Raw genomic sequence first — 202,549 nt, 5'->3', positions numbered from 1 at the left:
TCTGTCAAGCGGTTATTTCAACAAGTTTCAAAGTTTCCTTTGCAACTTCAACCACTTGCGCTTCGATCAACTTCGCGTTGCTCGTCAGCGGGAGGCGAACTATACAGCACTTGAGAAAGGTGTCAAACCCCTTTCCTCACTTTTTTACATCCTTCTGTAATTCGAGCGACATACTTGCATTTTCTGCTCCCACGCGCTCTGGAGACACTCCTGAGAACCGACCGCTGCACGGCATGCTTCAGGCATCGTCTGACGCAGATTATCCACGGAACAGTCGATCTGATAACGGCCATGTGAAGCAGACGCTCGCTCACGGGTTCCCCCGGGCGTCAGCATGATCGTAAAGCCGATAGCCAACAGGCCGTAGAATGCGGCGACAATCAAAGTGCCTTGCATAGCCTTCCTGCCCTTTAGCATCCGCTGCACTGCAATATAAGGCTGTGGGTAGCGGTAAGGCGCAACAGCCAGGCAGATAAGTGTTACCGCGCAGTGCAGCACCAGCCCGAATCCACCACACTTCCACACCATTCCCCCACCTACGGCGATCAGCGGCATTCCGTGCCGCAAGACTTTGGCGTTCACGGTTGGGCCGCTGAGGGAATCAGGCAGAAGACGGGCGCTCAGCCATTCATCCAGCCTATCGACAACTTCGCAGACCGGACGCCACACACAGAAATACACGACAAGGGCCAATGAAGACTGAATGGCGTACTGGGCCAGCAACAAACCCAGATCCCTATTTGCCTGAAAATGCAGCGAAAGCCCGAACAACAGAGCAATCGACACTACCGACAACCCTAACCAGCGCATGGCCTCCTGGGAAAAAGGCTCATGCACCCGATTCCAGCTTTCAAGATCGGCATCGGGAAAGGCTTCGAGAGCGCCGGGATAGCGCAGCGTCATTTGCTCGACCAGCCGCATGCAGATAGCACGCACGCTGCCATCTTCAACCCTGGCCATGCGCCTGCGCTCGGCAGGACTATAAGGCCCCAGCAGCATATGCACGGCTCGCCCCTCGGCACTGAACGGTTGTTTACCGAGCAGACGCTGCAGGTGCCGGACAAAATCATCCTTTTCAATACGATCAAGCAAACGCTGCCATATAAACGCAGGCTCCGGATGCAGATCTTTCTTCACATCCCAGCCAAACAGGTCGCACACCTGCTCGAACAAGGTCGCGCTCCAGCCTGCCGTGTTGTGCAGCAGAATCATGACCCAACGCTGCAAATGCTCACTGCGCTCCAGCGAAGCCAGCCAGGGTTGTTGACGTAACGCCTGCAACGCATCGATAAAAGCCCCCTCCTCGCCAGCCTGGAGTTGGGCCTGCAATTGCGTCTGGTGGGCGTCGAGCAGGATCTGAGTCAGTCTTGCAGACTGCTCACCATCCATAGGCACTTCTTGCCTGGGCGTCAGCCAGCTCAACTGCAGAGTCGCAGCCTGAGTCAGTTCGATCTCGCGTTCGGGGTCGGCAAGACAACGCTGCAATAATCCCAGCTCGAAGCCTTGTATGCACCCCATCGTCCGGGCCTGAAGACTCACCTCATGCAGATTGTCGACAGTCGCTTGATCAACAAGCGCCAGCCATGAAGGCGATGCATCGTGCCGAGCTGGCACGGACAGCTCGACAACCTCATCGTCGTCGCTCTCATTCCGATAGCGAGCAATATGCAAAGCCTGCTCATAAGCATCCCGAAGGCGCTGAAAGGCTTCGGCATCCTCATCGGGCCGGTTGCTTTTGAGCAGGCGCGCATACTGGCGCTTGATACTGCGCTCATCGGCATCGTCAGGCAGAGCCAGAACCGCCCAGCAATCACTCATCACTGCCACTCACTGCATTTGAAGTCGTCAATACGAGCCCTTGCGCCGTTCTGTCCATGCCTGATTACTTCCCGCAGCGCTATCCAAAACGCCATCATAACCGCAGCCAACGAATGTTTCCTGCCACGTCCAATCGATCAATTTCACCCATTTTCTAAAGATGAACCGCTCTAGGTCGATAGTTTCAGGCTGTCAACTCCCTAACGACGGCACCTCCCATGACTCTCAGAAATTTCAACATCGCACCACGGTCATTGCTCTGCTTTGGCTTTTTTGCCTTGCTGATTACAGCACTCGGGCTGTTCTCACTGATGCAGGCAACCAACTTGCAAGAGTCCCGGGAAACACTGCAAGACAACGTATTACCCACTGTTCAGGCAGTCGATCAGATCAAGAATGATCTTCTGACCATCCGCCTTGGCAACAGCGGCCTGCGTCTGGCGCAGGATGCAAACGCGACGAATGCTGCGCAGCAACGTGTCACCCAGGCACGCAGCAGCCTTGAAGCGGATGTCCGCAAGCTGCAATCGCTGCTGGTCACAGATGCAGGCAAGAAGACCTACGACAGCATGTCCCGCAACCTGAACAGCTATCTGGCAGTACATTCACGGTATCTGGAAGCCGTCGCGCAAAAGCGCGAGGACGTCATCAACGCACTGACCCAGTCGAACGGTGAAATGACTCTGGCAGCCGATCTGCTGGCCAAGGACATCGCCGAGATTTCACGCCTGTCCGATCTCAAGGTCGCAGAGTCCGATGTGGCCGCCGACAACACCTATGCCCAGGCTCGCAATGTCACGATCATTGCCATCCTGGTTGCGCTCGCAGCCACACTGGCATTGGCCGGTCTCTTTACCCGCAGCCTGACCGCTCCGATTGCCAAGGCACTGGCGGTGGCCGAACAGATTTCGGTCAATGACCTCAGCAAACCCATTGTCATTGACGGCCAGGACGAGCCGGGGCGCCTGCTGGCAGCCCTCTCGATCATGCAGCAGAACCTGCGACGCACGCTGAGCGAGCTGGGTAATTCCTCCAATCAACTGGCTTCCACCTCTGAAGAGCTGTCGGCCGTGACGGAAGATTCCCTGCGCGGCGTTCAGCGTCAGAACGATGAAATCAATCAGGCAGCCACCGCAATCAATCAGATGAGCGCCGCGGTCGAAGAGGTCGCGCGCAACGCAGTACTGGCCTCGACTGCCGCACAGGACTCCAGCAAGTCGGCAGAAAATGGCCGCAATCGCGTGAACGAAACCGTCAGTGCGATCAACGAACTGCACGAGTCGGTGAGCACCACCGCTGTCGAAATCGACGGCCTGGCCGTAGAAGTACAAAGCATCAGCGGGGTTCTGGATGTCATTCGTGGCATCGCCGACCAGACCAACCTGCTGGCTCTGAACGCCGCCATCGAAGCGGCACGTGCCGGTGAAGCCGGTCGTGGTTTTGCGGTGGTTGCCGATGAAGTCCGGGCACTGGCTCATCGCACCCAGCAGTCGACCGCCGAGATCGAAAAAATGATTTCGTCCATCCAGGGCGGTGCCAGCAAGGCCGTAAGCGCCATGGGGCAGAGCAACGAACGGGCTCGCGCCAGTCTAGAAGTTGCCCAGGCGGCGGGCCATGCGTTGGCGGAAATCACGGCAGCCATCGTGCAGATCAACGAGCGCAACACCAGCATCGCATCGGCCACCGAGCAACAGGCGCAGGTGGCTCGTGAAGTGGATCGCAACCTGACCAGCATTCGCGACCTCTCGACTCAGAACGCCACAGGCGCCAATCAGACTTCAGCTGCCAGCTCGGAACTGTCGCAACTGGCTGTGGGCCTGAATCAACTGGTGTTGCAGTTCCGGATGTAAGCACCAACGCCTGAGACGCTGGCCGCCGGGCACATGCTCGCAAGCGGTCAGCTTACTCTTCCCCGGCGCTTTGCCGATCGGCCCGCAACCGCCACAACAGGGATTGTCGAGCATGGGCTACACGCGGCTGACGCAAGGCACTGGGGATCCACAACAGATAATATTCGCGACTGGACGGACCAATCGGGGCCGGTATTTCCTGCAACTCTCCCCGAGCGATGTAAGGCCTGCATAGATAAGCCGGCAACGCGCTCCAGCCAAACCCTTCCTTGAGCAGGTTGCACAAGGTGCGCAAATCCTGCCCCACCATGGCCGGCATCAGTTTCGGCGCATCGATCCTGTTCACGTCCAGCCAGCCATCGATAAGCGGCAGATCCAGGTTATAGGCAAGCACTGGCTCCTCCAGCAACGCCTCCCTGAAATCCTCTGCGCTTGCAAGACGCTGAACCACCGAAGGTGCAGCCACCGCCAGTACATCATCGACAAACATCAACTCGCTGCGCAGGCGTTTATTGTTGGGTGGCGCAGCGGATATCCCGAGATCGCAGTGGCCTTCGATCAACATATGCATGATCGACTCATGATCTCCGCTCTGCATCCTTATACGGATACCGACCTCAAGCAAAGGCAGCAATTGCCTGGAAACCACTTCAGCCAGAACGTCGGCGTGGCCGATGATCTGCAACGCACCGGCCAACTCCACCGAACGCGCCCTGGCCGATGACAGCGCAGCCTCGGCTGCGTCCAGCTTGTCGCCGATATCCGCTGCCAGTTCGTCTGCTGCGGACGTGGGCTCGACACCTCGCGACTGACGCTCGAACAGACTCCTGCCAATCGCCGCCTCAAGCCCGGAAATATGCTGCGACACCGCAGGCTGCGTCAGGCTCAAGGTCCGCGCCGCACCACTGATCGAACGTTGCCGGTAAACCTCGATGAAGGTCCTCAAACGAACAAGAGACATACATATTCCATAAATAATTTTATGACTGCGCAAAAAAGCCGTTGTTATACATCAGGCCTGAGCGTTTCTAAGATAGCCATATCTCTTGAGAAAAGCGCTCATGAACGACGAAACGACTGACTGGTACTGAGCAATTTTTTATACCAGATCAAATAGTCCCTGAGTGGTCGATCTGCATGTTCAGTTCAACGTCATCCATACAACGTCCGTAGCCAAGGAGCAGAAACCATGCCTTTCCAGCCAGACACCAAAGAATTGAAAGCCCTGCTGCTGAACATGAAACGCGCCCACACGGCGGCAGGTCCTGCAGATGCGAAACTGCGCCAGGACCGCTTGATCCGCGGTGCCAGACTGCTCAGCGACAATCATGAAGCCATTGGCAAGGCCATCAATGCCGACTTCGGTAATCGCAGCTTCTACCAGTCCCTGATGGCAGATACCGTCATGACGGTAAAAATGCTCCAGCACTCTGCCGAGCATGTGGCCGAGTGGATGAAACCTGAACAGGTTGCCGCTCCGGGGCCAGGCATGCAGGCCTGGATTCAGCAACAGCCTCTGGGCGTTGTAGGCGTTATCAGCCCATGGAACTTCCCGATCAACTTGTCATTCGGCCCACTGGCCGGTGTGTTTGCAGCGGGCAATACTGCCATGCTCAAGCCATCCGAATTGACACCCAGAACCTCCGAATTGCTGGCCGAACTGATCGCCGGCTACTTCGATCCGCTGGAGCTGGCCGTGGTCTTGGGTGATGCCGAGCTGGGTGCATCGTTCAGCGGTCTGCCTTTCGATCACCTGGTCTTTACCGGCAGCACCACGGTTGGGCGTCATGTGATGCGCGCAGCGGCTGAAAATCTCGTCCCCGTGACCCTGGAGCTGGGCGGCAAGTCGCCTGTTGTGGTCGATGAGGACTTCGATATCCGCACGGCCATAGAACGTACCCTGACGATCAAGACGTTCAATGCCGGCCAGATCTGCCTGTCACCGGACTACATGATGATTCCGAAGTCGCAGGTCGAGGCGCTGACCGCCTCTGGCAAGAACTTCGTCGCCAACAGTTTCCCGACCATCCAGAGCAATCAGGAATACACGTCCATCATCAGCCAGCGTCACTACGAGCGCCTGGTGGGCCTGATCGATGATGCGCGCAGCAAAGGCGCAACCATCGTCAATCTGGCACCGGAAGGTGAACCGGGCTTCGATGTCAGGACACGCAAGATCGCGCCTCATCTGCTGCTGGATGTGAACGATGACATGAAGATCATGCAGGAAGAGATTTTCGGCCCGCTGCTGCCGGTCAAGACCTACACCGACCGTACCGAGCCAGTGGCCTACATCAATGCCAATCCGCGCCCGCTCGCTGCCTATTACTTCGGCAATGACAGCGAACGACAGCACGCCTTTGCACTCCAAACCACTTCAGGCGCTCTGGTGGTCAACGATGTGATGAGCCATGTGTCCATCGATACCCTGCCGTTTGGTGGCGTAGGGGCATCGGGTATCGGCGCTTACCATGGCGTCCATGGTTTCAGACGCTTTACCCATGCCAAACCTGTCGTCATCCAGAGTGAAGACGGCGCTGCAAATCTGCGAATGCGCGCACCGTATGGCGACAAATCGGCACCGCTGGAAGCCTTCCTGAAGGGCTGACCGTCACTTGCAATGAAGATAATGCGCAGGCCATCGACCTGACAGCCTGCGCCTCACCTGACTCATGGACATTACGAGGAAACTGCAATGAAAATCCTGATGGTACTGACCTCTCACGATCAACTGGGCAACACTGGCAAGAAAACCGGTTTCTGGCTCGAAGAATTCGCAGCGCCCTACTACACCTTCATCGATGCCGGTGCCGAAGTGGTCGTAGCCTCGCCTGCTGGTGGCCAGCCGCCTCTGGACCCGAAAAGCGACCTGCCGGATTTCCAGACCGAACTGACCCATCGCTTCAAGGCTGACCCGGCCGCTCAACAAGTACTGGCGACTACTGTGAAGCTGGACAGCGTCAACCAGCAGGATTTCGACACGGTTTTCTATCCAGGCGGCCACGGCCCGCTCTGGGATCTGGCAGAGTCGAAGCGCTCCATCGAACTGATCGAGAGCTTTGAACGCGCCAACAAGCCGATCGGTTTCGTCTGCCATGCGCCGGGCGTATTGCGTCACGTCAAGGCTGCCAATGGCGAGCCCTTGATCAAAGGCCGTCGTGTCACCGGCTTTACCAATGGCGAGGAAGAAGCGGTGGAACTGACCGATGTCGTGCCCTTCCTGATCGAAGACGAGTTCATCGCCCTGGGTGGGCTCTATGAAAAAGGTCCCGACTGGCAGCCCTACGTGGTTGAAGACGGCAAACTGGTGACTGGCCAGAACCCGGCCAGCTCGGAAGCAGTCGCCAAGGCGTTGCTGAAACAGTTGGCGTAAGCCTTTGCAGAAAAACGGGGAGTCAGGCTGAAAAGGCCTGGCTCCCCGTTTTTTATGGGCTCAGAAACACTCAGCTCTGACAGAAGCGAATCCGGTTACCGAACGGATCGTGTATTTCCAGAACCTTCCCCCAGCCCTGCTGGACAATATCTGGACGGCCGTATCCGTAGCGCTTGGCAAGCAACTCATCGCGAAGAAGCTCGATATTGTGCATGGGAACAAAAATCGTCGCGCCGGGGCTCGCATCGCCATGATGCTCGGACAGATGAAACTGCAGCCCATCCCGGCTTATACCCAGATACAACGGCAGATCTGCTTCGAATCGGTGCTCGAATTCGACGCTGAAACCCAGGAAATCCAGATAGAACTCCCGGGCCTTGGCTTCATCGAACATCCGCAATATCGGGATGGGTTTGTCGAAGGTAATGGCAGGTTGAGGGCTGCTCTGCGCAAGTAGCGCCGATGCCGTGTTCCAGTCCTTGTAACCCAGTTGCTGCGCGACCAGCTCAAGTGCAGCCGAATGGGACAGCTCCTGATTGCCCGCCGCCAACGAAACGCGCAGCCTCTTGGCCATCTGCTTGGCTTGTTCGATTGAAAACATCGTTCCTCCTGAGGTCGAGGCATTCTGGTGCTCGCATTACCAAAACTCGACCGTAGGAAATACGACAGGGTTCGGAATCATGAAGCAATGCTTTCACCTTCCCTTGGGGAGCGAGCGGCGGGCAGCATCGGCCAGCGCCGAGGATACTCAAGCTGGCCACTGAGCGGAAGTTCTCAATGCCTGTGAACCGTCCAGGCGACCAAGCGGGCAACCAGCGGGCGCACGACCATTACACAGAAGAACGCCGAAGGCATTGCCACGCGATACGCATTCATCACATTTTCCATGTAATGTTCATCAATCCCGAACTCAGCCAGAGTGATCACGAGGCACATGAGAAACGCCATGATGGTCGCCATGTAGAAAGCAAAGACATAAGGCGTCGCCCGGCTCGGGAAACGAAATCGTGCAGTATTGCTGCTGGCTCCGGTAGTCATCGATAACCCTCGTCGACCTTGAATGGTGGAAGTGCAGCTAAGCTACCAATCGGCCTCACCCACCAGTAGAGGGATAACACTTGAATCATTATCAAGTAAAACCAACGAATTGAATGAAAGCATCCGATGGACATTCTGGGTTTGATCAATAGCTTCATCCGCGTGGTGGAAACCGGCAGCATCGCGGCGGCCGCGCGTGCCCAGGGGATGAGTGCAGCGGCTGTGAGCCAGAGTATCAGCCGACTTGAAACGCATCTGGGCGTGCGCCTGCTGTCGCGCACCACCCGCAGGATGGCACTTACCGAAAGCGGCCTGCGTTATTTCGAAAAAGTCCGGCACATCCCACAAGACATCGAGCTTGCTTCCCATGCCGCAACCGTCGCCACCGAACCTCAGGGGCCGCTGTGTATCGCCACGACTGCAGCATTTGGCCGCCATGTCCTGGCACCGCTGATCCCTGCGTTCAAAGCCACCTTTCCGCGTATCGATATCGAACTGATCAGCACCGACCGACGCGTTGATCATCGTCTGGAAGGCGTCGACGTCAGTATCCGCATCGAAGCGCAATTGAGCGACGGACTGGTTGCCCGACGCATCGCCTCAAGACCGTTCGTATTCTGCGCATCGCCCGACTACCTCGACCGCGCCGGCGTGCCCACATCCATCGACGACCTGAAACAGCATGCCTGCCTGGTCTTTCGCTATCCCACAGACGGGCGTTTTCTGCCCTGGAACTTCATGGTCAACGGCAAGCGTGTCGAAGCCAGGGTCAATCCCGGCTTCGTCTGCGACGATATCGACATGCTTGCGCAAATCGCCGTGAATGGCGGCGGCATCGCCCGCCTCGCCAGCTTCATCGCCCAGCCACACCTCGACAGCGGTCGCCTGCTGCCGCTGTTCGAACCAGACAATCGCAACACAGCCTGCGCCGAGTCTGAGCCGATGGATATCTATGCATGCGTTGCCGAGCGGTCAGCGTTGAACACGAAGGTGCGAGCGTTTATCGACTTTCTTGAAAAGGCACTGCAAAACCCGCCCGCTCAAGGCTTGGGCAGATAACCCGGCAACGCTTCTATCCGCGCCATCCAGCGCGCAATGTTTGCATAGGGCGCAAGATCAACGCCGCCTTCGGGAGCGAGCACGACATAGGGATAAACCGCGCAATCGGCAATCGTGGGCCTGCCGATTGCCAGCCAGTCATGATGCTCCAGGTGCCTGTCGAGCACCGAGAGAGCCACGCTCGACTTTTCCAGCGCCTGCGCCTTGTCCAGCACCACACCGAACTTCTGCACCAGCCGAGCAGCACAAAGGCTGTGCTGAACCTCATTGCCGGCAAACGAAAGCCACTGAACGATATCGGCCTGGCCCTGAGGATGCGCTGGCCACCACGCCAGGCCACCGTATTGACCCGCGAGATAAACCAGAATGGCCTGCGAATCACGGAGGATGTACGAACCGTCCTCCAGAACCGGGAGCTGTCCCAGGGGATTCATGTCCGAAAGAGGCGGCTTCTTGTGCTCTCCCGCCAGAAAATCCACTGCAACCACATCAAGCTCGATATTGGCCAGTGCAGCAAAGAGACGCACTTTGTAGCAGTTGCCCGACGCATCCAGATCGTAAAGTTTCATTGCGTTTCTCCATCGACGAGTTGATTGAATTCAAGAACATTGCCATCCGGGTCGCGGATAAAAAGCGCGACTCTTCTCGGCCCGATGTGATGCGGCCCCTGGGTGATCACGATCCCCTGCTCGCCCAGCCAGGTCTGAAAAACCTCAAGGTCATCGACGATAAAGGCGGGGTGCGTCATGCCGGGCAGCTTCACCGGAGCATCCAGCAGGACGTTGTGCGCATCGGGCACGCGAGTAGCGTTGAAGATGAGGTTGATTCGCACGCCATCCGGGCTGAGCATTTCGTTGGCCTCGTACAGCGGAAAACGTGCGGTCTCGATAAATCCGAGTGCCTGATAAAAAGACATCGAGCGATTCTGGTCGCTGACACGGATTCCGATGTGATCGTATGCGAGAATCCGTGCGGGGTTTGGTCGCTGGCTCATGAGGGAAACTCCGGCTGAAAACAGTCCCTGAAGTTTCCACCGGACTGTGTGTTTCACCTATGCCGCGGACCTGACAAGACCTATGCAGTAATCGCACAGATAAAAAGGTGGCAATGGACAGGCTCAAGGCAATGGCCAATTTCGTTCGGATCGTCGACAGCGGCAGCCTGAGTTCGGCTGCCGATGCGACAGGCCAATCCGTCGCTTCACTGGTCCGCTCGCTGGCAGCACTGGAGCGTTACCTCGGGGTTCGCTTGCTGAACCGCAGCACCCGGCGTATGGCCCTGACCGATGAGGGCGAGGAATATCTGGCCTGGAGCCGCCGCATGCTTGCGGACTTCGATGATATGGAGCAGCGGCTGGAATCCCGCGACGGCATTGCCCGTGGCCTGCTTCGTCTGACCGCTCCGGTGGAGTTCGGGCAACGCTATCTGGCGCCGCTGGTGAATGCCTTTCTCAAGGATCATGAGGAAATGGCGGCCGAGCTGAGCCTCAATGATCAGGTCATTCCCTTGCTTGATGAACGCCTCGATCTTGCCCTGCGAATAGGCCATCTGCCCGACTCGGCCATGGTGGCGCGCAAGGTCGGCAGCACCCGGCTCGTCACCTGTGCCAGCCCGGACTACCTTCGCGCCTCTCCCGCTCTCGACAGCCCACAATCGCTGCGGGAGCATGCCTGCATCACACTGGCCTTCCAGGGGAGACACTGGTTTTTCCGTCATCGGGAAAAAGAGCTGGCTGAAGAAATTGTCCCCAGACTGGTCTGCAATCAGGTTCGAGCCGCCAGCCAGGCCTGCGTACAGGGCGTGGGCATTACCCGGCTGATGCATTATCAGGTCGCGGATGAGCTGGCCGATGGTCGCCTTGTCAGGATCCTCCGGGACTTTGAACCCATGGACCTACCGATCCAGTTGGTCTATCCGCACTCCCTGCAATTGTCACCGCGAGTACGGGCTTTTGTGGAGTGGGCGTGTCCGCAACTGGAAAGGCTGACGCCTGACCCGGATGGGGAGTAAAACTGTCTGCCCGGCAACATCTCATCAGCATTTATAGGTAAACCAAGACAGCGCCTCGATTCTCAGTAAATCGTAAGCCTTTGTAATTCATGAAAATATCCAGTGGCATGCATGCTGCACTGTCGAAACGGCCATCCCCTTCGTCGTTTTCGGAGATATCTCATGAGCCACTTACCTATCAAGTTCGCCTACTGGGTCCCTAACGTCAGCGGCGGACTCGTCGTCAGCAAGATCGAGCAACGCACCAGTTGGGATATCGACTACAACCGCAAACTTGCACAGATCGCCGAGCGTTCGGGCTTTGAATACGCCTTGACGCAGATTCGCTTCACTGCCGGCTACGGTGCGGAGAATCAGCACGAGTCAGTGGCCTTCAGTCACGCCCTGCTGGCCTCCACCGAAAAACTGAAAGTGATCGCGGCCATCCTCCCCGGCCCCTGGACACCGTCAGTGGCCGCAAAGCAACTGGCGACCATCGACCAGCTCACCGCTGGCAGAGTGGCCGTGAATATTGTCAGTGGCTGGTTCAAGGGTGAGTTTCAGGCCATCGGTGAGCCGTGGCTGGAACATGACGAACGTTACCGGCGTTCGGAAGAATTCATTCAGGCGCTCAAAGGAGTCTGGACCACGGACAGCTTCACCTTCAAGGGCGACTTCTACCGCTTTCATGACTACACCTTGCGCCCCAAACCCATTCAACGCCCGCATCCCGAGATCTTTCAGGGCGGCAGTTCCCGCGCAGCACGGGACATGGCGGCCCGCGTATCGGACTGGTACTTCACCAACGGCAATACCCTGGAAGGCATCAAGGCGCAGGTCGACGATATCCGCGCAAAGGCCGCAGCCAACGGGCATTCAGTGAAGATCGGCGTCAACGCCTTCATCATCGCCCGCGACACCGAGCAAGAAGCACAAGCAGTCTTGCAGGAAATCATCGACAAGGCCGACCCCGAAGCCGTGAATGCCTTCGGCGATGCCGCAAAACAGGCAGGCAAGGCCAGCCCCGAGGGAGAAGGCAACTGGGCCAAATCGTCCTTCAACGACTTGGTGCAGTACAACGATGGCTTCAAGACCAACCTTATCGGCACACCCCTGCAGATTGCCGAACGTATCGTCGCGCTGAAAGCGATAGGCGTGGATCTGGTACTGTCGGCGTTCCTGCACTTTCAGGAAGAGGTTGAGTATTTTGGGGAGCGGGTGTTGCCGCTGGTGCGGGAACTGGAGGGGGTTGGGGTGTTGGAGAGGGTTTGACGGGGGCATGTAGGCGGATCAGGGAGATCCGCCGGTAGGGAACAGATCGCATTCATAGGCCAATCCCTGACCTACATTGATCGCCCCGCCCAACCGGAACGATCAAATTCATATCACGCAAAAAACGAATTGCTTCACGCAACCAGCCGGCGCCACCAGGATTCTCTGACTGCCTCAGGCTGTACCTGAACCAACTCCGGCATATCACGCAATTTCACCCACAACTCGCCATGCCATTGCAGCGCACCCAAGACATTGCCCTGCCAGCGCATCTCATATCGCTGAGGTTGATCGCTGGAATCTAACTTGGGAACTTCGAAAACCGGCAACACCTCCTGAACCAGCCAACGCCGCAGTGCGCGGTTTTCCGGTACGTAGTGATGCACCAGCAACGCAAAGACGCCCGACTCGCTGACCATCAGGCATTTTTCCCATTGCCCGTGAGTCAATAGCCAGGCTGTGCGGCGTTGGTCGGCGTCGAGTTTGAGTGTGGCGCGCTCGTCCAGTTGCTTACCCATCAGACGGGCCAGATCAGGCAAGGAAAACCAGACCTGAGTATCACGCATGACAGCACGCAGCATACGGTGGTGACGGATAAAAACGGTGGGCTCGAAATGATCGGTGCAGGGAGGTGAAGGATATGGAAGGTCCATGGTGTGAAAGCTCCTTGTGAGAAAAGAGCTGCCGCAGACGTCGCTAAACGAATGAAGGGTGGCAGCTGTGCGAAGGTTAGCGAACCGGCCTTTTACTCGCACACACCGGCAGACCCGAAGGTCTCCGACGCACAGCCGCCATGACACGACCTCGTACCGGAAAGGCATGAGGCTGCATGAGCGTGTTGCGAGTGCAAGGTTCGGATCGCTAAATCCGGCCGCTGATTTTGCAGCGGAGCCGCACATTAAATGCCGTAACTGACACACGCAAGGGGTCGGGATTTTCTAGGAAATTTCGTTCAAGGGAAAGGGAAGATGCCAAAGGAAAAGGTGACTTTTAGACGGTGGGAAAGAAGAAATTGTAGATGATTTGAGATGTGTCTTCGGTTGTGAAGGATGGCGGCAGGAAACTTAATCACCCTGCGCCTGAAAGCAGCCAGGCGAAAGTCTTTAATGGTGTCCCAGGGCAGGTTCGAACTGCCAACCTTCCCCTTAGGAGGGGGATGCTCTATCCAATTGAGCTACTGAGACACTGCGTTGCCAGCACACCGATTGGTGCCAGCGAGGACGGCGTGCATGTTAACGGCATGGAAGGGTTTTGTCATGTCGTCATTGCCTTCGATAATCGTAGTCCACATCGCGGCGCAGAGCCCTTGCAGGCGGGGTCGTGCATTTTGCATTACCCCAAAAAGCCATCATTGCAAAACGCAATATCCAGTGCTCTTAAATCAAACACAAGCCATTGTTTTATAAGGATTTTTTATTGAAATAAATCTGGCATGCAGGCTGCATTATCAGTACCTGTGACAACACTCCACGCAAGGTACTTGAAAATGAACATGACTCTCTCAGTGTTGAATGCAGTAGCTCTGGTGGCTCTGGTGGCATTTCATTTTCATGACGCCCGCATTCACGAAGACCAGATCTCCACTCGTCCTCAATCCCATGAGCTGATCCGCCAGACACCACAACTGGCAGTCATGGGTGACAGAAGCGTCAATGCAGCTACGCTGGGTCATGAGGTCAAGGAAGCCCCGCTGCCAAATCGTGCCGAAGAGCGTTGGATCTTCTGAGATCGTCACATAGCCCACCTTCACGAGAGAGTAGCCATGTCAAAATCCGCATTGTCATTCATGATCCTGGCACTGATGGCTGTTGCCGTTGATCTTCTTCTCCCTGAACAGGCGCATGCATTGAATTTCGCCTCGAAAATCGCCGCCGGGCTGTTTGCCAGTCTGTTCGTTGCGGCCATGATCATTGGTCGTCGCTTCAAGTTCGATCCGATTCTGCGCTGAGTGAACACCCGCTGATGGTTGTACTGGTCGGTAGAGCTTCGCGCCATTGCTGACTGGGTCATCGGCCTCTTGAAATACTGCCTCCCTCCCCCGCCATGCACGCCCGTCGGCATTGTTCGTCTTGTTGCGGATAAGCATCTAAGCTGAAGACAGATAGCCATCATGGCAAAAAGTAGTCAGGCGTTCGTCGTGTCACCTGGATGAGCAGGAATTGGCATGCTTTGCAAATCCTCTCGCAATTCTGATAATTGGTGCTGGCTAAACGCCTTTATCTGAGTCAATATTTGTCACAGAATTGACGCCAAGGATTCGACGTAATAGGGCATGATGCGGCGCCCTTTGGATAACTCGGTTGGAACATTTGGCCAAAACGACTGTCCCATAATGGCAATCTGGCGGCCACTTGCGAGAACCGCTTCCCCTGAACTAACCGGTTAAATATATGAGCCCTATGAAACAGGCTACTTATTCCAGCCGTACGGCTGACAAGTTCGTCGTTCGCCTACCAGATGGCATGCGTAATCGTGTGCAAGAGGTAGCCAAAAACCACCACCGCAGCATGAACTCGGAAATCATCGCTCGACTCGAGCAGAGCCTGATTCAGGAAGGTGCACTTGGCGATGAGCCAAACCTGCGCCTTGATAGTCCTGAGCTGTCCCTGCACGAACGCGAGCTGCTGCAGCGTTTTCGTCAACTCTCACACCGCCAGCAGAATGCACTGGTGTCCCTGATCGCTCACGACACGGAACTCGCTTCAGAAGAGTCGTAAGAAATCAGAGAAAAAAGCATTCAAGCCAGCGAAAGCTGGCTTTTTTATTGCGGCCCCCTTCCTAAATACCTATAAGATTATTTCCTACAGGTATGCATCCCATGATCACTGCTCCCGAGGCGATGATTGTTCGTGCATCGCGATCATCAAGTCATGTGAGGAGCCACGAAATGCTTGGTAAAGCCTTCGTCCCCCTGATGCTGGTCACATCGATGAGCCAGGCCGCCCAGACCGTCAAGGTGTTCAACTGGGAAGATTATTTTGCTCCGGACACCCTGAAGAACTTTCAGAAAGAAACCGGCATTGAAGCCACTTATGACACCTACGACGGTAACGAGGCTCTGGACGAAAAGCTCAGGAGCAGACATTCCGGTTACGACATTGTGGTGCCATCGAGTCATTTCATGGGCGGCCAGATTCAGCGCGGCGACCTGAAGAAGCTGGACAAAAGCCAGTTACCCAACTGGAAAAACCTCAACCCGGTTCTGCTCAAGGTGCTCAGAGATATCGATCCGGGCAACGAACACGCCTTCCCCTATCTGTGGGGGACCACCGGCATCGGTTATAACGTGGCCAAGGTCAAGGCTGCTCTTGGCAACGATGCGCCGCTCAACTCCTGGGACCTGGTCTTCAAACCCGAGAACATGAAGAAACTGTCTCAGTGCGGCGTCGCCTTTATCGACAGCGCCCCCAGCGTCCTGCCCATCGCACTCAACTACCTGCAATTGCCTCCACAAAGCGAGGTCGCGGGTGATTACACCAAGGCCAGAGCTGCCCTGATGGCGATACGACCTTACGTGAGCTATTTCCACTCCACCAACTACATAGCGGATCTGGCCAGCGGCAAGATCTGTATGGCGGTCGGGTATTCAGGAGATGTCCTGCTGGCAGAGCGCAACGCGCAGAAAGCAGGCAACGACATTGACATCAACTATGTCATTCCCAAGGAAGGCGCACCGATGTGGTTCGACATGGTTGCCATGCCTGTCGATGCCCCCGACGAAAAAGCCGCCTACACCTTCATGAATTACCTGCTGGCGCCCAAGGTGATCGCCGGAATCACTAACTATCTGCGTTATGCAAATGGCAACGAGAAGTCCGAGGCATTGGTGGACGCAGCAGTTCACAGCGACCCCAGAATCTACCCCGACGAAGAAACCTTTGGCACCCTGTTCGCCCAGAAAGCGATGCCTGCCGAAAGCGAAGCGCTGAGGCTGCGGACATGGAAAGAAGTCAAAGCCGGGCAATGATCACCTGAAACAAAAAACCGCCTGAACAGGCGGTTTTTTTATGGTGATTGCCATCAAAGCAGAAAGATGGTCGCCAGCCCCAGGAAAATGAAGAATCCGCCACTGTCGGTCATCGCGGTAATCATGACACTCGCTCCCATGGCCGGATCGCGGCCAAGGCGTGCAAGGGTCATGGGAATCAGAACGCCCATGAAAGCCGCCAGCAGCAAGTTGAGCGTCATGGCAGCGGTCATGACCACGCCCAGTGACCAACTGTCATAGAGCATATAAGCCACGGCACCAATGACTCCGCCCCATATCAGGCCATTGAGCAACGCCACCGCCAGTTCCTTGCGCAGCAGGCGCGAGGTATTGCCGGTGCTGACCTGATCCAGTGCCATGGCGCGTACGATCATGGTAATGGTCTGATTCCCGGAGTTGCCGCCGATACCGGCCACAATCGGCATCAATGCAGCCAGGGCCACCAGCTTCTCGATCGAGCCCTCGAACAGGCCGATGACACGCGAGGCCAGGAACGCCGTGATCAGGTTGATCGCCAGCCAGGCCCAGCGGTTACGCAGCGAGCGCCATACGGAAGCGAAGATATCTTCCTCTTCACGCAGACCGGCCATGTTGAGGACTTCGCTCTCGCTCTCCTCACGAATCAGGTCGACCATTTCGTCGATGGTCAGACGGCCGATCAACTTGCCGCTCTTGTCGACTACCGGCGAAGAAATGAGGTCATAACGTTCGAACGCCTGGGCAGCGTCGTAGGCATCGTCTTCCGGGTGAAAGCTGACAGGGTCGTCGGCCATGACTTCACCGACCTGCTTGTCCGGGTCATTGACCAGCAGACGCTTGATCGGCAACACGCCCTTGAGCACGCCATCGTGGTCGACCACGAAAAGTTTGTCGGTGTGGCTCGGCAACTCCTTCAGGCGCCGCAGGTAACGCAATACGACTTCCAGGCTGACGTCCTCACGAATCGTCACCATCTCGAAGTCCATGAGCGCACCGACCTGCTCCTCGTCGTAGGAGAGTGCGGAACGGACACGCTCGCGCTGCTGGACGTCCAGCGCTTCCATCAGTTCATGGACGACGTCGCGAGGCAGCTCAGGCGCCAGGTCGGCGAGTTCGTCGGCGTCCATCTCCTTGGCCGCCGCCAGCAACTCGTGATCGTCCATGTCGGCGATCAGGGTTTCCCGGACGGAGTCGGACACTTCAAGGAGGATATCGCCATCGCGTTCGGCCTTGACCAGTTGCCAGACGGTCAGACGCTCCTCAAGAGGCAATGCCTCGAGGATATAAGCGACGTCCGCAGAGTGCAGGTCATCGAGCTTGCGTTGCAGCTCGACAAGGTTCTGGCGATGAACGAGGTTTTCTACGCGATCCTGATGCTGACCTTCCTGGCGGTGGATCAGATCTTCGACCACACGCTGGCGCTGCAGCAGATCGACCACTTGGGCAAGGCGATCCTGCAAGCTTTCCTGCGTCTTTTTTACTTCTGTTTCAGTCATAGGCGAACTCCACTCCCAGCAGCGGAGCACGCCGGGAGGATCAATCAGTTGATTCTTGATTGGTGAAACGAGCTATTGAGTAACTACTGGGTAAGTCCATGGAGGTATTCCACAAGCCCCGGCGGGGCTGACGGGCGCAATGATACACCGCTTTGAGCGGATCGCACGCGAGAAATTCAGGCAAGAACAGGCGCTTGCGAGACAAACCTGAAAGTTTTGCGAGACAGCGAAGTTACGACGTCACATTCAGCCAAGAAAACACGCTCGCCGGGGAGCAAGGCCCTGACTAGGATGACGATGCACGTCATGGAGGACTCGGCAATGCGTATCACGCCCCGCATTTTGTTATGGAGCAACCTGCTCTGCCTGCCGCTTTACACACAAGCCAATACGGTTCAGCGCTGCGAAGACCCGACCGGAAAGATCACATTCACCACCCTGGGCTGTCCGGCCGGCCACACCAGCGAGTTGCAGAAGGCCTTCAATGCGCCTCCCGGAAGCATCACGCCCCTTATCCCGAGTGCAGACAGGCGAAGCACTCAGGCCAGCAAGGAAATAGTGGTGGTCGGACAGCAGGACGATGGCTGCGGCAATCGACTGAGCCCGGCACAGCGCAGGCAGGCGATCATCAATCAGCGCACACCGCCAGGCATGACCAGACGGGATGTGGAAAGCCTGCTGGGCCGCCCGGACAAGATCACCAATCGCAATGGAGAACTGCGCTACACCTACCACTTGAAAAAGGGTCGAAGCAACAATGTGACATTCGATGAAAACGGATGCGTGAAAGGAAAACGCTAGAAAGCAAAAAGCCCACATCTTTCGATGTGGGCTTTCTGGTGTATGGTGCACTCGACAGGATTCGAACCTGTGACCGCTCGGTTCGTAGCCGAGTACTCTATCCAGCTGAGCTACGAGTGCATTGGTGTTTTTAGACCAGATCACCTCTGGTTGAAGCCAGTTATCTGGAAGTCTGTATTTGACTACATCAGACCAGTTAACCTTAAATGGTGCACTCGACAGGATTCGAACCTGTGACCGCTCGGTTCGTAGCCGAGTACTCTATCCAGCTGAGCTACGAGTGCATGTGTTGGTGCCGCGCATTATAGGTCGTCAAATCGTTTTGTAAAGCACTTTTTCTAGTAATTTCAACAACTTACAGAAGAAGCCAGATCTAACGCACTACAGAAATAATGGCGGAGAACGGGGGATTCGAACCCCCGACACCCTTGTGAGGTGTACTCCCTTAGCAGGGGAGCGCCTTCGGCCACTCGGCCAGCTCTCCGCAACACGGGGCGTATAATAACCACCCTTTTCCCCGTTTGCAAACCAAAAATTCAATAAAAATTAATGGCTTGGTTCTTCGTCCTTCTCTTTCTTGATGCGCAGGTAAATTTCTTCACGATGCACAGCGACTTCCTTGGGCGCATTGACACCAATTCGCACTTGATTACCTTTGACGCCGAGCACAGTCACAGTGATTTCACCATCACCAATGATCAGGCTTTCTGCGCACCGACGAGTCAGAATCAGCATACCTTTCTCCTTATGCATTTCAGGAACAACAGTCTGCAAAACCAGTAGGCATCAGCCGGCGACGAAAAAGCCACGGCCAAGCCTGAGTATTGACTAACGCGAAGAAAAGAACAGTCTTTGCGCGCAGCACAGGAAAACGAAAGGCGCGGTCAGACCGCGCCCTCCTGGCAGATCACTCACCCTGCCGAGGAGCATCCAGCTCGAAGGCCGTGTGCAATGCGCGCACAGCCAGTTCCAGGTACTTCTCTTCAATCACCACAGAAACCTTGATTTCCGACGTGGAGATCATCTGGATATTGATGCCTTCCTTTGCCAGGGCTTCGAACATGCGGCTGGCGACACCTGCGTGGGAACGCATGCCGACGCCGACGATGGAAACCTTGGCAATCTTGGTATCGCCGGAAACTTCACGCGCGCCGATTTCGCGGGCGGTGGTTTCCAGAACCTGCAATGCCGACTGGTAGTCGTTGCGATGGATCGTGAAGGTGAAATCGGTGGTGTTATCGTGGGCGACATTCTGCACGATCATGTCGACTTCGATATTCGCGGCGCTGATCGGGCCGAGAATCTTGAAGGCAACACCCGGCGTGTCTGGCACACCACGGATAGTCAGCTTGGCTTCATCGCGGTTGAAGGCGATGCCGGAAATGATCGGCTGTTCCATGGATTCCTCTTCATCAATGGTAATGAGGGTGCCCGGCCCCTCCTTGAAGCTGTGCAGAACGCGCAGCGGGACGTTGTATTTGCCTGCGAACTCTACGGCGCGGATCTGCAGCACCTTGGAACCGAGGCTGGCCATTTCCAGCATCTCTTCAAAGGTGATCTTGTCCAGACGCTGAGCTTGCGAAACGACACGCGGATCGGTGGTGTACACGCCATCCACGTCGGTGTAGATCTGGCACTCGTCGGCCTTCAAGGCCGCCGCCAGCGCCACGCCGGTCGTGTCGGAACCGCCACGACCCAGGGTCGTGATGTTGCCGTTCTCGTCGACACCCTGGAAACCGGCGACCACCACGACACGCCCGGCCTTCAGGTCGGAACGGATCTTCTGATCGTCGATCTGCAGGATACGGGCCTTGTTGTGTGCGCTGTCGGTCAAGATACGAACCTGATTGCCGGTGTAGGACACCGCCGGCACACCGCGCTTCATCAATGCCATTGCCAGCAATGCAATGGTCACCTGCTCGCCGGTGGACACGATCACATCCAGCTCGCGGGGAACCGGCTGATCGCTGATCTGTTTGGCCAGATCGATCAGGCGATTGGTTTCACCGCTCATGGCCGACAATACGACCACCAGATCATCGCCCGCTTCGCGGAACTTCTTAACCTTGTCGGCCACCTGCTCGATACGCTCTACAGAGCCAACCGAGGTGCCTCCAAATTTCTGTACGATCAAAGCCATCTCAAAGCCGCCTCAGAACCCGTTAAGGGCACCCATTAACATTCAAATCCAAGTGCCGGGCCTGTCATGTGCCGACAGGCCTGGAGTTCGACTCAAATACCCTGCTCTACAAAAGGAGCGGCCAGAGCCAACGCTGTATCCAGCGCACCGGCATCCACACCACCGCCTTGAGCCATGTCAGGACGTCCGCCACCCTTGCCACCGACGGCAGCGGCCGCTTGTTTCATCAAATCACCGGCTTTGAGTTGGCCAGTCAGGTCCTTGGTCACGCCTGCGACCAAGACAACCTTGTCTTCATGAACACTGCCGAGCAGGATCACTGCGCGGCCGAGCTTGTTCTTCAACTGGTCGACCAGCGCCAGCAGCGCCTTGCCATCCTGACCATCCAGGCGAGTGGCCAGAACCTTGACCCCTTTGACATCCAGAGCCGCGGCAGACAGATCGTCGCCCGCTGCACTGGCGGCCTTGGCCTGCAGTTGTTCCAGTTGCTTTTCCAATTGACGGTTGCGCTCCAGCACAGCCGACAGCTTGTCCAGCAGGTTGTCGCGATTCCCCTTGACCAGGGTCGCGGCTTCCTTGAGTTGATCTTCAGCCGAGTTCAGCCAGGCCAGTGCAGCAGCACCGGTCACGGCCTCGATACGGCGCACGCCTGCGGCCACGCCGCCTTCGCTGACGATCTTGAACAGTGCGATATCGCCGGTACGGTTGGCGTGAATACCGCCACACAGTTCAACGGAGAATTCACCGCCCATGCTCAGTACGCGCACGCTGTCGCCGTACTTCTCGCCGAACAGCGCCATGGCGCCTTTCTTTTTAGCGGTTTCGATATCGGTTTCTTCGGTGACCACCGGCGTGTTCTTGCGAACTTCGGCGTTGACGATATCTTCCAGAGCACGCAATTGCTCGGGCTTGATGGCCTCGAAGTGGCTGAAGTCGAAGCGCAGACGCTGACTGTCGACCAGCGAGCCCTTCTGCTGAACGTGCTCGCCCAGCACCTGACGCAATGCAGCGTGCAGCAGGTGAGTGGCCGAGTGGTTAAGGGAGGTTGCCTGACGAACTTCGGCAGCGACCTGGGTTTCAAGCTTCTCACCGACTTTCAGGCTGCCAGACGCCACGACACCATGGTGCAGGAATGCGCCGCCGGTCTTGGTGGTATCGCGCACGTCGAAACGTACGGTGCCAGCCTGCAGGTAACCGCTGTCACCGATCTGACCGCCCGACTCGGCGTAGAACGGAGTGCTGTCGAGAATCACGACGCCCTCTTCGCCCTCGCTCAACTGCTCGACGGACTGACCGTCCTTGTAAAGAGCCACGACCTGCGCCGCGCCGCTGGTATCGGTATAACCGGTGAACCGGGTAGCGACATCGACCTTGACCAGGCTGTTGTAATCCATGCCGAACGAGCTGGCCGAACGGGCACGCTCACGCTGGGCTTCCATCTCGCGCTCGAAACCTGCCTCGTCGAGGGTCAGGTTGCGCTCACGGGCGATATCGCCTGTCAGGTCCATCGGGAAACCGTAGGTGTCGTAGAGCTTGAACACGATTTCGCCCGGCACCACGGAGCCCTTGAGCTCGGCCAGATCCTGCTCGAGGATTTTCAGGCCCTGCTCCAGAGTCTTGGCGAACTGCTCTTCTTCAGCCTTGAGCACACGCTCGATGTGCGCCTGTTGCTGGGTCAGTTCAGGGAATGCAGCGCCCATCTCGGCAACCAGAGCGGCCACGATCAGATGGAAGAAGCTGCCCTTGGCGCCCAGCTTGTTGCCATGACGGCAGGCACGACGAATGATGCGGCGCAGGACATAACCACGACCTTCGTTGGACGGCAGTACGCCATCGGCAATCAGGAAGCCGCAGGAACGAATGTGATCCGCCACGACCTTGAGCGATGCCTGACCCTCGTTGCTGCAACCGATGGCCTTGGCCGAAGCGGCCAGCAGGCTCTGGAACAGGTCGATTTCGTAGTTGGAATGCACGTGCTGCAGGACCGCGCTGACACGCTCCAGGCCCATGCCGGTATCCACCGACGGCGCTGGCAGCGGGTGCAGTACGCCATCGGCAGTACGGTTGAACTGCATGAAAACGTTGTTCCAGATCTCGATGTAACGGTCGCCGTCTTCTTCCGGCGAGCCCGGTGGACCACCCCAGATTTCAGGGCCGTGGTCGAAGAAGATCTCGGAGCAGGGACCGCACGGGCCGGTATCGCCCATGGTCCAGAAGTTGTCGGACGCGTAAGGCGCGCCTTTGTTGTCGCCGATACGAACCATACGCTCGGCCGGAACGCCGATCTCCTTGGTCCAGATATCGTAGGCTTCGTCATCGGTGGCATAGACCGTTACCCAGAGTTTTTCCTTGGGCAGGTTCAACCACTTTTCGGAGGTGAGGAAGGTCCAGGCGTAAGTGATCGCGTCGCGCTTGAAATAGTCACCGAAGCTGAAGTTGCCCAGCATTTCGAAGAATGTGTGGTGACGAGCGGTGTAGCCGACGTTTTCCAGGTCGTTGTGCTTGCCACCGGCACGCACACATTTCTGACTGGTGACAGCGCGGGTATAGGCACGCTTTTCCTGGCCCAGGAAGCAATCCTTGAACTGGTTCATGCCTGCGTTGGTAAACAGCAGGGTTGGGTCATTGCCCGGAATCAAGGAGCTGGAGGCGACACGGGTGTGGCCTTGCTCTTCGAAGAAGCCAAGGAAGGCTTCACGGATTTCTGCGCTTTTCATAGGTTCTTCCACGGAGACTGCGGCCAGAGGCAGTGCATAACGTCAAAATGACGCAGCGACGGCAAAGGGCCGCATTATATAGGCGTTGCGTCCTCGGTACAGCGTGTTTGTACGATAGAAACCAGTAACTGGACTATCGGCATCTTATATGCGTGAAAACTCGGCGAATACAGCAATGACCCGCTCAAGCTGGGCACGAGACACATCCATGTGGGTGACCATGCGCAGACGTGGCGCGGCGCTGAGCCTGATGTCGCGCTCGGCACAGAATGCCTTGAGCGAATCGGCACGCTCGTTCATCTGCACATACACCATATTGGTCTGCACAGGCTCGACCTCATACCCAAGCTCGCTCAGCCCGGCTGCCAGGAATGCCGCATTGGCGTGGTCGTCGGCCAGTCGCTCGACCTGATGATCCAGCGCATAGAGGCCGGCCGCCGCCAGAATCCCGGCCTGACGCATGCCGCCACCGACCATCTTGCGCAGGCGACGAGCCTTGGCGATCAGCTCAGGGGAACCGCACAGCACAGAACCCACTGGCGCGCCGAGCCCTTTGGACAGGCACACCGACACTGAATCGAAGTAGCGAGCGATTTCCCGGGCATCGACACCCAGCCTGACCGCCGCATTATATAAACGCGCACCGTCCAGATGCAGAGACAGACCTTTGTCTTCGGTGAGCTTGCGCGCCGCTGCCAGATAACTCATGGGCAATACCTTGCCCTGCATGGTGTTTTCCAGGGCCAGCAGGCGGGTGCGGGCAAAATGAAAGTCATCGGGCTTGATGCTCGCCAGCACCTGATCCAGATCCAGCGAACCATCGGCCTGGACTTCCAGCGGTTGCGGCTGAATCGAACCCAGTACCGCCGCCCCGCCACCTTCGTATTTATAGGTGTGGGCCTGCTGACCGACGATGTACTCGTCACCGCGCTCGCAATGCGCCATCAAGGCCAGCAGATTGCTCATCGTGCCAGAAGGGACAAACAGGGCCTCTGCAAAGCCCAGACGCTTGGCCAGTGTGGTTTCCAGAAGATTGACTGTGGGGTCCTCACCATAGACATCGTCCCCGACAGGTGCATGGGCCATGGCCTCAAGCATGCCAGCGGTGGGGCGGGTCACAGTGTCACTACGCAGATCGATAACAGTCACGAATACGCTCCCTGAAAACTCGAAGACCGATAATGCAGGCAACCCCAAGGTTGCAACAAGGAATTACTGAGGTTTGCCATGATAATCAAGGTCCGGGGCTCGAGGCACTCCGATCCTCTTATAAGCAAAAGGTAGGGACACCGTACGAAAGTGTCCATGCAGGATGGAAAGAACTGTGATAAAAATCCCGCCCCGACATCGAACAATGTCGGCAACGTTCTCAGGGCGGGGTGCAATTCCCCACCGGCGGTAATGGCGCGCAATGCGTCTAGCCCGCGAGCGCTTGGGGAGATTCAGGTTTTAACCGAACTCTTCAAGGTCAGCAGACCCGGTGTGATTCCGGGGCCGACGGTCATAGTCCGGATGAAGAGAGAACGGGATGGCACCATCGGGACCGTCTGCAAGCCTCTGCATGGACTACAGGAGTTCATGAGGCTTTCATACGCGGCCTGAATCCCTTTCGATCCAATGCCCTGTTTTTTTCATAAACAGGAGTCAGAACACGTGCAACCCACTGCAATCGACAGCAAGAGCAAAAACCACTCGAACGAACGCATCGCGTTCATCCAGGCCTGCTGGCACAAGGACATAGTCGATCAGAGCCGCAAAGGCTTCGTCGCCGAAATGGCCAACCATGGCTACACCGAGAGCGATATCGACTTCTTCGAAGTCGGCGGTGCCTTTGAAATCCCTCTGCATGCAAAACTGCTGGCCAATACCGGTCGCTACGCGGGCATCATCGCTGCCGGTCTGGTGGTGGATGGCGGTATCTATCGTCACGAATTCGTGGCGCAATCAGTGGTCAGTGCGCTGATGCAGGTCCAGCTGGAAACCGAAGTCCCCGTCTTCTCGGTGGTCCTGACCCCGCATCATTTCCATGCAGGCGAAGAGCACCACAAGTTCTTCTTCGAGCATTTCGTACACAAGGGCGAAGAAGCAGCCAAGACCTGCGCCGACACCCTGAACAAGGTCCGCGCCCTGCGCCGCCTTGAGCCGCTGCAGAAAGTGGCGAGCTGATTTTCGAGAGTCAGCGCAACGCAGCCCGATTCGCTCTTACTGCATCTGCGTAGGAGCGAATTCATTCGCGAACGCCGGAACAATCAGAATCCCGGCCCGCAAACCATTCCCCACTTTCGGATTGGGGAAGATGATCCGCGCCCCCTCCTCCTCGACTACCCAGCGAGAACCGCCTGCGTCCTCGGCAAGCACATAGCCCTTCTCCAGCGGCGCGAAATTCTGTACATCGGCAGGCAGATTCAGGGTGAATGCATCGCTGCGCTTGATGATTTCCCGGGCCACGCTGAATAGCTGAAGACCGTCCAGATCCTCGCTCGGCTCGGGCTCGACACCTTCGATCACCTGCTCAAGCACCTTGCGCAAGGCCGTGAGGTTGACCTGCTGGTTCTGGCCGAATGGTCGGGCCTTGCCCAGTTCCAGCGTGAAAGACTCGGCTCCGAGCCGGTCATAGGTGTAAGCACTGAATACAATGGAAGGCTTGTTCTGCAGCAGCACCGCGCTCATGCCGGCAGTGCGCAGCCGCGCCAGCTCCCGACGCGAATGCTGGCGACCCTCTTTCCAGGGATACAACGCAAACTGCTCGATGGTAGAGCCGCGAATGGCGGTATGCAGGTCGTAATGCAGGCGATAGCGGTCCGGCACACTGAAGAAGCTGGCCGCCAGACGCTCCAGCTCACAGGCGCGCAAGGCCTCCGAACCGCCACTTTGTTCGTGCCGGCCATTGAACAGCCGGTTGACGTCCTGCTCGACATAACGCGTGCCACGGCGCATGGCCTCGGGATTGCCGAACAGGAACAGAATACGGGCACGCGGCTTGAGGTCGCCGCGTGCAATGCTGCGAATCAATTCGTCCAGCAGCTCGATGGGGGCTGTTTCGTTGCCATGGATACCGGCAGACAACAGCAGATCGGTGCCATTGTCCCGGTCCTGGGGCGCACGCACTTCCAGCGCGCCCTCCCCCAGCCAGCGCATGCGTACGCCGCCGACGGTCAGTTGAGTCTTTTCCGTGGGCTCGCGCCCGGCCAGAGTCAGTTCAAGCAATTTACCGAGGGCGAGCATAGGCAGGCTCCTGATTAGTGATTGCAGTCCGGGCCGTGGACGTGACCGTCCTCTTCCCCCGGATCGGCCGGTTCCATTTCCAGTTGCAGGCTGACCAGGTTGGTGGCCAGTGGACGCAACAGAAGGTTAGCGTATTCGGCATCGCCTTCTTCGACATCGACACCGATCAGCAACTGACCACGGCCATCCTGCTGAATCCACAACTCTTTACCCTGCCAGAGGACGGCTACGCGGGTGCAGGAAGTTTCCAGCTGGGTGCCATCAGTGTCTTCGAGGAGTAATTGCAGGGCGTCGCTCATGTTCGGGATTCTCTATGAAGATGGAAATCACGCGCAGGACAAAAGGCCTGCGCGTCAGAACTTTCAAACCAGTTGAAAGGGGTAAACGCTGCCCAGTTTAAGGATTTGCGTGAGCTCATCCAATGCCGTGCGGCATTCGGTCAACAATTGAGTGTCGGCCAGATCGCTTTCGCTCATGCGATCACGATAGTGCCTGTCGACCCATTGCGTCAGGGTTTCGTACAACGGCAGGGTCATGACCACACCAGGATTGACCGCCGCCAGCTCGGTTTCATTGAGGGCCACGCGCAAGCGCAGGCACGCCGGACCACCGCCGTTCTGCATGCTTTGCTTGAGGTCGAAAACCTTTACCTCGCGAACCGGACCACCATCGGCCAACAGACGTTGCAGGTAATTCCAGACGCGAAGATTGGCCTGGCATTCCTGAGGCACGATCAGCAGCATCGAGCCATCGGAGCGGGACAAGAGCTGGCTGTTGAACAGGTAAGAGCGTACGGCATCCTCGACCGAGACTTCATCGCGCGGCACACAGATCGCCTGGAACAGACCGCCGACACGACCGAGCTTTTCATGCAGCTCGCTCAGCATCGACTCGGTATTGAGGAACGCCTCCTCGTGATAGAACAGCACTTCGCCGTTGCCGACCGCAATGACGTCGTTGTGAAATACGCCCTGGTCGATCACGGCCGGATTCTGCTGACCGTAGACCACCCCGCTCTCGCTCAGGCCATGCAGCCGGGCCACGGCTCTTGAAGCTTCAAGGGTCTGTCTGGCCGGGTATTTCTGCGGTGCAGGGTAACGCGTGTCGAAAGCACTGCGCCCGAACACGAAAAACTCCACGCCCGCCTGACCATAGTCACGACAGAAGCGCGTATGGTTAGCCGCCCCTTCGTCGCCGAACTGCGCAACCGCTGGCAGTGCCGCGTGATGGGCAAAATGCTGTTCATTGGCGAACATCGCCTTCAGCACACGGCTGGTGGTCGGATGCTCGATGCTACGGTGATATTTGCAGTTCAGATTGGCCGCCGTGAAATGCACGCGGCCATCGGCTGTATCGGCACTCGGACTGACGGTCGCGGCATTGGCGACCCACATGCTCGACGCCGAGCAACTGGCAACCAGCAGCGGCATGTCATGCCTTGCCGCCTGCTCGATCACCTGGGCATCGCTGCCGCTGAAGCCCAGTTGGCGCAACCCTGCAACATCGGGGCGCTCCTGAGGTGCCAGCACACCCTGGGTAAAGCCCATATCCATCAGCGCCTTCATCTTCGCCAGCCCCTGCAATGCCGCTTCGCGAGGGTTGGAACACTGATGGCTGTTACGCTGGGAAGCCACATTGCCGTAGGACAGACCGCCGTAGTTGTGAGTAGGCCCAACCAGACCGTCAAAATTGACTTCACAGGATTTCATCGGCAAGGCTCCGTAGATCTGTTTTTATAGGTGCATCTGTGTGCAGTGCTATCAATCGAGCTTGATGCCCGGCGTCAGTGTCGCGGGCAAGGTCAATGCTCCGGCTTCCAGGGACGCAACCGGGTAAGCGCAGTAATCGGCGGCGTAATAGGCGCTGGCCCGATGATTACCCGATGCCCCGACACCACCGAAAGGCGCACTGCTCGCCGCACCGGTCAGTTGCTTGTTCCAGTTGACGATCCCGGCACGACTTTGCAGCCAGAACTGTTTGTAACGCGCTTCGGAATCCGACAGCAGACCCGCCGCCAGGCCATATTGCGTGTCGTTGGCCTCTGCGATGGCGGCATCGAAATCGGCGTAGCGGATCACCTGCAACAACGGCCCGAACAGCTCCTCGTCGGGACGATTGCTGACCGCGCTCACGTCCAGAATGCCCGGCGTCAGCAAGGCGGCCCGATCCTGCGGCTGTGTCATTTCCAGCAACGCAATGGCACCCTTGGCCAGCAGATCACGCTGGGCTGCCAGCAAGGTGGCAGCGGCCTGAAGAGAAATCACCGACCCCATGAAAGGCGCAGGCTGGCGGTCGAAAGCCCCGACCTCAAGGGTTGCCGTAACCGCAACCAGTCGCGCCAGGAATGCATCGCCCCACGCACCTTGCGGCACCAGCAAGCGCCGGGCACAGGTACAACGCTGGCCTGCCGAAATAAAGGCTGACTGAATCACCGTGTACACGGCGGCATCCACATCCTGGACCTGATCGACCACCAGCGGATTATTGCCACCCATTTCCAGGGCCAGAATCTTGTCCGGGCGCCCCGCGAACTGTTGATGCAAGGCATTGCCGGTACGGCTGGAGCCGGTAAAGAACAGCCCGTCGATACCCGGATTGGCCGCCAGGGCGATACCGGTTTCGCGCCCGCCTTGCAGCAGATTCAATACCCCTGCTGGCAAACCGGCTTCGATCCAGCACTTCACCGTCAACTCGGCAACCCTGGGTGTCAGCTCACTGGGCTTGAACAGCACTGTGTTACCCGCCAGCAATGCGGGCACGATATGGCCATTGGGCAAATGGCCGGGGAAGTTGTAAGGGCCGAACACCGCTACGACGCCATGGGGCTTGTGGCGCAATACCGCCGTGGCATCGCCCAGCGGCCCACTCTTTTCGCCGGTCCGCTCACGGTAGCTCTGCACCGAGATGGCAATCTTGTTGACCATGCTGGTCACTTCAGTGGCCGACTCCCAGAGTGGCTTGCCGGTTTCCTCACCAATGCAATGCGACAGCTCGTCCGCATGCTTTTTGAGGCTGGCGGCGAACGCTTCCAGCACCGAAATACGGTCCTCCAGCGAGCGCGAAGCCCAGCCTGCAAACGCCTGACGCGCCGCTTGCACGGCCACTTCGACCTGAGAGGCACTTGCCCCCTGACCCGACCACAGAACCTGCTGGGTCACCGGATTCAAGGAGTCGAATGCTTCACCCTGCCCGGCCTGCCAGGCACCTGCGATATACAACGAGCTCATCAAACACCCTCCCGCACCGCAGACAAAGGCACGGCACGCACATTGTCGCCCGGGCTCATGCGCAGACGCCGGGCTGTCAGTGGATCGACCACCAGCGCACCGGCCGCCATACGCGCCTGCCCGATGGTGATCCGGCCCTCTTCGCGCTTGCGGTTGTAGATCAGGAATTTCGGAGCATCATCACCAGGCGTGCCGATAGCCAGCACCAGCGTCTGGCTGTCGCGCACGGCACGGATCCTGGTGGTTTCACACTCGATGGCCGGGCCGGCATCGAAGATGTCGACATAACCCTGATAGTTGAACCCCTCACTCTTGAGCATCGTCAGAGCGGGCTCGGTATCGGCGTGAACACGGCCAATGACGCTGCGCGCATCTTCCGACAGGAAGCAGGTGTACAACGGAAACTTGGGCATCAGTTCGGCGATGAAGGCCTTGTTGCCCACGCCGGTAAGGTAGTCGGCCTGGCTGAACTCCATCTTGAAGAAGTGGCGACCCAAGCTTTCCCAGAAGGGCGAACGCCCTTTCTCGTCCGACATGCCACGCATCTCGGCAATGATCTTGTTGCCGAACAGTTTCGGAAACTCGGCGATGAACAGCATCCGCGCCTTGGACAGCAAGCGACCATTGAGACCAGTACGCGAATCGCTGTGCAGGAACAGCGAGCACAGCTCGGAGTTGCCGGTCAGGTCGTTGGCCAGGAACAGGGTCGGAATCTCGCGGTAGATATTGAGTTCCTGAGAAGCACTGACCGTGAGCCCGACCCGGTAGTTGTACCAGGGCTCACGCAACCCCACGGCCCCCGCAATGGCGGAAATACCGATCACCCGACCATCATCGTCTTCGAGCACGAACAGGTAATCGGCATCCGCACGCTCGGCTTCGCCACGAAAGGATTTCTCCGCCCAGCCCACACGATGCGCCAGACGCTGCTCATTGGCGGGCAGTGTCGTCAGGCCTGCGCCGGTGCTGCGTGCCAACTCGATCAGCGCGGGCAGGTCACTGCTGCGTACGGGACGAACGATCATGTTATCTCCTCGACCGGACTCTTCTGGAGCCCGGAAAACTGGCTAATCCGCTATGTTCGGACGATCAGGCTCAGACTGCGACCAGACGCACACTGGCGCCTTCACCGACACCCAGGGCTTCGGCGGCCTGCAGGCTCAGCACCACCGGACGACCGGGTGCCCAGTCCAGCTCCAGCAGGGTTGCGCGATAATCCTGCAGCAGCCCGTTGGTCACCAGATACAGGCGCCCGCCCTTGCCGGCATCGTCCGTTGCGGTGGTGTCGATCTTGACCGGCACCAGACGGCTCTGGGCAATCGAACGAATCCCGGAAACACGGGCATGCAGCGTCGGGCCACCGTCGAAAATATCGATGTAATGATCGGTCTCGAAACCTTCGCGCATCAGGATGTCGAAGGTGATCTGGGCGCGCGGATGCACTTGCCCCATGGCTTCCTGAGCGGCGTCGGTCAGAAGCGGGACATAGATCGGATAATGTGGCATCAGCTCGGCCAGGAAAGTGCGGCTTTTCAGCCCACACAAGCGTTCGGCTTCGGCGTAGTTCAGGTCGAAGAAATTGCGCCCGATGGCATCCCAGAATGGTGAGTCGCCGTTCTCGTCGCTGTAGCCCACGATCTCGGTCACCACCGAATCGGCGAAACGCTCGGGATGGCTGGCGACAAACAGCAGGCGGCCGCGGGAATTGAGCTCCGACCATGCCGTGCCCACCAGTTCGGGGATCACATAGAAGCTGGTCAGCAGGCTGTTACCTGTCAGGTCATGGCACTGGGACAGGACGTGGATCTTGTTATGGATCTTCAGCTCGCGGGAGGCATGCACGAAGGTTTCGTTACGAAAGCTGTAGAACGGCTCGGAGTAACCCGCGGAAGCGACGATGCCGGAACAGCCGACCAGACGACCATTCTCGCTGTCTTCAAGCACGAAGAAGTAGGTTTCTTCGCCATTGAAACTGACCTCGGCAGCGAACGAAGCTTCCGAGGCGCTGATCTTGTCGCCCAGGCGACCAGCATCGTCAGGCAAGGACGTCACACCAATCGGACTGTCGGCGGCGAGGCGCTGGACTTCTGCCAGATCGGCCATTTGCGCGGGGCGCATCACCAGCATGGTGCCACTCCTTACCAATCACTGGCCGGAAACACCGGCACTAAAAAGAGCGCCGCGCAGCCTGGAGGCCGCCCGGCACAGGAAAATGTCCGACGCCCGCCATGGGGCGAACGCCGGAAGGTGCAGCGATATATCAGGCTGTCAGCTTGGCGATGGCGCGCTCGAAGCGGTTCAGACCTTCTTCGATGTCAGCGTCTGTGATCACCAGGCTTGGCGCGAAACGAATCACGTCCGGACCGGCTTGCAGGATCATCAGGTCCTGAGCTTCAGCGGCGTTGAAGATGTCCTTGGCCTTGCCTTTCCAGGCATCGGACAGCACACAGCCGATCAGCAGCCCCAGACCGCGCACTTCAGTGAACACGCCATATTGCTGGCCGATGGCTTCAAGACGGGTCTTGAATTTCTGATGCTTGTTTTCAACGCCCTTCAGGACTTCAGGGGTGTTGACGACATCGATCACTGCCTCGCCGACCGCACAGGCCAGCGGGTTGCCGCCGTAAGTGGTGCCGTGTACGCCGACTGCAAAGTGCCTGGCCAGCTTCTCGGTGGTCAGCATCGCCGCCAGAGGGAAACCGCCACCAATGCTCTTGGCGCTGGAAAGGATGTCCGGCGTCACACCGTAGTGCATGTAGGCAAACAGATGGCCACTACGGCCCATGCCACTCTGCACTTCATCAAAGATCAGCAGTGCGTTGTGCTCGTTACACAGTTTGCGGGCGCCTTGCAGGTACTCGAGTTCAGCCGGCAGAACACCGCCCTCGCCCTGGATCGGCTCCAGAACCACGGCGCAGGTCTTGTCGGTCACGGCGGCTTTCAGTGCTTCCAGATCGTTGTACGGCACATGGCTGATGCCGGTGATCTTCGGCCCGAAGCCATCGGAATACTTGGGCTGGCCACCGACGCTCACCGTGAACAGGGTACGACCGTGGAAGCTGTTCAGGGCCGCGATGATTTCGTACTTTTCAGGACCATGCAGATCATGGGCAACGCGACGCGCCAGCTTGAAGGCCGCTTCGTTGGCCTCGGCGCCGGAGTTGCAGAAAAACACGCGCTCGGCAAAGGTCGAGTCCACCAGTTTTCTGGCCAGGCGCAAGGTCGGCTCGTTGGTGAAGACGTTGGAGACATGCCACAGACTGTTGGCCTGCGCAGTCAAGGCACCGACCAGCGCCGGATGGCAATGACCGAGTACGTTGACGGCAATCCCGCCGGAGAAGTCCACCAGTTCGCGTCCCGCCTGATCCCATACCCGGGAACCCGAGCCCCGCACGGGAATGAACCCGGCCGGTGCGTAGTTGGGGACCATCACCTGGTCGAAATCGGCGCGTTGCACCGCAGCTTGCTCAACGGACATCGGAGTCTCCTGAAGAGGAACGCCTGCCCGAAACCGGCAGGCGATGGGAAGATTGTAAGGACTGATTTCTGTTCGGCCTTGCCGCCAGGCGACATCTTGTTACAGCGCAACACCGGTCTTTTTTCACAGTTTTCGGCAATGCGACATATTGCGTCACAAAGGCGCAGTTTATCTGCTTTCGCGAACGAGCGGGATGCCGCCCGATTCGCTCATTCGCGAAGTTGCTCAACCACGCTCGGCAGGAACGGAAGACAGCTCGAAAGGACTGTTGCTGCGACGCTGATTGCGGTCTTCGCGAGGCGTGGCACCGAAGAAGTTGCGGTAGGCGCTGGAGAAATGCGGGCCGGAGGAAAAACCGCAGGACAGGCCGATCTGGATGATCGACTTGCTGGTCTGCATCAGCATCTGCCGGGCCTTGTTGAGGCGCAGCTCCAGGTAATACTGGCTGGGCACTCGATTGAGATACTGCTTGAAGATCCGCTCCAGCTGGCGACGCGACACACAGACGTGCTGGGCGATTTCATCGGTGGTCAGCGGCTCTTCGATATTGGCCTCCATCAGCAGCACTGCCTGGGTCAGCTTCGGATGACTGGAACCCAGGCGATTCTGCAACGGAATGCGCTGACGCTCGCCACCTTCGCGAATGCGCTCGACCACCAGTTCTTCGGAAACCGCACCCGCCAGCTCGGCACCGTGATCACGGGACAGGACCGCCAGCAGCAGGTCCAGCACCGACATGCCGCCACAGGCGGTCAGCCGGTCGCGATCCCAGTCGAACAGGTGGCTGGTGGCAATGACTTTCGGAAAGCGCTCGCTGAAGTCATCCTGCCAGCGCCAGTGCACGGCAGCCCGATAACCGTCGAGCAAGCCAAGCTGGGCCAGCGGATAAACACCAGCGGACAGCCCGCCAATCGCACACCCGGCGCGCACCACTTGCTTGAGGGCACTGGCCAGGGCCGCCGACATGGGGGCTGGCGGCTCGTCCGCCAGCAGGAACAGCTTCTGAAAGCCATCGATGCGACCGGTCCACGGCTCACCCGGCAATTGCCATGCCCCCGCGACAGCAGGTTCGTCGGCCACCTCGGCCTGAAGGAATGACAACTCATAGACCACTTCAGGGTGAACGCTCTGGGCAACGCGCAAGGCTTCCTCGGCCAACGCCAGGGTCAGGGCTTTGGTGCCGGGCCAGACAAGGAAACCTATTCGATGGGCAGTCATTGGGACATCCGATACGTATCGCCTCAAGGGCCGAACCTCAACAGGCTAGCACTGGAGTAGCCAGGTCATGTTGCGTGGTGCGCAGCATGCCCTGTTCTGTTGTAAAAGACATCGACGAAGCGATGCCGCCGATTACTTGAGGCTGCCCGAGAGAAACTGCTGCAAACGCTCGGACTGCGGATTAGCCAGGACTTCACGGGGATCGCCACGCTCCAGCACCACACCCTGATGCAGGAAGACCAACTGGTTCGACACCTCACGGGCAAAGCCCATTTCGTGAGTGACCACCACCATGGTCCGGCCTTCCTGGGCCAGCCCCTGCATGACCTTGAGCACATCGCCCACCAGTTCAGGGTCCAGCGCGGAGGTCGGCTCATCGAACAGCATGACTTCCGGCTCCATGGCCAGGGCGCGTGCTATCGCCACCCGCTGCTGCTCGCCACCGGACATATGCCCCGGGTAGGCATCCTTGCGATGAGCCACGCCGACCTTTGCCAGATAGTACTCGGCCTTTTCCAGCGCTTCCTTTTTCGGCACGCCCAGAACATGCACCGGCGCTTCGATGATGTTCTGCAAGGCCGTCATGTGCGACCACAGGTTGAAGTGCTGAAACACCATGGACAGACGCGAGCGCATGCGCTGCAACTGTCTGGGGTCGGCAGCCTTCAGGCCGCCGTCCTTGTTCGGCACCAGTTTGAGTTCTTCGTTGTTGAGCAGGATCTTGCCGGCATGGGGCTGTTCAAGCAGATTGATGCAACGCAGAAATGTGCTTTTACCCGAGCCGCTGGAGCCGATGATACTGATGACATCGCCTGCCTTGGCTGTCAGGGAAACTCCCTTGATCACTTCATGACTGCCATAACGCTTGTGCAGGTCCTGGACTTCCAGTTTGTTCATGCTTTCGATTCTCGCAAGACGGTCAGTCACTGAGCAGACGCCCATGACGCAGCGCGGTGCGCCCCGCCACTTTGGCCAGCCAGAAACCCGGTTGAGCATAGCGAAGCCGCTCGATGGCGAATAACACACCGGCAGTATTCGCACAGATGGTGCTGACCCGATCGGACAACGGATCGATGACTTCGAACAGCGGATCGCCGACTTCGACCCAGCTACCGGCAGCGCGCAGGAAAGTCACCACGCCGGGATGAGGTGCATACAGCAATTCGGTGCCTTCGAACGGCATGCCTTCGCAGGCCTCACGTTCAGGCGTTGGCCAGTCGCCATTGATAAAGCCCTGCTCGGCCAGGAACGCCAGGATGCCTTCGGCATGCGCCTCGGCTTCAGCCTTGCCGGTATCGGCCTGACCGCCCAGCTCGATGGTCGTGGCCAGACAGGCCAGGGGAATCTGCGCCTCGGGGAAAATCCGCGACAGACGCAGCCAAGGCAGCGAGCAGGCCTCGTCAAAGGAACTGCCACCGGAGTCTTCAGCCAGCAGTGCGACCTTGATATCCAGATGCGCCGACAGCGAACGCCACTGCGGCCAGTGTTGCGGCAAGGCATACATGTGCAGGGCCGCGTCGGCATCGCAGTGCAGATCAAGCACGACATCGGCGACACAGGCGTGACCGAGCAGCAGGCGTTGCATGGCCTGCAGTTCGCCTTGTGGAGCAGGCAGGCGCTCGAGTGCCGCCGTCATGGCCTGACGAATCAATTGAATATTGGCGCGCGGATCGTCGCCCAGTTGCCCTTCCAGCAACTCGGCGACCGGCTCGCTCAACTCGGTGAAGTCGCGGTTGAAGTTCTTGCCGCTGCCGAACTCGAAACGCCCCTGGTGGGCGCCTTGCAGCAATTGGCCCAGGCCCAGAGGGTTGGCTACCGGCACAAGCTCGATAACACCCTTGAGCGTGCCCTGCTCTTCAAGCTGGCCCAGGCGTTTTTTCAGCTCCCAGGCGGTGCGCATGCCCGGCAACTCGTCAGCGTGCAGACTGGCCTGGATATAGGCCTTGCGCTCGCCGCTGCCGAAACGAAAAACACTCAGTTGACGCTCGGTGCCGAGGCTTCCCCACGGCAATACATGATCGATTCTTTGCATGTCAGACCTTCCGCGGAGCCAGGTAGCCCAACCAGCGACGCTCCGCCAGCTTGAACAACCGCACCAGAATGAATGTCAGGCACAAATAGAAAACGCCTGCGGTTATGTAAGCCTCGAAAGGCAGGTAGTACTGGGCATTGACCGTGCGCGCCGCACCGGTAATGTCGATCAGGGTCACGATGGACGCCAGACTGGTGGTCTGCAGCATCATGATGACTTCATTGCTGTATTGCGGCAGCGCACGGCGCAGCGCGGAAGGCAGCAGAATGCGGCGATACATCTTGAGCGGCGACATGCCCATGGCTCTGGCCGCTTCGATCTCGCCGGCCGGTGTTGCCTTGAGGCTGCCGGCAATGATCTCGGCCGTGTAGGCGCTGGTATTGATCGCAAATGCCAGGCAGGCGCAAAAGCTGGCACTGGACAGCAATGGCCACAGAGCGCTCTCGCGCACCGTTTCAAACTGGGCCAGCCCGTAGTAGATCAGGAACAGTTGAACCAGCATCGGCGTGCCGCGAATTACATAGGTGTACAGCCAGGCAGGCAGATTGACCCAGCGGCGCTTCGATACCCGCATCAATCCCAGAGGCAATGCCGCCAGCAGACCGAACGCCAGGGAAATACCGAGCAGTTTCAGGGTCACCAGCAAGCCGCCGAAGTACAGCGGCAGGCTTTCCCAGACGACGTTGTAGTCGAAAATCATAGGTCAGCCGCCTTTACGCCCACGGAGTAGCGTTTTTCCAGATAACGCAAGGCGAGCAGCGAGACACTGGTAATCACCAGATACATCGCAGCAACCGCCAGGAAGAAGGTGAAAGGCTCGCGGGTGGCATCTGCCGCCTGCTTGGCCTTGAACATCATGTCTTGCAGGCCGACCACGGAAATCAGCGCTGTCGCCTTGGTAAGTACCAGCCAGTTATTGGTGAAACCGGGGATCGCCAGACGAATCATCTGTGGCACCAGTATCCGGAAAAACACCTTCAGGCGACTCATGCCATAAGCCATGCCGGCCTCGGCCTGCCCTTTGGGAATGGCCATGAAGGCACCGCGAAAGGTTTCGGAAAGGTAGGCACCGAAGATGAAACCCAGCGTGCCGATACCGGCCAGCAAGGGATTGAGGTCGATGTAGTCGTCGAAGCCCAGCATGGGCGCGACACGGTTGAGCAGATCCTGCCCGCCGTAGAAGATCAGGAGAATCAGCACCAGATCGGGAATGCCGCGAATCACCGTGCAATACAGATCGCCCAGCCACGCCAGCCAGCGCAGCGGCGAAAGACGCAGTGCCACACCAATCAGACCGAGAACGATTGCCAGGGCCATCGACGACAGAGCCAACTGCAAGGTCAGCCCGGCACCTTCGAGGATTACAGCCCCGTAGCCTTTCAACATGTTTGTGCGGTCCTCAAGCGTGGGTATAAAAAATGGCGCAATCCAGGCTGCCCTGTTTGCGCCATCCAGATCAGGAACCTGACGTTACTTGCCGTAGATATCGAAATCGAAGTACTTGTCCTGGATTGCCTTGTACTTGCCGTTGGCGCGAATCGCGGCGATGGCGGCGTTGAGGCGGTCCAGATTGGCCTTGTCGCCCTTGCGAACCGCAATGCCGATGCCTTCACCGAAGTACTTCGGATCGGTGAACGACGGACCGGTGAAAGCATAGCCCTTGCCGGCGTCGGTTTTCAGGAAGCCGTCTTGCAACAGGGTGGCGTCAGCCACGGTGCCATCCAGACGACCTGCAGTGATATCTAGGTAGATTTCGTTCTGGGAGCCGTAAGGCGTGACCTCTACACCCAGCGGAGCAAGGACTTCGCGAGCGAAACGCTCGTGGATCGAGCCACGCTGCACACCGATCTTCTTGCCCTTGAGCTCAGCGAGGCCATCGCTGACTGCAGTGCCTTCCTTCATCACCAGACGAGCCGGGGAATTGTAGTACTTGCCGGTGAAGTCCACGGACTTCTTGCGATCGTCCGTAATGGACATCGACGACAGGATAGCGTCGATCTTGCGGACCTTGAGCGCCGGAATCAGACCGTCGAACTCCTGCTCGACCCAGGTGCACTTGACCTTCATTTCTTCACACAGGGCATTACCGATGTCGTAGTCGAAGCCCACGATGCTGCCATCCGGTGCTTTGGAAGCGAACGGAGGGTAAGCGGCTTCGATACCGATCTTGAGCGGTTTTTCATCGGCGAAAACCGGCTGGGCAAGCACAGACAACGCCAGCGCGCCAAGAAGCATGAGCTTTTTCATTTACAGGACTCCATCGATGAAACACGACAAATGGCAAAGTGAGCGGTAGCCCAAGATGCAAAAGAACAATCCGGAGAGAGCGACGCCAGACAACTGATACCGAATTCCGGTCAGAGGACCCCTGACAAGTGAGGGGCATTTTAGCGGCAGGTACGAAGTCGATATTTCTTCAAAGCGACAACTAGTTACAGATGCATCGAGAAAACCGCAACACCCCATTGACTTACCAAAAACTTCATGATTCCGAAAAATCAAGAAAAGCAGTTAATACAGCAAGAAGTGCGCCCATTATTGGCAAAGCCTTCTGATACGGCAAGTCCAGCATTGCATCCCGCTGACAAAGCGCCGGGAAATGCACCGTATTCCTACAAACATCCATAAGTTCGTCCTACAAAGAAGCACACCTCTGCACGGCTTGGGTGAACGGGTAACACATCGATATATATCTCTTTTGAAATGCGTGCACAGCAGCCCGGCAGAGCGCCCGACTCAGAAAGCAGATATGAAAACGCCCCGTACCGGACGGGGCGTTTTCATGACTCAAAGGGTCATGCCGCGCTCATGGTCTTGTGGGTATCGACCAGATGCTGAACCACACCCGGGTCGGCCAGGGTCGAGATATCGCCCAGCGCATCGTACTCACCGGTGGCGATCTTGCGCAGGATGCGGCGCATGATCTTGCCCGAACGGGTTTTCGGAAGCCCCGGTGCCCACTGGATGAAATCGGGCGAGGCAATCGGACCGATCTCCTTGCGCACCCAGTTGCGCAGTTCGATACGCAGCGCTTCGTCCGGCACTTCACCCGCATTGAGGGTGACGTAGACGTAGATGCCCTGCCCTTTCAGATCATGGGGCACACCCACCACAGCGGCTTCGGCGACTTTCGGGTGCGCAACCATCGCACTCTCGATTTCGGCGGTCCCCATACGGTGGCCGGAAACGTTGAGCACATCGTCCACACGCCCGGTGATCCAGTAGTAGCCGTCTTCGTCGCGACGGGCACCGTCACCTGTGAAGTACATGCCACGGAAGGTCTTGAAGTAGGTATCGACGAAACGGTCATGATCGCCATACAGCGAACGCGACTGACCTGGCCAGGAGTCCAGAATCACCAGATTCCCTTCTGCGGCACCTTCGATCAGGTTACCCAGGTTATCCACCAGGGCCGGAATCACGCCAAAGAACGGACGTGTCGCGGAACCGGGTTTCAGAGCCGTCGCACCCGGCAACGGACTGATCAGGATGCCGCCGGTTTCGGTCTGCCACCAGGTATCGACGATCGGGCAGTTCTGCTTGCCAACGGTGTCGTAGTACCAGCCCCAGGCTTCAGGGTTGATCGGCTCGCCCACCGAACCCAGCAGACGCAGGCTGGAACCGTCGGCACCCTCCACCGACTTGGTCCCTTCGGCCATCATGGCGCGAATGGCGGTCGGAGCGGTGTAGAGGATATTGACCTTGTGCTTGTCGACAATCTTCGACACGCGAGTGATATCCGGATAGTTCGGCACGCCCTCGAACAACAGCGTAGTCGCGCCATTGGCCAGCGGGCCGTAGACGATATAGCTGTGGCCAGTGACCCAGCCCACGTCGGCCGTGCACCAGTAGATTTCGCCCGGCTTGTAATCGAACACGCGTTCATGAGTCAGCGCGGCATACAGCAGATAACCGGCCGTGGTGTGCAGCACGCCCTTGGGCTTGCCGGTCGAGCCCGAGGTATAAAGGATGAACAGCGACTCTTCGGCACCCATCTCTTTCGGCGCGCAGGTGCTCGAGGCCACTTCCAGCAACGCGTGGTACCAGATGTCGCGGTGACGGTTCCACTCGATCTCGCCACCGGTGCGCTTGCAGACAATGACCTTCTGCACACTGCTGGTTTCAGGGTTGGTCAGCGCCCGGTCGACGTTGGCCTTGAGCGGGGTTTTCTTGCCGCCACGCAGACCTTCGTCGGCAGTGATGACGACCTTGGAATGACAGTCGATGATCCGGCCGGCCAACGCCTCGGGCGAGAAGCCGCCGAACACCACCGAGTGAATCGCACCGATCCGGGCACAGGCCAGCATGGCGACCACAGCCTCGGGGATCATCGGCATATAAATGGTGACCACATCACCGCGATGCACATCCTGGCCGCGCAAGGCGTTGGCGAACTTGCAGACTTCCGCATGCAGTTCGCGATAGGTGATGTTGCGGTGTTCGGAAGGATCGTCACCTTCCCAGATGATTGCGATGCTGTCGCCACGCTCTTCCAGATGGCGATCCAGGCAGTTGTAGGCAACGTTCAGTGTGCCGTCGGCAAACCATTTGATGTCGACACGGTGATCGTCGAAGGAGGTCTGCTTGACGTGGGTGAAGGGTTTGATCCAATCGAGGCGCCCGGCCTGCTCGCGCCAGAAACCATCCGGGTTGACCACGGACTGTTGGTACATGGCCTTGTAGGTCGCCTCGTCGGTCAGCGTGTTCGCTGCGACTTCGGGACGCACGGGGTACAGAGAAGCTGCACTCATCTTGGATACCTCGGTGGAATAGTTGTTGTTTTATGACTCTGTTGTATCCCGCCACATCCTGTTGGGCCATTCGACGATGGTCTTACCGGGCCGCCCGCAGACAAGGGGCCGCCCATCGAAAGAAAAGCACACCGTCACGATTGTTACCATTGCGAAAGACCATTATCGAAAACCTTCATGCATACCGCCTGACAGGCCCAGGCACTCGGCAGGAACTGCGCGCCCCGAAAGCCGATATTCAATCATGCCGCTCTATCTGACATGCACTACAAGTGCATTACCTGACTGAAGCCTTCTTCCTGAATATGTCACCTTGAAAGTTTGCTCTTTTTCCGAGCATTCCCTCATGTTCACTTGATATTCATGGATGAAGTACATGAACGATGATCCAGGCATAAAGGTCGACAACCCCGGCCAGATTTCTCTCATCAATAACCTCACGCTTCAGCACCTTCTCACCCCCAACGAATTCACCGGCACGGTCTATTCGCCGACAGAATCGCTGGTCGACCTTTTCAGGACGTTTCTGGGCATTCAGGCCAGTGACAGGATCAGAAAAATCGACTTCGACCCGGATTACCTTGAGCACATCGAACAGCGCGTTGCAGCGCCCGAGGTGGAAAAGCGTGTTTCCGGCATGTTGTACGACGGCGATGAAAAACACCCTGTATCTCTCAGCGGACGCCTCGCGTTCTTCAAGCGAATGTGCAGGATTGTGCTGGATGACTTCGAGAGCAGGCATCCCGGCCAATTACCCGACATCTCGACACTCGAACCCGGCCACGCCATTTTTTCGTTCGCAGGAGAATTGTGGAGCAGCGGTGCCTGTGCCTTTCGGGAACAGTCTTTCTGGATCGCCGGATTCCTTCTCTATAGCGAGCTGAAAAAGGCGCCTATGCCCGGGCGTCCGGAACAGCTCTTTCCACTACCGCCCTTGATGATGCTGTCAAACGATCAAGACCTCGGGAAACCCTTGGCAAAACTGCTGGCAGAACAACCGGGCAGCACATTGTTCGAGAAACTGGTCAGGCATCTGCATCTGGATGTGATGCACCTGGATTCAGGGTATTTCAGGACATTGACGCCCAATGAAATCCTTGTCCGAAATGCGCCGGCATCGCTACGACACACAAAAGATCTGGTGCGCGGCGTGATACTGGACCGTCCTCCCGGAGCCGCCTTGAGCGCCTTGACGAGCAGCCGTGCGTTCAAGACGCTTGCTGCACGCATGGCAGAAGCATTGGAATGGACTCCATCCACCGACACGCCGGAGACCGTGACCTCCCCCTGCCAGCGCCTGCTTCTGGAAGCCTTGATGGATGTGTTCTACCCGCCTCAAGAGCGACGTGTGAATTTCATTCTCAATTACTACCTGTTCTACAAAGGCAATGAAGACCTTTCATTCGCCGAAATCCGTATCGATCTGGATAACGACACACGTGATACCTTGAAATGCGCCCTGGCAGACGCTCAGCTCGCCAATGAACTGCTGCTGCGACGTTTCGCGCCAGAGCTTCTGCTGACAGACGTTCCCGCAGACTTCAGCTATCAGGCCACCCCTCGCTGGGTCAACCTGCGTCACGGGCTGGCCTTGTGCGATCCCGCCAGGGCACTGAGCTTCGGAGAGCTGGAAGCCCTGCCGATGCAGCGGACCAGGGCCGCACAGACCCAGGAGGAAAAAAACGGAATCGTCAGCCTGCTCAATGATGCCATCCTCGCATGGGCCGACGATGCAGAGATTGTCCCCGCGAAAAGACACTACACAATCAATGACATCTACACGGCCACGCGTGCGTTCACTCTGTTATGCGACAGAAATCTGCTGCAACTGGTCCCCAATCGGGTCTATGGTGCCCAACGCAACCTCATGGCTGCGGGTATCGATCCCGGTGCGCAGGTCCAGGGCCAGTTGATCCGGATCGCTTACTCGGAGCTTGAGTCCTATCTCGACAATGGCACTCACTACCGCCATGCCAGACTGGCCGACAAGTCGCTACCGGATGCCACCCGCCAGTTTCATGCCGACTTTGACCATTACCTGAAGGAAGCCGAAGCGATCCTGAAGCGTGCTACCAGGATGTTTCTGCATGACCTGCCCGCCCTGGACAAAAAGCGGCTGTTAGAAGGGAAAATGGCGCTTTATGCCGCCAACTGGAAAGAATATATCGGCTCCGACGAGCCACATCTGTACCGGGAAAGTGATTGGCGACTGCGTCGGGGCAATCTGGGTTGCGTCATTCATGCCCACTATCAGGACGAACACTTTATCTATGAAGTGTTTCCCCTGGTAAACAGTTTCCTGCGTTACCGCCTGAGCCCGAAGGACGCCGCGAACCTGGCCAGCCCGAACCTGGTCAACTCAGTCATGTTTTCGGTCGCCCGCCTGGAGTATTCGTCTTACAACCATGGCATCCCTTATCAGGCCGACTTCCCCACTATCGCTCATCTGGAAACCGTACAAGGCAATACCGTCGAAGAACGCATCGTTCATTGCATGACCCACGACATTTTTCTGTTTCATCATGACAGGCTTCGTGAAAACTGCATGAGCCTGACAGTCGCCGAAAGTCGCCGCAAGAAACGCGCGGAGGCGCCCTTCGAAGCGATTTGGCAGAACATCAAGAATATCGTCCCTTTCGTGGGATGCTTTGACGTCCGCGATGGCGCCGACGCCGCCAGTTGCCTGCTGGATGTCATTCCGGAATTGGGTCGTCCGCTGGCCGCTGCCAGCCGAACAGTGAAGAGCACGCTCAAGACCATCAATACCGTGGGCAAGAACCACCCCGTGATGCCGATCATGACCTACCGGCTGCTCATGCAAGGTATCGATCATTCAGCCAGGGAACTGAAAGAAATAGCCAGGCGATTCGCCAATGCGAGGGCTTCGATCCCGGCCTATCGCTGCGCAATACTGCGTTCGCCGCCACAGCCTGCCATCTGGCAACCGACCACGCCCATGGACAAGCTTACACAGGTCGACGGGGTCAGCCATGTTGCAATCCGCAACACAGGCACGCCTCAGAATGCCGATTACCGACAGGTCGACCTGCACACAGGCAAAACCTATGGCCCCAGGCTGGTCCGCTTTCCATCGCCTCATGATCCGGCAGGCGAGCCGGTTTACCTGTCCATGCGTGAAACCATCGTGTCAGGGCAATACCCCGGTTGCGCGCCGGTCCAGCGTACCGCCGATGACGCTTACGGCATCCGGGTCGCTGCCGACTGTGAAGTTCACATCCTGTATAGAGAGCAGGGACTTGTCGACATCCGCATCGACAATGTCATCTATCGTCTGGACACCTCACAAGACACACCTTTCATCCGTCGACTCGACCTGGATACCTCCGATTACCGCACCCAACAACTGACTGAATCGCCTCGCAACTGCCGACCTAAACGCGACCTTTTTCAAGTCTGCACAGCCCCTCTGACCCTCAAGACCAAACCGCCGGAAGTCAATCTGAACGCCGGCTCAAGCAGACAGCAACAGGCCGCTGTGGCTTTCACTCTGCGCGAATACCGCCCCGTCGAAATACTCGTCGAACTTCCCGGCCGCGCGCCTCAACCGCTTCCTGTCATGGTCATGGAGGGGCACTTTCAGAAGTGGATCGACAATATCGCACCGGCCAAGGGACGAAAGCCCGAGCAAGTGATTGGCAAGAAACTCTGTGTATTGAGCCCCGAAGAAAAAGCCGCACTCAACCTGCCGGACAAACCCGTTTATCTGGAGCAGATCACAGGCACCCTGCTGGCAAGGCATCCCCTGCCCGAAAATGCCTCGAACGACTTCATAAGCTGGATAGACAAGCTGTTCCCGACCATTGAATTCAAACAGATAGCCGAAGGCATTGAAGACAGCAGAGTGCTGCGGGGTGTCAAAGTCGGGGACGACATCATGATCGAACCCGACCATGGGGTCTTTTACCGGGCTCCCCTGGGACAGGGCGATACCATTCTATTCACCAGAGTCACCGATCCCGCCGTTATCAAGACCTATCTGATACCGTCGGAACACTTGCACTTCCTGGCCAATCGTTTTCATGCCAAACAGGATATCGACAATGTCGCCAAACTGCTGTTCGACATGCAGCAACACACAGGCCGTCGTTACGGTGATATTTCCTATGCGCAGTACCTTCAGCGCTATCAGCGTCGCCGCTTATGCACCGAGCTGGAGGAAGAGGCCGTCCTGATACTCAGCGGCGCAGCCGAACAGGAGCAATACGTGGAGATGGCCAGAAACCTGATCCCCGACTTCAAGAAAATCACCCTGCAGCCCGAAGCACGCCAGGCCTCCATCTGCGAAGTGCTCAACAATCTCTTGCCGGCGCGCAACAGGACTCTGAGTTCATCAGCCCTCAGCCTGGATACGATTGCACAGTTCGCCTCGGCAAACGAAATTTCGCGACACATCAACCTGTCGAATCTGGCCTATGCCGCCATCGAAACCCCTTCGGGCCAACGCATGGTCATCTATGCCCTGGCAGGCGGGAAACGCGCGAAAAAAATACACCTGAAGATCGATGAGCCTCGAAAAACCATTGGAGACGTCACTTACATCGATGCCCGAGCCGTGATGCAGACGCGCGCGCCGGATCCGAAATACACCAGCCTGCCCACACTACGCCGGGAAAACACCCTCGTTGTCAGGCAGCATGATCGTCAACTGGACTCCGAACGCCTGATCGCTACTGTCATGAACGATGAACTGAAGCATGACAACGCCATGCGCATTCACTTCTTTACGCTCATGGACACCTGCGGTTCCTGTGGCGGCTTTGTACTGCCGCGCCTGAGACTGGACTATCCCATGGCAGAATTTTCGGTCACTTACATGCTCGATTACCCGTAACCCGAAAGAGGCGACAACCCTTTTTGAAAAGTAATAGTCGCATCTCAGCGCGTCGAGGTTTCGGTTATCAGGCTAATCTTCAGAAACAATTACAACAATTGAAGAGGTATGCATGAGCCAGACGCAGTATGTGGCCCGTGACCCCGACGCCAGCGGCTTCATCGATTATCCATCTGCCGAACACGCAGTCTGGAATACCCTGGTCACCCGTCAGATGAAGGTGATCGAGAACCGTGCCTGCCAGGAATATCTGGACGGTATCGCACAGCTGAACCTGCCCCACGACCGGATTCCGCAACTGGGCGAGATCAACAAGGTGCTGGGCGCAACAACCGGCTGGCAGGTCGAGCGGGTTCCGGCCTTGATTCCCTTCCAGACCTTCTTCGAGCTGCTGGCCAGCAAACGCTTTCCGGTGGCGACCTTCATCCGCACCCCGGAAGAACTCGACTATCTGCAAGAGCCCGACATCTTCCACGAGATATTCGGCCACTGCCCGCTACTGACCAATCCCTGGTTTGCCGAATTCACTCACACCTATGGCAAACTGGGCCTGAGTGCGAGCAAGGAACAGCGCGTGTATCTGGCGCGGCTGTACTGGATGACCATCGAGTTCGGTCTGGTGGATACCGCCCAGGGTCGCCGGATCTATGGCGGCGGCATTCTCTCTTCGCCCAGGGAGGCGGTTTACAGCCTGTCCCCGGCACCGGAACATCAGGTTTTCGATCCACTGGAAGCGATGCGTACGCCTTATCGCATCGATATCCTGCAACCGGTGTATTTCGTATTGCCCGACCTCAAGCGCCTGTTCGACCTTGCCCATGAAGACATCATGGGACTGGTCCACCAGGCCATGCAGTTGGGTCTGCATTCCCCTAAATTCGAGCCACGGCCGCCCACCAGAAACCATGCGGCCTGAACAGGAGTCCTGGCATGTCATCTCTGAACCAAGCCCACTGCGAAGCCTGCCGCGCTGATGCCCCGCAGGTCAGCGAGGCCGAACTGGCCGATCTGATCAAACAGATCCCCGACTGGAACATCGAAGTACGCGACGGCGTGATGCAGTTGGAAAAGGTCTATCTCTTCAAGAATTTCAGATTCGCCCTGGCCTTCACCAATGCGGTAGGTGCCATTGCCGAAGCCGAAGGTCATCATCCGGGGCTGCTGACCGAATGGGGCAAGGTGACCGTGACCTGGTGGAGCCATTCGATCAAGGGCCTGCATCGCAATGACTTCATCATGGCTGCGCGCACCGACCAGGTGGCGCAGGACGCAGAGGGTCGCAAGTAAGGTTTTGCCAGCATCGGAGCGCCTTGCGCGGGACACTGAAAACCGTTTTTTGTTTCACGAATGTACCCACGGATTGAAAAAAATATCCGGATTGTCATTTTCAGTGTTGTATCCTGCAGAAGCTTTTTAAAGCACGGTTCAATCTGAAAACCCTTGTGAGGTGACGACGATGCATGAAATTCCAAACTTCCCCTTCCCAAGTCAACAGGAACCAAAGCAGTCTCCCCTGGCTCAACAGGAGCTTGGTCAAACTGCCGCAATGAAAGCAGCATCGCTGGCTCAAACCAGCCAAAAAGCCCGACGCAAAGACTGAAGGCAATTGTTTTCAGGCGTATGGAAACCGGTCTGACCAGGTTTCGATACGCCTGAAAAACCAACGAAAAAACGGACTCATGACCGACTTCACCGAACACCAGGCCAAAGCCCTCATTGGCGCTGCCGAAAAGATGATCGATATCTGGGAACGTCTCAGCCCGGAGAAACAGAGCGCCCTGCTCGCACGTTTCGGCACTCAGGAAAACGCCCTGGCCGCCCTGATCACCACCCAGCTCGTAGCCTCCAGCAAAGGCTAGGCTTCTATGTCTGCGCTTTAAATTGCGCATTTATCCCCTGTATCCCCTGCTGGATCGTTATCATGGCCGTTTCGAAAGCTTGCTAAGGGTTTGCCTGAGCCTTTCACCCACCCGCCGCCAGAAGGGTCCGCTCCTCCCATGTCCCAGATACAAGACACACCGCCTCTGAAGGTGACGTTGCAGGTCGTTTCAATCGTGATTTTCACGTTTATCGGCTACCTGAACATCGGCATCCCTCTCGCGGTTCTGCCGGGCTATGTCCATACCGATCTTGGTTTGGGGGCGATAACTGCCGGACTGGTCATCAGCGTGCAGTATCTGGCAACACTGCTCAGCAGGCCCTGGGCCGGGCGCATCATCGACAATCTGGGCTGCAAGAAAGCCGTGCAATACGGTCTGGCAGGCTGCGTGCTGAGCGGCGTCTTCATGCTGATCGCCACAGCAACAAGCGACTGGCCGGTGGCAAGCCTGGTCAGCCTGTTTCTCGGTCGCATCCTGCTCGGCGGTGCCGAAAGCCTTGTAGGTACCGGGTCGATTGGCTGGGGTATCGGTCGGGTTGGCGCCCCCAACACCGCCAAGGTCATTTCCTGGAACGGCATCGCCAGCTATGGCGCCATGGCGATCGGCGCTCCTCTGGGCGTGTGGCTGGTGAAGTCACTGGGGCTGTGGACAATGGGTGCCAGCGTCATTGCCGTGTCTTCGCTCGGGCTGCTGATGAGCTTGAAAAAACAGGGCGCCCCCATCGTGCAGGGTGAACGCCTGCCCTTCAGGCATGTATTGAAACTGGTTTTCCCCCATGGGATGGGGCTCGCTCTGGGTGGCATCGGCTTTGGTACCATCGCGACGTTCATCACCCTGTATTACGCCACCAGAAACTGGTCCGATGCAGCCTTGTGCCTGAGCCTGTTCGGTGCCTGCTTCATCCTGGCGCGATTGCTGTTCGGCAATCAGATCAATCGCCTGGGCGGCTTTCGCGTGGCCATTGTCTGCCTGTCGGTGGAAAGCCTGGGCCTGCTGCTGATCTGGATGGCCCCCACACCCGGCCTCGCCCTGGCTGGAGCGGCCCTGACCGGTCTTGGTTTCTCACTGGTTTTTCCAGCTCTCGGGGTCGAGGCCGTAAACCTGGTCCCGGCAGCCAGTCGAGGCGCAGCGGTGGGCGGCTATTCGCTGTTCATCGATCTGTCACTGGGCATCACCGGCCCGCTGGCAGGCGCCATTGCATCCGGATTCGGATTTGTCTCGATCTTCCTCTTCGCCGCGCTGGCGTCGCTGAGCGGTCTGGCCTTGAGCATCTATCTGTACAAGCAGGCGCAGGTGCTGCGCGAGCAGAAAAACCTCAGCGCCTCCTAGAAATCCACCTTGCCCCGCCCGGCCTTGATAGAACCTCGCTTGCTCTTGGAGTCCAGGCGACGGGTCTTTGAACCCAGAGTCGGCCTGGTCGGGCGGCGTTTCTTTTCGACCTTGGTGGCGCTGACGATCAACTCGCTCAGACGCAGCAACGCATCAGCCCGATTCTGTTCCCGGGTTCGGTACTGCTGCGCCTTGATCACGATCACCCCGTCACCGGTAACGCGGCTGTCGCGCAGGGCCAGCAGGCGTTCCTTGTAGAACGGCGGCAACGATGACGCGTTGATGTCGAAACGCAAATGCACCGCGCTGGAAACCTTGTTGACGTTCTGTCCGCCTGAGCCTTGCGCACGAATGGCTGTCCACTCGATCTCGGCGTCCGGCAGATGAACATTGTTGGAGATGATCAGCATTGGGTTCTCGTGACAATTGCAGAGTGCATCTTACTCGTGATCGGGCTTTTCCATTGATCAATCTGATTCATGACCTTATGCAGCCATGCAGGCTTTTCAGGCTTATGAACAATCGGGGTATGCTGCCGCCCCGGCAGGAGCCCGGCCCACTCAAGAGAACAACAGATGATCAGGGATTTTGCACTGCGCGACTACTTCAGCGGCCTGCTGGCATTCATTGCCGTGGCCCGCGAGCGCAGCTTCACCCGGGGTGCCGCACAACTGGGGCTCTCGCAGTCTGCGGTCAGCCATGCAGTGCGCGGCCTGGAAACCTCTCTTGGTGTACGCCTGCTCGCGCGCAATACCCGCACCGTCACCCCCACCGAGGCAGGTGAAAGGCTGCTGAAAAGTGTTGCTCCGCAGTTCGAGGAAATCGATGCAGAACTGGCGTCGCTGCAGGCACAAAGAGATACCCCGACCGGAACGATCCGCATCACAGCCTCCGACCATGCCATCCGTAGCGTGTTGTCAGCAAAACTGAAGAAGTTCTTGCCCAGATACCCCGCCATCAAGGTCGAACTTGTCTCGGAAAACCAGATAGTGGACATCGCGGCGCAGCGCTACGACGCCGGTGTTCGACTCGGTGAGCATCTTGATCAGGACATGATTGCAGTGCGCATCAGCCCCGATGTCCGCTTTGCGGTAGTCGCCACCAAGGCTTATTTCGCCCGGCACCCTATCCCCCAGACTCCCGGCGATCTGGTCGAGCAGAACTGCATCAACATCAGGCTCGCGACCCATGGAGGTCTATGGCCCTGGGAATTCGAGCGAGAGGGCAGTCAACTGAACGTGCGCGTCGACGGCCAGCTTGTCTACAACAGCGTCTATGAAGTACTGGACGCAGCGATTGCCGGCCTTGGCCTGGCCTATATCCCGGAAGATATGGCCAGCCCCTATATCCGCTCCGGACACCTCATCCAGTGCCTGGAAGAGTGGTGCCCCTTCTGGTCGGGGTTTCACCTGTACTACCCCAGTCGCAGACAGCCTTCGGGAGCGATGTCGTTGCTGATTGCAGCGTTGAGGCACGAAGGCAGCGACAAGCTTTAAGCTGCAAGTCAAAAGCTTGCAACTTAAAGCTTGCAACTTTCCTCATACTGCTTGGCTATGGCCACCGAGGCCTCTCTGGGCAATGGCACATTATTCTTGGCGGCGAGTATTTCGGCCATGACGCTGACAGCGATTTCTGCCGGGGTTTTGCTGCCGATATAGACGCCGATTGGGCCGCGCAGACGCTGCAATGACGCTTCTGTTTCGCCGAAGTGGGTCATCAATCGTTCTCTGCGACTCTGGTTGTTACGCCGAGAGCCGATTGCACCAATGTAGAAGGCCTGACTTTTCAGGGCCTCCAGCAGCGCCAAATCATCCAGTTTGGGGTCGTGGCTCAGGGCGATAATGCAGGTCCGAAGATCGGGTCGAAAAGCAGCCACCACATCGTCAGGCATACCGCTGCTTTTCTCCACGCCCGGCACAGCCCAGGTATCCATGTATTCGATTCGCGGGTCGCACACCGTCACCTTGAACCCGTTGAACAAGGCCATGGTCGAGACATACTCGGCCAGGGCACCCGCACCGATCAGCAGCATGCGATAGCCGGGACCCAGGGTATTGACCAGGCAATCGCCGTCGAACCTGAGTTCTTCAGGGACAGGCGTTGTCTCCAGACTCACGCTGCCGTCGACCAGGTTCAGGATGCGTCGCACCAGAGAACCCTGCTCAAGTCGGGAAACCAGTTGCTCAAGCATTTGCAGCGGAGGGCTGAATTCCAGAACCAGCTCCAGCGTGCCACCACAGGGCAGCCCGAAACGATGCGCCTCGTCGGCACTGACGCCGTAACGCACCACCTCGGGCGGCGTCTGCGGGATGCTGCCCGAACTGTAAGCCGTGGTGTAGCGGTGGATCAGATCGTCTTCGATGCAACCACCGGACACACTGCCAACGGCCCGTCCATCATCGCGAAGGACCATCATCGAACCGACAGGCCGAGGCGATGAACCCCAGGTCCGCACCACGGTGGCCAGCAGCACCCTGTGGCCAGCGGCAAGCCAGTCACAGGCCGTACGCAAAACCAGAACATCAATACTCGCCATGATCAACGTCCTGTCTATTCAAGATGCGGCGAAAAGCCTGGTCCATGTGTGCGCTCATAGCGGGGAATACGGAAAACGGACAGGACTGAAATCGGTGCCCTGCCCTTTGCGGATCATCGATCATTAAAGGGCTGCGACGAGCATGAGAAAAGACCCCGAAACCGAATAGGGTAATGAGCCGGATTGATCAATGCCGTCCTCATGGATTGAAGCAGAAATACTGCATTCATGAGTGCTGCGGCGCTGTGTCCGTCTTGATACAGTTGCGCGCCTTCCATGCAGAGAATTGATTAATGCCCAAGGAAAACTACAGCGATCTGCTCGCCCTGATTGCAGTTGCGCGCGAACGCAGCTTCACGCGTGCAGCCTCTCAGCTGGGGATTTCTCAATCCATGCTCAGCCATACCATTCAGGGGCTGGAGGCACGGTTGGGCGTGCGCCTTCTCACTCGCACCACGCGCAGTGTTTCCGTGACCGAAGCCGGTGAGCGCCTGCTGCAGACAGTCGAACCGCGCCTCAAGGCCATCGAGTCCGAACTGATCGCCGTGGCCGAATTCGGCAACACACCCGCCGGCAATATCCGCATCACGGCCACCGACCATGCCATCGATACCCTGCTCTGGCCCAAGCTGGCGCAAATTCTGCCCAAGTATCCGCAAATCAGCGTGGAACTGGTCATCGACTATGGCCTGACCGATATCGTGGCCGAAAACTTCGACTTCGGTGTTCGCCTCGGAGACGGTCTGACCAAGGAAACCGAGGCCGTGCGTATCGCGCCTGACATGCGTCTGGTGGTTGTCGGTGCCCCCTCCTATCTGGAGTCGCGCAGCATGCCCGCCCGGCCTCAGGACCTTACCGATCATGAGTGCATCAACATGCGCCTGCCGACTCGCGGCGGACTGTATGCCTGGGAGTTGAAGAAGGGCGATCACGAAATCAACGTGAGGGTCAAAGGCAAGCTGATTTTCAACGGCATCAAGCAGATCCTCAATGCCGCCGTATCGGGCTTTGGGCTGGCCTATGTTCCAGAAGACATGGCCCAGCCTCATTTCGATAACGGCACCCTGCTCCCGGTACTGGAAAGCTGGTGGCCGAGCTTTCCGGGCCTGCACCTGTACTACTCCAGCAAGCGGGAAAAATCACGGGCCATGCAGACCCTTATCGATGAGTTGCGCTACGAACAGTAGCTGATTGCTTATAGACCTGAACGTATGGCGTAATGAATCGGAGTCATCAAACTGGCGACTCAAGCCTTCTCACGCATCTCCAGCAGACTCAGACGCAACTCCGAAGGCCGCAACGGCTTGGACAGTACCGATACCTTACGGCCCTGCAAGGCTGCTTGGACCATTTCTACCTCGCGCCCGGTGACGATCAGGGCCGGAACCTCCCAGCCGCGCAAGGCCCGTATGTTGTCGATGCAATCCAGACCGTTGGCTGTGGTGCCCAGATCGTAGTCAGCGACGATGATGTCGCAATCGGTCGTCAGCCCGTCGGCAGAGTTCGCCATCTGGACCTCGCAGCCCCATTTTTCCAGCAGTGCGGCGGTGGCCATCAGTACATTGCTGTCATCTTCCACCAGGCAGATTTTCACGCCGTTGAGCAGGCTGTCGCCCAGCGTCTTTCTGCGCGCAGGCTGCGCAGGGGCAGCCACCTCTTCGAGCCCGTGAATCGTTACCGTCGTGCCGCGATCCATTCGTGAATCGATGCTGACCTGCAAGCCGAGGATCTTGCTGAGCCGTTTGACGATGGACAAGCCGAGCCCCACGCCCTCGACGTCCTTGTCACGCTCGTGACGGATCCGATAGAACTCATCGCAGACCTTAGGCAGATGCTCGGCGGCGATGCCACGGCCCTGATCATGGATGCTGATCGACAGACCATTCCTGCGTTTGCGCACACCGATCAGCACCGGCTGCCCGGGAGCATATTTGAGTGCATTGGACAGGATGTTCTGAACCATCGTGCCCAGTAACGTGCCATCGGTACTGACCCAGCGCCGGCAGGGCCGCAGCCGCAACTCGACACCCGCCCAGCGGGCCGCCGCACTGTTCTGCAGGACGATTTCACCCAGCATCTCGTCCAGATTCACCCTGTCCGAGCTGGCCGAAACCTTGCCGCTGTCCAGGGTGTAGATATCCAGAATGGAGCGAAACAGTTGCGAAACGTTATGCAGGGAACGATCGATGCTATCGACCAGTTGCCGCTCATAGTCGCCCAGTGAACTTGAACGCAGGCACGCGGTAAACATGCCGATAGAGTGAATGGGCTGGCGCAGATCATGGCTGGCCTGGGCCAGAAAACGCTCTTTCTCACGATTGGCCACGGTTGCCTGCTCCGAAGCTTCCCGGGCTCTGACCAGCAAAATATGGGCATAACCCGGCACCAGAATGGTCACCGAGATCAGCATCAGGACCATGAACGGCTGCGACTGCCAATATGGCGTCAATTGGTAAGTGATCAGGATCGAGAGCATTGCCAGGCACGCGGCAATCGCCAGATAGCGCGAGCCGAAACGCATGCCGTTACCGAGGGTGACCCAGACCATGACACTGAAGATCGGCAGGGTCGCCTCGCCGCCCACGATCAGCCCGACGGAAATCCCGGTGTAGTCATGCAGCATTCCCAGCACCCGGCGCACCGGATACACACCCGGATAGCGGACGATGTGCTGGCGCAGGATCAAGGAAACCACCAGGAAGCCTGAGTAGTAGACAATGATCGGCTCGTACTGAGCGACGTCGAAATTCGGCAGGAAACCGATCGCGCCTACATAGATGATGGCAACCGTGGCAACGATCAGTCTCAGCGTTGCCTGATCCAGTTCGGCGTTTTTCCGCTCCTGCATGTTTACTCCTGATTTCAGGCCGGAAAAGTTGAGCAACCTTTCCTGAACTTAAAACAAATACTGGCGTCCTAATATCACTTAAACAGAAATTGCCCGTTAATGCTGCCAAAAGATAGAGAATCAACTTAAAGACGTATCATTTATGATACAAGTTGTCTCGATCGAGTATGATGAGCGCACTTAAAATTCGGAAGCAGAGGCATGTCGTGCAGAATCATCGTGGCCGACGACCACCCCTTATTTCGTGAAGGCATGCTACGCACCATCGAGCGGCTGCTGCCTGAAGCGATCATCGAGCAAGCCGGTAATCTCAATGAAGTCCTGACCCTTGCACGCTCGGGCGATGAAGTCGATACGCTGATTCTCGACCTGCGTTTCCCCGGCCTGGATTCGATGCAGAATATTGCCGAACTAAGGGACGAATTCCGGCGCACATCGATCATAGTTGTTTCAATGATCGATGATCTGGAAACCATTTCCCAGGTCATGTCACAGGGTGCCGACGGCTTTATCGGCAAGAATATCGATCCACTGGAAATAACCGAGTCCATCATCGCCATTCGTCAGGGCGAAGTTGTGGTCAAGTACAAATCCGAAGGCTCGATTTTGAGCGATTCGACGATCAGTGCTCTCAGTGCGCTCACTTTCCGGCAGAAGCAGGTGCTGGGTCTGGTCGCCGCCGGAAAGACCAACAAGGAAATTGCCAAGGAACTGGGTATCTCGCCTTTCACGGTGCGCATCCATGTGTCCAGCCTGCTCAAGGTGCTTGGCGTATCCACACGCTCTGCCGCCGCTGCGCAGTTCTCCAGCCTCGCCATCAAGTAACTCTTCGCCTCACTGCCAGCCAGGAACCGCGATGTCGATACTCTCCAAATGCAAAGACCTGGAAATGATCCAGGCCCTGCTGCGCATGGCCGTCATCGGCACATCGGCCCTCTATGCGCTGATCATGTACGCACTGGACGACATGTCCGAAACCCGGATGTGGGTGATTCTGGCCTATTGCCTGGGCTTCGGTATCGTCGGCACAGGCCTGATCCTGCGCATCGCCCAGCGACCGGGGGCATCGACAAGACGCCGGGTATTCGCGCTGGTTCTCGACAATATGGCCGGGATCGTCACCCTTACCGTAGGCGGCGAGCCGATGTTGCCGGTGTACTCGGTCATGCTCAGCATGACGGTCGGTTACGGTATGCGCTACGGGCGCAACTATCTGCTGCTGGCCACCGGTTTTGCCCTGGCTTCGCTGGCGATCATCATCCAGCTCACGCCCTTCCTGCAGGAACATCCTGCAGTCGCGGTCCTGATGGTCCTGACCATGCTGGTGCTGCCGCTGTTCGTGTATTTTCTGCTCTCACGCCTGAATATCGCCCTGGAAGAAACCCGGGCCGCCAACGAGGCGAAATCGCGCTTTCTGGCTCAGGCCAGCCATGATCTGCGACAGCCCATCCACTCCATCAGCCTGTTCACCGCCTGCCTGCGTGACGCGCAACTGGGCACGGACGAACGTCGTCTGGTGGACAATATCGACCGGGCGCTGAGTGCGGTCGAGCAGCTTTTCCGCTCATTGCTGGACAGCCACACGCTCAATCAGGGCGAAGTGACGCCGCGCCCGGAAACCGTCGATGTCGATGCGCTGTTGAACGATCTGGCCAGCCAGAACAGCGAGGCAGCCAACTGGGCCGGCGTCGAAATCCGCGTGCGCCCCTGTCGGCAACATGTCTACAGCGACCCGGCGCTGTTACGCACCCTGTTGCAGAACCTGATCTCCAACGCCTTCAAATATGCTCCCGGCAAACCGGTGCTGATCGGCTGTCGACACCACAAGGGCAAACTGAGCATCGGTGTCTATGACCTGGGCCGCGGTATCCCGGCGGAACACCTGCCTCATCTGTGCAACGAGTTTTACCGAGTGCGCGAGGAGCGCGATCAGGACATCGAAGGCGTCGGGCTGGGGCTGAGTATCGTCAACCGCATCGCCCGGCTGCTGGAACTGAAGATCAGTATCGGTTCGCGCCCGGAACGCGGCACGGCGGTGGTCATCAGCGGCTTGCAAACCGTAGCCGCAAAACCCGTCGCCCCTACCCTTGATATTGACTGGAACAAGCGCCTGCTCGGTGGTTTGCGGGTATTACTGATCGAGGACAATATCAACGTATTGCAAGCCACCGCCATGCTGCTGCGCAAATGGGGATGCGATGTGCAGACCGCATCGGCCATCCCCAGAACCAGCGTCGATTGCGACCTGGTAGTCACCGACTTCGACCTTGATCGCAGTGCCACCGGCGCGGATTGCATTGCGTACCTGAGCCAACTGCACGGCCGCCGCATACCTGCCATCGTGATCACCGGCCACGAACTCCAGCACGTCCGCCAATCGCTCAACGATCCACAGATCCCGGTCCTTTCCAAACCCCTGCGCCCGGCAGAACTGCGTTCGCTGCTGTTGAGCTTCAGGATGAGATTGTTGCGCGCCTCGGCATGAAGCGCTGCATCAGGACTTTACAGAACGCTTGAATAAACATCCGGTAAAAAGCACGGGATCAGAAGCGGTATGTTGCCCCGACGCCAAACAGACTGGCATCGCTTTGATAAGTGGCACTGTAACTGCCCAGCGCATTGGCACGACTGACATCGACACTTTCTTCCCTGAGGTAGGAGTAAGCCAGGTCAATCGTCAGTTGCGGCGTCACGTCATATCCCACGCCCATGCTGAATATGCGTCGGTCCCCGGTCGGTGTACGCGGCGAACGATTGGTATTGCTGGTTGGCGACTGATCGAACATCAAGCCGGTGCGCAGCACCCATTGAGGATTCAACCGGTAATCGGTGCCAATGGCATAGGCCCAGGTATCGTGCCAGTTCAGCCCTTCCTGGATCGAACCGGTCAAGGCCGAGGCCAGCGAGCCACCTTGCGCGGCGGAAATCGGCTGATTACGCAGACTCAGGTCTTGCAGACTGCTCCAGCCCGTCCATGTCGCACTGGCATAAAGCTTCCAGGCATCGCTCAGTTCCTGAGTGACCGAAAAATCGTAAGACTCGGGGGTGGTCACTTTCAGGGTGCAGTCGTAACGGTTGCTGGCCAGCAACAGCGATGGGGTTCCAGCGCCAGTGGCTACCTGAGTGTGGCAATCGAGCTTGTAGTCCACTCTGGAGTGGTAAGTCACCCCGACCCGAGTAGTATCGGTCGCATTGAACAGCACACCGGCATTGAAGCCCAGGGCCGTATCTTCCCCTTTGACCTTCACGGCGGTGTCGGCAAGCGCCGGACTGAGGGTGATGTCAGACTCCAGGCTACCTGCAATCCGGTTCAGGGTGGGCCCGAAGCCAATCGACAGCCTGTCATTGAAGGCGTAACTGACGGTGGGCTGCAAGGTCACGACCTTGATATCGCTCTTGCTGGCAAACATCCTGCCTTGAAAACCGTTTTCGTAATCAGTCGACAAGCCAAACGGTGCATATGCGCCAAAGCCGAATGCCCAATGCTCATCGTGTTTCCAGGTATAGAAGCCGAACGGAACGCTGCTGAACGGCACCATGTCACCGTCGTTGCTGCCACTGGAACGCCCGCCGACATGGCTGATGTCAGTGGACGCATCGATGAAAACCGCACCCGCCGTGATTTGCTGGCCTTCAAGACGGGCCATGCCTGCAGGGTTTCCATAGACCGTACTGGCATCTTCAGCCGCCGATGCACGCCCGGCCTGACCGATCCCCATACCGCTGACACTTTGTTCGGTGCGGGCAAAGCCTCCCGCCAGCAGTTGAGTCGATACAAGTGCAGCGGTGAGGCCAAGGGAAGTCTTGAGCATGGTCATTTCGATTTATGGAACTCGTTATTCGTCAGCGGCGAAACATCGTCAGGATGTCCATATTGCCGCCATGGGTCGGCACCTTGCCGAGAGTGAGTCCATTCATGGCAATCAGGGAGGATTCGTGAGGTGATTCAGGAACTCGATGCAAGCGGGCAAGGCTATCAGCAGCAGAAAGTACGCTCCATAGTGCACATGTACTATATGAAAACCCGCCCTTTCATGAAACCGAGCAGCGCCACTGCAACTCGTCGAGGCGCTGGTCGGGCAAAGCACTTGTTTTCCAGGCTGGGCAAGCCTATGGGTGGTGCTGGCTATTGGTGGGATCCTGAATCTGGAAAACTCGCCCTTCGCGCCAGGCATCAGCCCCCGGCAATACCGCGGGGGCGACGATATCGTCCCTGGCAGCCTTTCTTTCAGCACTGCTGCTGCCAAATCGCCGATCACGCTCTGATACCATTTTCATGTCTGCCTGGCCTTCAGCGGTAAACCCCATCATCAACTGGGGCACGCCCAACGGCAGTTGCTTGTCCATGTCGGTATGCCACGTATGCCATGTCTTGCCGTAGGTATGCACCAGCTTTTCCATCAATGCATGTTCTGCCGGCTGCGGGATGCCCGGCGCGAACAACTGCCCTGATTTGACCTCGTGCACATGGCTATGCCAGAGCAACTTTTCCTGCTCGGGAAGCGCGCTGAACAGGTGCTCGCTGATGATGTACTCCACTCCCATCAGCTTGGCATCTTTCATGTTACCGTCGAAAATCGTGCACTGAATGACCTCTTCGTTGAGGATCGAACAGTAATGATGGGCTTCCATCTGCTCTTGCAGGCGGCCATTGTAAAAATGGAAGCCGTTGAGATAGGCATTCAACTCATTGATCGGCGGTCGGCTCTGCAGCGCATCCGCACCGATATCCAGCGCCTTGGTCAGCGGGGCAGCCGCTTCTCCGGGGGCCACGACTGCAGATCGCGTATTGCTGTCGCCACATGCCAGCAACATTCCAAGACACAGCGAAACGGTTGAACACTCCAGCGCTGTACGCCAATTGAACTCCTTCATCTTTCCCTCCCTGACCGTTCAAGGTCGGACCGATTACGGCAACAAGGTTCAGAACACTCGCTTACCGCCAGGTTTCGACTTTCTGTCAGGTCACTGACAGCAGGCATGAGTCCAGCCGATCAGCCCCCATGCACTTCGGGAAAAAGGCTGAACGAATCGAGAAAGCCCTCAGTCCGAACTCATACAAGCCGTAAATCCATGCCCTACAAGACCGATAAAAGGAAGAATCAAATGGCTCACTTAATCAAAACGTCCGCGCTTGCACTGTTGATTTCCCTGACTGGTCAGACGGCCTTCGCTGCCCAGGACAGCTCTGACTTCGTGGAGGATGCCTCCGCCAAAGGTATTGCCGAAGTGGAAGCCGGCAAACTTGCGCAGGAAAAAGGCAGCTCTGACGACGTGAAGAAATTTGCCAGACAAATGGTCCAGGACCACACGGCAGCCAACAACAAGCTCAAGGCCCTGGCCGAAAGCAAGAATCTGGAGGTTTCGGATGACACGACGGTGATGGACAAGATGAAGTCGATGATGCTGGAGCTACGCAACGCCAAGCCTTTCGATCGGGCATATATCAATAATCAGGTGACGGCCCACGAGGAAACCATTGCCCTTTTCGAGGAAGAAGCGGCAAACGGCGAGGACGCCGACCTGAAAGCTTTCGCTGCTGACACGCTCCCCAAGCTGAAGGAACACCTCATGCATGCGAAGGAGCTGGCCAAGACTCATGGTGACAGCGCCGCGAATTGAAGTTTGCGCTTCGCCAGGCTTGCGGGTCTGGCGAAGCGGCAAGAAGTATGGGGGTATTGCGAGGAAAACTTCGGCACAAGAACGAAGATCGCGTGAGTGGATCTTTGTGACAGGCCCTGAACATGTCGCTCAAGTCCAGAAAAATGGTGGGGCGTGCAGGATTCGAACCTACGACCAATTGGTTAAAAGTCAATTGGCTATGCCTCACCGGGCGTCAGGCTGATCATTCGTTTCGAGTCAGGAGTGGGGCCGTTTTCTGCATTTTCCGATGGCTCGGCTGCACCCTCCATGACCTCATCCTGACATGCCCGGCGCTTAGCGTACGATTTTGTCCGTTTTCTCTACCCACCCCATCATCGCAGGATACCTAACACTCGTTCGTGCAGTGCTGCGCTACCCGAGATCAGTACAGCGCCTCCGACCTCAGGACGCCCGCCATCCAGACGCGTGACGACTCCACCGGCCTTCTCGATGATCGGAATGAGCGCCACGATGTCATAGGGCTGCAGGGATGGCTCCAGAGCCAGATCGATATGGCCTGCTGCAACCATGACCATGGCGTAGCATTCCCCACCATATCGGGTCATCCGAACCTGATCCTTCACACGGTCGAAACCATCTGCCAGAGCGCCTTGGTATCCCTGCGGACTGGTCGTGTGCAAGATCGCCTCAGACAAATCAACCCGTCGGGTCTGCATGCGCTCCACAGATGAGCCGCGCTGGTACCACGCTGCATCGGCGTCGGCCCAGAAGCGCTCCCCGGTGAACGGCTGACTCATCATTCCGCGCGTGGCCACGCCTTGGTGGGTCAGCCCTATGAGCGTACCCCACACCGGGATGCCACAGATGAATGGCTTGGTACCGTCTACCGGATCGAGTACCCAGCAAAAAGCATTGCTGCCTTCGGATCCGAACTCCTCGCCGAGGATTGCATGGTCGGGGAAGCGCTCTCGAATGAGTGCGCGCATTGCAATTTCCGCCTGGCGATCAGCATCGGTAACGGGGTCAAACTTGTCGCCTTCTTTGTACTTGGCGTCGATCTCAATCGGCCTGCGGAACCGGGACAGCGTCTGCGCGTCGGCAAGATCGGCAAGCTGATGAAGGAACGAGGTTTCTATCTTCATTGCAGGATTGCTCCTCAGACCTTGAGCCAGCGAGTGGAAAGAGCTACGCCGATCAGAAGAACGGCCACCCCTGTAAAAGCGCCTTCCAGGCCGATGCCGTGGGCTGCGAACCCGATCAGTGCGGGACCGGCAAGAACACCGGAGTAGCCAAGTGTGGTGACCGCCGTAATGGCGATGCTCTCGGGCATGCGCTTCTGATTACCGGCTAGAGAGAAGACTGCTGGTACGATGTTGGCGCAACCCAAGCCCAGCAACACGTAGCCCGCAAGCGAGGCCTGCCACGGGGTCACCCAGGTAAGCGTCATGAAACCGACGCCCGCCAGCAGGGCACCCACGACAATGGATCGAATGCGCCCCAGGCGCTCGACCACAGAATCACCTAAAAGGCGGGTCACGGTCATGGTCAGCGCGAAGATGACGTAGCCCAGGCCAGCCATGGCGGGCTTCACTTCGCGGACATCCACCAGAAATACCGCGCTCCAGTCCAGCATCGAACCTTCCGCCAAGAACACCACAAACGCCAGGATGCCCAGGAACAGAACGATGCCCTTGGGCCAGGCCAGTAGAGGGCCGTCCTGATGCAGAGCTTCGCCACGCCAATGCTTGAGCGACAGCGCTGCAATCACCGCCATAGTAACTATGCCTGTAAACGCTGCAGTAGCCGTTCCAATGCGCGCGGACAGTAGCGCAGTCATCGCGGTAGCCCCAATGAAGCCACCAATGCTGAAGAATGCATGGAAGCCCGACATCATCGCCCGACCGGCTTCGCGCTCCACGACAACCGCCTGCATGTTCATCGTACAGTCCATCGCCCCCACGCCGGCGCCGAAGACAAATAGTGCGCCTCCGAGAAACCATGCGTTGGAAGCGATGGCCAGTAACGGCAGGCTGACACAGATGATCGCAGTCGTTGCAATCATCACGTTCCGACAGCCAAAGCGAGCTGCCAGCGCACCAGAAACGGGCATAGCCAAAAGCGAGCCAGCTCCCAGGCAAAGCAGGATCAAGCCAAGAACGCCGTCGTCGACCCCGGTACGGCTCTTCGCAAACGGAACCAGCACGGCCCAGATTGCTGTAGCGAATCCCGGAATGAAGAAAGCAGCACGTGTGGCGTACTGCTGCGCGCGATCGCTGGAGGTAAGTGCCATGGACATTCGGACCGTCTACGATGTTTGGAAGTGTTAGTAGGGGAACTGATGGACGCGAACGCCCCACTTGGCGAAGGCCTTGAGGTGACTCTCGGAGGTGCCTGTGTTGATCACCAGGTCATCGACTTCGGACAGCCCCACAATGTGATGGCTACCTTCGGTACCTAGCTTTTCTGCAGAAGCGGCCACGATGACACGCGAGCTGCTCGCGATTACCTGACGCTTCAGTGCAGCTTCTTCTGCGTTGGTGGCCCAGACGCCAGTCAAAGCATCCAATGCACAGGCACCGGGAACGCAGACGTCCATGCGTAGCCCCTGTAGCTGCAATACCGCTTCGGCACCCAATACCCCCCCTGCCTCGGGGGAGAAAAGACCGCCGATCAACTGGACTTGCACGCCGCAACGCTGGCCGGCGGCAATGGCGATCTGAGGAGAGTTAGTGATGAGGGTGAGGTCACTGCGCTCTGGCAGGTTATGAGCAACAGCCAGGTTGGTTGTTCCCGCATCGAGAAAGACAGTCTGCCCCGGCTGCAACAGTGCGCAGATGCCTGAAGCCAGCCCAATCTTTCCCGAGACTCCTTGCTGCGCACGCTGATCGAAGCTCGGAACCTCCTCGCTCGCCCGCACAGCGCCGCCGTAGACGCGCTTACACAGTCCTTGGCTGGCCAGCTCCCGTAGATCGCGACGAATAGAGTCCTCAGATATGCCAAAGCGCACAGCCAGATCGCCGGATGAGACTCTGCCATGCTCACGGAGCAGTTCCAGCACGACTTGAGCGCGTTCTGCAGGGAATCGGTTGTCTTCAGTCAATGCGCAACTCCTGATGATGTGCAACGCCAAACAAGCAAAATCATGCATCATCGTGCTAAATCATGCAACCACATGAATTAAAGAGGTCGACCTTACCGATTGCCGGACAGGCGCCGTTGTGAGAGGGGCGGACGAAAGACAGCAAGGAGGCATCGAAGGCCACGTAGCTCAATGTTCTGCTTCTCCGCTGCCGATCACGTCAGTTGACTACCGATGTCGTCATCACAACGGACTGCTGCCACAATCGGCGGGCAAGTTCGGCGCCCTATGCTGCGGCAGAGCCTGGCGTATTGTGGGGAGAATCATTTGATGGGCACCAGGATGACACCCAACCAACTCAAGGCAGAGTTTCAGCGCATGGGCTGGACTGGTAACGTGCATTTGAAGCATCCGCTACATGCGGGCTAATGCAGACCAAAAATATGAGGAGCCTTCTTGTCTTTCGAAAGTATAGCCCTGCTGATAACAGGTGCCGCCGCAGGGGGCTTCATAAACGGTTTGGCTGGCTTCGGTACAGCGCTGTTTTCACTAGGGATTTGGCTCCAAATCATGCCGACCTGGCAGGCTGTCGCCATAGTTGCGGCGATGTCCGTTGCGAGCGGATTGCAGAGTCTTTGGCTGATTAGAAAGGATTTGAATTCTGGCCTGAGTAAACTACCTCGTTTTCTCCTACCCGCGCTAGCAGGCTTGCCGGCAGGTGCAGCCATCTTAGAAATGATCAACGGCCAAGTGCTGAAGATGGTAATTGCTGGATTTATGCTGCTTTATGGCGCGTTCTTCACACTACGTCGCTCCTTGCCTCAGTTCAGTCGGCCAATGCCGGTGGTGGATTCATTGATAGGTCTAAGCGGTGGCTTTTTAGGGGGCATTGCTTCTCTGTCAGGGCCTCTGCCAACGATGTGGTGCGCAATGCAGCCCTGGACGAAAACGGAAACCAGCGCTGTCTTGAGGCCGTATAACGTAGTGATACTCGCCATCGCGGTAATGATTTTTGCTCGAAATGGATATTACTCAAGCGACACTCTAGTCATGATGGCTATTGCTCTTCCAGCCACTCTTATTGCATCAAAGCTGGGAGTAGCCGTTTTCTATCGATTAAACGATGGCCAATTTCGCAGAGTGATAATTTGGCTGATGTTTATATCAGGAGTGCTTCTCGCGACACATCAATTGGCTCAAAGGTGATGAGCTGAATTAAAAATTGGCAACATGGACATTCATCTACCACGTAGCGATCCAGAACCTCCTACGCCGAAGGATCGGCTAGGCGAGCCCGCCCGATAAGTCGCCCCTTCTGATAAACCTCTGGTGAAGAGGCTTGCGGATTGCAGGAAATCAGCTTGAAGGCATTCACTTGAAGCTTTGCCAAGCCATCCGAAATCAGACCGACCGCCTTGTAAACCAGCAAGGCTTCTTGAGCGCTGCTGAGAAAGCCAGTTTCGACCGCGAGCTTGATGCCATCGCAATGCAGCCATGCAGGTAGGAAAGGTTGCTGAGAGGCTTATGAATAGGGAGGGCCCTGAGACGCGACGGGCAGACTTAAGAATGCCTCCATGTCGTGTCACTGAGGACTCGTTTGACCATGCAATGCTAATGGGCCTTAGTCCAGCACACCGCATGCCGGGTACTGTCAGGTGTAACTGAAGGCTTAAGAATCCGGCCACTCAGGCTAAAGGGATGCCGCTACCGGCAGGATTCACTGCGTGAGCTTGAAGAACCCTAACGGTTAGGCATGGGTAGCACCGCATACCGAGGCTACAGCCCAGCTAGCCAGCTGATTATGAAACGCGATAATTTGCTAATCACGAAAACGAAAAAGCCCACTCACCGATAATGGCAGTGGGCTATTTCATATTGATATAACGCTGAAACAAGCCTTAAGCTCGCTTCATACGACTGCAAGAACAGGAACTGGCTTACTTAAATGCCCGCTCTCTAGATACTCACGAACCGCTGTAAAAATGGTGGGTCGTGTAGGATTCGAACCTACGACCAATTGGTTAAAAGCCAACTGCTCTACCAACTGAGCTAACGACCCTCTGTTGCGTGGCGCGTATATTACTGATTTCTATCAGTAATTCAACACCTTTGTGTAAAAAAATTAAAAATAACGTGTCGGGTCTGCAACACCGGCGGCGGCAAAGCCTTCTGCGCGCAGGCGGCAACTGTCGCATTTGCCACATGCACGGCCTTCGTCATCGGCCTGATAGCAGGAAACGGTCAGTCCGTAATCGACACCCAGAGCCACACCCGCCCTGACGATGTCGGACTTGCTCAGGTTTTGCAGCGGTGCCCGAATACTGAAGCCCTGGCCTTCCACACCGGCCTTGGTTGCCAGATTGGCCATGCGCTCGAACGACTCGACGAACTCGGGGCGGCAATCCGGATAACCCGAATAATCCACGGCATTGACGCCGATAAAGATGTCGCGGGCTTCCAGCACTTCTGCCCAGCCGAGGGCCAGGGACAGGAACACGGTATTGCGCGCCGGCACATAGGTGACCGGAATGCCTTCAGTCGGTGCCTCGGGAACGGCAATGGAACTGTCGGTCAATGCCGAGCCACCGATGCCATTGAGGTTGAGGCCGATAACCTTGTGCTCGATGACCCCCAGATCCCGTGCGACACGTGCAGCAGCATTCAGCTCGGCACGGTGGCGCTGGCCATAGTCGAAACTCATGGTGTAACAGGCGTAGCCTTCGGCACGGGCCATGGCCACCACTGTGGCTGAATCAAGCCCGCCGGACAGCAGGATTACGGCTCGTTTTTCGGTCATGGTCAATTCACTCATTTCAGCGCCCTGGCTCGTCGTCCCAAAGAATTTTATGCAACTGCATCTGCAAGCGGACCGGCAGATTATCTGCCACGATCCAGTCTGCCAGGTCCCGCCCCTTCAACTCATGATGACTGGCCGAGAACAGCACTTCACCTGCCCGCTTGTCCAACCCGTACTGAATCAGCTTGGACACAGCCCAGTCATAGTCATCCCTGGAGCAGATCACGAACTTGACCTGATCGTTGGGCGTCAGCAACTCCATGTTTTCGTAGCGGTTGCGAGCGACTTCCTTCGAGCCTGGAGTCTTCAGGTCGACGACACGACTGACGCGAGTGTCTACAGCCGAAATGTCCAGAGCGCCACTGGTTTCCAGTGAAACTTCGTAACCGGCATCGCACAGACGCTCAAGCAAGGGAATGGCATTGGGCTGGGCAAGCGGTTCGCCACCGGTTACACAGACATAACGCGGGCGATAGGCAGCGACCTGCTCAAGAATGTCATCCAGCGTCAGGATCTTTCCACCGCTGAACGCATAGGCACTGTCGCAATACTGGCAGCGCAAGGGACAACCCGTGAGGCGCACGAATACGGTGGGCAGCCCAGCCGTACGAGTTTCACCCTGCAACGAGTAAAAGATTTCGGTGATACGTAATGTGTCTTGCATATGGGCCACGGGCGTAACAGCTAAACAGGCCGTCCGCCTCCGTCAGGCACTTCAAAGCACCCTGCAGTCGCAGAATCCAGCGAAGCGTAATAGTTACCGGAATTTCGGGTGCGAAATTCTAACGAAAAAAGCCGCGACAAGCGCGGCTTTCTTGAATGGCGGGCCTTTGCGTCAGAGACGCTGAAGATCCCGCTGTGCCAATTGTGCAGCCGAAGTGCCCGGATACTGGGCTACAACTTGCTGCAGGATGCCCTTGACCTTGTCGGTGTGGCCGAGGCGACGCTCGACATCGGCCAGCTTGTAAAGCGAATCAGGCACCTTGGCGTGCTTCGGGTACAACTGACTGACCTTGGCAAATGCCTGACCAGCGCCCTGAAGATCGCCCTTGGCCAGATTCACTTCACCCAGCCAGTATTGGGCATTGCCCGCATACGAGCTGTTTGGGTACTTGCGAAGGAAAGCGGTAAAAGCCTGACTGGCTTTATCGAAATCCTTGGCCTTGATCAAATCGAAGGCAGCTTCATAGTAGAGCTTTTCCTTCGCCGGATCAGGAGGCTCTGTGCCTGCTGCCGGAGCCTGGGCCGCAGGGGCCGAAGGCGTCCCGCTGGCGTCAATATTGCCGCCAGACGGTTGGGAATTATTGGTAGCTGCAGCGGCTGCGCCACTGGAGATACGCGAGTCGAGATCCTGATAACGCTCCAGCGCTTCCTGCTTCATGCGCTGAATGTCGTTCTGCTGGACTTCAACGAGACCACGCAAGCGCGCGATTTCTTCCTGCATTTGCTGCAGCTGCATGAACAGCTGACCATTTGCCGAGGTCGGGGCCGAAACCCCTCCCCCGGCATAGGCGCCGGACGTGCCATAACCCGCTGGCGGATAACTGCTGCTGCCAGAGCCAGAATTGTCATCGACCACAGGAACCGCACCCCACGCAGAAAGCGGGAGGGTGAGGGCCAAAACGGTTAGAGCACGTCGGCACGTTCGCATGTCAAATTACTTACGCAGTTCGACGCGACGGTTTTGAGCCCAGGACTGCTCGTCGTTGCCGGTAGCAACTGGACGCTCTTCGCCGTAGGAAACCAGTTCCAGCTGAGCTGGGGAAACGCCTTGCAGTACCAGGTAGCGCTGAACGGCTTTCGCACGACGCTCGCCCAGAGCCATGTTGTACTCACGAGTACCACGCTCGTCGGTGTTGCCTTCCAGAACGACGCGAGCGCCGTTGGCTTTCAGGTCCTTGGCATGCACGTCCAGAGCACGCAGTGCTTCTGGCTTCAGATCCGAACTGTCGTATTCGAAGTAGAAGGTGGTGATTGCACGCAGAGCAGCTTCTTCGCTCAGGCTGCCATCTACAGCGCCAGTGTTGGCACCGTAACCAGCGTTAGGGTCAACAGCGCCAGCGCCAGCGTTATCGCCGCCTTTGGACGAGCAACCAACAGCTACAGCCATGGCCAGAGCCAGCGCAGCAAACTTACCAAACTTCAACATTTCCATCTTGAAACTCCTAATGAACCCCAGTGTGTTAAGCAAATCGTGTAGCGCCGCGTCAGTTCAGGTAAGGGGACCAGGAAGGTTCTCTGACTTCGCCTTGAGCGGTAGGAAGCGGGAGCCTTACGCGTCCGTTAATGGACACGAGCATCAAGACTCCCCGGCCCTGCTGGCGGGTGGCGTAGATTACCATGGTGCCGTTGGGCGCAACAGTAGGCGACTCATCAAGGTTGCTATCTGTGAGGATTTTTACACTTCCGCGAGCCAAATCCTGTACCGCTACCTTGAAATTGGTGAAGCCGTCCTGCCGGTGAATCATTACCAGCGTCTTTTCATCCGCCGACAATTTCGGGTTGGCATTGTAGTTGCCCACGAACGTTACACGCTCGGCACCACCGCCATTGATGTTGGTCTTGTAGATCTGTGGCTTGCCGCCACGGTCCGACGTGAAGTACAGCGTGGAGCCGTCCTTGCCGAAAAACGGTTCGGTATCGATGGACGAATCGTTGGTTACACGGGTCAGCTGGCGGGAGGCCAGGTTGATCACGTAAACCTCGGGGTTGCCGTCCTTGGACAGTACGAACGCCAGCTTGCCACCATCGGGCGACCATGCAGGCGCGCCGTTGAGGCCTTCGAAGTTGGTGATCTGTTCACGACGACCGGTATCGATGTGCTGTACGAAAATGCGTGGACGCTTCTGCTCGAACGATACGTAGGCGATACGCTTGCCATCCGGCGCAAAGCGTGGCGACAGGATCGGCTCGCGCGATTGCAGCAGCGTCACGGCACGGGCACCGTCGTAATCCGAACGCTGCAGGGTGTAACGGGTGTTGCTTTCCGAGAAGCGCTCGGCGGTCACGTAGAGCATGCGGGTAGAGAACGCGCCCTTGATGCCGGTCAGTTTTTCGAACGACTGGTCGGCAATGTAGTGCGCCATGTCCCGCAACTGGTCATTGGTGCCCGACACGCTGCCGGTCAGGACCTGCTGCTCGGTGGCAACGTTGAACAGCGCGTACTGGATCTGCAGACGACCGCCCGCCGGGACGATGTTGCCGACCATGACGTACTGCGCATTCAGTGCCTTCCAGTCACGGAAAATGATTTCGCTGGCCTGAGTCGGCAGGCTGATCATGTTCTGTTTTGGAATCGGCGAGTAGTAACCCGAGTTGCGCAGGTCGTTACTCACGATATCGGCCATGTCTTCAGGCAGCACATTGCCGCCCTGCCAGCCAAAAGGCACGACAGCAATCGGAGTGGCGCGGTCACTTCCGCTGGTGACCATGATGTTCTTTTCTTCCGCGACGGCTAAGCCCGCCGCACAGCAAAGAACCAAAAGCAGTCCTCGAAGAAGGTTAATCACAAGGCTAGATCCTCAGGTGTGAATGTCATCTTGAATGAACGATAGGGAGCGAAGTCCGCTGGCTTCAAACCCTGCATTTCTGTCAAACGACCAATATTCTTGACCGCTGCCACTGCCGAACTGTCGAACGGACCGTCACCACTGGACTTGGCAATAGTCACCGAAGTCACTGTGCCGTCCGGCAACATGCCGATCTGCAGTACCACTGCCATGCCCTTGCGAGCAGAAGGTGGGCGAGCCCAGCCCTCGGATGCACGTACGCGAATCAGGTCGTCGAAATTACCCGCTACCTCATCGCCCACTTCATCGGCCAGAGCCTGTTGCCGCTGCGGCTTGTCGGAAAGCAGGTCGGCCAGAGCCTGGGCCTTCTTGTCCTCTGCAGCCTTGCGAGCAGCTTCCTGAGCTTTCTTGGCCGCGGCATCTGCAGCAGCTTTCTTCTTGGCGTCTTCGGCAGCCTTTTTCTTCGCGTCCTCAGCCGCTTTTTTCTTCGCTTCATCGGCAGCCTGTTTCTTGGCTTCCTCGGCGGCGGCTTTCTTTGCGTCTTCCTCGGCTTTTTTCTTCGCCTCTTCTTCGGCTTTCTTCTTGGCTATATCAGCCAGTTGTTTCTCTTCGGCCTTTTTCGCATCGGCAGCTTTCTTGGCCTCATCGGCCTTTTTGGCTTCCTCGGCTTTCTGCTCGGCCTTCTTCGCCTCGTCAGCAGCCTTCTGTTCCTGGGCCTTCTGTTCTTCGGCTTTTTGAGCAGCCTCTTCTTTCTTTTGTTCCGCAGCCTTTACAGCTTCCTGTTTCTGCTGCTCGATCTTCTTCTGCTCCAGCTGCTCGACTTCAGTCTGTCGTGCAGCGGCTTTCTTTGCCTCGCCGGCAATCTTCTGGTTGGTCTGGGTTGTCGCCTGGCTCTTGGACTTGAGTTGGTAAAGCGTAGCCTGAACGATCGGCTTTGCTTCAGGCAACTCGGGAGTCATGGCAAAGCTCACGAAAAGCATGCCAAAAATCAGGATATGCAGTGCCACAGCCCAGACAGAGGGCCAGAAGTAGCTTTCCGAGGCAGACGGCTCTCGAATCGGCTGCATCAGGGGGCCTCAGTAATCAAGCCAACATTCCCTACCCCAGCCTTCTGCAGTCCGCCCATCGTGCCCATGACAGAACCGTAGTCTACGGTCTTGTCGCCACGAATGAAGACCTGCGTCTGCTTGCCGGCATCACGGCCGGCAGCGACTATCTTGGTCACGGCCGCGGTCAGTTGCGGCAGGGTCATTGCCTTGTCCATCTGTTTGTCGGTATCGACTTCGCTGCCAAGGTTCCAGTAGTAGGTCTTGTCAGCCTTGATCGAAATGGTCAGGACCTGATTGTTGTTGTCTTGCGGCAAAGCCTCGCTGGAGACCTTGGGCAAGTCGACTTTCACGCCCTGGTTGATCATGGGAGCGGTCACCATGAAGATGACCAGCAGCACCAGCATCACGTCGATGTATGGCACCACGTTCATTTCGGCGACCGGCTTGCGTTTTCTGCGACGATCTCGAGCGATTAAAGCCATGGGGAATTACCTGCTCACTCTTCGCTGGTATGCACTTTACGGTGCAGGATCGCCTGGAATTCTTCGGCGAACGTGTAGTAACGACCGATCAGGGTTTCACTGCGAGCGGAAAAACGGTTGTAGGCGATAACAGCCGGAATGGCCGCGAACAGGCCGATGGCCGTTGCGATCAGTGCCTCGGCGATACCGGGAGCCACAGTGGCCAGGGTCGCCTGCTGCGCAGTCGCCAGACCGCGGAAAGAGTTCATGATCCCCCAGACCGTACCGAACAGACCGATATAAGGGCTGGTGGAACCTACGGTCGCCAGAAATGGCAGGCCGGTTTCCAGTTTTTCTTCCTCACGGGAGATTGCGACGCGCATGGCACGGGCCACACCTTCCATCACGGCATCCGGATCGACGCCAGCCTGCTGACGCAGACGGGAGAATTCCTTGAAGCCGGCACGGAAGATCTGCTCGACGCCGGAGTCCGGGTCAGGGTTGCTGCCCGCCTGGCGATACAGCTTTGACAGATCGATACCCGACCAGAAACGCTCCTCGAAGCTGTCCAGGGCGCGTCGACCGGCACGCAGCATGTTGCCGCGCTGAAAAATCACGATCCACGAAGTGACTGAAGCAGCCACAAGCATCAGCATTACCAACTGAACAACAATGCTGGCATTGCTGACCAAACTCCACATGGAGGTATGGTCGACTACGTTAGCTTCCACGCTTTATCTCCTGCTCTGAATGTATGCCCGCGCCGCTCTGGCCGGCAAAGGCCGCTCGCAAAGCTTCGGGAATGGCCCGGGTTTTCAAACTATCGGCGCGTACACACGCCACCAAAAACTGCCCCTCACAGAGCAGCGTTGCATCCGCAGCCAGCCTGACCTGCTGCTTGAAGCGCAGGCTGGCACGGTTCAATTCGATTACTTCGGCGCTTACCAGCAACTCATCGTCCAGCCGCGCAGGCTTGTGGTAACGAGCCTCGGCGGAATGCACGACGAACAGCAGGTCCTCCTTCGCCAGCTCGGACTGGGCAAAGCCCAACTCTCGCAGCTGCTCGGTACGAGCCCGCTCCATGAATTTCAAATAGTTGACGTAGTAGACGATGCCGCCTGCATCGGTGTCCTCGTAATAAACGCGACAGCGATGTGCGAACGACGGTGCCCCGTTTTGCGCGCGCATACTCTAGTGCTTACTCCTCGGGTTGCCAATCGGGTCAGGCAACTGTTTTTCATGGTTTGGCCACTTATTGATGGCTTCTGCCATCACGCTGGCAATCTGACCACCGAAAGTACAAATAAATCGCTGGTGGCCACTATTAATAGGTCGTGCCATCTGCAAAATCTTCCGACGCTGGCATCTCGCCCATTCTCGAAGGAATGTTCAGCCCGAAGTGCAGGTAAGCGTGCCGGGTAACGACCCGTCCACGCGGTGTGCGCATGATATAGCCTTGCTGGATCAAATAGGGCTCCAGCACGTCTTCAATGGTGTGTCGCTCCTCACTGATGGCAGCCGCCAGACTGTCTACGCCAACAGGACCGCCGTCGAACTTCTCGATCATGGTCAGCAGCAGACGCCGGTCCTGATGATCGAAACCGTGTTCGTCGACATCCAGCAGGTTCAGGGCCTTGTCGGCGGTCTGCCGAGTGATGTGGCCATCACTGCGAACCTGGGCAAAATCCCGTACGCGCCGCAACAGGCGGTTGGCGATACGCGGTGTTCCGCGAGCACGGCGGGCAACCTCGAAAGCCCCTTCCGGCTCGATGGCCAGCCCCAGAATACCGGCGGAGCGCGACACGATGGTCGACAGATCGGCGATGCTGTAGAACTCCAGACGCTGAACGATCCCGAAACGGTCACGCAGAGGATTGGTCAGCATGCCGGCGCGGGTCGTCGCACCCACCAGGGTAAAAGGAGGCAGATCGAGCTTGATGGAACGGGCGGCAGGGCCCTCGCCAATCATGATGTCCAGCTGGAAGTCTTCCATGGCCGGGTACAGCACTTCTTCGACGATGGGGGACAGACGATGGATTTCATCGATGAACAGCACATCGTGAGGTTCGAGGTTGGTCAGAATCGCCGCCAGGTCTCCCGGACGCTCCAGCACAGGACCGGACGTGCTCTTGATCGATACCGACATTTCCTGGGCAATGATATTGGCCAGCGTGGTCTTGCCCAGCCCCGGCGGACCGAAGATCAGGGTGTGATCCAGCGACTCGTTGCGCCCGCGTGCAGCCTGGATGAACAGCTCCATCTGCTCGCGCACGGTCGGCTGGCCGATGTAGTCGGCCAGGCTCAGAGGACGAATGGCACGGTCCAGTTGTTCCTCACGATCACGGCCACTGCTGGCGGTAATCAGGCGATCAGCTTCAATCACTTACGCCATCCCCTTCAAAGCCCGTCGGATCAGATCTGCACTGCTCAAGCCTTTTTCCTTGATCGCGGAGACGGCCTTGCTCGCCTCTTGAGGTTTGTAGCCCAGGGAAATCAGCGCACTGACCGCATCGGACTCGGCCGAGGCCACTGGCTCGGCCTGATTGGGACCATCGGAAACCAGGGCAAAGGTGCCCGGCAACGCCTCCCAGGCCTTGAAACGGTCCTTGAGCTCGACCAGCAGACGCTCGGCGGTCTTCTTGCCGACCCCGGGAATCCGGGTCAGCGCCGAAGTATCCTGCGCCTGGACGCAACGCACCAGTTCATCGACCTCAAGGCCCGACATCAGCGCCAGCGCCAGTTTCGGGCCGACGCCATTGAGGCGAATCAGCTCGCGAAACAGCTCACGCTCGCGCTTCTCGTAAAAACCATAAAGCAGATGCGCATCTTCGCGAACCACCAGATGGGTATGCAAGGTCACCGGCTCACCAACATGCGGCAAACGATAAAGCGTTGTCATGGGTACTTCCAGCTCATAGCCGACGCCATTGACGTCCAGTACCAGATGCGGTGGCTGTTTCTCGGCGAGAAAGCCACGTAAACGTCCAATCACGTATCAGATCCTTTCGTGTTGCCCATCGCTGGCGTCGCCAGTGCAAAAAATATGAACACCATCATCACAGGAGTAGCCAGACCTGCAAGCAAAAATATGCATGCGAATGATGCAGTCAGAGACGCAACCGGCCACCGCGACTGCGTGCAGTGCCCAGACCATGGGGGATCAGGCTTGAACGCGTGTGCGCATGACACAGCGCAATGGCCAGTGCATCGGAGGCGTCGATCTGGGGTTTCTGGGTCAGTTTGAGCAAATGCATGACCATCATCATCACCTGCTCCTTGTTGGCTCTACCGGTCCCGGCAACCGCCTGCTTGACCTGAGTGGCCGTGTATTCGGCAATTTCCAGCCCTTCTTCGGCACCCGCCACAATCGCAGCCCCGCGGGCCTGCCCCAGCTTCAGTGCAGAATCGGCGTTGCGCGCCATGAAGACCTTTTCGATCCCCATGGTGACAGGACCATGTGTCCTGATGATTTCACGCACGCCGCGAAACACGATCTGCAGCCTTTCCTGCAGCTCGCCTGCTCCCGTGCGAATGCAGCCCGAAGCCACATAGACACAACCACGCCCGGTATCACGTACAACGCCATAACCGGTGATTCGCGAACCGGGGTCGATACCAAGAATAAGAGTCATAACGCCCGCAACTCGAGAAGTAACGCAAAAACAATAGATGCAGCATAAAGGCAGAAGCCGGAGGCCGATAGCGGCGTGATACTCACCGCTTCCTGCCTCCGGCCTCCAATGTACAGCGAGCAACCTGCAATCAGCCAAGCTGCTCCAGAACGTCATCCGGGATTTCCGCGTTGGAATAGACGTTCTGCACGTCATCCAGGTCTTCAAGCATGTCGATCAGCTTGAGCACCTTTTCTGCGGTTTCCAGGTCAAGCACGGCACTGGTGGTCGGCAGCATGACGATTTCTGCGTCAGAAGCCTTGAAACCCGCAGCCTCCAGCGCGTTACGCACGGCGTAGAAACCGGCGAACGAGGTGAACACGTCGACGGCACCATCTTCGTTGCTCACGACATCGTCGGCATCGGCTTCCATTGCCGCTTCGATCAGAGCGTCTTCATCGACACCGGCAGCAAACGAGATCTGCCCCTTGCGATCGAACAGATAGGCTACGGAACCGTCAGTCCCCAGGTTGCCGCCACACTTGGTGAAAGCATGACGAACGGCAGCGGCGGTACGGTTGCGGTTGTCGGTCATGGCCTCGACCATGATTGCAACGCCGCCAGGGCCGTAACCCTCGTAACCCAGCTCCTCGACATCATTGCCATCGTCCGCACCGACACCACGCGCAACAGCACGGTCGATGGTGTCACGGGTCATGTTGGCCCCCAGCGCCTTGTCCAGTGCCAGACGCAGACGCGGGTTGGAACCCGGATCACCACCACCCTGACGGGCAGCGACAGTCAGTTCACGAATCCACTTGGTGAAGATCTTGCCTTTCTTGGCATCCTGACGCTCTTTGCGGTGCTTGATGTTCGCCCACTTAGAATGACCTGCCATTTCTCGCTCCAGATTCTTTTTGAAACACCTTCACCCTTTGCCCGTCTGCACGGGCAAAAGGCTTTCACTCGACAGGCTCGATGCAGGGCGCATCACGAACGCGCCCTGCCCCGCATCACTCGGCCTTCTGCTGCTCGCGCAGGCGAATGTGCAGCTCACGCAGAGCCTTGGCATCCACGACACCAGGCGCCTGGGTCATGACATCGGCAGCACTCTGGGTTTTCGGGAAGGCAATCACTTCACGAATCGACTGGGCACCGGTCATCAACATCACCAGACGGTCCAGACCGAAAGCCAGGCCGCCATGAGGTGGAGCGCCGTATTTCAGAGCGTCGAGCAGGAAGCCGAACTTCTCCTGCTGCTCGTTTTCGTCGATACCCAGCAGACGGAATACGGCCTGCTGCATTTCCTTGCGGTGGATACGGATCGAACCGCCGCCCAGTTCGGTGCCGTTGAGCACCATGTCGTAGGCGCGGGACAGCGCCTTGCCAGGGTTGGCCTCCAGCTCTTCAGGGGTGCACTTTGGCGCCGTGAAGGGGTGGTGCAACGCGCTGAAGCTGCCGTCGTCGTTCTCTTCGAACATCGGGAAGTCGACAACCCACATTGGCGCCCACTCGCAGGTGTGCAGCTTCAGGTCGTTACCGACCTTGATGCGCAGCGCGCCCAGAGCCTCGCTGACGACCTTGAACTTGTCGGCACCGAAGAACACGATATCGCCATCGACAGCGCCAACGCGATCGAGGATGACGTTGAGGTTCTCTTCAGGGATGAACTTGACGATCGGCGACTGCAGACCCTCATGGCCTTTCGCACGCTCGTTGACCTTGATGTAAGCCAGGCCCTTGGCACCGTAGATGCCGACGAACTTGGTGTAGTCGTCGATCTGGCTGCGCGGCATGCTGGCAGCGCCCGGTACGCGCAAGGCAGCAACGCGGCCTTTCGGATCGTTGGCCGGACCACTGAACACCTTGAACTCGACACCGGTGAGCTGATCGGCAACATCGACCAGTTCCAGAGGGTTGCGCAGGTCTGGCTTGTCGGAACCATAGCGGCGCATGGCTTCTTCGAAGGTCATGTGCGGGAATTCACCGAATTCCAGGTCCAGGACTTCCTTGAACAACTGACGAACCATCTTCTCGGTCAGACCGATGATGTCTTCTTCGCCGAGGAAGCTGGTCTCGATGTCGATCTGAGTGAACTCAGGCTGACGGTCGGCACGCAGGTCTTCGTCACGGAAGCATTTGGCGATCTGGTAGTAGCGGTCGAAGCCGGCCACCATCAGCAGTTGCTTGAACAGCTGAGGCGATTGCGGCAAGGCAAAGAAGCTGCCGGGGTGTGTGCGGCTTGGTACCAGATAGTCGCGAGCGCCTTCCGGCGTGGCGCGAGTCAGGATCGGCGTCTCGACATCCAGGAAGCCGTTGTCATCCAGATAGCGACGGATGCTGGTAGTGATGCGCGAACGCAGACGCAGCTTCTCGGCCATTTCAGGACGGCGCAGGTCGATGAAGCGGTAACGCAGGCGGGTTTCTTCGCCGACATCGGAGTATTCGTTCAGCGGGAACGGCGGAGTCTCGGACTCGTTCAGGACTTCCAGTTCGTAGCCCAGCACTTCAATGGCACCGGAAGCCATGTTGGCATTGACGGCACCCGCCGGACGGGCACGCACCTTGCCGACAACCTTGACGACATATTCGCTGCGCACACGGTCGGCAGCGGCAAAGGTATCCGCACGATCGGGATCGAACACTACCTGGGCCATGCCTTCACGGTCGCGGATATCGAGGAAAATCACGCCTCCGTGGTCACGACGGCGGTGGACCCATCCGCAAAGGGTAACTTCCTGACCTTCCAGACTTTCGTTCAGTTGGCCGCAATAATGGCTGCGCATCATGATGGTGTGTTCACTTCTCGTAATTCGAAATTCGGTGGGGCTTTCGCTCCTGGCCGCTCAATAGTGCAAGGCACCGGCATCCAGTTCAAGCCAGTCCCTGCCACGCGGAGCCATGCCCGTCAGCAAGGCGAAGGATTATATAGAGTTAATCGAGGCCGTGCAGCCGAACGAACTCATCCGGCCTGGATAAGTTCGCATAAGTACCGGTCAACAGGCCTGCCCCCCCTTCGAAAGGACCCGCCGCAAGCGAGCCCGGAGAAACATCAGGCTTGAACCTGATCAAGACGATCGGCCTTCAAAAGGTGCGCGACACAGACAACGCGGATCAGCCCGCTGAAATTCTTCACACCGCCGTAACGCAGGTGCACCTCCCTGTCGATATAGGAAAGCACGGCATTTACGGAGCAGTTATTGGATCGGGCAATGGCCGACAATATATTCCAGTAGACCTTTTCCAGACGCAGGCATGTCGCCAGCCCGTTAAGACGCACCGACTTGGAATGCGGCTGCGCCAGATTCATATTGAAATCCTCGACAAAAGGATCATTGCGTATGGACGAATGCCTGCTTGAATCTTTGACCTCACGTTCAACACCTCTGACCATGGCTATTCCACCTTTAGAAAATCAATTCGAATCCCGATAGGAAACATTTAAAAATAAATAAATGTGATTCCTATAAGGCCCGATTAAAGATCTTATATCCAGTAGAAGCCTTACCCTTTTTCTGTAGGAGATGACTACAAAAGAACACAGAATAAGGAAATACCAAAGGCGCTATAACTTAAGAAAATATTGGCGTGTGTTTAATATTTATATTTTTACGTTTTCACAACATGCTGCAAGCGCAGCACCATGAAATATCCGACAGCGCGCTGCCACAGGTAACGGCAGCGCGCCCGGATCATGAAGACAGAAGCCCTGCTGTCAGCGGGTCTCGAGCATCGAGCGCAGCATCCACGCAGTCTTCTCATGAACCTGCATACGCTGGGTCAGCAGATCTGCAGTCGGCTCATCACTGACTTTATCCAGCAGAGGAAAAAGACTACGAGCTGTACGGACAACAGCCTCTTGGCCCTGAACCAGACTTTTGATCATATCTTCAGCACTTGGTACGCCTTCTTCTTCCTTGATCGAAGACAGGCGAGCATAAGTCGAATACGTACCTGGCGCCGGGAAGCCCAGAGCACGAATACGCTCGGCGATGGAGTCGACAGCCAGAGCCAGTTCGTTGTATTGCTCTTCAAACATCAGGTGCAGCGTGCGAAACATCGGCCCACTGACATTCCAGTGAAAGTTGTGAGTCTTGAGGTAAAGTACATAAGTATCCGCAAGCAGATGCGAAAGACCGTCCACGATCGATTTGCGATCCTCTTCACTGATACCGATATCGATTGCCATGTTTCATGCCCTTTTAAATGAGGATTGGAAAGCAGTAACAGAGCTACTTTATCAAGAGACGCCAGCGGACGCAGCCTTCTATTGGTGCACGCGCTCAAATAGGCACACCCATACAGGAAAGTAGCGCCTGATTCGTCAAGCCTGTCTGACACGTCGCCGCCAAAGCGAGTTCCATGAATTCGCCGGAAGCCGCTCGCAAGCTCTATCTCAAGGCTGTCAGGGGTCATCGAGACAGACGCTTTACTGGCGTCAACAAAACCTGCAAGGCCGCGCAGGTACTTGATTTGAGTAGAGTTCGGCTTTGCTGTTAAATACACGACGTGTCGCTACCGATCCTGCCATCCGGCTGTAGCGCATAGGCTGGACCATCGCTCGTGCATCACGCCTCCACTTTTTCAGAAGCGTACCGGGCGCTACCAGCTATTTCCTTGTGATCCTTCTTAATGTGAGTTTTTAAAATGTTGAAAATCGTCCACCTGGTAACAGGAGCAGCAGCCCTGCTGCTGTCCCTGATACCCAGCCTGCGTAGTGAAATGCTCCAACCCGATGCGCTTTATCTGGCTTTCTTCGGGCTGCTCAACCTGGTACTCGCCCCAGTGATCCCCTACTGGAACCGGGGACCACGTCACAAACTGCAGAATCTGGTCAGTGCATTGCTTGTTCTTGCCGTCATCATACAGATCCTCACCCTGCTCGTTCCGCTCGATAAAATCGCTGGTCAACCAGCCATAATGACCAGCCTGATTGTCGCCATTGCCGCCGTGGCACTGCATCTGGGAGTGAGCTTCTACAGATCCTCTCCCTCCCCGGCACCTCAAAATCAGGACCTGGGCAATCGCGATACCGGCACCGTGAAGTGGTTCAACACCTCCAAGGGTTTCGGTTTCATCTCCCGCGACTCGGGTGACGATATCTTCGTTCACTTTCGCGCCATTCGCGGTGAAGGCCATCGCGTACTCGTCGAAGGCCAGCGCGTCGAGTTCTCCGTAATGAACCGCGACAAAGGCCTGCAGGCAGAAGACGTCATCGCCGCATTGCCGCGCCGCTGATTCTGCCGCCCAATAAAAAACCGCGCTCTCCTCAGGGAAAGCGCGGTTTTTTTATGCAATAACCATCAGTAATGAGGCGGCGGAGCGTCCTCGACGAACGTATCGAACTGACTGCCCATTTCTTCCTGACGCTTGAGCATTGCGGTCATTTGCAACTGCAGACGATCCAGCTCGCGCCTCTGTACCACCAGCACATCATTCAACGCCTGGAGCGTATCCTCCTGAAAGGTCAGGCGGCTTTCCAGCTCCATGACTCGCTCTTCAAGATTCATGGTCATTCACCCTCAAATCGAAAATCCTGCGTCAACACCGGCCTCAAGCGCTCGAGAACGGCTGCGAACTGCTCGTCCGTATAAGGAAGAGCCGGATGTTTGCCCCATACAGGCGCAGGCCAGGCAGCATCTTCACGCTTGCGCACGATGACGTGCATGTGAAGCTGACTGACAACATTACCCAACGCCGCGACATTGAGTTTATCAGCGTCGAATACGCCCTTCAGGATTTGAGACAGAGCGGTGGTTTCCTGCCACAACTGCAATTGATCCTTTGCCTCCAGCTCAAAAATCTCACTGACATCTGCGCAACGCGGCACCAGGATGAACCATGGGTAACGGGAATCATTGGACAGTAACAGCCGGCACAGCGGGAAATCGCCGATAGGCAAGGTGTCCTGCTTGAGGCGCGAATCCAGAACGAACACGATAAAAGCTCCCAGGTTGAATATCTGACCCGCAGGATACGCAGGATCGGACGGCGCTTCACCCGGCAGAATGCATTTCGTCGATAAGCCGCGAAGATGCCTGAAAAGCCCCACGCACCAACCTGTTCATCCACACACGACAACCGCACCAATTTGAACCATGCACACCTTTCATCGGCCAGTACCTTGCGGCTGCCTTCGATACGTAAAAGCAGCAAAAAACCACATGAGGACATAAAAATGAAACAACCTCATGCCAACCCTATTGGCAGATGAAGGGCGAGATCCAGGTTGTGGCAGCGTTACGAGCCGACGCACCAAAAAGAAACACTTTGGCATACCAAAAAGAGCACTGTCCCGGGTTTTACTCAAATACCGGTGCTGGCAGTAACATTTCTGGCTCTTCACATCGCAGAGAGCTAACGAACGGCTTGCCCAGCGCCTTCTCCCTCCACCTGGACAATCCGATGGAAATCATAAGGTTATGGTCAGAACACCAGGTAAAAACTGAAATTTCACATTTTTTTTCAAAAATTTTGAACTTTGTGCACGCTTGTTGCTTCAACACCCCGCATGGTCACGATGCTCCTGGCGGAAAGCAGAAGCATCGGGACCAAGGGAAGCGACAGCTTGCAGCTTCGAGCACAAACCCTGAAGCCTTCTGTAGCCGGCTTATCACAATCCGGATACGAGATTTCAATGGTATCGAGGCCGATGATCAGATAAGGAATGAGGTGGATGCGACCTGCGCGAAACATTTAACGACATCGGCGTAAAGATTTCGGAAAGACAGGTTTGCAACTATCGTAACCACGGTCAGCGTGATATAGATTTTCGCCGACAAAAAAAGAAAGAGCCGCCCAGATAAAAAAACAGGTGGGACGGCCTGAAACTTCTTAAAACCAAAGGAGCAATCACGATGAGAGTGATGAAGTGGAGCGCAATCGCACTGGCCGTTACGGCAGCCAGCGTCCAAATGGCAACAGCAGCACCGTTTGTCAGTGACCAGTCTGAAGCCAAGGGCTTTGTCGAGGGCAGCACTCTTAACCTGAAGTTGCGCAACTATTATTACAATCGTGACAAGAAAGAAACCGCTCAGGATGATCGCGACTGGACCCAAGGCCTCTGGGCCAACTACAGCTCGGGATACACCCAGGGCACAGTCGGCGTCGGCGTCGATGCGTTCGGCTACTTTGGCCTGAAACTCTGGGGTCCTGACAAATACTCCGGTTCCGGCAACCTGGTGACCGACCGTCAGGGCAGAAACGAAGAAACTCTTGGCAAACTCGGTGGAGCAGTCAAATTCCGCATTTCCAAAACCGAGCTGAAAGTCGGCGACATGCAGCCTACGAGCCCTGTATTTGCCGTTGGCGGTAGCCGCCTCCTGCCTCAGACCGCAAGCGGTATCAGCCTGCAAAGCAGCGAACTCAAAGGTCTGGATCTGGAAGCAGGTCATTACTACTCAGGTACCAGCCAGGATGACACAAACCGTAGCGGCAGGATTTATGCCAACTACGCCAGAAACGGCGATGGCGTACCGGCCCGTAGCGCCGACTTCATCGGCGGCAAATATGCCATTACCGATAATCTGGGCGTTGCGCTCTACGGTTCCAAACTGGAAGACGTCTGGAATCAGTACTACGCCAACGTGAACTACGCACTGCCTCTGGGCGGCGACCAGTCTCTGGCGTTCGATGCCAACCTCTATCGCACCCTCGACGAAGGCAACGCCAACGCTGGCTCGATCAACAACACTACGGCCTCCGGCTCCGTTGCATACTCCTTCGCAGCCGCCCATACCGTGACTCTGGCCTTCCAGAAAGTCGACGGTAACACTCCGTTCGACTATATCGGTATCGGTGACAACAACCGTGGTGGCGACTCGATCTTCCTGAACAACTCCGTTCAGTACTCCGACTTCAACGCCCCTAACGAGAAATCCTGGCAAGTTCGTTACGACCTGAACATGACTCCTTACGGCGTTCCTGGCCTGAGCTTCATGACTCGCCACGTCCGCGGTTATGACATTGACGGCACCAAAACACCTGCTGGCAGTGCATATGTTGGCATGTATGGCGACAACGGCAAGCATCAGGAAACCGACTTTGAAGCCAAGTATGTGCTGCAAAGCGGCCCGGCCAAAGACCTGTCCTTCCGCATTCGTCAGGCATGGCACCGTGCTAACGCAGGCAACAGCTTCGACGGCGACGTCAACGAGTTCCGCCTGATCGTCGACTACCCGATTTCGGTCCTGTAATCACAGGCCGATCTCTGTCAGTTGAAAAAAACCCGGCTCGATGCCGGGTTTTTTCATATAGTCCCAAAAGCACAGCCCTGTGACTCAGCGCCAGCCGCGCCCTGTACGCGACCGGCACACCACCGTACAATGCCGGGTCATTTCCAGTCCCAGCAACAGACAACGGCCAACCATGCGCACCAGTCAATTTTTGCTCGCCACACAGAAAGAAACCCCTTCCGATGCAGTCGTGGTCAGCCATCAGCTGCTGCTGCGCGCTGGCATGATCCGCAAGCTGGCTTCCGGCCTCTACACCTGGCTGCCCATGGGCCTGCGCGTATTGCGCAAGGTCGAAGCCATCGTTCGTGAAGAAATGGACGCTGCCGGCGCGCTCGAAATACTGATGCCGGGTATCCAGCCCGCCGAACTGTGGCAGGAATCCGGCCGCTGGGAGCAGTACGGCCCCGAGCTGATGCGCCTGGTCGACCGTCACAGCCGTGACTTCTGCCTGGGCCCGACCCACGAGGAAGTCATTACCGATCTGGCCCGCAACGAGCTCAACAGCTACAAGCAGTTGCCGATCAACATGTACCAGATCCAGACCAAATTCCGTGACGAGATCCGCCCACGCTTCGGCCTGATGCGCGGCCGCGAGTTCGTCATGAAGGACGCCTACTCCTTCCACGCCGATCATGCTTCGTTGCAGGAAACCTACGACCGCATGCATCAGGCCTACAGCAACGTGTTCACACGTCTGGGCCTGAAATTCCGTCCTGTAGAAGCCGACAACGGCTCCATCGGCGGTGCCGGCTCGCATGAGTTCCATGTACTGGCCGACTCCGGTGAGGACGATATCGTGTTCAGCGATGGTTCCGACTACGCCGCCAACATCGAGAAAGCCGAAGCCGTGCCTCGCGAGAAGACTCGCGGCGCTGCAACCGAAGAACTGCGTCTGGTAGATACACCCGACACCAAGACCATCGCGAAACTGGTCGAAGGCTTCAACCTGCCGATCGAAAAGACCGTCAAGACACTGATCGTCCACGCCGCCGAGGAAGGCAAGCTGATTGCGCTGATCATTCGTGGCGACCACGAACTCAACGAAATCAAGGCCACCAAGCTGGAACAGGTCGCCAGCCCGCTGGTGATGGCTTCCGAAGCCGAACTGCGTGACGCCATCGGTGCAGGCGCAGGCTCCCTGGGCCCGTTGAACCTGCCACTGCCGTGCATCATCGACCGTTCGGTCGAGCTGATGAGCGACTTCGCGGTCGGCGCCAACATCGACGACAAGCACTACTTCGGCGTCAACTGGGAACGCGACCTGCCTGTACCGACCGTTGCCGACCTGCGCAACGTCGTCGCAGGCGACCCGAGCCCGGACGGCAAAGGCACGCTTGAAATCAAGCGCGGCATCGAAGTCGGCCACATCTTCCAGTTGGGCACCAAGTACAGCGAAGCAATGAAGTGCCAGGTGCTGGGCGAAAACGGCAAACCCGTCAACCTGTCCATGGGTTGCTACGGTATCGGCGTCTCCCGCGTCGTGGCAGCTGCCATCGAACAGAACAACGATGAAAACGGGATCATCTGGAACGATACCCTGGCACCGTTCCACATCGCCCTGGTTCCACTGCGCTATGAAACGGACACTGTTCGCGAAGCGACCGACAAGCTGTATGCCGAACTGACTGCCGCGGGCTTTGAAGTCCTGCTCGATGACCGCGACAAGAAAACCAGCCCGGGCATCAAGTTCGCCGACATGGAACTGATCGGTATTCCGCATCGCATCGTGGTCAGCGATCGTGGTCTGGCCGAAGGCAATCTGGAATACAAGAGCCGAACCGAGTCGCAACCACAAGCCATTGCGGTCGCCGACGTGCTGTCGTTCATTCAGGGCCGTGTAAAACGCTGAGTCACAAGCGCGCCCGTCCTGCGGGCGCGCCACTCATCACATGCCCAATCCGCATCAAGAGATCCCATGTTCAGACGAAGCACCCTAAGCCTCGGCAGCGCCGTTCTGTGCGGCACCTTCCTCGTCAGCGGTTGTGCCAATCAACTGTCACAGCGCAGCGAGCACGAAGAACGCATAGAGCGCAAACTGCTGGAACACACTCTGCAGATCGATATCGGCGAGCCCAAGACCCTTGAGCTGCCACAGCGCCGGGTACGTATCCACGAACATAAATCCTTCGAGGTCACCGACTTTGAAGTGACCCGTCATTACGACCGCTATACCCCCTATCAACCCTGGCGGGAAATCTACGAGATTCCGCTGGGAGCCGTCGCAGTAGTCGCCGGCATCGGCGCCAACGTGGTCAACGTCTTCACGCTCGGCAGCCTGCCGGACAGCGTGACCAAGGACTGGATCAATTACGGCGTGGCCGGCCTGAACCCGTTCATGAACGCACCGTCCCATGGCCGTGCGCAGCAGAACCTGGCCAGTATCGATGAAGTCCAGAAGGACAAGAGAATCGAGAACTCCACCCTGCCCTGGAACGAGCGTCCGGTCATGGTCAAGGCAGGCAACGAAACTCATGAATTGAATACCGATCGCAACGGAGTCCTGCGCCTCAACCTGCTCGACAGCCCGTTTGCCGAACAGGACCTGAGCCGGGTCACGCGCCTGTACCTCAACATCGAGGACGATCAGGACAATGCTCACGCCAATGCCAGCCTGCCGATCAGCCAGTCACTGCGGGGCAAGCTGCTGGAAGCTCACGAGCTGATCTACGATGACCTGGAAGACGATGAAGTCAAACAGTGGGTGCATCGGGTCAAGCGTCTTTCGGAACTGGGCCTTGAAGAAGAAGCCAGCGAGCTGGAGCAGAGCCTGATCGAGCTGACACGCAACGATCCACAACTGCAGAACGAGTTTCTCAAGTCTCTGGCCAAGGATGCTGGCCGTCTTGTGGCACCCGCCACAGAACCTGATAGCGAATGACAACCAGGCTCCTTGCAAGGAGCCTGCAACTATTGAGTAAACAGCTCCAACTGCTCATGAGCGCCACGCAAATCATGCAGGCGCACGCCAATCCCCAGTAATCGCACCGGTTTGGCACCACGGGCGAAAGCCTGAGTCAGCAATTGCTCGTAACTGGCCAGATCCCGCCCTGCTCCCGACTGCTCCAGCGTGGTCTGGGTAAAGTCATGGAATTTCACTTTCACGAATGGCTTGCCGGGACGATATTGCCCGGCCATTCGTTCCATGCGCACAGCCAGGGTTTCCAGCAAGGCAGGCAATTTTTCAATGCAACTGGCAAGATCAGGCAAATCCATATCGTAGGTATTTTCGACACTGACGGACTGACGCCTGCTGTCCGTCTGCACGGGGCGCTCGTCGATCCCGAACGCCAGGTTCCAGAGCCGCTCGCCAAAACTGCCGAACTCACGCACCAGTGCCAGCTTGTTCCAGCGACGCAAGTCCATGCAGGTGATGATCCCCAGCCGCCCCAGCTTGTCAGCCGTCACCTTGCCGACGCCGTGCAGCTTGCTGACCGGCAGAGATTCGACAAAATCCTCGACCTGATCGGGCGTGATCACAAACAAGCCGTTGGGCTTCTTCCAGTCACTGGCAATCTTGGCCAGAAACTTATTGGGGGCCACGCCAGCCGAGACCGTGATATGCAGCTGATTCGAGACCCGACGCCGGATATCCTGAGCAATGCGGGTCGCACTGCCGGAAAAGCGGCTTGAATCGGAGACGTCCAGAAACGCCTCGTCCAGTGAGAGCGGTTCGATCAGGTCAGTGTAATCGCGAAAGATCCCCTGAATTTCCCGGGACGCCTCCTTATAAGCCTCCATGCGCGGCTTGACGATGGTCAACTCCGGACACAGTTTCAAAGCGTGACCCGAAGACATCGCCGAACGCACACCGTACGCACGTGCTTCATAGTTGCAAGTCGCAATCACCCCTCTCTTGTCCGGCGACCCGCCCACAGCCAGCGGCCTGGTGGCCAGGCTCGGGTCGTCTCGCATTTCGATGGCTGCATAGAAGCAGTCACAATCGATGTGGATGATTTTGCGCTGAGTCATGAACGGCGATTTGCAATCAATGGTCGTGCAGTATCGCACCGGTATCAGGAAGTGGCACTCATGAAGCCAAATGAATGCATCAGAAAAGCGCGCACCCGCTACATCACTGCTCTTTCGGATTGTCAGACAAACCGTCATAACGCCTGTAACACCAGCCTTACAGCGCTAAGCATTTGAAGAAAAAAGCATTTTTTGAAACTAATGATTGACAGATTCAGCTTCCCCTGTAGAATGCCGCCCTATCAGACGCGGGATGGAGCAGCCTGGTAGCTCGTCGGGCTCATAACCCGAAGGTCGTCGGTTCAAATCCGGCTCCCGCAACCAAATGCAGTACAGTAAAAGGCCCGCCCCTAAAGCGGGCCTTTTGCGTTGTAGGGCCAACCTGCATGAATCGGCAAAAACCGCATTGATTTTCAGGTTTTCTGCATTAAAGGTTGACACTTCTGAATTCGGCTGTAGAATGCCGCCACACAGACGCGGGATGGAGCAGCCTGGTAGCTCGTCGGGCTCATAACCCGAAGGTCGTCGGTTCAAATCCGGCTCCCGCAACCAAACATCAAAAAGGCCAATCGAAAGATTGGCCTTTTTTGTTTCTGATGAAAAAGCATGGGAGCTCCCCTGCTAACTGTCTGACAAAAAAAGACTATTTCCCTTCTCCCCTGAAACCCTATCATCACGTACGTAACGTAATATTTCTGTGTCCGACAGTTTTTCCACGGACTGCCGATAGAATCATTACCAGACGTAGTAGGAAAAACCGACACGCGATCGTCACGCTCAGCCTCCAGGCACGCTTTAATACGGCATGACACAACGTAGTCATTTTTGTTACATACGCCTAAGCTGAATCAAAGCTGAACGGCACCCGCTCAAGCCATTAGCAGTTCGCCCATGAGACGTTGACGCGATAACATCTCGAAATATTTTTTGCGTAGGGATTGGTAACTTGGCTGCATACCTCCATCCTGTCGCGCACGATCCAAGGAGTGATTGATGCGCGACAACCCGTCAGATACCAACGAAGCAGTTGCTGCAAATAGCTCAATAAAACCTGTCCGCTTCCGCTGGCTGGAACTGATCAGCAAGTACCGACAACCCATCGGGTTGGCTGTAATGCTGCTGCTGTTCGGCATGGCCTTGATCGCTTGTCGTCACATGCTGATCGAGATGGACTTCTATGCGCTGCGCGACTCGCTGTTCGCCGTGCCCCTGCCCTCGCTGGGCGGCGCTCTGCTGGCCGCAATCATCGGCTTCATCATCTTGATGGGCTACGAGCTGTCCGCCAGCCGTTATGCCAACGTCAACCTGCCGACCCGCACCTTATTGCTGGGCGGCTTTACCTCCTTTGCAATTGGCAATGCCGTCGGCCTGTCCATGCTCTCCGGCGGCTCGGTGCGTTACCGGCTGTATTCGCGCCATGGCATCGGCGCGATGGAAATCGCCCGCATGACCCTGTTCGCCAGCCTGTCGCTGGGCTGCGCCTTGCCACCCCTGGCGGCAGTCGCGACCCTGAGCAACCTGCCCGGCGCATCGCTGGCGCTGAAACTGCCGGTAGATGTACTGGCCGTTCTCGCCACAGCGGTGCTGGTCGCCAGTGTTCTGCTGGCGGTTGCGGTCTATCGCCGTCGGCTGCCTGAACAGACCATCCCCCATAACATTCTGGTCAGGGCCGGTCGACGCACCTTGCGCCTTCCCGACCTGCGCCTGACGCTGATTCAGCTGGTCATCACAGCCCTGGACGTGGTCGCCGCAGCCATGGTGCTTTACCTGCTGCTGCCATCGGCACCGCCGCTGGGCGCTTTCATACTCATTTACCTGCTGGCCCTGGCCGCAGGCGTACTGAGCCATGTACCGGGCGGCGTAGGGGTTTTCGAGGCGATTCTGCTGGCAGCCTTCGCCAACGAACTGGGTGCAGCACCACTGGCAGCCGCCTTGCTGCTGTATCGCCTGATCTACGTAGTGCTGCCGCTGCTGCTGGCCTGCCTGACGCTGCTCTTTACCGAAGCCCAGCGCCTGCTGCCCACCCGCCAGGCCATGCGCGTAGCCTCCGGGCTCGCTGCACCGATCCTGGCGCTGCTGGTGTTCCTGTCCGGGGTTGTGCTGCTGTTCTCCGGTGCCACACCGGAAATCGACACCCGACTGGAAAACGTCGGCTTCATGATTCCCCATCGCCTGATCAACGCCTCGCACTTTGGCGCCAGTCTGGTGGGCGTGCTGTGCCTGTTGCTGGCTCAAGGGCTGCGACGTCGCCTGTCGGCAGCCTGGATGCTGACGGTGATTCTGTTGCTGGTGGGTGCAGTGCTGTCGATGCTCAAGGGCTTCGACTGGGAAGAAGCCAGCCTGTTGCTGCTGACGGCCGCTCTGCTGGCCACTTTCCGCCGCTCGTTCTATCGTCCGAGCCGCCTGCTTGAGCTGCCCTTCTCGCCGCTTTACCTGATCGCCAGCGCCTGCGTGGTCGGCGCCTCGATCTGGTTGCTGCTGTTTGCCTATCAGGATGTGCCTTACAGCCATCAGCTCTGGTGGCAGTTCACCCTCGACGCCGATGCGCCACGGGGCCTGCGCTCGGCTCTGGGCAGCGCGGTGCTGCTGGTGGTGGTATCCCTGACCTGGCTGCTGCGCACGGCACGTCCGGTCATCAAGCTGCCGAATGCCGCCGAGCTGGACAAGGCTGCCGAAATCCTCAAGGCCTCCAGCCAGCCCGATGGCGGACTGGTACTGACCGGTGACAAGGCAATCCTGTTCCACCCCAACGACAACGCATTCCTGATGTACTCCCATCGCGGACGCAGCCTTGTGGCCCTGTATGACCCGATCGGCCCGACCCAGCAGCGCGCCGAACTGATCTGGCAATTCCGCGACCTGTGCGACGTCCACCATGCCCGCCCCGTGTTCTATCAGGTCCGTGCAGAGAACCTGCCGTACTACATGGATATCGGCCTGACGGCGATCAAGCTGGGCGAGGAAGCACGGGTAGACCTGCGGCGCTTCGATATCGACGCCAAAGGCAAGGAAATGAAGGACCTGCGCTACACTTGGAACCGGGGTGGCCGCGACGGTCTGTCGCTGGAAATCTACGAAGCCGGCCAGGCACCGCTGGATGAGCTGAAGGCCATTTCCGATGCCTGGCTGACCGGCAAGAATGTGCGCGAGAAAGGCTTCTCTCTGGGCCGTTTCAGCCCTGAATACCTGAAGTACTTCCGCATTGCCATTATCCACTTCGAAGGCAAGCCGGTAGCGTTTGCCAACCTGCTGGAAACCTCCAGCCTCGAACTCGCCAGTCTGGACCTGATGCGCTCGCACCCGGATGCACCCAAGCTGACCATGGAGTTCATGATGGTCGGCCTGATCCTGCATTACAAACAGCAAGGCTATGCACGCTTCAGCCTGGGCATGGTGCCGTTGTCAGGCCTGCAGCCAAGACGCGGCGCACCCTTGACCCAGCGTCTGGGTTCGATGGTGTTCCGCCGCGGCGAACAGCTCTACAACTTCCAGGGCCTGCGCCGCTTCAAGGACAAGTTCCAACCGGACTGGGAACCTCGCTATATGGCCGTGCCTGCCGGACTCGATCCGCTCGTGGCACTGGCTGATACCGCCGCCCTGATTGCGGGCGGCCTGACTGGATTGGTGAAACGCTGATGATTCGACGCTTTTCGCGCTATTTGCTCGCTGCCCTGGGTGTTGTTCTGCTGGCGGCACTCGGGTTCTGGCTATGGACTCGCCCCGCTCCACCTGCCAGCCTTGAGCGCCTGAGCCTTGACGATGGCACGCCCCTGACCAGTGTCACACCGGCGACCAAGGTCAAGACCCGGATTGCCCTGGCCGTGACTGCTGAAGAAATGCTGACGGACAAGCAACTGCTGGCCATCAGCAAGGACGCCTCGGCGCGCATCGTTCAAGTGGTCCTGCCCAAGGATGATTGCGTCCTGCAACAGAAGACTTTCCAGAACGCCCTGCAAAAACTCGAGGGTGCGCCGCTGGTTGTCGGCGGCATTGGCCCGGGCGCTACGCTGGCATGGCGCTGGCTGGCCGAACAGAAGGACGACAAGGCCCAGGCCATCTCAGTCGGCTTTGCTCTGGAGCATGTTTCCAATCCTCCTCCGGTCGTGGAACAGGACGAAACTCCGCCGCAGATCTGCGACGTTCCGCTGCCGCAGAAGGCACCGCACGGCCACTGGCTGGCCGCCTGGAACGACGCCCCGGACGACCCGAGCGCCGCTTTCGTACGCGATCAGACGAATGCCGAAACCAGCATCAGCGATTACGACATCTCTCTGCCGCAGGTGCTCAACACCGAGCTTCGTCACCTGCTGCTGGGCGAAAACGACGCTGGCGGCCTGGGCATCCCGACAGTTGAAGTGCCTGTGGCTGCCAACCAGAGCGCCGACACCGTGACCCTGTTCATGTCCGGCGACGGCGGCTGGCGCGATCTGGACAAGGTCGTAGCCGGCGATATGGCGAAGATGGGTTATCCAGTGGTCGGCATCGATGTACTGCGCTACTACTGGGAGCACAAGACGCCGGAACAGACCGCCATCGACCTCACCGACCTGATGAACCACTACCGCCAGAAGTGGGGCACCAAGCGCTTCATCCTGGCCGGTTATTCCTTCGGTGCCGATGTCATGCCTGCGGTCTATAACCGCCTGGCGCCGGAAGACCAGAACCGCATCGACGGGATCATCCTGCTGGCCTTCGCACGCTCCGGCAGCTTCGAGATTCACGTAGACGGCTGGCTCGGCAATGCCGGCAAGGAAGCGACTACAGGCCCTGAAATGGCCAAGCTACCGGCGTCCAAAGTGCTTTGCGTCTATGGCTTGGAAGAAAAGAAAACCAGCGGCTGCACCGACACCACAGCGGTCGGTGAAGTCATCGAGCTACCGGGTGGTCATCACTTCGATGAAGATTACCCGGCACTGGCCAAGCGCCTGATCAATGCGATCAACAAGTGGCAAGGCAAGCCTGCCGCTCAATAAGCCCTGACAGACAGCCATGAAAAATCCCGGCACCGCGAGGTGACCGGGATTTTTTGTGCGCCAGGGAAAACGCTACATCTCGACCTGGGTACCCAACTCGATCACCCGGTTATACGGCAGCTTGAAGAAGCGCAGGTTGCCGTTGGCGTTCTTGAGCATGAACGCGAACAGCGCCTCACGCCAACGCGCCATGCCCACCATCTTGGACGGAATGACGGTTTCGCGGCTCAGGAAGTACGTGGTGCGCATCGGGCTGAAATCCAGATCGTCCAGATGACACAGCGCCAGCGCAGCCGGTACGTCCGGCTCGTCGATAAAGCCGAAGTGCAGGATCACCCGGTAGAAGCCCTCACCATAGGACTCCACTTCGAAACGCTCATGGGCCGGCACCCGTGGCCGGTCCTCATAGACCACCGTCAGCAATACCACCTGCTCGTGAAGCACCTGGTTGTGCAGCATGTTATGCAGCAGCGCATGGGGCACGGCATCGCTGCGTGCCGTCAGGAACACGGCAGTGCCCTGCACCCGGTGCGGTGGCTGCACGCGAATGCTGCCGATGAAGATCGGCAACGGCAGACCGCCCTCATCGATCCGATCGGCCAGCAATTGCTTGCCACGTTTCCAGGTGGTCATCAGGATGAACAGCGCCGCGCCTGCCAGCACCGGGAAGGCACCGCCCTGCACGACTTTCGGCACGTTGGCAGCAAAGAACAGGCCGTCCACCAACAGCAGGCCCAGCAGCAAGGGAACCGCCAGCACTGCCGGCCATTTCCACAACAGCAGCATTACCGACGACACCAGAATCGTGGTGCAGAGCATGGTGCCGGTCACGGCAACGCCATAAGCCGAAGCCAGCGCGCCGGAAGACTCGAAGCCGATTACCAGCAATACCACACCCACCATCAATGCCCAGTTCACGGCACCGATATAAATCTGGCCCTGTGCATCACTGGAAGTGTGCTGGATGTACATGCGCGGGATGTAACCGAGCTGGATAGCCTGCAGGGTCATGGAGAACGCACCGGAGATCACCGCCTGGGAAGCGATGACAGTGGCCAGTGTCGACAGCCCGATCAGCGGCAGCAGCGCCCAGCCCGGTGCCAGCAGATAGAACGGGTTGCGTATCGCCTCGGGGTTTTCCAGGACCAGCGCGCCCTGCCCGAAGTAGTTGAGCAGCAGCGCAGGCAGTACCAGGATGAACCAGGCCCTTGAGATAGGCTTGCGTCCGAAGTGCCCCATGTCGGCGTACAGCGCCTCGGCACCGGTCAGCGCCAGCACCACGGCACCGAGAATAGCGACCCCGATGCCCGGATGCAGAATGAAGAACCGGATCGCCCACATCGGATTCACGGCATTGAGCACTTCAGGCGAATGCATGATGCCGTAGATACCCAGCGCACCTAGCACCAGAAACCAGGTCACCATCACCGGCCCGAACAACACGCCGATGCGTGCCGTCCCGTGCTTCTGGATCAGAAACAGGCCGACCAGCACCACCAGCGCCATGGGCACGATCCAGTGCTCGAGCCCGTCGAAGGCCAGCTCCAGACCTTCCATCGCCGACAGTACCGACACCGCCGGAGTAATCATGCTGTCGCCATAGAACAGAGCCGCCCCGAACAGACCGAACACCACCATCAGCATTTGCAGCCTGGGATAGTGAGTCGTGGCACGTCGCGCCAGGGCGGTCAGGGCCATGATCCCGCCTTCACCCTGGTTGTCGGCGCGCAGGATGAAAACCATGTACTTGAACGACACCACCCAGATCAACGACCAGAAAATCAGCGACAGGATGCCCAGTATCGCGTCATGGGTGACTTCGACCCCATATCCCCCCTGAAAGACCTCCTTGAGCGTATACAGCGGGCTCGTACCGATATCCCCATACACCACGCCCACGGCCGCGATCAGCAGCCCCAAGGGTTTTGCAGTGCTTCCAGTCTCAGCATGACTGCTTGCCTGACTCATCCAATACTCCTGAAACAAGACTTGAGGCCCAAAGCACTATGAACTTCACACCACGTAACAATTCCGATCACGCCAATTATTGACACGCGTTGGCGCAACGCCGCGAAGCATAGCGCAGCACTCGTCGTAATTCTCTGTTTAACACTGGTCATCGCACGCACTCATCGCTAGAATTGCGCACTTTTTGATCAGAGGCGCACCAAGCGCCCAATCGGTGCCCGCGTATTGAGCCAGGCACCCTTCACGCCGAGGTTTGCCATGTCCACCGTCACCACGCCGTCCGCCCCCAAGGTAGGATTCGTTTCCCTGGGTTGCCCGAAAGCCCTGGTCGACTCCGAGCGCATCCTGACCCAGTTGCGCATGGAAGGTTACGAAGTCGTTCCGACCTACGAAGATGCCGACGTGGTTGTCGTCAACACCTGCGGTTTCATCGATACCGCCAAGGCGGAATCCCTGGAAGTGATTGGCGAGGCCATTGCCGAAAACGGCAAGGTGATCGTGACCGGCTGCATGGGTGTGGACGAAAACGTCATCCGCAACGTGCACCCGAGCGTGCTGTCGGTCACCGGCCCTCAGCAGTACGAGCAGGTGGTCAACGCCGTGCATGAGGTCGTGCCGCCGAAGCTGGACCACAACCCGCTGATCGATCTGGTACCGCCACAAGGTATCAAGCTGACGCCACGCCACTACGCCTACCTGAAGATTTCCGAAGGCTGCAACCACAGCTGCAGCTTCTGCATCATCCCGTCGATGCGCGGCAAGCTGGTCAGCCGTCCGGTGGGCGATGTACTCGATGAAGCCCAGCGTCTGGTCAAATCCGGCGTGAAAGAGCTGCTGGTGATTTCCCAGGACACCAGCGCCTACGGCGTCGACGTCAAATACCGTACCGGCTTCTGGAACGGCCAGCCGGTCAAGACCCGCATGACCGAACTGTGCCAGGCTCTCAGCTCACTGGGTGTCTGGGTTCGCCTGCACTATGTCTATCCATATCCGCACGTCGATGAGCTGATCCCGCTGATGGCTGCCGGAAAAATCCTGCCGTACCTGGATATTCCGTTCCAGCACGCCAGCCCCAAAGTGCTCAGGAACATGAAGCGCCCGGCCTTTGAAGACAAGACCCTGGCACGCATCAAGAACTGGCGCGAACAGTGCCCGGACCTGATCATCCGCTCGACCTTCATCGTCGGCTTCCCCGGCGAAACCGAAGAAGACTTCCAGTACCTGCTGGACTGGCTGACCGAAGCCCAGCTCGACCGCGTCGGCTGCTTCCAGTACTCGCCGGTCGAAGGCGCGCCTGCCAATCTGCTGGATGCTGAAATCGTACCGGACGACGTGAAACAGGACCGCTGGGATCGTTTCATGGCCCATCAACAGGCCATCAGCGCTGCCCGCCTGCAGATGAAGATCGGCAAGGAAATCGAAGTGCTGATCGATGAAGTCGACGAGCGTGGCGCAGTAGGCCGCTGCTTCTTCGATGCGCCGGAAATCGACGGCAACGTCTATATCGGCCTCGAAGACGACAGCCCGGTCAAACCGGGTGACAAGATCATGTGCCGCGTGACCGACGCCGACGAATACGATCTGTGGGCCGAAATCATCGATTGAAATCGAAACTGAAGCCGGATCAGCCCCGCCCTTGAAAACGGCGGGGCTTTTTTATCGGTCCCGGTTGTCTACTTATCCAGACCCGCCACAAGAGCCCATCGAAATGGACCTGTACACCCCAGAGCAAAACGACTTTCAGGAACTGGCCAATCTCTGGGAACGCTCGGTAAGGGCGACCCACGACTTCCTGCCCGACAGCTACATCGTCATGCTCAAAGAACTGCTATTCACGCAGTATCTGGGCTCGGTCACGCTGTTCTGTACCCGCGACACGCAACAGAAGATCACAGGCTTTGCAGGCATCAGTCGTTACAAGCTGGAAATGCTGTTCGTCGACCCCGAACACCGCGGCCTGGGTCTGGGCAAGCAATTGCTCGATCATGCCATCGGGCATTTCCATATCAACGAACTGGACGTCAACGAACAGAACCCGCAGGCCATGGGGTTTTATCGCAGCCAGGGTTTCGAGGTGATCCACCGCAGCGAACTGGACGGGCTGGGGCAGCCTTATCCGATCCTGAGAATGCGACGCTAGAAGCGCTACCTGGCTGTCGAGAAAAGCCTTGGCCGCGACGCCGCTGCATGCATCCGTCAATTATTCGCACCGATTATCAGACGTGCACGGGTACAATGGCGCCTTTCCCATCAGTAACGGCTTCTTTTCATGACAGACCCCATTCGCCTTTCCAAACGCCTTATCGAACTGATCGGCTGCTCCCGTCGGGAGGCTGAACTGTATATCGAGGGCGGCTGGGTGACCGTGGATGGCGAGGTGATCGAAGAGCCGCAGTTCAAGGTCGGGAGCCAGAAGGTCGAACTCAGCCCGGATGCCAGGGCCGAAGCCCCGGAAGCCGTCACGATCATTCTGCACAAGCCGGCGTCGGCAAGCGTTGAAAGCGCTCTGAAACTGATCACCCCGGGCACCCTCTCCCAGGAACACAGTTTCGGCAAGCGCCCGCTCAAGGGCCACTTCATGCGTCTTGAAGCGATTTCGACCCTGCAAGCCAATGCCAGCGGCCTGATGGTGTTCAGCCAGGACTGGAAAATCCTGCGCAAGCTCACCGACGACCGCAGCAAGATAGAGCAGGAATATATCGTGGAAGTCTCGGGCGAGATGGTTGCCCACGGTCTCAATCGCCTGAACCATGGCCTGAGCTACAAAGGCAAGGAATTGCCCGCCGTCAAAGCCAGCTGGCAGAACGAGAACCGCCTGCGCTTTGCCATGAAGAACCCGCAACCGGGGATCATCGCCCAACTGTGCGAGGCCGTAGGCCTCAAGATCGTCGCGATCCGGCGCATCCGCATCGGTGGCGTCTCCATGGGCAAGCTGCCTGAAGGCCAATGGCGCTACATGACGGCCAAGGAAAAATTCTGAACCCGCTTTCACTGTGCATGGCACATGCAACGTTACAACGACTTACCAGGATACACGCCTCATGATGAACAACGATGTACTGCGCAGCGTGCGCTACATGCTGGATATCAGCGACAACAAGATTGTCGAGATCACCCGCCTCGCCGGCTTCGAGACGACTCGCAACGACGTGATCGCCTTTACCAAAAAGGAAGACGAAGAAGGCTATCTCGATTGCAGTGACGAGGTCATGGCGCACTTCCTCGACGGTCTGGTGATCTTCAAGCGCGGCAAGGACGACAGCCGCCCACCACAGCCCATCGAACTGCCGGTCACCAACAATATCGTGCTCAAGAAGCTGCGTGTCGCCTTCGAGCTCAAGGAAGACGACCTGCACGAGATTCTCAAGTCCGTTAATTTCCCGGTGTCCAAACCGGAACTCAGCGCTCTGTTTCGCAAGGTGGGCCACAACAACTACCGTGAGTGCGGCGACCAGTTCCTGCGCAACTTCCTCAAGGGCCTGACCTTGCGCGTACGTGGCTGATCCGTGAACTACAACGTCTCCCCTGTCGGTTTCGTGCGTTCCTGTTTCAAGGAGAAGTTCGCGATCCCGCGCCAGCCACAACTGGCTCCCGCCGCCCGTGGCTGCCTGGAGCTGGTGGCGCCCTTTGATCAGGGCGAAGCCGTACAAGGTCTGGAACAGGTCAGCCATGTCTGGCTGCTGTTTCTGTTCCATCAGGCTCTGGAGGACAAGCCACGGCTCAAGGTGCGCCCGCCGCGCCTGGGTGGCAATCAGTCCATGGGCGTGTTCGCCACCCGCGCAACCCATCGCCCCAATGGCATCGGGCAATCGGTGGTCAGACTGGACAAGGTTGAAGCGGGTCGGCTCTGGATTTCCGGTATCGACCTGCTGGACGGCACGCCGGTGCTGGATATCAAGCCCTATGTGCCTTATGCCGACGCCCTGACAGAGGCTACCAACAGCATCGCCAGCGCGGCCCCGCAATCGATCCCCGTCCACTGGCAGGACAGCGCCCTGCTGCAAGCCCGTGAACACGGGCAACGTCTGGGCGAGCCGCTGGTGGAACTGATTGAACAATGCCTGGCTCAGGACCCGCGCCCGGCCTATCAGATACCTGCACCGGAACGTCGCTATGGCGCGCAGTTCTGGGATATGGATGTGCGCTGGCACTATCCGCAGCCGGGGCTGATCCGGGTGCTTGAGGTTGTTCCAGCCATAAATCCCGCCCAATAAAAAACCGCCTCGCTCATGAGAGGGAGGCGGTTTTCATCAAAACGGCTTACTTCTCGACGAATGCACGCTCGATCAGGTAGTCGCCCGGCTCACGCATACGTGGGGAAACCGTCAGACCGAAGCTGTTCAGCACTTCGCTGGTTTCATCGAGCATGCTCGGGCTGCCGCACAGCATGGCACGGTCGTCCTGAGGATTGATCGGTGGCAGACCGATGTCGCTGAACAGCTTGCCACTGCGCATCAGATCGGTCAGGCGGCCTTCGTTCTCAAAAGGCTCACGGGTAACGGTCGGGTAGTAGATCAGTTTCTCGCGCAGCGCTTCACCGAAGAACTCGTTCTGCGGCAGGTGCTCGGTGATGAATTCGCGGTAGGCGACTTCGTTCACGTAACGTACGCCGTGGCACAGAATGACCTTCTCGAAACGCTCGTAGGTTTCCGGGTCCTGAATGACGCTCATGAAAGGTGCCAGGCCAGTGCCGGTGCTCAGCAGGTACAGGTGCTTGCCGGGCTTGAGGTCGTCCAGCACCAGAGTGCCCGTAGGCTTCTTGCTGATGATGATCTCGTCGCCTTCCTTCAGGTGCTGCAACTGCGAAGTCAGCGGACCATCGGGTACCTTGATGCTGAAGAATTCCAGATGCTCTTCCCAGTTCGGGCTGGCAATCGAATAGGCGCGCATGAGCGGGCGGCCGTTGGGCTGCTGCAGACCGATCATCACGAACTGACCGTTCTCGAAACGCAGACCTGGGTCGCGGGTGCACTTGAAACTGAAGAGAGTGTCGTTCCAGTGATGGACGCTGAGGACACGCTCGTGGTTCATGTTGCTCATGTACGTGGGAACTCCTGAAAAATTCGTCTGCGCCGGGTATGAGCGCTATTGCGCGACATTCTAGTGGCAGACACAATATCTGTTAAATTAATTATCAAGATATGGGTTATCGGTTATATAGATATGCGATTTACTCTTCGTCAGCTCCAGGTCTTCGTCGCGGTCGCCCAGCAGGAAAGCGTGTCCAGGGCAGCCGTCATGCTCTCCCTCTCGCAATCGGCGGCCAGCACCTCCATCACCGAACTGGAACGCCAATCCAGCTGCCAGTTGTTCGACCGTGCCGGCAAACGGCTGAGCCTCAACGCGACCGGGCGCCAGCTATTACCCCAGGCGGTGGCCCTGCTGGATCAGGCCAAGGAAATCGAGGACCTGCTCAACGGCAAGTCCGGCTTCGGCTCACTGGCAGTCGGTGCCACACTGACCATCGGCAATTATCTGGCGACCCTGCTGATCGGCGGATTCATGCAGCGTCACCCGGAAAGCCAGGTGAAGCTGCATGTCCAGAACACTGCGCATATCGTGCAACAGGTGGCGCATTACGAAATTGATCTGGGTCTGATCGAGGGTGATTGCAGCCACCCCGATATCGAAGTGCAGTCCTGGGTCGAAGATGAGTTGGTGGTGTTCTGCGCCCCGCAGCATCCCCTTGCCAAGCGCGGCCATGCCAGCCTCAAGGAACTGACCGAGGAAGCCTGGATCCTGCGCGAACAAGGCTCGGGCACGCGGCTGACCTTCGATCAGGCCCTGCGTCATCACCGTAACGGGCTGAACGTGCGTCTGGAGCTGGAGCACACCGAAGCCATCAAACGGGCGGTGGAATCAGGACTGGGGATAGGTTGCATTTCCAGGCTGGCGCTGCGCGATGCCTTTCGGCGTGGCAGCTTGGTGGCCTTGGATACGCCGGAGCTGGATCTGTCGCGGCAGTTCTATTTCATCTGGCACAAGCAGAAGTACCAGACCTCTGCCATGCGAGAGTTTCTCGAGTTGTGCCGCGCCTTTACCGCCGGGGTCCAGCGCAGCGACGAGATCGTGATACCCAGTCTTTACTGAGCAGTCAGCCGAGCAGGATCAGCCCCCAGACCACGGCGATCATGCTCAGCGCGACCAGTTGGGCGGCGCTGCCCATGTCCTTGGCATTCTTGGACAACGGGTGCAGGTCCAGAGAAATGCGGTCAATGGCCGCTTCGACTGCCGAGTTGAGCAGCTCGACAATCAAGGCCAACAGGCATACGGCAATCAGCAGGGCCTGCTCGCCACGGCTGACGTTGACCACGAAGGACAACGGAATCAGCACGACATTGAGCAGCACCAGTTGGCGAAAGGCCGCTTCACCTTTGAAGGCGGCCGACAGACCGTCAAAGGAATAACCTGCAGCATTGAGGATACGTTTCAGGCCGGTCTGGCCCTTGAAGGGTGAAGGCATGGATAGACTACTGTGCAGAAAGGTGAGGAAATCTAAGGTAAAGCGGGTCAAAAAAGCGTGAAGAACCGTCGCTCAATTGGCCGAAACCGACTCCAGCTGTTGCAGCAACAGCGCCGCCTGAGTACGGGTGCGAACCCCCAGCTTGCGGAAAATCGCCGTGACATGCGCCTTGATGGTGGCTTCGGAGACGCTGAGTTCATAGGCGATCTGCTTGTTCAACAAGCCTTCACAGACCATGGTCAATACGCGGAACTGCTGTGGTGTCAGACTGGCAAGGCCGGCGCTGGCCGCCTTGGCTTCGTCCGAGACGCTGACCACTTCATTGACCTGCGGCGGCCACCAGACATCACCTTCAAGGACCGTACGCACTGCCTGCTGGATGGTTTCCAGAGAACTGGACTTGGGAATGAAGCCGCTGGCACCGAACTCACGGGAACGCACCACGATTGAAGCCTCTTCCTGGGCCGAAATCATGACCACCGGAATCTGCGGATACTGCCCCCGCAGCAGGACCAGCCCGGAAAAACCATAGGCACCCGGCATGTTCAGATCCAGCAGGACAAGATCCCAGTCGGTCTTCTGCGCCAGGTGAGATTCGATCTGGGCAATGCTCTCTGCCTCGACCAGCCGCACATCAGGCCCAAGGCCGATGCTCAACGCCTGATGCAACGCGCTACGAAACAGCGGATGATCATCGGCGATCAGGATGTCGTAGGTCATTTTTTGATCCTGTTTTTATAGTGAGCGCCCGGAACACATTTACGCCAGGCCAGCAAGTTCAGCGCTCAGGCGGCGCCAAGCATGCCCAGCCAGGCAAGGGTGGTCAAGCCTGATACTGCCTTGAAGCCGATCCGAAATGGCAATCAGCCTCTATCTGCCCAGCAGGCACTCGCGCCATCAAAGAAAAGCTTTCAGAAAACTGTGAGCGGCATCGTCCGGATCGATCGGTCTCTGGAACTTGGCCCCCAGATAATGGGCGCTGAATACATCCAGATAAGCATCCAGCACACGGCTGGCACTGTTATCTTCAGCCAGTTCCAGACAGAGCGCAGCGACCTCGGCCGTACAGAAGTGATCATCGCGACGGGAACGACGCAGCCGGTAACGCGAAATCTGCTCCGGCTCCAGGCTCAGTACCGGAAAGCGCTCCAGATACGGGCTCTTGCGGAACATCTTGCGCGCTTCGGTCCAGGTCGCATCCAGCAGAATGAACAGCGGACGCTTGCCATCTTCAAGAGCAACACGGGTCACGACCCGCTCTTTGGCGACGAACTCACCCGGAAAGACAATATAGGGCTGCCATTGCGGGTCATCCAGCAAGGCCAGCAACTGCTCGTCGACTTCGATGCGCGACCAGCCAAAGGCGTAGGTATCTTCGATGACATCAGCGATCAGCCAGCCGGTGTTGGTGGGCTTCAGCGGCTCGGTGTCATACATCAGCAGGCACATGCCCGAAGTGGCAGCGACTTCAGGCCGCCAGGCACACAGACAATAGCTGGAAATCACGCGGCAATCCGGGCAACGCGGTGCTCGGGAACCTCGGGCAATGAAGGGTTTGGTGCTACGGGCCAGACGCTGATCGCGCAGGCGGGAAACAGCATGGCTCATGGAAAGACACGCCCGCTGAAGAAAGGCATCGACACAGCAAGAACTCGACAGGGGTAAAAGTCCGCGCAGTTTACCAGAGCCCCGACGGTTCAACCTGCTTTCGACCCGACAGGTCCTATCCTATACTGGCGCGCCACTGGAGCCGCGCCATGGGCAGGTTATCCGGAACACACTTTGAAGTTGCTGGTCAAAACCGCCAGCCACTGAATCAGGAGAGTTTGATGCTGCGCCTCATCGCCCCAACCCTTACGCTTTTGCTTGTCGCCCCACTGGCCGCGCAGGCAGCGTCAAAGCAGGAATTCGAACTCAGCACCATGCTGGAAAAAGTCGCGAAGGAAAGCAGCATCGGCACGCCACGGGCAATCAACGAAGACATCCTGGACCAGGGTTACACCGTCAATGGCAAGGAACTGATCAACCACCTGAGCGTGCGTGCAGGCCAGGCGCAGCAGATGCGCGCCAACCCTGACGCCGTCCGCAGCCAGTTGGGCAACAGCGTTTGTCACAACAACGGTTACCGCCAGTTGATGACCAAAGGTGCCGTGCTCAAATATCAATTCACCGAATACAAGACCAATCGTCCGGTCATCAGCCAGACCTTCCAGGCTTCGGACTGCGCGGTCAAGAAATCAGGCAAGTAAACGACATCCCTCGCTGCATTGCGCGCCGTTACTCAGACGGCGCGCTCCCTTCGCCAAGCCCCATCCAGCCCGTTGCTACAGACAGATAATCGATAGCCTTTTACAGGAAAGCGGGACATTATCGAGCCATCATATAACCTGAAGAGAGCTTCAATCATCGGCAACGTACGATGCTTTATGATCCTGAGAGGAGTCTGGCCAGGATCAAATCATTCTGCAGGAGGAGAAATCTTGAATGCCGTATGTACCTAACGATGCCTTATCGCAACACTTTCAGAGCAATGGTCTGGATATCACCAGCAAGATCGAGGAGCACATCAATCAGGTCGCTCCAGACAGCCACAACCTGCCCTTGTACCGTGACATGATGCTCACCGTCCTGCGCATGGCCGAAGATGGCCGCAACCGCTGGGACGCCAAGATAACGCTGCAAACCCTGCGCGAACTGGACAGAGCCTTCCGGGTGCTGGAACGCGTCAAGGGACGCCGCAAGGTAACGGTGTTCGGCTCGGCACGTACGCCGGTTGAACATCCTCTTTATGCACAGGCCAGGGATCTGGGAGAAAAGCTGGCGCGCTCCGACATGATGGTCATCACCGGCGCAGGTGGCGGCATCATGGCTGCCGCCCACGAAGGTGCCGGGCGTAACAACAGCCTGGGCTTCAATATCACCCTGCCTTTCGAGCAGCATGCCAACCCGACTGTGGAAGGCACCGAAAACCTGCTGCCGTTCCACTTCTTCTTTACCCGCAAGCTGTTCTTCGTCAAAGAAGCCGATGCGCTGGTACTGTGTCCGGGTGGCTTCGGCACCCTGGATGAAGCACTTGAAGTGCTGACACTGATTCAGACCGGCAAAAGCCCGCTGGTGCCTGTCGTACTGCTGGATACACCGGGCGGAAACTTCTGGCAGAGCGCCCTGGATTTCATCAGGAGTCAGTTGGAGGATAACCGCTACATCCTGCCAGCCGACATGAAACTGATGCGTCTGGTTTACAGCACCGATGAGGCCGTCGAAGAGATCAACCGGTTCTACAGCAACTTCCACTCCAGTCGCTGGCTGAAGAACAAGTTCGTGATTCGCATGCATCACCCGCTCACCGGGCAGGCACTGGCGCACATCCGCAAAGCCTTTGCCGATATCTGCAGCAGCGAAGACTTCCATCAGCACGGTTATCAGGGAGAAGAGCACGACGAAGCGCAATTCAGTGACCTGACACGCCTCGCCTTTTCATTCGCCGGACGTAATCAGGGTCGGCTTCGCGAGTTGATCGACTACATCAACCAACCGGAGAATCTTGTCGCGAAAGCCTGATATCCGATACCGGATACCTGGCTAATCATCCTCGCCTCGGCCGCTCAACAAGCGGCCGATCATATCCAGCGAATAACCTCGATAGCTCAGAAAACGGCCTTGCTGGGCGCGTTCACGTGCATCGGCAGGCAGCCTGCCAAATTTGCGTTGCCAGGTTTCGTACAAGCGGGCTTGCCAGTCGACATCGCATTCTCTGAGCGCCTGCTCAATATCTCCTCGTTGCAAACCACGCTGCCCAAGTTCCTCACGGATACGCAAAGGCCCATAGCCTGAACGTGCCTTGGAGGAAACGAAGCTTTCAAGGTAGCGGGATTCAGAGAGCAGCCCCTCCTCGACCAGACGATCAAGGGCGGACTCGATATGCTCGGGAGAAGCGCCGCGCTGACGCAGCTTACGCGTCAGCTCGACCCGACCATGCTCGCGTCGCGCGAGCAGGTCCATTGCGGTTCGTCGTACGGCGACAGGGGTATCGAGCACAACTGGCATGAGGCTGATCAGATATCGGCGTCGATTTCAGCCATGTCATCGGCATCGACTGAATCACGGGAGCCCGCAGCCTTGGCGTCGACACCAGCAGCCAGCAGCTTGTCGCGAATCTGCTTCTCGAGTGCGGCACCGATTTCAGGGTTATCCGCCAGGAACTTGGCCGAGTTGGCCTTGCCCTGACCGATCTTGCTGCCCTGGTAGCTGTACCAGGCACCGGACTTCTCGACAAAGCCATGCAGCACAGCCAGATCGATGATTTCACCGTTGAGGTAGATACCCTTGCCGTAAAGAATCTGGAACTCTGCCTGACGGAACGGCGGAGCGACCTTGTTCTTCACGATCTTGACGCGGGTTTCGCTACCCACCACTTCGTCGCCTTCTTTCACCGCGCCAGTGCGACGGATATCCAGACGTACCGAAGCGTAGAACTTCAGGGCGTTACCACCGGTGGTGGTTTCCGGGCTGCCGAACATCACACCGATCTTCATGCGGATCTGGTTGATGAAGATGACGAGGCAGTTGGCGTTCTTGATGTTACCGGTGATCTTGCGCAGCGCCTGGGACATCAGGCGAGCCTGCAAGCCCACGTGCATGTCGCCCATTTCGCCTTCGATTTCAGCCTTGGGTACCAGTGCGGCCACGGAGTCGACGACGATGACGTCAACGGCATTGGAGCGCACCAGCATGTCGGTGATTTCCAGAGCCTGTTCGCCCGTATCCGGCTGCGAAACCAGCAGGTCGTCGACATTGACGCCCAGCTTGCCGGCGTATTCAGGGTCCAGTGCGTGCTCGGCATCGACGAACGCACAGGTTGCGCCTGCTTTCTGGGCCTGAGCGATGACCGAAAGGGTCAGCGTGGTTTTACCCGACGACTCCGGGCCGTAGATTTCGACGATCCGGCCTTTAGGCAAGCCGCCAATACCCAGCGCGATATCCAGACCCAGCGAACCGGTGGAGATAGAAGGAATAGCCTGACGATCATGGTCACCCATGCGCATTACGGCACCTTTACCGAATTGACGCTCGATCTGACCCAGGGCCGCAGCCAAGGCTTTCTTCTTGTTGTCGTCCATTGAAGTCCTCACGTAATCAAATTCAATTTAGGGCCTGAGCGATCAGAACACCTGTATAAGTAGACAGTATTATTCCACAGCGATGAGCGCTCGCCTACCCCTGTTTTGGCATTTCTCCAACAGCAAGCCGTATCAGCCCCTCTAGCGCGGCTTTCACCGTTTGTCGGCGCACTTCATCGCGATCGCCATCGAACTGTCGACGCAGAGAAATGAGCTCGTCGCCCATGCCCCAGCACAGCCATACCGTACCGACCGGCTTTTCAATCGAGCCACCGCCAGGCCCTGCCACACCGCTGACGGCCACGGCGAAACGTGCACCACTTTTTGCCTGTGCGCCGCGAACCATGGCTTCGACAACAGGCTGGCTGACGGCACCCACCGTCGCGAACAACTCGTCAGGCACATCGAGCTGACGGGTTTTCTGAGTATTGGAATAGGTCACATAGCCTGCTTCAAACCAGGCAGAGCTGCCGCCGATACGGGTAATGGCTTCGGCAATTCCGCCGCCGGTGCAGGACTCGGCGGTCGTCACCTGAGCATCGATAGCTTGCAGATGCTTGCCGAGAGCAGCGGCAAGCCGGGTTATTTCATCCACGATCTTTTCCTGTACCAACCGAACGAAGCGGGCAAAGCGGTCGCCTGGGCAACCGCTTGCCAGAAAGCCAACTATGACTCTTTTTTCCTGGGAGAGGGTTTGCGGATCGTCTCAACGGTTGTTTCTTTGGGCCGACGCCTGGCTTCATCAACTGTAATGAAGCGCCCGTTACCAGAATCCCTTGCTCGTTTGTTCTTCATATAAAAGTCCTTTTTTATGAAATGCCGCCCGTTATCGAACGGCGGTGCTGGAAGTCTATACAGGGCATCCGCGTCCCTGGGAGCCCTGAAACCTTCGGTGACGATACAGGAAGTGTCAGCCGCGCCTGCGTTGTGCAGGTGTGCGTGGTAACCTTGCGCCCATCGCAAAAACACGGCAGACAACCCTCGGCACCAGAGGGATTCCATGTCGCCCCCTGAAATTTGCCCCACCCTTCTAACGAACTTGCCTAACCTACTGATGAATAAAGCAATTTCCGATCTCTCTTCGCACACCCCGATGATGCAGCAGTACTGGAAGCTGAAGAACCAGCATCCCGATCAACTGATGTTCTACCGCATGGGCGACTTCTATGAAATTTTCTACGAAGACGCAAAAAAGGCCGCCAAGCTGCTGGATATCACACTGACCGCTCGCGGCCAGTCGGCAGGCCAGAGCATCCCGATGTGCGGCATTCCCTACCATGCCGCCGAAGGCTATCTGGCCAAGCTGGTCAAACTGGGCGAATCGGTGGTGATCTGCGAGCAGGTCGGCGACCCGGCAACCAGCAAGGGGCCGGTGGAGCGTCAGGTCGTGCGCATCATCACGCCGGGCACCATCAGTGACGAAGCCTTTCTGGATGAGCGCCGGGACAACCTGCTCGCTGCAGTTCTGGGTGACGAGCGCCTGTTTGGCCTGGCCGTGCTGGACATCACCAGCGGCAATTTCAGCGTGCTTGAAATCAAGGGCTGGGAAAACCTGCTGGCCGAGCTTGAGCGTATCAACCCGGTCGAACTGCTGATCCCCGATGACTGGCCTCAAGGCCTGCCAGCGGAAAAGCGCCGTGGCTCCCGCCGTCGTGCGCCCTGGGATTTCGAGCGCGACTCGGCCCATAAAAGTCTGTGCCAGCAGTTTGCGACCCAGGATCTAAAAGGCTTTGGCTGCGAAACCCTGACACTGGCCATCGGCGCTGCCGGTTGCCTGCTGAGCTACGCCAAGGAAACCCAGCGTACCGCATTGCCGCACTTGCGCAGCCTGCGCCACGAGCGCCTGGACGATACCGTGGTGCTCGATGCCGCCAGCCGCCGCAACCTCGAGCTGGATACCAACCTGGCCGGTGGACGCGACAACACCCTGCAATCGGTCATGGACCGCTGCCAGACCGCAATGGGCACACGCCTGCTGACCCGCTGGCTGAATCGTCCGCTGCGCGACCTGACAGTTCTCCAGGCGCGCCAGACCTCCATCGGCTGCTTCCTGGAAAGCTACCGCTTCGAGAGCCTGCAACCGCAGCTCAAGGAAATCGGCGATATCGAGCGCATCCTGGCCCGTATCGGCCTGCGCAACGCCCGCCCTCGCGATCTCGCACGCCTGCGCGATGCCCTCGGTGCCCTGCCGGCACTGCAAGAGGCAATGAGCAGCCTGGAAGCGCCGCATCTGCAACAACTGGCCAGAACCACCAGCACCTACCCGGAACTGGCAGACCTGCTGGAACGGGCAATCATCGACAACCCTCCCGCCGTGATCCGCGATGGCGGCGTGTTGAAGACCGGTTACGATACCGAACTGGACGAGTTGCAGTCCCTGAGCGAGAACGCCGGTCAGTTTCTGATCGATCTGGAAGCCCGGGAAAAGGCCCGTACCGGCCTGGCCAACCTGAAAGTGGGTTACAACCGTGTACACGGCTACTTCATCGAGCTGCCCAGCAAGCAGGCAGAACAGGCGCCAGCCGACTACATCCGTCGCCAGACCCTCAAAGGTGCCGAGCGCTTCATTACGCCCGAGCTGAAGGAGTTCGAAGACAAGGCACTGTCGGCCAAGAGCCGCGCCCTGGCCCGGGAAAAAATGCTCTACGAAGCCCTGCTTGAAGACCTGATCAGCCATCTGGCACCGCTGCAGGACACTGCTGCGGCACTGGCCGAACTGGACGTCCTGAGCAATCTGGCCGAGCGAGCGCTGAATCTTGACCTCAACTGCCCGCGTTTTGTCAGCGAGCCATGCATGCGCATCGACCAGGGTCGTCATCCGGTCGTCGAACAAGTGCTGTCCACGCCTTTCGTGGCCAACGACCTGTCTCTGGATGACAGCACGCGCATGCTGGTGATCACCGGTCCGAACATGGGCGGTAAATCGACCTACATGCGTCAGACCGCATTGATCGTGTTGCTGGCCCACATTGGCAGCTTTGTACCGGCCGCCAGTTGCGATCTGTCTCTGGTGGACAGGATCTTTACCCGTATCGGCTCCAGCGATGATCTGGCAGGCGGACGCTCGACCTTCATGGTGGAAATGAGCGAAACCGCCAATATCCTGCACAACGCCACCGATCGCAGTCTGGTGCTGATGGATGAGGTAGGCCGTGGCACCAGTACCTTCGACGGTCTTTCACTGGCCTGGGCTGCGGCAGAATGTCTCGCCCAGTTGCGCGCCTACACCCTGTTCGCCACGCACTATTTCGAGCTGACGGTATTGCCCGAGAGCGAACCGCTGGTCACCAACGTGCATTTGAACGCCACCGAGCACAATGAGCGAATCGTGTTCCTGCACCGGGTTCTGCCGGGGCCGGCCAGTCAGAGCTACGGCCTGGCTGTGGCACAACTTGCGGGGGTTCCAGGCAAGGTGATCACTCGCGCCAAGGAGCATCTGCAACGGCTGGAGACCACCAGCCTGCCCCACGAACAACCACGGCCAAAACCCGGTAAAGCGGCGGCACCGATGCAGAGCGACCTGTTTGCCAGCCTGCCTCATCCGGTGCTGGAAGAGCTGTCGAAAGTGAAAGTCGACGACCTTACACCTCGTCAGGCACTAGAGTTGCTGTATTCATTGCAAACTCGGATCTGACGCGAAGCGATACAAGCTGTTAGAATCCCGCGCGGTTTGGGATGCTCTCAGCTTTTAGCCTGGTTGGGCAGCTAATCGAGCCGCGTGAAAACGCAGCGAACCAAGGGTCGAGCGGCAGACAATACAGTCAGGCCGCTCACTCCAAGCACGTGTTTTTCACAAGGCCGGGAAACGCCCCGAACCTGGCAGCCCCTATCTGGAAGGGCGATGCCGCAGCCGCCTGAGGAGAAAATTAGAAATGACCTTCGTCGTCACCGACAACTGCATCAAGTGCAAGTACACCGACTGCGTAGAAGTCTGTCCGGTGGACTGCTTTTACGAAGGCCCGAACTTCCTGGTGATTCACCCGGATGAGTGCATCGATTGCGCGCTTTGTGAGCCTGAATGCCCTGCGCAGGCCATCTTCTCTGAAGATGAGATTCCCGCCGGCATGGAAAACTTCATCGAGCTCAACGCCGAACTCGCGGAAGTATGGCCAAACATCACCGAAAAGAAAGATGCCCTGCCCGACGCAGAAGAATGGGACGGCAAGACAGGCAAGATCGCAGATCTGGAACGCTGAGTTCCGGTATTGCCAAAGAGGCCCTTCGGGGCCTTTTTCGTGGGCGGGAAACAGATTTACAGGCAAAAAAAAGGGGCGGTATGACCCGCCCACATTTCTTCCCTAATCCCTGTAATCCTTTTCATCATCCTGATGAATCACTTCTTGCGATGTCCTTGACGGTCCTCCTTGACTGCCTGTGCCTGTCCGTTGGCACAGTTCCGATATTAGTGATTTTCAGGCCGCGGGCAACACCCGAAAATTTGCACGAATATTTCTTACCGTGCCGTTTAAAAAATAAAAACCCTTTGAATTCATTGAACTAGAAGAGTCTCAAGGCGGGAAAATCCTTTATCCGGCCCGACAAAGCCCTGATAACTTACGAAACGGGTAAGCAAAGGCTTACGTATATTGCGCATTTCTCTGGCAAAGCTCTGCCGAGCAGTTATGGACCTCCTGAACAGTCCTTCCTGGAGGGACGCCCAAGAGATCAGACAACTTTATAAGATGGGGATCATGTAAAAGGCCGATACGAACATTGGATGTTTGTATCGGCCTTTCGACGCAGAGGGAAGGGAGAGGAGAGGGTTATTGGAAGAGGGACTCGCTCGAAAGCCCATTCTTTTCGAGGATTTCACGCAGACGCTTCAAGCCTTCGACCTGAATCTGACGAACACGCTCACGGGTAAGACCAATCTCGAGACCAACATCCTCGAGCGTGCTGCTTTCATGCCCGCGCAAGCCGAAACGACGTATCACTACCTCGCGCTGCTTGTCGGTCAGCTCGGACAGCCATTGATCGATACTCTGGGAGAGATCATCGTCCTGCAGGAGCTCACAAGGGTCCGTAGGGCGATCATCAGTCAGCGTATCGAGCAGCGTCTTGTCCGAATCAGGCCCCAGAGAGACATCCACCGAGGAAACACGCTCATTGAGCCCAAGCATGCGCTTGACCTCGCCGACGGGTTTTTCCAGCAGATTGGCGATCTCCTCGGGAGACGGTTCGTGATCGAGCTTCTGTGTCAGTTCACGAGCGGCCCGCAGATAGACATTCAGCTCCTTGACCACATGAATCGGCAACCGGATGGTCCGGGTCTGATTCATGATTGCACGCTCGATGGTCTGACGAATCCACCATGTCGCGTAAGTCGAGAAACGGAAACCGCGTTCCGGATCGAATTTTTCGACAGCCCGGATCAGACCCAGGTTGCCCTCTTCGATCAAATCAAGCAATGACAACCCACGATTGACATAGCGCCTGGCAATTTTGACTACCAGCCGCAGATTGCTTTCAATCATGCGTTTGCGTCCAGCCGGATCACCACGTTGCGACAGTCTCGCAAAGTGGACCTCCTCTTCCGGGGACAGCAGGGGTGAAAACCCTATTTCATTGAGATACAACTGGGTAGCATCGAGCGCCCGAGTGTAATCAATATATTTATGTTGTTTGAGCGATGAGTTGTGCTTGGCTTTCGTTCGATCCGAGGCGGCAGTAGACGGCTGCTTCTCGTTCGAGTTGTCCTCCAGGACAATGCCGGTTTCCATGAGGAGCACTTCATCATCGATGTCAAACTCCGGCGCTTCGCTGCTAAGAGCCATTGTTATAGTCCTTTGGTGAGTTCGACCTCAAGCTCAGCGCCGCCTATATCCGTGGCAACGCTTGAGCCCATTCCCTCTGCGTCAGGAACAGGCTGACAACCATCAGCGGCGTGGCAGAAACTGCAGTGGATCTACAGGCTTTCCTTGGCGGCGAATCTCGAAATGCAACTTCACCCGGTCAGTTCCTGTGGACCCCATCTCGGCAATTGTCTGCCCTGCCTTGACCTGTTGCCCCTCCCGTACCAAAAGCCTGCGGTTGTGACCGTAGGCACTGACGTAGGTATCGCTGTGTTTGATGATTATCAATTCGCCGTAGCCCCGCAATCCACTTCCGGCGTAAACAACTGATCCATCAGACGCGGCTAAAACAGGCTGTCCCAAATCACCTGCGATATCAATTCCTTTATTCAAACTGCCGTTTGAGGAAAATTTTCCTATCAAAGTGCCACTTGCTGGCCACGCCCAACCTGTCGGGGACTTGCCTGCAATACCCACGGGAGTATCTCCAGCGGGAGGTATAACCACGGGTGTAACCGCGACCGGTTTGGAAATAACAGTGGTCTTGACCGAGCCGGAGCTGCTTGTACGGGTGGAAGTAGAGGAAACAGCCGGGGCTGGTTGTACTACGACCGGAGTGGAAGCCACAGTCTCGGATGTTGAATTTGAACGCCCGTCAAAGCGAATCGTCTGACCGGGTTTAATCGTGTAGGGCTCTGGAATCTGGTTGCGTGCAGCCAGTGCTTTCCAGTCCCAGCCGTAACGAAATGCAATGGAAAAAAGTGTATCGCCACGTCTCACGACATATTGTCCGGTCGTGACAGCAGGACGCTGTGACGTCACGTTACCGTTGCGATCAACAACACGAACACCGCCCGAAGGAGAACTGGCGCAGCCGACCAAGAGGACACTGAGTGCAATGCCAATCACCAGACGCTGATAACTTGTTGAACAATTTAGCTGCCGAATGACTCTGTGACTCACCCGCCACTCCCTTTACTGGTGACTGAATTCGAAAGATGCCTATTGTGCCGCAAGAACGGCGGGCAACCATTCATTAACGATGCCACGCCATTGTCATGCATAAATCATGTCGGCGATGTGATGCCATGCTGCCATATAGGCTGAGTAGACCGATGAGTGCGATCAGAATTCACTTTCAATTCCATTTGCGTATCAGGCCAGAGGCCCGTTGAGCAATGGCACGAATCGCACCGCTCCCAGTACGTGCCGGGAAAATCCATTTTCTTCACGCACGATCAGCATCAGTTGCTGCACTTCGCCGGAACCGACCGGAATCACCAGTCTGCCACCCGGCGCCAGTTGATCGAGCAAGGCCTGGGGCACATCGGTCGCCACGGCAGTCACGATGATGCCATTGTAAGGTGCCAGCGCAGGCCAGCCCTCCCAGCCATCGCCCCAGCGAAAGACCACATTGCGCAGGTTCAACTCCACCAGACGCTCCTTGGCCCGGTCCTGCAGCACCTTGATGCGCTCGACCGAGAAGACCCGCTCGACAAGCTGGGCCAGCACAGCAGTCTGATAGCCCGATCCCGTACCGATCTCCAGCACTTTGTCCAGCGGGCCGGCGGCCAGCAGCAGCTCGCTCATGCGCGCGACCATATAAGGCTGGGAAATGGTCTGGTTGTGGCCGATCGGCAGAGCCGTGTCTTCATAGGCACGATGGGCCAGGGCTTCATCGACGAACAGATGCCGGGGTGTCTTGCGAATCACGTCCAGCACACGGGTATTGGACAGGCCTTCTTCATACAAGCGCTGGATCAGTCGCTCGCGAGTACGCTGCGAGGTCATGCCGATCCCGCGACGTAACAGATCATCTTGCTCGCGTGACATCAGATCAGCCCCTCCAGCCAGGTATTCAGGCTATGGAAGCCGTCCTGATAGGTTCGATCCAGTTGCAGCGGAGTAATCGAGACATAACCCTGCATGACCGCATGAAAATCCGTGCCCGCCCCGCCGTCTTCCGCATCGCCGGCGGCGGCTATCCAGTAGCCGACACGACCACGTGGGTCGACGACTTTCACCGGAGCGGCAGCACGGGCGCGATGCCCCAGGCGAGTCAGTTGAATCCCGCGGATATGGTCGAGGGGCAGATTGGGGATATTGACGTTCAGCACCGTACGCGGCGGCAGGTCCAGTTGTTCATGGGCCTCGACCAGCAGGCGCGCATAGTGCGCGGCGGTCGCAAGGTTGTCCGGCTGGCGTGACAGAAACGAAAAGGCAAACGAAGGACGCTCCAGGAAGCGTCCTTCGAGGGCTGCGGCAACCGTCCCGGAATACAGAACATCATCCCCGAGGTTGGCGCCCAGATTGATACCCGAGACCACCATGTCCGGCTCGTGCTCCAGAAGGCCGTTGAGCCCCAGATGCACGCAGTCGGTCGGCGTGCCATTGAGGCCGATGAAACCATTGGGCAGCGTATGCGGGTGCAACGGCCGGTCGAGGGTCAGCGAGCTGCTGGCACCGCTCTTGTCTTGATCAGGGGCGATAACCACACAGTCGGCATAATCCGCCAGCGCCGCATACAGCGCCGCGAGACCGGGTGCAGTTACCCCATCATCGTTTGAAATCAGAATACGCATGGGCTATCCGTCTGCCCAACCGGCACCAGATCGACGAGTTCGCGCACCAATACAGTGGCAAAGCATCCGGGCGGAAGGACGAATTCCAGTTGCAAAATGTCAGGCTCGGGATAATGCCACGTCAAACGGCCAATGGGCAGCCGCAGTATGCGACGTTCGTGCTCCATTCCAGCCTTTATGAGCCATTCGCACAACGCTATCTGCTCAGCGGCAATGCGGTTTTCCAGTTCTGCTGTGGCACCACCCGCCGGGGAAGGTCCCTCGCCCCACTGCGGGCCGGTCGGATGCAGGTCCAGAATGTCGAGCCGAGGATCGCTGCATTCGGCAACACCGGCCGGGAAAAAGCTGCGGCTATCGGTAAATGCCAGCAGATCGCCTGGCTGGGCACGCTCCCAACTGCCATCGGCGACCCGGGCAGACAGCACGCGGTTGAACAGGTAGCTGCGGGCCGTGGACAGCAGCCGGGAACGGACATTGCGCTGCTCCGGCAAGGCCTTGCGCTCAGCGTAATGCCGGGCTTCGCCCAGATTGCCGCCCTGGTAGCCAAAACGCTGGGCACCGAAGTAATTGGGGACTCCCTTGCGGGCGATGGATTCCAGACGCTGATTCAGCGCGTCATGATCGGCATTCAATTGCGTCAGGCGCAGGGTGAAACCATTGGCCGCATGGGCACCGCGCTGCAGCTTGCGCTTGTGGCGGCTGCTCTTGAGGATCTGCAGGGTTTCGTCCTGGGCCGCGGAAAGATCAGGGTCGGCCTTGCCCGGCAGTTGCAGGCTGAACCACTGACGCGTGAGGGCCTGACGGTCCTTGAGGCCGGCGTAGCTGACGGTGCGCAACGGCACGCCTGCGGCACGGGCCAGGCGACGGGCCGCTTCCTCGGTGTTGAGGCCGCGTTTCTCGACCCACAGCCAGAGGTGTTCGCCATCTCCGGACAAGGGAATATCGAGCACTTCATCGACCTGAAAATCTTCGGCAGTCGCCTTGAGAACAGCGCTGCCCAGCGCTTCACCATAGGCCCGCTGGCCCAGCAGCTCCAGTTCGGTCATGCGCGCAGCAACAGCGCGACGGCATGCACCGCGATGCCTTCTTCGCGACCGACGAAGCCGAGTTTTTCAGTAGTTGTGGCTTTTACGTTCACTTGATCCAACTCAACCTGGAGATCTGCGGCTATCAAAGCACGCATCGCATCGATATGCGGGGCCATCTTGGGTGCCTGGGCGACGATGGTGGCGTCGACATTGCCGACTTTCCAGCCTTTGCCTTGCACCTGCTTGAGCACATGGCGAAGCAGTACACGGCTGTCTGCGCCCTTGAATTGCGGATCAGTGTCCGGAAAGTGCTTGCCGATATCGCCCAGCGCAGCAGCTCCCAGCAAGGCATCGCTCAGCGCATGCAGCAGAACGTCGCCGTCGGAATGCGCCAGAAGGCCGAAACCGTGTGCAATCCGCACGCCGCCCAAGGTAATGAAATCGCCCTCAGCGAAACGGTGCACATCATAGCCATGGCCAATACGCATAGAAAAACGCCCTGAAAAAAGTCAGGGCGTGATTCTACCTGCTTTGGCGCAAGTTAGGGCCTGTCGCTGACAGTCATCCGTTCAGAGCCTGGGCATGATGACGCAGATGGTCCTCGATGAAACTGGCAATGAAAAAGTAGCTGTGATCATAGCCAGGCTGCATCCTCAGGGTCAGCGGATGCTGAGCGGCTTTCGCCGCCTGGACCAGCGCTTCGGGTTTGAGCTGATTGACCAGGAAGTCATCCCGGTCGCCCTGATCCACCAGAATCGGCAGTTTTTCCGTGGCATCGGCAATCAATACCGTCGCATCCCACTCGCGCCAGCGTGAGCGGTCCTCACCCAGATAATGAGTAAAAGCTTTCTGCCCCCAAGGGCAATCCATCGGATTACTGATTGGCGAAAACGCCGAAACCGACTGGTAGCGCCCCGGATTGCGCAAGGCACAGACCAGAGCCCCATGACCACCCATGGAATGACCACTGATACCCCGGGCCGCAGAAGCCGGGAAATGCTCCTCGACCAGAGCCGGCAATTCATCGACCACATAATCGTGCATCCGATAATGCTTGGCCCAGGGTTGCGCCGTGGCGTTGAGGTAGAACCCGGCACCGAGCCCGAAGTCCCAGGCACCTTCCGGATCATCGGGCACATCGGCACCACGCGGGCTGGTATCGGGTGCAACCAGGATCAACCCCAGTTCGGCAGCCACCCTCTGGGCCGCGGCTTTCTGCATGAAGTTTTCATCGTTGCAGGTCAGGCCGGACAACCAGTACAGCACAGGCAACTTGCCGCCCTGCTCTGCCTGTGGCGGCAGGTAGACCGCAAATACCATATCGCAACCCAGCACCGTTGAATGATGCTTGTAACGCTTGAGCCAGCCGCCGAAGCTTTTCTGGCAGGACAGATTTTCCAGAGTCATGGTCGCACGCTCCCTAGCTTCAAGTTTCAAGCCTCAAGCTGCAAGAAAGGGCTGTACGCCTCTTGCAGCTTGTAGCTTTTAGCTTGTAGCTGCCCCTCAAAAATGGATTACAGAACGAATGCTTTTGCCTTCGTGCATCAGGTCGAACGCCTTGTTGATGTCTTCAAGACCCATGGTGTGGGTGATGAAGGTATCCAGCGGGATTTCGCCGGTTTGCGACATGTCGACGTAGCTTGGCAATTCGGTACGACCACGCACGCCACCAAATGCCGAACCGCGCCAGACGCGACCGGTCACCAACTGGAATGGACGGGTGGCGATTTCCTGGCCGGCACCGGCCACACCGATGATCACCGACTCGCCCCAACCCTTGTGGCAGCACTCCAGGGCAGCACGCATCAGTTGCACGTTGCCGATGCACTCGAAGGAGAAGTCCACACCGCCATCGGTCATGTCCACGATCACTTCCTGGATCGGACGATCGAAGTCTTTCGGGTTGACGCAATCGGTTGCACCCAGTTGTTTGGCGATTTCGAACTTGGCCGGGTTGATATCGATGGCAATGATGCGCGCCGCCTTGGCCTTGACCGCACCGATGACCGCCGACAGGCCGATGCCGCCCAGACCGAAGATGGCCACGGTATCACCCGGTTTTACCTTGGCGGTATTGAGCACCGCACCGATGCCGGTGGTGACGCCGCAACCCAGCAGGCAGACCTTCTCCAGCGGTGCTTCTTTCTGGATTTTGGCTACCGAGATTTCCGGCAGGACTGTGTATTCGGAAAAGGTCGACGTACCCATGTAGTGGAAAATCGGCTGACCCTTGTAGGAAAAGCGTGCTGTGCCATCCGGCATCAGGCCCTTGCCTTGAGTCGCACGGATCGACTGGCAGAGGTTGGTTTTACCCGACAGACAGAATTTGCACTGACGGCATTCCGGGGTGTACAGCGGAATCACATGGTCGCCCACCGCAACCGAGGTCACGCCTTCACCGATGGCTTCGACAATGGCGCCCCCTTCGTGGCCCAGAATCGCCGGGAAGATACCTTCCGGGTCAGCACCGGAGAGCGTGTAGGCATCGGTGTGGCAAACGCCCGAAGCCACGACCCGCAGCAGCACTTCTCCCGCCTTGGGCATGGCGACATCGATTTCAACGATTTCCAATGGCTTCTTGGCTTCAAAGGCAACAGCAGCACGCGACTTGATCATCGATCTTCTCCAACCAGATAAAAACAAGGTCTGGAGTGTAGTACAGTGCCGTTCAGTTAATAATCCAGACAAAAGCAAAACATTATTGCCATACAGGGATAATCGATGTACGCGAATCGCTGGGAAGGTCTGGACGAGTTCGTTGCGGTGGCCGAATGCGGGCAATTCACCGCAGCCGCCCAACGCCTGGGTGTGTCTTCCTCTCATATCAGTCGCCAGATCGTGCGCCTGGAAGAGCGTCTGCAAACCCGTTTGCTGTACCGCAGCACACGACGTGTAACCCTGACCGAAGCCGGTCAGACTTTTCTGCATCATTGCCAGCGCTTGCAAGACGGACGCGAAGAAGCGCTGCGCGCCGTGGGCGATCTGACCAGCGAACCGAAAGGCCTGCTGCGCATGACCTGCGCCGTAGCCTACGGCGAACGCTTTATCACGCCATTGGTCACGCGCTTCATGGATCTTTACCCGCAACTGCGCGTCGATATCGAGCTGAGCAACGACACCCTGGATCTGGTTCATGAGGGAATGGATCTGGCGATTCGCCTGGGTCGGCTACAGGACTCGCGCCTTGTCGCCGTCAGGCTGGCTCCGCGACGCATGTACCTGTGCGCGTCGCCTTCCTATCTGGAGCGCTACGGCAGGCCTCACAGCCTTTCGGAGTTGAGTCGCCACAATTGCCTGATCGGCAGCAGTGACACCTGGCTGCTTCAGCAGAACGGCAGGGAGTTTTCACAACGAGTCCAGGGCAACTGGCGCTGCAACAGTGGCCAGGCGGTGCTGAACGCCGCATTGCAGGGCGTGGGCCTGTGCCAGCTTCCGGACTATTACGTGCAGGAACACTTGAAAAACGGCAGCCTGATTTCTCTGCTCGAAGCGCACCAACCGCCCAACACCGCCGTCTGGGCGCTTTATCCGCAGCAGCGCCACTTGTCGCCCAAGGTGCGCAAACTGGTCGATTACCTCAAGGAAGGTCTGGCGATGAGGGAAGAATACAGCGTCTAGTTTCCCAGGGATCTGCGCTGACGCAGCCACTCAAGATCTTCGGGGCGAGTTACCTTGATATTGTCGGAACGCCCTTCGATCAAACGAGGCGACTGCCCTGCCCACTCGATGGCCGAAGCGTCATCGGTGATGCTGACGTTCGACACCTTGCTGTCGGCCAGCGCCCGGTGCAAGGCACCGAGACGGAACATCTGCGGCGTGTAAGCCTGCCAGATCAGGCTGCGATCGACGGTCTGCGCCACACGACCATGTTCGTCGGCACGCTTGAGGGTATCGCGGGCCGGAACGGCCAGCAGGCCACCCACCGGATCGTCCGCCAGTTCGCCCAGCAGGTTGTCCAGATCGCTACGGGCGAGATTGGGACGTGCCGCATCGTGGACCAGCACCCAGTCGTCATCGCTGGCCCCCTGGGCATGCAGGTGCAGCAAAGCGTTGAGTACCGAGTCCGAACGTTCCTTGCCGCCATCCACACGCTGGATACGTGAATCCAGTGCACACGGCAGGGTTGGCCAGTAAGGATCATCCACAGCCAGACTGATCACCATGCCCTTGAGACGCGGGTGATCGAGAAAGCAAAGCAGGCTGTGTTCAAGAATAGTGAGGCCGCCCAGTTGCAGGTATTGCTTGGGACGGTCCGCTGCCATGCGAGCACCGACGCCCGCCGCAGGAATCACTGCCCAGAAGGCAGGAAGAGAATCTTTCATTGCACCAACGTCATTGCGCCAACTGATAGAGGGTTTCGCCATCCTTGACCATGCCAAGCTCATGGCGGGCACGTTCTTCAACGGTTTCAAGGCCCTTCTTCAGCTCCATGACCTCAGCATCCAGAACGCGGTTCCGCTCGAGCAGAACTTCGTTTTCAGCATGCTGTTCTGCAATTTGCTCGGTCAGGCTGGCCACTTGAGCCAGGCTTCCGTTACCTACCCACAGGCGATACTGAAGACCACCAAGCAGCAGGATCAGGATGAGGAACAACCAGTTAGGACTGCGCATGAAATATCAGGTACCCAGTAAAAAAGACTGCAGAGCCAGCAATATGAACAATCGACTGAGGGCATTGAGCCTGACATAAGCCAGGCTCAATCACTCCTGATTACAGCGGAGCGTCCGCATCAGGGCTGCATTTATGTCGGCATGACCGGCTTTTTCTGCAGCACCTGTCTTTTACCATCTACGACTCAGCCGCGAAACTCTGCGCGACCACGGTACACGGCTTTGCTACCCAGTTGCTCTTCGATACGCAGCAATTGGTTGTACTTGGATACGCGGTCGGAGCGGCACAGCGAACCGGTCTTGATCTGACCCGCCGAAGTACCGACTGCCAGATCGGCGATGGTCGAATCTTCGGTTTCACCGGAACGGTGCGAGATCACGGCAGTGTAACCGGCAGCCTTGGCCATCTGGATGGCTTCCAGGGTTTCGGTCAGGGTACCGATCTGGTTGAACTTGATCAGGATCGAGTTGGCGATCTTCTTGTCGATGCCTTCTTTCAGGATCTTGGTGTTGGTCACGAACAGATCGTCACCGACCAGTTGAACCTTGTCGCCGATCTTGTCGGTCAGGACTTTCCAGCCAGCCCAGTCGGACTCGTCCAGACCGTCTTCGATGGAGATGATCGGGTAGCGCTGGGTCAGACCGGCCAGGTAGTCGGCAAAACCGGCTGCGTCGAAGGAGTGACCTTCGCCCGACAGGTTGTATTTACCGTCTTCGTAGAACTCGCTCGCCGCGCAGTCCAGAGCCAGGGTCACGTCGGTGCCCAGTTTGTAACCGGCATTGGCCACAGCTTCGGAGATCGCGCCCAGAGCGTCTTCGTTGGAAGCCAGGTTAGGTGCGAAACCACCTTCGTCACCCACTGCAGTGTTCAGGCCACGAGCCTTCAGAACAGCCTTGAGGTGGTGGAAAATCTCGGTGCCCATGCGCAGCGCATCGGAGAAGGTCTTGGCGCCAACCGGCTGAACCATGAACTCCTGGATGTCGATGTTGTTATCGGCGTGCTCGCCACCGTTGATGATGTTCATCATCGGGACCGGCATCGAGTAGACGCCCGGGGTGCCGTTGAGGTTGGCGATGTGAGCGTAGAGCGGCAGATCCTGATCCTGCGCAGCGGCCTTGGCGGCAGCCAGGGAGACAGCGAGGATGGCGTTGGCGCCCAGGCTTGCCTTGTTCTCGGTACCGTCGAGCTTGATCATCGCCTGATCCAGCGCCTTCTGGTCAACCGGGTCCTTGCCCAGCAGCAGATCGCGGATCGGGCCGTTGATGTTGGCTACAGCCTTAAGAACACCTTTACCCAGGTAACGGCTCTTGTCGCCATCACGCAGCTCGAGCGCTTCGCGCGAGCCGGTTGAAGCACCCGATGGCGCGCATGCGGTGCCAATGATGCCGTTATCGAGGAGCACATCTGCTTCCACGGTGGGATTGCCACGGGAGTCGAGAACTTCACGACCTTTGATGTCGACGATTTTTGCCATTGTTGTAAACACTCCAAGATTGACGAAAACGACGCAGCTGGGAAAAAACGATTATCGCTGTCAGGCAAGAAACGAGGCAGGCCTGAATGAGACAACCCCCGACACAAGGACGGGGGAACGGCACTTTACCGGAGAACCGGACTCAAGCGGTCTCGACTGCAGGAAAACTTTTGACCAGTTCATCCAGAGCCTTGAGCTGAGCCAGGAATGGCTCCAGCTTGTCCAGACGCAAGGCACAAGGACCGTCGCATTTGGCGTTGTCAGGATCTGGATGCGCTTCAAGGAACAGTCCGGCCAGATTCTGACTGATACCGGCCTTGGCCAGTTCCAGCACCTGGGCGCGACGGCCACCGGCCGAATCGGCACGACCACCCGGCATCTGCAGGGAATGGGTCACGTCGAAGAACACCGGATAGTCGAACTGCTTCATGATGCCGAAGCCGAGCATGTCCACCACCAGGTTGTTGTAACCGAAGCTGGAGCCACGTTCGCACAGGATCAATTGATCGTTACCGGCCTCTTCGCACTTGGTCAGGATGTGTTTCATTTCCTGAGGCGCAAGGAACTGGGCTTTCTTGATATTGATCACTGCGCCAGTCCTGGCCATGGCGACCACAAGGTCGGTCTGGCGTGACAGGAAAGCCGGCAACTGAATGATGTCGCAGACTTCGGCAACCACTGCCGCCTGCTCGGGCTCATGCACGTCGGTGATCAGCGGAACGTTGAAGGTCTTCTTGATCTCTTCGAAGATCCGCATGCCCGCTTCCAGGCCAGGCCCACGATAGGACGTGACCGAAGAGCGGTTGGCCTTGTCGAAGCTGGCCTTGAACACGTAGGGGATACCGAGCTTTTCGGTAACCCGCACATATTCCTCACAGACCTGCATGGCCATGTCCCGCGACTCCAGCACGTTCATGCCACCAAACAGGACCATTGGCTTGTCGTTGGCAATCTCGATGGAACCTACACGGATGATTTTCTGAGCCATGTTCTGATATCCCTGTCAGGCGTTCTTCTGATGTTGGGCCAGTGCAGCCTTGACGAAGCCGCTGAACAGCGGATGGCCGTCGCGAGGCGTCGAAGTGAACTCGGGGTGAAACTGGCAGGCGACGAACCATGGGTGATCCGGCGCTTCAACCACTTCGACCAGTGCGCCGTCACCGGAGCGACCGGAAATCTTCAGGCCGGCTTCGATCAGTTGCGGCAGCAGCTTGTTGTTCACTTCATAGCGATGGCGATGGCGCTCGACGATGACGTCGCTGGCATAGCACTCATGAACCAGAGAACCGGCTTCGAGCTGGCATTCCTGAGCACCCAGACGCATGGTGCCGCCCAGATCGGAAGCTTCGGTACGGGTTTCCACGGCACCGGTAGCGTCTTCCCACTCGGTGATCAGACCGACGACAGCGTGAGCGCTGGTACGGTCGAACTCGGTGGAGTTGGCATCCTTCCAGCCCAGCACGTTACGGGCGAATTCGATAACGGCCACTTGCATGCCCAGGCAGATACCCAGGTAAGGCACCTTGTTCTCACGGGCGAACTGCACGGCAGTGATCTTGCCTTCGACACCACGCAGACCGAAACCGCCAGGAACCAGAATCGCATCCACACCTTCGAGCAGGCTGGTGCCCTGGTTCTCGATGTCTTCGGAGTCGATGTAGCGCAGGTTGACCTTGGTGCGGTTGGTGATACCGGCGTGGCTCATGGCTTCGATCAACGACTTGTAGGCGTCGAGCAGTTCCATGTACTTGCCGACCATCGCGATGGTGACTTCGTGCTCGGGGTTGAGCTTGGCATCGACCACCTTGTCCCATTCGGACAGGTCGGCACCATTGCATTGCAGGCCGAAGCGCTCGACGACGAAATCGTCCAGGCCCTGGGCGTGCAGCATGCCCGGGATCTTGTAGATGGTGTCGGCGTCTTCCAGGGAAATGACCGCACGCTCTTCAACGTTGGTGAACAGCGCGATCTTGCGACGCGAGGACACATCGACGTGGTGGTCGGAGCGGCAGATCAGCACGTCAGGCTGCAGGCCGATGGAGCGCAGCTCCTTAACCGAGTGCTGGGTAGGCTTGGTCTTGGTTTCGCCAGCGGTGGCGATGTAAGGAACCAGCGTCAGGTGCATCAGCATGGCGCGCTTGGCACCGATCTCGACGCGCAACTGGCGGATAGCTTCCAGGAACGGTTGCGACTCGATGTCACCCACGGTGCCGCCGATCTCGACCAGCGCGACGTCGGCATCACCGGCGCCCTTGATGATACGGCGCTTGATTTCGTCGGTGATGTGCGGGATGACCTGGATGGTCGCGCCCAGATAATCACCACGACGCTCTTTGCGCAGGACGTGTTCGTACACACGGCCGGTGGTGAAGTTGTTGTTCTGGGTCATGGTGGTGCGGATGAACCGCTCGTAGTGGCCAAGGTCCAGGTCGGTTTCGGCGCCGTCGTGGGTAACGAACACTTCACCGTGCTGGAAAGGACTCATGGTCCCCGGATCGACGTTGATGTAGGGGTCCAGCTTGAGCATGGTGACCTTAAGTCCCCTCGCCTCCAGGATGGCCGCCAATGAAGCCGAGGCAATGCCTTTCCCCAATGAAGAAACAACACCGCCCGTGACGAAGATGTAGCGCGTCATGAAAAACCCTAGAAGTCTGCGTTAAAGCGGTCAGAGCCGCCGGGGAAAGCGAAGGAAGGCCGAAGCCCCCGATTACCGACAAAATTCACGGTGCACTCCCGAAACTGCTGCGTTTGAACCGACATGCCAGAAGCTTGTCCATTGGCGCCACATTTTAAGAATCGCCCAGTAAACACTGGTTGGTAACCGGCAACTTGCGTTGGTTCAAAAGAGCCAACAGAAGCTGTATCAAGAAGGGAGCGTAGTCTACCTGAAAGGGCCTTTCAGCTCAAACTTTGGTCGCTCGTCGGTGCAATCCAGTGCAGGCGCCAGTTTCCATGGGGCGCGCCGTCCAGCCCCGGCAGGTTGGCGATGGCCAGCAGTTCATCGTCACGATAGAGCAGCGGCAATCTGCCGCGCACGAACAGCGGCACACCACGCTCATTGAGCAGACGCTTGAGATCGCGATGGCCACGACCTTGCACCTGCATGACTTCGCCGCCCTGGCGATAGCGGATCTGCAAGGGTCCGGCAGGCCCTTCGCCTTCGATCCACACCTGGCCGTTACCGGGCAGACTCAATGGACTGGATGCATCAGGCCAGAGCGACATTTCGCCAGGAGACTGTAACCAGTTGCCCGCCAACCACCAGACATGCCCGTCAGCCCGATGCAGTTCACCGTCGGCCAGCCGCCACAGGGGCCGTGCGTCGTCGGCTGCATTGCACAAGGTTTCCCAGCCAGCCCAGTGATCGGTATCCGGCAGACGGGTCAGCGGTGCCAGCCAGTGGCGCAGCGCATTGCGTTGTCGGGCGGCGGACAGACCGGCCAGTGGCTCCAGAGCCAGCACCGGCCTGCCCAGCCAGGCAAAGGCAGTGTCGGGTCGGGCATTGGCCAGATCCTGCTCCGCCAGCTCACCCAGCAATTGTTCGGCCTCGCCCATGTGTTCGGCAGTACGCGCCATGCTGGCGGACACTTGCGGCCAGCGCGATGCCAGCAAAGGCATGACCCGACCGCGCAGAAAGTTGCGGGACAGTTGTTGATCCTGGTTGCTGGGATCTTCGATCCAGCTCAAGCCATGCTGCCGGGCATAGTCTTCCAGCTCTCCACGGGAAACCGACAACAGCGGTCGCAGCACCCTTCCCTTCCCCATCGCCCGCTGCTGCGACATGGCGGCAAGCCCTCGAACACCCGCACCTCGCAACAGACGAAACAATAAAGTCTCGGCCTGATCGTCACGGTGCTGAGCCGTCAGCAATACATCACCCTCACCCAACCGCTCAATGAAGGCTGCATAACGCGCCTCACGGGCCGCCTGCTCGATACTGGCGCCAGACTTCACCCGCACAGTCACGCTCTGAAAGGAAACGCCGAGCTTCAGGCAAACCTGTCGGCAATGCTCCGGCCAGGCATCGGCAGCGGCCTGCAGGCCGTGATGAACATGGATGGCATTCAGAGACGGCAAGCTCTCGCGTGCGGCGAGCTCAGCCAGAAGGTGCAGCAATACGGTGGAGTCCAGACCGCCGGAAAAACCGACATGCCAGACCGGCGCGTGACGCCAGGGAGCCAGAACCTGAAGCAGTCTGGCGGGGAGATCGTCTCGGTACACAGAAGAGCCCCGTAGGAGCGGATTCATCCGCGAAGCGGGAGCGAATTCATTCGCGAACAAACCGACAAGGTTTGCGGGAATGAATTCGCTCCTACAGAGGGCACACAGCGTTCTATCAGACGCCGTAGCTCATCAGACGCTCGTAACGACGGGCCAGCAGCGCATCGTTGTCCATCTTCTTGAGCATCGCCAACTGGCTGCTCAGCTCTGCACGAATGGTGGCAGAGGCAGCAGCCGGATCACGGTGCGCGCCGCCCAGAGGCTCGGCAATCACCTTGTCGACGATACCCAGACCTTTGAGGCGCTCGGCGGTGATGCCCATCGCTTCTGCAGCATCCGGCGCTTTCTCGGCCGTCTTCCACAGAATCGACGCACAGCCTTCCGGAGAGATCACCGCATAGGTCGAATATTGCAGCATGTTCAACTGGTCGCAGACGCCAATGGCCAGCGCACCACCGGAACCGCCTTCACCGATAACGGTAGCGATGATCGGCGTCTTCAGGCGCGCCATGACCCGCAGGTTCCAGGCAATGGCTTCGCTCTGGTTGCGCTCTTCGGCGTCGATGCCCGGATAGGCACCCGGCGTGTCGATGAAGGTCAGGATCGGCATCTTGAAGCGTTCGGCCATTTCCATCAGGCGGCAGGCCTTGCGATAGCCCTCAGGACGCGGCATACCGAAGTTGCGACGAACCTTTTCCCGGACTTCACGACCTTTCTGGTGACCGATCACCATGACAGGCTGGTCTTCCAGGCGAGCGATACCGCCAACAATGGCCGCGTCATCGGAGAAGTGACGGTCACCATGCAATTCATCGAACTCGGTGAAGATGTGTTCGATGTAGTCCAGGGTGTAAGGACGACGTGGGTGACGCGCCATGCGCGCGATCTGCCAGCTGGTCAGATTGCCGAAGATGCTTTCGGTGAGCGTATTGCTCTTGTCTTGCAGCCGGGCAATTTCATCGCTGATGTTCAGCGAGTTGTCATTACCGACCAAACGCAGTTCTTCGATCTTGGCTTGCAAGTCAGCGATAGGCTGTTCGAAATCAAGAAAATTCGGGTTCATAGGCATCCGTCTTGGGTCGACGGCCAAGAGGCCGGCCGGTTGATCCGTCAGCGCCCTGTCCCATGGAAAGAGCGCGTTCCGGTCGAGATTAAAAGTTCAGGCTGAGCCTAGTCGTTCAGCGATACTGGAGAAAGACGTTCTCACGTCCGAACTGGTCACGCAGAGCTTGAATCAAGCTGTCTGCCGGATCAATTCGCCACTCCTCGCCAAACTGCAATAATGCCCTGGCATCAGGCCCCGTGTAGTCCAGCGTGACAGGGCACGCTCCCCGGTGACGCTTGCACAGATCGCCCAGCCAGCGCAGGCGGTCGCCCTTGAGCGCATCGCAATGCACGGTCAGGCGCAGGCTTTCTGCAAGATTGGTGCGTGCATCCTCGATGCTCATGACGCGCTTGGCACGCAGACGCAGACCACCGGAAAAATCGTCATTACTGATTTCGCCTTCGACTACCACCATAGCATCGGTCTGCAAAAGCGATTGCGCCGAATGGAACGCTTCGGCAAACAGTGAAGCTTCGATACGCGCCGAGCGGTCGTCCAGGGTAATGAACCCCATCTTGTCGCCCTTCTTGTTCTTCATGACCCGCAGGGCAATGATCAGCCCGGCGATGGTCTGGGTATCACGCGCCGGCTTGAGATCGATGATCCGCTGGCGGGCGAAACGCCGGATCTCACCTTCGTACTCATCGATAGGGTGACCGGTCAGGTACAGCCCCAGGGTTTCCTTCTCGCCACGCAGCCGGTCCTTGAGGCTCAGCTCGCGGGTCTTGCGATGGTTGGCATAGACGTCGGCATCTTCTTCGACGAACAGCCCACCAAACAGGTCCGCGTGACCACTGTCACGGCTGCGGGCCGTCTGCTCGGCGGCCTGGATCGCCTCTTCGAGCGCTGCCAGCAGCACCGAACGGTTGCGGTCGATATTGGCCTGATAGGCTTTCGGCTCTTGCTCGAAGTAAGGACCGAGACGATCCAGCGCACCACTGCGAATCAGGCCGTCCAGGGTCCGCTTGTTGACCCGCTTGAGATCGACGCGAGCACAGAAATCGAACAGATCCTTGAACGGACCGGCCGCACGGGCTTCGGTAATGGCCTCCACCGGCCCCTCGCCCACGCCCTTGATTGCGCCCAGCCCGTAAAGAATCCGGCCATCGTCGCTGACCGTGAACTTGAACTCGGAGATATTCACGTCCGGCGCATCGAGGCGCAGCTTCATGGTCCGCACTTCTTCGATCAAGGTCACGACCTTGTCGGTGTTGTGCATATCCGCAGACAACACGGCCGCCATGAACGGTGCCGGGTAATGGGTCTTGAGCCATGCCGTCTGGTAGGACACCAGCCCGTAGGCGGCGGAGTGGGACTTGTTGAAGCCGTAACCGGCGAATTTCTCCACCAGGTCGAAAATGTTACCCGCCAGGTCCGGGTCGATATTGTTGGTCTTGCAGCCTTCGATGAAACCGCCGCGCTGCTTGGCCATTTCCTCGGGCTTTTTCTTACCCATCGCACGACGCAGCATGTCGGCGCCACCAAGGGTATAACCGGCCATGACCTGAGCGATCTGCATCACCTGTTCCTGATACAGGATGATGCCGTAGGTCGGCGCCAGTACCGGCTTGAGGCCGTCATACTGGTAATCGACATGGGGATAGGACAGCTCTGCACGACCGTGCTTGCGGTTGATGAAGTCGTCCACCATCCCGGACTGCAAAGGCCCCGGACGGAACAGGGCCACCAGTGCGATCAGGTCTTCCAGGCAGTCGGGCTTGAGCTTCTTGATCAGCTCTTTCATGCCGCGGGATTCAAGCTGGAATACCGCTGTGGTTTCTGCCCGCTGCAACAGCTGGTAGGTCGGCATGTCGTCGAGCGGAATGAAGGCGATATCCAGAGGCTCTTCGTTGGCCTTGGCGCGATCACGGTTGATGGTCTTGAGCGCCCAGTCGATGATGGTCAGGGTACGCAGACCGAGGAAGTCGAACTTCACCAGACCCGCGGCCTCGACATCGTCCTTGTCGAACTGGGTTACCAGACCGTCGCCAGCCTCGTCGCAATAGATCGGCGAGAAGTCGGTCAGCTTGGTCGGCGCAATGACCACACCACCCGCGTGCTTGCCGACGTTACGCACAACCCCTTCAAGCTTGAGGGCCATTTCCCAGATTTCCGCCGCTTCCTCGTCGGTCTTGAGGAAGTCGCGCAGGATCTCTTCCTGCTCGTAGGCTTTTTCCAGGGTCATGCCGACTTCGAACGGAATCATTTTCGACAGGCGATCGGCCAGCCCGTAGGACTTGCCCTGCACCCGCGCCACGTCACGCACCACAGCCTTGGCGGCCATGGAACCGAACGTGATGATCTGGCTGACCGCATTGCGGCCATATTTCTCGGCCACATAATCGATCACCCGGTCGCGACCATCCATGCAGAAGTCGACGTCGAAGTCGGGCATCGATACCCGTTCCGGGTTGAGGAAGCGCTCGAACAGCAGGTCGTATTCCAGCGGGTCCAGGTCCGTGATCTTCTGCACATACGCCACCAGAGACCCGGCACCCGAGCCTCGACCCGGGCCGACCGGCACACCGTTGTTCTTGGCCCACTGGATAAAGTCCATAACGATCAGGAAGTAACCGGGGAACCCCATCTGGATAATGATATCCAGCTCGAAATTCAGCCGGTCGACATAGACCTGACGTTTGGCCTCGTAATCTTCGGTGGTATCTCTGGGCAGGAGAACAGCCAGACGCTCTTCCAGCCCCTCGAACGATACCTTGCGGAAATACTCATCGATGGTCATGCCATCGGGAATCGGGAAGTTGGGCAGGAAGTGCGTACCCAGCTTGACGTCGATATTGCAGCGCTTGGCAATTTCGACCGTGTTTTCCAGCGCCTCGGGCAGGTCGCTGAACAACTCGGCCATTTCCTCGGGGCTTTTCAGATACTGCTGATCGCTGTAGTTGTGCGAGCGCCGCGGGTCGTCCAGCGCCCGCCCCTCGCCAATGCAGACACGGGTTTCGTGCGCTTCGAAATCGCTCTGCTTGATAAAGCGCACATCGTTGGTTGCAACCAGCGGTGCACCGTGACGATCAGCCAGGGCAACGGCAGCATGCAGATGCTCTTCATCGTTGGTCCGGTTGGTACGCTGCACTTCGACGTAGAAACGATCGGGGAAAATCGCCATCCACTCGCGCAACAGCTCATCGGCCTCGCCCGGATTGCCGCCGAGCAGGGCCATGCCGATCTCGCCCTCCTTGGCCGCCGACAGGGCAATCAGCCCTTCATTGGCTTCGGCGACCCATTCACGCTCGACGATGATCAGCCCGTTGCGCTGGCCTTCGATAAAGCCTCGGGAAATCAGCTCGGTCAGATTGCGATAGCCCTGGGGATTCATCACCAGCAGGCTGATGCGGCTGAGCGGAGCATCTTCGTCCTTGCCTGCCAGCCACAGGTCGGCACCACAGATCGGTTTGATCCCCGCGCCCTGGGCCGCTTTGTAGAACTTGACCAGCGAACACATGTTGTTCTGATCGGTCACCGCCACGGCAGGCATATTCATGCCGGCCAGAGCCTTGATCAGTGGTTTGACCCGGACCAGACCATCGACCAGAGAGTATTCGGTGTGCAGGCGTAGATGAACGAAAGAAGCCGGCATGGTGATCCTATAGCGCGAAAACACAAAAAACGAAGGTCAGGATTGTAGCGAGCCTTGGCCGATACGTCAGTCCTGCAGCAGCCCATTCGAGCTGAAGGACGAAGCGACCGAAATGGACTCACGCGCTTCCCAGGCCGCCCGTACCGGCCCGAAGGAGCGCCGGTGAATCGGCGTCGGCCCGAGACGGGACAGAGCTTCCAGATGCACGGCTGTCGGATAACCCTTGTGCCCGCCCATACCGTAACCGGGATACATCAGCTCGAAAGCGGCCATTTCCCGATCACGGGTGACCTTGGCCAGAATCGATGCGGCCGCAATGGCTGGCACCTTGGCATCGCCTTGCACCACTGGCGCACAGGGAATCGACAGTTGCGGACAACGATTGCCATCGATCAATGCCAGCCTGGGCGTGATGCTCAGGCCTTCCACGGCACGCTTCATGGCCAGCATGGTGGCATGCAGAATGTTCAGTTCGTCGATTTCATGGACTTCGGCGCGGGCCACGAACCAGCACAGGGCCTTCTCGCAGATCTCGTCGTACAGTTTCTCGCGGCGCGCTTCGGTGAGCTTCTTGGAGTCATTGAGCCCCAGTATCGGCCTTGCGGGGTCGAGAATCACCGCTGCGGTCACCACGTCGCCACACAGTGGACCACGGCCGACTTCATCGACGCCCGCGACCAGATCCTCGACCAGATTGAAATCCAAACCTATTTGCATTGCTCGGGAACTCACAGTGAAGGCGAATGGCCAAGCAGGCTCAGCACCGCATCGGCTGCCTGATTGGAGGCGTCACGGCGCAGGGTGCGATGAATCTCGTCGAAGCCCGCCGTCTGCACCTGCCCGTCATCGAGCAGCGGCAGCAAGGTCCTGGCCAGCGCTTCGGGCGTTGCGTCATCCTGCAACAGTTCAGGCACCAGCAGACGCTGGGCCAGCAGATTCGGCAGTGAAACGTAGGGGCTCTTGACCAGCCGCTTGAGAATCCAGAAAGTCAGCGGTGCCAGACGGTAGGCAACCACCATGGGCCGCTTGTACAGCAAGGCTTCCAGTGTCGCGGTGCCGGAGGCGATCAATACGGCATCACAGGCAGCCAGCGCCACATGGGAGCGGCCATCCAGCAACATGACCGGCAGATCACGACCTTGCAGCAGTTGCTCCACCTGAGCCCGCCGCTGAGGGCTGGCGCAGGGCAGGACGAAGCGCAGACCGGGGCGCTGTACCAGAAGACGCTCGGCCGTATCGAAAAACAGGCTCCCCAGACGACCGACTTCACCGCCACGGCTACCCGGCATCAGCGCCACCACCGGCCCGTCACCCAGTCCAAGCTCGGCACGCGCCGCAGGACGATCGGACTCGAGAGGAATGGTGTCGGCAAGCGGATGCCCGACAAAACGCACGGGCACGCCCTTCTCTTCGTAGAAACGGGCCTCGAACGGCAGCAGGGTCAACATCAGATCGCAGCCTTCGCGAATCTTCAGGACACGCTTCTGCCGCCAGGCCCATACCGAAGGGCTGACGTAATGCACGGTCTTGATCCCGGCACGCCGTAGCTGGAGTTCGATATTGAGGGTGAAGTCAGGGGCATCGATACCAATGAAAACATCGGGTTTCTCGTCGATGAGGATCTGGACCAGCAATTTGCGCCGCGCCAGCAGCTCTCGCAGGCGGCCCAGCACTTCCACCAGCCCCATGACCGACAGGCGCTCCATGGGAAAGCTGGAAACCATGCCTTCGGCTTCCATCAACGGGCCACCGACGCCAATAAATTCGACATCGGGATGGCGCGCCTTGATGGCACGCATCAGTCCCGAACCGAGAATATCGCCGGACGCTTCTCCAGCTACCAGAGCGATGCGCAATGAGCCAGCCATGGTCAGCGGGTAATACCGCGGGTCGAAGTCTGGATTGACTGAAGGAAGATCGCGACCTCGGGAAACAGCGAGGCAGGCTCCGCCAGTTCGGCAATCGCCTGATCCACGGTCAGGCCCTGCCGATAGACCGTCTTGTAGGCCTTGCGCAGTGCATGAATGGCTTCTTCGGAGAAACCACGACGGCGCATGCCCTCGAAGTTCATGCTGCGGGCTTCGGCCGGGTTGCCAAATACGGTGACGAAGGCCGGCACATCCTTGCCGATCGCCGTACCCATGCCGGAGAAGCTGTGGGCACCGATATGGCAGAACTGATGAACCAGGGTGAATCCGGACAGGATCGCCCAGTCGTCTACATGCACGTGACCGGCCAGAGCCGTGTTGTTGACCAGGATGCAGTGATTGCCGATGACGCTGTCATGCCCGATATGGGCGTAGGCCATGATCAGGTTATGGTCACCCAGGGTGGTCTCGGCGCGATCCTGAATGGTCCCGCGGTGAATCGTCACCCCTTCGCGAATCACGTTGTGATCGCCGATCACCAGACGAGTCGCTTCGCCCTTGTACTTGAGGTCAGGCGTGTCCTCGCCTACCGAGGAAAACTGGTAAATACGGTTGTGCTTGCCGATCCGCGTCGGCCCCTTGAGGATGACATGCGGACCAATGACCGTACCCTCGCCGATTTCCACACCTGGTCCGACGATCGACCAGGGGCCGACCTCAACATCATCGGCCAGGATGGCCGTCGGATCGATGATTGCGCGAGGGTCAATCAAACTCATAGCTTGCGTTCCGCACAGATGATTTCTGCGGAGCATACAGGTTTACCGTCGACCGAGGCCTGGCATTCGAACTTCCAGATCTGGCGCTTGCTGCTCAGGAACTTCGCTTCCAGAACCAGTTGATCGCCCGGCAGCACCGGCTGACGGAAGCGCAACTTGTCCGAACCCACGAAATAGTAAATCGTGCCGTCGGCAGGTTTCGAGTCGAGCAGTTTGAAAGCCAGAATACCGGCAGCCTGAGCCATCGCCTCGATGATCAGGACACCCGGCATGATGGGATGGTCAGGGAAATGGCCGTTGAAAAAGGGCTCGTTGACGCTGACATTCTTGTAGGCGCGAATGCTTTTGTTCTCGATATCCAGCTCTGTCACACGATCTACCAACAGAAACGGGTAACGATGAGGCAGGTATTCGCGAATTTCTTTAATGTCCATCATTTCGAGGGGAAGCCTGTAATAAAGATTGGGAGTGCGTCGCTACTACGCAGCACTCCTCTGCATCAAGGGTGGCAGTTTATCGCCTGTACGCGCTTGATATGAAAAAGGTATCAGCCATCAGATGAAACATTACCGTCAGAGGTCACTGTCTCGACGATCTTTTCAAGCTTCTGCAGTCGCCGCGCCATGTCATCGAGCTTGCGAATGCGCGCTGCACTCTTGCGCCACTCGCCGGCAGGCTGCATCGCGGTACCGGAAGAATAGGAGCCGGGCTCGGTAATGGAGTGAGTGACCATCGTCATGCCGGTGATGAAAACGCCATCACAGATATCGATATGCCCCACCAGACCGACACCACCGGCCAGCATGCAGTGCTTGCCGATTTTCGTGCTTCCCGAAATACCGACACAGGCGGCCATGGCGGTGTGATCACCGATCTGGACGTTATGGGCAATCTGGATCTGGTTGTCGAGCTTCACGCCGTTGCCGATGCGGGTATCGGCCAGTGCGCCGCGGTCAATCGCCGTATTGACGCCGATCTCCACATCGTCACCGATGCTGACACCGCCAATCTGGGCAATCTTCTGCCAGACGCCTTTCTCGTTGGCAAAGCCGAAGCCTTCGCCACCCAGCACGGCACCCGACTGGATGACGACACGCTTGCCAATGCGCACATCGTGATAGAGCGTCACGCGAGGAGCCAGCCAGCCGCCTTCACCGATCTCGCTGCGGGCACCGATGAAGCAATGGGCACCGACAGTCACGTTCGCGTCAATCCGCGCACCGCTCTCGATCACCGCATAGGCACCGATGCTGGCAGTAGGATCTACCTGAGCATCTTCGGCGACAACAGCCGTAGCATGCACACCGGCAGCAGCCTTGGGCTTGGGATCGAACAGATGCGAGATTCGTGCATAGGCCAGATACGGATCCGGCACCAGCAGCGCGTCGCCAGCGTAGCCTTCAGCGTCTGCCGGTTTCAGCAGCACCGCACCGGCCCGGGCATCCACGAGATACTTGCGATACTGTGGATTTGCCAGGAAGCTGAGCTGATCAGGGCCGGCCTCTTGTAAAGTGGCCAGCCCCGTAATGTTCTTGTCCTGGTCGCCACGTAACGTGGCGCCAAGGTACTCGGCCAACTGGCCGAGTCTGATAATTGTACTCATGGATTACTTCAGCTGGTTCATGCGCTCGATGACCTGGCGAGTGACGTCATACTGAGGTTTGACATCAATCACTGCACCGCGCTCGAACACCAGGTCGAAACCACCTTTCTTGATGACTTCTTCAACAGCCTGATCCAGCTTTGGCTTGAGCTGCTTGAGCATTTCACGGTCGGCAACGGCCTTGGCTTCGTTCAGTTCCTTGGACTGGAACTGGAAGTCACGAGCCTTTTGCTTGAATTCAAGCTCCAGACGCTCACGCTCAGGCTGAGCCATCTTGTCGCCACCACTTACCAGACGATCCTGAATGCCCTTGGCGCTGCTTTCCAGAGTCTTGAGTTTGGTCAGTTGCGGACCGAATTTCTTCTCGGCATCCACGGCATATTTCTTGGCAGCGTCGGATTCCAGCAAGGCCATCTGATAGTTCAGGACGGCGATTTTCATGTCCGCAAACGCAGGGCCTGCGACGAGAACGGTTGCCAGCATTACCAATTGAGTCAACTTACGCACAATACACTCCTACACAATTCGTTTCGTTATCAGTAATCAGACGCTTAGAAAGTCTGACCCAGGGAGAATTGGAAAACCTGAGTTTCGGCTTCGTTGTCCGGCTTCTTGACCGGCATGGCCAGGGCGAAGCTCAGAGGACCGAGAGCGGTGATCCAGGTAACACCGACACCGACAGAACTCGCCATGCCGGAAAGGTCTATGTTGTTGCACTCGACCCGCTGACCATTGAGCGTCCTGTTGGAATCGCAATTGGAGTCGAACACGTTACCCACGTCCCAGAACACGGAAGTACGCAGAGAACGCTGATCCTTGATGAACGGCAGCGGGAACATGACCTCTACACCACCCTGAACCAGTACGTTGCCACCGAATGGCAGCGGATCCTGATCCGGGTCAGCAAGTGTACCGGGGTTGCGGCCGGAACTTGGCGTGCTGCGAGGACCCAGGGTGCTGTCCTTGAAGCCGCGAACCGAGTTGAAGCCACCGGCATAGTAGTTTTCATAGAACGGCAGACCGGAGGTCGAACCGTAGCCGTCACCATAACCCAGCTCGGTGTGCAGACGCAGGGTGTAGTTATCGGTAATCGGATGGAAATACTGTGCGCGGTAGTCCAGCTTGTAGAAGGACAGGTCGCTGCCCGGCAGAGTGGTTTCGAACACGAGGCTCTGAGAGTGACCACGGGTTGCCAGCACACCTTTGTTCAGGGTGGACTCGGACCAGCCGATGGAACCCTTGAAGTTCAGGAAGCTGTCGCCTTCCTTGTTGATGAAGTCGAAGATCTCGTCAACGGTGTAAGTACCGGTCTTGATCTTGTCCTGCTGAACGTTCAGGCCGTAGGTCAGACGCGAAGTCTCACTGATCGGATAGCCCAGGTTGATACCCGCACCCAGGCTGTCCACCGCATAGCTCGCCACGTCGACATCGAGTTCGTCGTAGTTGGTCGTACGATAGAAGGCGCTGTAGCCCAGGCTCACACCATCGGCAGTCCAGTACGGATCGACATAGCTGAAGTTGTAACGGCTCTGGTATTCGCTACGGGTCAGGCCGATGCTGACACGGTTACCCGTACCCAGGAAGTTGTTCTGGCTGATGGAACCGCCGAGAATCAGACCGGCGCTCTGTGCAAAGCCGACGCTGGCGGTAATCGAACCGGACGCCTGCTCTTCAACGGCGTAGTTGACGTCCACCTGATCATCGGTGCCCGGCACGGCAGGCGTTTCGACGTTCACTTCCTTGAAGAAGCCCAGGCGGTCCAGACGGGTTTTCGACTGGTCGATCAGATAGGTCGAAGCCCAGCCGCCTTCCATCTGACGCATTTCGCGACGCAGTACTTCGTCCGCAGACTTGGTGTTGCCACGGAAGTTGATACGGTTCACGTAAGCACGCTTGCCCGGATCGACCACAAAAGTGATGTCGACGGTATGGTCTTCGTCGTTCGGAGTCGGTACGCCGTTGACGTTGGCGAAGGTGTAGCCTTCGTTACCCAGACGACGGGTGATCAGCTCGGAAGTAGTGGTCATGACCTTGCGCGAGAACACCTGACCCGGCTGGACCAGCAGCAGGGACTTGACCTGATCTTCAGGCACTTTCAGGTCACCGCTGAGCTTGACCGACTTGACGCTGTATTTTTCGCCTTCGTTGACGTTGACCGTGATGTACACGTTCTTCTTGTCAGGCGTGATCGAAACCTGGGTCGAGGCGATATCCATGTTGATATAGCCGCGGTCCAGGTAGTAGGAACGCAGACGCTCGAGGTCGCCGGAAAGTTTTTCACGGGCGTACTTGTCGTCGTTCTTGAAGAAGGAAAGCCAGTTGGTGGTCTTGAGTTCGAACAGGTCGATCAGGTCTTCGTCAGGGAAAACCGAGTTGCCCACCACGTTGATGTGCTGGATGGCAGCAACGGTGCCTTCGTTGATATTGATCTTCAGACCCACACGGTTGCGCGGCTGAGGAATGACCTCGGCAGCAACTTCGGCAGAGTAACGGCCCTGGGCAACATACTGGCGCTGCAGCTCGTTACGCACGCCCTCGAGGGTCGCACGCTGGAAGATCTCACCCTCGGCCAGGCCGGACTGTTTCAGCCCTTTCATCAGGTCTTCGGTGGAAATCGCCTTGTTGCCTTCGATTTCGATGCTCGCAACGGAAGGACGCTCGACGACGGTAATGACAAGAACATTGCCATCACGTCCCAGCTGGATATCTTGAAAGAAACCGGTTTTGAACAACGCACGAGTCGCGTCAACCAGACGACCATCGTCCGCCTGCTCGCCCACGTTGAGCGGCAAGGCGCCAAAGACGCTACCGGCGGACACCCGCTGAAGGCCGTTGACACGGATATCGGAGATGGTGAAGGACTCGGCGTGAACTTCGGCGATCATCAGTACGGCAAGAACCGCAGTTAGCAGCAGACGTTTCATGAAGTCCTTTCTTATTCCAACTGGCAATAAACAAACTGCCGCAAAATGCGGCAGATTTCGCAACACAGCAAGGACTTACAGTCGTCCCAGATCGTTGACCAGTGCGAGCAACATGACACCCACCACCAGACTGATACCGATCTGAACTCCCCAACCTTGTACCTTTTCCGAAAGGGGGCGACCACGTGCCCACTCGATCAGATAAAACAGCAAATGCCCGCCATCAAGCACAGGGATCGGCAATAGATTCAGAACCCCCAGGCTTATGCTCAGATAAGCGAGGAAGTTCAGGAAATCGCCAATGCCCGACTGGGCTGAAGCGCCCGCCACTTTAGCAATGGTTATCGGTCCACTCAAGTTTTTTACCGAGAGCTCGCCGAACAACATTTTCCTGAGCGAATCCAGTGTCAGCACGCTCATGTTCCAGGTGCGGCTGACGCCCTCGGCCACAGCAGCCAGAGGACCATAGCTGACTTCGCGCAACATCTCGGGCGGCCAGTCGACACCCTTGACGCCAGCCCCCAGATAGCCTGTTGCAGCCTTGCCCTCGCCACGTGCCGCCAGAGTCAGCGGAACGTCGAGCTGCGCACCATCACGTTCGATACGCAGAGAAATTCTTGCATCCGGACGCTCGCGAACCCAATCGACAACCTGCTGCCACTCACTGAGCGGCTTGCCATCGACTGCCAGCAACAGATCGCCGGTTTTCAGACCTGCCGCCTGGGCAGGACCTTTCGGATCAAGCTCAGCCAATACCGGTGCCAGCGCCGGACGCCACGGACGAATACCCAGGGAACGGATCGGATCAGGCTCTTCGGCACCCTTGAGCCAGTTGTCCAGCGCCAGGGTGTGCGGGGTATCGACCGTCGAGCCCTGGTCGCGAACCTTGATGGCGATGGTGCCGCTTTCGCCGAGGCGACGGACCAGTTGCAGGTTGACGGCAGACCAGCCCGAAGTTGCCTCGCCGTCTACCGAAACGATTTCCTGGCCAGCGTGCAGACCGGCCTGCTGAGCGATACTGCCTGTCTCCACTGCACCGATGACAGGACGAACCTGCTGACTGCCCAGCATGGCCAGCGCCCAGAAAAATACAATGGCCAGCAGAAAGTTGGCCGCAGGACCGGCAATGACAATGGCAATGCGCTGATAGACCGTCTTGCGATTGAACGACTGGTCGGCCAGATGTTCAGGCACATCACCTTCACGCTCATCGAGCATCTTGACGTAGCCGCCCAGAGGAATCGCAGCCACGACGAACTCGGTCCCATGGCGATCATGCCAGCGAACCAGCGGAGTACCGAAGCCCACCGAAAAGCGGAGAACCTTGACACCACAACGCCGGGCTACCCAGAAGTGGCCGAATTCGTGAAAGGTAACCAGTACACCCAGCGCAATCAGGGTGCCAATGATCATATATAGCGCGCTCATCAACCTTCTCCGGGTGCCGGCATACCGGCAACTGTGTTTATCATCGCAGCTGCAAAAGCCTGCTCCCGATACAGCACATCGACCCTGTCATCCATGTTCAGTTATCGTCCGTTTCGTTCCAGCCAAAGCCCTGCCAGAACACGCGCTTTTGCATCGGCAGCAAAGACAGCATCGAGCTCTTCGACCGCAACGGCAGGCTCAAGATTCAGCACCTGCTCGATCATACCCGCGATTTCCAGATAACCGATACGCTTGTCGAGAAATGCGGCGACAGCCACTTCATTGGCGGCATTGAGCATGGCTGGAACACTTCCTCCTGCCTGCGCCGCCTGCCGGGCCAGACGCAGGCACGGGAAACGTTCCTCGTCGGGCTCTTCGAAATCCAGCTGGCCGATACGGAACAGATCCAGCGCAGAAACGCCGGAATCCATACGCTCCGGCCATGCCAGCGCATTGGCAATCGGGGTACGCATGTCCGGATTTCCAAGCTGCGCCAATACCGAGCCATCCACATAATCCACCATCGAATGGATGACGCTCTGGGGATGAATGACGACTTCAACCTGATCCGGGCGAGCATCGAACAGCCAGCAGGCCTCGATCAGCTCCAGCCCCTTGTTCATCATGGTGGCCGAATCCACGGATATCTTGCGCCCCATGGACCAGACCGGATGCGCGCAGGCCTGCTCGGGGGTCACGTCATGCAATTGCGCCAGAGGCGTCTTGCGAAACGGACCGCCCGATGCAGTCAGAAGAATACGCCTGACACCCACGGAACTCAGGCCGCGGGAAAAGTCCACCGGCAGGCATTGAAAGATCGCATTGTGCTCACTGTCGATAGGCAGCAATACCGCCCCGCTCTGCCGGACAGCCTGCATGAACAGGGCACCGGACATGACCAGCGCCTCCTTGTTCGCCAGCAGGACCTTCTTGCCCGCCTCGACGGCTGCCAGGGTCGGCCGCAGACCGGCCGCACCGACAATGGCGGCCATGACGGCATCGACCTGAGGGTGTGCAGCCACCTCACACAGACCGCCCTCCCCCACCAGCACCCGGGTATCGAGCCCGGCGGCAGCCAGATCGTCCTGCAACTTGCGGGCAACATCCTGGGTTGGCACCACGGCGAAGCGCGGCGTATGCGCGATGCACAACGCCAGCAACTCTTTCAGACGGGTAAAACCGGTCAGTGCGAAAACCCGATAACGGGTCGGGTGACGAGCGATGACATCCAGCGTGCTGAGACCAATCGAACCGGTAGCACCAAGGACAGTAATCTGTTGCGGTTTCACAGCACACCCCAGTCAGCAGCCCAGAGCAGCACGGCAAAAACCGGGATGGCCGCCGTCAGGCTGTCGATACGATCCAGCACGCCGCCATGACCGGGCAGCAGGTTACTGCTGTCCTTGACGCCGGCCTGACGCTTGAACATGCTTTCGGTCAGATCGCCGACCACCGAAATCAGCACGATGGCAGCCGCGCCCAGAAGAGCGACGATCAACTGCGAAACCGCCCAGCCGCGGGAAATGCCTACGCCGGCAGTGATAAGCAGAGTGACCACCAGACCACCATAGACACCTTCCCAGCTTTTACCCGGACTGACCCTGGGTGCCAGCTTGCGCTTGCCGAATGCCTTGCCGGAAAAATAGGCGCCAATGTCAGCCGCCCATACCAGCACCATGACCGCCAGAATCAATCCATTGCCCAGAGGCCATTGCTTGATAAGGATAAGTCCTTGCCAGGCAGGCAGCAGGATCAGCAGACCAATGACCAGCTTGCAGGCGGCACTCGCCCAGTAATCGCTGGAATCGGGGAATGTGAGCACCAGAAAGGTCGCCACACACCACCAGATGACTGCGGCGACCAGAACCCAGGGCGCAAGCCCCGGCACCAGATACATGAGGAACAGCAGCAAGGCGACCGCGGCGGCATAAGCCAACCGCATGCCCTGGGCCACGAGCCCCGCCAGCCTTGCCCATTCCCAGGCACCCAGCACCACGACCAGACCGATGAACAGGGCGAAGTCGGCGCCTTTGAGCAGGAAGAACCCGCACAGAGCGACCGGCAGCAGGATAAGTGCAGTGATGATCCGTTGTTTCAGCATTAAGCCCGGGCTCCAGCTTCGACCTGTTCGCTGGTTTTACCGAAGCGACGTTGGCGCGAAGCGAAATCGGCCAGCGCAGCGCGCATGGCATCGTGTTTGAAGTCCGGCCAGAACAGGTCGGAAAAGTACAGCTCGGCATAAGCCAACTGCCAGAGCAGGAAGTTACTGATGCGGTGCTCGCCACCCGTACGGATGCACAGGTCCGGCAACGGCAGATCGCCAGTTGCCAGACAGGTCTGCAACAGTTCGGGGGTGATGTCTTCAGGCTGCAGATGCCCGGCCTGAACCTCACGGGACAGACGCTGGGCAGCCTGGGCGATATCCCACTGCCCACCGTAGTTGGCAGCGATCTGCAGAACGAAACTGCTGTTGCCAGCCGTCTGCTGCTCCGCCTCACGCATGGCCGCCTGAAGTTCGGGATGGAAACGCGAGCGATCACCGATGATGCGCAGGCTGATGCCATTCTCGTTCAGACGACGGGTTTCGCGCCGCAGGGCCGTGAAGAACAACTCCATCAAGGCCCCGACCTCCTCGGCCGGACGCTGCCAGTTTTCGCTGGAGAACGCGAACAACGTCAGCACCTCGACCTTGGCCTCGGCACACACCTCAATGACCGCACGCACGGCATCGACGCCTGCCTTGTGACCAGCAACACCTGGCAGCAGACGCTTCTTGGCCCAGCGATTATTACCATCCATGATAATCGCGACATGGCGTGGCACCGAAGACGATGCGGCCGGTTTTGTCTTTTCCATGAAAGCGCCCCGAACCTTATACGGCCATGAGGTCTGCTTCTTTCTGCTTCACCGCCACTTCGATGTCCGCAACGAACTTGTCGGTCAGTTTCTGGATGTCATCAGCAGCACGACGCTCTTCGTCTTCGCTGATTTCCTTTTCCTTGACCAGATCCTTGTACTGGCTCAGCGCATCGCGACGGATGTTGCGTACGGCAACACGTGCGTCTTCGGCAGCATCACGAGCCTGCTTGGTGAAGCCTTTACGGGTTTCTTCGGTCAGAGCCGGCATGCTGATCAGCAGCAGCTCGCCCAGGTTGGTAGGGTTGAAGCCCAGGCCGGAGCTCTGGATCGCCTTGTCTACCGCGCTCAGCATGTTGCGCTCGAACGCCACGACCTGCAGGGTACGGGAGTCCTTTACAGAGATGTTGGCGACCTGCTTGATCGGGGTATCGGAGCCGTAGTAAGGCACCATGACACCTTCGAGGATATCGGGGTGCGCCTTGCCAGTACGGATGCGGCTGAATGCGTGCGCCAGCGACTCGAGGCTCTTCTGCATGCGTGTCTGGGCGTCTTTCTTGATTTCGTTGATCATTGTTGAACTTCCTCGATCAGGGTTCCTTCAGCGCCGCCATGTACGATATTCAGCAGGGCGCCGGGTTTGTTCATGTTGAAGACGCGCAACGGCATCTTGTGATCGCGACACAGGCAGATAGCCGTCAGATCCATTACACCCAGCTTGCGATCCAGCACTTCATCGTAAGACAGATGATCGAACTTCTCGGCATTCGGGTCCTTGAACGGATCTGCGGTGTAGACACCATCGACCTTGGTCGCCTTGAGGACGACATCGGCATCGATTTCGATCGCACGCAGGCAGGCAGCCGAATCCGTAGTGAAAAACGGATTACCGGTTCCGGCGGCAAAAATGACGACTTCCTTGGAGTTGAGATGGCGCATGGCCTTACGACGATCGTAATGATCGGTCACGCCCATCATCGAGATGGCAGACATCACGATAGCCGAGATATTGGCCCGCTCCAGCGCGTCACGCATTGCCAGGGCATTCATCACAGTGGCCAGCATGCCCATGTGATCGCCTGTTACCCGATCCATTCCGGCAGCACTCAGGGCTGCACCACGGAACAGGTTGCCACCACCGATAACCAGCCCGACCTGAACGCCGATACCAACCAGCTGGCCGACTTCCAGCGCCATGCGATCCAGTACCTTGGGGTCGATACCGAAATCTTCCGACCCCATCAGGGCCTCGCCGCTAAGCTTGAGTAGAATGCGTTTATAGCGAGCCTGATAACCACTGCCCTGCTGAGCCATTGCGAATCTCTCCTGCGGCGTTTTCTGAAAAAAATCTGTGCGGGCCGTTGCAGGCCTGCGCTTACTCTAGCTTGACGCTGCGAGAGCGTCTGGAGAATGCAGCCTTGACGGCCAATTCTCAAAGGGAAATTCCCTTTCTTCTTTGACAAAGAGGCCGCGCGCGTGAGCGGGCAGCCTCTTTGGGGCGACAGTTATAAAACCGTCTTACTTCTTGCTTGCAGCTACTTGAGCAGCAACTTCTTCAGCGAAGTTGTCGACTGGCTTCTCGATGCCTTCGCCCACTTTGAAGTAGGTGAAAGATACGATTTCAGCGCCAGCTTTCTTCGCCAGGGCACCCACGGTGATTTCAGGGTTCTTGACGAATGCCTGCTCTACCAGGCTGGCTTCGGCCAGGAACTTGGTGATACGACCGCTCACCATCTTCTCGACGATTTCAGCAGGCTTGCCTTTGATCTTGTCTTCGTTCAGTTGCAGGAAGACGCCCTTCTCGCGCTCGATCGCAGCGGCCGAAACTTCCGAAGGCAGCAGGAATTCAGGGTTGCTTGCAGCAGCGTGCATGGCGATGTCCTTGGCCAGCTCGGCGTCACCGCCTTTCAGAGCTACGACTACGCCGATCTTGTTGCCGTGCAGGTAAGCATTGACCACGTCGCCTTCGATGCGGGCCAGACGACGGATGTTGACGTTCTCGCCAACCTTGGCAACCAGAGCGGTACGCTCGGCTTCCTGAGCTTCGATCAGTGGAGCCACTTCGGTCAGCTTCTCGGCGAAAGCCTTCTCGATGCTGCTGTTCACGAAGTTCTTGAAGTCGTCCTGCAGAGCCAGGAAGTCGGTCTGGGAGTTGACTTCGATGATGACAGCAGCTTTGCCGTCTGCACCGACTTTAACGCCGATAGCGCCTTCAGCAGCAACGTTGCCTGCTTTCTTGGCAGCCTTGATCGCGCCGGAAGCACGCATGTCATCAATGGCTTTTTCGATGTCGCCGCCAGCCTTGGTCAAGGCCTTTTTGCAATCCATCATGCCTTCGCCGGTACGCTCGCGCAGTTCTTTGACCAACGCTGCAGTAATCTCTGCCATTTCAAAATCCTCTTGGATAGGTTTTCAACCATTCCACCCGGGGTAAACGGGCGTTCAAATTCTTGAAAAATCAGGGTGACAGCAACACATGACAAGCAGCCAACGGTCACGCCAACAAATCATTTTCGAGGGGGCAAAAAGGGGGCCTAGCCCCCTTTTCGCGTACTGAGTAAACGCTAAGCGTTTGTTACTCAGCCTTCTACAGCTGCAGCAGCTGGAGCTTCTTCGACGTATACGTCGGTGCCGCCAGCAACATTGTTGCGACCACGGATAACAGCGTCAGCCATCGAACCCATGTAAAGCTGGATAGCGCGGATTGCGTCATCGTTGCCCGGGATGATGTAGTCAACGCCTTCAGGGCTGCTGTTGGTATCGACTACGCCGATGACCGGGATGCCCAGTTTGTTGGCTTCGGTGATCGCAATGCGCTCGTGATCGACGTCGATAACGAACAGTGCGTCAGGCAGACCGCCCATGTCCTTGATACCACCCAGGCTGCGATCCAGTTTTTCCAGATCACGGGAGCGCATCAGAGCTTCTTTCTTGGTCAGCTTGGCGAAAGTACCGTCTTCGGACTGAACTTCCAGCTCACGCAGACGCTTGATGGACTGACGGATGGTCTTGAAGTTGGTCAGCATGCCGCCCAACCAGCGGTGATCGACGTACGGCGAACCGCAACGTGCTGCTTCTTCAGCAACGATCTTGCCAGCGGAACGCTTGGTGCCGACGAACAGAATCTTGTTCTTGCCCTGAGCCAGGCGCTCAACGAAAGTCAGAGCTTCGTTGAACATTGGCAGGGTTTTTTCAAGGTTGATGATGTGAATCTTGTTACGCGCGCCGAAAATGTACTTGCCCATTTTCGGATTCCAGTAACGGGTTTGGTGACCGAAGTGCACACCGGCCTTCAGCATATCGCGCATATTGACTTGGGACATGATAGTTCCTTGATAAGTCGGGTTAGGCCTCCACGTATCCCAATGACCAACCAGTGGCGATCCGCCAAAGGCACCCAGGTCATCGTGTCGACACGTGTGTGGGTTTAGGCTTCCAGGACGGACCTTGGAAAGCGGCGCATTTTATATCACAAAAGGAAAGCCAGCGAAACCCGAATCACACGCTTGTTTCTCCATCCTTTTGAAAACAGACAGATTCCCCCGCGTTTCCTTTATGGAAGGAAGCGCTAGTCATGGGCCCGGGTCTGATAGAATCGTCCCTTTTCGTACTGACCGCGCGTAATCGCGCAGAGAGAAATTCGCATGACCGTGACCCTCAAGACTCCCGAAGACATCGAAAAGATGCGCATCGCCGGTCGTCTGGCCGCCGAAGTACTGGAAATGATCACCCCCCACGTCAAGCCGGGTGTCACCACCGAAGAGCTGGACCGCATCTGCCACGACTATATAGTCAACGAGCAGCAGGCCATTCCTGCACCGCTCAACTACAAAGGCTTCCCCAAGTCGATCTGCACCTCGATCAATCACGTGGTCTGCCATGGCATTCCCGGCGAGAAGCCGCTCAAGAATGGCGACACCCTGAATATCGACATCACCGTCATCAAGGACGGTTATCACGGCGATACCAGCAAGATGTTCCACGTCGGCACGGTTCCGGTGTGGGCCGAGCGCCTGTCGAAGATCACTCAGGAATGCCTGTACAAGGCCATCGAGATCGTTCGTCCGGGCACCCGCCTGGGGGATATCGGCTCGGTGATCCAGAAGCACGCCGAAAAGAACGGCTTTTCCGTGGTTCGTGAATTCTGCGGCCACGGCATAGGCAAGGTCTTTCACGAAGAACCACAGGTACTGCATTATGGCGAGGCTGGCACCGGTCTCGAACTGCTTGAAGGCATGACCTTCACCATCGAGCCGATGATCAACCAGGGTCGCGCCGACACCAAGATTCTCGGCGACGGCTGGACCGCCATCACCAAGGATCGCAAACTCTCGGCCCAATGGGAGCACACGATTCTGGTGACCGCCGACGGCTATGAGATTTTCACCCTGCGCAGCGACGACACCATTGCTCGGACATCGGCCTGACCGACCCCGCTCGCCCGACACCAGGCCCCACAGCCAGACATAGATATAAAGGAAAGCCGTTCCATGCCGCAGGTGGATCCCGATTTGTTCGACCGCGGCCAGTTCCAGGCCGAACTGGCCTTGAAGGCAAGCCCCATCGCCGCTTTCAAGAAAGCCATCCGCAAGGCACGTGACGTGCTCGACGAGCGCTTTCGCGAAGGTCGGAATATACGTCGCCTGATCGAGGATCGGGCCTGGTTCGTGGATAACATCCTGCAGCAGGCCTGGGATCAGTTCGACTGGAGCGAAGACGCCGACATCGCCCTGCTGGCAGTGGGCGGCTACGGTCGTGGCGAACTGCATCCTTATTCGGATATCGACCTGCTGATCCTGCTGGACAGCGCCGATCACGAAGTCTTTCGCGAATCCATCGAGCGCTTCCTGACGCTGCTGTGGGACATCGGCCTTGAAGTCGGGCAAAGCGTGCGCTCTGTTGAAGAGTGCGCACAGGAAGGTCTGGCCGACCTGACGGTCATCACCAACCTGATGGAAAGCCGCACCATCGCCGGTCCCGAACACCTGCGCCAGCGGATGCTGGAAGTCACCAGCACGCAACACATGTGGCCCAGCAAGGACTTCTTCCTGGCCAAGCGCGCCGAACAGAAGACCCGGCATCACAAGTACAACGATACCGAGTACAACCTCGAGCCCAATGTCAAAGGCTCCCCCGGCGGCCTGCGGGACATCCAGACCATTCTCTGGGTTGCGCGTCGCCAGTACGGCACTCTGAACCTGCGCGCCCTGGCAGGAGAAGGCTTCCTGCTGGAAAGCGAGAACAACCTGCTGGCCTCCTCCCAGGAATTTCTCTGGAAGGTGCGCTACGCCCTGCACATGCTGGCCGGACGCTCCGAAGACCGGCTGCTGTTCGATTATCAGAGCCGCATCGCCGGCCTGCTGGGCTATCAGGACAGCGATGCGAAACTGGCCATCGAGCGCTTCATGCAGAAGTACTACCGTGTGGTCATGAGCATCGCCGAGTTGAGCGACCTGATCATCCAGCACTTCGAAGAAGTCATTCTTGCCCAGGATGACGGCAGCAGCACACAGCCCATCAACTCGCGTTTCCAGTTGCACGACGGTTATATCGAAGCCACGAAGCCGAACGTATTCAAGCGCACACCGTTCGCCATGATCGAGATTTTCGTGCTGATGGCCCAGCACCCGGAAATCAAGGGCGTGCGTGCCGACACCATTCGCCTGCTGCGCGAACACCGGCACCTGATCAACGACGAGTTCCGCAACGATATCCGCAATACCAGCCTGTTCATCGAGCTGTTCAAGTGCGAACTCGGCATCCACCGCAACCTGCGCCGAATGAACCGCTATGGAATCCTGGGTCTGTACCTGCCCGAATTCGGCCATATCGTGGGTCAGATGCAGCATGACCTGTTCCACATCTATACGGTGGACGCGCACACCCTGAACCTGATCAAGCATATGCGCAGGCTGCAATATGCCGATGTGGCCGAGAAATTCCCGCTGGCCAGCAAGCTCATGGCGCGTCTGCCCAAACCGGAACTTGCCTATCTGGCAGGCCTGTATCACGACATCGGCAAGGGACGCGGCGGCGACCATTCCGAACTGGGGGCTGTGGATGCCGAAGCCTTCGGCATACGCCACCATCTGCCGGCATGGGACACACGCCTGATCGTCTGGCTGGTCAGCAACCATCTGGTGATGTCCACCACGGCACAGCGCAAGGACCTTTCCGATCCTCAGGTCATCCATGACTTCGCGCAGTTCGTCGGCGACGAGGTGCATCTGGATTACCTCTATGTGCTGACCGTCGCCGACATCAACGCAACCAATCCGACGCTCTGGAACTCCTGGCGCGCCAGCCTGCTGCGTCAGCTGTATACCGAAACCAAGCGGGCCTTGCGCCGCGGCCTGGAAAACCCGGTCGACCGCGAAGAACAGATTCGCCGCACACAGATTGCAGCCCTGGACATTCTGGTGCGCAACGGTGTCGACCCGGACGATGTGGAACAGCTCTGGTCAGCGTTGGGAGACGATTACTTCCTGCGTCATACCGCAGGCGATGTGGCCTGGCACAGCGATGCCATCCTGCAACAGCCTGCCGATGGTGGCCCGCTGGTTTTGATCAAGGAAACCACCCAGCGAGAGTTCGAGGGCGGCACCCAGATTTTCATCTATGCGCCGGACCAGCATGATTTCTTCGCCGTGACCGTGGCCGCGATGGACCAGCTGAACCTGAACATCCATGACGCCCGCATCATTACCTCCAGCAGCCAGTTCACCCTCGACACCTATATCGTGCTGGATAACGATGGCGGCGCAATCGGAGACGATCCCGAACGAACCCGGCAAATCCGTGACGGCCTGACCGAAGCGCTGCGCACCCCGGACAACTACCCGACCATCATCAAGCGTCGTGTACCGCGCCAGCTCAAGCATTTCTCCTTTGCGCCTCAGGTGACCATCCACAACGATGCGCAACGCCCGGTAACCGTACTGGAACTGCTGGCCCCCGACCGTCCGGGACTGCTGGCACGTATCGGCAAGATTTTTCTGGAGTTCGACCTGTCCCTGCAGAACGCCAAGATCGCGACCCTGGGAGAGCGAGTGGAAGACGTGTTTTTCATCACCGACGCCAACAATCAGCCACTGTCCGATCCCCAGTTATGCAGCCGCCTGCAGGAAGCCATCGCCAAGCAATTGAATGTCAATTCAGAGCCGGACAGCAATTTGCGGATCAGTATCTAAAGAATCGACTCAACTGCGCCTTTACCGGCGCTCAGCCATTGAGAACCCAGCACCATGAACAACGCCATGCAACAGCTTCAGCCTTACCCGTTCGAGAAGCTTCGCGCCCTGCTCGGCAGCGTGACGCCCAACCCGGACAAGCGCCCCGTGGCCCTGTCCATCGGCGAGCCGAAGCATCGTTCGCCCGAGTTCGTCGCCAAGGCCCTGGCCGACAACCTCGATCAAATGGCGGTCTATCCAACGACGCTGGGTATCCCGGCCTTGCGCGAAGCCATTGCCGGCTGGTGCAACCGTCGCTTCAATGTGCCTGAAGGCTGGATCGACCCGGCGCGCAACGTACTGCCGGTCAACGGTACCCGCGAAGCGCTGTTTGCCTTCACCCAGACCGTGGTCAATCGCAGCGACGACGGCCTGGTGGTCAGCCCCAACCCGTTCTATCAGATCTACGAGGGCGCGGCATTCCTGGCTGGCGCACAGCCGCACTATCTGCCATGCCTGAGCGAAAACGGCTTCAACCCCGACTTCGATGCCGTCACCCCGGATATCTGGAAACGCTGCCAGATCCTGTTCCTGTGCTCGCCCGGCAATCCGACCGGCGCACTGATCCCGCTGCCGACCCTGAAAAAGCTGATTGCCCTGGCCGACGAATACGATTTCGTGATTGCAGCGGACGAGTGCTACAGCGAGCTGTATTTCGACGAGCAGACACCACCGCCCGGCCTGCTCACCGCCTGCGCCGAACTGGGTCGTCAGGACTTCAAGCGTTGCGTGGTCTTCCACAGCCTGTCCAAGCGCTCCAACCTGCCAGGCCTGCGTTCGGGCTTTGTGGCCGGTGACGCCGACATCCTCAAGGCTTTCCTGCTCTATCGCACCTACCACGGCTGTGCCATGCCGGTTCAAACCCAACTGGCCAGCATCGCAGCCTGGAATGACGAAGAACACGTGCGCGCCAACCGTGCGCTGTATCGCGAAAAATTCGACGCGGTCCTGGAGATTCTGGCCCCGGTGCTGGATGTGCAACGCCCGGATGGCGGCTTCTACCTGTGGCCAAATGTAGGCAAGGACGACGCCGAATTCTGCCGCGACCTGTTCGTCGACCAGCACGTAACGGTGGTGCCGGGCTCCTACCTGTCCCGCGAAGCCAATGGCGTCAACCCCGGTGCCGGTCGTGTGCGCATGGCGCTGGTCGCCCCACTGGCCGAATGCATCGAAGCCGCCGAGCGGATTCGCGACTTCATCACGCGCTGAGTGCTGCGATTCCATGACACGCAATGTGTCATGGAATCATCTCGCGTCATCGTCACAATACCCACGGCAGATATCACGGCAGCCCGGACACCGAGCGCCGGGGCGTGACATAATCGCTGGCTGAATTCCGTGAAGACAGTGGGGTATCCGGGAAACCCGGCGACCCAGAGGCAAAACAATGACTTACACTCTATACGGCATCAAAGCCTGCGACACGATGAAAAAGGCTCGTACCTGGCTCGATGAACATGCTGTGAGCTACGAGTTTCATGATTACAAGACCCTTGGCATTGACCGCGAGCACCTGACGCAGTGGTGCGATGAACACGGCTGGCAAGTGGTGCTGAACCGCGCGGGGACGACCTTTCGCAAGCTCGATGACGGCCAGAAGGCCGATCTCGATCAGGCAAAGGCGATCGAACTGATGCTCGCGCAACCGTCGATGATCAAGCGCCCGGTGCTCGATCTTGGCGGCAAGACCCTGATTGGTTTCAAACCCGACCTGTATGCAACGGCCATCGCCTGATTGAGATGGCCCTTTAATTCGCAAGAGGAATTTGCATGTCTACTACCCTGTTCAGCCTGGCCTTCGGTGTCGGCACTCAAAACCGTCAAGGCGCATGGCTGGAAGTCTTTTACGCCCAGCCGCTGATCAATCCGTCAGCCGAACTGATTGCCGCTGTCGCTCCGATCCTGGGCTACAGCGCTGGCAACCAGGCCATTGCATTCACCACAGATCAAGCCTCGAAACTGGCCGATGCAGTCAAACACGTCGATGCCGCTCAAGCCGCTCTGCTGACCCGTCTGGCAGAGAGCCACAAGCCGCTGGTCGCCACGCTGCTGGCAGAAGACGCGCCTCTGACTTCCACACCAGAGGCCTACCTCAAGCTGCATCTGCTATCACATCGCCTGGCCAAGCCGCACGGTCTGAACCTGGGCGGTATCTTCCCGCTGCTGCCAAACGTGGCGTGGACCAGCCAGGGTGCCGTGGATCTGGCCGAGCTGGCCGAGCGTCAACTCGAAGCACGCCTCAAGGGCGAGCTGCTGGAAGTCTTCTCGGTGGACAAGTTCCCGAAAATGACCGACTACGTGGTGCCGAGCGGCGTGCGTATCGCTGACAGTGCCCGTGTTCGCCTGGGTGCCTACATTGGTGAAGGCACTACCGTCATGCACGAAGGCTTCGTCAACTTCAACGGCGGCACCGAAGGCCCGGGCATGATCGAAGGTCGTGTCTCGGCGGGCGTTTTCGTCGGCAAGGGTTCCGACCTGGGCGGCGGCTGCTCGACCATGGGCACCCTGTCCGGCGGCGGCAACATCGTCATCAAGGTTGGCGAAGGCTGCCTGATCGGCGCCAACGCCGGTATCGGTATTCCGCTGGGCGACCGCAACACCGTCGAAGCGGGCCTGTACATCACGGCTGGCACCAAGGTCGCCCTGCTCGATGAAAACAACGAGTTGGTCAAAGTCGTCAAGGCTCGCGATCTGGCAGGCCAGACTGACCTGCTGTTCCGTCGCAACTCGCAGACCGGCGCTGTGGAATGCAAGACCCACAAGTCGGCCATCGAGCTGAACGAAGCACTGCACGCTCACAACTGATGACGTGTCCGGGTCCGGGGCTTCATACCCCGGGCCCGCTCCATCGAGCAGGATGAACAATGCCCCTCACTTCCCCATGGCGCGCTGACTTTCCTGCCATCGACGCCCTTCAGCGCCAGGGCCAGACCTATCTGGACAGCGCCGCAACCACGCAAAAACCTCAGGCATTGATCGATGCCCTGACCCATTACTACGCAAACGGTGCCGCCAATGTGCATCGTGCGCAGCATTTACCCGGTGCCCATGCCACCCAGGCATTCGAGGACAGCCGCAACAAGGTCGCTCACTGGCTCAATGCCCATGAATCCGGCCAGATCATTTTTACCCATGGCGCGACCTCGGCGCTCAACCTGCTGGCCTATGGTCTTGAGCAGGAGTTTGCCGTCGACGACGAGATCGTCATCAGCGCCCTGGAACACCACGCCAACCTGTTGCCCTGGCAACAACTGGCAGCGCGTCGCGACCTGAAACTGGTTGTCCTGCCACTCGACAGCAATGGGCTGATCGATCTGAATGCCGCCACCACACTGATAGGCCCGCGCACTCGCCTGCTGGCGGTCAGTCAGCTCTCCAACGTACTCGGCACCTGGCAGCCCTTGCCGCGCCTGTTCGAGCTGGCCAGGGCGCAAGGCGCATTGACCGTGGTGGATGGTGCCCAGGGTGTGGTCCATGGTCGACATGACGTGCAAGCACTGGGCTGTGATTTCTATGTATTTTCCAGCCACAAGCTCTACGGCCCGGACGGACTCGGCGTGCTGTACGCCAGCCACAGAGCCTTGCCACGCCTCAAGCACTGGCAGTACGGCGGTGAAATGGTGCTCGACGCCGATTATCAGCAGGCCAGTTTCCGCCCTGCGCCTCTGGGCTTCGAGGCCGGTACGCCGCCGATTGCCAGCGTGATCGGCCTGGGTGCGACTCTGGACTATCTGGACAGCCTGGATCACCAGGCCGTGGCCGAGCATGAAGCCCGCCTGCATCAGCGCCTGCTGGAAGGCCTGCAGCAGCGCGAAGGCATTCGCGTGCTGGGTTCACCGGATCTGGCACTGGTCAGCTTCGTAGTCGAGGGCGTGCATAACGCCGATCTGGCTCATCTGCTGACCGAACAGGGCATAGCCGTGCGCGCCGGGCATCATTGCGCGATGCCGCTGCTCAAGAGTCTGGGGCTGCAAGGCGCAATCCGCGTATCCCTTGGCCTGTATAACGATTCGGATGACCTGCTGCGCTTTTTCAGTGCTCTGGATCAGGCACTGGAGTTGCTGCGATGACGCTGACCGCCGGCGCACAGACCGCACTGGACACCTTCAGCCAGCTTCAGGGCTGGGAGCAACGCGCTCGCCTGCTGATGCAATGGGGCGACCGGTTGCCCGAACTGAACGAGCAGGAAAAGTCCGAAGAGCATCGGGTGCATGGCTGTGAAAGCAAGGTCTGGCTACTGGGCACAGTGGAGGATGGGCGCTGGCAGTTTCGTGCCGCCAGCGATGCCCGGCTGATTCGTGGCCTGGTAGCGCTGCTGCTGGAGCGGGTCAATGGCCTTTCGGAGCAGGAACTGCTGGAGGTGGATCTGCCCGACTGGTTCAATCAGCTCGGGCTGAGCCGCCAGTTGTCACCTTCACGCAGCAACGGCCTCAACGCCGTGCTGCAAAGGATGCGTCAGATCGCTCACGCCTGAGCTGGCGGCCTGGCTCGCTCGGATGGGCGGCGCGCGCCAGCCACCAGTTTGTCGATGGCCCGGGAGGCAGCGACCATGCCGAAGGTCGCCGTCACCATCATCACCGCACCGAAACCTCCGGCACAGTCGAGCTTGACGCCGTCGCCCACGAAACTCTTCTGCAGGCAAACGCCGCCATCGGGCTTGGGATAGCGCAACTGCTCGCTGGAAAACACACAGGGCACGCTGTAATGGCGGTTCGGGGTGCGGGAAAAACCGTAGTCGCGACGCAAGGTCGAGCGCACCCGGGAGGCCAGCGGATCATTGAAGGTCCGGTTCAGGTCACAGACCTGAATCTGGGTCGGATCGATCTGCCCACCTGCACCGCCTGTGGTGACGATCGAGATCTTGCGACGTTTGCACCATGCAATCAGCGCGGCCTTGGCATTGACGCTGTCGATGCAGTCGATCACGAAGTCCAGCTCTGTGGTGATGTAATCCGCCATGGTGTCGCGGGTCACGAAGTCGCTGACCGCATGTACGGTACAGTCCGGATTGATGGCTCTTATGCGCTCGGCCATGACCTCGACCTTCGGCCGCCCTACCGTGCTGTCCAGGGCATGCAACTGACGATTGCTGTTGCTGACACAGACATCGTCCATATCGAACAGGGAAATCTCACCCACGCCGCTGCGGGCCATGGCTTCCGCCGCCCACGAGCCCACGCCACCGATGCCGATCACCGCCACATGAGCCGCACGCAAGCGCTCCAGCCCCTCGATACCGTACAAGCGGGCGATGCCTGCAAAGCGTGGATCTTCTGTGCTCATGTCTGTTACCCCGAAAAACCGGCACGCATTATAGAGGTTTGCGAAGAACCCGACACCCTCTCGATCCACTGTGCCGTCACGGGCGATCGGGTCGCCATACATCGTAATGCGAGACACTCCCCGCTCCATGAAGTGATATCACAAGACAACAATAAACAGTGGCACTCATCTAACTGAAAAGACCGCCAGCATCGGCAACAGACCAGAGTTGAAACTCCATATTTGTTCCAGACGCATTTCGTTTAAAAATTCATATCCGCGTACGACTGGAAGCCGGGCACACCACACATGAAGCATTGCGTGGCGGCTATGGTGCTGCCTTTCTGCTCGCTGGCGCACTGTCTCTCGTGGCATCGCTGACAGGCGCAGTCTTCATGCGTAAAGGCACTTGAAAGACAGCGGCAATGGTCCCGGTTAAAAAGTCCGGATAGCGAACAGCGGTCATGAACGCCGTTTAACTTCGTTTTGCTTTAAGATATGCGCCTTTTCGCGCCCACAGCCTTGTTCCCGGAGTTCTGGTCATGACAGCCCCAGCCGACCTTTCGCCTACGCTTCAACTCGCCTGCGACCTGATTCGCCGTCCTTCGGTCACTCCGGTCGATGCCGATTGCCAGACCGTGATGATGCAGCGCCTGGGCGATGCAGGTTTCAAACTGGAGCCCATGCGCATCGAAGATGTCGACAATTTCTGGGCGACCCATGGCACCAGCGAAGGTCCGGTGCTGTGTTTCGCCGGCCACACCGATGTGGTGCCGACCGGTCCGGTCCAGGCCTGGCAGACCGATCCGTTCGATGCCCTGATCGATGAGCACGGCATGCTCTGCGGTCGCGGTGCCGCGGACATGAAAGGCAGTCTGGCCGCGATGGTGGTAGCGTGCGAGCGTTTCGTCAGCAATTACCCCGATCACAAGGGTTCGGTGGCATTCCTGATCACCAGCGACGAAGAAGGCCCTGCGCATCATGGCACCAAGGCGGTGGTAGAACGTCTGGCGGCCCGCAAGGAGCGTCTGGACTGGTGCATCGTCGGCGAACCCTCGAGCACCACGCTGGTGGGCGATGTGGTGAAGAACGGTCGTCGCGGCTCGCTGGGTGCCAAGCTCACCGTGCGCGGCATCCAGGGTCATGTGGCCTACCCGCATCTGGCGAAGAACCCGATCCATCTGGCGGCTCCAGCGCTGGCCGAACTGGCCGCCGAGCACTGGGACGATGGCAATGCCTTTTTCCCGCCTACCAGTTTCCAGATATCCAACCTCAATTCAGGCACGGGCGCGACCAACGTGATCCCCGGCGATCTGGTGGCGGTGTTCAACTTCCGCTTCTCGACCGAATCCACCGTCGAAGGCTTGCAACAGCGTGTCGCTGCCATCCTCGACAAGCACGATCTGGACTGGCATGTGGACTGGGCACTGTCGGGCCTGCCCTTCCTGACAGAGCCCGGCGCATTGCTGGATGCGGTTTCGGACAGCATCAGGCAAGTCACCGGACGCGAAACCAAAGCCTCCACCAGTGGCGGCACCTCGGATGGCCGCTTCATCGCCACCCTGGGTACTCAGGTGGTTGAGCTGGGCCCGGTCAACGCGACCATCCATCAGGTCAACGAGCGCATCCTGGCCAGCGATCTCGATGTTCTGACCGAGATCTACTACCAGACCATGGTCAAGTTGCTCGCCTGATGCTGACTTGCCCTATCTGCTCGGCACCGCTGGGTGCCGCCGACAATGGCGTGGTCTGCCCCGCCAATCATCGCTTCGACCGTGCGCGTCAGGGCTACCTGAACCTGTTGCCGGTGCAGCACAAGAACAGTCGTGACCCTGGCGACAATCAGGCGATGGTCGAGGCCCGGCGCAACTTCCTGAATGCCGGGCATTACGCACCGGTGGCCCGGCGTCTGGCCGAACTGGCTGCCGAACGTGCGCCGGCTCACTGGCTGGACATCGGCTGTGGCGAGGGTTACTACACCGCCCAGATCGCCGAAGCCCTGCCCGAGGCCGATGGCTATGCGCTGGATATTTCCCGCGAGGCGGTCAAGCGCGCCTGTCGCCGCAACCCGCAACTGACCTGGATGGTTGCGAGCATGGCCCGCGTGCCACTGCCGGACGCCAGTTGCCAGTTTCTGGCCAGCGTTTTCAGCCCGCTGGACTGGAAGGAAGCCAAGCGCCTGCTGACACCCGGCGGCGGGCTGATGCGTGTCGGCCCCACCAACGAACACCTGATGGAACTGCGCCAGCGACTCTATGATGAAGTTCGCGACTATGCCGACGACAAGCATCTGGCTCTGGTGCCCGAAGGCATGCAGTTACAACACAGCGAAACCTTGCGCTACACCCTGAAGCTGATCGACGGGCAGTCCCGCGCCGACCTGCTGGCCATGACACCCCACGGCTGGCGTGCCAGCGCCGAGCGCCGCACGGCAGTCATCGAGCACCCAGGCCCCTTCAAGGTCACCGTTTCCATGCGCTACGATTATTTCGTGCTGCAATAGCATTCAAGTGAGGCCCCCATGCGCCAACCCGATATCGAGATTTATCTGAAAGACGAAGACGTCGATCACAAGGACATCGCCCAATGGCTGGGGACCGCACTCGGCCCTTGCAGTGACTGGACCCGCAAAGGCCAGACCTGGAAATGCAAGGCGGGCAATGTTCCCGTGACCTGGCTGCCAAAGGCCGTCGGCAAATGGAACAGCCTTTATCTGGAAAGCGACCAGACTCCCTGGGAAGACGATATCGCCTGCGCCCGCGCCGCTTTCTCCGCCCTCAATGTAGAAGTGCGCTGCGCACCGGGGACCTGGGTCGAAGAAGAAAGCGACGATGCCGCCGACCGCTGGATTCGTATCAGCGCCGATGGCGAAGAAGAGATTACCTGGCGCACTTCGTAACCCTTTCGCGAATGAATTGGCCCCCACCCCGGCAGGAGCCAATTCATTCGCGAAAGCTTCCAGACCATACATTTTCAGCGCCTGAACAGGCTGTCACGGGCAAGCTCGTTTTCACACATCGATCAACGAAATCGGCTACTTTGCCGATCCCGGACAGATACGGCACACTGATGCCCATCGGGCGCTCGCCCCTACATCCCACTCAGCAGAAGCCGTATGACCCGTTCCCCGTTCCGTCGTCTTGTATTCGGCACTCTGCGCCGGTTGCTGTATCTCTGGGTTCGCTCGGAAACCATCAACCAGTCGTCTTTCACACTCAACCTGGATCGCAGCCGTCCGGTGTTCTATGTGCTGCAATCGCCTTCACTGAGCGATCTGGCGGTCATCGATGCCGAGTGCCGCAAGGCCGGTCTGCCACGCCCCATCCTGCCGGTATCGGTGGGCAACCTGATAGAGCCTGCCGCATTCTTTTACCTGACCCCCGAGCCTGACTGGCTGGGCCGTCATGACAAGCGCGGTGCGCCGCCAACGCTCGAGCGACTGCTTGAGGCGGTCAGCCAGAACCCGGCTGAAAATGCGCAGGTCATTCCGGTCAGCGTATTCTGGGGACAATCCCCGGACCGCGAATCCAGCGCATGGAAACTGCTGTTCGCCGACAGTTGGGCGGTAACCGGACGCCTGCGGCGCCTGATCACCATCCTGATCCTCGGTCGCAAGACCCGCGTGCAGTTTTCAAACCCCATCCAGATCCGCGATCTGGTCAACGAGAACAAGAGCCCGGAACTGACGCTGCGCATGAGCCAGCGCCTGTTGCGGGTGCGCTTTCGCAACCTGAAAAGCGCGGTCATCGGCCCCGACGTTTCCCACCGCCGCAATCTGGTCAAAGGGCTGCTGGACGAGCCCATGGTCCAACAGGCGATTGTCGAAGAAGCCGAACGCGAGAAAATCACTCACGAGAAGGCCCGGGAGCAGGCCCTGCGCTACGGCAACGAGATCGCTTCGGACTACACCTATTCAGCCATCCGCTTTCTGGAAGTGGTGCTGAGCTGGTTCTGGAACAAGATCTACGACGGGATCAAGGTCAGTCATATCGAAGGCGTGCAGGATATCGCGCCGGGCCATGAAGTGATTTATGTGCCCTGCCACCGCAGCCACATCGATTACCTTTTGCTGTCCTATCTGCTGTTCCGCAACGGCCTGACGCCACCGCACATTGCAGCAGGCATCAACCTGAACATGCCGGTGATCGGTGGACTGCTGCGTCGGGGCGGCGCGTTCTTCATGCGTCGCACTTTCAAGGGTAATCCGCTGTACACCGCCGTGTTCAACGAATACCTGCACACCCTGTTCACCAAGGGCTTTCCGGTCGAATACTTCGTCGAAGGTGGCCGCTCGCGTACCGGGCGCATGCTGCAACCCAAGACCGGCATGCTGGCCATTACCCTGCGCAGCTTCCTGCGCAACTCGCGCATGCCCATCGTGTTCGTGCCAGTGTATATCGGTTATGAACGGGTACTCGAAGGCCGCACTTATCTGGGCGAACTGCGCGGTGCCAGCAAGAAGAAAGAATCGATCTTCGATATTTTCAAGGTCATCGGAGCCCTCAAGCAGCGCTTCGGGCAGGTGTCGGTCAACTTTGGCGAGCCGATCAGGCTGGCGCAGTTCCTTGATAACGAGCAGCCAGACTGGCGCGAGCAGGAACTGGGGCCGCAGTTCCGCCCGGCCTGGCTCAATGAGACCACCAATCGCCTCGGCGAGCGTGTAGCCCGACACCTGAACGAAGCCGCAGCCGTCAACCCGATGAATCTGGTGGCCGTAGCTCTGCTCTCCACGCAACGGCTGGCACTGGACGATCAGGCCATGGAGCGGGTGCTGGACCTTTATCTGGCGCTGCTGCGCAAAGTGCCGTATTCACCGCACACGACATTGCCCGAAGGCGATGGCCGGGCACTGATCGAGCATGTCAAAGGCATGGATCTGCTGGCCGAGCAAAAGGATGCACTGGGCAGGATTCTGTATCTGAACGAACAGAATGCCGTCCTGATGACCTACTACCGCAACAACGTGCTGCATATCTTCGCCCTGCCCTCGCTGCTGGCCAGCTTCTTCCAGAGCTCGTCGCGCATGAATCGCGAACAGATCCTGCGCTACACGCGGGCCCTGTATCCATATCTGCAATCGGAGCTGTTCATTCGCTGGACGCTGGAAGAGCTGGACGAGATCGTCGACCAGTGGCTGGCTGCATTCGTCGAGCAAGGCCTGCTGCGTTTCAAGAACGATGCCTATGTCCGCCCGGAACCAAGCTCCAGGGAGTTTGTGCAACTGACGCTGTTGTCCAAGGCCATCGCCCAGACCTTGCAGCGTTTCTACATGGCCATCTCGTTGCTGCTCAACAGCGGTCAGAACACGCTGAGCGCAGAGGAGCTGGAAGACCTGTGCACGGTCATGGCCCAGAGGCTGTCGATCCTGCATGGCCTCAATGCCCCGGAGTTCTTCGACAAGAGCCTGTTCCGGCACTTCATCCAGACCTTGCTGGGCCTCGGCGTGCTGCGCAAGGACGCTGCCGGCAAGCTGAGCCATCACCCATTGCTGGGCGAACTGGCGGAAGGCGCGGCCAAACGTGTGCTGCCGGGCGATATACGTCTGTCGATCCGGCAAGTGACGTTGCACAACGAGATCGAAGAACCGCCTGCCGCAGATTGAGCCACGCTTTTCAGGTTCCCTGATAACCTCAATGCAGGGTCGCGCCGATGCAAATGTCAGCGCGACTTTCAAGACTCCACAGAATAAGGATGCTGCCATGCTTCGCCCATCGTTTACCTTTGCCGGCCTGTGCGCAGGCCTGCTGCTGTCGGCCAACGTGTTTGCCCTGTCTCTGGGCGACCTGTCGCAATCGGACGCCACAGGCGGGCTCAAGGATGCACTGACCCAAGGCGCACAGGTCGCGGTCAAGCAACTGGGCGTGCCCGGTGGTTTCAGCAATAACCAGGAAGTGCGCATCGAACTGCCGGGCAATCTGGGCAAGGTCGCGAAAAAGATGAAACAGTTCGGCATGGGCGCCCAGGTCGATCAACTGGAAGCCAGTATGAACCAGGCCGCCGAAGCCGCCGTTCCCCAGGCTCAGGCCCTGCTGGTAGATGCGGTAAAGAAAATGAGCGTGGCCGACGCCAAATCGATCCTCAGCGGCGGCAAGGACTCTGCCACCCAGTACCTGAACAGCAGCAGCCGTGAACAGATCCGCGCCAAGTTCCTGCCGATCGTCAAACAGGCCACCCACAAGGTCGGCCTGGCCCAGAAATACAACGCTTTTGCCGGTCAGGCCGCAACCCTGGGCGTTCTCGACACCAAGAGCGCCAACATCGAAGGCTATGTCACCGAGCAGGCGCTCAATGGCCTGTTCGAGATGATTGCCAAGCAGGAAGAAAGCATTCGTGCCAACCCGGCAGCCGCAGCGACCGGATTGGCGAAGAAGGTGTTTGGGGCCTTGTGACAAGAGAATGATTTTTCGCGAATGAATTCGCTCCCGCACGAGCGAACCCATTCGCGAAGAGCCCTACACCCGCTTCACTCTGAACCACGCCGCATACAGCGCTGGCAGGAACAGCAGGGTCAGCGCCGTGGCGACAATCAATCCCCCCATGATCGCCACTGCCATCGGGCCGAAGAACAGGCTGCGCGACAGCGGAATCATGGCCAGAACCGCAGCCAGTGCCGTCAGCACGATCGGCCGGAAACGGCGGACCGTGGCTTCGATGATGGCGTGCCATTGATCCTGACCGCTGGCGATATCCTGCTCGATCTGGTCAACCAGAATCACCGAGTTGCGCATGATCATCCCGGACAGGGCGATGGTGCCCAGCATGGCGACGAAGCCGAACGGCTGATTGAAGATCAGCAGGAACAGCGTCACGCCGATCAGGCCCAGAGGCGCGGTCACGAACACCATGAACATGCGTGAAAAACTGCGCAGCTGGATCATCAGCAAACTCAGCACAACCACGATGAACAAAGGCACACCGGCATTCACCGAACTCTGCCCGCGAGTCGCATCCTCCACCGTACCGCCCACCTCCAGCAGATAGCCGTCAGGCAGTTCGGCACGGATCGGATCGAGAGTCGGCAAGATCTGCCGGACCAGAGTCGCCGGCTGTTCCTTGCCATAGATATCGGCACGCACGGTCACGCTGGGCAGACGATTGCGATGCCAGATAACGCCCTCTTCAAAACCATACTCCAGGGTTGCAACCTGCGACAGCGCAACACTGGTGCCGCTTTGCGTGGGCACCGCCAGACTCGACAGGGAACCCAGTTGCTCACGCTCGTTACGGGTGCCGCGCAGCAGGATTTCGATCAGCTCATCGTCCTCACGGAACTGGCTGACGCTGGAACCGGTAAGCGAATTTCTCAGGAAGGCCGAAATATCCGCCGTAGTGACGCCAAGCGCCCGCGCCCGGTCCTGATCGATATTCAAATGCACGACCTTGCTTGGCTCTTCCCAGTCCAGATGGACATTGGAGACGTGCGGGTTCTCTCTAACTTTTTCACGAACCTTGCGGGCCAGATCCCGAACCACCTCGATATGCTCCCCCGTCACCCGGAACTGCACCGGATACCCCACGGGAGGGCCGTTTTCCAGGCGTGTCACCCGTGAGCGCAAGGCGGGAAACTGCTCGTTGAGGCTGGTGATCAGCCAGGTGCGCAGGGCTTCGCGCTCTTCGATGGTATTGGCCAATACCACGATCTGGGCAAAGCTGGGCGCGGGCAGTTGCTGATCCAGCGGCAGATAGAAACGCGGCGAACCGGTGCCCACATACGCCACGTAGTTATCGATCCCGGGATGATCCTTGAGCATCTGCTCCAGCCGGGTGACCTGCTCGGTGGTGTTGTGCAGGGACGATCCCTCCGCCAGTTTCAGATCGACCATCAGCTCCAGTCGTCCCGATGCCGGGAAGAACTGCTGCGGAACGAAACGGAACATCACCACCGACAAGACAAACAGCGCGACGGTGGCGACAATCACCGTCTTGCGCCGCTCTACGCACCAGCCCACCAGCGCACGCACACGCTTGTACATGGGCGTTGCGTAAGGATCGGGGGCGTCAGCACCATGTTTGGCCGCATGAATCTTCGCCAGATCCGGCAACAGACGGTCGCCCAGATACGGTACGAACATCACTGCGACAATCCAGGAAGCAATCAGGGCAATGGTCACGACCTGAAAGATCGAGCGGGTATATTCCCCGGTGCCTGACTGTGCAGTGGCAATCGGCAGGAAACCGGCGGCGGTAATCAGCGTACCGGTCAGCATCGGAAAGGCCGTGCTGGTCCAGGCGAAGCTGGCTGCCTTGAGCCGGTCGTAACCCTGCTCCATCTTGATGGCCATCATTTCCACGGCAATGATCGCGTCATCCACCAGCAAGCCCAACGCCAGTACCAGGGCGCCGAGGGAAATCTTGTGCAGGCCGATCCCCAGGTAATACATGGTGGCGAAGGTCATGGCCAATACCAGCGGAATCGCCAGGGCAACCACCATGCCGGTGCGCACACCCAGAGAGAAGAAGCTCACCAGCAAAACGATGATCAGCGCTTCGGCCAGCACCTGAACGAACTCGCCCACGCCGGTCTTCACCGCAGCCGGCTGATCGGAAACCTTGCGCAGTTGCATGCCGGCCGGCAGGTTGTTCTGCAGACGGGCAAACTCACTCTCCAGGGCACGGCCCAGCACCAGAATGTCGCCGCCATCCTTCATGGCCACAGCCAGGCCGATGGCATCCTCATTCATGAAACGCATGCGCGGTGCCGGTGGATCATTGAAGCCGCGGTGCACTTCGGCCAGATCGCTGATGCGCAATGTGCGATCACCGACCCGGATCGGGAAGTTGCGAATCTCGTCCACCGACTGAAAGCGCCCGCTGACCCGCATCTGGATACGCTCGGCCGGGGTTTCGAAGAAGCTGGCAGACGACACCGCATTCTGCGCCTCAAGAGCCTGCTGCACGGTTTGCATGGGCAAGCCCAGAGTAGCCAGCTTGACGTTTGACAGCTCGATCCAGATCTTCTCGTCCTGCAGGCCGATCAGCTCGACCTTGCCGACATCCTTGACCCGTTGCAAACGTATCTGGATGCGCTCGGCATAGTCCTTGAGCACCGCGTAGTCGAACCCTTCGCCGCTCAATGCATAGATGTTGCCGAACGTGGTGCCGAACTCATCGTTGAAAAACGGCCCCTGCACGCCAGGAGGCAGGTTCTGGCGGATATCACCGATCTTCTTGCGCAACTGATACCAGAGCTCGGGGACTGCCGCCGAAACGAGCGAGTCGCGCGCCATGAACGTGACGGTCGACTCCCCGGGCCGCGAGAACGATGTAATACGTTCGTACTCGCCGGTTTCCATCAGTTTCTTTTCGATCTTGTCGGTCACCTGCCGCGCCACTTCCTCGGCACTGGCTCCCGGCCACAAGGTACGAATCACCATGGCTTTGAAAGTGAAAGGAGGATCTTCGCTTTGTCCAAGCTTGGTGTAGGAAAGCGCACCAACAACTGCCAGCACGATCATCAGATACAGAACGACCTGGCGGTGACGCAACGCCCATTCGGAAAGATTGAAATGCATCCGTGCCTACTCCCCGGCAGCCATTTTTACCGCACGATTGCTGCGGTCCACCGGACGGATCCGCTCGCCTTCACGCAGCACATGCACCCCGGCGGCGACAATCCAGTCGGTTTCTTTCAGGCCGTCGAGCACCGGCACCGACTCCTGCCCGTATGCCCCAAGCTGCACGGGAGCACGTTTGATAATGCCATCAGGACTGACCCGCCAGACGTAACTGACGCCATTTTCCGAGGTGACCGCCGAGAGTGGCACAGACAACGGAACCGCCTGTTCTGCCGCGATGAACACCCGGGCGCTCTGGCCCAGTTCGACCGGAACCCGACCGGTGGCAAAGGCAATGCGCGCAGCAAAGGTCCGGGAACGCGGATCGGCTGCCGGTGACAACTCACGGATACGACCGGCAAAACGCTGATCGCGCTGACTCCACAGTTCGACCGAAACCGGCTGGCCCACCTTGAAGCGGGCAAAATTCTGCTCCGGCAGGCTGATCAGGACTTCACGCTCGCCATCTGCCGCCAGGGTAAACACCGTCTGGCCGGCTGCAACCACTTGCCCGACTTCCACCGAGCGACCGGCGATGACGCCGTCCTGGGAGGCGCGCAAAACGGTATAGCGGGTCTGGTTGTCGGCGACGGTCAACTCGGCCTTGATCTGCTTGAGCCGGGCTTCGCCGGAGCGATAGAGGTTTTCCGCGTTGTCATATTGCGAGCGGCTGACCATCTGGCGATCGAGCAGGGTCTTGTAGCGATCACGCTCGGAACGTACCAGATTCAGATTGGCTTCTGCGGCTGCGACCTGGGCGCGGGTCGCTTCCAGTTGCAGCCGAACGTCCTCGGCATCCAGTTCCGCCAGCGGCTGATCGGCCTTGACCCTCTGCCCTACTTCCACCAGACGCTTGCTGACCTTGCCACCGATGCGGAACGCCAGCTCAGGCTCGAAACGAGCGCGCACTTCGCCGGGATAACTATCCACCGATTGGGAGGAAAGCAGTGGCTGAACCACCATGGCCGGGCGCACAACCGCAGGCGCAGCCACTTCCTGACTGCATGCTGTCAGCAATGACAACAGACAGACCGGCACGACGAGAGACAAAACATCGCGGAACATGATGTGGACCTTTGCACAATAGGGCTTGGAATAATTGTACTGGCGAGTATATTAAAATTTTTCAAACTCTCCAGTTCATTATTTCAACATATGCCAAATACTTCGTTACCCTCAGGTCCGGGTCGTCCCAAGGACCCGGAAAAGCGCAAAGCCATTCTCGAAGCCGCGAAAGATCTCTTCGTGCGCCACGGTTATGGCAACACTAGTATGGACAGCATCGCCGCCGAAGCAGGCGTCTCCAAGCTCACGGTCTACAGCCATTTCACCGACAAGGAGACGCTGTTCTCTGCCGCGGTAGTCGCCCGCTGCGAAGAACAGATGCCCGCCCTGTTCGTGCATTTGAGCAGTGACCTGCCGGTGGAAACGGTGTTGCTGAATGTCGCCCGCGCCTTTCAGGCACTGATCAACAGCCCCGAGTCCCTGGAACTGAATCGACTGATGGTCAACCTCGGCACCCAGGACCCGAAACTGTCGATGATCTTCTTCGAGGCAGGCCCGCAACGCATTCTCAACGAGATGGAACGCCTGCTGATCCAGATCGACAAGGCAGGCGACCTGCACATCGAATCTCCGAGAACCGCCGCCGAGCACTTTCTGACCATGGTCAAAGGACTCTGCCATTTCCGTCTTCTGGTAGGCTGCGGAGAGTTGCCCGACGCCGAAAGCGCCGAGCAGCATGTGCGGGAGGTAGTGGAGCTGTTCATGCGGGCTTACAGGGTTTAGCCCTTGAGCGCCTTTTTCGGATAGATGTCATAACGGCTGGATTTGCCATCCAGCGCATAGCCCGGTTTAGGGCCTGCGATGCAGGGAGCCTTGCGCGGACGCTTGACCACCACGCGGTGAGTCGCCAGAGCCAGGGCGGCCTCCAGCAGAGCGGGGGCGTCCATGTCATCGCCCACCAGAGGACGGAACAGGCGCATTTCCTTTTTCACCAGTGCGGTCTTTTCGCGATGGGGGAACATCGGGTCGAGGTAGATCACCTGCGGCGGCTCGCCCTCCCAGGCGCGGATCAGCTCGATGGAATTGCCGGTCAGCAGACGCATCTGCGCAATGATTGCTCCGACATCGGCATCCTGAAGTCCGCGCAGCAAACCATCCTCCAGCAAGGCGGCAATGATCGGCTGACGCTCGATCAGGCTCATTTCACAGCCCAGGCTGGCCAGCACGAACGCATCCTTGCCCAGCCCCGCCGTGGCATCCAGAACCCTTGGCCGCACACCCGGCTGAATGCCGACGGCCTTGGCGATCATCTGTCCGCTGCCCCCGCCGAACAGACGACGATGAGCCACCGCCCCTTCCACGAAGTCCACTCGCACAGGGCCGGGAACATCATCGCCCAGTTGCTGCAATTGCAGGCCAGCGTCGGTCACTTGCAGGGCAAAGTCAGCCTGTTCATCCTGCAAAGGCAGGTTCAGACGCTGCGCCCACCGGGATGCCTGATCCTGTCCGCTCACCGTCAGGGCTTCGACCCGTATACGACTGCCCGCTTGCTGCTCACTCATTCGTTGCACACACTCAAAAAATGTTAATGATCGGCAAAATCTGCCGATAACCAAGTATCCGGCATTTTGCCAGACCCAAGGCCAGAACTGATCGCTATGTCTGAGATTGTTCAATCATCCATCGGCTACCTGTCGCACGCAGGCGACTACAGCCTCAGCAACAGCCGCACCCTCACCGGTGTCACGCAGTTGTGGTCGGATGCATTTGCCCGGGCGATGGCAGAACAGATCGGTGATGGCAGCAAGCCTGAGCAAGCGCCGATCAAGATCGAAGTCGATGTTGAAACCGGCGAACCGGTCACTGGCGCACGGACCCTGAGCAAGATTGTCGAGCAGCGCGCCTGCCCGGTCACCGACACCCAGGTCAAGCCACCAGAGCCGCTGTTCCTGCCGATTGCCGAATTCGAACTCGACCTGCTGCCACCGGCTCCCGAGCCGTTCAGCATCAGCGAAATCATCGAACAGCAACGCCACCTGGAATTCGATAGCAACTGGGTTCGCCCGACCGTGCTCAACCCTTACAACTACAACGGCAACCCTGGTCCCGGCCCACAACCGCGTCCTCTGCATCTGCCGATTGCCGAGTTCGAATGGGAACTGGCCGACAAGCCTGCCCTGCCACTTGACGAAGAAACCGTCCAGGCCCAACAGCGCCAGTTCGACTATGAAAATGGCTGGGCGCGTCCACTGATCCTGCAAAACCTGCGCATGGCAGCCTAGGCTCTGTACGAAATGTTTTCGAGCGAAGGTGAGGCAAGGCAAAAATAGGCGAGGAAGCGGAGTTTACTGGTGTAAATGAGCATTCCGAGCCTGTTTTTAACGCAGCATCATCGAGCGCAGATACATTTCGTACAAAGCCTAACGACACACCTGCCACAACCCCATGTCCAGATGGAAATGATCACGATGCGCCGCGTTGTACTCCGGCCCTAGCACCGTGCTGAAGTTCTTGCAGGCCCCATCGCGTACCAGCTTCAGAAACCTTCCCTTGTCACCCTCGTCATTCCAGTCCTTGAGCAGATTGACTCTCTGCCCGTCAGCCAGACGAAATCCTGCAATATCCAGAGCATTGGCAGTGGCGTGCTGGCTGAGGCGGCTATTGGCGCGGTTGTAGACGTTGCGACAGGCAAAGCTGCCCAAGTGATCGATCCGTGCAACGCGCTGGCCAAACACCGTCTGGGCGGCGGGCTGCAAGGTGTGGATATCGAACAGCGCGTAGGCAACGGCCAGCGGGCAACTGGCCAGGAAACTGCTGCTCAAGGCGATGTCGCCGCCCTGTATGCGCAAGGTATTCTGCAGGGGGCATCGGGCAGACGGATCGCTGTCGGCCTGACGACTGTAGCGCAGGCTCGATGAATCCAGCGCCAGATCGCACAACACCGGGTCATCCTTCAGCCGCGCCAGCTTGAAGGGCGTCAGCAGGTTGGGTTCGAGTCGCACATCCAGAGGCGCCCATGGGTTCCATTGCGGCGGAACATCGACCCAGCCTCGCCAGACCGCAATCACGGCTGCCGCACAGAACAGCAGGCCCAGCAGAAAAATCCGCATCTTCAGCTTTTGAACAGGGCATTGAGCTGAGCGAATGGCAATGCCTGCTCGGCGTAGCTGAAGGTGCCTTGGGTGCGGATCTCTTCGGCGGCCCGATAAAGCGCTCCCCAGGCTGCACGCGCCATGGAAGAGCCCACGCTGATGCGCTTGACGCCACATTCGCTCAGGTCCGCCACCGACAAGGTCACGCCGCCAAGCCCCATCAGCACGTTCACGGGCCGGGGTGCGACAGCACGGACCACCGCGATGACTTCCTCCCGGGTCCGCAATCCCGGCGCATACAGAACATCGGCACCGGCTTCGGCATAGGCCTCAAGGCGGCGCAGGGTGTCGGCGAAATCCAGCCGACCATGCAACAGGTTCTCGGCACGGGCCGTCAACAGAAAGGGAAACGGCAGGCCATGGACCGCAGCAGCCGCCGCCCTGACCCGCTCGACGGACAGCTCGAAATCGTATATGGGATCTGCCGCGTCACCACTGGCATCTTCGATGGAGCCACCGACAATTCCGGTCGCCGCAGCCTTCAGCAAGGTGTCGGCACAATCTTCGGGGCTGTCGGCAAAACAGTTCTCCAGATCGGCCGCCACGGGCAAGTCCGTTGCAGCGACGATGGCCGCGATATTTTCCAGGGCTTCACCACGACCGATCGCACCTTCGGCATCGGCTCGCCCCAGGCTGAAGGCCAATCCGGCACTGGTGGTCGCCAAAGCCTCGAAGCCCAGCGAAGCCAGCAGCTTTGCCGAGCCCGCATCCCATGGGTTGGGAATCACAAAGGCGCTGTCGCGCTCATGCAAGGCCTTGAAGGTTTGTGCCCGATGCAGTTGTCGAGAGTCCATGAGCGTTTCCAGGTCATCGTGATAGAGGGATCTATTGAACCCACAACTATCGACCTCAGAGCAAGCCCAGTTGCTCCACTTGCGGACCACGATCCAGCTCGGGCAATGGCGGCAGCCCCGGCAGGCGCGCCATCAGAAACCGATGAAAACGCTGAGCCAGGTCAGGCGCCTTCAGGTTGTCCGGGGTGTGCAGAAACACGTAGGGGGTACGTCCTTCCTCGATCCAGACGGCAACCTTTTCGATCCATTGGGTCAGGAACGGGTCATTGTCCTCCAGCACCGGGCGACCAATGAAGCGAACCTGTGGCGAATGGGTCAAGGCTGCCGGACGTGTCGGCACCCGGGGTTTCTTGGACTGGGCATGCAGCACCGCGGGGTCCGTGGAGACACAACTGAACAGTGCCCGGGAATCCAGGCAGATCCGCTCGATGCCACGGTCCAGCAGAAGGCGGTTGAGCATGCGCTCTTCGTCGCCCTTCTCGAAAAAAGCCATGTGCCGCACCTCAACCGCCAGAGGTACATTGAGTTCATCGAGAAAACCTGCCAGCTCCGCCAGACGCTGAGGCGAAAAACTGGCCGACAATTGCAGCCAGAATGGCGAGACACGCTCACCAAGGGGAGCAAGCAGCTTTACAAAGGCTTCAGCGGCCTCCAGTTGCAGGCGCAGGTCGCCATCGTGGCTGATATCTCTGGGAAACTTGGCTGTGAAACGAAAATTCTGCGGCAGGACTTCAGCCCAGCGCTGGACAGTGGCGGGTGCGGGACGCGCATAGAACGTGGTGTTGCCTTCAACGACATTGAAGACCTGGGCATAAAGGCGCAGGAAGTCGGTGGGACGGGCATCTTCCGGGTAGAACGATTCACGCCAGGCGCTTTCGCTCCATGACGGACATCCCAGATAGTAAGGCAGGCTGGACACGGTCAGACGTGGAGATCGAGCCCCGACACTTCCAGATCCCAATCCACAAAACTGGCAGTGGTCAGATAGCTGGCCAAAGCGTTGGCGACACGAGTGCTCATGGAACGAGGGAAGATGATGTCCTGAGGACGGGCTGGCACGTTGGCAGTGGCGCCAATCTGCGCTTCACCTGAGGATTCACGACGCGAAGCCTGAGCAGGCCGCGCAGGCAATTCGACTTCAACATCGCCATCGATTTCTTCAAAGGTGCCTTCAACGGTCGAAGGAGCCTTCTTCGGCTTTCGCTTGATGGGGTATGAACGTGATGAGGGTCCGTCTATGCGCATCGATATCTACTCGGCGTCTTGTAGTGGCAATTTAACGTCACAGGCCGGGACTTGGCAAATACGTGAACGATAACTAGACCACACATATTGCAGATTGTTTATGCCGCCGAGCATAACTAACGAATTAGTCGACAAGTGGTAGATGGCTAATTGATATTTCGATGGCTTTTTTGCTTGTTTCGTGAATGCAGGAATTACCCCTGCATCTCAGCGAACCTGAGGCCCTTTGGGAGTAGCCACCTTGTCACGCAGATAGACAGGCTGGGCGTCGTCCGCAGGAATAGCTTCGCCACGCTTCCAGGCAAAAGTCGCCAGGGTCAACAGGTCCTGAGCATGGGGCAGCATGCTGGCGTCCTGACCAACCAGCGAGACCGGCATGCGCTCGGCATACCCCCAGCCAGTGCCTGAACCGAACCATTGGCCGCTGGCATCTAGCGGCAGTGCTACCTGCTCGGGAGGCAGCACCGCTTCGCTCCCCACCAGACGCATCTCCCCTGCGGTCTCGCGATAGCAGCCCCAATAGACTTCGTCCATACGTGCATCGATAGCCGAAGCCACCTGCTGGGCTCCGTACTCGCGGCAGGCACGCTGCGCCAGAACCGCCAGGTTCGAGACCGGCAACACCGGACGCTCCAGCGCGAAGGCCAGCCCCTGAACCACACCGATGGCGATACGCACGCCAGTGAAGGCTCCCGGACCGCGACCGAAAGCAATGGCATCCAGCGCCGACATGGCAATGCCCGCCTCGGCCAGCAGTGCCTTGATCATGGGCAGCAGGCGCTGGGCATGCAGACGCGGGATCACCTCATAGTGGCTCAGTACCTTGCCGTCATGCAGCAAAGCGACCGAGCAGGCTTCAGTGGCGGTGTCCAGGGCCAGCAAGGTGGTCATCGGTGTATCCGTCTTCGTTGGAAAAAGTGACGCAGTATAAATGACAAATGGCCCGCAAGCGGGCCATTGTTGAACTCAGGCCTTACGGACTCAGCTCAGTGCAGCAAGCACCTTGGAAGTGATCGCTTCAACGGAACCGACACCTTCGATATGGCTGCACTTGGGCTTGCCATTCTTCTTGCTCAGTTCGTTGTAGAACTCGACCAGCGGCTTGGTCTGGGAATGGTAGACCGACAGGCGATGACGCACGGTTTCTTCCACGTCGTCCTTGCGCTGTACCAGTGGCTCGCCGGTGACGTCGTCGACACCTTCCTTCTTCGGCGGGTTGTGCTGCACGTGGTAGACGCGCCCGGAAGCTTCATGAACACGACGACCCGAGATGCGCTGAACGATTTCTTCGTCATCGACTGCGATTTCCACCACATGATCGATATCCAGACCAGCATTCAACAGGGCTTCGGCCTGAGGAATGGTGCGCGGGAAACCATCGAACAGTACGCCGTTCTTGCAGTCGGGCTGGGACAGACGATCCTTGATCAGGCCGATGATCAGGTCATCGGAAACCAGACCGCCCGAGTCCATGACACTTTTAGCCTTCAGACCCAGCTCTGTGCCGGCCTTGACCGCTGCGCGCAGCATGTCGCCAGTCGAAACCTGCGGGATGCCGAATTTTTCAGTGATGAATTTTGCCTGAGTACCTTTACCGGCCCCCGGAGCTCCCAGCAGAATCACGCGCATCGTCATGTTCCTCAAATTTTTATAGTCAATCGTCGGATTCGCCTCTTGGGCCAATCTGAAAAATAAACGTCGGCCAAAGGCCAAAAGGCTGACCAAGATACACAGCAGACACAGGCCGCACAAGACGCCAAAAGTCGCAGCAACCCAAGGCATGACGGCAGTTGCGCCCACCTGCGCAACCCCGTGCCTGCTCAACCCGCTTTCCCGCAATACACATCTGTCCCGACAATGGCCTGCAAGCGACCGCAGTCCAACCTGTCAGCCGGTATTGCGCAGTCCGGCTGCAATGCCCGCAACAGACACCAGTAAAGCCAGTTCCAGAGGACTGTCCAGGCTGGCCTCACGATGTCGGGACCGGGCCAGAAGCTCGGCCTGCAACAGATGCAGCGGGTCCAGATAGGTGTTGCGCAGACTGATGAATTCCAGGGTTTCCGGGCTATGCGCCAGCAGTTGCTGCTGCCCGGTGAGCCCCAGGACAACCTTGCACGCCTGCGACAATAGGCCGCGCAGGTGCGAGCCCAAATGTTGCAGTTCAGCGCTCACCAGCCGGTCATCGTAGAGCTGGGCGATGTCCGAGTCAGCCTTGGCCAGCACCATTTCCAGCATATCGATACGGGTGCGGAAGAATGGCCATTGTTCGCGCATCTGCGCCAGCACATCCCCTTCGCCGCGTTCCAGGGCCTTGCTCAGGGCCGCTTCCCAACCGAGCCAGGCCGGCAGCATCAGGCGCGTCTGGGTCCAGGCGAAGATCCAGGGGATGGCCCGCAGGCTCTCGACACCGCCCGCACGACGCTTGGCCGGACGACTTCCCAGCGGCAAGCGGCCCAATTCCTGCTCGGGCGTGGCCTGACTGAAATACTCGACGAACTCAGGGTTTTCCCGCACTACAGCCCGGTAGGCATTCACCCCGTCGGTCGCCATCTGGTCCATCATTTGCCGCCAGGACGGCTCCGGCAAAGGAGGCGGCAGCAGGGTCGCTTCCAGGACGGCAGCCAGATAAAGGTTGAGGTTCTGCTCGGCAATGTCCGGCAGTCCGAATTTGAAACGAATCATTTCGCCCTGTTCGGTGGTGCGGAAACGCCCTGCAACCGAACCCGGCGGTTGCGACAGAATCGCCGCATGGGCCGGGCCACCACCGCGTCCGACCGTGCCACCGCGGCCATGGAACAGCAGCAGTTCGACTTGCTGCTCGCGGCAGATCTCCACCAGTTTCTCCTGCGCCCGGTACTGCGCCCAGGCTGCTGCGGTGGTGCCCGCGTCCTTGGCGGAGTCCGAATAACCGATCATCACTTCCTGCGGACCGTGCAGCCGCGAGCGGTAGCCAGGCAAGCCCAGAAGACGCTCGATCACCGGCCCCGCGTTATCCAGGTCAGCCAGAGTCTCGAACAGCGGAACGACGCGCATCGGCCGCTGCAGGCCGGCCTCCTTGAGCAGCAGCTGCACCGCGAGCACATCCGAAGCGGCACCCGCCATGGAGATCACGTAGGAACCCAGCGAGGCCGCCGGTGCGGCCGCCACTACCCGGCACGTTGCCAGAACTTCGGCGGTGTCGGCAGCCGGTTTGAAATGAGCGGGAAGCAAGGGACGACGGTTATTCAGTTCACGCAACAGGAAATCGATGCGCGCAGCCTCATCCCAGTCCTCGTAACGGCCCAGGCCCAGATAGTCGGTGATTTCGGTCATGGCCGCGCAATGACGGCTGGAGTCCTGGCGCACGTCCAGACGCACCAGAAACAGTCCGAAGGTCACTGCACGGCGCAGGCAATCGAGCAATGGACCGTCGGCAATCACGCCCATGCCGCATTCATGCAGCGACTGGTAACACAGCATCAGGGGCTCAAGCAGCTCGTGGTTGTCGTTCAGCACGGCATCCGTTGCAGGCTGTGGCGTGGCCAGCGAAGCGTTGGCCCAATTGCGGGTGGCCCTGAGGCGTTCACGCAAGCGCTTGAGTTCGGCGCGGTAGGGTTCGGCGCTGTCACCGACACTGGCGCGCAAGGCATCGCTGGCCTGTTGCATGGAAAGATCGGCCGCCAGTTGATCCACATCCCGCAGGAACAGATCGGCCGCCATCCAGCGCGCCAGCAGCAGGACTTCACGGGTAACGCTGGCTGTGACATTGGGGTTGCCGTCCCGGTCGCCGCCCATCCACGAAGCGAAGCGGATCGGTGCAGCCTCCAGTGGCAAATGCAGCCCGGTCGCCGCCTGCAGCGCCTGGTCGGCCTTGCGCATGTAGCTTGGGATCGCATGCCAGAGCGAGTGCTCGATGACCGCAAACCCCCATTTGGCCTCATCCACCGGAGTGGGTCGGATACGGCGGATTTCTTCGGTGTGCCAGGCTTCGGCGATCAGGCGTTGCAGTCGGGAAGTGATCTGTTCGCGCTCGATGCTGTTGAGATCCCGATGGTCCAGCGCCGCCAGTTGCGCCGCAATGGCGTCGTATTTCTGGATCAGTGTACGACGTGCCACCTCGGTGGGATGCGCCGTGAGTACCAATTCGATCTCCAGCTTGCCCAACTGGCGGGCCAGCGCCTCGGGAGAGTGGCCTTCAGCCTTGAGACGATCCAGCAATTCGGGCAGGACCCGCGACTCGAAAGGCTGGGGCTGGGAGTCATCGCGACGGCGCATCAATTGATACTGCTCGGCGATATTGGCCAGGTTCAGAAACTGGTTGAAGGCTCGCGCCACGGGTAGCAGTTCGTCATCGTCCAGACTGTCGACACTGGAACTCAACTGCTCGGCACCTGCCGCAGAGCCTCGCCTGCCAGCCTTCGCACCTTTGCGAATACGCTCGATCTTGTCGAGAAAGGCGGCCCCGCGCTGCTCGCGAATCGTGTTACCCAGAAGCTCGCCCAGCAAGTGGACGTCTTCGCGCAAACGTGCATCGATATCGGCCATCGTTCTCTCTCCCCCTTTCTTGTATGAGTCGCTTGTATGGGTAGCTTTCAATGAACAGTGCGCCAACAGTGCACCAAAACCTGTGTCGCGACAAATTCTTGCATTCCGATAACTGTCGAGCCGCCTTCTGGCGAGCACGCTTAAACCGTCCCGCAAGCCCGGCCCTGCCTGCCCTTTCCCGCTTGCAGACTCTATTTCCCTGACCTCACCGAACGCCATCAAGCGAAGCGTCCGGGGGATAAATCCTGACCATGTCGAAGAAATTTCACTGAACTATTCAAAAAAGCCACAGGTCGGAGCCATTGACCATTACAGAAAGCCACAAGGCAGCGGGAACACACCCTGAAGCCTTCCGGCCAGGAAAACTGACTGTCATGGATAACCACGTTCGGAGTCTGACAATGGAGTTGATCACCATGAACACCCTTACTGCCAAATCCAAGTTCAAAAGCCTGCGCGGGTTGAAACTGGCTGCCCTGGCCCTGGGTAGCACCTTCATTCTGGCCGGTTGCGCGGGAAATCCACCAACCGAGCAATACGCAGTGACTCAGTCAGCCGTCAACAGTGCCGTCAGCGCTGGCGGGACCGAGTACGCCGCAGTAGAAACCAAGGCCGCTCAGGACAAGCTCAAGCAAGCCGATCTGGCGATGCAGGACCATAAATACGACGAAGCCCGCCGTCTGGCCGAGCAGGCCGAATGGGATGCTCGTGTAGCCGAACGTAAAGCCCAGGCCGCCAAAGCCGAGAAAGCCGTGCAGGATGCCCGTCAGGGCGTCGAAGAACTACGTGAAGAAGGCCTGCGTCAGGTGCAGTAAGCACAGATCGCACCCTGCGTTTTTCATGCATTGCTAATTGATTAAAGGACGATCCTATTATGCGCAAACAATTGATGATCCCTGCCCTGCTGGCCATGAGCGTAGCCCTGGCGGCCTGTGCCACCAAACCGAACCCGAATCTGGAACAGGCGCGCAGCAACTTCTCCGCCCTGCAGAGCAACCCGCAGGCCACCAAGGTCGCCGCCCTTGAAACCAAGGACGCCAGCGACTGGCTGGACAAGGCTGACAAAGCGTTCCGCGACAAGGAAGACGAGAAAAAAGTCGACCAGTTGGCTTACCTGACCAATCAGCGCGTTGAACTGGCCAAAGAGACCATCAACCTGCGCACTTCCGAAGCAGCCCTGCAAAACGCCTCGGCAGAACGCGCCAAGGCCCGCCTGGACGCTCGCGATGCACAGATCGCCCAGCTCAAGAACAGCCTGAACGCCAAGCAGACCGAACGCGGCACCCTGGTGACCTTCGGTGACGTGCTGTTCGACCTGAACCGTGCCGACCTGAAACCGGGCGCACAGGGCAACATCGCCAAGCTTGCGCAGTTCCTGCAGGAAAACCCTGATCGTAAAGTGATCGTCGAAGGCTATACCGACAGCACCGGCTCCGCGTCCTACAACCAGTCGCTGTCCGAAAGCCGCGCCAACTCGGTACGTGCTGCTCTGGTCCGCGTAGGTGTAGACCCGTCCCGCATCGTGGCAACCGGCTATGGCAAGGAATACCCGGTAGCTGACAACAGCAGCAACTCGGGCCGCGCCATGAACCGCCGCGTGGAAGTGACCATTTCCAACGACAACCAGCCAGTGGCACCGCGTTCTTCGCTGCGTTAAGCGCAAGAGCCCGTTGACCCAAAGCCCCGCCTGCTTCGCGCAGGCGGGGCTTTTTCATGGTTTCAATTGCTGTGGTGTCTCTTGCCCCATGCAACGAACGGCCTGTTTCCTGTTGTTGACCAGCACGCCGGTCAGCCCTTTCTGGGACGTGTCGAACAGCACCAGTACGCCATCGATGCATTGCGCCACTTCGGCGGCCGGGGTCGCAGCGATCTTGTAGTCCTCGCCCGGCACTGTCTTGAGCATGGTGAAGTCACTGAGCAACAGGGCATCTTCGGGTTTGGCGAAATGCAGGTAGCCGTAGTACCAGAGGCAACCGACCGTACCGATGATGGTGCCGATACCGGTCAGGATCAGTGGAATGAGGTTACGCTCTTCGCTCATTTGAGGCTCTCTGCAGATTCGGCTGGAATATCGGATGGATAGTTGGGGACTTCGCCCAGACGGCGCAGGCCATTGAAATGCTGCGGGTCTTCCAGGTAGCGCAGCATCACCTGACGCCAGAGCGGGTCGGAGAAGGTCTGTACGTGCCCGCCACGGGTCAGTTGCAGCACCCGGGGCAGAGGCGCGGCCTTGTAGAGGCTGATGCCATTGGAAAGCGGCACCAGGGTGTCGTCCATGCTCTGGAAGAGCATCATCGGCGTCCCCTTGAGTTGAGGCAGGCCGTTGATGGCGCTGTCGGCATCGGGGATCAGCCAGGACAGCGGCGTTTTCAACGGCCAGGTGAGCCAGGAAGTGCCGAGGGTATAGCGGGCGACATCCCGATAGCTGGCGGGCACTCCGTCAAGAATCAGCGCCTTGAGCCTGCTGCGCTGCTCGGGGTGCTGCGACAGATAGTGCACACCCAGCGCACCGCCAATGCTCTGCCCCAATACCACAAGAGGTTTGCCTTGTATCTGGGGCTCGGCATCCAGCCAGTCGAATGCGGCCTGAATGTCCTGATAGATCGCCGGTATGCTCGGCGAGCCTTCGGATAACCCGTAACCGCGATAGTCCAGCATCAGGACCTGATAGCCCTGCTCGGGCAACCACCAGCTCCCGCCCAGATGCCACGACAGGTTGCCGCCATTGCCATGCAGATGCAGCACCGTGCCCTTGACCGGCACGCCTTCCTTTGCGGGTAGCCACCAGGCATGCACCCGCGTGCCATCGGCGGCGGTCAGGGTGACGTCACGGTATTGAAGATGAGCCTTGTCGGGCGTGAACGGCAAGCCGCGCTCCGGGTAGAACAGCATCGAACTGCAGCCAGTGAGGCTGAAGACCAACGCCAGAATGCTGATCAGCTTCAAGTGGGAATCCTTTGGGGCTATTCACGAATGAATTCGCTCCAACGGAATCATGTCCAGGCAGGAGCGAATTCATTCGCGAAAAAAGAGGGCAGCTACAGAATATTCGAATAGTCGGCTTCGATACGATCCAGACTCAGGTGGTTGAGGAAGTTGGAGAAGCACATCCAGGCCGACAGAGCATTCATGTCACGGAACTGGTCGGGCAGGTATTTGGGTGCAACCACCAGTCCTTCATCCACCAGTTGACGCAAGGTCCGCATATCTTCCAGCGTGGTCTTGCCACAGAACAACAGCGGAACCTGTTCGAGCTTGCCCTTGCGCACGGCCAACTGAATATAGTTGTAAACCATGATGAAACCCTTGAGGTAGGACAAGTCTTTGGTGAATGGCAGCCCGTTGGGCGTCGATCCACGGAAGACACGGCTGGCATTGCCGTAGCTTTCCGGCATGCCGAAGCCCTGCTCGCGATAGAACTCGAACACCTGCAGGAAATCGGCGCCCTCCTCGGCCATATGGATGGCGCGGGTCCGGTTGGTCAATTTGCGCAGGCGGCTGGGGTAGGACGCGAACGCGATGACTTCCATGAGGATCGCCAGCCCTTCCTGGGTCACGGTCGATGAGGGCGGCCCCTTGGACAGGAAGGTGCAGATCGGCTGATTCTGGCCATTGAGCGTGGTGCCGACATGCACCAGCCCTTCATGGACCTCAAGCGCACGCACATCCCGCTCGTTGAACATGGCGTCGGTGCGGATCTTGATGTAATCGGCACCTGCCGCCGCATCGGCGACGATACCGTCGGACTCGAACACCCGAATGGTTTCCTCGGCCTCGCCAAACACCCTGTTCAGGCGGCTCTGCAGCAGGGTCACGGCATCCTTGGCGGTCAGTAACTTGGGCTCGTCCTTGAGGTCGCCACGCCCGGCAATGTTGTTCAGATAATCCGAAAGCATCAGCCCCAGATCGGCCAGGGTTGGATCGCCGGCATGGAATGCATCGGAGGCCGCGCCGTACAGTTCCTGGGAAATCAGCCCGAAATCCGGCGTGCCGCGGGCTTCGAGCATGCGAATCACCATGCGGTATTCCTTGCACATGCGGCGCATGATCTGCCCGACCGGGTTGAACTGGCCCAACTGGCGGGTGATATCGCGCTCGATGTTCTGGAATTCCAGCTTCAAGGCCCCGGAGTCGAAGCCAAGAGGACGATTCTCGTAGTAAGCACGATCCACGGCGGGGAGTGCCTTGCCTTTGGCGGCGAGAAAATCCTTGCGGACCTTTTCATCCCACTTCACCGCATCCAGTACACGAATGGGTGTCTGGGCCACGACTATCCGATCCGATAACGCACGAATGGTTTGCTGGTACTCGTCCACCCGGTACTCCTTGGCTGACGGGCTGCTGCCCTACTACTTGGGTGCACGCTGATAGCGCGCGACCTCCAGGAAAACATCGGAATTGGCCGGATCGTCGAGATAACCGAACACCTGATCCAGAGGACTGGTGATCAGCAGGCCCTGCCCGATCCCGCTCTCCACTGGCTGGCCAGCAAGGCTCTGCTGGTCCACCCACTGCCTGAATCGATCCAGATCCAGGTTGTAGACAACCAGTTCATGGGAATCGGTCACCTCGAACCCGGCCATTACATAGTGAGCGCCATACTTTTCAGGCAGTTGCGCCGACAGATACCAGCGACTGCCATGCTCGATCACTGTAAAGCGGTACTCATCGCGATGCTTGCGATCACCTTTACGATAGCTGACTGCCTTGTAAAGGTTGCCGCTGATACGGGAAAGCTCGAGTTCGAGCGGTTCGCCCCAGGCATTCTTGCTGGTCCATGGGCCCAGCAGATGGGCTGGAGCAGCGCTGCCTGCGGGGATGGTGTCCTCGAACGTCACCAGACAACCGCTCAAGAGCAGGAACGACAGCGCAATCAATGCGCGCCAGGCTTTCATGGTGCTCTCCTGAAAAAGGGGTCTCTCATTTGCAGACCGACGAGTCGATTCCAAGGACCAGACGCATCTGGCGAGTGAGAATACCGAGTGTTTCTTCGTCCGCCTGATAGTGCGGGCCATGAAGCAGACCCTGATATTCCATCCGGCGGATAATCCCCGTCAACACTTGAGCATCCTGAGCAGGCTGCGACGATCCGATAACCTGCAGAAACTGGAAGGTGCCCTGCAGCAGGATCTCCTGATGGGCGACCACCAGCGGTGCCAGCCGAGGGTTGATCAATGCCTCATGGTGAAAGGCATGCTCGGCAATCAGATAGTCGCGGCGGGTCTGCAACTGGTGGCGGATGTACTCCATTGTCATGCGTGCAATATCATCGGCCAGACGCAAGCGATCAGCCGGATTGGCGGTGCCGCGGGTCAGCATTTCCCGCAATACGACTTCGGTGTTCTGCCACAGTTTGGCCTGATAGGCTGCACTGCGTTCGACATACTGGGCAAAGGCATCGGTCAGCAGGTCATCGATGTCCTTGAAGTAATAGGTGGTGGCCGACAGCGGCACCTGCGCTTCAGTGGCAACAGCCCGATGTCGCACCGCCCGCACACCATCGCGCACCACGATACGCATGGTCGCATCGAGAATCTTCTGCCGACGCTGCTCACTCCCCTCCCGACTGGCCTTGCGGCCCTGATACCTGACACTCCTGGCCACGGCGCTGGCAACGTCGGCAGCACCTTCTTGAGCGATTGTCACGACGGGGGATTCCTTTCTGGTTGATGCCTTCGCGAATGAATTCGCTTACAGGGATAATGCCTCTCAGTTAAGGCACAAACAAAACTTGTGGGAGGCAGCCTGCTGGCGAAAACGGCCTGAAAACCGACAGATATTCTGCGTCTGTGCGCCAAAGTCGCCAGCAAGCTGCCTCCCCCAAAGTGATTCATTGACCTGACTGATCGGCATTACCCAACAGGGCTCATTCGCGAAAAAACGATGGATATAAAAAAGCCGCCCTGTTCAGGCGGCTTGTCTTGTAGCTAATTACGCTTGGGGCCGCATGTGCGGGAACAGGATCACGTCGCGGATCGACGGGGAGTTGGTGAGCAGCATCACCAGACGGTCGATACCGATACCTTCACCGGCCGTTGGCGGCATGCCGTATTCCAGGGCACGTACGAAGTCGGCGTCGTAATGCATGGCTTCGTCGTCACCGGCATCCTTGTCGGCCACCTGGGCCTGGAAGCGCTCGGCCTGGTCTTCCGCGTCGTTCAGCTCGGAATAGGCGTTGGCAATTTCACGGCCACCGATGAACAGCTCGAAACGGTCGGTGACGTTCGGGTTGTCGTCGTTGCGGCGTGCCAGCGGCGAGACTTCGAACGGGTACTGAGTGATGAAGTGCGGCTGCTCCAGCTTGTGCTCGACCAGTTCCTCGAAAATCATTACCTGCAGCTTGCCCAGACCTTCGAAGCCCAGCACCTTGGCACCGGCTTTCTTGGCGATGGCGCGAGCCTTGTCGATGTCGTTCAGGTCGTCAGCGGTCAGTTCGGGGTTGTACTTGAGAATCGAGTCGAACACCGACAGACGAACGAACGGCTCGCCGAAGTGGAACACCTTGTCGCCATAAGGCACGTCAGTGGTGCCCAGAACCAGTTGCGCCAGTTCGCGGAACAGTTCTTCGGTCAGGTCCATGTTGTCTTCGTAGTCGGCGTAGGCCTGGTAGAACTCCAGCATGGTGAATTCAGGGTTGTGACGAGTCGAAACGCCTTCGTTACGGAAGTTGCGGTTGATCTCGAACACTTTCTCGAAGCCGCCGACTACAAGGCGCTTGAGGTACAGCTCAGGCGCGATGCGCAGGAACATTTCCATATCGAGAGCGTTGTGGTGCGTCTCGAACGGCTTGGCGGCTGCACCACCGGGAATGGTCTGCAACATCGGCGTTTCGACTTCAAGGAAGTCGCGCTTCATCAGGAAGCTGCGGATGTGGGCAATGACTTGCGAGCGGACACGGAAGGTATCGCGCACGTCTTCGTTGACGATCAGGTCGACATAGCGCTGACGGTAGCGCTGTTCGGTGTCGGTCAGGCCGTGGTGCTTGTCCGGCAGCGGGCGCAACGACTTGGTCAGCAGGCGCACGCTGGTCATTTCGACGTACAGGTCACCCTTGCCGGAACGGGCCAGAGTACCTTCGGTGGCAATGATATCGCCCAGGTCCCAGGTCTTGACCGCAGCCAGGGTTTCTTCCGGCAGGGTCTTGCGGTTGACGTAGACCTGGATGCGACCGGTCATGTCCTGGATCACCATGAACGAGCCACGATTAAGCATGATGCGACCGGCAACCTTGACCGGAATCGCTGCATCGGCCAGCTCTTCCTTGGTCTTGTCAGCATACTTTTTCTGCAGATCGTTGCAGTAGCTGTCGCGGCGGAAGTCGTTGGGGAAGGCCTGACCCTTGGCGCGCTCGGCAGCAAGCTTTTCCTTGCGCTGAGCGATCAGGGTGTTTTCTTCCTGTTGCAGGGCTTGCGGGTCGAGTTGTTGGTCGCTCATGTCTTTAGATTTTCCATCACAGATTCGTGGCCCCTCGCCTGGGCGGGGGATGGCGGGCAGTGCAGGCTGCCCGCTTCAGTCGTATCGCGTTACAGCCCCTGCTTGAGGCTCGCTTCCAGGTACTGGTCGAGGTCGCCGTCCAGAACCTTCTGGCAATCGCTACGTTCGACGCCGGTACGCAGATCCTTGATGCGCGAGTCATCGAGTACGTAGGAGCGGATCTGGTGGCCCCAGCCGATATCCGACTTGCTGTCCTCGAGCGCCTGGGAGGCGGCGTTGCGCTTCTGCATTTCCAGTTCATACAACTTGGCCCGCAGCATTTTCATGGCGGTGTCCTTGTTGGCGTGCTGGGAACGTTCGTTCTGGCAACTGACCACGGTGTTGGTCGGCACGTGGGTGATACGTACCGCCGAGTCAGTGGTGTTGACGTGCTGACCACCGGCACCGGAAGAACGGTAGGTGTCGATACGCAGGTCCGACGGGTTGATCTCGATCTCGACCTTATCGTCGATCTCGGGGGACACGAACACCGCCGAGAACGAGGTGTGGCGACGCGCGCCGGAGTCGAACGGGCTCTTGCGCACCAGACGGTGCACGCCGATCTCGGTACGCAGCCAGCCAAAGGCGTACTCACCCTTGATATGCACGGTGGCGCCTTTGATACCGGCGACCTCGCCTTCGGACAATTCCATGATGGTGGCATCGAAGCCACGCTTGTCAGCCCAGCGCAGGTACATGCGCAGCAGGATGTTGGCCCAGTCCTGGGCTTCGGTGCCGCCGGAGCCGGCCTGGATGTCCAGGTAGGCGTTGTTGGGGTCCATCTCGCCGCTGAACATGCGACGGAATTCCAGTTTTTCCAGCAGTTCGCGAAGACGTTCGACTTCTGCGGCAACGTCGGCGACGGCACCCTCGTCTTCTTCCTCGGCGGCCATCTGCAGCAGGTCGCTGGCGTCGGCCAGCCCCGAAGTCATGTCGTCCAGGGTTTCGACGATCTGCGCCAGCAAAGCGCGCTCGCGCCCTAAGCTCTGGGCGTACTCGGGCTTGTTCCAGACATTTGGATCTTCGAGCTCGCGGTTTACTTCGGTCAGACGATCATGCTTGTGATCGTAGTCAAAGATACCCCCGAATGGTTTCGGAGCGCTCGGACAGGTCCTTGATGCTGTTTAGGATCGGGTTGATTTCCATGGTGGGCAGCACTCGCAGGCGAAATTTTCAAAGCCGACGAGTATACCCCAGGGAGCACACCGAAAGCAGCCCGTTGAACAGCAGTTATGGCATCGGACTGCCTGTTGCGCAATCAGCCGCCTACCGCTACCTGATTGCGCCCACCATTCTTGGCCAGGTACAGGCCCTTGTCGGCATCGAGGATCAGTTGTCGGCTGTTGAGGCCGTTCTGCGGTATCACGGTCGCCACGCCGATGCTGACGGTCAGCGTCGAACCCGGTGTCGGGGCGATGTGCGGGATGTTCATGCCCGCCACGCTCTGGCGCAGCTTTTCGGCCAGCAGCCGAGCGCCGCCGGGCGTGGTATTGGGCAGGACCATGGCGAACTCTTCACCGCCATAACGGGCCGGCAAATCGGACGGACGGCTGCAACTGGCACGAATCGCCTTGGCTACCTGACGCAAGGCTTCGTCGCCTTCGAGGTGACCGAAGCTGTCGTTGTAGGCCTTGAAGTAGTCCACATCGATCATCATCAGCGACAACTGGCTTTGCTCGCGGGTTGCCCGACGCCATTCGAGCTCCAGGTATTCATCGAAGTGACGACGATTGGACAGGCCGGTCAGGCCATCGGAGTTCATCAGGCGTTGCAGCACCAGATTGGTGTCGAGCAGTTGCTGCTGGCTGACCCGCAAGGCGCGGTAGGCTTCATCGCGCTGCAACAGAGTCATATAGGAGCGGGAGTGGTAACGGATGCGCGCCACCAGTTCGATGGTGTCGGGCAGCTTGACCAGATAGTCGTTGGCTCCCGCCGCAAACGCCGCACTCTTGATCAACGGATCTTCCTTGGTGGAAAGCACGATGATCGGGATGTCCCGCGTCATGGGATTGTTACGGTACTCGCGCACCAGGGTCAGGCCATCCAGCCCCGGCATGACCAGGTCCTGCAGGATGACCGTCGGCTTGATCTGTACGGCCTGGGCAATGGCCTGATGGGGATCGGCACAGAAGTGAAAGTCGATAGACTCTTCATTGGCCAGGCCACGCCGCACGGCTTCACCGATCATCGCCTGATCGTCGACCAGCAGCACCATCGCCGAATTTTCATCGGGGGTCTTCAGTTCTTCGGGCTGCACGTCATGCATGATGCGTCTCCTGGTCACCTGCGGCGGGTGAATTCACCTGGAAAGTCATTGGGCGAATACCTCGGTCAGGCGAGGCGCGATAGTCTGCAATGGCCGGATTTCAACAGCAGCATCAATTGCAGCAGCAGCCTTGGGCATGCCGTAGACCGCAGAACTGGCCTGATCCTGAGCGATGGTCAGAAAACCCTGCTCGCGCATCAATTTAAGCCCTTGAGCTCCATCTCGACCCATGCCGGTCAATAAAACACCCACTGCATCACCATTCCAATAGCGGGCCACACTCTCGAAGAAAACATCGATCGAAGGCCTGTAGATTTCATTTACAGGTTCAGCCGTATAAGCCAGCGTACCATCCTTCAACAAGCGGATATGATGGTTGGTCCCCGCCAGCAGCACCTGACCGCGTTGCGGCGGCTCCCCTTCACGGGCCAGACGCACCGGCAACCCGGAAGCCGTACACAGCCAGTCGGCCATACCTGCAGCAAATACCTGGTCCACATGCTGCACCAGGACGATAGCCGCCGGAAAACTCGCCGGCAGCCCTTTCAATAGAATTTCCAGCGCCGCCGGACCACCGGCCGACGAGCCAATGGCAACCAGCCCTTCGCGCAAGGCAGCCTTGCGCAGCGACGGTGGTGCCGTTCGTTCACGAGTGGCGCGCTGACCGATCAACCAGCCGATATTCAATATCTTGCGCAGCAATGGCGCGGCTGCCTCTCGCGGGTTGCCGGCGCCGATAGCGGGTGTATCCACCACATCCAGTGCGCCATGGCCCATTGCCTCGAACACACGATGGACGTTCTGCTCACGGTCAACCGTCACAAGCACGATAGCGCATGGTGTTTCGGCCATGATCTGACGCGTGGCCTCGACCCCGTCCATGACCGGCATGATCAGATCCATGAGGATCAGGTCGGGCGTCTGCTCGGCGCAAAGCCGGACCGCTTCGGCACCATTGCCGGCCACCCAGACAATCTGATGCTCGGGCTCGAATGCCAATGCCCGGCGCAAGGCTTCTACGGCCATGGGCATGTCATTGACGATGGCGATCTTCATTCTTGCGCATCCCCTATCAATTCAACGACGGCATCAAGCAAGGCATCGTCGTGGAAGCTGGCCTTGGCCAGATAATAGTCGGCGCCCGCATCCAGGCCACGACGCCGATCTTCTTCACGATCCTTGTAGGAAACCACCATCACTGGCAGAGATTGCAAACGAGTATCCCGACGTACCAGAGTCACCAGCTCGATACCGTCCATGCGCGGCATATCGATATCGGTGATCAGCAGATCAAAGTCCTCGGCACGCAAGGCATTCCAGCCATCCATACCATCAACCGCAACCGCTACCTCATAACCCCGGCCAACCAGCAACTTGCGCTCCAGCTCACGAACCGTCAACGAGTCATCGACCACCAGCACACGCTTGCGCGCCACATGGTCGGCCTGACGGTTACGCCGGTCTATACGTTCCAGGCGCCCGGTATTGAGCAGTTTCTCGACCGAGCGCAGCAAGTCTTCGACATCGATGATCAGCACCACCGAACCGTCGTCGAGCAGAGCGCCTGCGGAAACATCCTGAACCTTGCCCAGGCGGGCATCAAGGGGCATGACCACCAGCGTGCGCTCGCCAATGAAGCGCTCCACGGCGACACCGTAGACGGCATCACGCTCACGAATCACCACCACCTTGAGCGCCTCATCGCTGCGCTGCGACTGAGGACGGTTCAATAACTGGCTGGCAGAAACCAGACCGACATGGCGATCTTCATGCCAGAAATGCTGGCGGCCTTCCAGTTGCACGATATCTTCTGGCTGCAAATCACGCATGCGCTCGATATGCGCCAGCGGGAAAGCGTAGGCCTCGCCACCCACCTCCACCACCAGACTGCGCACGACCGAAAGCGTCAGCGGCATTTCGATGCGGAAGCAACTGCCTTCACCGGCCCACTGCTGCAATTCGACGCTGCCATGCATCTGACGAACCATATGCTGCACGGCGTCCAGGCCTACACCACGGCCGGATATCTGCGTGACCTTGTCGCGCATGCTGAAGCCTGGCAGGAACAGAAAGCTCAGCAGTTCCTCTTCGCTCAGCTGGGCAGCGGTTTCGGCAGGCGACAGTTTGCGCTCGATGATATTGCTGCGCAGACGTTCGAGATCGACGCCGCCGCCATCGTCACTGAGCTGCACCACCAGCAGGCCGGCCTCATGAGAGGCGCGCAGCAGAATCCGCCCTTCAGGGTCCTTGCCCAGCTCCTTGCGTCGCTCGGGAGATTCGATGCCGTGGTCCACGGCATTACGCAGCAGGTGCGTCAGGGGAGCTTCCAGCTTTTCAAGAACATCGCGGTCGACCTGAGTCTTTTCACCCTCGATGATCAGACGAACCTGCTTGCCAAGCTCACGCCCCAGATCGCGCACCATCCGTGCCTGACCATTGAGCACATCGGCAAACGGACGCATGCGACAGGCCAGCGCGGTGTCATACAGCAACTGCGCCCGCTGTCCCGACTGCCAGCCGAACTCATCCAGTTCGGCGGCCTGCTGGATCAGCATCTGTTGAGCCTGAGACAGAAAATCGCGGGCCTCATCCAGAGCCTTCTGGGCATCCGGCTCCAGGCCCGAATCGCTGAAGCACGCCCCCAGCGCCTCAAGGGCGCGGTCGCTGCTGATCTGCAGCCGCTTGAGACGCTGCATGCCGGCTTGCAGGGGTTTCATGCGCTGACTTTCGACCAGCGCCTTGCTCGACAGATCCAGCAGGCCATTGAGCCGTTCGGCGGTGACCCGCAAGACTCGCTCGCCGCCATCGGACACCCGGCGCTCACGTGTTGCGGCAGGCGCCGGTTCCGGCTCGGCCGCCACAGGCTCGGGAGGTGGAGGCGGCTCAAGACGCAGAGCGGCAGCCAGCGCATCGAGGGAGGCCTGATTGCTGCCCGGTGCCGGCACCAGCAGCGGCTCGATCAGCGGCATATCGCTGGCGGTCAATGGATCGGGTAACGACTCTGTCGCTGGGTCAGGCAACAGGTCAGGCAAGGTAACGTTGACCTGGCGCGATGCTCCGGCTCCGGAAGCCAGCAGTGCATTAACCCGCTCGACATAGCTGTCGATATCGCTCTGCCCGATGCTGCTGTCGGTCGGCGTGGCAATACGCATCAACAGGTCGGTGCCCGACAGCAAGGCGTCGATATGTTCGGCCTGGAGCAACAGTCGCCCTTCCTGGGCACTGACCAGACAGTCCTCCATGACATGGGCCACGCTGACGCCGTAATTGACCCCGACAATCCGCGCCGCGCCCTTGAGGGAGTGGGCGGCGCGCATGCAGGCCTCAAGTTGGTCGGCCAGAGTCGGATTGCGCTCCAGCTCCAGCAGGCCGGCACTGAGCACCTGGGTCTGGGCTTCGGCTTCCAGGGTGAACAGCTCGAACAGTGAGGCGTCGCGCATTTGATCGGGGGTCATGTAAGGCTCCGGTTGATCGCCGCCAACAACTCTTCTTCATCGAGCAAACGCAGACTGCGCCCCTTCCACTGCAGGACACCACGAGTGAATCGTGCATTGGCGTGCGTACCGGAAGCCGACGCCGCATTCAGATGACGCTCTTCCATGGCGTGGATGCCATCGACTTCATCCACCGGCACCACCACCGGCCCGCCTTGTGCAGCAATGATCAACATGCGCGGCACAACCCGCCCGGAGGTCGCCAGCACCGAGCTGCTGTCGAGCCCCAGCAGTTCAACCAGAGAAATGCACGCCACCAGGGCACCGCGCACATTGGCCACACCGAGCAGGGCACGGGAGCGTTGATGGGGCAACGAATGGATGGTCTGATCGGGCGCGACTTCCGCAAGGCTGCGAGTCGCCAGCCCGAGCCATTCATCTCCCAGACGGAACACCAGAATCGAGCGGGTCTGGACATCACGTTGCGACTGGCCGCCCTGAAACTGATCACGATGTTCCTGAAGCAGAGAATAACGATCGAGCAGGCGAGTGGCGGCAGCCGAGTACACCGCACAGTTGCGGCAATGAATGTGCTCCGGCAAGACCGGGCAAGAGCGGTCACCGTGAATGCCGATGCGATTCCAGCAATCATCGATGGCCTGGGCGTCGTCATGAGTCAGACTCGAAAGCGTGGACAGCCCCGTCATCGATTGCTTCCTTGTTTATTGGCACCACGCGTGGCGCGATCCTGCAGGCGACGTGCACCGGCACTGTCACCTTGCGAAGCCAGCAAGGCAGCCAGTTGCGCCAGGGACTCAGGATGCTGCGGCTGCAGATACAGCGCCTTGCGATAGAAACCCTGAGCCTGCGCCACACTGCCCTCCACTTCGCTGAGCAGCCCCAGCCAGTAGAACACTTGCGCCACCGGCTCGTGCCGTTGCAGATAACGCTCGCAGGCCGCACGCGCTTCAACGCTTTTGCCTTCGTTGGCCAGACTGGCAATAGTCGCCAGTTGGGTCGCGGCATCGTCGCCCCCCGGAACAGCGGGTGCGGGCCGGGAAGGAACCGGCGGACTGACTGACACAGGCGCAGATGCAAAAGGCCGTGGCGCAGGTCGTACAGGCTCGCGAACCGGAGGCGCAACGCTGCGGGCAACAGGAATGGGGACAGGCTCGACAGGTGCAGACGCGCTGGCATCCTGGCCGGGCGCATGCCTGAAAGCGAAGGACTGGGCGATACCGGCAGAGCGCATACCGACCCGGCTCAGCAGATTGCCCTCGGCCGGACCGATGAATAACACGCCGTCTTCACGGGTCAGGCGTTTGAGCACCTTGAATACATGACGTTGGGTAGGCTGATCGAAATAGATCACCAGATTGCGACAGAACACAAAATCGTAGGGTTCCTGAGTAGCCAGAGCCGGGTCCAGCAGGTTACCAGACTGGAAATTGACCCGCGCCCGTACCCGATCCTCAATCTGGTAGCCATCGTCCACCGGCTTGAAAAACCGTTCGCGAAAGCTCACATCGGCCCCTCGAAACGAGTTCTTGCCATAAATGCCACGAACGGCCTTTTGAATCGACAGGGGACTGATGTCGATGGCGTCGATCTTGAAGTGCTGCGCGCCGATATGGGCGTCGAACAGTGCCATGGCAATGGAATAAGGCTCTTCGCCCGTGGAGCACGGCAAACTGAGAATACGCAGTGGCCTTGAATTGTTGAGCGCCATCAGGCGTTCCGATGCCAGCTTGCTCAGGGTCAGGAAGGACTCGGGATAACGGAAGAACCAGGTTTCCGGGACGATCACCGCTTCGATCAGGGCCTGCTGCTCGTCGGGCGAACTCAGCAGTAACTGCCAATAGGCCTCATCGTCTACCGAGCCGCTGTTCTGCGAGCGCTGACGCAATGCACGCACAATGATGGCCTCACCCACGGAGGTGACATCCAGACCAATGCGGTCCTTGAGAAAACTGAAAAAGCGCGAGTCATCACTCATGGCGCATCCTCAAGAAGCTCAAGATCAAGCGGAGGTATCGGATACAGCAATTCACGCACGGGCTCGGTCAACAACTCCTGAACGTGAATCCATTGCAGCAGTCCCTGTTCGTCCTCCCTGACCGGCCCCAGATAAGGTGCCAGACGGTTTTCCAGGCCGTATTCCTTGAACTCCGAAACCGGGCAGCGCAAGGTCTCGGTCGCCTGTTCCAGGATAAGTCCGAGCAACTGTGCCGGATGCTCCGCGTCATGGCGATAATGCACCAGCACCATACGGGTACTGGTGCGCGCAGGTGCCGCCTGCCCGGAACTCAGGGCACTGATATCGATGACCGGCACGATTTCGCCACGGTGGGCAAAAATTCCTGCAACCCAATGAGGCACATGAGCGATAGCCTTGAGTTTCACGCGCGGCAGGATTTCGGAGATCTCGATGGCCTCCAGCGCGTAACGCTCCTCGCCGATGCGAAACAACAGAAACAGCTTGTTCGCGACAGCCGCTGGGCCCTGGCGTTTGGGTGAGAGATCCATCATGGCCCGGACTCAGACTTTGAAACGCGATACGCCACTGCGCAGCCCTACCGCGACCTGACTCAACTCGTCGATGGCGAAACTGGCTTGACGCAATGACTCGACAGTCTGGCTGCTGGCATCGGCCAGTTGCACCAAGGCCTGATTGATCTGTTCGGCACCCGTGGCCTGGGCCTGCATCCCCTCGTTGACCATCAGCACCCGCGGTGCCAGAGCCTGGACCTGATGAATGATCTGCGAAAGCTGCTCGCCCACCTGCGTAACTTCGAACATGCCGCGGCGCACCTCCTCGGAGAACTTGTCCATCCCCATCACCCCGGCGGACACCGCCGACTGGATCTCGCGAACCATCTGCTCGATGTCGTAGGTGGCGACCGCGGTCTGGTCGGCCAGACGCCGCACCTCGGTAGCAACCACCGCAAAACCGCGACCATACTCACCGGCCTTCTCGGCCTCGATGGCGGCGTTGAGCGACAACAGGTTGGTCTGGTCGGCGACCTTGACGATGGTCACCACCACCTGATTGATGTTGCCCGCCTTCTCGTTGAGGATCGCCAGCTTGGAGTTGACCAGACTGGCCGCGCCCATCACCTGATGCATGGTGTCTTCCATGCGCGCCAGCCCTTGCTGGCCGGAACCGGCCAACACCGAAGCCTGATCGGCAGCCGAGGTGACTTCATTCATGGTGCGCACCAGATCACGGGAGGTGGCTGCAATTTCCCGGGAGGTCGCGCCGATTTCGGTGGTCGTGGCAGCGGTTTCAGTGGCAGTGGCCTGTTGCTGGCGCGAAGTGGCGGCGATTTCGGTCACGGAGGTGGTGACCTGAACCGAGGAACGCTGCGCCTGGGCAACCAGAGCGGTCAGCTCGGTCATCATGTCGTTGAAGCCGGTTTCCACCGTGTTGAACTCATCCTTGCGCGCCAGATTCAGACGAGAACTCAGATCGCCGGTGCGCATGGTGTCGAGGATTTTCACGATAAGCTGCATCGGCGAGGTAATCGAGCGCATCAGCAGCAGGCCACAGGCACCAGCCGCCATGATCGCGATCAACAAGGAAAAGACCATGCTGATCTTGGCCCCCAGAACGGCAGTGACAATGTTCTCGGTCGCCTTGTCGGCCAGCAGTTTGTTGGCGACGATAATATCGTTGAGTTGTTTGCGGCCTTCGCTCCAGACCGGGTTCACCTGCTCATAGAACTCGGCACGTGCCTTGGCATAGTCGCCCGAGCCATAGGAAGCATGGACCTCCTTGAGCAAGCGACTGTAGATTTCGCGCCGCTTCTCGAACAGAGCGAAGTTGGCTCTTTCGGCATCGTCGAAAATGGACTTCTTGTAACCGTCGATCTGGGCCTGAAGATAATCGTCGAACCCTTCGAACTGGTCCTGCTCCTGCTTGGTCAGCGGTCGTGCCCGGCCTTCGCCGATCAACTCCAGGGTACGAATGTAGCTTTCGCCCCAGGAACTGCGCACCAGAGTGCTGTAGTAGACACCCGGAAGCGCATCGAGGCGAACCTGTTCCTCGCTGGACTCAATCGACAACAAGCGCGAGTAAGACACAACCACCATCAACAGCATGATCGCGATGATGACGGCAAAACTCGCCAAAATCCTTTGGCGCAGAGTCCAGTTCTTCACAGTCAGTCCTCAAGAGTTCAACAACGGCATCTAGCCGTGTTCAAGAAGCGGACCGACAGACGGTCCAAGCGGCCTGAGTATAGCCCAGCCTTTTATGTATTAGCGTGTTGCAGGAAAAGGAAATTGAAAGTGGCGATATTGGCGGGGCCGCCCGGAAATCCGGGCTGGCAGAAGAAGATGTGGGAATCCAGGTCAGCTCTGTCATCCGGAGGGCTATCGGCAGTGCCATAGCCCTCGCCTCTGTTCAGTCATTTATTGGGCCTGACGCACCTGCTCCTCCAGCTCGGACTTGAGGCCCGGAGCCAGCTTCAACTGGCGGGCCAGTTCGTCAAGGTAGGCTCTTTCCATGAAGTGCTCCTGATCCACCAGAATCACACTGGCGATATACATCTCGGCCGCCATTTCCGGTGTTTTAGCAGCACGCGCCACTTCCGAAGGGTCAAGCGGCTTGTTCAGTTCGGCATGCAGCCAGTGCTGCAGTTCGTGATCGTTGCTCAGCTTGCTGAATTCGCCTTCGATCAGTTCGCGCTCACGCTCGTCGACATGGCCGTCAGCCTTGGCTGCCGCCACCAGAGCCCGCAGGATGGCCTGGCTGTGTTCTTCGGCCTGAGGTTCGGGCAAGCGGTCGATGGTCTGAGGCTCACGCTGGGCTGTCACACCCTGACTGGCCTGCCAGTTGCTGTAAGCCTTGTAGGCTAGTACACCCAGCGCGGCCAGACCGCCATAGGTCAAGACTTTGCCGCCCATTCCGGAGCGTTTGCCCTTGAGCAGGCTCATGGCTCCGGCCGCCAGGGCACCGCCGCCCGCACCGGACAGCAAACTGCCCAGACCGCCGCTCTTGCCGCCGGCCTTCGAGCCCGAAAGCAGGCTGCCCAGGCCGTTTACCAACGCGTCGCTACCGGAAGATCGCTTGCCGGACTTGCCGCTTACCTTGTCTTGCAACATGTTTTGTCCGGACTTGAGCAACTGGTCAAGCAAACCACGCGTGTTCATGAGAAACCTCCACAGGTCCTGTCAGATGATTCATTGACACGCAGGTTAACGGGAAGTCTCACCGGGATGATTCAAGGTGTGCATCTGAATGTTGCAGGTGATGTGATACTGCGTACTCCTTACATGTCTGAAAAGTTAAACCGCAACCCGTGCAACCCTGATCCATTTCAAAGGTCAACTCACCCAGAGACATCACGCGCCCATCCGGGCGCATCGATAAAAGATTCCAGACATACCATGAATACGCCATCCCACCCGTGCTGCTTTACCGGAGCTTGCCTGAAGTGACGTCAAGCATTGGTTTTCCAGCGGGCATGAGCGAAACGGCCCGGACGATAAGAAACAAGGACTGGAGCCAGACTTCCCTGGGGCCGGTAGAACAGTGGCCTGCCTCATTGAAAACCGCGTTGAATCTGATTCTGAACTCGCCGGAGTCGATGTATCTGCTGTGGGGACCGGAACTGATCTTCTTCCATAACGACACCTACACCCCCATTCTCGGCCCGCGCAAGGACAATGCCATCGGCGCGAAAGCCACGAATCTGTGGTCCGATGTCTGGGATCAGGTAGCGCCCATGGTGCAGGACGCTCTGGCCGGCAAGACCTGCCAGTACAAGGACATGCCACTGACCATGGCTCGCTATGGCGAGCCCGAGCAGACCTGGTGGTCGTTTTCCTTTTCTCCGCTGATCGATGAACACGGCGTGACTGTCGGCATGTTCTGCATCACCAAGGAAACCACCCGCTATGTGCTGGATAAACAGGCACTGGAATCCAGCGAGCAGAAACGCCAGAACCTGATCGACGACCTGATCGAACTGGAAAAGCAGCAGACCGCCAAGCTCGAACAGCGGACTGCCGAACTCAATACCTTCTGGGATATTTCCCCGGACCTGCTGGCGATGCTCGACCTCAAGGGGCATTTCCTGCGGGTAAACCCGGCATGGGGCGAAATACTGGGACGAGAGCCCCGGGAACTGATCGGGAACTCGATTCTGGATCTGGTTCACCCTGACGATATTTCCAGAACCCGGGACGCCCTGAAGCATGCCATCGGCAATGTGCTGCCATTGTTTGAAAACCGCTACATGCACAAGGATGGCAGTTATCGCTGGATCGGCTGGACCTCCGCGCCGGGCAGCGGCCTGGTCTTCGCCCTGGGCAAGCACATCACCCATGAGAAAATGCACTCCGAAGCCCTGCGCATTGCCGAAGAGGCCCTGCGCCAGTCGCAGAAGATGGAGGCGGTCGGGCAACTGACCGGCGGCCTGGCCCATGACTTCAATAACCTGTTGATGGGTATCACAGGCAATATCGAATTGCTTCAGTCGCGGGTGAATCAGGGTCGTACAGACCTGGGCCGCTATATCTCCAGCGCCCTTGAAGGTTCAAGACGTGCCGCCGCCCTCACCCATCGGCTGCTGGCATTCTCCCGCCGCCAGACCCTGGCACCCAAAGCCACCCATGTCGATCATCTGGTGGCGGGCATGGAAGAACTGATCAACCGCACCGTAGGCCCGGCCATCGACATGCAGGTCCTGCGCACCCACGACCTGTGGTCGACCATGGTCGACCCCCATCAACTGGAAAACTCGCTGCTCAACCTGTGCATCAATGCCAGAGATGCCATGCCGGACGGCGGCACCCTGAAGATCGAGACCGCCAATCGCTATCTGGACGATGCGACGGCTGCCAGATACGAAATGGTCGCCGGGCATTACGTGGCACTCTGTGTCAGCGATAACGGCACCGGGATGACTGAAGAAGTGGTCGCCAGGGCATTCGACCCGTTCTTCACGACCAAGCCCATCGGCATGGGCACAGGTCTTGGCCTGTCGATGATCTATGGCTTTGCCCGGCAATCCGGCGGCGGTGTCAGTATCGATTCCCGGCCCGGCAAAGGGTCGAAAATCTGCATTCTTCTGCCGCAGTTCCTGGGTGACAGCGAGCCTGTCGAACATGACAACAGCCTCGAGACCCCGCTCGTACCGAGCGCAGGCGGCGAAACCATACTGGTGGTAGACGACGAACCGGCCGTGCGCTCGCTGATGAGCGAAGTGCTCCTGGAACAGGGCTACAACGTTCTGCAGGCCGAGCACGGAGCCGCAGCCCTGGTGATCCTGCAATCCAGGGCAACCATTGATCTGTTGATTACCGATGTCGGCCTGCCCGGCGGCATGAATGGCCGTCAGGTGGCCGATGCGGCCAGGACCGTGCGTCCTGAGCTGAAAGTGCTGTTCGTGACCGGTTACGCCGAGAACGCAGCCCTGGAGCAGGACACTCTTGAACCGGGCATGCATGTGCTGATCAAGCCATTTGCAATCACCACACTGAGCAACCGTATCACTGAACTACTGGATGGACCGGCACAGGAGCCTTGCTGAGCCCCTGTGCCGGTGTGTTCAGTCCCGCAGGTCGGACTCGTGGATCGGCTGGTCACGGTGGGTTGCACGCTGATACTGCGCCGGCCAGACCGCCTTGCGCCCGCCCAGATCGTCATCGGCATGCAATGGCCAGTACGGGTCGCGCAACAACTCACGCGCCAACAGGATAATGTCAGCCTGACCGGTGCGCAGGATATGTTCGGCCTGTGCAGGCTCGGTAATCAGCCCGACCGTGCCGGTGGCAATCCCCGACTCCTTGCGCACACGTTCGGCAAAGCGCGTCTGGTAACCGGGGCCGACCGGGATTTCCGCATTGGCCGAAGTGCCGCCCGATGAGACGTCGATCAGATCGACTCCCAGGGCTTTAAGGCGTCGCGCCAGTTCTACCGTTTCGTCAGGGTTCCAGCCGTCTTCCACCCAGTCGGTGGCCGATACGCGGACAAACAGCGGCAATTCTTGCGGCCAGATATCCCTCACGGCTTCGGTCACTTGCAGCGTCAGGCGAATACGGTTTTCAAACGAGCCGCCATACTGGTCGGTGCGCTGATTGCTCAATGGCGACAGGAATTGATGCAGCAGATAGCCATGAGCAGCGTGAACCTCGACCACCTTGAAGCCTGCGATCAAGGCGCGACGGGCAGCGTCGACGAAGGACTGGATCAGGCCCTGAATCTGGCTTTCGCTCAGTTGTACCGGAGCCGTGTGTTGCGGATCGAAGGCAATGGCCGATGGCCCCCAGGGTTTCCAGCCACCTTCACCCTCGGGCACGCTGCCATGCTTGCCCAGCCAGGGGCGCCAGGTACTGGCCTTGCGTCCGGCGTGGGCTAACTGGATACCTGGCACCGAGCCCTGGGATGTGATGAAACGGGTGATGCGCTGCAGGGGTTCGATCTGTTCATCGTTCCACAGCCCCAGATCCTGGGCCGTGATACGACCATCCTCGGTCACGGCAACGGCTTCGCTGAACACCAGCCCTGCGCCACCCACGGCACGGCTGCCCAGGTGGACCAGATGCCAGTCGTTGGCCAGGCCATCGACGCTGGAGTACTGGCACATGGGCGAAACAGCGATGCGATTGGGCAGTTTGAGCTGGCGAAGGGTGTAGGGTTCAAGCAGCAGGCTCATGGCGACCTCTCAGGTTGAAAATCAGGCGCTGGACTGTTTTGTGTCTTCAGAGACTAGTCGACAACCCGAGAGAGAGTCTGGTTCAACGCATGGCGATATGAGTCACGATCAACTGCACCGTTTCGTTGCCGCGATATTCGTTGAGATCCAGCCGGTAGGCCACTTCGACCTTGCACTGCCCTTGAACCGGCCATTTTTCGAGGTCGATGCCAAAAGCAATGGCATCCAGCCGGGTACTGCCGCACTCGGTTTCAAGCACCATTTTCAGATGCTTCTTGCCGACGATGTAGTTATTCACCAGGCGAAAGACGCCGTGAAACAAAGGCTCAGGAAAGTGTTGCCCCCATGGCCCTGCATTGCGCAGCTCGCGGGCCAGATCCAGATTGAATTCCTCGACCGCCAGCGTTCCATCGGACAACAGACGCCCGGTAAGGTCGTCTTCATTGAGCTGGCGACGCACTTCCAGATCGAATGCCTCGGCAAACATCGGAAAGTTCGCTTCGGGCAATGACAGGCCAGCCGCCATGGCATGCCCGCCGAACTTGCTGATCAGCTCCGGATGGCGTGCGGCAACTGCATCCAGCGCGTCGCGGATATGGAAACCCGGCACCGAACGGGCCGAGCCCTTGAGCATGCCCTCCCCGGCACTGGCGAAGGCAATGGTCGGGCGGTGATAACGCTCTTTCAGGCGCGAAGCCAGGATACCGATCACCCCCTGGTGCCAGTCCGGCTTGAACAGGCACAGGCCGAACGGCATGGACTCGACCGTCAGGTCTTCAAGCAGCGCCAGCGCCTCGCGCTGCATGCCCTGTTCGATGGACTTGCGGTCCTGATTCATTTCATCAAGTTGCACGGCCATTTCCCGCGCCAGCCCCGGGTCATCGCAAAGCAGGCACTCGATCCCCACGCTGATGTCATCCAGACGCCCTGCAGCATTGAGTCGCGGCCCGAGAATGAATCCCAGATCGGTAGAGGTGATACGCGAAGCGTCGCGTCCCGCCACTTCAAGGATGGCACGCAACCCCGGCCGGGCGCGACCGGCGCGAATCCGCATCAGGCCTTGATGCACCAGAATGCGGTTATTGGCATCCAGCGGTACAACGTCGGCCACGCTGCCCAGAGCGACAAGATCAAGCAGGTCGGCCAGATTGGGCTCGGCGTGCTGACCGTCATGGAACCAACCGAGCTCACGCAGTTTTACGCGCAAGGCCATCAATACGTAGAAGATCACCCCGACACCCGCCAGGGACTTGCTCGGGAAGGTGCAGCCGGGCTGGTTCGGGTTGACGATGGCGTCGGCTTTCGGCAATTCATGGCCCGGCAAGTGGTGATCGGTCACCAGCACGCTCAGCCCCGCCGCCTTGGCCGCCGCCACGCCTTCAACGCTGGAAATGCCGTTATCCACAGTGATGAGCAACTGCGGCTTGCGCTGCAAGGCCACTTCGACGATTTCCGGGGTCAGGCCGTAGCCGTACTCGAAGCGGTTAGGAACCAGATAATCCACATGCGCAGCACCGAACAGGCGCAATCCCAGCACACCGACCGTACTGGCCGTCGCACCGTCGGCATCGAAGTCCCCCACTATCAGAATGCGCTGGCGCTCCCTGAGGGCTGTCACCAGCAGATCGACAGCCGCATCGATGCCCTTGAGCTCTCGATAGGGAATCAGTCGCTTCAGCACCTTGTCCAGTTCATCTTCGGACATCACCCCCCGTGCGGCGTACAACCGGGTGAGCAGGGGCGGCAGGTCGCCAAGAAAAGGCAGGGTGTCAGGCAACAGACGTGGTTCGATACGCATGCGGTTCAGCTGATTCTCTGTGTATTCAACAATCGGAGCGGGTCGTTCAGGCCCGGCTATCAGCCGCGCTCACCCGCCAGCCACTGCAACTGCACTTCGTGCTGGCCGCGATCGTCGGTCACGAACACAGTGCCTTCACTGATCATCACATCCCACTTGATGACCCGTGGCATGTCCTTGGCCAGCGCTTCCAGAACGTCCTGCGGCACCGCCGCGATGTTGACGTTCTTCAGGTTCTTGACCGCCGGAACCACCTTGCCTTCCCAGACACGCAGGCTGCCATAGGCCAGCAGGCTGGTGCGTTCGGTACGACGCGAACACCAGGTCAGGCGCTCGGCATCAGGCTGGCCGACTTCGATCCAGTGCAGGACACGGTCATCGAGACTTTTTTCCCAGAGCGCCGGCTCGTCTACTTCAGACAGGCCACGACCGAAAGATAATTGCTCGTTGTACCAGAAGGCATAGGCCAGCAGACGCACGGTCATGCGCTCTTCAGTCTCGGACGGATGACGGGCGATGGTCTGCTTGACGCTTTCATAGACCCCACGATCGAGATCGGTGAGGTTCAGTTCGAATTTATAGGTCGTGGACGGCTGGGCCATGAACGGGCTTCTAGGGTCGGGGAAAAGGCGCAAGTCTAACCGATACCGGCCCGTGGAACGACCACATTGCCCCCGACACGCAAAATCCACTGGCTTGATGGCACACATTGATGCAAGTTAAGCCTCGGCAAAATCAACTCTGTTGACATTGAAGTCGGGTCCAAAGCACTTGTGACGCAATCGTGGCCATGACGATCCAATCACGGTCCGCTCACTTGAATACTATTTTTCGGGATGAAACCAGAGAATGCCTTTTCTCGCCTCGCCGTCTGCAGGATCGCGTCTGACCAGATTGCTGCTGATCCTGGTGTTATCCGGATTACCCAGCATCGGCCAGGCCAAAGAGACCTTGATCTGGCTGCTGCGCGACATGCCTCCCGTGACAATATTTTCCGGCCCCTATCAGGGCCAGGGCGCTATCGATCTGTTCATGCCGATCCTCACGGCCCGCATGCCCGAATATGAGCATGTACTGATGCGGGTCAACCGGGCCCGCGGCACACAGATGCTCAACGATCCGACCCTGACCTGCGATCCCACCCTGCTGTGGACCCCGACCCGGGCCAGGACCATCGTGTTTTCGATTCCGACCTATATCGTGTTCAGTAACGGGTTGGTGGTGCGCAAGGACGACATGCCTCTGTTCACCCCGTTCATCGCCGACGGACATATCGACCTGCGGGGGCTGATGGACAGCAAGACCATCAGGCTGGGCGTCGTTGCAGAACGCAGTTACGGGAGCGTGATCGACGAAGCGCTCAGCCATACACCCCGACAGGAATTGAGCGAACACTATGGCAACGATGCCATCGGCAGCCTGCTGCAAATGGAACGCCTGGGACGTCTGCAGGCCCTGATCAGTTATTGGCCCGAAGCCCGGGCCCAGGCCCTGCAGCAGGGGATCAGACCCGAAGAGCTGGCCTTCCTGCCAGTCAAGGACACCCCCAAATATCAGTTCACCCACATTGGCTGCTCCGACACTCCACAAGGCAGGCAAGCCATGGAAATCATCAACCGGGAAATGCGCACATTGCGCGAAACCAGCCTGCTGCATTTCTATGCAAACTGGCTGGATCCGGAACTGCGTGAGCAGTACATAAAGGATGCCAAGGCATTCTTCGAGACGAATTAGGTGCCGTACGAAATGTATTGAGCGCAATCAACCGGGGCGCAGATATATTTCAGACAAAAGAAACCCCGGACAGAGGGGAGAACTGTCCGGGGCAAACACCTGGGAGGTTTTCGATCACCGGAGCACAATGATCGAACCTGCCACAATTTATGTGAACGCTCGCAAGGAATAAGGTTCCTGATTCGCTCAGACAAAAGCCTGCGCGTTAAACCCACGGCTCAGTTCGGCATGGCGTGTCGCGGCGATCACGCACGGCTCGATCCGGCCTTCGGCAACCATCAAATCCCGGTGCAGCCCATCGACGACATCTGTGAGCTGGCGTTTATCGCGCAGTTGATCGGCAGTGAAAAGGCGCTCGATCACAATGGCACCTGCCGCATCTCTCAGTGTCACCAGACGTTCTCCACGTGAACCTTCCGGGCTGAGGCTGGCCTGGTAGGGAGCCAGCGCTTCGCTTAGCAGTAAGCTGATATTTTCCATCTGGATCACCACTCAACAGTTTGAATGCAAAGGTGCTTATCACTGACCATCGGCAAGCGCGGAAAGTTCTTTTGCCTGCGAGGTTCATTGAAAGGCTCGTATAACCGAGCATGCCTGTGGAATATGACAGGGAAAAAACCGGAGTTCCGATCGGTTCATGAGCTATAGGAAAATTCACCTCAACTTCAATCCAAAATCCTACAAAACATCGGTAGATCAAGGCGATACCCAAACAGCAGCATCGTATGCAATGGCTCTGGCCGCCATCCGATGGAGCAATACCTTGAGCGCTTCCACTGATGCTCCCCTGCGCATCATCCTGGCCGATGACCATCCCATCTTCCTGATCGGTCTGCGCGTGGTGATCGAGCAAGACAACAACGCCCGTGTCGTGGCACAGGCCTGCACGCCGAACGAACTGCTGCTGATACTCAGGAGCCATGAATGCGATGTGCTGGTCACAGACTTCATGATGCCAGCCGAACGGCAGAACGATGGTCTGCGTCTGCTACAGCGCATTCGTCGCGACTTTCCACAGTTGCCGATTATCGTGGTGACGACACTGAGCAACGCCGGACTGTTCCAGGCGATGCTGACGCTCAATGTCAAAGGCTTGCTGAGCAAGGCCTGCGTGGCGAGCGAGTTGCCTGCCGCCATCAGGAGTATCCGCCGCCAGGAAGTGTTCATGGCCGACTCGGTGCACCGGGTCCTGCTGGAGGCTGGCGATCATGAGTCCGAAAGACTGAAACCGCCTGAACAGTTGTCACCCAGGGAACTGGAGGTCGTTCGCCTGCTCGCCGCCGGGAACACCGTCGGTGAAATTGCCACGCAACTGCACCGCAGCAAGCAGACCGTCAGCGCACAAAAAGTCAGTGCCATGCGCAAGCTCGGTCTGAACAACGAAGCAGCGCTGTTCATTTACCTGCAGGAACATGGGTTGTCCTGACCCGCCGTCTTTCGGGAGACGGCCTGTGGATTGCTCCTTTTACGCTCGGCAAGCCAGACCAGCAGATCTGCCGCGCACAATGGCCGAGAGATGAAGTAGCCCTGAATGGCCGGAGTTTCCAGCACCAGCAGGCTGTGAAAGTCATCGATGGTTTCCACGCCCTCTACCACAACCTCCATGGACAGGCGGCGAGCCATGAACATCGCGCCTGCGACCACCGCCGACTTGCGAGGGTCTTCAGCAATACCGCGCACAAACTCGGTCGGGATCTTCAGTTCGCAGAACGGGAGCTGTAACAGCCGCTGGATGTTCGAAGCCCCCATGCCGAAATCATCGATGGACAGCTTGCAGCCCTGCATGCGCAAGCGCAGCAACGCTTCCAGTTGCCAGGCCTGCGGCTCCAGCGCGTCATGTTCGAGAATTTCCAGGGTCAGGATGCTGGCCGGCAGTTCATACCGAGCCATAAGCGCCATGACTCGCGTAGCAAAGTCCGCCTGCTCAAGCACCTGAGGGGCGATGTTCACGGCGACAGGCAGTGCCTCGCCTTGCCGGAACCTGACGTCGGCAGACAATTGCAAGGCCAGCTCAAGCACTCGCCAGGTCAATGGCACGACCAGCCCTTCGCTTTCAATCGCCGACATGAAACTGCCGGGGGCCAACAGACCATGCAAGGGGTGCTGCCAGCGGACCAGCGCTTCGACGCCAAGCACATCACCATCGACACTGACCTTGGGTTGAAAATGAGCGACCCACTGCTCGGTCAGTGACAACGAATCCAGACGGCCCGAAGCGACTGACGTGCCAAACAGTTGCCCGGCACAGAGAACATGCCGGGGCCGGGGTTTCGACACGTCCTGGGCGGCAATCGATGTCGAGCGCTCATAAGCCTGGAGCAAAGCGTACAGCCGGGCTGCCGAAGCCGGTTTCTGCAAGCCCCCCAGGACTTCGAGTCCCTGGCTGCGAGCCAACTGGACAACGCCATCGAGCACCGGCTGCGAAGCGCTGCTGAGAATGATCAACGCCCTGGCCTGACCACTTCGGGCCAGATGGCCGATCAACTCCAGGCCATCGGCCCCTTCCATCTGCAGATCGCAGATGGCGATATCGACACCTCCCCGATTGAGCAACGACTGTCGGGCGGCTTCGACGCTGTCTGCGGCCAACACATCGAATACCTGATTGGCATTGAGCATCTGATGCAAGGCCATCAATTGAAAGGGGTTGTCTTCAAGGATCAGAACTTTGAGATCGCGCATGTTCATTTCCAGATCACATCAAGGCGAAAGTGATCCCACTCTAGAGGGGCCAGTGAGCAAGCCCCATAAGACAAGTCCTAAAAATCAGGGCACCTGCACCAGTTGCAATTCAATATCCGCCCGCAGATTTTCAA

183 protein-coding genes, 7 tRNA genes, 2 pseudogenes and 1 riboswitch (1 of these 193 cut by a window edge) are annotated in these 202,549 nt (G+C 58.4%); of the genes and pseudogenes, 63 read left to right on the top strand and 129 right to left on the bottom strand.

The genetic code is table 11. The annotated features are described in order from the left end of the window. Positions 1-144: 144 nt before the first annotated feature. The gene (locus JSY17_RS09935; RefSeq protein ID WP_206400919.1) at positions 145-1,818 is read right to left on the bottom strand and encodes a J domain-containing protein; all 1,674 of its coding nucleotides are present in this window, start codon (positions 1,816-1,818) and stop codon (positions 145-147) included. A gap of 218 nt (positions 1,819-2,036) precedes the next feature. Between JSY17_RS09935 and JSY17_RS25995 the strand changes: the two are divergent. Together JSY17_RS25995 and JSY17_RS25990 are read left to right on the top strand one after the other, a co-directional pair. Further along, positions 2,037-2,813, top strand: a pseudogene (locus JSY17_RS25995) (MCP four helix bundle domain-containing protein); the annotation flags it as partial. Further along, positions 2,805-3,668 carry a methyl-accepting chemotaxis protein gene (locus JSY17_RS25990; protein WP_404823414.1) on the top strand — a complete coding sequence of 288 codons (864 nt, stop codon included), beginning with the start codon at positions 2,805-2,807 and terminating at the stop codon, positions 3,666-3,668. The pseudogene JSY17_RS25995 and the gene JSY17_RS25990, both read left to right, overlap by 9 nt. 52 nt (positions 3,669-3,720) lie before the next feature. On the opposite strand, the gene JSY17_RS09925 is transcribed toward JSY17_RS25990, so the two are convergent. After that, the gene (locus tag JSY17_RS09925) at positions 3,721-4,629 is read right to left on the bottom strand and encodes a LysR family transcriptional regulator (RefSeq protein WP_117183553.1); all 909 of its coding nucleotides are present in this window, start codon (positions 4,627-4,629) and stop codon (positions 3,721-3,723) included. Between the two features lie 228 nt (positions 4,630-4,857). Between JSY17_RS09925 and JSY17_RS09920 the strand changes: the two genes are divergently transcribed. Further along, on the top strand, positions 4,858-6,276 hold the full coding sequence (locus JSY17_RS09920) for a coniferyl aldehyde dehydrogenase (RefSeq protein WP_206400918.1): 1,419 nt from the start codon (positions 4,858-4,860) through the stop codon (positions 6,274-6,276). A gap of 87 nt (positions 6,277-6,363) precedes the next feature. Next, on the top strand, positions 6,364-7,041 hold the full coding sequence (locus JSY17_RS09915) for a type 1 glutamine amidotransferase domain-containing protein (RefSeq protein ID WP_117164719.1): 678 nt from the start codon (positions 6,364-6,366) through the stop codon (positions 7,039-7,041). 70 nt (positions 7,042-7,111) lie between these two features. On the opposite strand, the gene JSY17_RS09910 is transcribed toward JSY17_RS09915, so the two are convergent. After that, a complete protein-coding gene (locus JSY17_RS09910) occupies positions 7,112-7,642 on the bottom strand; it encodes a glyoxalase superfamily protein (RefSeq protein WP_206400917.1) in 531 nt (176 codons plus the stop codon). Positions 7,643-7,815: 173 nt separating this feature from the next. Further along, positions 7,816-8,079 (bottom strand): DUF2798 domain-containing protein, encoded by a 264-nt coding sequence (locus JSY17_RS09905; protein ID WP_206400916.1) that lies wholly within the window; start codon positions 8,077-8,079, stop codon positions 7,816-7,818. Between the two features lie 126 nt (positions 8,080-8,205). Between JSY17_RS09905 and JSY17_RS09900 the strand changes: the two genes are divergently transcribed. Further along, a complete protein-coding gene (locus JSY17_RS09900) occupies positions 8,206-9,138 on the top strand; it encodes a LysR family transcriptional regulator (protein WP_206400914.1) in 933 nt (310 codons plus the stop codon). Here the strand turns inward: JSY17_RS09900 and JSY17_RS09895 are convergent. Together JSY17_RS09895 and JSY17_RS09890 are read right to left on the bottom strand one after the other, a co-directional pair. Further along, positions 9,120-9,707 carry a glutathione S-transferase family protein gene (locus JSY17_RS09895; protein ID WP_117183558.1) on the bottom strand — a complete coding sequence of 196 codons (588 nt, stop codon included), beginning with the start codon at positions 9,705-9,707 and terminating at the stop codon, positions 9,120-9,122. The two genes, JSY17_RS09900 and JSY17_RS09895, sit on opposite strands and share 19 nt — an antisense overlap. Further along, entirely contained in the window at positions 9,704-10,132 is a 429-nt protein-coding gene (locus tag JSY17_RS09890; RefSeq protein WP_200999635.1) for a VOC family protein, read from the bottom strand. Before JSY17_RS09890 ends, JSY17_RS09895 begins: the two co-directional genes overlap by 4 nt. 113 nt (positions 10,133-10,245) lie before the next feature. On the opposite strand from JSY17_RS09890, the gene JSY17_RS09885 reads away from it, so the two are divergent. Beyond that, positions 10,246-11,148 carry a LysR family transcriptional regulator gene (locus JSY17_RS09885; protein ID WP_206400912.1) on the top strand — a complete coding sequence of 301 codons (903 nt, stop codon included), beginning with the start codon at positions 10,246-10,248 and terminating at the stop codon, positions 11,146-11,148. A gap of 162 nt (positions 11,149-11,310) precedes the next feature. Continuing rightward, entirely contained in the window at positions 11,311-12,399 is a 1,089-nt protein-coding gene (gene sfnG / locus JSY17_RS09880; RefSeq protein WP_206400910.1) for a dimethylsulfone monooxygenase SfnG, read from the top strand. A 134-nt stretch (positions 12,400-12,533) separates the two neighbouring features. Here the strand turns inward: sfnG and JSY17_RS09875 are convergent, their stop codons facing one another. Together JSY17_RS09875 and JSY17_RS09870 are read right to left on the bottom strand one after the other, a co-directional pair. Continuing rightward, positions 12,534-13,052, bottom strand: coding sequence for a BRO-N domain-containing protein (locus tag JSY17_RS09875; protein WP_201012727.1), 519 nt, complete (start codon positions 13,050-13,052; stop codon positions 12,534-12,536). 454 nt (positions 13,053-13,506) lie between these two features. Further along, positions 13,507-13,583: transfer RNA gene (locus JSY17_RS09870), tRNA-Arg, on the bottom strand. A gap of 302 nt (positions 13,584-13,885) precedes the next feature. On the opposite strand from JSY17_RS09870, the gene JSY17_RS09865 reads away from it, so the two are divergent. The 4 genes from JSY17_RS09865 (at position 13,886) to JSY17_RS09850 (ending at position 16,366) form a co-directional block, all read left to right on the top strand. After that, on the top strand, positions 13,886-14,125 hold the full coding sequence (locus tag JSY17_RS09865) for a hypothetical protein (RefSeq protein ID WP_117186517.1): 240 nt from the start codon (positions 13,886-13,888) through the stop codon (positions 14,123-14,125). Between the two features lie 36 nt (positions 14,126-14,161). Beyond that, complete coding sequence (locus JSY17_RS09860; protein WP_206400905.1) at positions 14,162-14,347, top strand: PA3371 family protein; 186 nt, start codon at positions 14,162-14,164, stop codon at positions 14,345-14,347. A gap of 442 nt (positions 14,348-14,789) precedes the next feature. Beyond that, entirely contained in the window at positions 14,790-15,116 is a 327-nt protein-coding gene (locus JSY17_RS09855; RefSeq protein ID WP_025259048.1) for an Arc family DNA-binding protein, read from the top strand. A 170-nt stretch (positions 15,117-15,286) separates the two neighbouring features. After that, entirely contained in the window at positions 15,287-16,366 is a 1,080-nt protein-coding gene (locus JSY17_RS09850; protein WP_117186516.1) for a polyamine ABC transporter substrate-binding protein, read from the top strand. A 53-nt stretch (positions 16,367-16,419) separates the two neighbouring features. Here the strand turns inward: JSY17_RS09850 and mgtE are convergent, their stop codons facing one another. Beyond that, positions 16,420-17,862, bottom strand: coding sequence for a magnesium transporter (mgtE, locus tag JSY17_RS09845; RefSeq protein WP_117183567.1), 1,443 nt, complete (start codon positions 17,860-17,862; stop codon positions 16,420-16,422). A 321-nt stretch (positions 17,863-18,183) separates the two neighbouring features. On the opposite strand from mgtE, the gene bamE reads away from it, so the two are divergent. Next, positions 18,184-18,663 (top strand): outer membrane protein assembly factor BamE domain-containing protein, encoded by a 480-nt coding sequence (gene bamE / locus JSY17_RS09840; protein WP_117183568.1) that lies wholly within the window; start codon positions 18,184-18,186, stop codon positions 18,661-18,663. A 43-nt stretch (positions 18,664-18,706) separates the two neighbouring features. Here bamE and JSY17_RS09835 read toward each other — a convergent pair. The 7 genes from JSY17_RS09835 to ltaE form a co-directional block, all read right to left on the bottom strand. Continuing rightward, positions 18,707-18,783: transfer RNA gene (locus JSY17_RS09835), tRNA-Arg, on the bottom strand. Between the two features lie 87 nt (positions 18,784-18,870). Then, positions 18,871-18,947: transfer RNA gene (locus JSY17_RS09830), tRNA-Arg, on the bottom strand. Positions 18,948-19,056: 109 nt separating this feature from the next. Beyond that, a tRNA-Ser gene (locus JSY17_RS09825) sits at positions 19,057-19,147 on the bottom strand. A gap of 62 nt (positions 19,148-19,209) precedes the next feature. Next, positions 19,210-19,398, bottom strand: coding sequence for a carbon storage regulator CsrA (gene csrA, locus JSY17_RS09820; protein WP_002554426.1), 189 nt, complete (start codon positions 19,396-19,398; stop codon positions 19,210-19,212). A gap of 172 nt (positions 19,399-19,570) precedes the next feature. Then, positions 19,571-20,803: an aspartate kinase gene (locus JSY17_RS09815; protein WP_117164697.1), complete on the bottom strand. Its 1,233-nt coding sequence runs from the start codon at positions 20,801-20,803 to the stop codon at positions 19,571-19,573. A 92-nt stretch (positions 20,804-20,895) separates the two neighbouring features. Beyond that, the gene (alaS, locus tag JSY17_RS09810; RefSeq protein WP_206400904.1) at positions 20,896-23,520 is read right to left on the bottom strand and encodes an alanine--tRNA ligase; all 2,625 of its coding nucleotides are present in this window, start codon (positions 23,518-23,520) and stop codon (positions 20,896-20,898) included. A gap of 144 nt (positions 23,521-23,664) precedes the next feature. Then, positions 23,665-24,669: a low-specificity L-threonine aldolase gene (ltaE, locus tag JSY17_RS09805; protein ID WP_117164695.1), complete on the bottom strand. Its 1,005-nt coding sequence runs from the start codon at positions 24,667-24,669 to the stop codon at positions 23,665-23,667. A gap of 212 nt (positions 24,670-24,881) precedes the next feature. Next, positions 24,882-25,049, top strand: a riboswitch (FMN riboswitch). Between the two features lie 124 nt (positions 25,050-25,173). Between ltaE and JSY17_RS09800 the strand changes: the two genes are divergently transcribed. Beyond that, complete coding sequence (locus tag JSY17_RS09800; protein WP_117164693.1) at positions 25,174-25,686, top strand: 6,7-dimethyl-8-ribityllumazine synthase; 513 nt, start codon at positions 25,174-25,176, stop codon at positions 25,684-25,686. Positions 25,687-25,722: 36 nt separating this feature from the next. Here JSY17_RS09800 and astE read toward each other — a convergent pair whose 3' ends face one another. From astE to acs, 14 genes are all read right to left on the bottom strand, one after another. Beyond that, positions 25,723-26,745 carry a succinylglutamate desuccinylase gene (gene astE / locus JSY17_RS09795; protein WP_206400903.1) on the bottom strand — a complete coding sequence of 341 codons (1,023 nt, stop codon included), beginning with the start codon at positions 26,743-26,745 and terminating at the stop codon, positions 25,723-25,725. Positions 26,746-26,759: 14 nt separating this feature from the next. Further along, positions 26,760-27,044, bottom strand: a complete 285-nt coding sequence (locus JSY17_RS09790; RefSeq protein ID WP_117164687.1) for a topoisomerase II — start codon at positions 27,042-27,044, stop codon at positions 26,760-26,762. Between the two features lie 63 nt (positions 27,045-27,107). Then, a complete protein-coding gene (gene astB / locus JSY17_RS09785; RefSeq protein WP_206400902.1) occupies positions 27,108-28,454 on the bottom strand; it encodes an N-succinylarginine dihydrolase in 1,347 nt (448 codons plus the stop codon). A 51-nt stretch (positions 28,455-28,505) separates the two neighbouring features. Further along, positions 28,506-29,975, bottom strand: a complete 1,470-nt coding sequence (gene astD / locus JSY17_RS09780; protein ID WP_206400901.1) for a succinylglutamate-semialdehyde dehydrogenase — start codon at positions 29,973-29,975, stop codon at positions 28,506-28,508. Then, the gene (gene astA, locus JSY17_RS09775) at positions 29,972-30,997 is read right to left on the bottom strand and encodes an arginine N-succinyltransferase (protein ID WP_117164683.1); all 1,026 of its coding nucleotides are present in this window, start codon (positions 30,995-30,997) and stop codon (positions 29,972-29,974) included. Before astA ends, astD begins: the two co-directional genes overlap by 4 nt. A gap of 70 nt (positions 30,998-31,067) precedes the next feature. Next, on the bottom strand, positions 31,068-32,099 hold the full coding sequence (gene aruF / locus JSY17_RS09770; protein ID WP_201015111.1) for an arginine/ornithine succinyltransferase subunit alpha: 1,032 nt from the start codon (positions 32,097-32,099) through the stop codon (positions 31,068-31,070). Between the two features lie 133 nt (positions 32,100-32,232). Further along, positions 32,233-33,450 (bottom strand): aspartate aminotransferase family protein, encoded by a 1,218-nt coding sequence (locus tag JSY17_RS09765; protein WP_206400900.1) that lies wholly within the window; start codon positions 33,448-33,450, stop codon positions 32,233-32,235. A 225-nt stretch (positions 33,451-33,675) separates the two neighbouring features. Further along, on the bottom strand, positions 33,676-34,668 hold the full coding sequence (gene argR / locus JSY17_RS09760) for a transcriptional regulator ArgR (protein ID WP_025259033.1): 993 nt from the start codon (positions 34,666-34,668) through the stop codon (positions 33,676-33,678). Positions 34,669-34,800: 132 nt separating this feature from the next. Beyond that, the gene (locus JSY17_RS09755) at positions 34,801-35,565 is read right to left on the bottom strand and encodes an ABC transporter ATP-binding protein (RefSeq protein ID WP_117183578.1); all 765 of its coding nucleotides are present in this window, start codon (positions 35,563-35,565) and stop codon (positions 34,801-34,803) included. A 22-nt stretch (positions 35,566-35,587) separates the two neighbouring features. Beyond that, on the bottom strand, positions 35,588-36,700 hold the full coding sequence (locus tag JSY17_RS09750) for a succinylglutamate desuccinylase/aspartoacylase family protein (protein ID WP_206400898.1): 1,113 nt from the start codon (positions 36,698-36,700) through the stop codon (positions 35,588-35,590). Between the two features lies 1 nt (position 36,701). After that, positions 36,702-37,400 carry an ABC transporter permease gene (locus JSY17_RS09745; protein ID WP_122369755.1) on the bottom strand — a complete coding sequence of 233 codons (699 nt, stop codon included), beginning with the start codon at positions 37,398-37,400 and terminating at the stop codon, positions 36,702-36,704. Beyond that, the gene (locus JSY17_RS09740) at positions 37,397-38,086 is read right to left on the bottom strand and encodes an ABC transporter permease (protein WP_117183581.1); all 690 of its coding nucleotides are present in this window, start codon (positions 38,084-38,086) and stop codon (positions 37,397-37,399) included. Before JSY17_RS09740 ends, JSY17_RS09745 begins: the two co-directional genes overlap by 4 nt. Positions 38,087-38,170: 84 nt before the next feature. Next, a complete protein-coding gene (locus tag JSY17_RS09735) occupies positions 38,171-38,947 on the bottom strand; it encodes an ABC transporter substrate-binding protein (RefSeq protein ID WP_117164675.1) in 777 nt (258 codons plus the stop codon). A gap of 548 nt (positions 38,948-39,495) precedes the next feature. Next, on the bottom strand, positions 39,496-41,451 hold the full coding sequence (gene acs, locus JSY17_RS09730) for an acetate--CoA ligase (RefSeq protein WP_117164674.1): 1,956 nt from the start codon (positions 41,449-41,451) through the stop codon (positions 39,496-39,498). A gap of 376 nt (positions 41,452-41,827) precedes the next feature. Between acs and JSY17_RS09725 the strand changes: the two genes are divergently transcribed. The 5 genes from JSY17_RS09725 (at position 41,828) to JSY17_RS09705 (ending at position 49,512) form a co-directional block, all read left to right on the top strand. Next, the gene (locus JSY17_RS09725; RefSeq protein WP_206400896.1) at positions 41,828-46,303 is read left to right on the top strand and encodes a deaminase domain-containing protein; all 4,476 of its coding nucleotides are present in this window, start codon (positions 41,828-41,830) and stop codon (positions 46,301-46,303) included. A 112-nt stretch (positions 46,304-46,415) separates the two neighbouring features. Continuing rightward, positions 46,416-47,219 (top strand): phenylalanine 4-monooxygenase, encoded by an 804-nt coding sequence (gene phhA, locus JSY17_RS09720; protein WP_206400894.1) that lies wholly within the window; start codon positions 46,416-46,418, stop codon positions 47,217-47,219. A gap of 14 nt (positions 47,220-47,233) precedes the next feature. Continuing rightward, positions 47,234-47,590, top strand: a complete 357-nt coding sequence (locus JSY17_RS09715; RefSeq protein ID WP_117164671.1) for a 4a-hydroxytetrahydrobiopterin dehydratase — start codon at positions 47,234-47,236, stop codon at positions 47,588-47,590. Positions 47,591-47,982: 392 nt separating this feature from the next. Next, positions 47,983-48,162 (top strand): hypothetical protein, encoded by a 180-nt coding sequence (locus JSY17_RS09710; protein WP_117164670.1) that lies wholly within the window; start codon positions 47,983-47,985, stop codon positions 48,160-48,162. Positions 48,163-48,300: 138 nt separating this feature from the next. Further along, a complete protein-coding gene (locus tag JSY17_RS09705; protein WP_206400892.1) occupies positions 48,301-49,512 on the top strand; it encodes an MFS transporter in 1,212 nt (403 codons plus the stop codon). Here JSY17_RS09705 and arfB read toward each other — a convergent pair. Next, positions 49,509-49,922: an alternative ribosome rescue aminoacyl-tRNA hydrolase ArfB gene (gene arfB / locus JSY17_RS09700; protein WP_206400890.1), complete on the bottom strand. Its 414-nt coding sequence runs from the start codon at positions 49,920-49,922 to the stop codon at positions 49,509-49,511. The two genes, JSY17_RS09705 and arfB, sit on opposite strands and share 4 nt — an antisense overlap. A gap of 165 nt (positions 49,923-50,087) precedes the next feature. Between arfB and JSY17_RS09695 the strand changes: the two genes are divergently transcribed. After that, on the top strand, positions 50,088-51,008 hold the full coding sequence (locus JSY17_RS09695; RefSeq protein WP_200978303.1) for a LysR family transcriptional regulator: 921 nt from the start codon (positions 50,088-50,090) through the stop codon (positions 51,006-51,008). A gap of 23 nt (positions 51,009-51,031) precedes the next feature. Here the strand turns inward: JSY17_RS09695 and JSY17_RS09690 are convergent, their stop codons facing one another. Then, a complete protein-coding gene (locus JSY17_RS09690; RefSeq protein WP_206400888.1) occupies positions 51,032-52,048 on the bottom strand; it encodes an XdhC family protein in 1,017 nt (338 codons plus the stop codon). Between the two features lie 293 nt (positions 52,049-52,341). On the opposite strand from JSY17_RS09690, the gene JSY17_RS09685 reads away from it, so the two are divergent. Further along, complete coding sequence (locus JSY17_RS09685; protein WP_117183588.1) at positions 52,342-53,235, top strand: LysR family transcriptional regulator; 894 nt, start codon at positions 52,342-52,344, stop codon at positions 53,233-53,235. A gap of 59 nt (positions 53,236-53,294) precedes the next feature. Here JSY17_RS09685 and JSY17_RS09680 read toward each other — a convergent pair whose 3' ends face one another. Beyond that, a complete protein-coding gene (locus tag JSY17_RS09680; RefSeq protein ID WP_206400887.1) occupies positions 53,295-54,896 on the bottom strand; it encodes an ATP-binding response regulator in 1,602 nt (533 codons plus the stop codon). 201 nt (positions 54,897-55,097) lie between these two features. On the opposite strand from JSY17_RS09680, the gene JSY17_RS09675 reads away from it, so the two are divergent. Together JSY17_RS09675 and JSY17_RS09670 are read left to right on the top strand one after the other, a co-directional pair. Next, on the top strand, positions 55,098-55,721 hold the full coding sequence (locus JSY17_RS09675) for a response regulator (protein WP_117183590.1): 624 nt from the start codon (positions 55,098-55,100) through the stop codon (positions 55,719-55,721). Positions 55,722-55,785: 64 nt separating this feature from the next. After that, on the top strand, positions 55,786-57,381 hold the full coding sequence (locus tag JSY17_RS09670) for an ATP-binding response regulator (RefSeq protein ID WP_162883248.1): 1,596 nt from the start codon (positions 55,786-55,788) through the stop codon (positions 57,379-57,381). Positions 57,382-57,439: 58 nt separating this feature from the next. Here the strand turns inward: JSY17_RS09670 and JSY17_RS09665 are convergent, their stop codons facing one another. Continuing rightward, on the bottom strand, positions 57,440-58,708 hold the full coding sequence (locus JSY17_RS09665) for an OmpP1/FadL family transporter (RefSeq protein WP_206400885.1): 1,269 nt from the start codon (positions 58,706-58,708) through the stop codon (positions 57,440-57,442). Between the two features lie 298 nt (positions 58,709-59,006). Beyond that, positions 59,007-59,771, bottom strand: coding sequence for an OBAP family protein (locus JSY17_RS09660; RefSeq protein ID WP_201015102.1), 765 nt, complete (start codon positions 59,769-59,771; stop codon positions 59,007-59,009). 198 nt (positions 59,772-59,969) lie between these two features. Between JSY17_RS09660 and JSY17_RS09655 the strand changes: the two genes are divergently transcribed. Continuing rightward, on the top strand, positions 59,970-60,518 hold the full coding sequence (locus tag JSY17_RS09655; protein WP_404823337.1) for a DUF4142 domain-containing protein: 549 nt from the start codon (positions 59,970-59,972) through the stop codon (positions 60,516-60,518). Between the two features lie 353 nt (positions 60,519-60,871). Here JSY17_RS09655 and hisN read toward each other — a convergent pair whose 3' ends face one another. The 3 genes from hisN to JSY17_RS09640 are packed head-to-tail and all read right to left on the bottom strand — an operon-like array spanning position 60,872 to position 63,600. Beyond that, positions 60,872-61,642 carry a histidinol-phosphatase gene (gene hisN, locus JSY17_RS09650; RefSeq protein ID WP_201012719.1) on the bottom strand — a complete coding sequence of 257 codons (771 nt, stop codon included), beginning with the start codon at positions 61,640-61,642 and terminating at the stop codon, positions 60,872-60,874. 14 nt (positions 61,643-61,656) lie between these two features. Then, positions 61,657-62,790, bottom strand: coding sequence for an MFS transporter (locus tag JSY17_RS09645; RefSeq protein WP_232849359.1), 1,134 nt, complete (start codon positions 62,788-62,790; stop codon positions 61,657-61,659). 33 nt (positions 62,791-62,823) lie between these two features. Further along, positions 62,824-63,600, bottom strand: a complete 777-nt coding sequence (locus tag JSY17_RS09640; RefSeq protein ID WP_200998993.1) for a DeoR/GlpR family DNA-binding transcription regulator — start codon at positions 63,598-63,600, stop codon at positions 62,824-62,826. A 435-nt stretch (positions 63,601-64,035) separates the two neighbouring features. On the opposite strand from JSY17_RS09640, the gene JSY17_RS09635 reads away from it, so the two are divergent. Further along, positions 64,036-64,785: a sulfite exporter TauE/SafE family protein gene (locus JSY17_RS09635; protein ID WP_200978288.1), complete on the top strand. Its 750-nt coding sequence runs from the start codon at positions 64,036-64,038 to the stop codon at positions 64,783-64,785. Positions 64,786-65,562: 777 nt separating this feature from the next. Here the strand turns inward: JSY17_RS09635 and JSY17_RS09630 are convergent. The 17 genes from JSY17_RS09630 to JSY17_RS09550 all read right to left on the bottom strand — a co-directional run bounded on the left by JSY17_RS09630 (position 65,563) and on the right by JSY17_RS09550 (position 79,195). After that, positions 65,563-65,638 (bottom strand) — tRNA-Lys (locus JSY17_RS09630). Between the two features lie 63 nt (positions 65,639-65,701). After that, complete coding sequence (gene queC / locus JSY17_RS09625; RefSeq protein WP_206400952.1) at positions 65,702-66,376, bottom strand: 7-cyano-7-deazaguanine synthase QueC; 675 nt, start codon at positions 66,374-66,376, stop codon at positions 65,702-65,704. A gap of 16 nt (positions 66,377-66,392) precedes the next feature. Continuing rightward, positions 66,393-67,040, bottom strand: coding sequence for a 7-carboxy-7-deazaguanine synthase QueE (gene queE, locus JSY17_RS09620; protein WP_206400875.1), 648 nt, complete (start codon positions 67,038-67,040; stop codon positions 66,393-66,395). 171 nt (positions 67,041-67,211) lie between these two features. Beyond that, the gene (gene ybgF, locus JSY17_RS09615; RefSeq protein WP_117164659.1) at positions 67,212-68,027 is read right to left on the bottom strand and encodes a tol-pal system protein YbgF; all 816 of its coding nucleotides are present in this window, start codon (positions 68,025-68,027) and stop codon (positions 67,212-67,214) included. Positions 68,028-68,033: 6 nt separating this feature from the next. Further along, positions 68,034-68,531 carry a peptidoglycan-associated lipoprotein Pal gene (pal, locus tag JSY17_RS09610; protein WP_025259009.1) on the bottom strand — a complete coding sequence of 166 codons (498 nt, stop codon included), beginning with the start codon at positions 68,529-68,531 and terminating at the stop codon, positions 68,034-68,036. Between the two features lie 52 nt (positions 68,532-68,583). Next, the gene (tolB, locus tag JSY17_RS09605) at positions 68,584-69,885 is read right to left on the bottom strand and encodes a Tol-Pal system beta propeller repeat protein TolB (protein ID WP_025259008.1); all 1,302 of its coding nucleotides are present in this window, start codon (positions 69,883-69,885) and stop codon (positions 68,584-68,586) included. Next, positions 69,882-70,952, bottom strand: a complete 1,071-nt coding sequence (tolA, locus tag JSY17_RS09600) for a cell envelope integrity protein TolA (RefSeq protein ID WP_117164658.1) — start codon at positions 70,950-70,952, stop codon at positions 69,882-69,884. The genes tolB and tolA overlap by 4 nt, the downstream gene beginning before the upstream one ends. Then, entirely contained in the window at positions 70,952-71,416 is a 465-nt protein-coding gene (gene tolR, locus JSY17_RS09595) for a protein TolR (protein ID WP_002554654.1), read from the bottom strand. The genes tolA and tolR overlap by 1 nt, the downstream gene beginning before the upstream one ends. Positions 71,417-71,430: 14 nt before the next feature. Further along, complete coding sequence (gene tolQ / locus JSY17_RS09590) at positions 71,431-72,126, bottom strand: protein TolQ (RefSeq protein ID WP_117164657.1); 696 nt, start codon at positions 72,124-72,126, stop codon at positions 71,431-71,433. Then, complete coding sequence (gene ybgC / locus JSY17_RS09585) at positions 72,116-72,583, bottom strand: tol-pal system-associated acyl-CoA thioesterase (RefSeq protein ID WP_206400873.1); 468 nt, start codon at positions 72,581-72,583, stop codon at positions 72,116-72,118. The genes tolQ and ybgC overlap by 11 nt, the downstream gene beginning before the upstream one ends. Positions 72,584-72,719: 136 nt before the next feature. After that, positions 72,720-73,778: a Holliday junction branch migration DNA helicase RuvB gene (ruvB, locus tag JSY17_RS09580; protein WP_122369735.1), complete on the bottom strand. Its 1,059-nt coding sequence runs from the start codon at positions 73,776-73,778 to the stop codon at positions 72,720-72,722. After that, positions 73,779-74,387, bottom strand: coding sequence for a Holliday junction branch migration protein RuvA (gene ruvA, locus JSY17_RS09575; protein WP_117164654.1), 609 nt, complete (start codon positions 74,385-74,387; stop codon positions 73,779-73,781). Between the two features lie 115 nt (positions 74,388-74,502). Then, the gene (ruvC, locus tag JSY17_RS09570; protein WP_206400871.1) at positions 74,503-75,027 is read right to left on the bottom strand and encodes a crossover junction endodeoxyribonuclease RuvC; all 525 of its coding nucleotides are present in this window, start codon (positions 75,025-75,027) and stop codon (positions 74,503-74,505) included. A 130-nt stretch (positions 75,028-75,157) separates the two neighbouring features. Then, positions 75,158-75,904 carry a YebC/PmpR family DNA-binding transcriptional regulator gene (locus JSY17_RS09565; RefSeq protein ID WP_206400869.1) on the bottom strand — a complete coding sequence of 249 codons (747 nt, stop codon included), beginning with the start codon at positions 75,902-75,904 and terminating at the stop codon, positions 75,158-75,160. Positions 75,905-76,019: 115 nt separating this feature from the next. Continuing rightward, on the bottom strand, positions 76,020-77,795 hold the full coding sequence (gene aspS / locus JSY17_RS09560; RefSeq protein WP_117186494.1) for an aspartate--tRNA ligase: 1,776 nt from the start codon (positions 77,793-77,795) through the stop codon (positions 76,020-76,022). A 263-nt stretch (positions 77,796-78,058) separates the two neighbouring features. After that, positions 78,059-78,400 carry a ribbon-helix-helix domain-containing protein gene (locus tag JSY17_RS09555; RefSeq protein ID WP_162880427.1) on the bottom strand — a complete coding sequence of 114 codons (342 nt, stop codon included), beginning with the start codon at positions 78,398-78,400 and terminating at the stop codon, positions 78,059-78,061. A gap of 321 nt (positions 78,401-78,721) precedes the next feature. Beyond that, a complete protein-coding gene (locus tag JSY17_RS09550; RefSeq protein ID WP_117183598.1) occupies positions 78,722-79,195 on the bottom strand; it encodes a Dps family protein in 474 nt (157 codons plus the stop codon). 458 nt (positions 79,196-79,653) lie between these two features. On the opposite strand from JSY17_RS09550, the pseudogene JSY17_RS25985 reads away from it, so the two are divergent. Together JSY17_RS25985 and JSY17_RS25980 are read left to right on the top strand one after the other, a co-directional pair. After that, a pseudogene (locus JSY17_RS25985) lies at positions 79,654-79,914 on the top strand (cold shock domain-containing protein membrane protein); the annotation flags it as partial. Between the two features lie 108 nt (positions 79,915-80,022). Next, positions 80,023-80,244, top strand: coding sequence for a cold shock domain-containing protein (locus JSY17_RS25980; RefSeq protein WP_004667445.1), 222 nt, complete (start codon positions 80,023-80,025; stop codon positions 80,242-80,244). A 65-nt stretch (positions 80,245-80,309) separates the two neighbouring features. Here JSY17_RS25980 and JSY17_RS09540 read toward each other — a convergent pair whose 3' ends face one another. Both JSY17_RS09540 and JSY17_RS09535 read right to left on the bottom strand, forming a co-directional pair. Further along, entirely contained in the window at positions 80,310-80,516 is a 207-nt protein-coding gene (locus JSY17_RS09540; protein ID WP_025258996.1) for a SlyX family protein, read from the bottom strand. A 2-nt stretch (positions 80,517-80,518) separates the two neighbouring features. Then, a complete protein-coding gene (locus tag JSY17_RS09535; RefSeq protein ID WP_122369785.1) occupies positions 80,519-80,944 on the bottom strand; it encodes an HIT domain-containing protein in 426 nt (141 codons plus the stop codon). 919 nt (positions 80,945-81,863) lie between these two features. Between JSY17_RS09535 and JSY17_RS09530 the strand changes: the two genes are divergently transcribed. The 3 genes from JSY17_RS09530 to JSY17_RS09520 all read left to right on the top strand — a co-directional run bounded on the left by JSY17_RS09530 (position 81,864) and on the right by JSY17_RS09520 (position 86,118). Then, positions 81,864-83,201: an OprD family porin gene (locus tag JSY17_RS09530; protein ID WP_200978278.1), complete on the top strand. Its 1,338-nt coding sequence runs from the start codon at positions 81,864-81,866 to the stop codon at positions 83,199-83,201. 172 nt (positions 83,202-83,373) lie between these two features. After that, positions 83,374-85,089 (top strand): proline--tRNA ligase, encoded by a 1,716-nt coding sequence (locus tag JSY17_RS09525; RefSeq protein ID WP_206400867.1) that lies wholly within the window; start codon positions 83,374-83,376, stop codon positions 85,087-85,089. A 66-nt stretch (positions 85,090-85,155) separates the two neighbouring features. Continuing rightward, complete coding sequence (locus tag JSY17_RS09520; RefSeq protein ID WP_117183602.1) at positions 85,156-86,118, top strand: hypothetical protein; 963 nt, start codon at positions 85,156-85,158, stop codon at positions 86,116-86,118. Between the two features lie 29 nt (positions 86,119-86,147). On the opposite strand, the gene dinB is transcribed toward JSY17_RS09520, so the two are convergent. Further along, on the bottom strand, positions 86,148-87,209 hold the full coding sequence (dinB, locus tag JSY17_RS09515) for a DNA polymerase IV (protein WP_206400866.1): 1,062 nt from the start codon (positions 87,207-87,209) through the stop codon (positions 86,148-86,150). 247 nt (positions 87,210-87,456) lie between these two features. Between dinB and JSY17_RS09510 the strand changes: the two genes are divergently transcribed. The 4 genes from JSY17_RS09510 (at position 87,457) to JSY17_RS09495 (ending at position 92,182) form a co-directional block, all read left to right on the top strand. Beyond that, positions 87,457-87,533, top strand: a tRNA-Met gene (locus tag JSY17_RS09510). A gap of 151 nt (positions 87,534-87,684) precedes the next feature. Beyond that, positions 87,685-87,761: transfer RNA gene (locus JSY17_RS09505), tRNA-Met, on the top strand. 441 nt (positions 87,762-88,202) lie between these two features. Next, the gene (gene mprF / locus JSY17_RS09500; protein WP_117184149.1) at positions 88,203-90,845 is read left to right on the top strand and encodes a bifunctional lysylphosphatidylglycerol flippase/synthetase MprF; all 2,643 of its coding nucleotides are present in this window, start codon (positions 88,203-88,205) and stop codon (positions 90,843-90,845) included. Next, on the top strand, positions 90,845-92,182 hold the full coding sequence (locus tag JSY17_RS09495) for a virulence factor family protein (protein ID WP_200998997.1): 1,338 nt from the start codon (positions 90,845-90,847) through the stop codon (positions 92,180-92,182). Before mprF ends, JSY17_RS09495 begins: the two co-directional genes overlap by 1 nt. 72 nt (positions 92,183-92,254) lie before the next feature. Here JSY17_RS09495 and JSY17_RS09490 read toward each other — a convergent pair whose 3' ends face one another. Further along, a complete protein-coding gene (locus tag JSY17_RS09490; protein ID WP_117184147.1) occupies positions 92,255-94,150 on the bottom strand; it encodes a potassium transporter Kup in 1,896 nt (631 codons plus the stop codon). A gap of 258 nt (positions 94,151-94,408) precedes the next feature. Between JSY17_RS09490 and rimO the strand changes: the two genes are divergently transcribed. The 5 genes from rimO to tsaA all read left to right on the top strand — a co-directional run bounded on the left by rimO (position 94,409) and on the right by tsaA (position 98,364). Continuing rightward, positions 94,409-95,755: a 30S ribosomal protein S12 methylthiotransferase RimO gene (gene rimO, locus JSY17_RS09485; RefSeq protein ID WP_117164640.1), complete on the top strand. Its 1,347-nt coding sequence runs from the start codon at positions 94,409-94,411 to the stop codon at positions 95,753-95,755. Between the two features lie 103 nt (positions 95,756-95,858). Then, a complete protein-coding gene (locus tag JSY17_RS09480; protein ID WP_117186487.1) occupies positions 95,859-96,290 on the top strand; it encodes a GNAT family N-acetyltransferase in 432 nt (143 codons plus the stop codon). A gap of 129 nt (positions 96,291-96,419) precedes the next feature. Then, on the top strand, positions 96,420-97,130 hold the full coding sequence (locus JSY17_RS09475; RefSeq protein ID WP_201015092.1) for an rRNA pseudouridine synthase: 711 nt from the start codon (positions 96,420-96,422) through the stop codon (positions 97,128-97,130). A 61-nt stretch (positions 97,131-97,191) separates the two neighbouring features. Next, positions 97,192-97,653, top strand: a complete 462-nt coding sequence (locus JSY17_RS09470; RefSeq protein ID WP_117164637.1) for a YehS family protein — start codon at positions 97,192-97,194, stop codon at positions 97,651-97,653. A 3-nt stretch (positions 97,654-97,656) separates the two neighbouring features. Continuing rightward, positions 97,657-98,364 carry a tRNA (N6-threonylcarbamoyladenosine(37)-N6)-methyltransferase TrmO gene (gene tsaA, locus JSY17_RS09465; RefSeq protein WP_206400863.1) on the top strand — a complete coding sequence of 236 codons (708 nt, stop codon included), beginning with the start codon at positions 97,657-97,659 and terminating at the stop codon, positions 98,362-98,364. Positions 98,365-98,410: 46 nt separating this feature from the next. On the opposite strand, the gene fpr is transcribed toward tsaA, so the two are convergent. Next, entirely contained in the window at positions 98,411-99,190 is a 780-nt protein-coding gene (gene fpr, locus JSY17_RS09460) for a ferredoxin-NADP reductase (RefSeq protein WP_007923929.1), read from the bottom strand. 123 nt (positions 99,191-99,313) lie between these two features. On the opposite strand from fpr, the gene JSY17_RS09455 reads away from it, so the two are divergent. Next, the gene (locus JSY17_RS09455) at positions 99,314-100,240 is read left to right on the top strand and encodes a LysR family transcriptional regulator (RefSeq protein ID WP_117164635.1); all 927 of its coding nucleotides are present in this window, start codon (positions 99,314-99,316) and stop codon (positions 100,238-100,240) included. A 4-nt stretch (positions 100,241-100,244) separates the two neighbouring features. On the opposite strand, the gene JSY17_RS09450 is transcribed toward JSY17_RS09455, so the two are convergent. The 3 genes from JSY17_RS09450 to JSY17_RS09440 all read right to left on the bottom strand — a co-directional run bounded on the left by JSY17_RS09450 (position 100,245) and on the right by JSY17_RS09440 (position 102,221). Beyond that, positions 100,245-100,613, bottom strand: a complete 369-nt coding sequence (locus JSY17_RS09450) for a diacylglycerol kinase (protein ID WP_117186485.1) — start codon at positions 100,611-100,613, stop codon at positions 100,245-100,247. A gap of 72 nt (positions 100,614-100,685) precedes the next feature. Beyond that, complete coding sequence (gene erdR, locus JSY17_RS09445; RefSeq protein ID WP_117164633.1) at positions 100,686-101,333, bottom strand: response regulator transcription factor ErdR; 648 nt, start codon at positions 101,331-101,333, stop codon at positions 100,686-100,688. A gap of 177 nt (positions 101,334-101,510) precedes the next feature. Next, a complete protein-coding gene (locus tag JSY17_RS09440) occupies positions 101,511-102,221 on the bottom strand; it encodes a tRNA-uridine aminocarboxypropyltransferase (protein ID WP_117182770.1) in 711 nt (236 codons plus the stop codon). A gap of 221 nt (positions 102,222-102,442) precedes the next feature. Here JSY17_RS09440 and JSY17_RS09435 point away from each other — a divergent pair, with 221 nt between their 5' ends. Both JSY17_RS09435 and JSY17_RS09430 read left to right on the top strand, forming a co-directional pair. Beyond that, the gene (locus JSY17_RS09435) at positions 102,443-102,862 is read left to right on the top strand and encodes a quorum-sensing-regulated virulence factor family protein (protein WP_117164631.1); all 420 of its coding nucleotides are present in this window, start codon (positions 102,443-102,445) and stop codon (positions 102,860-102,862) included. Positions 102,863-103,097: 235 nt separating this feature from the next. After that, positions 103,098-104,174 carry an LOG family protein gene (locus tag JSY17_RS09430; RefSeq protein WP_206400862.1) on the top strand — a complete coding sequence of 359 codons (1,077 nt, stop codon included), beginning with the start codon at positions 103,098-103,100 and terminating at the stop codon, positions 104,172-104,174. Between the two features lie 21 nt (positions 104,175-104,195). On the opposite strand, the gene recX is transcribed toward JSY17_RS09430, so the two are convergent. The 3 genes from recX to JSY17_RS09415 all read right to left on the bottom strand — a co-directional run bounded on the left by recX (position 104,196) and on the right by JSY17_RS09415 (position 106,328). Next, positions 104,196-104,660 carry a recombination regulator RecX gene (gene recX / locus JSY17_RS09425; protein WP_117164629.1) on the bottom strand — a complete coding sequence of 155 codons (465 nt, stop codon included), beginning with the start codon at positions 104,658-104,660 and terminating at the stop codon, positions 104,196-104,198. A gap of 8 nt (positions 104,661-104,668) precedes the next feature. Next, positions 104,669-105,733, bottom strand: coding sequence for a recombinase RecA (gene recA / locus JSY17_RS09420; protein ID WP_117164628.1), 1,065 nt, complete (start codon positions 105,731-105,733; stop codon positions 104,669-104,671). Between the two features lie 94 nt (positions 105,734-105,827). Then, complete coding sequence (locus JSY17_RS09415) at positions 105,828-106,328, bottom strand: CinA family protein (RefSeq protein ID WP_206400860.1); 501 nt, start codon at positions 106,326-106,328, stop codon at positions 105,828-105,830. Positions 106,329-106,799: 471 nt separating this feature from the next. Between JSY17_RS09415 and mutS the strand changes: the two genes are divergently transcribed. Next, entirely contained in the window at positions 106,800-109,367 is a 2,568-nt protein-coding gene (mutS, locus tag JSY17_RS09410; protein ID WP_206400941.1) for a DNA mismatch repair protein MutS, read from the top strand. 238 nt (positions 109,368-109,605) lie between these two features. Continuing rightward, the gene (fdxA, locus tag JSY17_RS09405; protein ID WP_083185553.1) at positions 109,606-109,929 is read left to right on the top strand and encodes a ferredoxin FdxA; all 324 of its coding nucleotides are present in this window, start codon (positions 109,606-109,608) and stop codon (positions 109,927-109,929) included. A 567-nt stretch (positions 109,930-110,496) separates the two neighbouring features. On the opposite strand, the gene rpoS is transcribed toward fdxA, so the two are convergent. The 8 genes from rpoS to JSY17_RS09365 all read right to left on the bottom strand — a co-directional run bounded on the left by rpoS (position 110,497) and on the right by JSY17_RS09365 (position 117,751). Then, on the bottom strand, positions 110,497-111,507 hold the full coding sequence (gene rpoS, locus JSY17_RS09400; RefSeq protein WP_025258973.1) for an RNA polymerase sigma factor RpoS: 1,011 nt from the start codon (positions 111,505-111,507) through the stop codon (positions 110,497-110,499). A 102-nt stretch (positions 111,508-111,609) separates the two neighbouring features. Continuing rightward, positions 111,610-112,488 carry a peptidoglycan DD-metalloendopeptidase family protein gene (locus JSY17_RS09395; protein WP_117186479.1) on the bottom strand — a complete coding sequence of 293 codons (879 nt, stop codon included), beginning with the start codon at positions 112,486-112,488 and terminating at the stop codon, positions 111,610-111,612. Between the two features lie 192 nt (positions 112,489-112,680). Beyond that, complete coding sequence (locus JSY17_RS09390) at positions 112,681-113,316, bottom strand: protein-L-isoaspartate(D-aspartate) O-methyltransferase (protein WP_176767549.1); 636 nt, start codon at positions 113,314-113,316, stop codon at positions 112,681-112,683. 41 nt (positions 113,317-113,357) lie between these two features. Next, on the bottom strand, positions 113,358-114,107 hold the full coding sequence (surE, locus tag JSY17_RS09385; RefSeq protein ID WP_117164622.1) for a 5'/3'-nucleotidase SurE: 750 nt from the start codon (positions 114,105-114,107) through the stop codon (positions 113,358-113,360). Further along, positions 114,095-115,153: a tRNA pseudouridine(13) synthase TruD gene (gene truD / locus JSY17_RS09380; protein ID WP_117186478.1), complete on the bottom strand. Its 1,059-nt coding sequence runs from the start codon at positions 115,151-115,153 to the stop codon at positions 114,095-114,097. Before truD ends, surE begins: the two co-directional genes overlap by 13 nt. Continuing rightward, a complete protein-coding gene (gene ispF, locus JSY17_RS09375; RefSeq protein ID WP_025258969.1) occupies positions 115,150-115,623 on the bottom strand; it encodes a 2-C-methyl-D-erythritol 2,4-cyclodiphosphate synthase in 474 nt (157 codons plus the stop codon). Before ispF ends, truD begins: the two co-directional genes overlap by 4 nt. 73 nt (positions 115,624-115,696) lie before the next feature. After that, positions 115,697-116,542 (bottom strand): S-formylglutathione hydrolase, encoded by an 846-nt coding sequence (fghA, locus tag JSY17_RS09370; protein ID WP_117186477.1) that lies wholly within the window; start codon positions 116,540-116,542, stop codon positions 115,697-115,699. Between the two features lie 96 nt (positions 116,543-116,638). Further along, positions 116,639-117,751, bottom strand: coding sequence for an S-(hydroxymethyl)glutathione dehydrogenase/class III alcohol dehydrogenase (locus tag JSY17_RS09365; protein ID WP_117164619.1), 1,113 nt, complete (start codon positions 117,749-117,751; stop codon positions 116,639-116,641). Positions 117,752-117,856: 105 nt separating this feature from the next. Here JSY17_RS09365 and JSY17_RS09360 point away from each other — a divergent pair, with 105 nt between their 5' ends. Beyond that, positions 117,857-118,753, top strand: coding sequence for a LysR substrate-binding domain-containing protein (locus JSY17_RS09360; RefSeq protein WP_206400859.1), 897 nt, complete (start codon positions 117,857-117,859; stop codon positions 118,751-118,753). Here JSY17_RS09360 and ispD read toward each other — a convergent pair. From ispD to rpsB, 23 genes are all read right to left on the bottom strand, one after another. Beyond that, positions 118,750-119,457, bottom strand: a complete 708-nt coding sequence (gene ispD, locus JSY17_RS09355; protein ID WP_206400856.1) for a 2-C-methyl-D-erythritol 4-phosphate cytidylyltransferase — start codon at positions 119,455-119,457, stop codon at positions 118,750-118,752. The two genes, JSY17_RS09360 and ispD, sit on opposite strands and share 4 nt — an antisense overlap. Positions 119,458-119,467: 10 nt before the next feature. Then, positions 119,468-119,746 carry a cell division protein FtsB gene (ftsB, locus tag JSY17_RS09350; protein ID WP_025258964.1) on the bottom strand — a complete coding sequence of 93 codons (279 nt, stop codon included), beginning with the start codon at positions 119,744-119,746 and terminating at the stop codon, positions 119,468-119,470. A gap of 185 nt (positions 119,747-119,931) precedes the next feature. After that, on the bottom strand, positions 119,932-121,221 hold the full coding sequence (gene eno / locus JSY17_RS09345; protein ID WP_117164616.1) for a phosphopyruvate hydratase: 1,290 nt from the start codon (positions 121,219-121,221) through the stop codon (positions 119,932-119,934). Positions 121,222-121,363: 142 nt separating this feature from the next. Next, positions 121,364-122,209: a 3-deoxy-8-phosphooctulonate synthase gene (gene kdsA, locus JSY17_RS09340; RefSeq protein WP_025258962.1), complete on the bottom strand. Its 846-nt coding sequence runs from the start codon at positions 122,207-122,209 to the stop codon at positions 121,364-121,366. A gap of 15 nt (positions 122,210-122,224) precedes the next feature. Then, positions 122,225-123,856 (bottom strand): CTP synthase, encoded by a 1,632-nt coding sequence (locus JSY17_RS09335; RefSeq protein WP_117164615.1) that lies wholly within the window; start codon positions 123,854-123,856, stop codon positions 122,225-122,227. Between the two features lie 263 nt (positions 123,857-124,119). Then, positions 124,120-125,442: a tRNA lysidine(34) synthetase TilS gene (gene tilS, locus JSY17_RS09330; protein WP_263943196.1), complete on the bottom strand. Its 1,323-nt coding sequence runs from the start codon at positions 125,440-125,442 to the stop codon at positions 124,120-124,122. 115 nt (positions 125,443-125,557) lie between these two features. After that, a complete protein-coding gene (locus JSY17_RS09325; protein ID WP_117164613.1) occupies positions 125,558-126,505 on the bottom strand; it encodes an acetyl-CoA carboxylase carboxyltransferase subunit alpha in 948 nt (315 codons plus the stop codon). A gap of 115 nt (positions 126,506-126,620) precedes the next feature. Then, on the bottom strand, positions 126,621-130,142 hold the full coding sequence (dnaE, locus tag JSY17_RS09320) for a DNA polymerase III subunit alpha (RefSeq protein WP_117186472.1): 3,522 nt from the start codon (positions 130,140-130,142) through the stop codon (positions 126,621-126,623). Positions 130,143-130,208: 66 nt separating this feature from the next. Continuing rightward, positions 130,209-130,859: a ribonuclease HII gene (gene rnhB, locus JSY17_RS09315; RefSeq protein WP_117186471.1), complete on the bottom strand. Its 651-nt coding sequence runs from the start codon at positions 130,857-130,859 to the stop codon at positions 130,209-130,211. Between the two features lie 11 nt (positions 130,860-130,870). Further along, positions 130,871-132,010, bottom strand: coding sequence for a lipid-A-disaccharide synthase (gene lpxB, locus JSY17_RS09310; RefSeq protein ID WP_206400849.1), 1,140 nt, complete (start codon positions 132,008-132,010; stop codon positions 130,871-130,873). Between the two features lie 2 nt (positions 132,011-132,012). Continuing rightward, positions 132,013-132,789 (bottom strand): acyl-ACP--UDP-N-acetylglucosamine O-acyltransferase, encoded by a 777-nt coding sequence (gene lpxA, locus JSY17_RS09305; RefSeq protein WP_117164609.1) that lies wholly within the window; start codon positions 132,787-132,789, stop codon positions 132,013-132,015. Next, positions 132,786-133,226, bottom strand: a complete 441-nt coding sequence (gene fabZ / locus JSY17_RS09300; RefSeq protein WP_117164608.1) for a 3-hydroxyacyl-ACP dehydratase FabZ — start codon at positions 133,224-133,226, stop codon at positions 132,786-132,788. The genes lpxA and fabZ overlap by 4 nt, the downstream gene beginning before the upstream one ends. Positions 133,227-133,336: 110 nt before the next feature. Further along, positions 133,337-134,392, bottom strand: coding sequence for a UDP-3-O-(3-hydroxymyristoyl)glucosamine N-acyltransferase (gene lpxD, locus JSY17_RS09295; RefSeq protein WP_117186469.1), 1,056 nt, complete (start codon positions 134,390-134,392; stop codon positions 133,337-133,339). Positions 134,393-134,395: 3 nt separating this feature from the next. After that, on the bottom strand, positions 134,396-134,899 hold the full coding sequence (locus tag JSY17_RS09290) for an OmpH family outer membrane protein (RefSeq protein ID WP_025258953.1): 504 nt from the start codon (positions 134,897-134,899) through the stop codon (positions 134,396-134,398). 44 nt (positions 134,900-134,943) lie between these two features. Beyond that, positions 134,944-137,316, bottom strand: a complete 2,373-nt coding sequence (bamA, locus tag JSY17_RS09285; protein WP_117164606.1) for an outer membrane protein assembly factor BamA — start codon at positions 137,314-137,316, stop codon at positions 134,944-134,946. 75 nt (positions 137,317-137,391) lie between these two features. Further along, positions 137,392-138,744 (bottom strand): sigma E protease regulator RseP, encoded by a 1,353-nt coding sequence (rseP, locus tag JSY17_RS09280; protein ID WP_206400848.1) that lies wholly within the window; start codon positions 138,742-138,744, stop codon positions 137,392-137,394. A gap of 101 nt (positions 138,745-138,845) precedes the next feature. After that, positions 138,846-140,033, bottom strand: a complete 1,188-nt coding sequence (gene ispC / locus JSY17_RS09275; protein WP_206400847.1) for a 1-deoxy-D-xylulose-5-phosphate reductoisomerase — start codon at positions 140,031-140,033, stop codon at positions 138,846-138,848. Beyond that, a complete protein-coding gene (locus JSY17_RS09270) occupies positions 140,030-140,845 on the bottom strand; it encodes a phosphatidate cytidylyltransferase (protein ID WP_117182751.1) in 816 nt (271 codons plus the stop codon). The genes ispC and JSY17_RS09270 overlap by 4 nt, the downstream gene beginning before the upstream one ends. Further along, complete coding sequence (gene uppS, locus JSY17_RS09265) at positions 140,845-141,600, bottom strand: polyprenyl diphosphate synthase (protein WP_117164602.1); 756 nt, start codon at positions 141,598-141,600, stop codon at positions 140,845-140,847. Before uppS ends, JSY17_RS09270 begins: the two co-directional genes overlap by 1 nt. Before the next feature lie 16 nt (positions 141,601-141,616). Further along, the gene (gene frr, locus JSY17_RS09260) at positions 141,617-142,174 is read right to left on the bottom strand and encodes a ribosome recycling factor (protein WP_117164601.1); all 558 of its coding nucleotides are present in this window, start codon (positions 142,172-142,174) and stop codon (positions 141,617-141,619) included. Further along, positions 142,171-142,914 carry a UMP kinase gene (gene pyrH, locus JSY17_RS09255; RefSeq protein WP_025258946.1) on the bottom strand — a complete coding sequence of 248 codons (744 nt, stop codon included), beginning with the start codon at positions 142,912-142,914 and terminating at the stop codon, positions 142,171-142,173. Before pyrH ends, frr begins: the two co-directional genes overlap by 4 nt. A gap of 204 nt (positions 142,915-143,118) precedes the next feature. Next, positions 143,119-143,988 (bottom strand): translation elongation factor Ts, encoded by an 870-nt coding sequence (gene tsf, locus JSY17_RS09250; RefSeq protein WP_117164600.1) that lies wholly within the window; start codon positions 143,986-143,988, stop codon positions 143,119-143,121. Positions 143,989-144,179: 191 nt separating this feature from the next. Continuing rightward, positions 144,180-144,923, bottom strand: coding sequence for a 30S ribosomal protein S2 (gene rpsB / locus JSY17_RS09245; RefSeq protein WP_117164599.1), 744 nt, complete (start codon positions 144,921-144,923; stop codon positions 144,180-144,182). Positions 144,924-145,244: 321 nt separating this feature from the next. On the opposite strand from rpsB, the gene map reads away from it, so the two are divergent. From map to JSY17_RS09210, 7 genes are all read left to right on the top strand, one after another. Continuing rightward, positions 145,245-146,027, top strand: coding sequence for a type I methionyl aminopeptidase (map, locus tag JSY17_RS09240; protein ID WP_200978245.1), 783 nt, complete (start codon positions 145,245-145,247; stop codon positions 146,025-146,027). Between the two features lie 63 nt (positions 146,028-146,090). Continuing rightward, positions 146,091-148,790: a [protein-PII] uridylyltransferase gene (locus tag JSY17_RS09235; protein ID WP_117182749.1), complete on the top strand. Its 2,700-nt coding sequence runs from the start codon at positions 146,091-146,093 to the stop codon at positions 148,788-148,790. Between the two features lie 54 nt (positions 148,791-148,844). Continuing rightward, on the top strand, positions 148,845-150,038 hold the full coding sequence (gene dapC / locus JSY17_RS09230) for a succinyldiaminopimelate transaminase (RefSeq protein ID WP_122370037.1): 1,194 nt from the start codon (positions 148,845-148,847) through the stop codon (positions 150,036-150,038). A 178-nt stretch (positions 150,039-150,216) separates the two neighbouring features. Continuing rightward, a complete protein-coding gene (locus JSY17_RS09225; RefSeq protein ID WP_117182747.1) occupies positions 150,217-150,564 on the top strand; it encodes an ArsC family reductase in 348 nt (115 codons plus the stop codon). Between the two features lie 35 nt (positions 150,565-150,599). Next, positions 150,600-151,634 (top strand): 2,3,4,5-tetrahydropyridine-2,6-dicarboxylate N-succinyltransferase, encoded by a 1,035-nt coding sequence (gene dapD, locus JSY17_RS09220; RefSeq protein WP_117182746.1) that lies wholly within the window; start codon positions 150,600-150,602, stop codon positions 151,632-151,634. 59 nt (positions 151,635-151,693) lie between these two features. Continuing rightward, complete coding sequence (locus JSY17_RS09215; protein WP_206400839.1) at positions 151,694-152,899, top strand: aminotransferase class V-fold PLP-dependent enzyme; 1,206 nt, start codon at positions 151,694-151,696, stop codon at positions 152,897-152,899. Next, positions 152,896-153,303 carry a SufE family protein gene (locus JSY17_RS09210; RefSeq protein WP_117182744.1) on the top strand — a complete coding sequence of 136 codons (408 nt, stop codon included), beginning with the start codon at positions 152,896-152,898 and terminating at the stop codon, positions 153,301-153,303. Before JSY17_RS09215 ends, JSY17_RS09210 begins: the two co-directional genes overlap by 4 nt. Here the strand turns inward: JSY17_RS09210 and tcdA are convergent. After that, a complete protein-coding gene (gene tcdA / locus JSY17_RS09205; RefSeq protein WP_206400939.1) occupies positions 153,294-154,112 on the bottom strand; it encodes a tRNA cyclic N6-threonylcarbamoyladenosine(37) synthase TcdA in 819 nt (272 codons plus the stop codon). The two genes, JSY17_RS09210 and tcdA, sit on opposite strands and share 10 nt — an antisense overlap. A 521-nt stretch (positions 154,113-154,633) precedes the next feature. On the opposite strand from tcdA, the gene dapE reads away from it, so the two are divergent. The 5 genes from dapE to JSY17_RS09180 all read left to right on the top strand — a co-directional run bounded on the left by dapE (position 154,634) and on the right by JSY17_RS09180 (position 160,480). After that, positions 154,634-155,785: a succinyl-diaminopimelate desuccinylase gene (dapE, locus tag JSY17_RS09200; RefSeq protein ID WP_206400837.1), complete on the top strand. Its 1,152-nt coding sequence runs from the start codon at positions 154,634-154,636 to the stop codon at positions 155,783-155,785. Next, positions 155,785-156,594, top strand: a complete 810-nt coding sequence (locus JSY17_RS09195) for a putative RNA methyltransferase (protein ID WP_117182741.1) — start codon at positions 155,785-155,787, stop codon at positions 156,592-156,594. Before dapE ends, JSY17_RS09195 begins: the two co-directional genes overlap by 1 nt. An 18-nt stretch (positions 156,595-156,612) precedes the next feature. Further along, positions 156,613-156,990 (top strand): hypothetical protein, encoded by a 378-nt coding sequence (locus JSY17_RS09190; RefSeq protein ID WP_206400833.1) that lies wholly within the window; start codon positions 156,613-156,615, stop codon positions 156,988-156,990. A 216-nt stretch (positions 156,991-157,206) separates the two neighbouring features. Continuing rightward, on the top strand, positions 157,207-159,693 hold the full coding sequence (gene plsB / locus JSY17_RS09185) for a glycerol-3-phosphate 1-O-acyltransferase PlsB (RefSeq protein WP_201015079.1): 2,487 nt from the start codon (positions 157,207-157,209) through the stop codon (positions 159,691-159,693). A 97-nt stretch (positions 159,694-159,790) separates the two neighbouring features. Continuing rightward, positions 159,791-160,480 (top strand): DUF4197 domain-containing protein, encoded by a 690-nt coding sequence (locus JSY17_RS09180; RefSeq protein WP_206400829.1) that lies wholly within the window; start codon positions 159,791-159,793, stop codon positions 160,478-160,480. Between the two features lie 63 nt (positions 160,481-160,543). Here JSY17_RS09180 and JSY17_RS09175 read toward each other — a convergent pair whose 3' ends face one another. Next, positions 160,544-163,603, bottom strand: a complete 3,060-nt coding sequence (locus JSY17_RS09175; RefSeq protein WP_200999014.1) for an efflux RND transporter permease subunit — start codon at positions 163,601-163,603, stop codon at positions 160,544-160,546. A 6-nt stretch (positions 163,604-163,609) separates the two neighbouring features. Further along, positions 163,610-164,710, bottom strand: coding sequence for an efflux RND transporter periplasmic adaptor subunit (locus JSY17_RS09170; RefSeq protein WP_206400828.1), 1,101 nt, complete (start codon positions 164,708-164,710; stop codon positions 163,610-163,612). 90 nt (positions 164,711-164,800) lie between these two features. Here JSY17_RS09170 and JSY17_RS09165 point away from each other — a divergent pair, with 90 nt between their 5' ends. After that, positions 164,801-165,433 carry a TetR/AcrR family transcriptional regulator gene (locus JSY17_RS09165; RefSeq protein ID WP_206400827.1) on the top strand — a complete coding sequence of 211 codons (633 nt, stop codon included), beginning with the start codon at positions 164,801-164,803 and terminating at the stop codon, positions 165,431-165,433. Here the strand turns inward: JSY17_RS09165 and JSY17_RS09160 are convergent. Beyond that, a complete protein-coding gene (locus JSY17_RS09160; protein ID WP_117182735.1) occupies positions 165,430-166,212 on the bottom strand; it encodes a class I SAM-dependent methyltransferase in 783 nt (260 codons plus the stop codon). The genes JSY17_RS09165 and JSY17_RS09160 overlap by 4 nt on opposite strands. 96 nt (positions 166,213-166,308) lie before the next feature. Between JSY17_RS09160 and JSY17_RS09155 the strand changes: the two genes are divergently transcribed. Next, positions 166,309-166,932: an energy transducer TonB gene (locus JSY17_RS09155; RefSeq protein WP_206400825.1), complete on the top strand. Its 624-nt coding sequence runs from the start codon at positions 166,309-166,311 to the stop codon at positions 166,930-166,932. 138 nt (positions 166,933-167,070) lie between these two features. Here the strand turns inward: JSY17_RS09155 and JSY17_RS09150 are convergent, their stop codons facing one another. The 7 genes from JSY17_RS09150 to ppc all read right to left on the bottom strand — a co-directional run bounded on the left by JSY17_RS09150 (position 167,071) and on the right by ppc (position 174,365). Continuing rightward, positions 167,071-167,760 carry an extensin-like domain-containing protein gene (locus JSY17_RS09150; protein ID WP_206400823.1) on the bottom strand — a complete coding sequence of 230 codons (690 nt, stop codon included), beginning with the start codon at positions 167,758-167,760 and terminating at the stop codon, positions 167,071-167,073. Positions 167,761-167,762: 2 nt separating this feature from the next. After that, the gene (locus JSY17_RS09145; RefSeq protein WP_117164578.1) at positions 167,763-168,596 is read right to left on the bottom strand and encodes an isocitrate lyase/PEP mutase family protein; all 834 of its coding nucleotides are present in this window, start codon (positions 168,594-168,596) and stop codon (positions 167,763-167,765) included. A gap of 55 nt (positions 168,597-168,651) precedes the next feature. After that, a complete protein-coding gene (locus JSY17_RS09140) occupies positions 168,652-169,515 on the bottom strand; it encodes a DUF72 domain-containing protein (protein ID WP_206400821.1) in 864 nt (287 codons plus the stop codon). A 2-nt stretch (positions 169,516-169,517) separates the two neighbouring features. Then, positions 169,518-169,841, bottom strand: coding sequence for a hypothetical protein (locus JSY17_RS09135; RefSeq protein ID WP_117164577.1), 324 nt, complete (start codon positions 169,839-169,841; stop codon positions 169,518-169,520). 207 nt (positions 169,842-170,048) lie between these two features. Further along, a complete protein-coding gene (tsaB, locus tag JSY17_RS09130; RefSeq protein ID WP_206400819.1) occupies positions 170,049-170,732 on the bottom strand; it encodes a tRNA (adenosine(37)-N6)-threonylcarbamoyltransferase complex dimerization subunit type 1 TsaB in 684 nt (227 codons plus the stop codon). A 90-nt stretch (positions 170,733-170,822) separates the two neighbouring features. Next, positions 170,823-171,470 (bottom strand): adenylate kinase, encoded by a 648-nt coding sequence (gene adk / locus JSY17_RS09125; RefSeq protein ID WP_117182730.1) that lies wholly within the window; start codon positions 171,468-171,470, stop codon positions 170,823-170,825. 258 nt (positions 171,471-171,728) lie between these two features. Then, entirely contained in the window at positions 171,729-174,365 is a 2,637-nt protein-coding gene (gene ppc / locus JSY17_RS09120; protein WP_206400810.1) for a phosphoenolpyruvate carboxylase, read from the bottom strand. 401 nt (positions 174,366-174,766) lie between these two features. Between ppc and JSY17_RS09115 the strand changes: the two genes are divergently transcribed. Next, positions 174,767-175,180, top strand: coding sequence for a DUF4398 domain-containing protein (locus tag JSY17_RS09115; RefSeq protein ID WP_117164573.1), 414 nt, complete (start codon positions 174,767-174,769; stop codon positions 175,178-175,180). 59 nt (positions 175,181-175,239) lie between these two features. Further along, positions 175,240-176,022 (top strand): OmpA family protein, encoded by a 783-nt coding sequence (locus JSY17_RS09110; RefSeq protein ID WP_117164572.1) that lies wholly within the window; start codon positions 175,240-175,242, stop codon positions 176,020-176,022. 54 nt (positions 176,023-176,076) lie between these two features. Here the strand turns inward: JSY17_RS09110 and JSY17_RS09105 are convergent, their stop codons facing one another. From JSY17_RS09105 to JSY17_RS09035, 15 genes are all read right to left on the bottom strand, one after another. After that, complete coding sequence (locus tag JSY17_RS09105; protein WP_117186452.1) at positions 176,077-176,406, bottom strand: hypothetical protein; 330 nt, start codon at positions 176,404-176,406, stop codon at positions 176,077-176,079. Beyond that, complete coding sequence (locus JSY17_RS09100; RefSeq protein WP_206400809.1) at positions 176,403-177,311, bottom strand: alpha/beta hydrolase; 909 nt, start codon at positions 177,309-177,311, stop codon at positions 176,403-176,405. Before JSY17_RS09100 ends, JSY17_RS09105 begins: the two co-directional genes overlap by 4 nt. A 92-nt stretch (positions 177,312-177,403) precedes the next feature. Beyond that, entirely contained in the window at positions 177,404-178,681 is a 1,278-nt protein-coding gene (locus tag JSY17_RS09095; RefSeq protein ID WP_117164569.1) for a flavohemoglobin expression-modulating QEGLA motif protein, read from the bottom strand. Positions 178,682-178,714: 33 nt separating this feature from the next. After that, positions 178,715-179,260 carry a hypothetical protein gene (locus JSY17_RS09090; protein WP_206400807.1) on the bottom strand — a complete coding sequence of 182 codons (546 nt, stop codon included), beginning with the start codon at positions 179,258-179,260 and terminating at the stop codon, positions 178,715-178,717. A gap of 25 nt (positions 179,261-179,285) precedes the next feature. Further along, a complete protein-coding gene (locus JSY17_RS09085) occupies positions 179,286-180,011 on the bottom strand; it encodes a TetR/AcrR family transcriptional regulator (RefSeq protein ID WP_117182726.1) in 726 nt (241 codons plus the stop codon). 285 nt (positions 180,012-180,296) lie between these two features. Further along, positions 180,297-181,799 carry a lysine--tRNA ligase gene (lysS, locus tag JSY17_RS09080; RefSeq protein WP_117164566.1) on the bottom strand — a complete coding sequence of 501 codons (1,503 nt, stop codon included), beginning with the start codon at positions 181,797-181,799 and terminating at the stop codon, positions 180,297-180,299. A gap of 89 nt (positions 181,800-181,888) precedes the next feature. Then, a protein-coding gene (gene prfB, locus JSY17_RS09075; RefSeq protein WP_117164565.1) for a peptide chain release factor 2 occupies positions 181,889-182,984 on the bottom strand; the annotation gives its coding sequence in 2 pieces (ribosomal slippage) (positions 181,889-182,911 and positions 182,913-182,984; 1,095 coding nt in all). A 112-nt stretch (positions 182,985-183,096) separates the two neighbouring features. Then, the gene (locus JSY17_RS09070) at positions 183,097-184,104 is read right to left on the bottom strand and encodes a response regulator (protein ID WP_117164564.1); all 1,008 of its coding nucleotides are present in this window, start codon (positions 184,102-184,104) and stop codon (positions 183,097-183,099) included. Positions 184,105-184,149: 45 nt separating this feature from the next. Next, on the bottom strand, positions 184,150-185,160 hold the full coding sequence (gene cheB, locus JSY17_RS09065; protein ID WP_117182725.1) for a chemotaxis response regulator protein-glutamate methylesterase: 1,011 nt from the start codon (positions 185,158-185,160) through the stop codon (positions 184,150-184,152). Beyond that, on the bottom strand, positions 185,157-187,559 hold the full coding sequence (locus tag JSY17_RS09060; protein WP_206400805.1) for a hybrid sensor histidine kinase/response regulator: 2,403 nt from the start codon (positions 187,557-187,559) through the stop codon (positions 185,157-185,159). The genes cheB and JSY17_RS09060 overlap by 4 nt, the downstream gene beginning before the upstream one ends. Then, positions 187,556-188,245, bottom strand: coding sequence for a chemotaxis protein CheW (locus JSY17_RS09055; protein ID WP_117186449.1), 690 nt, complete (start codon positions 188,243-188,245; stop codon positions 187,556-187,558). Before JSY17_RS09055 ends, JSY17_RS09060 begins: the two co-directional genes overlap by 4 nt. After that, on the bottom strand, positions 188,242-189,534 hold the full coding sequence (locus tag JSY17_RS09050; RefSeq protein ID WP_206400803.1) for a CheR family methyltransferase: 1,293 nt from the start codon (positions 189,532-189,534) through the stop codon (positions 188,242-188,244). Before JSY17_RS09050 ends, JSY17_RS09055 begins: the two co-directional genes overlap by 4 nt. Further along, entirely contained in the window at positions 189,531-190,067 is a 537-nt protein-coding gene (locus tag JSY17_RS09045) for a chemotaxis protein CheW (RefSeq protein ID WP_200999023.1), read from the bottom strand. Before JSY17_RS09045 ends, JSY17_RS09050 begins: the two co-directional genes overlap by 4 nt. A gap of 9 nt (positions 190,068-190,076) precedes the next feature. Next, on the bottom strand, positions 190,077-191,699 hold the full coding sequence (locus tag JSY17_RS09040) for a methyl-accepting chemotaxis protein (protein WP_117182721.1): 1,623 nt from the start codon (positions 191,697-191,699) through the stop codon (positions 190,077-190,079). A gap of 252 nt (positions 191,700-191,951) precedes the next feature. Beyond that, positions 191,952-192,692, bottom strand: coding sequence for a tellurite resistance TerB family protein (locus JSY17_RS09035; RefSeq protein WP_206400802.1), 741 nt, complete (start codon positions 192,690-192,692; stop codon positions 191,952-191,954). A gap of 284 nt (positions 192,693-192,976) precedes the next feature. On the opposite strand from JSY17_RS09035, the gene JSY17_RS09030 reads away from it, so the two are divergent. Further along, a complete protein-coding gene (locus JSY17_RS09030; RefSeq protein ID WP_206400800.1) occupies positions 192,977-195,076 on the top strand; it encodes a hybrid sensor histidine kinase/response regulator in 2,100 nt (699 codons plus the stop codon). 18 nt (positions 195,077-195,094) lie between these two features. Here the strand turns inward: JSY17_RS09030 and JSY17_RS09025 are convergent, their stop codons facing one another. The 3 genes from JSY17_RS09025 to JSY17_RS09015 all read right to left on the bottom strand — a co-directional run bounded on the left by JSY17_RS09025 (position 195,095) and on the right by JSY17_RS09015 (position 198,601). Further along, positions 195,095-196,201: an NADH:flavin oxidoreductase/NADH oxidase gene (locus JSY17_RS09025; RefSeq protein ID WP_117182718.1), complete on the bottom strand. Its 1,107-nt coding sequence runs from the start codon at positions 196,199-196,201 to the stop codon at positions 195,095-195,097. Positions 196,202-196,283: 82 nt separating this feature from the next. Further along, positions 196,284-197,999, bottom strand: coding sequence for a single-stranded-DNA-specific exonuclease RecJ (recJ, locus tag JSY17_RS09020; protein ID WP_206400798.1), 1,716 nt, complete (start codon positions 197,997-197,999; stop codon positions 196,284-196,286). Between the two features lie 59 nt (positions 198,000-198,058). Further along, positions 198,059-198,601: a YaeQ family protein gene (locus JSY17_RS09015; RefSeq protein WP_117164553.1), complete on the bottom strand. Its 543-nt coding sequence runs from the start codon at positions 198,599-198,601 to the stop codon at positions 198,059-198,061. Between the two features lie 295 nt (positions 198,602-198,896). On the opposite strand from JSY17_RS09015, the gene JSY17_RS09010 reads away from it, so the two are divergent. Further along, a complete protein-coding gene (locus tag JSY17_RS09010) occupies positions 198,897-199,733 on the top strand; it encodes a TIGR02285 family protein (protein ID WP_404823338.1) in 837 nt (278 codons plus the stop codon). Positions 199,734-199,919: 186 nt separating this feature from the next. Here JSY17_RS09010 and JSY17_RS09005 read toward each other — a convergent pair whose 3' ends face one another. Further along, positions 199,920-200,213: a DUF3509 domain-containing protein gene (locus JSY17_RS09005; protein WP_117164551.1), complete on the bottom strand. Its 294-nt coding sequence runs from the start codon at positions 200,211-200,213 to the stop codon at positions 199,920-199,922. A 283-nt stretch (positions 200,214-200,496) separates the two neighbouring features. On the opposite strand from JSY17_RS09005, the gene JSY17_RS09000 reads away from it, so the two are divergent. Then, entirely contained in the window at positions 200,497-201,159 is a 663-nt protein-coding gene (locus JSY17_RS09000; protein WP_206400793.1) for a response regulator transcription factor, read from the top strand. Here the strand turns inward: JSY17_RS09000 and JSY17_RS08995 are convergent. Together JSY17_RS08995 and JSY17_RS08990 are read right to left on the bottom strand one after the other, a co-directional pair. Further along, positions 201,132-202,415 (bottom strand): EAL domain-containing response regulator, encoded by a 1,284-nt coding sequence (locus tag JSY17_RS08995; RefSeq protein ID WP_206400792.1) that lies wholly within the window; start codon positions 202,413-202,415, stop codon positions 201,132-201,134. The two genes, JSY17_RS09000 and JSY17_RS08995, sit on opposite strands and share 28 nt — an antisense overlap. A gap of 84 nt (positions 202,416-202,499) precedes the next feature. Beyond that, positions 202,500-202,549, bottom strand: the 3' end of a protein-coding gene (locus JSY17_RS08990; RefSeq protein WP_206400938.1) for a transporter substrate-binding domain-containing protein. The gene runs 3,493 nt beyond the window's last position; the window shows 50 of its 3,543 coding nt (coding positions 3,494-3,543); its start codon lies off the right edge, out of view — the gene reads right to left on this strand; it ends in the stop codon at positions 202,500-202,502.

This window comes from Pseudomonas capsici (assembly GCF_017165765.1).
Classification (GTDB): Bacteria; Pseudomonadota; Gammaproteobacteria; order Pseudomonadales; family Pseudomonadaceae; genus Aquipseudomonas; species Aquipseudomonas capsici.
This window is presented reverse-complemented; position numbering and strand designations above follow the sequence as displayed.

What these genes read in the sequence shown, in the direction of transcription:
- dapE (WP_206400837.1), top strand. Translation starts at nt 154,634, where the DNA reads ATGACAGCCCCAGCCGACCTTTCGCCTACGCTTCAACTCGCCTGCGAC.
- phhA (WP_206400894.1), top strand. Translation starts at nt 46,416, where the DNA reads ATGAGCCAGACGCAGTATGTGGCCCGTGACCCCGACGCCAGCGGCTTC.
- JSY17_RS09680 (WP_206400887.1), bottom strand. Translation starts at nt 54,896, where the DNA reads ATGCAGGAGCGGAAAAACGCCGAACTGGATCAGGCAACGCTGAGACTG.
- JSY17_RS09855 (WP_025259048.1), top strand. Translation starts at nt 14,790, where the DNA reads ATGAGCCCTATGAAACAGGCTACTTATTCCAGCCGTACGGCTGACAAG.
- erdR (WP_117164633.1), bottom strand. Translation starts at nt 101,333, where the DNA reads ATGACCTACGACATCCTGATCGCCGATGATCATCCGCTGTTTCGTAGC.
- JSY17_RS09025 (WP_117182718.1), bottom strand. Translation starts at nt 196,201, where the DNA reads ATGAGCCTGCTGCTTGAACCCTACACCCTTCGCCAGCTCAAACTGCCC.
- JSY17_RS09875 (WP_201012727.1), bottom strand. Translation starts at nt 13,052, where the DNA reads ATGGACCTTCCATATCCTTCACCTCCCTGCACCGATCATTTCGAGCCC.
- uppS (WP_117164602.1), bottom strand. Translation starts at nt 141,600, where the DNA reads ATGGAAAAGACAAAACCGGCCGCATCGTCTTCGGTGCCACGCCATGTC.
- JSY17_RS09765 (WP_206400900.1), bottom strand. Translation starts at nt 33,450, where the DNA reads ATGTCCGTTGAGCAAGCTGCGGTGCAACGCGCCGATTTCGACCAGGTG.
- JSY17_RS09520 (WP_117183602.1), top strand. Translation starts at nt 85,156, where the DNA reads ATGTTCAGACGAAGCACCCTAAGCCTCGGCAGCGCCGTTCTGTGCGGC.
- ispD (WP_206400856.1), bottom strand. Translation starts at nt 119,457, where the DNA reads ATGAAAGATTCTCTTCCTGCCTTCTGGGCAGTGATTCCTGCGGCGGGC.
- JSY17_RS09900 (WP_206400914.1), top strand. Translation starts at nt 8,206, where the DNA reads ATGGACATTCTGGGTTTGATCAATAGCTTCATCCGCGTGGTGGAAACC.
- fghA (WP_117186477.1), bottom strand. Translation starts at nt 116,542, where the DNA reads ATGACTCTGGAAAATCTGTCCTGCCAGAAAAGCTTCGGCGGCTGGCTC.
- JSY17_RS09005 (WP_117164551.1), bottom strand. Translation starts at nt 200,213, where the DNA reads ATGGAAAATATCAGCTTACTGCTAAGCGAAGCGCTGGCTCCCTACCAG.
- JSY17_RS09325 (WP_117164613.1), bottom strand. Translation starts at nt 126,505, where the DNA reads ATGAACCCGAATTTTCTTGATTTCGAACAGCCTATCGCTGACTTGCAA.
- rnhB (WP_117186471.1), bottom strand. Translation starts at nt 130,859, where the DNA reads ATGCAAATAGGTTTGGATTTCAATCTGGTCGAGGATCTGGTCGCGGGC.
- surE (WP_117164622.1), bottom strand. Translation starts at nt 114,107, where the DNA reads ATGCGTATTCTGATTTCAAACGATGATGGGGTAACTGCACCCGGTCTC.
- JSY17_RS09735 (WP_117164675.1), bottom strand. Translation starts at nt 38,947, where the DNA reads ATGAAAAAGCTCATGCTTCTTGGCGCGCTGGCGTTGTCTGTGCTTGCC.
- queC (WP_206400952.1), bottom strand. Translation starts at nt 66,376, where the DNA reads ATGACCGAAAAACGAGCCGTAATCCTGCTGTCCGGCGGGCTTGATTCA.
- JSY17_RS09045 (WP_200999023.1), bottom strand. Translation starts at nt 190,067, where the DNA reads ATGATGGATCTCTCACCCAAACGCCAGGGCCCAGCGGCTGTCGCGAAC.
- JSY17_RS09270 (WP_117182751.1), bottom strand. Translation starts at nt 140,845, where the DNA reads ATGCTGAAACAACGGATCATCACTGCACTTATCCTGCTGCCGGTCGCT.
- JSY17_RS09705 (WP_206400892.1), top strand. Translation starts at nt 48,301, where the DNA reads ATGTCCCAGATACAAGACACACCGCCTCTGAAGGTGACGTTGCAGGTC.
- ybgC (WP_206400873.1), bottom strand. Translation starts at nt 72,583, where the DNA reads ATGCGCGCGCAAAACGGGGCACCGTCGTTCGCACATCGCTGTCGCGTT.
- astB (WP_206400902.1), bottom strand. Translation starts at nt 28,454, where the DNA reads ATGAAATCCTGTGAAGTCAATTTTGACGGTCTGGTTGGGCCTACTCAC.
- JSY17_RS09060 (WP_206400805.1), bottom strand. Translation starts at nt 187,559, where the DNA reads ATGACCCCCGATCAAATGCGCGACGCCTCACTGTTCGAGCTGTTCACC.
- JSY17_RS09550 (WP_117183598.1), bottom strand. Translation starts at nt 79,195, where the DNA reads ATGGCAATCGATATCGGTATCAGTGAAGAGGATCGCAAATCGATCGTG.
- astE (WP_206400903.1), bottom strand. Translation starts at nt 26,745, where the DNA reads ATGCTCGCCCTCGGTAAATTGCTTGAACTGACTCTGGCCGGGCGCGAG.
- aspS (WP_117186494.1), bottom strand. Translation starts at nt 77,795, where the DNA reads ATGATGCGCAGCCATTATTGCGGCCAACTGAACGAAAGTCTGGAAGGT.
- JSY17_RS09890 (WP_200999635.1), bottom strand. Translation starts at nt 10,132, where the DNA reads ATGAGCCAGCGACCAAACCCCGCACGGATTCTCGCATACGATCACATC.
- JSY17_RS09525 (WP_206400867.1), top strand. Translation starts at nt 83,374, where the DNA reads ATGCGCACCAGTCAATTTTTGCTCGCCACACAGAAAGAAACCCCTTCC.
- aruF (WP_201015111.1), bottom strand. Translation starts at nt 32,099, where the DNA reads ATGCTGGTGATGCGCCCCGCGCAAATGGCCGATCTGGCAGAAGTCCAG.
- JSY17_RS09175 (WP_200999014.1), bottom strand. Translation starts at nt 163,603, where the DNA reads ATGCATTTCAATCTTTCCGAATGGGCGTTGCGTCACCGCCAGGTCGTT.
- ftsB (WP_025258964.1), bottom strand. Translation starts at nt 119,746, where the DNA reads ATGCGCAGTCCTAACTGGTTGTTCCTCATCCTGATCCTGCTGCTTGGT.
- JSY17_RS09885 (WP_206400912.1), top strand. Translation starts at nt 10,246, where the DNA reads ATGGACAGGCTCAAGGCAATGGCCAATTTCGTTCGGATCGTCGACAGC.
- JSY17_RS09455 (WP_117164635.1), top strand. Translation starts at nt 99,314, where the DNA reads ATGCGATTTACTCTTCGTCAGCTCCAGGTCTTCGTCGCGGTCGCCCAG.
- JSY17_RS09530 (WP_200978278.1), top strand. Translation starts at nt 81,864, where the DNA reads ATGAGAGTGATGAAGTGGAGCGCAATCGCACTGGCCGTTACGGCAGCC.
- plsB (WP_201015079.1), top strand. Translation starts at nt 157,207, where the DNA reads ATGACCCGTTCCCCGTTCCGTCGTCTTGTATTCGGCACTCTGCGCCGG.
- JSY17_RS09710 (WP_117164670.1), top strand. Translation starts at nt 47,983, where the DNA reads ATGACCGACTTCACCGAACACCAGGCCAAAGCCCTCATTGGCGCTGCC.
- JSY17_RS09235 (WP_117182749.1), top strand. Translation starts at nt 146,091, where the DNA reads ATGCCGCAGGTGGATCCCGATTTGTTCGACCGCGGCCAGTTCCAGGCC.
- JSY17_RS09920 (WP_206400918.1), top strand. Translation starts at nt 4,858, where the DNA reads ATGCCTTTCCAGCCAGACACCAAAGAATTGAAAGCCCTGCTGCTGAAC.
- JSY17_RS09390 (WP_176767549.1), bottom strand. Translation starts at nt 113,316, where the DNA reads ATGACCTCGCAGCGTACTCGCGAGCGACTGATCCAGCGCTTGTATGAA.
- ruvC (WP_206400871.1), bottom strand. Translation starts at nt 75,027, where the DNA reads ATGACTCTTATTCTTGGTATCGACCCCGGTTCGCGAATCACCGGTTAT.
- JSY17_RS09740 (WP_117183581.1), bottom strand. Translation starts at nt 38,086, where the DNA reads ATGTTGAAAGGCTACGGGGCTGTAATCCTCGAAGGTGCCGGGCTGACC.
- alaS (WP_206400904.1), bottom strand. Translation starts at nt 23,520, where the DNA reads ATGAAAAGCGCAGAAATCCGTGAAGCCTTCCTTGGCTTCTTCGAAGAG.
- bamE (WP_117183568.1), top strand. Translation starts at nt 18,184, where the DNA reads ATGCGTATCACGCCCCGCATTTTGTTATGGAGCAACCTGCTCTGCCTG.
- JSY17_RS09055 (WP_117186449.1), bottom strand. Translation starts at nt 188,245, where the DNA reads ATGACGGGGCTGTCCACGCTTTCGAGTCTGACTCATGACGACGCCCAG.
- JSY17_RS09905 (WP_206400916.1), bottom strand. Translation starts at nt 8,079, where the DNA reads ATGACTACCGGAGCCAGCAGCAATACTGCACGATTTCGTTTCCCGAGC.
- JSY17_RS09660 (WP_201015102.1), bottom strand. Translation starts at nt 59,771, where the DNA reads ATGAAGGAGTTCAATTGGCGTACAGCGCTGGAGTGTTCAACCGTTTCG.
- JSY17_RS09105 (WP_117186452.1), bottom strand. Translation starts at nt 176,406, where the DNA reads ATGAGCGAAGAGCGTAACCTCATTCCACTGATCCTGACCGGTATCGGC.
- sfnG (WP_206400910.1), top strand. Translation starts at nt 11,311, where the DNA reads ATGAGCCACTTACCTATCAAGTTCGCCTACTGGGTCCCTAACGTCAGC.
- pal (WP_025259009.1), bottom strand. Translation starts at nt 68,531, where the DNA reads ATGGAAATGTTGAAGTTTGGTAAGTTTGCTGCGCTGGCTCTGGCCATG.
- JSY17_RS09070 (WP_117164564.1), bottom strand. Translation starts at nt 184,104, where the DNA reads ATGCATGACGTGCAGCCCGAAGAACTGAAGACCCCCGATGAAAATTCG.
- JSY17_RS09695 (WP_200978303.1), top strand. Translation starts at nt 50,088, where the DNA reads ATGATCAGGGATTTTGCACTGCGCGACTACTTCAGCGGCCTGCTGGCA.
- JSY17_RS09790 (WP_117164687.1), bottom strand. Translation starts at nt 27,044, where the DNA reads ATGAGCGACGCCCTGCAATTACTCCTCGAAGACACTGATGGCACCCAG.
- queE (WP_206400875.1), bottom strand. Translation starts at nt 67,040, where the DNA reads ATGCAAGACACATTACGTATCACCGAAATCTTTTACTCGTTGCAGGGT.
- acs (WP_117164674.1), bottom strand. Translation starts at nt 41,451, where the DNA reads ATGAGTGCAGCTTCTCTGTACCCCGTGCGTCCCGAAGTCGCAGCGAAC.
- tolA (WP_117164658.1), bottom strand. Translation starts at nt 70,952, where the DNA reads ATGCAGCCGATTCGAGAGCCGTCTGCCTCGGAAAGCTACTTCTGGCCC.
- astA (WP_117164683.1), bottom strand. Translation starts at nt 30,997, where the DNA reads ATGATCGTTCGTCCCGTACGCAGCAGTGACCTGCCCGCGCTGATCGAG.
- JSY17_RS09215 (WP_206400839.1), top strand. Translation starts at nt 151,694, where the DNA reads ATGCCCCTCACTTCCCCATGGCGCGCTGACTTTCCTGCCATCGACGCC.
- recX (WP_117164629.1), bottom strand. Translation starts at nt 104,660, where the DNA reads ATGCCAGTTGTGCTCGATACCCCTGTCGCCGTACGACGAACCGCAATG.
- JSY17_RS09440 (WP_117182770.1), bottom strand. Translation starts at nt 102,221, where the DNA reads ATGAGCCATGCTGTTTCCCGCCTGCGCGATCAGCGTCTGGCCCGTAGC.
- JSY17_RS09685 (WP_117183588.1), top strand. Translation starts at nt 52,342, where the DNA reads ATGCCCAAGGAAAACTACAGCGATCTGCTCGCCCTGATTGCAGTTGCG.
- bamA (WP_117164606.1), bottom strand. Translation starts at nt 137,316, where the DNA reads ATGAAACGTCTGCTGCTAACTGCGGTTCTTGCCGTACTGATGATCGCC.
- dnaE (WP_117186472.1), bottom strand. Translation starts at nt 130,142, where the DNA reads ATGCCGGCTTCTTTCGTTCATCTACGCCTGCACACCGAATACTCTCTG.
- JSY17_RS09145 (WP_117164578.1), bottom strand. Translation starts at nt 168,596, where the DNA reads ATGGACTCTCGACAACTGCATCGGGCACAAACCTTCAAGGCCTTGCAT.
- fabZ (WP_117164608.1), bottom strand. Translation starts at nt 133,226, where the DNA reads ATGATGGACATTAAAGAAATTCGCGAATACCTGCCTCATCGTTACCCG.
- JSY17_RS09690 (WP_206400888.1), bottom strand. Translation starts at nt 52,048, where the DNA reads ATGGCGAGTATTGATGTTCTGGTTTTGCGTACGGCCTGTGACTGGCTT.
- truD (WP_117186478.1), bottom strand. Translation starts at nt 115,153, where the DNA reads ATGACCGAACTGGAGCTGCTGGGCCAGCGGGCCTATGGTGAAGCGCTG.
- JSY17_RS09655 (WP_404823337.1), top strand. Translation starts at nt 59,970, where the DNA reads ATGCCCTACAAGACCGATAAAAGGAAGAATCAAATGGCTCACTTAATC.
- JSY17_RS09665 (WP_206400885.1), bottom strand. Translation starts at nt 58,708, where the DNA reads ATGCTCAAGACTTCCCTTGGCCTCACCGCTGCACTTGTATCGACTCAA.
- JSY17_RS09135 (WP_117164577.1), bottom strand. Translation starts at nt 169,841, where the DNA reads ATGCGCATAGACGGACCCTCATCACGTTCATACCCCATCAAGCGAAAG.
- JSY17_RS09190 (WP_206400833.1), top strand. Translation starts at nt 156,613, where the DNA reads ATGCGCCAACCCGATATCGAGATTTATCTGAAAGACGAAGACGTCGAT.
- kdsA (WP_025258962.1), bottom strand. Translation starts at nt 122,209, where the DNA reads ATGGCTCAGAAAATCATCCGTGTAGGTTCCATCGAGATTGCCAACGAC.
- JSY17_RS09865 (WP_117186517.1), top strand. Translation starts at nt 13,886, where the DNA reads ATGAACATGACTCTCTCAGTGTTGAATGCAGTAGCTCTGGTGGCTCTG.
- JSY17_RS09540 (WP_025258996.1), bottom strand. Translation starts at nt 80,516, where the DNA reads ATGAATCTTGAAGAGCGAGTCATGGAGCTGGAAAGCCGCCTGACCTTT.
- argR (WP_025259033.1), bottom strand. Translation starts at nt 34,668, where the DNA reads ATGACTGCCCATCGAATAGGTTTCCTTGTCTGGCCCGGCACCAAAGCC.
- JSY17_RS09470 (WP_117164637.1), top strand. Translation starts at nt 97,192, where the DNA reads ATGATGAACAACGATGTACTGCGCAGCGTGCGCTACATGCTGGATATC.
- JSY17_RS09895 (WP_117183558.1), bottom strand. Translation starts at nt 9,707, where the DNA reads ATGAAACTTTACGATCTGGATGCGTCGGGCAACTGCTACAAAGTGCGT.
- JSY17_RS09225 (WP_117182747.1), top strand. Translation starts at nt 150,217, where the DNA reads ATGACTTACACTCTATACGGCATCAAAGCCTGCGACACGATGAAAAAG.
- JSY17_RS09450 (WP_117186485.1), bottom strand. Translation starts at nt 100,613, where the DNA reads ATGCCTTCACCCTTCAAGGGCCAGACCGGCCTGAAACGTATCCTCAAT.
- JSY17_RS09565 (WP_206400869.1), bottom strand. Translation starts at nt 75,904, where the DNA reads ATGGCAGGTCATTCTAAGTGGGCGAACATCAAGCACCGCAAAGAGCGT.
- JSY17_RS08995 (WP_206400792.1), bottom strand. Translation starts at nt 202,415, where the DNA reads ATGCGCGATCTCAAAGTTCTGATCCTTGAAGACAACCCCTTTCAATTG.
- JSY17_RS09150 (WP_206400823.1), bottom strand. Translation starts at nt 167,760, where the DNA reads ATGCGGATTTTTCTGCTGGGCCTGCTGTTCTGTGCGGCAGCCGTGATT.
- JSY17_RS09430 (WP_206400862.1), top strand. Translation starts at nt 103,098, where the DNA reads ATGCCGTATGTACCTAACGATGCCTTATCGCAACACTTTCAGAGCAAT.
- JSY17_RS09195 (WP_117182741.1), top strand. Translation starts at nt 155,785, where the DNA reads ATGCTGACTTGCCCTATCTGCTCGGCACCGCTGGGTGCCGCCGACAAT.
- lpxB (WP_206400849.1), bottom strand. Translation starts at nt 132,010, where the DNA reads ATGGCTGGCTCATTGCGCATCGCTCTGGTAGCTGGAGAAGCGTCCGGC.
- JSY17_RS09015 (WP_117164553.1), bottom strand. Translation starts at nt 198,601, where the DNA reads ATGGCCCAGCCGTCCACGACCTATAAATTCGAACTGAACCTCACCGAT.
- JSY17_RS09495 (WP_200998997.1), top strand. Translation starts at nt 90,845, where the DNA reads ATGATTCGACGCTTTTCGCGCTATTTGCTCGCTGCCCTGGGTGTTGTT.
- JSY17_RS09915 (WP_117164719.1), top strand. Translation starts at nt 6,364, where the DNA reads ATGAAAATCCTGATGGTACTGACCTCTCACGATCAACTGGGCAACACT.
- JSY17_RS09435 (WP_117164631.1), top strand. Translation starts at nt 102,443, where the DNA reads ATGCTGCGCCTCATCGCCCCAACCCTTACGCTTTTGCTTGTCGCCCCA.
- tolR (WP_002554654.1), bottom strand. Translation starts at nt 71,416, where the DNA reads ATGGCTTTAATCGCTCGAGATCGTCGCAGAAAACGCAAGCCGGTCGCC.
- mgtE (WP_117183567.1), bottom strand. Translation starts at nt 17,862, where the DNA reads ATGACTGAAACAGAAGTAAAAAAGACGCAGGAAAGCTTGCAGGATCGC.
- JSY17_RS09090 (WP_206400807.1), bottom strand. Translation starts at nt 179,260, where the DNA reads ATGAAAGCCTGGCGCGCATTGATTGCGCTGTCGTTCCTGCTCTTGAGC.
- JSY17_RS09850 (WP_117186516.1), top strand. Translation starts at nt 15,287, where the DNA reads ATGCTTGGTAAAGCCTTCGTCCCCCTGATGCTGGTCACATCGATGAGC.
- recA (WP_117164628.1), bottom strand. Translation starts at nt 105,733, where the DNA reads ATGGACGACAACAAGAAGAAAGCCTTGGCTGCGGCCCTGGGTCAGATC.
- lpxA (WP_117164609.1), bottom strand. Translation starts at nt 132,789, where the DNA reads ATGAGTTTGATTGACCCTCGCGCAATCATCGATCCGACGGCCATCCTG.
- tcdA (WP_206400939.1), bottom strand. Translation starts at nt 154,112, where the DNA reads ATGAGCACAGAAGATCCACGCTTTGCAGGCATCGCCCGCTTGTACGGT.
- dapC (WP_122370037.1), top strand. Translation starts at nt 148,845, where the DNA reads ATGAACAACGCCATGCAACAGCTTCAGCCTTACCCGTTCGAGAAGCTT.
- JSY17_RS25990 (WP_404823414.1), top strand. Translation starts at nt 2,805, where the DNA reads ATGCAGCAGAACCTGCGACGCACGCTGAGCGAGCTGGGTAATTCCTCC.
- JSY17_RS09745 (WP_122369755.1), bottom strand. Translation starts at nt 37,400, where the DNA reads ATGATTTTCGACTACAACGTCGTCTGGGAAAGCCTGCCGCTGTACTTC.
- eno (WP_117164616.1), bottom strand. Translation starts at nt 121,221, where the DNA reads ATGGCAAAAATCGTCGACATCAAAGGTCGTGAAGTTCTCGACTCCCGT.
- JSY17_RS09365 (WP_117164619.1), bottom strand. Translation starts at nt 117,751, where the DNA reads ATGATCAAGTCGCGTGCTGCTGTTGCCTTTGAAGCCAAGAAGCCATTG.
- JSY17_RS09335 (WP_117164615.1), bottom strand. Translation starts at nt 123,856, where the DNA reads ATGACGCGCTACATCTTCGTCACGGGCGGTGTTGTTTCTTCATTGGGG.
- map (WP_200978245.1), top strand. Translation starts at nt 145,245, where the DNA reads ATGACCGTGACCCTCAAGACTCCCGAAGACATCGAAAAGATGCGCATC.
- tsf (WP_117164600.1), bottom strand. Translation starts at nt 143,988, where the DNA reads ATGGCAGAGATTACTGCAGCGTTGGTCAAAGAACTGCGCGAGCGTACC.
- rseP (WP_206400848.1), bottom strand. Translation starts at nt 138,744, where the DNA reads ATGAGCGCGCTATATATGATCATTGGCACCCTGATTGCGCTGGGTGTA.
- JSY17_RS09750 (WP_206400898.1), bottom strand. Translation starts at nt 36,700, where the DNA reads ATGCAAAGAATCGATCATGTATTGCCGTGGGGAAGCCTCGGCACCGAG.
- rimO (WP_117164640.1), top strand. Translation starts at nt 94,409, where the DNA reads ATGTCCACCGTCACCACGCCGTCCGCCCCCAAGGTAGGATTCGTTTCC.
- JSY17_RS09925 (WP_117183553.1), bottom strand. Translation starts at nt 4,629, where the DNA reads ATGTCTCTTGTTCGTTTGAGGACCTTCATCGAGGTTTACCGGCAACGT.
- JSY17_RS09035 (WP_206400802.1), bottom strand. Translation starts at nt 192,692, where the DNA reads ATGAACACGCGTGGTTTGCTTGACCAGTTGCTCAAGTCCGGACAAAAC.
- JSY17_RS09165 (WP_206400827.1), top strand. Translation starts at nt 164,801, where the DNA reads ATGCCAAATACTTCGTTACCCTCAGGTCCGGGTCGTCCCAAGGACCCG.
- JSY17_RS09910 (WP_206400917.1), bottom strand. Translation starts at nt 7,642, where the DNA reads ATGTTTTCAATCGAACAAGCCAAGCAGATGGCCAAGAGGCTGCGCGTT.
- ybgF (WP_117164659.1), bottom strand. Translation starts at nt 68,027, where the DNA reads ATGCGAACGTGCCGACGTGCTCTAACCGTTTTGGCCCTCACCCTCCCG.
- JSY17_RS09180 (WP_206400829.1), top strand. Translation starts at nt 159,791, where the DNA reads ATGCTTCGCCCATCGTTTACCTTTGCCGGCCTGTGCGCAGGCCTGCTG.
- JSY17_RS09210 (WP_117182744.1), top strand. Translation starts at nt 152,896, where the DNA reads ATGACGCTGACCGCCGGCGCACAGACCGCACTGGACACCTTCAGCCAG.
- fdxA (WP_083185553.1), top strand. Translation starts at nt 109,606, where the DNA reads ATGACCTTCGTCGTCACCGACAACTGCATCAAGTGCAAGTACACCGAC.
- fpr (WP_007923929.1), bottom strand. Translation starts at nt 99,190, where the DNA reads ATGAGCAACATGAACCACGAGCGTGTCCTCAGCGTCCATCACTGGAAC.
- JSY17_RS09670 (WP_162883248.1), top strand. Translation starts at nt 55,786, where the DNA reads ATGATCCAGGCCCTGCTGCGCATGGCCGTCATCGGCACATCGGCCCTC.
- ppc (WP_206400810.1), bottom strand. Translation starts at nt 174,365, where the DNA reads ATGGCCGATATCGATGCACGTTTGCGCGAAGACGTCCACTTGCTGGGC.
- JSY17_RS09755 (WP_117183578.1), bottom strand. Translation starts at nt 35,565, where the DNA reads ATGAACAAACTGGAAGTCCAGGACCTGCACAAGCGTTATGGCAGTCAT.
- adk (WP_117182730.1), bottom strand. Translation starts at nt 171,470, where the DNA reads ATGCGCGTGATTCTGCTGGGAGCTCCGGGGGCCGGTAAAGGTACTCAG.
- arfB (WP_206400890.1), bottom strand. Translation starts at nt 49,922, where the DNA reads ATGCTGATCATCTCCAACAATGTTCATCTGCCGGACGCCGAGATCGAG.
- JSY17_RS09935 (WP_206400919.1), bottom strand. Translation starts at nt 1,818, where the DNA reads ATGAGTGATTGCTGGGCGGTTCTGGCTCTGCCTGACGATGCCGATGAG.
- JSY17_RS09555 (WP_162880427.1), bottom strand. Translation starts at nt 78,400, where the DNA reads ATGGTCAGAGGTGTTGAACGTGAGGTCAAAGATTCAAGCAGGCATTCG.
- rpsB (WP_117164599.1), bottom strand. Translation starts at nt 144,923, where the DNA reads ATGTCCCAAGTCAATATGCGCGATATGCTGAAGGCCGGTGTGCACTTC.
- JSY17_RS09160 (WP_117182735.1), bottom strand. Translation starts at nt 166,212, where the DNA reads ATGAGTGAGCAGCAAGCGGGCAGTCGTATACGGGTCGAAGCCCTGACG.
- csrA (WP_002554426.1), bottom strand. Translation starts at nt 19,398, where the DNA reads ATGCTGATTCTGACTCGTCGGTGCGCAGAAAGCCTGATCATTGGTGAT.
- JSY17_RS09725 (WP_206400896.1), top strand. Translation starts at nt 41,828, where the DNA reads ATGAACGATGATCCAGGCATAAAGGTCGACAACCCCGGCCAGATTTCT.
- tsaB (WP_206400819.1), bottom strand. Translation starts at nt 170,732, where the DNA reads ATGACCACCTTGCTGGCCCTGGACACCGCCACTGAAGCCTGCTCGGTC.
- lpxD (WP_117186469.1), bottom strand. Translation starts at nt 134,392, where the DNA reads ATGAGTACAATTATCAGACTCGGCCAGTTGGCCGAGTACCTTGGCGCC.
- JSY17_RS09480 (WP_117186487.1), top strand. Translation starts at nt 95,859, where the DNA reads ATGGACCTGTACACCCCAGAGCAAAACGACTTTCAGGAACTGGCCAAT.
- pyrH (WP_025258946.1), bottom strand. Translation starts at nt 142,914, where the DNA reads ATGGCTCAGCAGGGCAGTGGTTATCAGGCTCGCTATAAACGCATTCTA.
- JSY17_RS09815 (WP_117164697.1), bottom strand. Translation starts at nt 20,803, where the DNA reads ATGGCTTTGATCGTACAGAAATTTGGAGGCACCTCGGTTGGCTCTGTA.
- JSY17_RS09475 (WP_201015092.1), top strand. Translation starts at nt 96,420, where the DNA reads ATGACAGACCCCATTCGCCTTTCCAAACGCCTTATCGAACTGATCGGC.
- lysS (WP_117164566.1), bottom strand. Translation starts at nt 181,799, where the DNA reads ATGAGCGACCAACAACTCGACCCGCAAGCCCTGCAACAGGAAGAAAAC.
- frr (WP_117164601.1), bottom strand. Translation starts at nt 142,174, where the DNA reads ATGATCAACGAAATCAAGAAAGACGCCCAGACACGCATGCAGAAGAGC.
- JSY17_RS09715 (WP_117164671.1), top strand. Translation starts at nt 47,234, where the DNA reads ATGTCATCTCTGAACCAAGCCCACTGCGAAGCCTGCCGCGCTGATGCC.
- dinB (WP_206400866.1), bottom strand. Translation starts at nt 87,209, where the DNA reads ATGACTCAGCGCAAAATCATCCACATCGATTGTGACTGCTTCTATGCA.
- cheB (WP_117182725.1), bottom strand. Translation starts at nt 185,160, where the DNA reads ATGAAGATCGCCATCGTCAATGACATGCCCATGGCCGTAGAAGCCTTG.
- JSY17_RS09490 (WP_117184147.1), bottom strand. Translation starts at nt 94,150, where the DNA reads ATGAGTCAGGCAAGCAGTCATGCTGAGACTGGAAGCACTGCAAAACCC.
- dapD (WP_117182746.1), top strand. Translation starts at nt 150,600, where the DNA reads ATGTCTACTACCCTGTTCAGCCTGGCCTTCGGTGTCGGCACTCAAAAC.
- recJ (WP_206400798.1), bottom strand. Translation starts at nt 197,999, where the DNA reads ATGCGTATCGAACCACGTCTGTTGCCTGACACCCTGCCTTTTCTTGGC.
- JSY17_RS09860 (WP_206400905.1), top strand. Translation starts at nt 14,162, where the DNA reads ATGTCAAAATCCGCATTGTCATTCATGATCCTGGCACTGATGGCTGTT.
- JSY17_RS09675 (WP_117183590.1), top strand. Translation starts at nt 55,098, where the DNA reads ATGTCGTGCAGAATCATCGTGGCCGACGACCACCCCTTATTTCGTGAA.
- JSY17_RS09110 (WP_117164572.1), top strand. Translation starts at nt 175,240, where the DNA reads ATGCGCAAACAATTGATGATCCCTGCCCTGCTGGCCATGAGCGTAGCC.
- JSY17_RS09155 (WP_206400825.1), top strand. Translation starts at nt 166,309, where the DNA reads ATGTCTGAGATTGTTCAATCATCCATCGGCTACCTGTCGCACGCAGGC.
- JSY17_RS09170 (WP_206400828.1), bottom strand. Translation starts at nt 164,710, where the DNA reads ATGTTCCGCGATGTTTTGTCTCTCGTCGTGCCGGTCTGTCTGTTGTCA.
- ispF (WP_025258969.1), bottom strand. Translation starts at nt 115,623, where the DNA reads ATGCGTATTGGCCATGGCTATGATGTGCACCGTTTCGCTGAGGGCGAT.
- JSY17_RS09645 (WP_232849359.1), bottom strand. Translation starts at nt 62,790, where the DNA reads ATGGCACTTACCTCCAGCGATCGCGCGCAGCAGTACGCCACACGTGCT.
- hisN (WP_201012719.1), bottom strand. Translation starts at nt 61,642, where the DNA reads ATGAAGATAGAAACCTCGTTCCTTCATCAGCTTGCCGATCTTGCCGAC.
- JSY17_RS09360 (WP_206400859.1), top strand. Translation starts at nt 117,857, where the DNA reads ATGTACGCGAATCGCTGGGAAGGTCTGGACGAGTTCGTTGCGGTGGCC.
- rpoS (WP_025258973.1), bottom strand. Translation starts at nt 111,507, where the DNA reads ATGGCTCTTAGCAGCGAAGCGCCGGAGTTTGACATCGATGATGAAGTG.
- mprF (WP_117184149.1), top strand. Translation starts at nt 88,203, where the DNA reads ATGCGCGACAACCCGTCAGATACCAACGAAGCAGTTGCTGCAAATAGC.
- JSY17_RS09050 (WP_206400803.1), bottom strand. Translation starts at nt 189,534, where the DNA reads ATGAGTGATGACTCGCGCTTTTTCAGTTTTCTCAAGGACCGCATTGGT.
- JSY17_RS09115 (WP_117164573.1), top strand. Translation starts at nt 174,767, where the DNA reads ATGGAGTTGATCACCATGAACACCCTTACTGCCAAATCCAAGTTCAAA.